This is a genomic window from Rhodothermales bacterium, from assembly GCA_041391505.1.
Lineage (GTDB): Bacteria > Bacteroidota > Rhodothermia > Rhodothermales > JAHQVL01 > JAWKNW01.
The window spans coordinates 1-211,377 of the sequence record JAWKNW010000009.1 but is presented as its reverse complement, the minus strand read 5'-3'; the positions used below and the strand labels follow the sequence as shown (position 1 = coordinate 211,377).

The 211,377-nt window shown below is 64.8% G+C and carries 152 protein-coding genes and 1 tRNA gene; 66 read left to right on the top strand and 87 right to left on the bottom strand.

All coding sequences use genetic code 11. From position 1 onward, the window contains the following. Nucleotides 1–1,723 (bottom strand): hypothetical protein (locus tag R2834_11285; GenBank protein MEZ4700905.1); only part of this gene is annotated, 1,723 nt, incomplete at its 3' end. A gap of 397 nt (nucleotides 1,724–2,120) precedes the next feature. On the opposite strand from R2834_11285, the gene R2834_11280 reads away from it, so the two are divergent. Next, nucleotides 2,121–2,381 carry a hypothetical protein gene (locus R2834_11280; protein ID MEZ4700904.1) on the top strand — a complete coding sequence of 87 codons (261 nt, stop codon included), beginning with the start codon at nucleotides 2,121–2,123 and terminating at the stop codon, nucleotides 2,379–2,381. On the opposite strand, the gene R2834_11275 is transcribed toward R2834_11280, so the two are convergent. From R2834_11275 to nadA, 8 genes are all read right to left on the bottom strand, one after another. Next, a complete protein-coding gene (locus R2834_11275; GenBank protein MEZ4700903.1) occupies nucleotides 2,359–5,319 on the bottom strand; it encodes a hypothetical protein in 2,961 nt (986 codons plus the stop codon). The two genes, R2834_11280 and R2834_11275, sit on opposite strands and share 23 nt — an antisense overlap. A 254-nt stretch (nucleotides 5,320–5,573) precedes the next feature. Beyond that, on the bottom strand, nucleotides 5,574–6,665 hold the full coding sequence (porV, locus tag R2834_11270) for a type IX secretion system outer membrane channel protein PorV (GenBank protein ID MEZ4700902.1): 1,092 nt from the start codon (nucleotides 6,663–6,665) through the stop codon (nucleotides 5,574–5,576). 231 nt (nucleotides 6,666–6,896) lie between these two features. Beyond that, nucleotides 6,897–10,841 carry a type IX secretion system sortase PorU gene (porU, locus tag R2834_11265; protein ID MEZ4700901.1) on the bottom strand — a complete coding sequence of 1,315 codons (3,945 nt, stop codon included), beginning with the start codon at nucleotides 10,839–10,841 and terminating at the stop codon, nucleotides 6,897–6,899. A 335-nt stretch (nucleotides 10,842–11,176) separates the two neighbouring features. Further along, nucleotides 11,177–11,881, bottom strand: coding sequence for a histidine kinase dimerization/phospho-acceptor domain-containing protein (locus tag R2834_11260; GenBank protein ID MEZ4700900.1), 705 nt, complete (start codon nucleotides 11,879–11,881; stop codon nucleotides 11,177–11,179). Between the two features lie 123 nt (nucleotides 11,882–12,004). Beyond that, entirely contained in the window at nucleotides 12,005–12,859 is an 855-nt protein-coding gene (locus tag R2834_11255) for an MBL fold metallo-hydrolase (protein MEZ4700899.1), read from the bottom strand. Between the two features lie 176 nt (nucleotides 12,860–13,035). Beyond that, a complete protein-coding gene (locus tag R2834_11250) occupies nucleotides 13,036–13,674 on the bottom strand; it encodes an LON peptidase substrate-binding domain-containing protein (protein ID MEZ4700898.1) in 639 nt (212 codons plus the stop codon). A gap of 64 nt (nucleotides 13,675–13,738) precedes the next feature. Next, nucleotides 13,739–15,511: a sodium:solute symporter family protein gene (locus R2834_11245; GenBank protein MEZ4700897.1), complete on the bottom strand. Its 1,773-nt coding sequence runs from the start codon at nucleotides 15,509–15,511 to the stop codon at nucleotides 13,739–13,741. Nucleotides 15,512–15,517: 6 nt separating this feature from the next. Further along, nucleotides 15,518–16,510, bottom strand: coding sequence for a quinolinate synthase NadA (gene nadA / locus R2834_11240; protein ID MEZ4700896.1), 993 nt, complete (start codon nucleotides 16,508–16,510; stop codon nucleotides 15,518–15,520). Between the two features lie 190 nt (nucleotides 16,511–16,700). On the opposite strand from nadA, the gene R2834_11235 reads away from it, so the two are divergent. The 4 genes from R2834_11235 to R2834_11220 all read left to right on the top strand — a co-directional run bounded on the left by R2834_11235 (nucleotide 16,701) and on the right by R2834_11220 (nucleotide 23,670). Then, nucleotides 16,701–17,027 carry a helix-turn-helix transcriptional regulator gene (locus R2834_11235; protein ID MEZ4700895.1) on the top strand — a complete coding sequence of 109 codons (327 nt, stop codon included), beginning with the start codon at nucleotides 16,701–16,703 and terminating at the stop codon, nucleotides 17,025–17,027. Nucleotide 17,028: 1 nt separating this feature from the next. Then, nucleotides 17,029–19,614 (top strand): ABC transporter permease, encoded by a 2,586-nt coding sequence (locus R2834_11230; GenBank protein MEZ4700894.1) that lies wholly within the window; start codon nucleotides 17,029–17,031, stop codon nucleotides 19,612–19,614. A 136-nt stretch (nucleotides 19,615–19,750) separates the two neighbouring features. Next, nucleotides 19,751–21,964 carry a hypothetical protein gene (locus R2834_11225; GenBank protein MEZ4700893.1) on the top strand — a complete coding sequence of 738 codons (2,214 nt, stop codon included), beginning with the start codon at nucleotides 19,751–19,753 and terminating at the stop codon, nucleotides 21,962–21,964. 248 nt (nucleotides 21,965–22,212) lie between these two features. After that, nucleotides 22,213–23,670, top strand: a complete 1,458-nt coding sequence (locus R2834_11220; protein MEZ4700892.1) for an acetylxylan esterase — start codon at nucleotides 22,213–22,215, stop codon at nucleotides 23,668–23,670. A 56-nt stretch (nucleotides 23,671–23,726) separates the two neighbouring features. Here R2834_11220 and R2834_11215 read toward each other — a convergent pair whose 3' ends face one another. From R2834_11215 to R2834_11200, 4 genes are all read right to left on the bottom strand, one after another. Beyond that, nucleotides 23,727–24,932, bottom strand: a complete 1,206-nt coding sequence (locus tag R2834_11215) for a PepSY-associated TM helix domain-containing protein (protein ID MEZ4700891.1) — start codon at nucleotides 24,930–24,932, stop codon at nucleotides 23,727–23,729. Nucleotides 24,933–25,089: 157 nt separating this feature from the next. Continuing rightward, the gene (locus R2834_11210; GenBank protein ID MEZ4700890.1) at nucleotides 25,090–25,818 is read right to left on the bottom strand and encodes an ABC transporter ATP-binding protein; all 729 of its coding nucleotides are present in this window, start codon (nucleotides 25,816–25,818) and stop codon (nucleotides 25,090–25,092) included. Next, entirely contained in the window at nucleotides 25,811–27,196 is a 1,386-nt protein-coding gene (locus R2834_11205) for a sigma-54 dependent transcriptional regulator (GenBank protein MEZ4700889.1), read from the bottom strand. The genes R2834_11210 and R2834_11205 overlap by 8 nt, the downstream gene beginning before the upstream one ends. Before the next feature lie 131 nt (nucleotides 27,197–27,327). Then, complete coding sequence (locus R2834_11200; protein MEZ4700888.1) at nucleotides 27,328–28,032, bottom strand: tetratricopeptide repeat protein; 705 nt, start codon at nucleotides 28,030–28,032, stop codon at nucleotides 27,328–27,330. 297 nt (nucleotides 28,033–28,329) lie between these two features. Between R2834_11200 and gap the strand changes: the two genes are divergently transcribed. The 12 genes from gap to msrP all read left to right on the top strand — a co-directional run bounded on the left by gap (nucleotide 28,330) and on the right by msrP (nucleotide 40,282). Next, nucleotides 28,330–29,334, top strand: a complete 1,005-nt coding sequence (gene gap, locus R2834_11195) for a type I glyceraldehyde-3-phosphate dehydrogenase (GenBank protein ID MEZ4700887.1) — start codon at nucleotides 28,330–28,332, stop codon at nucleotides 29,332–29,334. A gap of 178 nt (nucleotides 29,335–29,512) precedes the next feature. Then, a complete protein-coding gene (locus tag R2834_11190) occupies nucleotides 29,513–30,709 on the top strand; it encodes a phosphoglycerate kinase (GenBank protein ID MEZ4700886.1) in 1,197 nt (398 codons plus the stop codon). A 14-nt stretch (nucleotides 30,710–30,723) separates the two neighbouring features. Next, complete coding sequence (locus R2834_11185; protein MEZ4700885.1) at nucleotides 30,724–31,692, top strand: ABC transporter ATP-binding protein; 969 nt, start codon at nucleotides 30,724–30,726, stop codon at nucleotides 31,690–31,692. Next, nucleotides 31,689–32,546, top strand: coding sequence for an ABC transporter permease subunit (locus R2834_11180; protein ID MEZ4700884.1), 858 nt, complete (start codon nucleotides 31,689–31,691; stop codon nucleotides 32,544–32,546). The genes R2834_11185 and R2834_11180 overlap by 4 nt, the downstream gene beginning before the upstream one ends. Nucleotides 32,547–32,563: 17 nt before the next feature. Then, nucleotides 32,564–33,571, top strand: coding sequence for a hypothetical protein (locus R2834_11175; GenBank protein MEZ4700883.1), 1,008 nt, complete (start codon nucleotides 32,564–32,566; stop codon nucleotides 33,569–33,571). Nucleotides 33,572–33,764: 193 nt separating this feature from the next. Beyond that, nucleotides 33,765–34,661, top strand: coding sequence for an arginine deiminase family protein (locus tag R2834_11170; protein ID MEZ4700882.1), 897 nt, complete (start codon nucleotides 33,765–33,767; stop codon nucleotides 34,659–34,661). A gap of 17 nt (nucleotides 34,662–34,678) precedes the next feature. Then, nucleotides 34,679–35,371: a TIGR04283 family arsenosugar biosynthesis glycosyltransferase gene (locus R2834_11165; GenBank protein ID MEZ4700881.1), complete on the top strand. Its 693-nt coding sequence runs from the start codon at nucleotides 34,679–34,681 to the stop codon at nucleotides 35,369–35,371. 670 nt (nucleotides 35,372–36,041) lie between these two features. Continuing rightward, the gene (locus R2834_11160) at nucleotides 36,042–36,272 is read left to right on the top strand and encodes a hypothetical protein (protein MEZ4700880.1); all 231 of its coding nucleotides are present in this window, start codon (nucleotides 36,042–36,044) and stop codon (nucleotides 36,270–36,272) included. 163 nt (nucleotides 36,273–36,435) lie between these two features. After that, a complete protein-coding gene (locus R2834_11155; protein MEZ4700879.1) occupies nucleotides 36,436–36,834 on the top strand; it encodes a BlaI/MecI/CopY family transcriptional regulator in 399 nt (132 codons plus the stop codon). After that, nucleotides 36,818–38,275 carry a M56 family metallopeptidase gene (locus R2834_11150; GenBank protein ID MEZ4700878.1) on the top strand — a complete coding sequence of 486 codons (1,458 nt, stop codon included), beginning with the start codon at nucleotides 36,818–36,820 and terminating at the stop codon, nucleotides 38,273–38,275. The genes R2834_11155 and R2834_11150 overlap by 17 nt, the downstream gene beginning before the upstream one ends. Before the next feature lie 49 nt (nucleotides 38,276–38,324). Continuing rightward, nucleotides 38,325–38,765 (top strand): energy transducer TonB, encoded by a 441-nt coding sequence (locus R2834_11145; protein ID MEZ4700877.1) that lies wholly within the window; start codon nucleotides 38,325–38,327, stop codon nucleotides 38,763–38,765. A 500-nt stretch (nucleotides 38,766–39,265) separates the two neighbouring features. Beyond that, nucleotides 39,266–40,282 carry a protein-methionine-sulfoxide reductase catalytic subunit MsrP gene (msrP, locus tag R2834_11140; protein MEZ4700876.1) on the top strand — a complete coding sequence of 339 codons (1,017 nt, stop codon included), beginning with the start codon at nucleotides 39,266–39,268 and terminating at the stop codon, nucleotides 40,280–40,282. Nucleotides 40,283–40,309: 27 nt separating this feature from the next. On the opposite strand, the gene R2834_11135 is transcribed toward msrP, so the two are convergent. The 3 genes from R2834_11135 to R2834_11125 all read right to left on the bottom strand — a co-directional run bounded on the left by R2834_11135 (nucleotide 40,310) and on the right by R2834_11125 (nucleotide 42,420). After that, nucleotides 40,310–40,780 (bottom strand): hypothetical protein, encoded by a 471-nt coding sequence (locus tag R2834_11135; GenBank protein MEZ4700875.1) that lies wholly within the window; start codon nucleotides 40,778–40,780, stop codon nucleotides 40,310–40,312. Between the two features lie 73 nt (nucleotides 40,781–40,853). Next, nucleotides 40,854–41,342 carry an HNH endonuclease gene (locus tag R2834_11130; GenBank protein MEZ4700874.1) on the bottom strand — a complete coding sequence of 163 codons (489 nt, stop codon included), beginning with the start codon at nucleotides 41,340–41,342 and terminating at the stop codon, nucleotides 40,854–40,856. A 277-nt stretch (nucleotides 41,343–41,619) separates the two neighbouring features. Beyond that, a complete protein-coding gene (locus R2834_11125; GenBank protein MEZ4700873.1) occupies nucleotides 41,620–42,420 on the bottom strand; it encodes an MOSC domain-containing protein in 801 nt (266 codons plus the stop codon). Nucleotides 42,421–43,087: 667 nt separating this feature from the next. Here R2834_11125 and R2834_11120 point away from each other — a divergent pair. Next, nucleotides 43,088–44,902 carry a PIN domain-containing protein gene (locus R2834_11120; protein ID MEZ4700872.1) on the top strand — a complete coding sequence of 605 codons (1,815 nt, stop codon included), beginning with the start codon at nucleotides 43,088–43,090 and terminating at the stop codon, nucleotides 44,900–44,902. Nucleotides 44,903–45,009: 107 nt separating this feature from the next. On the opposite strand, the gene R2834_11115 is transcribed toward R2834_11120, so the two are convergent. From R2834_11115 to R2834_10975, 29 genes are all read right to left on the bottom strand, one after another. Continuing rightward, on the bottom strand, nucleotides 45,010–47,688 hold the full coding sequence (locus R2834_11115; protein ID MEZ4700871.1) for a dockerin type I domain-containing protein: 2,679 nt from the start codon (nucleotides 47,686–47,688) through the stop codon (nucleotides 45,010–45,012). 41 nt (nucleotides 47,689–47,729) lie between these two features. Next, nucleotides 47,730–50,063, bottom strand: a complete 2,334-nt coding sequence (locus R2834_11110; protein ID MEZ4700870.1) for a DUF5060 domain-containing protein — start codon at nucleotides 50,061–50,063, stop codon at nucleotides 47,730–47,732. A gap of 598 nt (nucleotides 50,064–50,661) precedes the next feature. Further along, the gene (locus R2834_11105; protein ID MEZ4700869.1) at nucleotides 50,662–57,651 is read right to left on the bottom strand and encodes a malectin domain-containing carbohydrate-binding protein; all 6,990 of its coding nucleotides are present in this window, start codon (nucleotides 57,649–57,651) and stop codon (nucleotides 50,662–50,664) included. A 96-nt stretch (nucleotides 57,652–57,747) separates the two neighbouring features. Beyond that, nucleotides 57,748–62,694: a choice-of-anchor D domain-containing protein gene (locus R2834_11100; protein MEZ4700868.1), complete on the bottom strand. Its 4,947-nt coding sequence runs from the start codon at nucleotides 62,692–62,694 to the stop codon at nucleotides 57,748–57,750. A gap of 593 nt (nucleotides 62,695–63,287) precedes the next feature. Continuing rightward, nucleotides 63,288–64,367, bottom strand: coding sequence for a glycosyltransferase (locus tag R2834_11095; protein MEZ4700867.1), 1,080 nt, complete (start codon nucleotides 64,365–64,367; stop codon nucleotides 63,288–63,290). 3 nt (nucleotides 64,368–64,370) lie between these two features. Then, nucleotides 64,371–65,117, bottom strand: coding sequence for a hypothetical protein (locus tag R2834_11090; GenBank protein ID MEZ4700866.1), 747 nt, complete (start codon nucleotides 65,115–65,117; stop codon nucleotides 64,371–64,373). Further along, a complete protein-coding gene (locus R2834_11085) occupies nucleotides 65,086–66,291 on the bottom strand; it encodes a glycosyltransferase family 4 protein (protein ID MEZ4700865.1) in 1,206 nt (401 codons plus the stop codon). Before R2834_11085 ends, R2834_11090 begins: the two co-directional genes overlap by 32 nt. Then, nucleotides 66,288–67,481 carry a glycosyltransferase family 4 protein gene (locus R2834_11080; protein MEZ4700864.1) on the bottom strand — a complete coding sequence of 398 codons (1,194 nt, stop codon included), beginning with the start codon at nucleotides 67,479–67,481 and terminating at the stop codon, nucleotides 66,288–66,290. Before R2834_11080 ends, R2834_11085 begins: the two co-directional genes overlap by 4 nt. Before the next feature lie 63 nt (nucleotides 67,482–67,544). Then, entirely contained in the window at nucleotides 67,545–68,501 is a 957-nt protein-coding gene (locus tag R2834_11075; protein ID MEZ4700863.1) for a sulfotransferase, read from the bottom strand. Continuing rightward, nucleotides 68,498–69,574: a glycosyltransferase family 4 protein gene (locus tag R2834_11070; protein MEZ4700862.1), complete on the bottom strand. Its 1,077-nt coding sequence runs from the start codon at nucleotides 69,572–69,574 to the stop codon at nucleotides 68,498–68,500. Before R2834_11070 ends, R2834_11075 begins: the two co-directional genes overlap by 4 nt. Before the next feature lie 18 nt (nucleotides 69,575–69,592). Next, nucleotides 69,593–70,990, bottom strand: a complete 1,398-nt coding sequence (locus R2834_11065) for a hypothetical protein (protein ID MEZ4700861.1) — start codon at nucleotides 70,988–70,990, stop codon at nucleotides 69,593–69,595. Further along, nucleotides 70,987–72,156, bottom strand: a complete 1,170-nt coding sequence (locus tag R2834_11060) for a hypothetical protein (GenBank protein MEZ4700860.1) — start codon at nucleotides 72,154–72,156, stop codon at nucleotides 70,987–70,989. Before R2834_11060 ends, R2834_11065 begins: the two co-directional genes overlap by 4 nt. Nucleotides 72,157–72,309: 153 nt before the next feature. Further along, nucleotides 72,310–73,257, bottom strand: a complete 948-nt coding sequence (locus tag R2834_11055; GenBank protein MEZ4700859.1) for a sulfotransferase — start codon at nucleotides 73,255–73,257, stop codon at nucleotides 72,310–72,312. A 1-nt stretch (nucleotide 73,258) separates the two neighbouring features. Next, nucleotides 73,259–74,410, bottom strand: coding sequence for a glycosyltransferase family 4 protein (locus R2834_11050; protein MEZ4700858.1), 1,152 nt, complete (start codon nucleotides 74,408–74,410; stop codon nucleotides 73,259–73,261). Between the two features lie 25 nt (nucleotides 74,411–74,435). Then, nucleotides 74,436–75,260 carry a sulfotransferase domain-containing protein gene (locus R2834_11045; protein MEZ4700857.1) on the bottom strand — a complete coding sequence of 275 codons (825 nt, stop codon included), beginning with the start codon at nucleotides 75,258–75,260 and terminating at the stop codon, nucleotides 74,436–74,438. 135 nt (nucleotides 75,261–75,395) lie between these two features. Next, on the bottom strand, nucleotides 75,396–76,481 hold the full coding sequence (locus R2834_11040) for a glycosyltransferase family 4 protein (protein ID MEZ4700856.1): 1,086 nt from the start codon (nucleotides 76,479–76,481) through the stop codon (nucleotides 75,396–75,398). A gap of 189 nt (nucleotides 76,482–76,670) precedes the next feature. Further along, the gene (locus tag R2834_11035) at nucleotides 76,671–77,702 is read right to left on the bottom strand and encodes a sulfotransferase (GenBank protein MEZ4700855.1); all 1,032 of its coding nucleotides are present in this window, start codon (nucleotides 77,700–77,702) and stop codon (nucleotides 76,671–76,673) included. Continuing rightward, nucleotides 77,699–79,033, bottom strand: coding sequence for a glycosyltransferase (locus R2834_11030; GenBank protein ID MEZ4700854.1), 1,335 nt, complete (start codon nucleotides 79,031–79,033; stop codon nucleotides 77,699–77,701). Before R2834_11030 ends, R2834_11035 begins: the two co-directional genes overlap by 4 nt. After that, nucleotides 79,026–80,042, bottom strand: coding sequence for a sulfotransferase (locus tag R2834_11025; protein MEZ4700853.1), 1,017 nt, complete (start codon nucleotides 80,040–80,042; stop codon nucleotides 79,026–79,028). The genes R2834_11030 and R2834_11025 overlap by 8 nt, the downstream gene beginning before the upstream one ends. A gap of 28 nt (nucleotides 80,043–80,070) precedes the next feature. After that, complete coding sequence (locus tag R2834_11020; GenBank protein MEZ4700852.1) at nucleotides 80,071–81,096, bottom strand: sulfotransferase; 1,026 nt, start codon at nucleotides 81,094–81,096, stop codon at nucleotides 80,071–80,073. 6 nt (nucleotides 81,097–81,102) lie between these two features. Further along, nucleotides 81,103–82,020 (bottom strand): sulfotransferase, encoded by a 918-nt coding sequence (locus R2834_11015; GenBank protein MEZ4700851.1) that lies wholly within the window; start codon nucleotides 82,018–82,020, stop codon nucleotides 81,103–81,105. A 165-nt stretch (nucleotides 82,021–82,185) separates the two neighbouring features. Then, on the bottom strand, nucleotides 82,186–84,009 hold the full coding sequence (locus R2834_11010; protein MEZ4700850.1) for an ABC transporter ATP-binding protein: 1,824 nt from the start codon (nucleotides 84,007–84,009) through the stop codon (nucleotides 82,186–82,188). 114 nt (nucleotides 84,010–84,123) lie between these two features. Continuing rightward, complete coding sequence (locus tag R2834_11005) at nucleotides 84,124–84,573, bottom strand: hypothetical protein (protein ID MEZ4700849.1); 450 nt, start codon at nucleotides 84,571–84,573, stop codon at nucleotides 84,124–84,126. A gap of 271 nt (nucleotides 84,574–84,844) precedes the next feature. Next, nucleotides 84,845–87,166, bottom strand: coding sequence for a polysaccharide biosynthesis tyrosine autokinase (locus tag R2834_11000; GenBank protein MEZ4700848.1), 2,322 nt, complete (start codon nucleotides 87,164–87,166; stop codon nucleotides 84,845–84,847). Between the two features lie 258 nt (nucleotides 87,167–87,424). Then, nucleotides 87,425–88,879: an exopolysaccharide biosynthesis polyprenyl glycosylphosphotransferase gene (locus R2834_10995; GenBank protein ID MEZ4700847.1), complete on the bottom strand. Its 1,455-nt coding sequence runs from the start codon at nucleotides 88,877–88,879 to the stop codon at nucleotides 87,425–87,427. Between the two features lie 36 nt (nucleotides 88,880–88,915). Continuing rightward, entirely contained in the window at nucleotides 88,916–90,121 is a 1,206-nt protein-coding gene (locus R2834_10990) for a glycosyltransferase family 4 protein (GenBank protein ID MEZ4700846.1), read from the bottom strand. A gap of 504 nt (nucleotides 90,122–90,625) precedes the next feature. Further along, nucleotides 90,626–91,309 carry a response regulator transcription factor gene (locus R2834_10985; GenBank protein MEZ4700845.1) on the bottom strand — a complete coding sequence of 228 codons (684 nt, stop codon included), beginning with the start codon at nucleotides 91,307–91,309 and terminating at the stop codon, nucleotides 90,626–90,628. 475 nt (nucleotides 91,310–91,784) lie between these two features. Further along, on the bottom strand, nucleotides 91,785–92,501 hold the full coding sequence (locus R2834_10980) for a response regulator transcription factor (protein MEZ4700844.1): 717 nt from the start codon (nucleotides 92,499–92,501) through the stop codon (nucleotides 91,785–91,787). A gap of 187 nt (nucleotides 92,502–92,688) precedes the next feature. Beyond that, entirely contained in the window at nucleotides 92,689–95,298 is a 2,610-nt protein-coding gene (locus tag R2834_10975; protein ID MEZ4700843.1) for a GAF domain-containing protein, read from the bottom strand. A 555-nt stretch (nucleotides 95,299–95,853) separates the two neighbouring features. Here R2834_10975 and R2834_10970 point away from each other — a divergent pair. The 5 genes from R2834_10970 to R2834_10950 all read left to right on the top strand — a co-directional run bounded on the left by R2834_10970 (nucleotide 95,854) and on the right by R2834_10950 (nucleotide 102,303). After that, entirely contained in the window at nucleotides 95,854–97,065 is a 1,212-nt protein-coding gene (locus tag R2834_10970; protein ID MEZ4700842.1) for a nucleotidyltransferase family protein, read from the top strand. Between the two features lie 120 nt (nucleotides 97,066–97,185). Beyond that, on the top strand, nucleotides 97,186–97,524 hold the full coding sequence (locus R2834_10965) for a S24 family peptidase (protein MEZ4700841.1): 339 nt from the start codon (nucleotides 97,186–97,188) through the stop codon (nucleotides 97,522–97,524). 78 nt (nucleotides 97,525–97,602) lie between these two features. Next, nucleotides 97,603–99,300 (top strand): helix-hairpin-helix domain-containing protein, encoded by a 1,698-nt coding sequence (locus R2834_10960; GenBank protein MEZ4700840.1) that lies wholly within the window; start codon nucleotides 97,603–97,605, stop codon nucleotides 99,298–99,300. A 36-nt stretch (nucleotides 99,301–99,336) separates the two neighbouring features. After that, nucleotides 99,337–101,382 (top strand): penicillin acylase family protein, encoded by a 2,046-nt coding sequence (locus R2834_10955; GenBank protein MEZ4700839.1) that lies wholly within the window; start codon nucleotides 99,337–99,339, stop codon nucleotides 101,380–101,382. 12 nt (nucleotides 101,383–101,394) lie between these two features. Then, nucleotides 101,395–102,303: a BadF/BadG/BcrA/BcrD ATPase family protein gene (locus R2834_10950; GenBank protein ID MEZ4700838.1), complete on the top strand. Its 909-nt coding sequence runs from the start codon at nucleotides 101,395–101,397 to the stop codon at nucleotides 102,301–102,303. A 15-nt stretch (nucleotides 102,304–102,318) separates the two neighbouring features. On the opposite strand, the gene R2834_10945 is transcribed toward R2834_10950, so the two are convergent. The 3 genes from R2834_10945 to R2834_10935 are packed head-to-tail and all read right to left on the bottom strand — an operon-like array spanning nucleotide 102,319 to nucleotide 104,723. Next, complete coding sequence (locus tag R2834_10945) at nucleotides 102,319–102,777, bottom strand: GNAT family N-acetyltransferase (protein MEZ4700837.1); 459 nt, start codon at nucleotides 102,775–102,777, stop codon at nucleotides 102,319–102,321. A 5-nt stretch (nucleotides 102,778–102,782) separates the two neighbouring features. Beyond that, nucleotides 102,783–103,745 carry a cyclase family protein gene (locus R2834_10940; protein ID MEZ4700836.1) on the bottom strand — a complete coding sequence of 321 codons (963 nt, stop codon included), beginning with the start codon at nucleotides 103,743–103,745 and terminating at the stop codon, nucleotides 102,783–102,785. 36 nt (nucleotides 103,746–103,781) lie between these two features. Further along, complete coding sequence (locus tag R2834_10935; GenBank protein MEZ4700835.1) at nucleotides 103,782–104,723, bottom strand: hypothetical protein; 942 nt, start codon at nucleotides 104,721–104,723, stop codon at nucleotides 103,782–103,784. A gap of 216 nt (nucleotides 104,724–104,939) precedes the next feature. On the opposite strand from R2834_10935, the gene R2834_10930 reads away from it, so the two are divergent. Then, the gene (locus R2834_10930; protein MEZ4700834.1) at nucleotides 104,940–105,293 is read left to right on the top strand and encodes a metalloregulator ArsR/SmtB family transcription factor; all 354 of its coding nucleotides are present in this window, start codon (nucleotides 104,940–104,942) and stop codon (nucleotides 105,291–105,293) included. A gap of 1 nt (nucleotide 105,294) precedes the next feature. Here R2834_10930 and R2834_10925 read toward each other — a convergent pair whose 3' ends face one another. The 6 genes from R2834_10925 to acs form a co-directional block, all read right to left on the bottom strand. Continuing rightward, a complete protein-coding gene (locus R2834_10925) occupies nucleotides 105,295–105,750 on the bottom strand; it encodes a DUF1801 domain-containing protein (protein MEZ4700833.1) in 456 nt (151 codons plus the stop codon). Between the two features lie 238 nt (nucleotides 105,751–105,988). Next, complete coding sequence (locus R2834_10920) at nucleotides 105,989–106,528, bottom strand: hypothetical protein (protein MEZ4700832.1); 540 nt, start codon at nucleotides 106,526–106,528, stop codon at nucleotides 105,989–105,991. Nucleotides 106,529–106,600: 72 nt separating this feature from the next. Next, nucleotides 106,601–107,182, bottom strand: a complete 582-nt coding sequence (locus R2834_10915) for a hypothetical protein (protein ID MEZ4700831.1) — start codon at nucleotides 107,180–107,182, stop codon at nucleotides 106,601–106,603. 72 nt (nucleotides 107,183–107,254) lie between these two features. After that, nucleotides 107,255–108,919: a sodium:solute symporter family protein gene (locus tag R2834_10910; protein MEZ4700830.1), complete on the bottom strand. Its 1,665-nt coding sequence runs from the start codon at nucleotides 108,917–108,919 to the stop codon at nucleotides 107,255–107,257. Between the two features lie 146 nt (nucleotides 108,920–109,065). Then, complete coding sequence (locus R2834_10905; protein MEZ4700829.1) at nucleotides 109,066–109,311, bottom strand: DUF4212 domain-containing protein; 246 nt, start codon at nucleotides 109,309–109,311, stop codon at nucleotides 109,066–109,068. 242 nt (nucleotides 109,312–109,553) lie between these two features. Continuing rightward, nucleotides 109,554–111,539 (bottom strand): acetate--CoA ligase, encoded by a 1,986-nt coding sequence (acs, locus tag R2834_10900; protein ID MEZ4700828.1) that lies wholly within the window; start codon nucleotides 111,537–111,539, stop codon nucleotides 109,554–109,556. Nucleotides 111,540–111,677: 138 nt separating this feature from the next. On the opposite strand from acs, the gene R2834_10895 reads away from it, so the two are divergent. The 3 genes from R2834_10895 (at nucleotide 111,678) to R2834_10885 (ending at nucleotide 114,581) form a co-directional block, all read left to right on the top strand. Beyond that, the gene (locus R2834_10895) at nucleotides 111,678–112,793 is read left to right on the top strand and encodes a serine hydrolase domain-containing protein (GenBank protein ID MEZ4700827.1); all 1,116 of its coding nucleotides are present in this window, start codon (nucleotides 111,678–111,680) and stop codon (nucleotides 112,791–112,793) included. 102 nt (nucleotides 112,794–112,895) lie between these two features. Next, nucleotides 112,896–114,083 carry an HDOD domain-containing protein gene (locus R2834_10890; protein ID MEZ4700826.1) on the top strand — a complete coding sequence of 396 codons (1,188 nt, stop codon included), beginning with the start codon at nucleotides 112,896–112,898 and terminating at the stop codon, nucleotides 114,081–114,083. A 60-nt stretch (nucleotides 114,084–114,143) separates the two neighbouring features. After that, entirely contained in the window at nucleotides 114,144–114,581 is a 438-nt protein-coding gene (locus R2834_10885; GenBank protein MEZ4700825.1) for a PIN domain-containing protein, read from the top strand. Nucleotides 114,582–114,612: 31 nt separating this feature from the next. Here R2834_10885 and R2834_10880 read toward each other — a convergent pair whose 3' ends face one another. Next, nucleotides 114,613–116,034 (bottom strand): T9SS type A sorting domain-containing protein, encoded by a 1,422-nt coding sequence (locus R2834_10880; GenBank protein ID MEZ4700824.1) that lies wholly within the window; start codon nucleotides 116,032–116,034, stop codon nucleotides 114,613–114,615. 249 nt (nucleotides 116,035–116,283) lie between these two features. On the opposite strand from R2834_10880, the gene R2834_10875 reads away from it, so the two are divergent. Both R2834_10875 and R2834_10870 read left to right on the top strand, forming a co-directional pair. Next, on the top strand, nucleotides 116,284–117,066 hold the full coding sequence (locus R2834_10875; GenBank protein ID MEZ4700823.1) for a HipA family kinase: 783 nt from the start codon (nucleotides 116,284–116,286) through the stop codon (nucleotides 117,064–117,066). After that, nucleotides 117,044–117,439, top strand: coding sequence for a DUF3037 domain-containing protein (locus R2834_10870; protein ID MEZ4700822.1), 396 nt, complete (start codon nucleotides 117,044–117,046; stop codon nucleotides 117,437–117,439). The genes R2834_10875 and R2834_10870 overlap by 23 nt, the downstream gene beginning before the upstream one ends. 120 nt (nucleotides 117,440–117,559) lie before the next feature. On the opposite strand, the gene R2834_10865 is transcribed toward R2834_10870, so the two are convergent. Both R2834_10865 and R2834_10860 read right to left on the bottom strand, forming a co-directional pair. Then, nucleotides 117,560–118,369, bottom strand: coding sequence for a hypothetical protein (locus R2834_10865; protein ID MEZ4700821.1), 810 nt, complete (start codon nucleotides 118,367–118,369; stop codon nucleotides 117,560–117,562). A gap of 5 nt (nucleotides 118,370–118,374) precedes the next feature. Next, on the bottom strand, nucleotides 118,375–119,205 hold the full coding sequence (locus R2834_10860; GenBank protein ID MEZ4700820.1) for a polyphosphate kinase 2 family protein: 831 nt from the start codon (nucleotides 119,203–119,205) through the stop codon (nucleotides 118,375–118,377). Nucleotides 119,206–119,351: 146 nt separating this feature from the next. Between R2834_10860 and pbpC the strand changes: the two genes are divergently transcribed. Next, entirely contained in the window at nucleotides 119,352–121,805 is a 2,454-nt protein-coding gene (gene pbpC / locus R2834_10855; GenBank protein ID MEZ4700819.1) for a penicillin-binding protein 1C, read from the top strand. A gap of 63 nt (nucleotides 121,806–121,868) precedes the next feature. Next, the gene (locus tag R2834_10850; GenBank protein MEZ4700818.1) at nucleotides 121,869–127,538 is read left to right on the top strand and encodes an Ig-like domain-containing protein; all 5,670 of its coding nucleotides are present in this window, start codon (nucleotides 121,869–121,871) and stop codon (nucleotides 127,536–127,538) included. 387 nt (nucleotides 127,539–127,925) lie between these two features. Here the strand turns inward: R2834_10850 and R2834_10845 are convergent, their stop codons facing one another. After that, nucleotides 127,926–128,633 (bottom strand): hypothetical protein, encoded by a 708-nt coding sequence (locus R2834_10845; GenBank protein ID MEZ4700817.1) that lies wholly within the window; start codon nucleotides 128,631–128,633, stop codon nucleotides 127,926–127,928. A gap of 217 nt (nucleotides 128,634–128,850) precedes the next feature. Here R2834_10845 and R2834_10840 point away from each other — a divergent pair, with 217 nt between their 5' ends. The 3 genes from R2834_10840 (at nucleotide 128,851) to R2834_10830 (ending at nucleotide 131,928) form a co-directional block, all read left to right on the top strand. After that, nucleotides 128,851–129,378, top strand: a complete 528-nt coding sequence (locus R2834_10840; protein MEZ4700816.1) for a hypothetical protein — start codon at nucleotides 128,851–128,853, stop codon at nucleotides 129,376–129,378. An 11-nt stretch (nucleotides 129,379–129,389) separates the two neighbouring features. Then, the gene (locus R2834_10835) at nucleotides 129,390–130,082 is read left to right on the top strand and encodes a hypothetical protein (GenBank protein MEZ4700815.1); all 693 of its coding nucleotides are present in this window, start codon (nucleotides 129,390–129,392) and stop codon (nucleotides 130,080–130,082) included. A gap of 70 nt (nucleotides 130,083–130,152) precedes the next feature. After that, entirely contained in the window at nucleotides 130,153–131,928 is a 1,776-nt protein-coding gene (locus R2834_10830) for a hypothetical protein (protein ID MEZ4700814.1), read from the top strand. 114 nt (nucleotides 131,929–132,042) lie between these two features. On the opposite strand, the gene R2834_10825 is transcribed toward R2834_10830, so the two are convergent. The 8 genes from R2834_10825 to R2834_10790 form a co-directional block, all read right to left on the bottom strand. Beyond that, nucleotides 132,043–135,504 (bottom strand): methylmalonyl-CoA mutase family protein, encoded by a 3,462-nt coding sequence (locus tag R2834_10825; protein MEZ4700813.1) that lies wholly within the window; start codon nucleotides 135,502–135,504, stop codon nucleotides 132,043–132,045. A gap of 14 nt (nucleotides 135,505–135,518) precedes the next feature. Then, a complete protein-coding gene (locus R2834_10820) occupies nucleotides 135,519–136,145 on the bottom strand; it encodes a 4'-phosphopantetheinyl transferase superfamily protein (protein ID MEZ4700812.1) in 627 nt (208 codons plus the stop codon). Nucleotides 136,146–136,214: 69 nt separating this feature from the next. Next, on the bottom strand, nucleotides 136,215–136,826 hold the full coding sequence (locus R2834_10815) for a superoxide dismutase (GenBank protein MEZ4700811.1): 612 nt from the start codon (nucleotides 136,824–136,826) through the stop codon (nucleotides 136,215–136,217). Nucleotides 136,827–137,013: 187 nt separating this feature from the next. Continuing rightward, a complete protein-coding gene (locus R2834_10810) occupies nucleotides 137,014–137,757 on the bottom strand; it encodes a hypothetical protein (protein ID MEZ4700810.1) in 744 nt (247 codons plus the stop codon). Between the two features lie 396 nt (nucleotides 137,758–138,153). Beyond that, a complete protein-coding gene (locus tag R2834_10805) occupies nucleotides 138,154–138,714 on the bottom strand; it encodes a hypothetical protein (GenBank protein MEZ4700809.1) in 561 nt (186 codons plus the stop codon). A 21-nt stretch (nucleotides 138,715–138,735) separates the two neighbouring features. Continuing rightward, a complete protein-coding gene (locus R2834_10800) occupies nucleotides 138,736–140,232 on the bottom strand; it encodes a sodium:proton antiporter (protein MEZ4700808.1) in 1,497 nt (498 codons plus the stop codon). Between the two features lie 308 nt (nucleotides 140,233–140,540). Beyond that, nucleotides 140,541–141,383 (bottom strand): bifunctional methylenetetrahydrofolate dehydrogenase/methenyltetrahydrofolate cyclohydrolase FolD, encoded by an 843-nt coding sequence (gene folD, locus R2834_10795; protein ID MEZ4700807.1) that lies wholly within the window; start codon nucleotides 141,381–141,383, stop codon nucleotides 140,541–140,543. A gap of 150 nt (nucleotides 141,384–141,533) precedes the next feature. Continuing rightward, nucleotides 141,534–143,225 carry a DEDD exonuclease domain-containing protein gene (locus R2834_10790; protein MEZ4700806.1) on the bottom strand — a complete coding sequence of 564 codons (1,692 nt, stop codon included), beginning with the start codon at nucleotides 143,223–143,225 and terminating at the stop codon, nucleotides 141,534–141,536. A 316-nt stretch (nucleotides 143,226–143,541) separates the two neighbouring features. Here R2834_10790 and R2834_10785 point away from each other — a divergent pair, with 316 nt between their 5' ends. Then, the gene (locus R2834_10785; protein MEZ4700805.1) at nucleotides 143,542–143,997 is read left to right on the top strand and encodes a hypothetical protein; all 456 of its coding nucleotides are present in this window, start codon (nucleotides 143,542–143,544) and stop codon (nucleotides 143,995–143,997) included. On the opposite strand, the gene R2834_10780 is transcribed toward R2834_10785, so the two are convergent. Further along, nucleotides 143,991–144,485: a histidine phosphatase family protein gene (locus R2834_10780; protein MEZ4700804.1), complete on the bottom strand. Its 495-nt coding sequence runs from the start codon at nucleotides 144,483–144,485 to the stop codon at nucleotides 143,991–143,993. The two genes, R2834_10785 and R2834_10780, sit on opposite strands and share 7 nt — an antisense overlap. A gap of 196 nt (nucleotides 144,486–144,681) precedes the next feature. Here R2834_10780 and mdh point away from each other — a divergent pair, with 196 nt between their 5' ends. The 9 genes from mdh (at nucleotide 144,682) to R2834_10735 (ending at nucleotide 153,306) form a co-directional block, all read left to right on the top strand. Then, nucleotides 144,682–145,617 (top strand): malate dehydrogenase, encoded by a 936-nt coding sequence (gene mdh / locus R2834_10775; GenBank protein MEZ4700803.1) that lies wholly within the window; start codon nucleotides 144,682–144,684, stop codon nucleotides 145,615–145,617. 107 nt (nucleotides 145,618–145,724) lie between these two features. Next, nucleotides 145,725–146,078 carry a hypothetical protein gene (locus R2834_10770; protein MEZ4700802.1) on the top strand — a complete coding sequence of 118 codons (354 nt, stop codon included), beginning with the start codon at nucleotides 145,725–145,727 and terminating at the stop codon, nucleotides 146,076–146,078. Nucleotides 146,079–146,288: 210 nt separating this feature from the next. Next, a complete protein-coding gene (locus tag R2834_10765; GenBank protein ID MEZ4700801.1) occupies nucleotides 146,289–147,659 on the top strand; it encodes a Na(+)-translocating NADH-quinone reductase subunit A in 1,371 nt (456 codons plus the stop codon). Between the two features lie 35 nt (nucleotides 147,660–147,694). Next, entirely contained in the window at nucleotides 147,695–148,879 is a 1,185-nt protein-coding gene (locus tag R2834_10760) for an NADH:ubiquinone reductase (Na(+)-transporting) subunit B (protein ID MEZ4700800.1), read from the top strand. Then, nucleotides 148,866–149,561: an NADH:ubiquinone reductase (Na(+)-transporting) subunit C gene (gene nqrC, locus R2834_10755; protein MEZ4700799.1), complete on the top strand. Its 696-nt coding sequence runs from the start codon at nucleotides 148,866–148,868 to the stop codon at nucleotides 149,559–149,561. The genes R2834_10760 and nqrC overlap by 14 nt, the downstream gene beginning before the upstream one ends. Before the next feature lie 11 nt (nucleotides 149,562–149,572). Continuing rightward, nucleotides 149,573–150,259 carry an NADH:ubiquinone reductase (Na(+)-transporting) subunit D gene (locus R2834_10750; GenBank protein ID MEZ4700798.1) on the top strand — a complete coding sequence of 229 codons (687 nt, stop codon included), beginning with the start codon at nucleotides 149,573–149,575 and terminating at the stop codon, nucleotides 150,257–150,259. Nucleotides 150,260–150,293: 34 nt separating this feature from the next. Next, a complete protein-coding gene (gene nqrE / locus R2834_10745; protein MEZ4700797.1) occupies nucleotides 150,294–150,905 on the top strand; it encodes an NADH:ubiquinone reductase (Na(+)-transporting) subunit E in 612 nt (203 codons plus the stop codon). Between the two features lie 20 nt (nucleotides 150,906–150,925). Beyond that, nucleotides 150,926–152,182, top strand: coding sequence for an NADH:ubiquinone reductase (Na(+)-transporting) subunit F (gene nqrF / locus R2834_10740; GenBank protein ID MEZ4700796.1), 1,257 nt, complete (start codon nucleotides 150,926–150,928; stop codon nucleotides 152,180–152,182). A 95-nt stretch (nucleotides 152,183–152,277) separates the two neighbouring features. Further along, a complete protein-coding gene (locus R2834_10735; protein MEZ4700795.1) occupies nucleotides 152,278–153,306 on the top strand; it encodes an FAD:protein FMN transferase in 1,029 nt (342 codons plus the stop codon). Nucleotides 153,307–153,312: 6 nt separating this feature from the next. On the opposite strand, the gene R2834_10730 is transcribed toward R2834_10735, so the two are convergent. The 4 genes from R2834_10730 to R2834_10715 all read right to left on the bottom strand — a co-directional run bounded on the left by R2834_10730 (nucleotide 153,313) and on the right by R2834_10715 (nucleotide 156,931). Then, nucleotides 153,313–153,507 (bottom strand): hypothetical protein, encoded by a 195-nt coding sequence (locus R2834_10730; protein ID MEZ4700794.1) that lies wholly within the window; start codon nucleotides 153,505–153,507, stop codon nucleotides 153,313–153,315. 67 nt (nucleotides 153,508–153,574) lie between these two features. Then, the gene (locus R2834_10725) at nucleotides 153,575–153,937 is read right to left on the bottom strand and encodes a hypothetical protein (protein MEZ4700793.1); all 363 of its coding nucleotides are present in this window, start codon (nucleotides 153,935–153,937) and stop codon (nucleotides 153,575–153,577) included. Between the two features lie 259 nt (nucleotides 153,938–154,196). Beyond that, the gene (locus R2834_10720) at nucleotides 154,197–156,482 is read right to left on the bottom strand and encodes a DUF5916 domain-containing protein (GenBank protein MEZ4700792.1); all 2,286 of its coding nucleotides are present in this window, start codon (nucleotides 156,480–156,482) and stop codon (nucleotides 154,197–154,199) included. Between the two features lie 101 nt (nucleotides 156,483–156,583). After that, nucleotides 156,584–156,931, bottom strand: a complete 348-nt coding sequence (locus R2834_10715) for a DUF805 domain-containing protein (GenBank protein ID MEZ4700791.1) — start codon at nucleotides 156,929–156,931, stop codon at nucleotides 156,584–156,586. Between the two features lie 199 nt (nucleotides 156,932–157,130). Between R2834_10715 and R2834_10710 the strand changes: the two genes are divergently transcribed. After that, nucleotides 157,131–158,693, top strand: a complete 1,563-nt coding sequence (locus tag R2834_10710) for a glycerol-3-phosphate dehydrogenase/oxidase (GenBank protein MEZ4700790.1) — start codon at nucleotides 157,131–157,133, stop codon at nucleotides 158,691–158,693. 58 nt (nucleotides 158,694–158,751) lie between these two features. On the opposite strand, the gene R2834_10705 is transcribed toward R2834_10710, so the two are convergent. Both R2834_10705 and R2834_10700 read right to left on the bottom strand, forming a co-directional pair. Continuing rightward, nucleotides 158,752–159,240 carry a hypothetical protein gene (locus R2834_10705; protein MEZ4700789.1) on the bottom strand — a complete coding sequence of 163 codons (489 nt, stop codon included), beginning with the start codon at nucleotides 159,238–159,240 and terminating at the stop codon, nucleotides 158,752–158,754. A gap of 289 nt (nucleotides 159,241–159,529) precedes the next feature. Next, a complete protein-coding gene (locus R2834_10700; protein ID MEZ4700788.1) occupies nucleotides 159,530–160,291 on the bottom strand; it encodes a class I SAM-dependent methyltransferase in 762 nt (253 codons plus the stop codon). Between the two features lie 209 nt (nucleotides 160,292–160,500). Between R2834_10700 and R2834_10695 the strand changes: the two genes are divergently transcribed. The 7 genes from R2834_10695 (at nucleotide 160,501) to R2834_10665 (ending at nucleotide 173,125) form a co-directional block, all read left to right on the top strand. Beyond that, on the top strand, nucleotides 160,501–162,687 hold the full coding sequence (locus R2834_10695; protein MEZ4700787.1) for a hypothetical protein: 2,187 nt from the start codon (nucleotides 160,501–160,503) through the stop codon (nucleotides 162,685–162,687). Nucleotides 162,688–162,751: 64 nt separating this feature from the next. Beyond that, nucleotides 162,752–164,938 carry a T9SS type A sorting domain-containing protein gene (locus R2834_10690; GenBank protein ID MEZ4700786.1) on the top strand — a complete coding sequence of 729 codons (2,187 nt, stop codon included), beginning with the start codon at nucleotides 162,752–162,754 and terminating at the stop codon, nucleotides 164,936–164,938. A gap of 68 nt (nucleotides 164,939–165,006) precedes the next feature. Continuing rightward, complete coding sequence (locus R2834_10685; GenBank protein ID MEZ4700785.1) at nucleotides 165,007–166,635, top strand: hypothetical protein; 1,629 nt, start codon at nucleotides 165,007–165,009, stop codon at nucleotides 166,633–166,635. 13 nt (nucleotides 166,636–166,648) lie between these two features. Continuing rightward, a complete protein-coding gene (locus R2834_10680; protein MEZ4700784.1) occupies nucleotides 166,649–169,600 on the top strand; it encodes a TonB-dependent receptor in 2,952 nt (983 codons plus the stop codon). Between the two features lie 2 nt (nucleotides 169,601–169,602). After that, entirely contained in the window at nucleotides 169,603–170,661 is a 1,059-nt protein-coding gene (locus R2834_10675) for a PorV/PorQ family protein (protein ID MEZ4700783.1), read from the top strand. A gap of 5 nt (nucleotides 170,662–170,666) precedes the next feature. Further along, complete coding sequence (locus R2834_10670) at nucleotides 170,667–171,923, top strand: hypothetical protein (protein MEZ4700782.1); 1,257 nt, start codon at nucleotides 170,667–170,669, stop codon at nucleotides 171,921–171,923. Beyond that, nucleotides 171,920–173,125: a T9SS type A sorting domain-containing protein gene (locus tag R2834_10665; GenBank protein MEZ4700781.1), complete on the top strand. Its 1,206-nt coding sequence runs from the start codon at nucleotides 171,920–171,922 to the stop codon at nucleotides 173,123–173,125. Before R2834_10670 ends, R2834_10665 begins: the two co-directional genes overlap by 4 nt. Nucleotides 173,126–173,146: 21 nt before the next feature. On the opposite strand, the gene R2834_10660 is transcribed toward R2834_10665, so the two are convergent. The 3 genes from R2834_10660 to R2834_10650 all read right to left on the bottom strand — a co-directional run bounded on the left by R2834_10660 (nucleotide 173,147) and on the right by R2834_10650 (nucleotide 174,286). Next, a complete protein-coding gene (locus R2834_10660) occupies nucleotides 173,147–173,497 on the bottom strand; it encodes a DUF488 domain-containing protein (GenBank protein ID MEZ4700780.1) in 351 nt (116 codons plus the stop codon). A 45-nt stretch (nucleotides 173,498–173,542) separates the two neighbouring features. Continuing rightward, a complete protein-coding gene (locus R2834_10655) occupies nucleotides 173,543–173,731 on the bottom strand; it encodes a hypothetical protein (GenBank protein ID MEZ4700779.1) in 189 nt (62 codons plus the stop codon). 180 nt (nucleotides 173,732–173,911) lie between these two features. Continuing rightward, complete coding sequence (locus R2834_10650) at nucleotides 173,912–174,286, bottom strand: hypothetical protein (protein MEZ4700778.1); 375 nt, start codon at nucleotides 174,284–174,286, stop codon at nucleotides 173,912–173,914. 440 nt (nucleotides 174,287–174,726) lie between these two features. Between R2834_10650 and R2834_10645 the strand changes: the two genes are divergently transcribed. The 7 genes from R2834_10645 to R2834_10615 all read left to right on the top strand — a co-directional run bounded on the left by R2834_10645 (nucleotide 174,727) and on the right by R2834_10615 (nucleotide 183,515). Next, nucleotides 174,727–175,782, top strand: a complete 1,056-nt coding sequence (locus tag R2834_10645) for an aldo/keto reductase (protein ID MEZ4700777.1) — start codon at nucleotides 174,727–174,729, stop codon at nucleotides 175,780–175,782. Further along, nucleotides 175,779–177,146, top strand: a complete 1,368-nt coding sequence (locus tag R2834_10640) for a Na+/H+ antiporter NhaC family protein (protein MEZ4700776.1) — start codon at nucleotides 175,779–175,781, stop codon at nucleotides 177,144–177,146. The genes R2834_10645 and R2834_10640 overlap by 4 nt, the downstream gene beginning before the upstream one ends. 3 nt (nucleotides 177,147–177,149) lie before the next feature. Next, the gene (locus R2834_10635; GenBank protein ID MEZ4700775.1) at nucleotides 177,150–177,497 is read left to right on the top strand and encodes a TIGR04076 family protein; all 348 of its coding nucleotides are present in this window, start codon (nucleotides 177,150–177,152) and stop codon (nucleotides 177,495–177,497) included. Nucleotides 177,498–177,531: 34 nt separating this feature from the next. Then, a complete protein-coding gene (locus R2834_10630) occupies nucleotides 177,532–178,710 on the top strand; it encodes a hypothetical protein (protein ID MEZ4700774.1) in 1,179 nt (392 codons plus the stop codon). Nucleotides 178,711–178,965: 255 nt separating this feature from the next. Further along, nucleotides 178,966–181,710, top strand: a complete 2,745-nt coding sequence (locus R2834_10625) for a hypothetical protein (GenBank protein MEZ4700773.1) — start codon at nucleotides 178,966–178,968, stop codon at nucleotides 181,708–181,710. A 192-nt stretch (nucleotides 181,711–181,902) separates the two neighbouring features. Then, nucleotides 181,903–182,850 carry a sugar kinase gene (locus tag R2834_10620; protein MEZ4700772.1) on the top strand — a complete coding sequence of 316 codons (948 nt, stop codon included), beginning with the start codon at nucleotides 181,903–181,905 and terminating at the stop codon, nucleotides 182,848–182,850. Nucleotides 182,851–182,876: 26 nt separating this feature from the next. Continuing rightward, nucleotides 182,877–183,515, top strand: coding sequence for a bifunctional 4-hydroxy-2-oxoglutarate aldolase/2-dehydro-3-deoxy-phosphogluconate aldolase (locus R2834_10615; GenBank protein ID MEZ4700771.1), 639 nt, complete (start codon nucleotides 182,877–182,879; stop codon nucleotides 183,513–183,515). A 1-nt stretch (nucleotide 183,516) separates the two neighbouring features. Here R2834_10615 and R2834_10610 read toward each other — a convergent pair whose 3' ends face one another. The 3 genes from R2834_10610 to R2834_10600 form a co-directional block, all read right to left on the bottom strand. Next, nucleotides 183,517–185,781, bottom strand: a complete 2,265-nt coding sequence (locus tag R2834_10610) for a molybdopterin cofactor-binding domain-containing protein (protein ID MEZ4700770.1) — start codon at nucleotides 185,779–185,781, stop codon at nucleotides 183,517–183,519. Between the two features lie 348 nt (nucleotides 185,782–186,129). Next, the gene (locus tag R2834_10605) at nucleotides 186,130–187,083 is read right to left on the bottom strand and encodes an ABC transporter permease (protein ID MEZ4700769.1); all 954 of its coding nucleotides are present in this window, start codon (nucleotides 187,081–187,083) and stop codon (nucleotides 186,130–186,132) included. A gap of 116 nt (nucleotides 187,084–187,199) precedes the next feature. Continuing rightward, complete coding sequence (locus R2834_10600; protein MEZ4700768.1) at nucleotides 187,200–188,150, bottom strand: sugar ABC transporter substrate-binding protein; 951 nt, start codon at nucleotides 188,148–188,150, stop codon at nucleotides 187,200–187,202. 67 nt (nucleotides 188,151–188,217) lie between these two features. Here R2834_10600 and R2834_10595 point away from each other — a divergent pair, with 67 nt between their 5' ends. Continuing rightward, entirely contained in the window at nucleotides 188,218–189,225 is a 1,008-nt protein-coding gene (locus R2834_10595; protein ID MEZ4700767.1) for a nucleoside hydrolase, read from the top strand. Nucleotides 189,226–189,231: 6 nt separating this feature from the next. On the opposite strand, the gene R2834_10590 is transcribed toward R2834_10595, so the two are convergent. The 3 genes from R2834_10590 to alaS all read right to left on the bottom strand — a co-directional run bounded on the left by R2834_10590 (nucleotide 189,232) and on the right by alaS (nucleotide 193,953). Further along, on the bottom strand, nucleotides 189,232–190,350 hold the full coding sequence (locus R2834_10590; GenBank protein ID MEZ4700766.1) for a transglutaminase-like cysteine peptidase: 1,119 nt from the start codon (nucleotides 190,348–190,350) through the stop codon (nucleotides 189,232–189,234). A gap of 556 nt (nucleotides 190,351–190,906) precedes the next feature. After that, nucleotides 190,907–190,993 (bottom strand) — tRNA-Ser (locus tag R2834_10585). A gap of 116 nt (nucleotides 190,994–191,109) precedes the next feature. Next, entirely contained in the window at nucleotides 191,110–193,953 is a 2,844-nt protein-coding gene (alaS, locus tag R2834_10580; protein MEZ4700765.1) for an alanine--tRNA ligase, read from the bottom strand. Nucleotides 193,954–194,147: 194 nt separating this feature from the next. On the opposite strand from alaS, the gene R2834_10575 reads away from it, so the two are divergent. From R2834_10575 to R2834_10565, 3 genes are all read left to right on the top strand, one after another. After that, nucleotides 194,148–195,413: a DUF4097 family beta strand repeat-containing protein gene (locus R2834_10575; protein MEZ4700764.1), complete on the top strand. Its 1,266-nt coding sequence runs from the start codon at nucleotides 194,148–194,150 to the stop codon at nucleotides 195,411–195,413. Between the two features lie 75 nt (nucleotides 195,414–195,488). After that, a complete protein-coding gene (locus R2834_10570; protein MEZ4700763.1) occupies nucleotides 195,489–196,430 on the top strand; it encodes a DUF4097 family beta strand repeat-containing protein in 942 nt (313 codons plus the stop codon). 121 nt (nucleotides 196,431–196,551) lie between these two features. Beyond that, a complete protein-coding gene (locus R2834_10565) occupies nucleotides 196,552–197,064 on the top strand; it encodes a fasciclin domain-containing protein (protein MEZ4700762.1) in 513 nt (170 codons plus the stop codon). Between the two features lie 140 nt (nucleotides 197,065–197,204). Here the strand turns inward: R2834_10565 and R2834_10560 are convergent, their stop codons facing one another. The 3 genes from R2834_10560 to R2834_10550 all read right to left on the bottom strand — a co-directional run bounded on the left by R2834_10560 (nucleotide 197,205) and on the right by R2834_10550 (nucleotide 202,217). Beyond that, entirely contained in the window at nucleotides 197,205–198,743 is a 1,539-nt protein-coding gene (locus tag R2834_10560; GenBank protein ID MEZ4700761.1) for a hypothetical protein, read from the bottom strand. A 78-nt stretch (nucleotides 198,744–198,821) separates the two neighbouring features. Then, complete coding sequence (locus R2834_10555) at nucleotides 198,822–200,015, bottom strand: thiolase family protein (GenBank protein ID MEZ4700760.1); 1,194 nt, start codon at nucleotides 200,013–200,015, stop codon at nucleotides 198,822–198,824. Nucleotides 200,016–200,138: 123 nt separating this feature from the next. Continuing rightward, entirely contained in the window at nucleotides 200,139–202,217 is a 2,079-nt protein-coding gene (locus R2834_10550; protein ID MEZ4700759.1) for a thioredoxin domain-containing protein, read from the bottom strand. A 387-nt stretch (nucleotides 202,218–202,604) separates the two neighbouring features. Between R2834_10550 and R2834_10545 the strand changes: the two genes are divergently transcribed. Then, complete coding sequence (locus tag R2834_10545) at nucleotides 202,605–205,319, top strand: DUF5060 domain-containing protein (GenBank protein ID MEZ4700758.1); 2,715 nt, start codon at nucleotides 202,605–202,607, stop codon at nucleotides 205,317–205,319. A gap of 4 nt (nucleotides 205,320–205,323) precedes the next feature. Here the strand turns inward: R2834_10545 and R2834_10540 are convergent, their stop codons facing one another. Further along, nucleotides 205,324–206,646, bottom strand: coding sequence for a DUF4147 domain-containing protein (locus tag R2834_10540; protein ID MEZ4700757.1), 1,323 nt, complete (start codon nucleotides 206,644–206,646; stop codon nucleotides 205,324–205,326). Between the two features lie 198 nt (nucleotides 206,647–206,844). On the opposite strand from R2834_10540, the gene R2834_10535 reads away from it, so the two are divergent. Both R2834_10535 and R2834_10530 read left to right on the top strand, forming a co-directional pair. Continuing rightward, nucleotides 206,845–208,506, top strand: a complete 1,662-nt coding sequence (locus R2834_10535; protein MEZ4700756.1) for a hypothetical protein — start codon at nucleotides 206,845–206,847, stop codon at nucleotides 208,504–208,506. Nucleotides 208,507–208,572: 66 nt separating this feature from the next. Then, nucleotides 208,573–209,901 (top strand): O-acetylhomoserine aminocarboxypropyltransferase/cysteine synthase, encoded by a 1,329-nt coding sequence (locus R2834_10530; protein ID MEZ4700755.1) that lies wholly within the window; start codon nucleotides 208,573–208,575, stop codon nucleotides 209,899–209,901. A gap of 91 nt (nucleotides 209,902–209,992) precedes the next feature. On the opposite strand, the gene R2834_10525 is transcribed toward R2834_10530, so the two are convergent. Further along, nucleotides 209,993–211,060, bottom strand: coding sequence for a N(4)-(beta-N-acetylglucosaminyl)-L-asparaginase (locus tag R2834_10525; protein ID MEZ4700754.1), 1,068 nt, complete (start codon nucleotides 211,058–211,060; stop codon nucleotides 209,993–209,995). Between the last annotated feature and the right edge of the window lie 317 nt (nucleotides 211,061–211,377).

Here is a 211,377-nt window from a genome sequence, read left to right as displayed (position 1 = left end):
CGACGTTGGTGAGCTGCTCCGGTGCGCCGTCGTCGGTCATCCGGTAGATGTTGAAGATGCCGGTGCGATCGCTCGAGAAATAGAGCCGACCGTCGGCGTCGAACGCCGGCGAGCGCTCGTCGTCGGGCGTGGCCAGCACCGGCTGATCGTCGCGCCCATCCGGCCGGATGCGGTAGAGGTCGCGCCCGTGGCCGATCTGCCGGCCATAATAGATCCAGCTGCCCGTCGGATCCCAGGCCGGGTCGCTGACCTGCGTGCCGTCGTCGAACGCCGTGATGGGGCGCACGACTTCCGATTCCACGTCGAACAGCGCGAGGTTCGTGGTGCCGTCGCCTTGCTGGACGAACGCGATCTGGCGCCCGGCCGGCGAATAGGCCGGCGAGGTGGCCCGCTGGCCTTCGGTCAGCCTCGTTTTCTTTCGGGTATCCAGGTCGAGTTCGTACAGATCGGCCACGAGATGCCCTTCCGGCGAATCGCGCCGGCGGGCATACACGATCGTCTTCCCGTCGGGGCGCCAGTCGATCGCGCGATCGACCGACCGCACGAGCCGGTGCCCCATCATGCAGGTGTGCACCAGATCGGGCGCGTCGTCGCCCATATCGATCTCGTAACGCGCCAGCTTCCCGGTCGCGAGGTCGCGGATGTACAGGCTGGTCGACGAAAAATCCTCGCCCCGGTTCGACGTGTAGGCCAGTCGATTCCCGTCGGGCGAAAACCGGGGATAAAAATTGGCGAAGCCGTCGGGCTCGACGATGCGGCCTTCGACCTTGTTGGCGAAGATACGCGCCGTCTCCTGTTCGTAACTGGCTTTCAGGCTGGCGACCCATTCGTCGTACACCACCGACGCCGGCTTGCCCACGGCCTCCGCGATGGCCCGGTCCACGTTCCAGTTTCGCCATTCGCCGAGCGCCACGCTGATGCGGCGCAGAACGTCCTCGCCGTACATGCCGGCGAGGTACCGCGTAAAGGCATACCCCTGGTTGTAGACGGTCTCGCGCAGGAGGCTGCTGTGGGAATAAAATCCGCCCATGTCCGCCAGGGACAGCTGCTCGTTCGCCAGCACCCGCGTCCGCAGCAGCATGTCGCGATGGGAATCCCAATCGTCGTACCCCAGCCAGGCGCGCTGATACTGCGCCGTGCCCTCCGCCAGCCAGGCCGGGTTGCTGATGCCGGCGATGGGGTAGGTGACGATGACGTTGGGATAGCCGTACAGCACGTCGGGCCGGCGGACGTTCTCATAGCCCAGGAGTTGGAAGTAGAGAAACGGCACGCGCCGGCTCATCTTCATCGCGGTCTGCACCTGGATGATGTGCGTGAACTCGTGCGAGATCACGTTGCGGAGCCAGTTGTGGTCGCCCCGAAGCGGGGTATCCAGGCTCGGCGCCCAGATTTCGATCTTGTTGTCGAAGAAATACGCCGCCCCGTTCGAGTAGTCCTCGAAATCCTTCAGGATGATGGCCACCCGGGTATCGGGTTCGTGCTGGTAGAGGCCCGTGATCGGTCCGTAGATCTCCTCGGCGATACGCGCCACGACCTGCGCCGTCCGGCTCGATCCCTTCCCGTCGTCATCCTGGTGATAGATGATGTGGAAATGCTCGGTGTCGATGGTATACCAGTGCAGGTCGGGCCGCGCAAAGTCGTAAAACGCGATGGATTCCTGCGCCACCGCCGGGCGAGCCAGCGCCAGGATTAGTAGCAGCAGCGCCCATACCCATGTGTCCACCCGACCGGAAGCGCCGCCTAGCGGCGCGGTAGCGGAGGGACCTCCCAAAGACCCGCCCCCTTTGTCTTCCCGACCGGAAGCGCCGCCCAGCGGCGCGGTAGCGGAGGGACCTCCCAAAGACCCGCCCCCTTTGTCTTCCCGACCGGAAGCGCCGCGCAGCGGCGCGGTAGCGGAGGGACCTCCCAAAGACCCGTCCCCTTTGTCTTCCCGACCGGAAGCGCCGCCCAGCGGCGCGGTAGCGGAGGGACCTCCCAAAGACCCGCACCCTTTGTCTTCCCGACCGGAAGCGCCGCCCAGCGGCGCGGCAGCGGAGGGATCTCCCAAAGACCCGTCCCCTTTGTCTTCCCGACCGGAAGCGCCGCCCAACGGCGCGGTAGCGGAGGGACCTCCTGTAGACATGCACAGTGCCCATCTCGAGGAGGTCTCTCCGCTTCTTCGCCGCTGCGCGGCGACTCCGGTCGAGATGACATTCGGGGTGGCCGAGACCACATTCGTGTCGATCAATACAACATTCGGGGTGGCCGAGACGACATTCGTGTCGATCAATACAACATGCGGGGTGGCCGAGACCACATTCGTGTCGATCAATACAACTTTCGGGGTGGCCGAGACGACATCAGTATGGTTTGTACGCATCATCGAATCACCGCCATTTTGACCAGCGCCGTTTCCGTCGCGCCCGACGCGTCGGTTGCTTCGATGCGGGCGTAGTAAATGCCGCTCGCGGCCTCCGTCTGCCAGGGGATGTCCGTCGGCACGCCGGCGCGGACGTCGGGCACGTCGATGCGGTCGATGAGGCTGCCGGCGGCGTCCACGATGGTGATGCGGACGCGCACATCCCGGGTCGGACGGAGCCGGACGAAGGTGCGGCCGTCGCGGATCGGGTTGGGCCAGTTGTACGTGTCGGCCGCGACGAGGAGGCCGTCGTTTCCGGCTTCCGGGCCCGGTGCCGGCGTGGTGAGCGTGACGGCGCTGCCGTTGCCCGGCCCCTGATAGAGCTTCCCCCACCAGATGTCGTTCAGGCCGTCGATCGTCCACCCCGCGAGGTGGCCGTCGACATCCACCGCGACCAGACGTTCATCCTGCAATAACGGCGTAGCCCAGGCCTCGCGCCCCACCGCCAGCGGGAATCCCGCCACCTGCTCGCCGGGCGCGCCGAGGTCGTATGCATAGACCATCCCGTCCACCGCGGCGACGACAACGGCCTGGGGCCCATCCGCCGCAAATCGCGCCAGGAGCGGCTGCGCCTGGACGTCCGCCGGCAGCGCGATCGGGAAGCCGTCGGCCATCCCTCCCCCCTGCGTGATCGCCATCAGCTGCCTGCCGTAGACGACCAGCGCGTCCAGCCGGCCGTCGGCGTCGACGTCGGCGAGGATCGGGAACGAGCGCAATCGGGATTCGGCATCTCCCCAGGTCTGCAGCGGAACGCTGCTCACCGCGCCGTCGGGCAGCAGCCAGTGCAGCACCCCGCCGCTCTTTTGCGGCACGATGCCCACCAGGCCGGCTTCCTCGTCGCCCATAACAAGCTGACTCGCTGGCCCATCCGCCAGAGGCAACGCCCAGCGCTCGGAGCGGCCCAGCAGGGTCACGCCTTCCGGCGTCCATACGGCGACCCCGCCGGAGGCCGGCGCGGCGATGGATCGGGGCGCGACGATCGGCTCGACGGTGATCGGCAGGGTCGGGCCGGCGAACGGCGCCGTCGGATCGAACGTAAGGACGCTGAGACTTCCGTCGTTGCCGCCTTCGACCAGCGCGGCGTAAAGCCCGTTCACCGCATCGTACACCAGACTCGCCCGCCCCGGCACAGCCCGGTAGCCGGCGCCGAGGTTGAAGGCCACGAAGGAAAACTGCCCGTCCGCATAGCGTCCGTAGCCAAGCTGGCGATCCGCCGTCTCATGAAGGAAATAGACCGCGCCATCACCCCCGATCACCGGGTCCGAGGCCCGTCGCGCGCCGGGGCGCAAAACGGCGCCATCGCTGACGACCGCCAGGTCCAGATCGTTGGCAATGACCAACGCGCCATCGCCAGCTTCCAGGACATAACTCCCTTCGCCGGCGGACACGTTCGTCAGCTCCGGCCATCCTCCTATCGGCGCAAAGCCGTCGGCCGCCGCCCGGCGATAGGTGAAGCGCATCACCGGCCCGCGCTCCGAAAATTCCTCCAGCACGACGAAGCTGTTCGCCCCATCGTTGGAGACGCTGCTCGGGTAGGTCGACGGCCCGAACCGGTTCTCGTAGAGCCGTACTTCCTCGCCCGTCGCCGTGATCACAACGACCGGGTTGCCCGCATAATAGAAGTCGAACGGCGAACCCAGGTGCGACTGCGGCGCGAACGGGTTGCCCGAGGGAAAACCGATGTCCTGCGCCCCGTCCGCCTCCTCCAGGTCGACGCCCCGGCGCTCGGGATCGACGTTGACCCGGTTGTCCGCCAGGCCGGCGGCGATCACCCGCTCGTCGACGTGCCAGATCAGGATACCGCCGTTGAGTTCGTTGCCGTCCTCGTCGAGTCCGCCCGGAAGCGCCCAGTCGAAGTTGTCGGCGTCGACGATCACGCCGCCGGCAAAGGCGTCCACATCCACGCTGTTGAAGGCTTCATCGCCGTTGGCGAAGCGATCCTCCACGATCGCCCCGTCGCGATAGACCCGCAGCACGAGCCCGTCCCCCTCCACGTCGCGGTTTCGGTGCTCCACCAGGAAATATTCGGCGCTCGAGATCGGGATGCGGACGGCATCTGAGCCGGCCGGATCGGAAGCCGGCGACAGGTCCGAAATCACGTCCTGATCGCCCGTCACGACCGGCGGATCGATCCATCCGAGAAAATACTTTGTCCACGCCGAGGGCTCCGGAGCGAGCAGGCCGTTGTAGGCAAACAGACCCAGCGGATCCATGAGCCCGAAGGGCCCGATGGCGCTCTGTCCGTCTTCGGTATTAAAGAGATCGGGGACCCCGAGGTAGTTAAAGAAGCTCGCGGCGAGCAGACCGTTGATCGAAAACTCGATCACGAATTCCCGGTCGCCGATAAAGTCGAAGCCCTTGCGCGACTCGGTCCGCGGCATGACCATCGTGCTGGTGACGGGCAGGCCCTTGAACGCGATGGGGCCGGCGAGGCGCTGCAACGTTTCCTCGCCAAAAAAGATGGACGGCAGGTCCTGCGGGGTTTTGTCGAGCGTGGTGCCGATCAGTTCGATGTCTCGCCCGACGCCGGCGTGAAAGAGCAGGAACGCCGTAGTCGCCGGGTCGAGCCCCGAGGCATCGAAGGCGGACGAGGCGTCGGCGATGCCCCAGGCCTCTTCGACGAGGCGGGCGAGTTTGGCGCGCTCGGCATCGCTTTCGGCGTCGAGGCCGGTCGGGCTGTAGTCCGCCATCTTCCCGGAAACGCGCACCACGTCCGGCAGCAGGTGGGTGCGGATGACGGTCTGCCCGTCCGACACGCGGGCGACGTAGTTCTGGAGAAACTGGAGGTGGGCGTCGAAATACGCCGCGTCGTGCGGCAGTGGATCGATGCGGGTGGCCAGCGTATCGAACAGGGGCGCATCGAAGGTGCCGTTGCCCGTCGTGAACCGTGTGGTGTCCGGCTGGAATTCCACGCGGAGCACGACGAGGTCATACGCCGGCGCCGCCGGCCGCCGCGGCGACTGCGCCGAAGCCGGGAGGATAAAAATCGACAGGCATAAAAAAAGAAGGGGGCCTGCGAAGACCCCGCCAGGGTATGCCTTTTTATGCCGAGATAGGCTCATCAACACCGTACAGCCCGCGCCATCGTAAAAAAGCCACCCGGACCCGAGCCAGGATTCGGCAGGAAAGCCATCCCACCAAATCCCGGATCAGGCCCGGGATGACCCGTGATCGTTTACCGCGCGAAGTTCAGCAACAGCGAGAAACGCATGGTATTCGCAAGCGGCGAATTTTCTTCGAGGGCGTAGATGTACGAGAAGTCCACCCCGATGATGTTGTACCGGATGCCGGCGCCGAGCGTGAGGAACTTCCGGTTGCCGTTGTACGGGTTCTCGTAGAAGTACCCCGAGCGGAGCGCGAAGAGGTTGTTGTACCAGTACTCGAGGCCGACGCCGACGGTCATCTGCTCGAACACGCTCAATGTTTCCAGCTCGGCCGCATCGTCCTGGAGGGCGTTGGTGCGCACCTCGATCGGCGACCAGGCGCTGAAGATCGCCTTGTAGAAGGGATCGGCGTTGTTGAGGGAGTCGACCTTGATGAGGTCCTTGTTGAAGTCGTTGACGATGGTGAGGCGGTTGAACTCGTCGAAATCGACGGTGAACGCCCATCCCATACGGATGTTGGTCGGGATCGGGTCCGCCTGCTCGCTATCCGAGTACTGGACTTCGGGGCCCATGTTGGCGAGGTTGAAGCCGGCGGAGAAGACGCCCTTGCTCGCCCCGAGGTTCATCGGGCGCGTGCGGTAGAGGGCGGCGAGGTCGAACGCGACGGCGACGCCGGCTTTCGTCTCCTGCCCCTCGACGCTCGTGCCCGGCGCGAGGTTGGAGTAGATGAAGCGGAGGCTGGTGCCGAGCGAGAGGGTCGGCGTCACCTTGAGGCCGTACGAGATGCCGGTGGCGAGGTCGTAGGAGCGGAACGTGCCCGTGGGGTTGTTCTGGCCGTCGCGGCCTTCATGTTCGCCGAGGAAGAGGTAGGTCACGTGGGCGCCGAAGGTACCGATGCCCGGTACGCTCTTTTTCGCCATCAGGTACTCGTAGAAGAGGCCGGCATTAAACTCCGGCAGCCAGTTCGAGTGCGTGAGGCCGAGTTCGGTGCCTTGCTGGAAGGCCAGGCCGGCCGGATTCCAGAAGTTGGCGCTGGCGTTGTCGGCCAGGGCCACGCCGGCGTTGCCCATGCCGGCGGCGCGGCTATCGGGCTCGATCTTGAGGAACACGACCGCGGCGCCGCCCACCTGCGCCATCGCAGGAACGGTGAGGCCGGCCATCATAATCGTCACAAGAAACGCGCATACCAGGCGAAGAGGGGCTGTCGGAGAGGCCGCGCTGGAAGAATGGGTAGGATTCATGGTCGTCGTTTTTTTAAACATCGAGAAAGAGCGTTTGCCAGAGTGTGCGTCTTTCCTGCCTGAAGGGTGATGCATACGTTTATGATAATATCGCGCCAAACGACCCATTGACGGGATAGATCCCACAATCGGCCAGCGCTACCAGGTTTCGGATTATCGAATGATGGCCAGTTTCTCGATCTGTTCGGAAACGTGCCGTTCGCCGTCCTCGCGGTCCATCTCTACGCGGAGTTTGTAGAGGTAGACGCCGGCGGCCAGGGGATCCGCATCTTCGTCGAGCCCATCCCACTCCAGCTGAAAGGGGCCGCCCCCCAGCAGGTCCTCGGTCTCGAGCGTGCGCACCAGCCGGCCCGTGACCGTGTAGATGCGCACCTGCACCTTCGCCAGCGGGTTGCCGGCCTGGTTGTGCTCGAACACGAAGCGGGTGAGCCCGGCCGTCGGATTCGGATAGGTAAATACGTTGCGCAGGACGAGGTCCTGCTCGTCGGCGACGATGTAATCCAGCGTCGCGGTGTTGGAGTTATTGAGCACGTCCCACGCGCGGAGCGAAAGCGTGTTGAAGCCCTGCTCCTGTTCGGTCAGATTCCAGGTGACCGTCCCGCGCTGGTACGAGTTTTCGTCGCTCTGGAAGGCGTTGCCGATATCGACGGCATTCGCCTCGTCGCCGTTGATCACGAGGAGCATTTCATGCCCCACGCCGGCGCCCACCGTATTGATGCCGCTCTCATCGAAGAGCCGGACGATCAGCTGGGGGCTGGCGTTCGTGAGGCCGCCCGACACGAAGGTGGTGTCGTTGAGGAAGAGCGAAAGTTCGGGGCCGCGGCTGTCGTTCGGCGGGTTGTCCGACGTGCCGCCCACGATCACGTTCTCGGTGAAACCGAGCGCCTGTTCGGTACCCGAGGCGGCGTAGACCGAGATGCGGCCGGCGGCGTTGCTGTACGAGATGTCCTTGGGCACGACGAATACGGCCTGGTAACGCCCCTGTTTGGCCTGCACCTGACCGCGCCAGAGCAGGTCTTCCCGGACGGTGTAATAGGGTCGGGGCATCCAGCGCTGGTCCGCGATATCGACCTGGCGCTCGGCATCGAACACGCTGAGGACGACCTGTCCGTCGAACGAGGCGTCGAGCTGGCCGGCTCCATCGAGGATGGTCCCATCGATGGTGACCCGGTCCAGCGCGCGCAGCGGCACCGTCTGCCCGTCGACGGGCTGGCCGTTGACGGTTTCGACGCGCGCCTGGTACCCCGGGATGCCGATGCGCATCGTCGGGTCGCCGAGCAGGTTGAATTTCCGGTTGTTGCCCTGGAGGCCGACCGTCGTATTCTTGGTGATGCGCAGGATGTCGCCGAGCCGGCGCGGCTGGCCATTGGCGTCCAGCTGGAACATCTCCTGCGTAAGCCGGCGATTGAGGCCCACATTGAGGCTCGTCGAATCCGGGCTGGTATAAACGAGGCGCACGGTCGTCAGCAGCGCGACGGCGCCGCCGTTCGGATTGAGCAGCAGCGTCTCGGCGCCGCTCTGGAAGCCGGCGAGGTCCCACCAGCCAAACGAACAGGTGGCCGTGACGAAGATGGCCAGCCGGTCGGCATTGTCGAGCGCCTCGGCATCCTCGCGGGTGAAGATCGACTCCTGCGCGAGGCCTTCCTCGCCGCCGTGGCCGCTGTAGTTGACCACGAGGGTGCCTTCCTTCAGGGCGTTGATGATCTCGTTGCGCGCCTCGGGAATCTTGAAGCCGTTCCGAAACACGCGCTGGAACGACGACGCGTAGATCTTGCGGACATTGACGTTGGCGTAGCGGTCCTTCACCAGCTCCGCCACGACGTCCGCGTTCTGCAGGTGCAGGTCGGCATCGTTTTGCGTACCGGAGAGCCCCGTCGGGCCGTCGTCCGCCAGGAAGGTGTAGACCGACCGCCAGGAGCCGTATGTTTCGGGATCCTCGTAGCGCTTGACCTTCTCGAGTACGTTCTGCGCATCGGCCTCCGTCTGTACCGGGAAACGGCCGATGCCGATATCCACGCGTTCGACGATTGCGCCGCGAGGCGCCGGCGAGCTGAACGTGTCGTACGGCCAGAGCCCTTCGTCCGGATCGAGCAGCCCGAAATAGTCGTCGCTGGTGTACGACTTGTCCGGCACGAGTGAATCCTCGGCCTCGTAGGGCGGGATCCAGTTGGTGTTTTCGAGACGCTCGCCGCCGAGTCCGCGGTAGTTGTAATGCCCGTCGCCGTAGAAAAGGACGTATTGCAACCGCTGCCCGTCGGTCGGCGCACGGTCGTAGAGGAAGCGGATGTAATCCCGCGCCGCGCGCATATCTACCAGGCCGCCCGAAAATTCGTTGTAGATCTGCTCGATCTGCGTCACCAGCGTCGGGATGCCCTGCGCCGAGCGCCGGGCGGCCAGCTCGTCGGCGTAGGGTTTGAAGAGGGCCGGCGTGATGATCAGGAAGCGCGGCGAGGCCGCCTCGGCGTGCAGGTTCTGGGTGGGCACGGTGACGGCGGCGCCGGCATCGAGCGGCTCGGCCACGGTTTCCACGAAGGCGATCAGTTCGCGCGGACGCGCGCCGTCGGCCACCTCGATCTGGGCGAGGTAACCCGAGCCTTCAGCCTGGACGGCCAGGCGCTGGATCGCGGCCGGATCGGTGACATCCCACACCTGGGGTTCAGACGAAAATCCGGACAGCACGAACTCGAACCGGCCCGACTGGTTGGCCGGCGTCACGAAACGCACGCGCCCGTTTTCAGCGGTGAGCCGCTGCGGATAAAACACGCGCAGCCAGTCGAGTGCCGCCTCGGGCGAGTTCGACTGCGGCTGCAGGGTCATCGACAGCGAAAGCGGCGCGCCGGCATCGAGCGTCTGCTCGAAATCGACCGTCGTCAGCAGCGCGGACGGCGTCTCCTCGCCGGGACGGACGGCGCCAGTCAGCGCCTGGGCGAGTCGCACGCTGCCGGCATTAAAATAGGCGAACGCAGAGGGATTCGATTTGATGGCGACCTGCGCCGTGTACTGCACGAGTCCGCCCGCAAACCCGGGGGCCTGCACGCTGGAGAGGATATCCAGCCGGCCGGTCGGACTGATCGGGCTGCTCAGCCAGGTGAGTCCGCTGCCGTTCTGCTTGCTCCAGTTGAAGTCGTCGAAATCGACGAACAGCCGGCCTTCCACCTGATCGAGCCGTTCGGCGTCGGGATAGGCCGGGAAAGCCCCGGCGTCCACGCGCTGCCCATCGCCGCTGGACACCTTGAGGAAATACGCATTTTCATTGGAGAACGGATGGACGTAATGCGCCCATCGCGCCGTCTCCTCGTTGATGCGCCATCCGCTCGGCGCCGCGCCGTAAAAAAGCAGCACATCGTTGTCCCCGAACGAGCCGTCGCCTCCGCCCCGGACGAACACCGGGTTCTCGACGAGGTCGGCCGCGCGGGGCGCCGCGTTCAGAGCCGGCACCGGCGCGCCGCCGTTGCCGTAGATCTTGATCTGATTGGGCTCGATGGTCGCCGGGTTGAGCCCGAGGCCGGCCAGAAAGGCCCGGTCGATCTTGTAGATGCCTTCCTCGGTGATAGGGATGCGGTAGACCGTGCCATCGGCCAGTACGCTTTGCTCGACGGCGACCTGCGCATTGCGCACCGCGCTCACCTGCCGGGCATTGGCTGCCGCATCGCGGTAGCGGACATCGATGCGGACGCGGCGGTAGCGGCGTAGCACCTGGGCGTCTTCGTCGTACTGGACGAGCTGCACGCGCAGCGAGGCGGTCGGGCGTTTCCGGTAGACGCCGAGGGCTTCGGCAGCGGCCGTCGGTTCGGCCAGTGAGGTGCGCAAGGCGGGCGAGGCGTCGCCGGCCGGCAACGCGATCTCGTCAAAATCAGAGGAGACAACCTGCACGTCCGGCAGCGCCATCGACGGGAGCGTGAGGAGGTCGGAGTCGCTGAAGAGCCCGCCGGCGATCGCGGAGGCCACGGCAGACGTGAGCGATGTGGCGCCGAGGCTGTCGAGGGTGACCTTGAGCGAGCGGTTCCACGCGGCGTTGACTTCGATCGTCAGCCCGTTGGCGCGCTCCTCGACAACCCGAAAGGACGCATCTTGCCCGCGCGCGGACAAAAACGCCATCGAAGCGAAAAGGATAACGAACGCTATGAAGCGGCCCTGAGCCAAAACCATCGAAATTCCTTGCGTTACGCTCCTCGGCGCGGCGAGCCTGTAGGCGGTACGTGCCGTGCAGAAAGGAGTAGCTGTTACGTAGCGGACACAACGGCGCGGTTTCGTCCGCGCAAGTTAAACTAATTTCGTAACAGAATGATTTCGATAGGCGGGTAGCGTAGGAAGGCGTGGTATTTCGAGCGGCCGCACCAGCGGGAAAGCGTACCGCACTGTCAATTATGAGGCTAAGAACACCATGTCGGGAGTCAGGTTCCAAAGCCGAAGAACCCGGGACCCGGGGCGTATCAGGGAGTATCGGCCGACTTCGCGGACAACTCAAGCCCGGAGTTGGCGATCGTCTCTTTCATGCGGACGATGCGCTGCAAATCCGTGTGCAGCCGGCGGCTCGATTCTTCCACATCGCGGAGCGGCGCCATCAGGTCTTCATCCAGCTGCATCTGCCGACCGATCTCGATGAGCAGTTGCGCGTTGCCGGACAGGATCGAGAGCGGATTGTTGATGTCGTGATAAAACGACGACAAGCCTTTCCGGGTCTGCGTCAGCAGCTGCGCTTGCTCGTACTCCCGTCGTACCATCAACCCCAGCCTGCGGAGGATGCGGCGGTACAGCACGCTTTCGAGATGGATGCGGACCGTGTCGTCGGCGACGGCGGCACCGGCGACGGCCGGCACGACCGTCAGGCGTTCGATGCCGCCCTCGAGCTGCGGCCCGGAGGGCTCATCCGAGAGGGCCACCACATCCGTGTCCATCCAGAACGCCTCCCCCAGCGCGTCCAGGTTATCGAGGTCTGCTCCCGGCATACGCGCGTCGACCAGGACGGCATCCACCGCGCGCTGGCTGAAGAGCGCGGACAGCGCATCGAGATCCCGCACGGTCACGGTGGTCTTGGCCAGATGCGCGTGTTCGCAGACGGCCACATACCGGGCCGCATCACGCGCCGGCGCGAGGATCACCAGCGTATCGGCGCCAAAAATACCCGGTTCGTCCATCGTAACGACTGGGGCAGGAAGTTCTGCCATAAGAAAACGCTCCCTTTCGCGGCACGCGAAGGCGTTGGAGAGGTACAGAAGAATGGAGGGTCGTCCAGACAAACGACGGCCCGCATGAACGGCTCAGAAAGCGTCGAGCCGGCGTGGGGCCTCCACCACTACGCCGGCATCGGTTCGTTTGAGGCTGCTGATCTCGACGACGGGGTCGTGCTCGTAAAAGAGACGCCACCCGCCGGCCTCGGCTTCGTCAAGAAATGCCGCTTTCTCCCGAATAGTTTCCATCGGAAACAGATCGTACGCCATATTCCATGCCGGCGCCAGGTGCGCCGACGTCGGCAGCAGGTCGGCCATATGCACCAGCGTCTCCGCGCCGGTGCTGACTTTCACCAGCTGCATCCCCACCGTGTGCCCCTCCACGGGTAGCACCTCGATGCCGGGCAGGATCTCCGTCCGCCCGTCGAGAAACGCCAGCTGGCCGGATGCGCCGAGGGGCTCGAGGTTTTCGGCGAGGAAGGAATTGCGCTCCCGCACGTTGGGCGTCTTCGTCCACTCCCAGTGCCGGCGCTGCACGTGATGCGTGGCGCGGTCGAACACGATCTCAAGCCGGTCGCCGCTGTGCCGCGTCGAGCCGCCGCAGTGATCGAAATGCAGGTGCGTGAGGATGACATCCGTGACGTCGCGGGCCGTGAAGCCGGCGTGCCGGAGCGCGTCGTGGAGTTCGTACGTCTCCTGATCGACGGCGTAGATGTCCCTGAACTTCGCGTCGTATTTATCGCCCAGCCCATTGTCCACCAGCACGAGCCGGTCGCCGGCCTCGATCAGCAGACAGCGCATGTGCATGGGGATGCGGTTTTTCGCATCGGCCGGGATCTTGCGTTCCCACAGCGGTTTCGGGACGATGCCGAACATGGCGCCGCCATCCAGCGCAAAGCGGCCGGTTTCTATCGTGTGCAGGGCAAAGGGTCCGAGTTTCAGCATCCGTTCTATCGTCCGTATCCGCGAGTGGGTAGCTTCATGCCATCGCAGGGATTCCGTTGAAGCCTGCGTTTGCCGTTCCAGGCGGCCTGTATCCTGTCCAGGGCTTTTTTGTCTTTATCATTGCACGTCGATCCTCGAACCGTTCTCCGCATCCGGCAGGATTTCCGTGCACGCCGTTACAGTTCACCCGAGGGAAAATCCTTGAAGTGGCCGTTGCTCTGGACTTTTTTGCGCACGTCCTCGACCTGTTCGACCTGCGGGATGAGGGACTCCAGATGGCGCGTCAGGAAGTGGATGCGTTCGTTCTCCGTCAGCATCTCCAGCACTTCCTGTTTTTGATCCAGGTTCAGGCCGGCGTTGTGGGCGATGAAGTACGAGATGCCTTCGTCGCTTTCGTACAGGTACGGACGTACGGTGCGGCCGGCCAGTTCGAGCAGCCGCATGTGCTGCGTGATCACCCGCTCCCGAAGATCCACCCGTAGCGGCTCCCGCGGCTCGACCACCGTCTCCACCCGGCCCTGCAGATACGCCCGGTCGTCGAATAGCTCCCGCACGCGAAACCGTTTTTCCCCCACCACCACGATGTCCATCCGGCCGTCTTCGTAGCGGGTCGGTACATTGCTGATCCGCGCCGTGCACCCGATCTGGGCCATCTTGCCCTCGCTCGTGTACACGATGCCGAACGGCAGGTCCGTTTCGAGACAGTCGGCCACCATCTCGCGGTACCGCGGCTCGAAGATGTGCAACGAAAGCTGCTCGGCCGGATAAAGCACCATGCCGAGCGGAAATAACGGTATTGTAAACTCCTGAGCCATGTCAATTCGCACGTGACCGATGGCCATCCTATGAGCCAGCCGGCATAGTGTTTCACCCGCGCGTTCAGTCCATGCGGCGCAAGGCGACATAGCCGGCGGCGGCGAGCACGCCCATCCCGATCGCCACCCCCCATCGGAGCAGCAGCAGCCCGCCGATCCCGAACATCAGCCCGAAAAGTAGCGCCAGCGCCGCGGCGGACTTGAGCAGCATCGGCTGAAGCGGCTGCGCCGGCCGGAGACCATACTGCGCGCGAACCGCCTTCCATCCCGGACCGGGCGGCTCGATGGATTCGCAAAAGGCGCGGAGCGTCGCGTCGGTCTCGGGCGGGGTGAGATACATCACGGATACCCAGATCACCGTGGTGACGCCGGTGATGACCAGCAGCCGGAGCCCGAAATCCGCGATGATGAGGTCCGGCACGAGCGTCGTCACGAGGCCGATCGCGACGCCGGCGAGCATGGCGGCCAGTTCGGCCGAGGCGTTGATGCGCCACCAGAACCAGCGCAGGATGAGCACCATGCCCGGCCCGGTGCCCATCGCGATGACGAGCCGGAAGACGTCGAGGATGCTCGTCGCGTAAAACGCCGCGGCGGCCCCCAGGGCTGTGATGAACAGCGACGCCCAGCGTCCGAAGACGACCAGTTCACGCTGCGTGGCGTCGGGCTTCACGAAGCGCCGGTAGAGGTCGTTGACGAGGTACGAGGCCCCCCAGTTGATCTGGGTGGAAACGGTGCTCATGAAGGCCGCGAGGAGCGAGGCGACGGCGACGCCGAGGATGCCGGCGGGCAGATAGTCCAGCATCAACTTCGGATAACCCAGCTCCCGATCCGCCAGATCCGGATAGATGATGAGCGCCGCCAGCGCCACCAGGATCCAGGGCCACGTCCGCACCACGTAATGCATGATCACGAAAAGCCACGACGCCTTTTCGGCCTCGGCCTCGCTGCGGGACGCCGCGAGGCGCTGGATGAACTCGCCCCCGCCGTCGGAGCGCCGGAAGGTCCACCACTGCAGCAGCGTGTAGGCCATGAACGTCGAGAACGAGATGCCGGCGGTGGCGCTCCACACGAGCCGCCACGCCGACGTCGGATCCCAGGTCAATGGCACGAACGAGAGCACGTCGAACGCCGTCGCCGCCTGCGCGCGCGCCGCCAGCTGCGCCAGCCCGCCCACTTCCGGACTCCCGATCGCGTACACGGCCACCGCCAGCGCCCCGAACAGCGCCAGCGCGAACTGAAAGAAATCGGTCGCGACGACGCCCCAGAGCCCGGAAAAACCGGTATAGGCGAGCACGAGCACCGAGATGCCGATCACCGTTAGCAGCTTGGGGTCCATCCCCAGGATCTGCTCCTCCGCGCTGAACCCGAGGCCCTCCCAGATGCCCAGCGTGCCCACCACCTTGACGGCGGCCAGCATGATGTAGCCGATCCCGATGCAGTTGATGGGCACGGCGAACAGAAACGCCTTGGTGCCGCGCAGCACCGACGCCGGCTTCCCGCCGTAGCGCCGCTCGATCAGTTCGGCATCGGTGATGATCTCACTCCGCCGCCACAGCCGGGCAAAGACGTAGATCAGGACGACATGCCCGATCCCGAACGCCCACCACTCCCAGTTGCCGGCGATACCGCGGGTGCCCACCACGCCGGCGACGTACAGCGGCGTGTCGATCGAAAACGTCGTCGCCGCCATCGAGGTGCCGGCGAGCCACCAGGGCAACGAACGGCCGGACACGAAGAACTGCTCGATCGATTGCGAGCCGCGCCGCGCGAGGTAGATGCCGATGCCGAGCGTCGCCGCCAGGTACACGGCCACGACGATCCAGTCGAGGAGGACCATAAGCGCCTACTGGATGCCGGCGCTCATCTCCAGCATCCGCTCGATGGACACGAGCGCCCGCTTGCGCAGGTCCTCGTCCATCGTCAACTCGGGCTGCTCGTATTTCAGACAGAGATACAGCTTTTCGAGCGTGTTGAGGCGCATGTGGGGGCACTCGTTGCAGCTGCAGCCGTTGTCCGGCGGCGCCGCGATGAAGGTCTTCTCGGGGTAGGCCTTCTCCATCTGATGCAGGATGCCGGCCTCGGTCGCGACGATGAACGTGTCCTTGTCGCTCTTGCCGGCGCGGCGCAGGATCGCCGTCGTGGAACCGATGAAGTCGGCATGCCGCAGAACGGCTTCCTCGCACTCGGGGTGCGCGAGCACCTCCGCTTCGGGGTGGCGGACCTTGAGCTGGACGAGCTTCTGCTCGCTGAACACCTCGTGCACGATGCACACGCCGTCCCAGATGAGCATGTCGCGCCCGGTCTCTTTCGCCAGATAACGCCCCAGGTTGCGGTCCGGCGCGAAGATGATCGGGGTCGACGCCGGAATCTGGCGGATGATGTGCTCGGCGTTGGAGGAGGTGACGATGACGTCGCTCAGCGCCTTCACGCCGGCGCTGCAGTTGATGTAGGACACCACGAAATGATCGGGATGCGCCTTCGTGAACGCCTCGAAGGCATCCGGCGGGCAGGAGTCGGCCAGCGAGCAGCCGGCGTTGAGGTCGGGCAGGATGACCTTTTTGTCCGGGTTGACGATCAGCGCCGTCTCGGCCATGAAGTGCACGCCGGCGAACACGATGATGTCGGCGTCCGTATCGGCCGCCTTCCGGGCCAGCCCGAGCGAGTCGCCGATGTAGTCGGCGATGTCCTGGATGTCGGCCTCCTGGTAGTAGTGCGCGAGGAGGACGGCATTTTTCTCCTTCTTCAGCCGCTGGATCTCGGCCACGAGATCGAGGGTAGGGTCGATTTCCTGCGCGACATACCCCGCGCTGAGGTCGAGTACCGGAATCTGGAGCATCTGGACGGTGGCGTTGGTGAGGTTGGCGGGTCTCGCGGGGTTTAACTCGGGGTGGCGCGGAGAGGTTCGGCGGCGACCTGCTCCCCCATTCACGCGCCGTGGCGACGGGAATAAATATTTATCCTTCAAAGTGAAACATAAACCATGGACCTCACTGTATATGTTTCACTATAAATAGATAACCAAGCCAATGAACCTCCTCACCCGCCCGGAAGAGTTCGTGATGCTCGCCATCTGGAAGCTCCAGGACAGGGCGTACAGCCTCCCGATCCGCAAACAAGTAGCCGACAGCACCGGCATCGACTGGTCGCTCAGTTCGATCTACACACCGCTGGACCGGCTCACCAAAAAGGGACTGCTCACGTCCTACCTCACCGACCCCCTGCCCGAACGAGGCGGCCGGCCCAGGCGCATTTATCAACTCACCCCGGAGGGCCGCAAGGCGCTGCTATCCATCCGAACCGTCGAGCAATCGATGTGGGCGGGCATCACCGGACTTACGGCGGAAGGAAACTGACATGCACCAACACGAACACCGCACCCCCCCTCGGCTTGCCGCCGCCATCCTGGGCTGGCTGCTCAGGGAGCATACGGACACGGCGCTGGGCGACTACGAGGAGTATTTCAACGAAATCGCCGCGGCCTCCGGCGTGGCGCGGGCACGCTGGTGGTATCGCGGACAGGTCGTTCGCCTGATACCGGACCGGCTGTTCGAAAAAGCGTTCTGGAACGGGGTGATGCTCAAGAATTATCTCGTTCTGGGCGGGCGCAATCTGAAAAAGAACAGGCTCGCCTCGACGATCAACCTCGTAGGCCTCGCGGCCGCTATCGCCTGCACGATCACGCTTTTTTTACTGATGCAGGTGATCGGTGAACTCGACGGGTTCCACGAGAACGGCGATTTGATCTATCTGGTGGGGCATACCGTCGAGCAGACGGACGGGACGCGAAGGCTAGGCACCGCGCCGGTTGCACTCGGGCCGGTACTGGCTGCCGACTTCCCCCAGATCGCGCGCAGTGTTCGTTTCACGGAGACCTCCGCGCAGGTACGCTCGAACGGTACGGCCTTCCAGGAGACGATCGGTTTCGCCGACGCCGGCTTCTTTGAGCTGCTCACGTTCCCGCTCGCCGAGGGGAGCCCTGCCGCGCTTACCGAACCCAACGCGATTATCATCAGCGCCGAAATGGCCCGCAAATACTTCAGGGGCCGAGATGCGATGGGTCAGGCGCTCGAGATCACGTTCGAGGGCGGACGGAGCGAGATGCTCGTGGTGAAAGGCATTGCCGAACCGTTCCCGACCAGCGCCCGGTTCACCTTCGACTTCCTGGTGGGCTTCGATCACCGCGATGCCTACGGCGCCGGCGGCGAAACCGACTGGGCCCGCTTCTCCGACGCCACGTTCATCCAGATTCCTGAACCCGACGACGCGCCTGCCATCGAGGCGCAACTGAACCGGTACATCGACCGGCAACATCAGGCCAACCCGGCCTGGCAGGTCCAGTCGTATTTCCTGGACAACATCAACCACCCGGACCTGATCCGGGCCTGGGAGACCGAGCATCGGGCCATCATCGCGCCCCCGATCTGGGAAATGGCCGGCATCGGACTGGTCGGCGTCCTGGTGTTATTGATCTCGTGCATCAATTACATCACCATCTCGCTCGGCTCCGCCGCCCGCAGGCTCAAGGAAATCGGCATCCGCAAGACATCGGGCGCCGAAAAACGCCAGCTCGTCGCCCAGTTCCTCGCCGAGAACCTCGTCCTCTGCTTTCTGGCCCTGGTGGCCGGCGCCTTCCTGGCCGCGACGGTGCTGATCCCGTACATGAACGGCCTCATCGCCATGCAGGTGCGCATCGACGTGCTGCACAACGCCGGGTTCTGGGTATTGATGGCCGGCCTGCTCGCGTTTATCGCGCTCGTTTCGGGGGCCTATCCCGCCTTCTACATTTCCTCCTTCCAGCCGGTCGAGATTCTGCGCGGCAAACAAAAGCTGGCCGAAAAGAAAGGCCTCAACCGTGTGCTGACCACCACCCAGTTCGTGCTTACGATCATGACGATCTGCGTCGCCTTCATCATCACGTCGCTCGACGATACCTTGACGGGCGGCGACTGGGGGTATGACGAAGAAGCCCTCCTCGTGGTGCCGCAACTGAATCCGGAGCAGTTCACGCGGATGGCCAACGACCTTGCGCAGATCGCGTCCATCCAGCAGATCGCCGGCGCGACAGATCACATCGGCGCCTCGCGCAACACGATATCCGTTTCGGTGAACGGGGAAGAAAGCGAGGCGCTCTACTACAGGGTGGGTCCATCGTATCTCGCCACCATGGGTGTCCGGCTCGTCTCCGGAAGGCTGTTCGAGGACACCTTCGCGGCCGACAGCGCCACATCGGTCGTGGTGAATCGCACCCTCGCGCGCCAGCAGGGTTGGGCCGACCCGGTCGGGCAACAGGTGCGCTTCGACGAGCGCGCGTATACGGTCGTCGGGATGGTGGACGACGTGCTCATACATCCGCTTGGCGGGACCGCGCAGCCTGTCCTGTTTGGCCTTTCGGAGAGTGACAGGCCGGAATTTATGGTGCTTCGGGTGGACCCCGGCGAACGCGGTCGCGTCGCCGGCATGCTGCGGGAGCGCTGGGAGCAGCAATTCCCCGAGGTCGCGTTTTCCTATTATCCCCAGACGGCCGTCTTCGAAGAGTTCGATTTCATGATCCGGGTATTTTCCCGCTTCATCGGTTCCATCGCGGCGTTTGCCCTCTTCATCTCCTGCATGGGGCTTTTCGGGGTAGCCTCCCAGCGCGCCACGCTCCGCATCAAGGAGGTCGGGATCCGCAAGGCGATGGGCGCTTCCGCCACGCAGATCGTGTTCCTCGTGAACCGGGGCTTTCTCGTGATGCTGGCGATCGCAACCCTGATCGCCACGCCGATTTGTTATGCCGGCATGAGCCTGTTCGTGTCCGTCGCTCCCGTCGACATCCCGCTCGATCCAGCGCCCTTCGTATGGACGAATGCGCTGGTCTTCCTGCTGGCCGGCCTCACGCTGTCCATGCAGACGCGCGCGCTGGTACGCGTGAATCCCGCACACGTGTTGCTCTACGGATGAACTCGGGGCCACGCGCATGAGGGCGTGCGAATGACCCTACGTTGCACTCGGCCGTTTCGTATGTTACAACGCGCGGCCGGCGCTGCACGTGGGTCGTGCAATCCCTCTTCCAACCCGGGTCTTCGGAAAAGCCGACATGACGATCCGCATCCTGCGCCTATCGGCGCTCGTGATGGCATGCCTCGTTGTCTGTGCGCCTGACGACGCCGGCGCGCAATTTCGCGTGACCTGGATGGATATCGGCGAGATGCACAGCTTCTATTCCGAAGCAGGAGCGCATTCCGAAGGGGTTTCCGGAAATCGTAGTCTCGAATGGCCGGCCATCCTGCGCGGATCGGCCCACTATCGCGCCAAGGCGTACTGGATCGGACTGAAGAACTGGACCGATGCCACGGGACGTACCTGGGATTATCGGGTCGCCCGCATCGGGCTCCGCGCTCACGGTCATGCCACGTACATCCCGATCGAAACCCGGCTCGTGGCGCGATTCGAGGATACCGACGTGGTCGTTGACGGCGTGCCGTCGTATGTGCATAACAGCCCTTCGACGTTTGACAAGATCACCATCCTGGACGAGGTCGATCCAGAACTTCCGGCCGACCGTGTGCTCTATCAACGGTATCGCTCCATCCTGGGGATAGAGACCGAACGCCGGGTGTACGCCTATGCCAGCGAGTGGCATGACGACTACCACATCATCCGCCGGCGCATGATCAATAACGGCAATACCGACGCCGATCCCGCGATCGAACTGCCGGGCCAGTCGCTTCATGACGTGCTCTTCACCAACATGTATCGCTGGGTGGGCCGAGAACAGGCCGCAGACCATGGCTCAAACGGACAGCTCTGGGGCAAATTCACCATGATCGATATCGTCGGCGACGGACACCAGGAATACCCCGTCAACTTCACCGCCATCTACATGTGGGCCGGTTATGACCCCGGATTTGCCTCTGAGTTATGGGACAACCTGGGAAGTCCCCTGCTGCGTGTTAGAGGAACGGAAGCCCCCGGCGACACGATCGGCCGGCTGGCGGGGATGTCCATGCCCGGCCGCGTCGTATTACATGCCGACACCTCCCCTTCCAACCGCATCTACGACCCGGCAGTCCAGCCCGTCGCGATCGGCTGGATCGACAACGACGAAGAACTCAACGGCGACTTTCTATCCGAGCGAGACTACTACGAACTGGGGATGCTGACCCGGGAAAATCCCGCTGTTTTTCCCGACGGATCCTCGCGCATGTTCCCTCACCATGCGGATCGGATCGAGCAGCAGGGTACCTTCTGGGCGCCAACGCGGGATGCGGCCTGGGGCCGGTCCGGCGGTTTTTCCCCGCTGTTTACGTACGGTCCGTACCAGATGGCGTTCGGGGATACGCTTGAGATCGTCGAGGCCGAAGGCGCCGCCGGGCTGAGTTATCAAGCGGCCACTGAAATCGGCGTTGCCTATAAAAACAGTGGACTCGACGACGCGCTCCGTATCCCATACGACGCCAACGGCGACGGCGTCATCGCGGACATCCCGTGGGACTACGATGTCTACAAAAACGGCAGCGAACTGCAAACAAAGAACCAGTGGGTGATGACGGAGCGCGATTCGCTGTTCCAGATGATGTACCGTGCGCGAGACGTCTGGAACGCCAGCGCCGGCATGACCAGCTATCCAATCGTCGAGCCCCCCAGACCTCCACGACGGTTTGAGATCACGGGGCATCCCGATCGGATCGAGCTACGCTGGGAGCCGATGCCGGGGGCCGTCGACCCAGTGCAATGGGACGTGTACCGGACCAGCGATTATGTCGACAAGTTGCCCTATACGCAGATCGCCGTCCTGCCCGGCTCCGCCCGCTCGTACGAGGATACCGGCGTCATCCGCGGCGTCGACTATTATTATTTCCTGCAGGCGGTCGGCCCTGCTAACCCGGTGGACGCATCGGGCATCGCCGGCACGCCCGGCGGAATCCCCCTCAAGAGCGGTCGTTACTTCACGCAGAGTTATCTCCCGGCTTCGCTCGTGCGTTTTCCGGGTGCGCAGGTGTCGGACTTCCGGATCGTCCCCAATCCCATGAATCTTGCTTCCGATGCATCCCTGCGGATCGTCCCGGATGGCAACCCGACGCGAGGCATGGTCGAATTTCTCGACATTCCGGGGCACTGCACCATCGCGATCTACACCGAAGTCGGCGAACTGGTGCGGCGCATCGAGCACACCGACGGCAGCGGCAATGCATTCTGGGACATGACCACCTCCTCCCGGCAAGCCGTCGTGAGCGGGATCTACCTCGTTCGTGTCGTGGATAACGACACGGGTGCCACCAACGTCAAGAAGCTGGTCGTGATCTTGTAACTGATGTTTCAGACCGACCAGGTAGGCAGGGCAATCGCATGCTCTTCTAACGTGAGCATCTCCCGGTGCGGGAGTATGGGGGTGTGAGAGGTTCTGCGGTAAAAATGCCCCATGCACCCAAACTCCCATACGCTTCTCACGGCCAGCGCGAGAATGCGATTGCCCGGACCAGGTTGCCCCCTCGATTGATCTTATCAATTCAATTCCCGATCGTATAGCCGTTCCAGCCCCACGACCCAGGCCGTTCCATGCAGACGACTCAGCCGAACGCTACCCTCCTCGCCGGCTTCCTGCTGGCGCTCACGCTCTTCGCCGTCCCCGCACGCGCCCAGAACGCCGAACAACCTGCCGGCTGGACGACGCAGCAGGATCATCAGCACATGATGGAGCAGCTCGGCATCACGGCGCTGCGCCCCGGCCCCAACGGCCGCGCTGCCGCCGGCGAGCCGAACGCGGCGAACTACGACCCGGCCGTCGCCACCCCCTACCCCGATCTGCCGGAGCTGCTCGTCATGAAGGATGGCCGCCGCGTGACGACGCCCGAGATGTGGTGGAACGAGCGCCGGCCGGAGATCGTCGCCGATTTCGAGCGGGAAATCTACGGCCGCATCCCGGCCCATGTGCCGGCGGTCACGTGGCGCATCGTGGCGGAAAAGACCGACGGCGTGGTGGGCGGCATCCCGGTGTACGGCCGGCAGCTCCTCGGGCAGGTAGATAATACGTCCTACCCGGCCGACACGGTGCAGATCGAGATGACGCTGGTGACGCCGCGGGACGCCGCCGGCCCGGTCCCGGTCCTGATGATGTTCGGCTTCCGCCGCAGCCTCGAGCTTCCGCAAACGCCGGAAGAGGCGGCGAACGACGACCGACCGTCATTCCCGACGCCGCCCAACGGCGCGCCGCCGTCCACCGAGCAGCTCATCGCCGCCGGATGGGGCTACGCCGTCGTCAGCCCGTCGAGCATTCAGGCGGATAACGGCGCCGGCCTGACCCGCGGCATCATCGGCCTCGTCAACAAGGGGCAGCCGCGCCGGCCTGACGACTGGGGGGCGCTCCGGGCCTGGTCGTGGGGCGCCGCCCGCGCGCTCGACTACCTGGAGACCGATCCCACCGTCGACGCGCACAACGTGGGCATCGAGGGGGTGTCGCGCTATGGCAAGGCCGCGCTCGTCACGCTGGCCTTCGAGCCGCGATTTCGCATGGGACTGATCGGCTCGTCGGGGAAGGGCGGCGCAACCTTGCACCGCCGCAACTTCGGCGAGGCGGTCGAGAATCTCACGGGATCGGGCGAATACCACTGGATGGCCGGCAACTACCTCAAGTACGGTACCGAGGCCTCTTCCTTCGGGCGGATGGATGCGAGCGACATGCCGGTGGATAGCCACATGCTCATCGCCCTCTGCGCCCCGCGCCCCACCTTCATCAGCTACGGCATCCCCGAGCAGGGCGACGCGCTCTGGCTGGATCAGCAGGGCAGCTATACGGCCACCGTAGCCGCCGGCCCGGCATTCCGGCTCCTCGGCGCGCGCGATCTCGGCGTCGCGGAGGACTACCGCACGGCCCCGATGCCGCCCATGCAGACCGCGCTCACGGACGGCGAACTGGCCTGGCGCCAGCACAACGGCGGCCATGAGGACCGATCCAACATGAAGTTTTTCCTGGAATGGGCGAACCGCTTGATCGGCCACACCCCACCGAAGCCCTGAGCGCATTCCCCACTGCATGCGCCGGTGCGTTCGCCGGCATCATAGGGCGCACGCGTTTATTCCGCAGCCACCGCACGCCTGGCGGCCTCGGCCCTGCGCCGGCGCCAGGCGGCGAAACGCCGGAGCGATAGCGCTGCGCCGGTATAGGCGAGCAGGATCGTGCCGAGCGTCACCAGCCCCGCCAGCGTCTGCCCCCAGAATCCGAGCACCTCGCCCGTGTGCGCGAACCGCAGGATCGCGCGCCACTTCCCGCCGGACGTACCGGCCTCGAAGCCCCGGTAGCTCACCTCCGAGCCGGTGGCGCGATCGATTTCCATCTGCGCCTGCATCTGCGGCTGCCCGCCGGTGCCGGCGTTGAGCGACAGGCGGATCGTCTCATCCGAGGCCGACGGCACGTTGAGCGTCAGCGTGCGCCAGGCCGGCATACGCCGCTCGGCGGGGGCCAGCAGGACATTCAGGTCGCGATAGGAGGCCTCCTCCATGTGAAACGGCGCCGCCGCGGCCTGCTCGCCCGTCCCGCCGTCCGGCCGCGGTGCGGGAGGAGGCCCCGGAGGGGCGCGGCGCACCGGCGGCTCCTCCCCGTTGAGCGTATAGACGAGGTTGCTCGCCCAGGGATACGCTATCACGACGCCCGACACCACGATGATAAACAGCGGAATGAGCGACCAGAAGCCGATCACGTGATGCCAGTTGAAGTCGCGCGCCTTCGGGGAAAGACCGGCTCTGAACCATGTCACGGCGCGCACGGTGTTCTTCCGCCAGTTCTTGGGCCACCAGAGCCAGAGGCCGCTCAGGACGAGGAATAAAAACCCGAGATTGGCGCCGTCGACGATGGCTTTGAACGTCTCGCGGCCTTCGCCTTCGGCCGCCATCCATCGGTGCCAGTGCTCGACCGACTCAAAAAAGGCCCGAAGATCGGGCTTCGCTCCGCCCAGCACCGCCCCCGTATACGCATTCACGTACAGCGTCTTCTCGCGCCCGTACGAGACGGTCGCCGGCTTCTCCGAATCCGCCTGCCACGTCACCGACCCCGGCAGCGCCCCTTCCGACGCCGCTAGCATCGCCAGCAACTCACCGGCGCCCAGCCGGGCCATGCCGGCCTCCGGAGCCGAGGCATCCATGTCCCGCGTATCGGCCCAGGCGACCAGCTGGCGCTCATACGTGAGCAACACGCCGGTAACAGAAAGCATGATGACGATCACCGCAATGGTCAGTCCGACCGTGAGATGGCACCAGAACAGGATCTTGCGCAAACGCTTCATCGAACGCGAGGAGTCTGGGGGTTGATGATCAAGGTTTAAGGATTGGGGTTCGAGGGATCACCGACTTGAACCTTGAACATATATCCTTGAACCCTCCAGCCCTCATCGACGCGCCGGCGCCGGCTGCATTCCATCCCTTTCCGCGTTCTCATCGATCTCATCGAGCTTCGATCACCTTGCGGTCTTCGAGTCGCAGCACCCGGTCCGCCATCTCGGCCAGCGCGGGGTTGTGGGTGACGATGATGAACGTCTGGTCGAACGTGCGGCTCAGATGGATGAGTTCGTGATGCAGGCTCTCGGCGGTCTTCACATCGAGGTTGCCGGTCGGCTCATCGGCGAGGACCAGGCCGGGGCGGTTCATCAAGGCGCGGGCGACGGCGACGCGCTGCTGCTCGCCACCTGAGAGTTCGCCGGGGCGGTGGTGCATCCGCGCGCCCAGGTTGAGGCTGCGGAGCAGTTCTTCGGCCCGTCCGTGGACGTCCTCGAAGGAACGATGCTGGATGAGCGCCGGCATCGCGACGTTCTCGAGCGCCGTGAACTCGGGCAAAAGGTGGTGGAATTGAAAGATGAACCCGATGGCCCGGTTGCGAAAGGCCGCGAGGGCCTCATCGTCTTTTTTGAAGATGTCCTCTCCCTCGAACAGCACCCGCCCGCCCGTCGGGCGATCGAGGGCGCCCAGCATATGCAGCAGGGTGCTTTTCCCCGTTCCGCTTTCCCCGACGACAGCCACCACCTGGCCGCGGTCGACCGTAAAGGATACCTCGTCCAGCACGTGCAACGGCGCGCCGGCCGCCGTTTCGTAGACTTTGCTCAACCGATCGACGACGAGCAGCGGCGTCGCGGGGGCGGCCCGAACGGCGTCGGCATGCGGGGCGGCGTCATCCATGCCGTTCGATCTCATATTTGCCCATCTTGTTGTAGAGATGCGACCGCTGGATGCCGATCGCATCGGCCGTCCGGCTGATGTTCCAGTCGTACAGGTTCAGCTTGTGCTCGATGAACAGCTTTTCCGCCTGATCCCTGAAATCGCTGAACGCTTCGTACTGGTCGAAGAGGCTGGTGATGGACGTGCCTCCGCCGGCGTTGGGTTGGACGTACCGCTGCACGTCGCGCGGCAGGATCTCATCCCCTTCGCTCAGGATGAGGAGTCGCTCGATCACGTTGTGAAGCTCGCGCACGTTGCCGCGCCAGTCGAACTCGGCCAGCAGCTTGAGCGCGGCATCGGAGAAGCGCCGCGCCGGCAGGCCGTTGCGCTGGATGAGGTGCTCGCAGAACTGGGGCACCATCAGCGGGATATCCTCGCGGCGCTCGCGGAGCGGCGGGAGGTGGATGAGGATGACGCTCAGACGGTGATACAGGTCTTCCCGAAACTCGTGGGCATCTATCTGGGCGAGCAGGTCCTTGTTCGTCGCCGCAACGACGCGCACATCGACGGGGATGCTGCGATCCCCACCCACCCGGCTGATGCGATTCTCCTGGAGCGCGCGCAGGACCTTCGCCTGGGCGGAGAGGCTCATGTCGCCGATTTCATCGAGAAACAGGGTGCCGCCGTTCGACTGCTCGAACTTGCCGATGCGCTGTTTCGTGGCGCCGGTGAAAGATCCCTTTTCATGCCCGAACAGTTCGCTCTCGATGAGTTCGCCCGGGATGGCCGCGCAGTTGACTTCCACCATGGGCCCGTCTTTCCGGGGGGATTGATGGTGGATCCACTTGGCGACGAGTTCCTTGCCCGTGCCGGCCTCGCCCGTGATCAGCACCCGCGCTTCCGTCGGCGCCACGCGTTTGATCGTATCCTTGATGCGCTGCATCGCGGGGCTTTCGCCGATGATCGGGAGCAGCCGCGCCTCGTGGTGCTCCACGATGGTCTGGCGCATCCGGCGGTTCTCCTCCTGGAGATTGGCGCGGTCGAGCGCGTTGCGGAGCGTGAGCAGGAGCCGGTTCAGGTCGGGCGGCTTCTCGATGAAGTCAAACGCGCCCAGTTTCGTGGCCTCGACCGCCGTCTCGATGGTTGCATGGCCCGAGATCATCACGACGGGGATCTCCGGCATTTCGGTGCTCATCACCTGCAGCACTTCGATGCCGTCCATCCGGGGCATCTTGACGTCGAGGAGCGCCAGGTCGTAGCGGCCGGCCCGGAGCTTCGCCAGCGCCTTTTCGCCATCTTCCGCCTCGTCCACGTCGTATTCCTCGTATTCCAGAATCTCGCGCAACGTGCGTCGGATGCTGGCCTCGTCGTCGATCACCAGAATGCTAGCGGCAGCCATAACGTGCGGGTTTGCGATGGTCGGATTGCCAGAAACGACAAACGCATAAATCCGGGGAGGATCGATGCGTTTGCGCGACTAAGGTACGCGCCGGAGCGCGAGGATGCGTAAACGGCGCTCGCCGCGGCGCCTCACCCCTTCGCTTCCACGTCCACGCGGGCGAGGTAGTACTCGATCTCCCGGGCCTCGGTGGATTCAGGGAAATCGTCGCTGATGCGCTGGTACATGGCGCGCGCCTTGGAAAAGTTGGCGGCTTTCTCGTAGGCGCGGCCGGCGCTGAGCAGGTACTGCGGCGTCGTGAAATCGGTGGCGAAGGTCGACGCGGCGCGTTCGTAGCGTTCGCCGGCGCGGGCAAAATCACCGGTATTCTCGTAGATCGCGGCTTCCGCCGCATAGGCCGCGGCGCCCAGGACGTTGTCGCGCTTGTCGAAGTCGTCGAAATAGGCCAGCGCCTCCTCGAACTTGCCCTGGCGGTAGAGCGCGTCGCCGGCGTAATAGGCGGCGAGGTTGCCGGCGGGGGTGCCGCCGTACTGACGGGCGACATCGAGCAGGCCGGCGTTCGATTCGTCGCCGTCGAGCGCGGTCTGGTAGTCCGCGCGTTCGTAGGCGCGGACGGCGGCAGCCATGGCCGTCTGGGCCTGATCCGCCTTCTTGTCCTGATACAGGCTGAAGCCGGCGCCGATGATGAACAACAGCACGATCACCCCGACCACGCCGAATACCAGCGTGCGGTTTTCGTCGAAAAACGTCCACACCCTGCTATAGAAGGTGATCACCTTGTCTTCGCGAAGCTCGTGTCGGCGCGTGATGCGTTGCGGTGCCTTATGGGTTGCCATGATCGGTTTTAAAACGAATGCTTGCGTTTGGATAAAACGAGGTCGCGCGAGGCGCGGTGGGACCAGACGAGCCTTCGCGCCCGGTTTAGCGGCTTTCATACGCGCCTGCCGGTTCTGGTATCCCGAAAAATGGGACTTTTACGCAAAATGCTAAATTTGGTCATTTTTTGATTAATTCACCGGGCGCGTTTGTCGGTGAATCGCCGCGTCTGTTATCTTTGCGCCGGCTATCCGAGGACCCGGTCCTCCATCCACACCATCCGCTTGTACCACCAGTCCCAGAAGGAATCGACTATCATGGCCATTAAAATAGGCATCAACGGTTTTGGACGCATCGGCCGGCTCGCAATGCGCGCCATCCTCGCCGCAAAACCCGGCACGTTCAACGTCGTCGCCATCAACGATCTGACCGATGCCAAGACGCTCGCCCACCTCTTCAAGTACGACTCCGTACACGGCATCTTCAAAGGCGAAGTAAAGGAAAAGGACGGCGCCATCACCATCGGCAACGACACCTTCAAGGTATACAGCGAGCGCGATCCGAAGAACCTGCCCTGGGGCAAGCTCGGGTGCGACGTCGTCATCGAATCGACGGGCGTGTTCACCGCGCGTGACAAGGCGGCGCTCCACCTGGAAGCCGGCGCGAAGAAAGTCATCATCTCGGCCCCCGCCAAGGGCGAAGTCGACGCCACCGTCGTGCTGGGCGTCAACGACCATGTCCTCAACGGGAAGGAACAGGTGGTATCGAATGCCAGCTGCACCACGAACTGCCTCGCTCCGCTCGTCAAGGTGCTCGACGAAGCCTTCGGCGTCAAGCGCGGCTACATGACCACGGTGCACGGATACACGGCCGACCAGGTCCTCCAGGACGCGCCGCACAAAGACCTCCGCCGCGCCCGCGCGGCCGCGCTGAGCATCATCCCGACGACGACCGGCGCCGCCCGCGCCGTCGGCCTCGTGCTGCCCCACCTCAAGGGCAAACTCGACGGCTTCGCGCTCCGCGTTCCGGTGCCTGACGGCTCCGTGACGGACCTCGTCGCCGAACTCGGCAAGGACACGACCGTCGAGGAAGTGAACGCCGCCTTCAAAAAGGCCGCCGAGACCACCCTCAAGGGCATCCTCGAGTACTGCGAAGATCCGATCGTGTCGACCGATATCGTCGGCAACCCGCACTCGAGCATCTTCGACGCGGATCTGACGATGGTGCAGGGCAACATGGTCAAGGTCGTAAGCTTCTACGACAACGAATGGGGCTACGCCAACCGCGCCGTAGACCTGGCCGCGAAGCTCATGTCGTTCTGATCCCGGAACCGACACCAGCCCGAACCTACACGGTAAAGAGCGGAGTATCCTCTATACTCCGCTCTTTCCTTTTTCCACTCGCACGTTTTTTCGCAGGAGACCCGCCGGCGTCGTGTAATCGTGCGCGCGGCGCTGTACCTTCCATGCGGCTTCCCTCTGAGTCAAGGGGTATATACCGATGAACAGTGTATCGATTAACGATCTCGATCTGAAAGGCAAACGCGTTCTGATCCGTGTCGACTTTAACGTGCCGCTGCGCGAGGACGAGAACGGCCGCCAGCACGTGGCCGACGACACGCGCATCCGCGCCGCGATCCCGACCATCCGCAAGGTCATCAACGGGATGGGCAAGGCGATTCTGATCAGCCACCTGGGCCGGCCCAAAGGGGTCCCGAACTCCAAATACAGCCTCGCTCCGGTCGCCGAGCACCTGGAAAGCCTGCTCGGATTCCCGGTGCGCTTCGCCTCCCACCTGACGGGCGAGGCCATCAAGGAAGCGATCGATCGCATGCCGGAGGGCGGCGTCATCCTCCTCGAGAACACGCGTTTTTACCCCGGCGAGACCAAAAACGACCCGGAACTCGCCGCCGAACTCGCGGAACTGGCCGATGTGTACGTCAACGACGCCTTTGGCTCGGCCCACCGCGCCCACGCATCCACGGAAGGCGTGGCCCGGCTCGTGCCGCAAGTTGCCATGGGGCTCCTCCTGGAGCGTGAAGTGACGTACCTCAACCGCCTCCTCGAATCCCCCGAACATCCGTTCGTGGCCGTCATCGGCGGCGCGAAGGTGTCGGACAAGATCGGCGTAATCGAGGCCCTGCTCAAACGCGTCGACTACCTCCTCATCGGCGGCGCCATGAGCTATACGTTCCTCAAGGCGCTGGGCCAGCCGGTCGGCAAGTCGCTCTACGAGGAAGACAAGCTCCAGCAGGCGCACAAACTGTTCACCGAGGCGGAAGGCCGGATCAAGCTGCCGTTCGATCACATCGTGGCGACCGAGTTCAACAACGACGCCCCGCATCACGTGACCAAGACGATCGAGGCCGACTTCATGGGGCTGGACATCGGGCCGGAAACGGTGCAGGCGTACCGCGAACTGCTCCTCGGAGCCAAAACGATCGTCTGGAACGGCCCGATGGGCGTTTTCGAGATGTCGAACTACGCCCGCGGCACCTTCGCCATCGCCGAAACCCTCGCCGAGGCCACGCAGCACGGCGCCCTCACGGTAGTCGGCGGCGGAGACTCGGTGGCCGCCATCACGCAGATGGGCTTCGAGGACCGCGTCAGCCACGTTTCGACGGGCGGCGGCGCCATGCTCGAGTTCCTGGAAGGCATCACCCTCCCCGGCATCGCCGCGCTGAACAAACGAGCCTGATCGCTCGCGTACACATGCCGGAAACTGAGCCGATACGGGTCGAGGGTCTCACCAAAGTCTACCGCAGCGCCCTGTCGCGTCGTTCCGTCCAGGCGCTGGAGGCCCTCACGCTCCAGGTCGGTCGCGGCGAGATCTTCGGACTCCTCGGCCCCAATGGCGCCGGCAAAACGACGCTCGTCAAGATTCTCCTGGGGGTGGTGCGTCCCACACAGGGAAGCGCCACCCTTCTCGGTCTGCCTGTGCAGCACCCCGAGGCGCGCCGCGCCATCGGCTACCTGCCCGAGAATCACCGTTTCCCGGAGGTGTTTACCGCCGAGGGGCTGCTCCAGGTCTACGGCCGGATGGGCGGCGTATCCCCGTCGCTGCTCAAGGAACGGATTCCGCGCCTGCTGGAGCGGACGGGCATGACCGAGTGGCGCAAGGCGCGCATCCGTACGTTTTCCAAGGGGATGATGCAGCGTCTCGGCCTGGCGCAGGCGCTCCTCAACGATCCGCAGGTCATATTCCTCGACGAGCCGACCGACGGCGTCGACCCCATCGGCCGGCGTGAGATCCGGGACCTGCTTGCCGGCCTCCGGGACGAAGGCAAAACCATCTTCCTCAATTCGCACCTCCTCTCCGAGGTCGAACGCGTCTGCGACCGCATCGCCATCCTGAACAAAGGCGCGCTCGTGTACGAGGGCGACCTCGAGCATGTGGGCAAGACGGAGGTCGCCTACGACATCACCTGCACCCCGTTGCCCGAAACCCTGTTCGCCCAGCTCCAGGTCACGGACGGTCTGCAAGCCAACGAAGCGGATGCCGGCGGGATGGGGCGCTACCGCCTTGAAAATGCCTCGACCGAGCGGCTGAACGCGGTGATCGACCAGCTGCGCGCCGGCGGCGTCGCCATCCAGGCCATCCAGCCCCAGCGGCGCTCGCTGGAGGATGCCTTCATCCAGCTGCTGGCCACCGACAGCAGCATCGGAGGGCGCGTGTCATGATCGGCGTATTCCTGCTCACCCTCAAGGAGCTCATCGCGCGGAAGGTGACGATCGGGCTGTTTATCGTCATCACCGTCATCTGGGGCGTGTTGTCGCTGGCGTTGCAGATGGACGTGGTCGAGGGCTCACTCGCCGGCCTGCGCATCATGGGGCAGACGGCGAACATGAACGCGGCGCGGATCGACCCCGAGACCGGCGCCCGCATCGAGGAGCTGATCTCGCTGGAACGCGTCGTGTTCGAGGTCCAGCGCGTTGTCGCCGGCGCCTGCTACTGGCTCGGGATCCTGCTGGCGCTGTTCACCACGGCGCCCATGATCAACCACCTGCTCGAACGCGGACGCGTCGACTTGCTCCTGTCGAAACCCATCAGCCGGCTACGGATTCTCGGCGGCCATGTCGCGGCCGTGCTGCTCACCATCTTTTTGATGGGGCTCTACCTGTTCGTCATGGTATGGCTCGTGATGTCGATCAAGTCGGGCATCTGGAATCCGCGCTTCCTGGTGTCGCTCGGGATCGTGTGCGCCGTGTTCGCGACGATGTACAGCGTCGTGGTGTTTATCGGCGTATGGCTCCAGAATACGGCGATCTCCCTCATCGTCAGCTACGGACTCATCTTCCTCTCGCTCGTCCTGGCCCTGCGCGACCAGCTGCTGCCCCAGCTCGGTTTCGCCGGACGGCAGACGTTCGAAGTCCTCTACCACGTCCTCCCCAACTTCGCCGAGGTCACCCCGATCGTCGTGCAACTCTCGGGAAATGATAGCGTAACGGGTTGGTATCCTTTGATTTCAACCCTTCTTTTTGGCGCGGTGATGTATGGCGCCGCCGGATGGCTCTTCGTTCGGCGCGACTACTGACCGCCCCGAGGATCCACATGAAAACACCTCGTCTACGCCGCAACGCCTCGCTCGCCCTGACCCTCCTCCTCATCGCCGGCCTCAGCGCCTGCGACGCCGAACTGCAGGATTCGCCCGAAGCCATGTCGCTCACGGCGCGCGGCGCCACGGAAGTCATGCCCGAGGACGCCATCGCGGTGGGCATGATCGACCTGAAATCGCTCGCCGCCAACCCGCTGACCACGCCGTTCGGCGAAGCCGGCTTCTTCACCAGCCACCTCCAGGGCGAAGCCCGCGCCCGCTTCGACGATTTCACCGCGGCCACGGGGCTCGACCCGGAAACGGATCTCTCCGAAGTGTACGCCGGCCTCGTAGCGGTCGAGGGCCAGAATCAGCATCCGGCCGTCAACTTCGCGATCTACGGCACGTTTGACCGGGAGGCGCTCCAGAACTTTGTCGAGAGCCGCCTGGGCAGCGACCTGACGCAGCGTGACTATGCCGGCGTGACGGTATTCGAAAAGGCCGGCGAACACGGCGGGATCGCCTTCGCGCTCGCCAGCGACCAGATGATCGTCGCGGCCAGCGGATACCAGGATGTCACCGCGATGCTGGACCGCCTCCAGGGCCAGGGCACCTCGATCGCGGATAACAAGGACATGATGGCGCGCATCGCCCGCGCCGCCGCGGCCGGCGACGTGTGGGGCGTGGCGCTCAAACCGTCCGAAATGACGGCGCCGAGCGGCTCCGAGGCGATCGAGAATCAACTCGGTCGGCTTGTGACCGCGGTGCAGGCCGCCGGCGGTGCGCTGGACGTACAGCCCGCCTCCATGGCGACCACCATGCAGATCTACCCGTCCGACGGCGTTTCCGCCGACGACCTGGCTTCGCTGGTCCGCGGCGCCATCGCGATGGCGCGGGCGCAGGATGGCCTGGATGACGACAAACGGTCGATGCTGGACGACGTCAAGGTTGCCGTCGAGCGCGACTACGTCACGGTGCGTTTCGAAGCGCCGAACGCCTTCTTCGAGAGTATGGCTAAGAACTGAGCCGCCGACCGGCCGCCGGCAACCCGGTACTCATATTCCGTTTCTGCGGGGACTCGATCGATCGAGTCCCCGCTTCTTTTTTATGCCGGCTCGAATGCAGAAAAATTCATCGCAGCGACCGGGAGCGCTCCGGGTAGGCCGGCGTATTCAGCCGGATTCATGCACCTCGCCTCCCGTATCCGTACATCCTCGTATGCCCGTAGTCCACACGCGCCGCGATCTTGCGCTCACGCTGGAAGCGCTCCCGGCCCTGCCTGCCCCGCGCAGGGTGCTCATGACGTCTCCGCTCCATTTCGACGTGCTCTACGTCATCAACCCGCACATGGAAGGCCATATCGGCGCGGTCGATCGGTCGCGCGCGCTCGAACAGTGGGAAGCGCTCAAGGCCGCGTACGAGGCGCTCGGGATCGCGCCGGCCGTCATCGAGGGCGTCGCCGGGCAGCCCGACATGGTGTTCTGCGCCAACCAGACGCTCCCGTTTGTCAGCGGAGGCGGTAAACACCGGGGCGTTTTCCTGAGCCGGATGGACGCGCCCCAGCGCCGGGGCGAAGTCGTGCATTACGAGCGCTTCTTCGCCGACGCCGGCTATGAAACGGTTCGGCTTCCCGAATCCACGGCCGGCTCGTTCGAGGGTATGGGCGACGCCATCTGGCATCCCGGCCGCGCGCTGCTCTGGGGCGGCTACGGCTACCGGACCGACAGCACGGTATATCCCTTTATCGCAGAACGCCTGAACGTACCCGTCATCCTGCTGGAGCTGATCGACGCCGAGTTTTACCACCTCGATACGTGTTTCAGCGTCCTCGACGAAGAAACCGTCCTGATCTACCCCGGCGCATTCACCAGCGCCGGCCTCGCGCTCATCGAGGCCGTGTTTACGCGGATCATCGAAGCGCCGGAAGACGAGGCACGCTCGCTCTTCGCCTGCAACGCGCACTGTCCGGACGGCCGGCATGTGCTCATCCAGCGCGGCTGCCGGCGCACCAACCAGCGGCTCCGCGAGGCCGGCTACGAACCCGTGGAGTTGGACACCGACGAGTTTCTGAAATCCGGCGGGTCGGTGTTCTGCATGAAGCAAATGTTCTGGTAAATCGCGATTTTCAGCCGGTGCATGTATCCATCGTCATACCGGCCCTGAATGAGGCATCCCGCATCGAAACGACACTGCAAACCCTGCGGCGGCAGGAAGGCCGTTTCGAGCTCATCGTCGTGGACGGCGGCTCGCAGGACGACACCGCCGCGTGCGCGGAGCGCCATGCCCGGGTCGTCACATCCGACCGCGGTCGCGCCCGGCAGATGAATGCCGGTGCGCGCGTTGCCCGTGGCGACGCCCTCCTCTTTCTGCACGCGGACACCACCCTGCCCTCGAACGGCATCTCCCGGATCGCCGATACGCTGGCCAACCCGGCGATCGACGCCGGCGCCTTCCGCCTCCGGTTCGACCGGCGCGCGCCGCTGCTCGATTTTTACAGTTTTTGCACCCGGCTCAACACGCCGCTCCTCTGTTTCGGCGACCGCACGCTGTTCGTCCGCCGCGCCGTCTTCGAAGCCATCGACGGCTTCCAGGAGATCCCCGCCTTCGAGGATCTCGAGATCGTCCGCCGCCTGCACCGCCGGGGTCGCTTCGCCTTCCTTCCCGACTACGTCACCACGGCCGCACGCCGGTTCGACGAACACGGCCATCTGCGCCAGCAACTCCTCAACAGCTACCTCTGGACGCGCTACCTCCTGGGCACTCCGCCCGAGAAGCTCGCGGCGCTGTATCGCTACAGTGCAAAACCCAAGGCGCCGGCAGGCTGATCGATAGGGCCCGCGTTTTACGGACCCTTCATCGATAGTCATCTCGCTACCCAATGCCGCCATCCTGTCATTTTACGCCCTTCAGAAACGGTTGGGAATTTCAAAAAATCCGTCTCGGTCCGTCATCCTGAACCGCCCTCCGCTTGCGGTGGGCGTGATGAATGCCCGTCCGCGCGAACGCGGGGAGACCTCTCGAACCACCGTGAGACGCTCATAGGAGCCCTGCGCGAGTGATTCGGGAGGTCCCCGCGTTCGCGGGAGCGGGCTTTCGACAACCCCGTCGCAAGCGCCGGGGGCTCAGGAAGACAACTCTTTTTTATTTCTCAACCGTTTCTCAGAGCCCTTTCCGGGAGACACAAGGTGTCGGCGGGGAGTTTTTTCAGGCTCCTCTTGACATACGACCCATGTAATACTATTTATAGTAGAAGCCAACGCCCATAGCCATCGCGCTGTCGGTCTGCCTGCCAGCGCCGGTCGGAATCGCATGACGAGCAGCCCGCCTCGCGGTCTTCCAGGCTACGTTCCATACCGGACTGTACGACTGACCTGACCCATGACTGGCCTACGCGCAGACATGGAATACCGTGACGCTGTCCGGTTCGTGCGAGGGGAAGCCGAGGTGGTCGCGGGACGTGTTGTGAGATCGTCGGCATGGGATCGTCCTCTTTTCATGACCATCGAGAAAGGCGTCTATTATGAGATGGACGTCGAGGCGGCTCCATTCACGTTTGCGGTCACGGCATTCGAGTCGCTGCCACCGGGCATAGTGAAATCCTGGATGAGCCGCGCCTGCAGCGAGCTCGAGCCCGATGCCGGATGGCTGCAGGCGACACGCTCAACGTCGAAGTGCGCCATGCCGAGTCCTGCCGACGTCACCCGTCGCAACCATGCTGCCCGATGACGGCGACACAACGAGAAGAACGTATTCAATTTGCCGCAACGTGGCGCGCATGAACCACGGTGAGATCGCGATCGCATAAGTGCGTCCTCCAGACTCGGCCCCGCTTTCAATCGCGCCGGTACCATCGCGATGATCGATATACCGATTCATTGCTGTCCCCCCGATGAAACGAAATTCGCTCACCCCGCTCGGCGAGACCGAGATGGAAATCCTGCAGCACGTGTGGGCGCTCGGCGAGGCGACGGTCTCCCAGGTGCACGATCGCCTGCTGCGCGAACGCAAGGTGGCGTACACCACGGTGATGACCGTGATGAAAAAGCTCGCCGAGAAGGATTTCCTGACCTACCGCGCCGAAGGTAACACCTACATCTACCGCGCTTCCCGCACGCAGGCCGACGTACAACAGGAGTTGCTTGGCGGCCTGCTCGAAAAGGCCTTCGGCGGCTCCGGCCTCTCGCTGCTCCATTCGCTGGCGCGGCAGGAGTCGCTCTCGGAGGCCGAACGCCTGGAAATCCGCAACCTGATCGACTCCATGGAGGATGACGATGAACCTTCCGCTTGATCTCACCTTCCTGGCCCGTTTCGGCGAAGCGGCGCTCGCCGGCTACTGGATGCCCCAGCTCGTGTGGGCGATGCTGGCCGGCGCGGTCCTTCTGGCCCTCCGCTTCATCCGGATGCCGCAGCCCCTCCCCGGCTATCAGCTGGTGACGGCCCTGCTGCTGGCGTTGCCCGTCGGCCTCCTTCTCGCTCCGCTCACACGGTTCGAGATCGCCGCGCCCTGGACCTGGAGCGCGCAACCGGAAGGGCCGGCCTCGGGCATCAGCATCGGCACGTTACTCGCGGCGGGGGAAGCGCAAGCGGCGCCTGCCTGGACGCTGAACCATACGATCGGCCTATTCACCCTGCTCATGGCCGCCCTCGCAGGCTTCCAGCTGGCCATCGTCTGCCGCCGCCTGGTCGATCTCCGGCGGCTGCGCGACGCGCTGGCCGTGACGGCGCCGGCCGAGGCGACCCGCCGGCTGGAGGCGCTCCGGCGTAAGTGGAACGTTCAGGTCCCGGTCGCCCTCTTTGTGACGCCGCACGAGCACTCGCCGGTCACCTTCGGCTGGCGCCGGCCCGCCATCGTCCTCCCCGTTTCGCTGCTGGAAGAGCCGGATGCGCTGGACATGACGCTCGAACACGAGCTGATCCATGTGGCGCACCGTGATTTTGCGCGCGGCGTCCTCGAGTCCGTGGTCCGGTCGCTCTTTTTTATCAATCCGGCGGTACACGCCGTGAGCCAGCGGATCGAGCGGTTACGCGAGTTGTCGTGCGACGCCGAACTGCTGAATCAGCCGGCGTTCAGCCGGAAGCGGTATGCGTCGCTCCTCGCGCGGTTCGCGCTGCGTCCCGAAGCCCAGCAGCGACTCGCCGTACACATGTCTTCAGCCGGGCGGCTCAAGGAGCGGGTGGAGGCGCTGCGGGCCTACCGCGGCGCGCCGGCCTCGCCGCGCATCGTTCGCGCCCTCGCGCTGGGCACTGCCGGGGCCTTCTTCTTTCTGGGCATCGCCGCGATGGGGTGCGAGGTCACGTTCGACCAGAGCCTTACGGTCAACCAGCTCGAGGATGAAGACGGAACCGCCGCCCTGACACGCACGCCCGCCGAACCCGCGGCCGCGGAGCACCTGAAGCTCGTCCCCTCCGACGAGGTGTTCATGGTCGTCGAAGAGATGCCCGTGCTGGTTGGCGGCTTGCGCAGCCTCCAGGAGTCCATTCAGTACCCCGACATCGCCCGCCGCGCCGGCATCGAGGGACGCGTATTCATCCAGTTCGTCGTCGACAACCAGGGCCGCGTCATCGATCCGACCGTCGTCCGCGGTATCGGGGGCGGATGCGACGAGGAGGCGATCCGCGCGGTATCGCAGGCCCGTTTCGCCCCGGGCCGGCAGCGGGGCGTCCCTGTGGCGGTGAAAATGTCGATCCCGATCACATTCAAGCTGGAGGACGCGCCGGCCGCTCCCTGATCGGCGCGCACCCTCCGTACCCCTTCATCCAACCCTTCGGTAACCGAACATGCAATCCAACCGTTTTTCCCGACTGATCCTCGCGTTTTCCTTCGTCGGGCTCGCCGCAGCCGGCCTGGCTGCCTGCGACGTCCCGTCCGCCAACGAGCCCGAACAAACCACCCAGCTCGCGCTGGAAGCCCCCACCTTCGTTGTGGTTGAACAGATGCCGCAGCTCGTGGGCGGCATCCAGAGCCTCGCCGCGAACCTGACCTATCCGGAAGCGGCTAAAACCGCCGGCATCGAAGGCAAGGTCTTCGTTCAATTTGTGGTGGACGAACACGGGCGCGTGGAGAACCCCGTCGTGGTGCGCGGCATCGGGGGCGGGTGCGACGAAGCGGCGGTGGCGGCGGTACGCGCGGCGCAATTCGAGCCGGGCCGCCAGAAAGGTGAGGCCGTTCGCGTCAAGATGTCGATCCCGATCGCCTTCAAGCTGAATGGGGACGCGTGAAGGGGATGGTTCAAGGTTCGAGGTTCGAGGTTCGAGGTTCAATGAAGTTCTACCTTGAGAAACTGTTGAGAAATAAAAAAGAGTTGTCTTCCTGAGCCCCCGGCGCTTGCGACGGGGTTGTCGAAGGACCTCCCGAATCACTCGCGCATGGCTCCCATGAGCGTCTCACGGTGGTTCGAGAGGTCTCCCGCCTTGCGCGACGGTCATCACGCCCACCGCAAGCGGAGGGCGGTTCAGGATGACGTGCCGATAAGGATTTTTGAAAACCCCAACCGTTTCTGAACATTGATCTTCGAACCTCGAACCTGAAATACCAACCCGTTCATTCGACCGAATGAACGGGTTGGTATTTCTACGAATGCCGGCTCGATACGATCGGGCCGGCGTTTTTCTTGCTGGCGGGGCGTTCGATGTTATAGATTCGTGAGATCTTGCCTCCGGCTGGGGCGTACATTCCTACCAACATTCCAACGTCCGTTTCGCGTCAAGCATCGAGCATCATGGCAAATATTATTCTGAAACCCGGCTGGCAGATTCCCGAGCACCTCGTCACCCCGCAGGATGTCTACAACAACCGCCGGCACTTCCTCAAGCAGCTCGGCATGGGCTCGATTGCGATGCTGGCGACGGGCGGTTTCACGGCGTGTGCGAACGAGACCGCCACCGCCGGCGTGCAGGGGGGCCCGCTCGACACCATCCCGGCCAATGCGCCGCGCACCGGCTACCCCGCCGGCCGCAATGCCGCGTTCACCGTGGAGGAACGCCCGATCACCGATCGGATCATCGCTTCGTCGTACAACAATTATTACGAGTTCAAGAGTTCGGGCGACCTGAAGGATCTCTGGCAGGACACCGCGGACTACAAGCCCTTTCCGATGGAGTTGGAAGTCACGGGACTGGTCGAAAAGAAGTTCAAGATCGACATCGCGGAGCTGATCGGCGAGATGCCGCTCGAGGAGCGGGTGTATCGGTTCCGTTGCGTGGAAGCCTGGGCGATGACGGTGCCGTGGACGGGATTTCCGCTCAAGAAGCTGATCGAACGATGCAAGCCGCTCTCCAAAGCCACCCACGTGCGTTTCGTGAGCGTCGCACGCGCCAAGGAGATGCCCGGCATCCCCGCCGCGCCGTGGTACACGTGGCCCTATTACGAAGGGCTGCGGATGGACGAAGCCATGAACGATCTGGCCTTTGTGGCGACCGGCCTCTACGGCGAGCCCTTGCCCAAGCAGAACGGCTCGCCCTGGCGTCTGGCCACGCCCTGGAAATACGGCTACAAGGGGCCGAAGGCCTTTATCAAGATCGAGTTCGTCGATCGCCAGCCCAAAACGTTCTGGAACGACCTCCAGCCTATGGAATACAGCTTCCTTTCGAACGTAAACCCGAACGTCCCGCACCCACGCTGGAGCCAGGCGACCGAGCGCATGATCGGCCAGAACAACCGTCGCGTGCCGACGCAGCTGTTCAACGGATACGCCGAATGGGTCGGGGATCTGTATCCCGAGGAGCCCAGGGAGTAATCATCACGCCGCGCGGCGCCGGAGCGTTCAATTCACCGCCAGGCGCGTGGCCGGATCGCCGGATCGCGTGAGCATGCGATTCCAGAAGAAGATGCCGATGCCGAACATCAGCATCATCCCGAAGCACACGGCCGACTGCATGGCCGCGATCTTCCACTGGGTGCGCGCGATCGCGCTGATAACGATTGGCTGCTCGGCGCCCGGGATGACGCGGACGTCGAGGACCTGTTCATGCTCAACCTGCGGGAGCAGGGTAAACGGCAGCGCCATCTTTTCCTGCACGATCTCCCGGCCATCCGCCAGATGCGCCCGCAGGCTGATATAGCCGAAGGGGATATCCGGACGCTCGTTCTTCATGAACTCGATCACCTCGGCGCGGGCGGCTTCCCCCTGTTCGAGCGTGGCGCGCAGGTCCCTGGCCACGTGCCACTGGTTGATGCCGAGCCAGAACAGACCCAGGGGCACGATCCAAACGATACGGGCGATATAGCGCTGCATGGGCGAACGTCAGGTTGGTTTGCCGGCACCGTGCCGGAAGTCCGGGCAATGATGCCGTATGTAAGCTACCAGCTTACGCCAGAAAGAGATAGGGCTTCCAGGTATCGTCGACATTCCCGATAAAATCACGGATGAACATCACCTGACTCGGCCGGAACGGCTGCCGGCGCAGCTCCAGCCGGGCCTCTTCGGGCGTGCGGTTTCCTTTTCGGTTGTTGCAGGGCGTGCAGGCGGCGACAAGGTTTTCCCATGTATCCTTGCCTCCGCGCGACTTGGGGAGGACGTGATCGACGGTCAGGCTCTCGCGGTTGCCGCAATACTGGCACCGGTACCCATCCCGGCGGAGCACGTTTTTGCGCGAGAGCATGATGCGTTTGTACGGCACCCGAACGAAATACTTGAGGCGCACGATGCTGGGCCATGGAAAGTGCAGCGTTGCCGATCGGAGGAAGTGATCGGGCATACTTTCCACCAGCTCGGCCTTCTGGAGATGGACAAGCACAACGGCGCGCTGCACGCTGCAAATCGTGAGCGCCCGGTAATCCTGGTTCAAGACAAGCACGTGACCGCTCATGACACACCCCACGACCCTTCTCTGGATGTGACGGACTCAGGCCGATCACCGTTCGATGGACACGCGTTTATCGCAAGTACAAACGTGGCGTGCTTGAAAGTAGCATCCTCGGTTTATGAGACCATTCCCGGGTTGACAGGCTCTCGTCTGGCGTACGAGAGCGATGAAAAGATACAGCGCGCGCCGGCGCGATGCATCATGTCTTCATTACGAATGCCCCTTAAAAGGGATCCAGGGGTGCTGACGGTCGCGCGACGGGCCCCACTCAGCGAATGACTTCGACGGGATCGCCGGCCCGAATCAGCCCTTCGTTCGACGGGATGAGGTTTTGCCCGAACAGCACCTTGTTGCCGTCCCGACGGTAGCCGGCGAGGGTCCGCAGCGGCTCCTTCTGAAACACGCCCGCCACCGGATCCAGCGTCACCATCACACACCGCGCACAGGGCTTCACCACGCGCAACGTCACATCGCCGATCCGAATCTCGCGCCATCCGTCCTCGGCGTACGGTTCCGCGCCTCCCACCACGATATTTGGCCGAAACCGCGCCATCGGAATGGCTTGATCGAGCCGCCCGTTGAGATCGGCGAGGGAGCCTTCCGTCAGCAGCAGGATCGGGTAACCGTCGGCAAAGCTGACGATGTCGCCGGCCTGCCCGTAACGCGGGTCGACCGCGCGGCGCGACGAGTCGGGCATATGGACCAGCCGGAACGCCGCGCCGAGGTAGTCGGACAACCAGCGCGCCGCCTCCTCTCCCGCGTCGACGGCCTCCACGCGATCATCCCAGACGACCACCGAGCGCCGCGCCGTATCTTCGCCCGGCGGCTCGACGCGGCAAGAGGGCTTTCCATCCACCCGAAACGTGATCGCACCGCCCCCGTCGCTTTCCACCTCGACATACAGGAGGCGGGGCTGCTCGCGCTGGGTGATGAACGCCCCCTCCGAGTCCACGATCATCCAGCGCCGGTCCTGCGCGAAGCCCCGGAAGGTCACGCGCGCCTCGGCCAGCGTTTCGGCGCCGGCGGATTTTACGGGATAACGATGCAGCGAGGTGACACGGAGCGGCATGACGAACAGCGATTAGCGAGGTGACAGACTGGGGCTAGAACCTGGTTTGAAAAAGGTCCGGGCGTTGTACGAACTCCCAGTACAGCGTTGCATCCTGAATCACGTTCAGGATACGGCTTTGTCCGAAGCGTTTTCAGACACCGACGGGTTCAGGATACGGCACGGCCAGAAGATTTTGCAGACGCAGCCTGTTTTCAAGCAGAGCCCGGTCGCGTGGGGAATTCGGGTAGCCGGGCGTCAACCGCCTGCCGTACCGAAGAGAGACCCGGAAGCATACACGGCCGCCGTATCCCCCTGATACCCCGGTAGCATTTGCGGGCCGGACGGAACCGTTGAAAGCATCGCTACGTTCGCAAAAAAAATCGATTACGACGTCTCTGTCGCCTCAAGCCATTCAAGGCTCGCCCCGGTCTTCTGACGTAGCCGATTACCACGACGCGATGTGTTTGCGTTCAATCGGCCTTCTGGTCGTTTCGCAGCACGCGTGGTCTCGTCCGAACCGCCCGAGGCGCGCCCTCTTCACGAACTCGAGCGCACAGACATCGGCCGGCATGCGCGCCCCTTACCAGGGCGCCACACGCTGGCAAGGCTCGATTTTTGCACGGCACCCGGCTGCACCCGAAAGGGAGTTGCCCTAACGAGACCCCTCCTCGCCGACGCCCTGACCATGACCACGGCCAACCTGTTTCCCGACACGGCCTTACTGCTCGCCTATCAAGCGCTCGACACGCTCGATTGGGAACAGTTGTATGGCGTGGACCGGGCCACCGTGGTGATCGCACCGAGCGTGCTGCGGGAGCTGAGCCGGCTGAAAAACCAGGTCGGCACCCACCCCGACGCCGAACGCGCCGCTGCATTGTTCGAGCAGTTCGTTCGCTTGCTCAGCCAGGGTGCGGGCAACGCGGCCGTCGTTTTCAAGACAGTGCAGGATCCGCGCATCGACTTCGTGGCGGAACGGCTCGACCCGGCCAACCCGCGCGACCAGCTCGTCGCGACCATTATCGACTACCAGCAGAACCACGCGCTTGAATATGTCGTGCTCCTGTCGGACGACCCGGAGACGATCATCAAGGCCGAGCGCGCCGGCATCGACATTTCGCGGTTGCCGGCTTATCTGCACCTCAGCGCCAGAAATACCGATCTCGCCGCACCGTCCACGCCCAGTGGCGACGGCATCGCCACCCGCACGGCCAACCACGGCCAGCCCGAGGCCATCAACCGGATCCTCCCGCTCGACCGCCTGGCGACGGCCGCGCCGCTGTATCCGAGCCTGCCCGAGCCCCGGCTCCCTTCGCTTCCGCCGCTCCCGGTAGCCCGTCAGGCCGAGCCGGCGCCGGACGCCTTCCGGCCGCAAACCGATGTCGAGACACCCACGTTCGAAGGGCACGAGACCGACTCGCTACCGGTGTCGTCGACGGGCTCGCTGCCCGAGGCGATTGTCCAGGTGCGGCTCCCTTCCGCGCCGGAGTTTCTGAATCCCCGGCCGGCGCCCGAACCGCCGGCGCCCCCTGCGCCCGAACCGCCCGCCCGCCCTGCGCCGGAACCGATCGAGACGCCGCCGCCGGCGCGTCCCGCCTACGTGGAGATGTTCAGCCACGAAGAACAGGCCTCGGAGCCCGGCCACGAAGATGAGGGGCCTTCGTCGTTCACGAACGTCGACGACGTACCGCATCGCCAGTCGCCGCGCAGCCCGTCGCTGACGCGCTCGGCGCCGGAACTCCGGCTCGCGTTCAACGACGGCACCTACCGGGCCACCGCGCTGATTCGCAGCCCGCTTTATCCGTCGATCGAAGAAATCACGCACGAGCTGACGCGCGTCCGCAAGGAATATCCCAAGCTGGCCTACATGAAAGAGGCCGACGCGGCGCAGCGTGCCAACGGCCAGGGCGTGATGCCGCTCTTCGAGCGCATGAACGAGCGCATCAAGCGATACAACGCCGCGCTCGACGCCTATTATGCCGGCATCGAAAAATACCTGCACGACGCCTCCGAGCATGGCAACATGCAGCGGAGGACGGCGACGCTCGAGTTGAGCATGATCAACGACGCGCCCCTGATCCTCAAGAGCCTGTACATCACACTCCGCTTCCCGGCCCACGTGCGCATCTTCGCGGACGACAATGTGCCGGATCGCCCGGTGCCGCCTTCGCCGCCGGCGAGACCGAATCTGGACGCCCTGTTCGACACCATCCGACTCCCCTCCGTCCCGGTGCCTTCCGAGTTGAGACAGTCGACCAACATCGTCCTGCGGAGCCGCAGCCTCTCGCCGCTCGAGATCCGCTGGAACAAGGGGTGGGACGTCATTTACTCCCTGCGCGAACTCGAACGCAACCATGCGGTCTCGTTTAATCCGCTGTATCTCGTATTCAACTCGTTTGACGAGGCGACCTCGATCCGGATGCCGTACCGAATCACGGTCGCGAGCAGCTCGCAGGAAGAGCGAGGCCAGCTGGAACTGCTGGTTCGCAAGGTGATCCAGTAAAGACACCCAGGGCACACGCCATTAAAAAAAAGCGGCGCCTCCGGACTTCCCGGTGACGCCGCTTTTTTCGTGTTTCAGGGTCACGTTGCTTCAGAACGGGGCCGGGCTCATCGCTTGGAAATCGAACACCCGTCACTGGCCGGGAAGCACGGCAAGAGGCCGGTCACATATTGCAGGATGAGCGATGCATCGTAGGCCGAGACGTTCGAATCGCCCGAGACGTCCGCCGCGCCCAGTCCCGGGCCCGTGAGCGAACTGACCGAGGCCACGTGCTGCAAAACGAGCGCCGCATCGAGTGCGGAGATGGATCCGTCCCCCGTTACGTCGCCCTTAGAGTAGGCGACCGCATTGTCGTCGTCTTTCAACGAGAGGGTCAACTTGTTCGCCACGGTGTCCAGGTCATACCCCGTGCCGGCCGAGAGCGTGATGGTCACGGTCTCATCGCCTTCGTTGAGCAGGTCGTTGACGGGATCGACGACGACGGCTATCTGCGACACGCCGGCCTCCAGGATCACCGACGTGCCCAGCTGGGCATAGTCGGTCCCGTTGATGGCCGTCCCCGAAAGCTGGAATCCGACCGAAATCCGGGTAGCGAGATCTCCGGTGCGTTTGATAAACACTTTCGCCTTGTTGCCGGCGCCGCCCGGCTCGCGGGCGATGGGGTTATTGACATCCAGGACGATCGACACCACCGGCGTGCCCTGATGGTCGTCGTTCGGGTCGTATTCGTACAGCGAGTCCCAATCGCCCAGCGGCCATGCCGACTTGCCCCACTGGGCCAGCGAGTCGATCAGCGACGGCGCCACGCCCATCTCGTACATGAAGGGCACGATGCGGTAGAAGTTGTCGGCATAGTTGAAGCGATCCTTCAGCATGCTGCCGTTGCCGTTCCAGCCTTCCGGTTTGTACGTCGCCGGCTCCAGCTGGTCATTCTCTTCGCCGCGCCCCCAGGCGCTGATCGGGAATTCGAGGTTCTTCACCGTGAAGGAGCGGAGGAGCTTCTCGGAGATCTGCCGGATCTCCTCCGTCGTGAACGTACTCCAGGTGATGTTGATGCCCTGCTCCGCCGCGAGGCCGTCGACGAACCAGTACGGGTGCACGTGGCGCATGTACCACCCTTCGCCGCCGATGCCGTCCTCGTTGTCGGTCATCTGGAGCAGCTTGGCATAGGTGGCCACCATGCGGGTGCCGGAGGTGACGTTGGTAAAATTCGAGAAGTCGCTGATGTGGCCGAACTGATACTTCCAGTCTACCGGGCTGTGCTCGAGCGGGTCGCGGTTGCCGGCGTTGATGATCATCTGGGCGTGATACCACAGATGGGAGAAGATCTTGTCCTGCTTCTCGGTGCCGTAGGTGAACGTGTTGGGGTCCTGCGCCTCCCGGCTGATGTGGGGCGCCACGTTAAAAATGTTGCGGGCGCGGGAGAACCACGTGTACTTCTCGCCGGCCGGATACAGGTCGGGCGCGCGGTCTTCCAGGTGATACTTCTGCATGATCTCCCAGACCTTCACGATCTGCCAGAGGTGCAGCGACAGGTGGGCGCGCACCTGTTTGGCGGGCGTCGCGCCGGCCGGCCACGGCTCGTTCCGCCGAAAATCGGAAACGGAGTTGTCCCACGATTCGAAGAAGCCGATGACCTTCTTCGAGGCCACCGCACTTTCCACCCCGCCGGCCATCAATTCATCGAGGCCCGTATCGTACTCCTTCCAGGCGTCGTGCGACGTGAAGGTGCTCCAGTAGTCCTTCGGATGGACGATGGGAAGCCAGTGATTCCAGTCGGGCAGCTGGACCGAAATCGGGATTTCGCGGAGATTGAGCGTCGTCTTCGACGACAGGCGCGCGTTCGTGATGCCGTTCGGGAAAAGGTAGGGGATCGTTTCGCGGTCGTCTTCCATCACCCATTCCAGGCCGGCGCCGGCGGACCACTCCTCCACGGGCTTCGCGTCGGTGCCGGGACCCGGCTGGTAAGGAGGATTCCACGGGCGCCCGGGCGAGGGAAACGGCAGGGACCGGATCCAGCTGGCGATCTGCTCGCCCTGCTTCTGCGTCAGCCCATGAAACTCGGCGCGCGCGACAATCGACTGGTTGGAATAGTTGAAATACTTCAGGTCGCGTCCGTCTTCGGCATGGCAATCGGCGCAGCGCGCCTTGATCGACCCCGAGATCGGCTCGGTCAGGGCGGCATTTTTCCAGAGATCGGCGCCGGCGGCCAGGTCCGCGCCGCTGGTGAGGATGGGCTGCCAGGTCGAGGGATCGTCCTCGACGAAGGCGCTGGCCGAGAGCACTTCGGCCCCGCTGCTGCGCAGGAAGTTGAACGCGAGCACGCGCCAGCCCGACGAAACGCCGTCGGTGCCGTTGAACCGGAACTGGATCGTGTTCGAGCCGGCCTTGACCAGGCCCGAGGGCAGCGTGACCGAGAACCGGATCGTGCTGTAACTGCCGCCGATGCCATCGAAATGAATTTCGGGCTCGGCCATATCGACATTGGCGTTGCGGAGGTCGATCCACGCGCCGTCGTTGACTTTTACGCTGCCCTTATCGTCGTAAGACAGGTTGTGGGCCTTGATCCAGAGCCTGTTGACGCTGGAGGCATCGTCCACGGTTACGCTGACGGTTTCGATGTGCCCCGAGGCGCCGTGCACTTCGATAGGCATCACGACCGGAGCGATGAGGGTCTGTACGATCTGTTGGGTTTGAGCGGTAGCGTTGTCGACAGGCGTGGCGAGCGCCGCCAGGAATACCGGCAGGGCAATGAGCGCAGCGAGAGATCGGCCGGGGCTGTACATGGGATTATCTCAGATTAGACAACCGGGGGGCGTCAATCGGCTTAATTGCCTGAAGTTGCACAAGTTGGGTCTGCCGGGAAACAGGGGAAGATTCCCACCAGATACTGCAGGATGAGGGAGGCATCGTACGCGCTGATCTCGCCGTTGCCGGATACGTCGCCGGCCACGAAAGCGGCGCCGGAGAGGGTGACGTCGCCTGCTACATGCTGCAAGATCAGCGAAGCGTCCAATGCAGAAACCGAGCCATTCTGGGACGGGTCGCCCAGAAGGGACGGCGTACTACTGTCATTATCGACAAGGGTTATCGTTGCACTAGCCGCACCGGGGTCCACCGAGTAGCCTGAATGCGCCGAAATCGTAAGCACGACGGTTTCGTCGGACTCGACGATCAAATCGTCGATGGCATCCACGGATACTTTTTTGGAGGCTTTTCCGGCATCGATTACGATAGTAGCCGGGAGCGGCTCATAATCTACACCCAGGCTGGCGCTCCCCCCCAGACTGTACGTGATCGACAGCGGCGCATCGAGGTTGCCCGTGCGGTCGAACCTGAACCGCCCGAGGTTGTCGCCTCCTCCCGGCTCGTGCGCCAGGGCGTCGACGGCCGTGACGGAGACGACGACCGGACCCGTGCCCACCCCGCCGCTCGTCGCCTCAACCAGCGCCACCCAATCGGTGTTGGCCGGGGATGGCGGAGCGCCGATGGAGACGGCGCCACCGCCGCTCACTTGCGTGACCGTCCCGTTCTTCAACGGGCCGCCGTTCCGGGGATCGTACCAGGAGACCGAGTACGTGGTGGTTGCGCCGGCGAGGGTGATCGAGGAGGCTCCTCCGTTCGGGAGATAGACCACGTACCGCTGGCCGGTGAGGGCAAAGACGTAATCGTCGGTAGCGGGGGTCAGCTCGTTTGCCGCCTCCATGTCCTCGAACGGGAGATAGGTATCGAAAAAAGCGCGGGCATGGCCCATCTGCTCGAGCAACAGATCGTACGAGCGCCAGTCCTCGAGCGTCAGGTCGTCGGTGGTGAACCACTCGACGCCGGCGCCGCCGCCCATCAGCATCCCCCAGAGCCCGCCCTTCCGCAGCTCGTCGGCTCGCGTGTTGCCGGCGTTGGGCGATTGTTCGTCGCCGTAGACGGCCCAGGGGCGGCCGGCCTGCTCGCTCTGCTCGCGGTAATACTGGGCGAGTTCGTTGTACGCGAGATGATCGCCCTGGAGCGACGTCGCCTCGAAGTTCGGATCGCCGAGCATCGCCTCGTAAAACGTGTAGGATTTGCTGTCCGAGGTATGCACCGTGATCGGATGATCGTAGGGGTCCACCGCCCGGATGTATTCGGCGAAGGCGATCTTGAGGTTGTCGCCGTTCGTGTTCTCCTCGCCGATATTCCACTGCACCGCCAGGTGGTGCCCGAAACGGGCCACGAGTTCGCGGTAGTAGAGCTTGCGGATGTCGTTGAGGTTGTTGTTGTCGGCAGCGCCGGGAGGCCCGAGCGCCTTCGCGTTTTCGCGCTCGGTGAGTACGACGTGCAGCTGCAACCCGCGGGCGTCCATGTGCGAAAAGACGCGCTCCCACTGGTCGAGCTTGCTGACATCGAACCGGGCGCGCTCCGTGTGCGACGTCCAGGGCCACACGTCGCACCCGTCGCCGGCGTCGAGATTGTAGGTCAGGAAATACAGGTTGTTGACGCCGACGCTGCTCAGGTAGTTGATCCCGCCAATGAGCCCCTTGCCTTTGGACCCTTTCCAGACCGGATCGCCGGTCTTCCAGTCGGCGGCGTGCGGGGCGAAGGTGTGGAGGGTGTTATCGATGCCCTCCCCCGCGCAATCGGTGTCGTACGTGCCGTCGAAATCCGCAAAGGCGAGCAGGTTTTCGGGCGTATTGGGCGAGACCTTGATGAAGTATTCGCCGGTGCCGGCGAACTGATAATAATGCTGCCCCGCGTAGCGCAACATGCCCTTGCGCCGGAAGTCGGTTTCGGGTTTGTCCGATGCAGCCACCGTGAACGTGCCCGACGCCCCGTTGAACGAGGTCGCCGTGCCGGCGCCGGCCGCGAGGTCGACGGCCACGAAGGCGCCCGTCCGAAACGAGGCGACGTAGGTCCATACCCCTTCGCGGTCCGGCGTGAAATGGACGCGCCACTTGTTTCCGCTCGTCGCGCTCGTCTCGCCGGCGTTGCCGTCGGCGGCGTAAAAGCCGGGAACGGCGTACGAGGCGCCGCTCGACGCATGCGTGAAGGTCACGATCAGCCGATAATCCGTAAACGGATTCTGTGCCGCGCTCTCGTTTGTCTGCGGGCCGTCGAACGTGACCGATACCCTGTGCCAGACACGCAGCTCACCCGTGACGACGTTCGCCCACACGGGAACGGGGGCCACCAGGGTAAGCAGACCGAGTAGAAGAGCGGAAAAAGTGAGTAACTGGCGCAAGCGATTCTTGAAACGTGAACTACTCCAGGACGACATCGAATTTCTTACGTCGTTTCGCTGGCGGAAGCGCGTGCATGCCGAAGGCGCTGGAACGGGCAAGCCGATCCTTCTTTCCGTCGCACATCGCTTTCACGAGGGGTCCTTCGCGGTGCAGAAGCCTGCGGTGTCGGGCGATGCAGGGTTGAGGGGGAGGATGCGATCGCCTCGCAAAGGGTGATTGACGCCTCGTGCGACAAGAAAAATGCCAGACACGTCGTCGCTACCGCTAAATTACAGGTAATGACGTCTGGGAGGCCCGGGGCGGCATAAGTCCAGGGCATTCAGGGGGGAAATGCAAAAAACCGGTCGGCGCGGCGCCATCCGATTCTTCCGGTGTTGCGGAAGGATTCGGCCGGACGCCGGCCCCCCGGGGCGGGCGGCGTTTCAAATCAGGACCCATCGGGGGATGGGGCCGATTGCAGGAGGGGACGGGATGTGAAGCAGCGCGGCAACGCGGGAGCCGGCGCATCACGCCCGGCTCCCGCGGTGGCACACGTGGATATCTAGGTTATTTCACGAGGATCATCTTACCAGTATCGCTGACTGTCTTGCTGGCCATGACGGCCTCGACGCGGTAGAGATAGACGCCGGACGCGAGGCCGCGCCCATCCATCTCGATCTGCCGGCTCTGTCCGGCCGCCAGCTTCAGGGTGCCGATCTGGCGCACGCGCCGGCCGAGCAGGTCGAATACCTCGATGCTGACATCGGCCGCTTCGGGCAGATCGAAGACGATCTGCGTAACCGGGTTGAACGGATTCGGGTAGTTGCCTTTCAGACCGAACGACTCGGGCAGTTCAGCCTGCCATTCGCTGAGGCTCAGGATCTTGAGCGCGTCGATGTCGGACTCCTCGATCGACAGCGTGCCGCCGGAACGGACGCGGTAGGCTTCCACCTCCACCTCGTTGCGCATCAGGCTCACGACGTACTCATTGTCGTGCCCGCCTTCCGGCAGCGCCTCCATCTGCAGCGTCAGCGGGAACACCGCGTTCTGCAGCTGGACGACGTTGGCGGTCGGTTTCGCGAGGCGGCTCTGGTCCGCGAACCGGATGTCGAAAGTGGTGCCCGGCGCCAGCGGCGGCATGCTGTACTGGGGCAGGAGCGCGTCGTCGATCTGGCCGCCGAAGTACAGCTGCTGGCCGTGGCCTTCCTGATCGACGATCAGGACGCGGCCAAAGCTGCTGAGGTCGTTCGGTTCGACCGGCAGGCGGAACGACGTGGTCACGCCACAATCGAACTGCACCGCGCCGGCCTCACGGGCCCGCACCCAGTAGCCGCGGCCCTGCTGCAGGTGATCGGTCGGCTGATAGCCCGAATCCGTATCGTAGCGATACAGGGTATGCGGGATGATCCGGTCGGCGCCGGCCATCAGGCTGAGCTCGACATCGCAGGACGTACCCGCGATGAGGTTCCAGCCGGCCTTGAGGACCACAGTCATCGTGTCGAACCGGGTGCCCTGCAGCGTGGTCAGCGTTTCGTCTTCGGAACGCATCCAGTAGCCGCGGCCGCTTTCGACCTTCGCGGTCGTCGCGTATTTCCCGTCGGCATACTGCAGCAACTCATCGGCTTCGAACGCCGCCGCCGCGTCGCCTTCGGTGTCGAGCGGCAGGCCGACGAGCGACCAGGACCCGTCGAGCACCTGCTGATACTTGCGCACGATGAACGTGTTGTCGACGCCATTGTAGCGCGCCTCGGCCGGCACCGTCGCCGGCGTGGGCACGATCTCGATGGCGCTGACGAACGGATTGTCCACCACGTGCAGGAAGTTGATGTCGATGTTGCCGTCGACGACGTTGACGATGAAGCTCTTCTTCACCGCCGTCTGGAAGCCGGCGTCGCTGACGACGTCGTAGTCATCCAGCACCAGGTTGCCCTCGATCACGACATCGAAGATGCGGTCGCCGGGGTTCTGGGAGCCGCTGTTGGTTTCGGCGAAGTAGAGGTTGACTTCATAGTCGCCGGCGAGGCCGACGGGGAAGTCCCACTCCATCTCCAGGTTGCCGGCCGGATCCCAGCGGTTGCTGCCGTAGACGTCGGACGGGGCGTCCGTCGCGTTCGGGCCCGTGTACGGCGATTTGGAGATCGCGTTGTCGCCCACGTTCGCGTTGTTGTAGGCCACCGGCTTGTTCTTCGTGTCGCGCTCCCACACGATCGGCGTATCGCTGACGCTGCCGCTGCCGGCGTTCACGCGATAGATCGGATCGATGGTCGTCGCCGACTCGATGAAGGTCGCGGTGATCGTGGCGTCGGTGTAGACGCTGAAATCGACCGGGTTGTCGGGGCTCACCAGATCGCCGCTCCAGCCGTCGAACAGCCAGCCCGGATCGGCGGTCGCGGTGAGCGTCACCACCTCGCCGTCGGCGTAGAGCGGCTTGTCGGGCGACTTGGACACCGAGCCGCTGCCCACGATGGTGAACTCGACGAACGAGAGGTGCACGTTGGTGCCCTCGCCCGTGAGCGCCACCACGGCCGGCGAGCCGGCGCCCGTGTGCGCGATCTCGAGTGACGCGTTGCGCAGCCCTTCCGCGCCCGGCGTCAGGACCACCGAGAGCGAGTCCGTCTCGCCCGACGCCAGGCTCACCGAGCCGGCGAAGTCGTGGCTGAAGTCTGAGGCTTCGCTGCCACTGATCGTCACACCCGTCACCGTCACCGAGCCCAGCGAGGTGTTCGAGAAGTAGACCTTCATCGGCACCGAGGCTTCGTTGACCGGGACGGAGAAGAAGTCGACCGTAGCCGGCGAGGCGAACAGGTCCGCCCCGAGCACCGGACGAATCTCCAGCGCCTGGATGACCGGGTTGTCGATCACGTGACCGAGTTCGATCGTGACATTGCCGTCCGTCACGTTGACGACCGAGGACTTCACGAGGGCGGTGTTGGCGCCGGCCTCGGCGAAGATGTCGAAGTCTTCGAACACCAGCGCCCCTTCCATCGAGATGTCGAAGACCCGACCGCCGACCGCGTAGTTCGACGCATCGGTCTCGATGAAGTAGAGGTTGACCTGGTACAGGCCGATTTCGGAGACCGGGAAGTTCCAGGTCATCTCGACGCCGCCCGCCGGATCCCAGCGGTTTTTGGTGTAGACGTCGTCCGGCGCGTTCGTCTCGTTGGTGCCGGTGAAGCTGTTGATCTTACCCGTTTTGTTGTCGTCGCCGCCGGCATTGACGTAGGGAGACGGGACATTTTTCGTGTCGCGGTCCCAGTCGAGCAGCGCGTCGGTCGTATTGCTGCCGCCGGCGTTGACGCGGTAGATCGGGTTGCCCGTAGACACCGTCCCGCCGCCTTCGGCGCCGTCGCCGCTGATCGCCACGCTCACCGTCCCGTTGGCGCCGTCGTGCGTCACATCGAGCGTCGCATTCGCCGCGCCGACGAGGGTCGGCGCGAACGTCACGTCAACATAGACGGTGTCGTCCGGCATGAGCACGGCCGGCAGGGTGAAGCCGTAGCTCAGGCTGAAGTCGGCCCCACCGCTGAGGGCGATATTCGAGATGGTCACGTTCTGGTTGCCGCCCGTGTTAAACAGCGCGATCATCTGGGCGTCGTTGGCGCCGAGGTTGACCTGGCCGAACGCGAGGCTGGCCGGCGCGGCGGACAGCGTGCTCGGCACGACGGAGCCCGGATCGGACAGCGCGGTGCGGTTGAACACTTCCATCGAGGCCAGTTCAGGCCCGCCGCCGGTTTCGCCCGAGCCGGCCGCAATGTAGATGCGCGTCCCGTCGACGACGGCCGCGGTGCCGTGGCGTCCCTTGTCCAGCGCGTCGAGCGTACGCCAGCTGTTCGTGTTGGTGTCCAGCACCTCGACTTCACTGTGCGCCAGGGTCTGAAGACCGCTTTCGCCGCCCATGATGAAGAGGTCGCTGCCGACCACCGCCGCCGCCGTGCCACCGCGCGGCGTCGGAATGTTGCCGCTCAGGGCAGGCAGGGTCGACCACGTGCCCGAGACGAAGTCGAACACATCGACTTCCTCCACGGTATCGCCGACGCTGCCCGCGCGGCCGCCGGCCACGTAGATCTTGTCGCCGACCACCGCCGCGTTGAAGTGGTCGCGCGGGTGCGGCATGTCCGGCATGACGGTCCACGTGCCCGTCGCCGGGTCGTATTCGTCGAACAGCGGCAGATGCACCGCCGAGCCCGAGTGGCCGCCGAGGCTACCGCTGACGAGGTAGAGCTTGCCGTTGTAGGTCACGACGCCGGCGCTGCCGCGCTGGCGGGCTGCCGGTATCGTGGCGCCCACCGACCAGGTGTCCGATCCCGGCGCGTAGGTGTAGATGTTCGGCACCGGCACCTCGCTCGGGAAGTCGCCCACATAGGCGCCGGCGACGTAGACCGAATCGCCCAGCGACACCGCCTGGAAGTGGTTGAATTCGATCGGGGGCAACGTCAGCGACGTCCACGTGCCCGTTGCCGGGTTGAACCGATCCGTCTTCCGGCTGCCGCGTCCACCCATCAGGTAGAACTGGCCGTCGTGCTTGACGAACGAGCTCTCGTGACGCTGCTTTGGATTCGTGGGCGCCTGATAGGTGTGCCAGCGATCCGCGATCGGCGTCGGGTCCAGCACCACGTCGATCGCATCCCACGTCGCCGCGAAGGCGGGGCCCGCGCCGGCCGAGGTGGAGATGATGCCCACGGCGAGCCCCGAAGGCACGCCCGGGCTGACCTCGTAGCTGCCCTGGATGGCCGCCAGAAGATTGCCCGACACCGGGATGGGCAGGCCGAGGAAGATCGGATAGCCGCTGTCGATGACGTATTTCGGCTGGACCGTTCCGGCCACCGGATCGACCGTGAGCCAGAGATCCAGGTTGGTCGCGCCGATCGCCGTCGTCGCCGTATAGTTCGTCACCGTGGCCACGCCGCCTTCCTCGTGCGTGACCTGGACGCCGCCCACGCCGGCCTGTGCGTTGAGCACGAGGCGGACGTAGTTATCCATGTCGCCGGTGCCGATGTACATGCCCTGCGCCTGATTGTCCTGCGGCGTCATCCCGCCGAAGAACGGCCCGGGCATCTTCACCTTCACGGTATAGGGCCCCGACGCGCCGGCGACGTTGACGCCGAACTGGAAGCCGTACTCCTGGGTGTTGGTCGCGCCGGTGGCATCGCCTTCGGACACGGTCGAGACCGTAAACAGGCCGGCGGTGCCGCCCGGGATCAGTTCGTTTTCGTCGTACAGATCCAGGTAGTCGGTCGTCCCGTTGGTCATGAGACCGGTGAAGCCAACGCCGAAGAAGCCCGTTCCGGGATCTTCGTTGAGGAGCGGGTAGATCACGGGCAGCGTGAGGTTGGCGCCGTTCGTGTCGTCGATGGCGAAGGCGTCGTGGATGTCATCCACCCCGTCGTTGTCGTCATCGGGGTCGATGAGGTCGGAGGTGAGGTCGCCGTCGTTGTCCGCCGGCTTGCTCGCGGCCGAACAGGGGTTCGAGCCGTTCATCAGCTCGTCTTCGTTGTCGAAGCCGTCGTTGTCCTCATCGAGGAACGGATCGGACACGCCGGTACAGACACCGCCGCCGTTGCCGTCGTAGTCGCCCGGCTCGAAGACCCAGATGTCGTAGCTGGTGAAGTCGGCCACCCAGATCGTGCCGGGGAAAGGATCGTTGTCGCCCTGCGCGGTGACGTCGAGCGGGACGCTGCCGAAGTTGGTAAAGAACGCCTCGGTGCCGTTGCCGGCCGGGTGGTTGTTGAGCACCTGGTCGCCGGCCTCGTTGAGGTCGATCCGGTAGATCGTATTGTTGTTGTAGCCGGCAGCGAAGAGGTCGCCCTTGAACTTGTTGTTGAAGTTCGAGGCGGTATACTCGGCGAGGCCGTTGGTCGACACCTTGAAGGTCGAGAGCGCGCCGTCGGTCTCCCCGGGGCTGCGGTAGTCGCACTCATCGGGCAGGGCCATGCTGAGCGGGACCGGCGGCCAGTCGGCCGGCAGCGGGTAGTTGGTGTCGGTGCCGTCGCGCCAAACGCCGGTGTTGAGGTTCGAGTCGGCGTTGTAGTCGCCCGTGTAGAGGCCGGCGCCGGCGGGGTTGCCGCGGATCGGCGCGGGGTGACCACCATAAAAGCGCTGGCCCGGGACCGTGGAGTGGACGTAGTGCAGGTTGTCGTAGTTGTTGACCTGCGGGTCGTTCGGGCCCGGCGTGTTCGAGCCGGGCTCGAGCGGGTCGTACTGGTTGGTACACGTGCCCGCCATGCCTTCGCCCCACGGATGACCGCCCCAGCCGCCGTTGGCGCCGTTGTCGATCGAGTACATCCGGCCGGCGCGGCCCGGCGTGCGGGTCACCACGACGTCGTAGGGATTCCGGAAGCCGGCTGCATGCAGAAAGACCGGTTCGCCGGGGACGATCTTGGCCTGGTTAAGGCCGTCGTTACCGCCCCACGGGTCACCCACGTCGATGCCGTCGTAGCCCGGCAGGTTGGGGTCGGTGATGCCGTTCACGTTGGGACGCGTCGGGTCGTCCAGCGTGGGCATGTTGTATTTGTATTTGGCGCCTCGGCTGTCCGTCAACGTCGGCAGGCCATTGACCGCCGGAAGGTTGATCCCCACGATGGCGGCCGCGTAGGCGTATTCCGTGATGAAGGCGAAGTTATTGGACGGGGCGCCGGCGTTGGTGAAACCGCCCACCGCGACGAAGAGCGTGTCGCCGGTGAGGCTCAGCGCCATGCCGTTGACGGCGTGGTTCTCTTCCGAACGGGCGAGGCCGCGCACGATGTCGACGCGCTCCCAGAAGCCGGACGGGTCGTGCCGGCTGGCGCCGTTCCACGTCAGCCGGGAAATCACCCCGGAGTTGGTGTCCAGGCCCGTATCCTGTGCCCCCCCGTTGCCGCCCACGCGCGAGTCGCTCGAGGACACATAGAGCACCGGATTGGACGCCGTGCCGGTGACCACGATGCCCGTGGCCTGCCGGCTGTTCTCGCCGGGATTGGCGGTGCCGTCATCGTCGTAGTTGGGTACGTTACGGACCAGCGTCACCACTTCCTCGCTGGCGACCTGATAGCTGTTGGCCGCGTTGCGCGTGACCTCCATGATCCGCACCTTGCCCACTTTCTCCAGCACGTACAGCAGGCTGTCCGGCCCGAACTGGAGCGAGGTCGGCTTGTTGCTCGCGTTGCTGGCCAGGGCCGACACCCCGAAGCTGACGCTCGTGATGTTCAGCGTTACGGTGGCCACATCCGTGCTGACCCCGTCGGACGCCTGGTAGGTGAACGAGTCCTGCGCCGTGCCCAGCCCGTCATGGGTGTAGGTAAACGACCCGTCGACGTTGAGCTGCAGCGTGCCGTGTAGCGGACCGCTGACCAGCGAGGCGCTGGTCGCGTTCGTGTCGTTTTCGAGCACGCCCGGCGCGGCGGAGGTAAGCGCCGTGCCTTCCACGACGTCGAACACGTCGTCGACGGCCACGGGCGCATGGTACGCCGTAGCCGCGAGGCGGCCGGGCGTCACCGGTGTATCGTGGATCGCGCCGGCGAGCGGCAGGAAAAGCAGTGAAAGAGTCAACAGCAGACCGCCCCGGTGGATCGAACGGTTCATATGCGTACGTTTGGCTTGCATCTTACTTCGCAGTAGGTACTCAGTGACAAAATCTGGAGGCGCATCATTGGGGCTCTATGGGGGTATGCGCACTTTTTACTTGAGGAGCGTCATCCGCCCCATCCGTACTTCAGTGGCGGTGGCCATCGAGGCCCTCACCTGGTAGACGTAAATCCCGGACGCCAGCGAGGTCCCGTCGATCGTCAGCTGCCGGCCCGCGCCGGCCGCCAGTTCCGTTGCCGGCGTCTCGAGGACGCGCCGGCCGACGAGGTCGTACACGATCACCTGCACGAGCGCCTGCTCGGGGAGATCGAATACGATCTGGGTCTGGGGGTTAAACGGGTTCGGGTAATTCCCGGTGAGCGCAAAGCGCTCGGGCAGTACGTCGTTCGCCGACGCGCCGGCCGTGAGGCGTATCGCCTGCACGTCGGGGTCGCGAATCACGATCGAGTCGCCGGCGGCAACGGGGTGCGACCGGACGGTCCGGGCATCGATCAATTCTTCAAGGACGAGCGGTCCGTGGGTGGGCTGCGGAAGCCGTTCGATGGCGAGCGTGAGGGGGTAGGCATCGCTCTGCACCTGGATGACACCCTGCTCTCCTTCCACCGCGCGGGTGTCTCCGGAGAAGCGGGCGTCAAATGCTCCCCGGGGAGTACGCGGGGGCATCGAGAAGGGTAGCCGGTCTCCCTCCGAGAAGAAGGTCGCGCCAAAAAACAGGTGCTGGCGTCGGCCGGCGTCGTCGCGCACCGAAAGCTCCCCGAACGTCGACACATCCTCTTCCGTCGCGTCGCCCGCTTGCCCGAGGCCAGCATATTTGGCCCCGGCGCTGCACGTCAGGCTGATCGCCCCCGCCCCATCGGCCAGCACCCAGTAGCCGCGGCCCGAACGAACGACATCCGTCGACTGGTAGCCGCCGTCGTAGCCGAAGAGTGTGCCCGGAACCAGGATGCCGGACGGGTCGGAGATGGCGCCGAACGCCACGTCGCAGGCGGGGCCGGCGATCATGTTCCATCCGTCGGTCAGCGTCAGTTCGGCCGTGGCGATCGACTCGCCGTCATATGTCTGCGTCAGCATGCCGTCCGTCAACAGCCAGTAGGCCCGGCCGGAAGAGACCGTCGGCGTCTGGACATACCCGGAGCCGCCCCATCCATAAGGCGCGATGACGGGCGCCACCGACGTAAACACGTCTTCGTAGGCCGCGTCGGTCGTCGCGACCGGGATCCCGACCATATTCCACCCTTCGTTCGTCGACGTGTAGGGTGTCGTGATCTCGATGAGTTCGATGCCCTGCAGCATCGGGTCGCCGGACTTGTTGATCAGGTCGATGTCGATGTTGCCGTCGCTCGTGACCACCAGCGAACGCATGGCGCCCACATCGTGCCCGTAGGTGTTAAAGAGGTCGATGTCCGCCAGGCCGGCCGGCACCGTGCCGTCTACCGCGATGTCGAACTGCCGCGGCCACGTGGCCCAGCTCGGGTCGTTCGGAGCGGTGAAGACCTGCTCGGCGAGGTAGAGGCGCACCTCGACGGTCTTGCCGGCCGCGACCGGGATGTCCCACTGCATGTTCGGATCGGAATTCGGATCCCAGCGTCCGCGCTGGAACAGCGCCGTCGGCGTGCCCGCCGGCACGGACGCGTGCAGCGTGATCGGGTCGTTTTTGCCGTAGGTCTTGTCGCCCGTGGCGGCCGCGTTCACAAACGGGCTCGGCGTGCCGGCCAGCGCGTCGCCGCTGCCCCCGCTGACGGCCTGATCCTCTTCCCATACCGGATTGCTTCCGTCGACGAGCTCGGGCCCGCCGGCGTTCACGCGGAAGAGGATGCCGCCGGCCACGTCATGCCCCTCGCCGCTCAACGGAATCTGGAGCGGGGTATTGGAGCCATTGTGCGTGACGTTGACCTGGGCCGAGAATGTCCCCACGGCCTCCGGTGTGAACGAGACGTTGAGGATCGCCGCGATGCCGGGCTGAATCGTAACCGGCGTGGCCAGGGTCTTCCCGAACACTGACGCATCGTCGCCGGTGATCGTCACGGCCGTGATGGTGATGGGCAGCGTACCCGATGTATTGGTGAGCACGATGTCATGCGACGCCGTGGCACCCACGGCGATCGATCCGAACGGTACGTCGGCCGGAGCAGGCGACAGCGTGCTAGGGACCGTCGCCCCCTGCGCGATGAAGAACGAATCCCACGTCGCATCGAACTCGGGCCCCGGGCCGGCCGAGGTCGCGATCAGACCCACCGCCAGCCGCGACGGCACCCCGCCGGCCAGTGTGTACGTCCCCTTGACGACGCTGAGCAGCGGGCCGGACAGCGTCCGCGCCGTGCCGAGCGCGACGAGCGCGCCTTCGTCGATGGCGTAATACGGCTGGACGGTCCCCGCTACGGGGTCGATCGACAGCACGAAGTCGATGTTGGCCGCCCCCTTGGCAGAAGGCACCGTGAAGTCGGCGCTGCTCTGCACCACGCCGGCGCTCTCGTGCACCACCTGGAAGCCGCCGACGCCGCCCAGTGCGGCGAGGACGACCTTCACGTAGTTGTCCATGTCGCCCGTGCCGATATAGATGCCCTGCGACTGGTTGTCGACCGGCGTCAGGCTGTTGAAAAACGGCCCCGGCATGCGCGCCGTGATCGAGAACGGCCCGGTGGCCTCACTGACGTTGACGCCGAACTGGAAGGCGTTGTCCTGCGTGTTGGTCGCGCCGGTGGCGTCGCCTTCGGTGACGGGGTTCACGGTGAAGAGGCCGGCAGTGCCGCCCGGCACGAGCGCCTCGTCATCGAACTGGGTGAGCCAGTCGGTGATGCCGTTGTGCATGAGGCCCGTCAGGCCCAGCCCGAAGAAGCCGGTGCCCGGGTCCTCGTTCAGGAGCGGGTAGTCCACCGGCAGATCGAGCGTCGTGCCGTTCGTCGCGTCGATGGCGAACGGATCGTCCACGTCGGCCACGGTGTCGTTGTCGTCGTCCGGATCGAGCAGGTTCGAGGTGAGGTCGCCGTCGTTGTCGGCCGGCTTGCTGACGGCCGAGCACGGGTTCGTGGCATTGAGGATTTCGTCCTCGTTGTCGTATCCGTCGCCGTCCTCGTCGAGCAGCGGATCCTGCGCACCGGAGCACTCGCCCACCATCCCGCCGCCGAAGTCGGCCGGCTCGAAGACGTAGATCGCGTGTTCGGTGAAGCCGGTCACCCAGATCGTGCCCGGGAAGAGGTCGTTATCCCCCTGCGTGGTAACGTCGAGGGCAACATCGCCGAAGTTCTCCGCGAAGATTTCCTCCCCGTTGAGCACCTGGTCGCCGGCCTCGTTGAGCGCGATGCGATAGATCCGGTTGTCGTTGTAGCCGGCGGCGAGGAGGTTGCCCTTGAAGGCATTGTTGAAGTTGGACGCCGTGTATTCGGCGATGCCGTTGGTCGAGATCGGGTAGACGACGAGCGAGCCGTCGTCGATGCCCGCATTGCGGAAGTCGCACTCGGCCGGATTGGCCTGATCGACGGGCACGGGCGGCCAGTCCGCCGGCAACGGATACGCGGGGTCCGAGCCGTCGCGCCAGACGCCGGTGTTCAGCGTGGGGTCGGCGTTGTATTCGCCCGTATAAAGGCCCGCCCCGGCCGGGTTGCCGCGGATGGGCGACGGGTGGCCGGCGTAATACCGCTCGCCGGGGGCCGCATAGTTTTCATCGCCCGGCTGGAGTTCGCGGACGTAATGCAGGCCGTTTTCGTTGTTGACGGTGTCGTCGTGCGGCCCCGGATTGCTGGATCCCGGTTCGGCGGGGTCGTAATTGTTGGTGCAGACGCCGGCGTCGGCCCCCGGGTACGAGGTCTCGCCAAAGGGATGGCCGCCCCAGCCCCGGTTGGCGCCGTTGTCGATCGTGTACATCCGGCCGGCGCGCCCCGGCGTGCGGGTCACGACCACGTCGTACGGATTGCGGTAGCCCGGCGAATAGACCTGCACCGGACCGCCCGGGACGATCTTGGCCTGATTCAGCCCGTCGTTGCCGCCCCACGGGTCGTTGACGTCGACGCCGTTGTAGCCGGGGACGGTCGGGTCGTCGATGCCGTTCGCGTTGGCGCGCGTCGGGTCGTCCAGCGTCGGGAGGTCATAGATATAGGACTGACCCTGGGCATCGACCTGCACCGGCATCGCCTCGACGGCGGCGAGATCGATCGACACGATGGCTGCCGAGAGGGCGTATTCGTTGATGTAGGCAAAGTTGTTCGACGGGGCGCCGGCGTTCGTGAAGCCGCCCATGGCTACGAACAGGGTATCCCCCGTAACGCTGAACGCCATGCCGTTGTTGGCATGGTTCTCCTCGGATCGCGGCAGGCCGCGGACGATATCGACGTGCTCCCAGTAGCCGGCCGGATCCGTACGGTTCGCCCCGATCCACCGGATGCGCGATATCACGCCGGAGTTGGTGTCCAGCCCCGTATCCGGGTTGTTTTCCTGCCCTCCTACCCGCGAATCGCTCGAACTGGCGTAGATGACCGGATTGTCGGCCGTCCCGCCCACCACCAGGCCGGTGCCCTGGCGGATCTTGACCGAGGCGTTGACCTGCCCGTCGTCGTTGTGGTTGACGATGCTCCGCACCGTACCGAGGACTTCCTCGGAAACGAGCGTGTACTGGTTGGCGGCGGTGCGCTCGAGGGTGAGCGCATTGATCTGGCCCTTTTTACGGAGGACGTAGAGGATGCCGTCGGGGCCGAATTGCAACGAGGTCGGCTGCGTGATGGTGTGCCCCGTGATGGCGCTCACGCCGAACGAGATCGGGGTGATGGCCAGCGTCACCGTGGCCGGCGCGCTTTGCGTCACGCCGTCGCCGGCCCGGTAGGTGAAGGCGTCGGCCATCGTGCTGAGGCCGTCGTGGGTGTAGACGAAGGAGCCGTCCGGATTCAACACGACCGTCCCGTGCGCCGGCTCCGTTTCGATCACGGCGCTCGTCGCGCCGGTATCGTTGAGCAACACGCCCGGCGCCGCCACGGTGAGGGTCGTGCCTTCGACGACGGTGTAGAGGTCGTTTACCGCCACGGGGGCCACGCGCGCGTACGGAGATCCCATTCCCGAATCCAGCGGACCCGCTCCGGATACGAGCATAGCGAATGCCAGCATCCCCAATACATGAAGCGCCAGGCGATTCCCCTTCAACGATGTGTTTGACAAATGCATAGCAACAGGTTGGCGGCTCTAAAGCGCCGCACCGGAGTGAGGACCCATATTGACCAGGATCGAAGAGGGCGACGGGAAGCGCGTCTGCAGGGACAGTGCGCGATCACGGCCGTGGTGGCAGAGGAGGATGGGTGACACGCCGGCGCCTTCTGAAGGCCAATACGCAAAGATGGGGCCCATATGCCGCGCAAGGGGGGCTGAACGCGACGAAATACCCTCTAGAGCCTCAGTATAGCGAATCACTTTTCCGAATCGACCCGGAAAGGATTCCAAATCTGCCCTGAGTGTGTCACGAAACTGTGACACCGCCGGTGAAAACGTAACCCCCGCCGGGCGGGCTCATGGTGGTGGTTAACCCACCGCTTCGCCGGGGTAACCGGGCTTCACAGGACACGACCAAGGTACGCCCGGGAGCCGGCTCCCGGGGGGTGGTTATGGCGCATCCGACTAGCGCATACGGCCTATACCCGGATAGCCTGGATGCCTCAGGACGTGACGGAGATTTCCTTACGCGGACTCACGGCCCGGGGGGAACGGCCGTCGAGGACGTCGGCCATGTAGCGCCCGAGGGCCTGGGGCGAACAGACGTCGCGCCACCAGTTCAGCGAGGCCCGGTGGAGCGCCTCCATGCGTTCCGGATCCCCGAGCAGGCCGTCGAGGACGTCTTCCAGCTCGCTCCAGTCGTCGACGATGAGCGCCGGCGCGCCGTCGTAAAACCACCGGGACGGGAGGCGTTCGGTGATCACGATGCATCCATACCGCATCCCTTCGAAATAACGGAACGTTTCGATCGACGTCCCCCGGGGCGCGAGGCAGATGCGGGTGTCCATCATCCGCGTGGAGTACTCGTTGGGATCGGCCGACCGGATGGCCTTGTAGCTTTCGGTAATCTTCAGGTCGATCGCCCACTCGGGGCGCGTGCCGACGAGCCGCTTGAGCCCATCCAGCATGGTCTGCCGCGCGTGGCTCTTCGGCGTCTGAAACCAGCGTTTGGGCGACCAGATCGGATAGGGTTTGTGGACCACGCTGCCGGCGAAGGAGAGGTCGAACTGCCGCTCCGCCAACGGTTTCACGGGCAACTCGATCTGATTGGCATACCCGAGCGGGATGGGGTGGATGCGCTCGCCGAGCGGCATCCCATCCGGCGGCGACGCCAGCGACGCCCGGAGCCGGCCCGGCAGGTACCGCATGCCGGCCTGCAGGTACTGGAACCACGTCAGGAAGCGCTGATAGGTCGGCCGGCTGAACAGCGCAAAGCCGAGGTCCGGCCCGATGCCGTAACACTTGAACAACCGATGCACGCGCTGCGCGTAGGCCGGCACGCGGCACCACTCATCGCCCAGCACCACCGCCACGACGCGCTCGCCGTACGAAGGCAACGCGTCCAGGTCCCAGGTCAGATACACCTGGTACCCCTCCCCCTGGAGCCGCTCTTCCAGGGCGATCATCGCCTTGCCGAAATAGTCGGTATGCAGGTTGATCTGGCGCTCCTGATCGAACGGATCCCATGCGATAGGCGCCTTCCCCTGGCCGAGGCAGACGAAATACGTGTTGCGCGGCTTCATCGCTCAGACCCCCGCGCGCTGCTTCGCCGGGCTGGATTCCCGTCGGGCGATCCCCAGGGCCGCTATTTGCTGATAGACGGCCTCCGCACGTTTCAGCAGCGCGGCGTACGACGGCTTCTGCAACTCGGCCTTCATGGCCGCCTTCATCTCCTTGCGCCGCTGCTCCCCTTCCGAACCCAGCTGCTCGGGGTCGCGCAACGCGTTCATGTTGGCCTCCGTGTACTGGAATACGCCAAAGTCCTTGCCATAACGGGCATTGACGGCTTCGATGACCTCGTCGAGGTGGTTCGTGGTCATGTCGAACGGACTGATCACGCACGCCGGCGCGACATCCATGATCTTCTCATAAAAATGGATGTAGCCGCGCACCGCCTGGCGCAGCGACACGTACGGCCAGCGGCTCACCAGCGAGATGGCGGCCCCGCGCGGCTCGCGGATCGTGATGAGCACCGGAAGCCCCGCCTTCGCGGCCTGGATGATCTGCGCCGGCGAATGCAGATGGTGAGCCAGCCGCAGCGGACGCTCCTGGCTGCGTTTGAAGGCCACCGTCGCGAAGCTGTTGCCCGAGCCCTGGAAGCCGTCGATCACGAACTCGGTGCCGGCGTTGATGGTGCATTCGGACGGGTCGATGTGGCCGACCGCCTTGCGCTGGGCCCACCAGATAAAAGGCTGATAGAACAGCCGCAGGCCCGGTTCGCGGGCCAGCAGCGAACGCACTTCAAATTTTAACTGAAGGAGCGGTCGTTTCACGCGCTGTAACGCCATAGCTGTCACCAAGGACCTGTGCTAGTTGTTCGTTGATATCCTGTACCGTTCGGTCGATCGTAAACCGCGCCTCGGCGGCCCGCCGGCCGGCCGACGCCATGCGTTCGGCCGCATCGGGGTCGGCGAGCACCTGCCGGATCGCGTCCGCCAGTGCCCCCTCGTCGCCCGGCGGGGTCAGCATGCCCAGCCCGGCTTCGTCGATGATTTCGAGCGCGCCGCCGGCCTCCGCCGCGATGACGGGCCGCCGCGCCAGCATCCCCTCCACGATCACCCGGCCGAACGGCTCGGGCGAGATGGAGGTGTGGGCGACGATGTCGACGCTGCGCATCAGCAGCGGCACATCGTCCCGAAAGCCGAGAAAAAGAACCCGATCCGCGACCCCGAGGGACTCGGCTTCACGGCGGAGCTGCGCCTCATAGGCTTTATCGTCCTGAAACAACGCGCCCCCTACCAGGACGGCGCGCACGTCGGGCAACGCCGGCAGGGCCCGGAGCAGCACGTGCTGCCCCTTCCAGGGCGCCAGGCGGCTGAAGACGCCGACGAGCCGGTAGCGGCCCGCACCCAGCGCCTCCCGCTGGGCGGCGACGGCCTCTTCGGTCACGCGGTCGAAGACCGACGGGTCGTGCCCGTTGAACACCGTCGACGTCGGCGTGCGTCCGCCGCTTTCGGTGAAGGCGACGCGGGTGGCCTCGGAATTGACGAGCACCCTCCGGATGAACCGGTTCGCCATCTGCACGGCGAGCGCCCGGTGCATCCCGCTGAAATGGTCGGCCGTCATGATGTCGTGCAGGTTCCAGACGACGGGCCGGCGCGCGAGCCATCCGGCGAGCGCGCCGACGATCATGCCCTTCTGCGAGTTGGCGAAGACGACGTCGTACCCCCGGGCCAGCCGGCGTACCCGGTTGACCATCCCGAGCACCGCCGGGATCGCCTTCAAATCCTGCATCCTGCCCCCCTCCCGCTCGACGCCCAGCATCGCATCCGATGCCGCGATCACCTCGCAGGACACGCCGGCCTCGCGGAGACGGTCGACGAACGGGCCCGGCTCGAACACGACGACATGCGCACGGTCCTGCAGCCGCCGGGCGATATCCAGGAGATACAGTTCGGCCCCGCCCAGGACGCCGGCGTGATCGACAAACAGGATGCGCGGCTTCATCGGACCACCTCCTCATACACATCGCGCGTCTGGCGGGCGATGGCCGTCCAGGTATAGCGCTCTTCCACAAAACGCCGGCAGGCCTCCGCCGTGGGCAGCTTCAGATGGCCGCCCAGCACCTCGCCGATGTACTGCGCGAGGGTGGCCGGCGCGGCATCCGGCATGATCAGGTCTTCCGAGAGATCGCGGACGACCTCGGGCAGCCCGCCGATGTTGGTCACGAGCACCGGCGTGCCGGTGGCCATGGACTCGACCGTGATCAACCCGAACCCCTCCAGCGCCACCGTCGGCACGATCGAAAAATCGGCCGCGGCGTACGCCCACGGCAAGTCCTCCTCGGCGACGAAGCCGAGCAGCCGCACCTGTTCGGACAGGTTGCGCTCGACAATGCGTGCCTGCAGCTCATCGCGGATCGGGCCGCTGCCGGCGATCATCAGCAGGGCGTCCGGATGCGCGCGGCGGACCTCCTCCATCGCGTCGATCAGGTTTTCGAGCCCCATCCGGCGCGCCAGCCGGCGGACGACGAGCAGCGTCGGCCGGTCGACCGGCCACCCGAGACGCCGGCGCGCATCCGCGCGGGTGCCGGCGACGGTGAATCGCTCCAGATGAACGCCCCCGCGCACGATGCGGATGCGGTCCGGGTCGATGCCGTACGACGCGACGAGCACGTTACGAAACGCCTCGGACAACACGATGAGCCGCTCGGCGCGGCGGTAGACGGTGCGCTCCAGGAGCCATTTCGCCTTCACGGCCAAGCCGGCCTCCCCTTCGGCCTGGGACTCCGCCGCCCAGGGGCCGTGAAAGTGCACCACCAGCGGGGTCCGTTTCAGCGCCCCGAGCGCGGGAAAGGCAAACAACGCGAAGTGGGCGGCGACCAGATCGAATGCCCCACCGGCCAGCTCGGCCTTCGTCGCCGCGCGCACGGCGCGGAGCCGGCTCGGCAGCGAGGCGTCGTGCGGCGAAAAGGCCTGCACGCGCCCATCCGTACGCGCCCCCACATCCGACCGCCCCACGACCAGCCCCTTCCCCTCCACGCCGGCCTCCGGCAGGTGTTGCGCCAGCGCATAAAAGACCCGGTCCAACCCGGCCCCCTTCTCGTCGGGCAGCCACCCCACGCCGATCTGCAGCGCGCGCAACGTGCGCAGCGCCGAGGCGGGCGGGGCGGTCTGGATGTCGGAGATGGGGTTCATGGATTAGCGATCAGGGATTTGCGAGCAAGGATTGGCGATTTACGGATTAGCTAGGAATAAAGGTCAAAGGTATCCATAGCGCGCCTTTGTTGGGGCGGTGAGGATGGACGCGAGGGTGCGGCTTGAGGCTGGCAGGCGGGTCTTCCATTTTTCATCGAGCGAGATCCCGCGGTTCTCGTACCGCATCGGGTTGCCGGCGATGGTATGGATACTGCCTTCCCTGAAGTTTTTGACGGCTTCGGCCTCGTACGGGGTGCCGAGGAAGTCGCACACGGCCTGGAACGTGCCTTCGGGATCGGTGGCCAGCGTCTCGTATTTGATCAGCTGGTAGGTGCTGGCGTCGAAAAAGCTCGAGGCGAGCCGCGAAAACAGCGCATTCTGGGTAATCCAGGCGGTCGATTGCCGCGCCGTGTAATACAGCCGCTTATGCAGGTTGAAGCCTTCGCCGGCATCGGACAGGTGCTTGGTCACCGAATAGATGAACGCGCGCGGGTCCTTCACGAGGTGGATCACCTTGAGGTTGAACAGCCCCGAGTGGTGGAGCCACGCGAGGCGATAGGGATCTTTCGAGGCGTCGACGATCCACGCCGGCGTCTCGCCCAGCTGCTCCTGCATGAGGTCCATGAAGGCCGACAGGATTTCGGCGTTGTTGCGTCCGTACGTGTCGATGGCGCGCTTCATCTCGCCCGTGGGGGTAAAGCCCCGTTTGAAGGCGCCCAGTTTCGGGATGCGGAGCGTCCGGCCGGCGTTGTGCTTCTCGCGGAAGAAGTGGAGCCGGGGCTCGGGCTGAGCCAGGGGATCGACGCGCCGGCGCATGGCCGACCAGAACACGCATTGTTCGACGAACTGCCCGCAGCTGCAGGGACGCACGCCGCCCTGTTCGATCTCGTGCGGCCAGATGTGCAGCTCGCCCATCGTCTGGATCTGGGTGTGCGCTCCGAGCATCGATTCGAGCAGCGTCGAGCCGCTGCGCCCGATGCTGGCGATGTATATGAGGTTGATCTTGGACTGAGGGTTCATACGGCTCCGTTCGTAGCGTGCCCGTTGCGTCGCAGGCGGATAGCTTCTTCATACACCGCGCGGTGCTGGCGAGCGACGGCCTCCCAGGAAAATTCCGCCGCGCGCGCGAGTCCGTCGCGGATCATCGCGTCGCGCCGGCCGGCGTCGTCGAGCAGGGTGACGACCGCGTCGCCGAATGCGGCGTCCGGCGCGATGGTCCCGTAGCGGCCGGCGTCCAGCACATACCCGGCGCCGTCGTTTGCCGAGCAGACCACCGGGGTGCCGCTGGCCATGGCCTCGATGTACGGGATGCCGAAGCCTTCATAGACGCTCGGGTAGGCGAAGACCCACGCCGACCGGTAGAGCGCGGCGAGGGTCTGGTCGTCGGGAAAACGCACGTTGCGCACCCGCGGGTGTTCGGGGGCGTGGTCCGCCACCATGATCAGTTCGGCATCCGGCCGGGCCGGCAGCACGCGTTCGACAAACGTCTCGAACAGGAAGCGCCCGCGCTTGCGGCCTTCCCAGGTGCCGATATACAGGATGGTCGGCGCGGCCGCCTTCTCCCCGGGATGGAAGAGCGACAGGTTGACGCCGTTGTTGGCCAGCCGGCTGAGCCGGTACACCTCGGCCGTTTTCGGGCCGACCGCCAGCGACACCGTCGCCAGACGCGCCGCCAGGTGTTCGAGCGGATACACCGCGTACTGCGCCAGCCGGCGTTTCAGCGACGTGGCGGACCGGGCCTCGAACAGCGCCGAGCCATGAAGCGTCCGCACCGAGGCGCCGCCCCGCGCAAAAAGAAACCAGTCGTCGCCGTGCAGGTGCACGACGTCGAACCCCTTGAATCCCGCCCCGTTGAGCAGCACCGGAAGCCCGAACAACCGCAGCAGCTGATTTTCGCGCACGGCCGGCATGCCCTCGAACAGGCGCACATGCCGGTAGCGGACGCCCTCGGGTTTCGGGGACAGGCTGAAGACGGTCACCTCGTCGCCGGGGTGGCGGGCCAGCTCGTCGGCGAGCCGGCTGACGGCCACTTCGACGCCGCCCGGCTTGCGGCCGGGTTCAGGCAGGGTAGTATGAAAAAGCGCGATCTTCACGGTCGTCCCTGGAGCGCCTCACCCCGCCTGCGCGGCGCGGCTCCCATGATAGAGCCTCGACGCCACCGTCATCCCCAGGAAGGCCCATACGATGCATCCCTTGGCGCCGGTCACCTGGTTGGAGGCGCCCATGAGGATAAAAAAGGAGACGACGATCGAGGTGATCATCACCGTAAACTGGTCCGTATTCGCCGCGGTGCAGCGCATCGCGGGGAAGAGCAGCAGCAGGAATCCGAGGACATAGAGCCCGGTGCCCGGCCAGCCGAGCACGTAGAAGATCGTGATGATGCCGCTGTCGAACGTGAACTTGCCGAGCCCGTTGCCGATCGGGTTGCCGAGGATGAGGTCCGACGACTGGGCGTACAGGTCGCTGCGCGCCTTGAAGCTGCCGTCGTCTTCGAGCGAGGTCACGGTATCGACGCGTTCGTTGAGCTTGTCGGACACCGGGCCGAACATCATGAGGGGCAGCATCAGGACGATGCCGATCCCGAGGATGTACATGAGGCGCACCTTCAGGATGCCCTGGAGCCGCCATACGAGGTACATGACGGCGAGAATCCAGCCGGCCCACGACCCGCGCACCATGGCGAGGAGGTAGCCGCCGTATCCCGGCCCCATCGCCAGGCGTGAGAACAACCCTTTCCCGTTGAAGAGCAGGATGAGGCCGGCCATCATCACCATCGCGTACGGCCCCGGCGCGTTGAGCGTCCCGAAGACGCGGATCTCCATCGGCTCGGGGTGACCGATCGACGTCATGCGCGAGCCTTCCATCCACAGCGTGTCCCATCCCGGCGCGAAAAAGAACTGATAGATGCCGTAGAGCCCCATGAGGAACACGCCCCACGTAAAGGTCGACTGGATCGAACGCTGCAGCGCGGGATACTCGTGCCACATGATGGCCACGTGAAAACCGAGCAGAACCGGCGACAGCCACTCGAGCAACTGAAGCGCCGCGCTGACCGGCTGGACGCCCTGCGCCAGACCGATCACCAACCCGTACATGATGCTGACGAGCACGAACAGGAAGGGCTTGTAGACCTTGTTCATCAGGCGTTTGCCGTACCTGAAAAACGTAAACACCGTGAGGAGCACCACGATAAACGGCGTCAACATCGACAGCGGATCGAGGGAATAATACCCGAGCTGGTAGTCGATGATGCGTCGGACGAAGGGCGTCAGAAACCAGGTCCACCAGACAAAACCGAGGTAAAACGTCGGCATCTCCCAGTAAAACCAGAACCCGATGATGAGCGAGGCGATCGGGTAATAATAGTTGAGCAGATCGGCATGCCGGCCCCAGAGCAAAAAGCCGAAGATGGCCAGATACAACAGCAAAAGCCCCATGCCCAGCGTGCTCGCGCGCGTCTGGTAGGCGGCCTCCGGTACCTCGATATGGCGGATGATGCGAATGCTCACAGGGCGGTTTCCGTTAGGATTCGGGGGGATTCGAGGCGCAAGTCCGCGTCGTTCATCACTTCGAGCATACGGGTGGCGATACGCTCCCACGAGAGGTGGCGTTCAAAAAAAGCCTGTCCATCCACCGCGACGTGCTTGCGGAAAGCGGCATCGCCGGCAAGGGCGGCCGCGTTGCGCGCAAACGCCGCCGCGTCGTCGTCCGGCGACAGCATGAACGCGCGCCCGGATGCCTCGCGCAACATGGCATCCGTGTGCTCGCCGGTCGTGCCGACGGTGGCGATGCCGTGCTGCAGCCCGACAATAAACGAGCCGCGCCGGGTAGACACGCCCTTGCGGAACGGGCTCAGGTAGATATCCATCGCGGAGAAATGCGCCGAAACGGACGCCGCCGGCAGCACCCCGGTATCCGTGATCCGGATCGAGCCGCCCACCTCCTTCCGCAGGCGTTCGCCGGCGGTGCCGATGCTAAGCAGCCGGACCCTGTGTCCCTCCGCCGCCATCGCTTCCAGGGCGCGCCGAACAAACCCGAGCATGCGCGACGGATGTGCGCTCCCGAAGACGCCGGCGACCAGTTCGTCCTTCCCGATGCCGAGCGCCTGCCGCGCGGCCGCGCGCGACGTCCGCTCGTTGGGGATGTTGGAGCCCACCGGCAGATGTTCGACGCGTTTGCGCGGAAGCTTCCGCTTGAACGTCTCGGCCCACGGCGCGATCGAAAAAAACACGACATCCGACAGCGCCATCAGCGCCCGAAGCTGCCAGCGGTGCCACGACCCCATCACCAGCGAACGCCAGTCGGTGATCGGCACGAAGGGCTCGTGCACCATCAGCGCCACGCGGACACCCGGCGCCCCCTTACGGATCCGGCGGATCGCCGCCGGCAGCGCGGGATTAAACCCCCACTTGCCGTAGCTGAACGGGTTGTACTGCACCACCAGCCAGTCCGGCGGCTCGCTCAGCACGGCGCCGACGAGCGGACGCATGTGCCGCGGACTATCGATCTCGTAGGCCGAACGGATCGTCACCCCCTCGATCGGCGAATACGCATCCTGATTCGACCAGATCGTCACCCGATGCCCCGGAGCCAGCGTCATCGCCAGGCAACAGGTATAGTCACCTATCCCATCCACCACGGGAGGCAATATCGGATATAGGAGGTGGAGGTTCATGATTGGAATCGCACCGTGTAAATCCTAAAAGGCAAACAGGGAATGGACGACTCGATCGGAGATTGTGCCCGATCCGTCGTTCCCAGGGAAGCGTAGGCGCCGTGTCGGTGCGCCATGTCCCCGATTTGCGATTTGCACTGTGCGATTTGCATGCTAAACGTATCCGTAGAGCGCCAGTTCGTCGCCGGCGACGCGCTCGGCGTCGCGGAGGTCTTCCGCGTTGACGCGTTTGAAGTTGCCGATCGAGCGCGGGTGCGCCTGGGCCAGCATCTTCATGTAGCTCTTGTTGGCCGGCTCGCCGAGGTGTTCGAGGATCGCGCGTCCGTAACCCTGCGGGTCGCGCATGAGGTCCTCGTAGCGGAGCAGCATGATGCGTCCGCTCTCCTTGAGCGCCGGCTGTTCGTAAAACGCGTGGCACTCGCGCACCATGTATTTCCAGAGCCAGATGGCGCGGACATACGGGCTGCTCGCGATGAATTCCTCATCCCGCCCCTCTTCCACCCACCAGGGCACGAAACGGTGATCGAAGGGCCGGCCGAAGCGCATTTCGGAGGCTTGCAGACTCTGCAGGCTCTCGTCGGTCAGCACCTTGTACGTCTTCACCAGCGACTGCGCCACATCCCGCCCATCGCGATAGATGTGGATGACCTTCGCGGCGGGAAACGCCCGGTCGACGAATTCGGGGGTGAAGCTCAGGAAGGGCTCTTTGTAGATCATTTTCCGGACGGTACGCACGCCCTTGAGCGCCCGCACGAGGCCGCCCAGGCCGGTGGACGTGTTCGCCCATTTCTGCAACGCCGCCGCCCGGGAATGGACGCGACCGGAGTGCAGGTAGGCATCGACGAGCCGCTCGAAGGCGACGGCGAGCGCATCGTACACGGCCGGCGTCATCTCGGGATGCCGGACCAGCTGCGGGATCGAGGTCGATACCAGCGTGCCGATCAGCACCTCGGCATCCGGCAGCGTGTTCAGCAGCCGCATGAGGTAGGTCGTCCCCGAACGCGGCGCGCCGAGCACGATGCTCGTCTCGATCGGAGACACGCTCAGGGCCGGGTCCTGGCCGACAAATTGCGAGGGAAAAAGGGTCGTTGCCTGGTCCATACTAGACGGTGCGTAATTCGCCGGCCTGTAGCGCCATGTCATACAGCGCGTCGAGCCGGTCGATAAACGTTCTCATGGAAAATTGCGCGCGCGCCAGCGCGTAGCCGGCGCGGCCTCGGGTCTCGGCCTCGTCGTGGCGCTCGATCAGCCGCTCGATGGCGGCCGCGAGGCGATCGACGTCGTTGGGCGGCACGCGGAGCGCGAAGTCATCGCGCGCGTACTCGGGAATGCCGCCTACTTCGCTGGCGATCACCGCCCGCCCATAGGCGGCGCTTTCGAGCGTCACCAGACCCGCCGGCTCCTGCCAGACGGACGGAAACACGACCGCCCGCGACCGCTGGATGAGCGCCGGCACGTCGCCGCCCTTCACCCAGCCGTGGAAGGTCACCCGATCGCTCAGGCCGTTGGCCCGGCAAAAGGCTTCAAGGCGTCCCTGCAACGGGCCGTCGCCGCCGATGTCCAGATGCGCCGGCCCCCGCACCCGGGCGAACGCGCGCAGCAGCCACTCGGCGCCTTTCTGGTCTACCAGCCGGCCCAGAAACAGGAAACGGGCCACGCCGTCGGCCGGCGTGGGCACATAGGGCGCGTCGACGTCGGGCGCCGGCGAAAGCAGCACGTGCAGACGCGTCGGATCGAACCCGGTCGCCACCATCCGGTCCCGCAGGTAGCCGCTCACCGTGAAGGTGTGCATGCGCGTGCCGGCATACAGCTCGCGCTTGATGCCGCCAAAATGCCGTTTCAGCTTGTCCGGCCGCAGGCTGCCGCACCGCTCGGTCAGATGGCTGACAAAACAGCCGGCCGGCGAATACATGCGGGTGCAGGGCGCCCCCGACCGCACCAGATAACGCGACCCGGTCGGGCACGAGCCCTGGTTGCCGTGCATGGTGCGCACGAGCGGCACCGGCGCGGCGTCGGGATCGGCGACGGGCTTGTGGAGGTGCAGGACGTCCAGCCCGAGGGCCTCGGCCTGTGCGTACAACGCCGCCTCGCTGTCGACGATCACCGTTTTCTCTTCACCACGATGCGCCGGCGATGCGGAGAAATACACCACATCGTGACCCGACGCCACCTGGGCATCGCCCAGGCGCCGCACGTAAGTGGCAATGCCGCCGCTGGCCCAGAGGTTGGGCGCGTAGTGACCGATTCGTCTCATGCGTGCTCGTTTTGCTGGATCCGCATCACGGCTGCAGGCCCCAGTCGGCGTCCCGCTCGTAACCGAGCTTGACGACCAGGTCCGCATAACGCGCCTTGAACGCGTCGAGCAGGGCCGGCGTGAAGTGGTTGCGCCAGTCGCCGTGAACGCCCTTCCGGAAGTGATTCTTCACATCCTCCTCCCCCTTCTTGCGGCCGCCGGACATGCGCTGAAACGATTTTTTGTCCAGGATCCGGCGCAGCAACTCGGCCGGAATCGTGGCCCGGCGGATACGCGGGACGGGAAAGAGCGGGATCTGCCCCGGCATGAAACGACGCCCCTTGTGGTTGAGCCGGTTCATCCGCGTATTGAGCCGCGCGCTCAGCTCGCCGAGCGGACCGTGCCGCTCCTCGTCCAGGATCTCCAGAAAACGCAGAATACGCAAAAACCCTTCGAGCGGCGCGGCGGAAAGCTCCTCCATCTTCATCTCGAGCACATTGGGCTGGCGGTAATTCCAGCGGTCGAACTCCTCGAAGCTCGTCTTGCTGAATTCGAGTTCGAGAAAGAGCCCCTCTTCCCTGGGTACGCTCCGCAGCCGCTCGCGGTGCGCGGCCAGCGCTTCCCAGCCCCGGGTGCTATGGCTGTGCATATGCGAGAAATACGCGGAAACGAGCACGTCCCGCGGGTCGCGGACGACGTGAAAGCCCTTGTAAAAGGTGCAGGCGTCGAGGTGCCGGCTGTCCGCGTTGGTGTAGGCCAGAAAGTCCACCTTGCGGGCCTTCACCAGCCCGTCGAGCGATCCGAAAGGTTCGAAATGCGCCCGCGTATGGGCCATGACGAACCGGATCCCCATGTGAAAACAGATCTCCATGAGGATGTTGTCGATCCAGCCCGTAGCGCACTTGTGGTGTCCGAAAAAGGCGCGCAACGGAAAATCCGATGCGTCGGCGGGGGTAAGGGGCGTTGTGGTCGGGGGCTCGTAAGGCAATGCCAACGTGTCCATAGGTTATTCACCCATTGCTGGTGTCGGGGCGCAGGCGCCCGCGTCGAACGTCAAGGGGTGCTTCACAACGTATTCCAGGCGTTCCAGGATGGCTTCCCAGCTGCCTGTGGGAACGACAAACCCGTTTTCGCCCTCTCGCACGCGCTCTTTCATGCCGGTGTCCTCGGTGACGATGACCGGGACGCCGCACGCGAGCGCCTCGACAGGAGCGTACGCGAAGCCGTCTTCGTAGGTGGGGTGCACGTAGATGTCGGCACGGTGCAGGACCGGCACCGGATCGCCAGGCGCGAGCCGGATGCGGGGATCGCGGGCGATCCATTCCTGCACCTTGCGTTTCATGACCGACGTCGCCCATCCGCCGACGAGCGTCAGCTCGGCATCGGGATGCTGGAGTCGGGTAAAGGCTTCGATCAATAGCGGAACGCCTTTGGTCGCGTCGATGCGGCCGATATAGACGATCCGGAAGCGACCATCGGGGGTACGTTCGACCGGGGGTACAAAACGGGGATCGGCCGTGAGGAAGGTTCTTTTAAGTTTCCGCTCCGGCACGCCGCCCTCGATAAGCGACGCGCGGGTATACTCGGAGTGGGTGTAGATGACGTCGGCGGCGTCGTACTCGCGCAGGGTCTTGCGGGCGAGCGCATCGTTGAGCCACGTATCGCGAATCCCCAGCTGACGCGCCGCTTCGGCATGCCGGCGCTGCACGTTGCGCACGTGGCTGTTGGCCGCGATCAGTTCGAGCTGCGTGTACCCGAGTGCGCGCGCCTTCCCGAACGTATGGAGCGACTTGCCGACAAAACCCATAAACGCGTCGGCGCGCACGTCCAGCTGGCGGGCCACCCGCTTGTCGAACACCTCCTCCCCTACATAGCCCATCCAGGTCGGCATAAACCGCAACGGCGAATACCGTTTCAGCGCCGTGAGTTTGACGAAATCGACGAGATGGCCGATCCGTTCGTCGCCGGGCTTGATCGTATGCGCATAGTAGCCGGCCAGCTCCCCACTCGCCCTCGATTCCTCGACGAGAAAAGCGAAATGCTGGCCCAACCCTCCCTTTCCAAACGGCGTCCTGCAGGCAATTACGCGCATAGTTTTTGATCGCTTCAACCTATTCTCATTCATTGCACCCCCGGCAGAGCGCTGAAAAGGCGGACGGGGCCGGGTTTAAGGTTCCAGGTTCAATGTTTAAGGTTGGCGCCTGTATCGCCATGATGCCCGGCCCAGATACCACCCTTAAACCTTAAACCTAAAACCTGGAACGGTAAACGCGCCCCGCGTTTACCTGATCATCCCGACCCGCTTCTGCAGCCCGCCGAGCTTCTTGCGCATCCGGCCGCGGACCCGGGCGAACATCATCGACTTCACGGTATAGTGGCGGATGTGGCGGTGGCGGTAGGTCTGGTAGCGCCAGTACAGTTGTTTGGTCCAGACCTCGAGCCGGTCTGTCAGCGAGAGCGGGATGTCCTCGAGTTCGTAGCCGAATTCGGCCATCGGCCGGCGGCAGACGGCCTGGATCTTGGCGATATCGGCGGGATCGAGCTTCTTCCGCCATTTGTCCCGCATCTCGGCGGATATCGGCCGGGTGGCGGCGGCGTTAAAATCGGTGGCGGCTTCCTTCTTCATGAAGCGGCTGGCGTCCTCATGAAAGTCCATCATCGCCGGCTCGAAGTCTTCCCCCAGAAAGGCGCACAGGGCGTGGACGGTCTCCTGGGGCGCCTCGACGATGTCCTCGTAGCGCAGCAGAAAACGCTGTTCGGCCGGCACGTATTTTTCCAGGATCGCCCGGCCCTCCGTCATGAATTTGGCGCGCCCGAGCGCGTTGAACACGACGTCGTTCGGGAAGAAGCTCGTTCCGAGCATCGAGGACACGCCGGCGCGGGGATCGCGGACGAGGTGGATGAACCGCGCGTCGGGAAACATCTCGTAGATGATGTCGGCATAAAACAGGTTGCCCGGGGTCTTTTCGCCCCAGCGCACCTTGCCCTGCCGGCCGGCCCAGGCCTCGAGCACGCACTGATACGGCCGCCGGAAATCGGCCGGCCCGTCCTCGAGGATCGTGTGCAGCAACGCCTCGCGGTCGATGTCGCCCAGCGGCTCGCAGTTGTTGTCCAGGAACTGCATCACGAACGACGTATACGCCTCTTTCGTCAGCCCCGGTTTGCGCCAGCGGCCGATCGGCACGCCGGCGAGCGAGGAGCCAAAGTACACCACTTCCTCGGGGATGGCCAGATGCGGATGCGCGTTCAGGATGAGGCGCAGGAGCGTCGTGCCCGAGCGGTTGGCGCCGACGATGAAGATCGGGGATTTCATGCGCCAACCACCTCGTCAAGGACGCCGGCAAACGCTTCGGCGCGCGACCGGTTGGTCATCGTGGCCTGCACGCAGGAGCGATCGACGCGCAGATCGCGCCCCTCGAAGGACGCGGCCGCGAGCCGCTCGATCGCGTCGGCCATCGCCGCGCTATCCCTCGGGCTCACCATATGTACGCCGGGTTTGTCCACCAGAAACTCCTGGTTCTCCCCCGCCGGCACCGCCGCGAGGATCGGGCGGTCCGTCATGAGGTATTCGTAGGTCTTCGCGGAGATGCGTCCGCCCGGCGAACCGTCCGTGCGTTCGGGGAGCGCCATGAAAAGCAGATCGGCCTGCCGCACCTTGTCCTTCACTTCGGCGTGCGGCACTGGCGGATAAACACGCACAAATCCTTCGATGCCGTGCATCTTCAGCACCCGGTCGACCAGCTCCTGCGGGTACTGGTTGCCGTAGACGCTCATCTCGATGCGGCCGGCCCATTCGGGGTGTTTTTCGACGACCGCCTTGATCGCCTGGCCGATATAGACCGGGCTGTGGCTCCGGTGGTCGAGCGTGACGAGGCGATGCCGGCCCAGACGGTTCCAGGCATGGAACAGCCGTTTACCGAACGACGGCGTGCCGCGTTCGTCCAGAAAATGATACCACCCGCTCATCCCGCCGGTGTACACGATCCGGAAGATCCCGTCCGCCGGCGGCGCCATCTCGGCATGGTCGTGCGGGCGCGCGCCGCGACGGATCAGATGCAGTTTGCCGCGGTATTTTTCGGGCTGGCGCGCGGCGATGCGGTCGATGTTGCGCTTCGACACGTAGATGAGCGCGTCGGCGCGGCGGACGTACCGGTCCTCGAGCCAGTGCGCCATCCGGTAATGCAGCCGGGTGGGGTGGCTCGGGTTCATGTCCGTGCAGGTGATGCTGTCGTTCAGGTTGAACACGAGCGGGATGCCGGTCAGGCGCTTCAGCAGCAGCCCGAGGAGGCCCGTCGAATACGGCATCATAAAGACCAGGATGAGATCCGGACGGCGCGCGCGGATCTGGCGGCGCGCTTCGAACAGCGCCGGCAGGATCCAGAAGATAAACGCGTCGGGCCAGACGAACAGGTCGATCAACTTGCCCATCTTGATCCGTTTCAGAAAACGGAAGAGCCCCTCCGGCGTACGCGGCGGCACGCGCCGGATCGTGACGTTTTTACCCAGGGTCGGATGCTTTGCCGCGGTGATGGCCGTGATGTCCCAGCTCGCCTCCAGATGCTCGAGCATGTTCTTGACGCGGGAGGTCAGCGGGTACGTTTCTGGCGGAAAACGATAGGAGATGCAGAGCAGGTGCCTATTCATCGTCTTCGCCCACCCATTTTCGCACGCGTCCCTTCGACCGCTCGAACGGCATGGAAGCGATCTGGTAGGCGCGCATGCGGCGGTGCCGCCACCGCTGGATCTGGCAGTACGCCAGCTTGGCTTGCAACGAGAGGCTGGCCCCTCCGCTGAGGCGCTCCCCGGTCAGCTCGTACCCCATCTCTTCCATCAGCGGCCCGCAGATCGTTTCGACGAGCGCGATCTCGCTCATCGCGAGACCCGAGCGCCATTTCTCCACGCTGGCCGTCGAGATCGGCCTGGTCAGGGTATTCACCCCACCCAGTTCGGCGGAGGACGGATGGATGTTGGCCTCGGATTCCCGATAAAAGTCGAGCATCGCCGGCTCGAACGGCTCGCCGATAAACGCGCAGAGCCGCCGGGCCGTATCCTCCACGCCGGCGACCAGATCCTCGTACCGGATCGTCATCACCAGCGACTCCGGCACCGCCTTTTTCAGCAGGCCGTATCCGTCCTTCACCGAAAGGTACCAGTTGAAAGCGTTGAGCACGCTGTCGTTCAGGAAACGGGCGAACCGGTTCATCGAATAGACCACCGCCCGCGGGTCGCGCACGATATGGATGAACCGCGCCTCGGGATACATCCGGTGGATATAATCCACATAAAAGAGGTTCTTCGGGGTCTTCTCGCCCCAGCGTTCCTTGCCCTGTTCGCGCACCCAGGCGTCCATGACGCCATCCAGCGACCCCCGCAAATCGGTCGGGTGCGCCTGGAGGATGGCCGCTTCGAGCGCCTCGAGGTCGACACGCTGGAAGATGTGGTGCTTCTTGGCGAGAAAGGCGTGCAGAAATTCGCGGTGGGCGGACGCGTTCAGCCGGCCCTGCCGCCACGCCGGCAGTGCGCCTTTCTGCATGGCCTGCGTAAAAAACGCCAGTTCCTTCGGCACCCCGATGCGCGAGTGCGCATTGAGGAGGAGCCGGAGCATGGTCGTCCCGGAGCGGCTGGCGCCAACGATAAAGAAAGGCGTGGTCATGTTGATTGGGTCGTGCGAACGCGCGGAGTCAGCGTCGAAGATCGATCTTTTCTGCTTCCCGTCCGCTCAGATGCAGCACAAAAGCCTTCGCCGCTTCGCGCAGGCTCCGGAACAGCCGGCGCGGCAGGCGCTGCAGGTGATACCAGGCGTCGAGCCCGCGGTGCACGAGGCGCCACAGCGCATTCGATTCGCCCGCCGGCTCCAGCTCGTACCCGAGCGCTTTCATTTCCTTGCCCGCCAGCCAGTTGAAGCGGCGATGCTGGAAACGGCTCCAGCTCTTCCATCGGGCGCTCGGCTCGAAGTCGGCCGTCTTCTCCTTCGGCTTCCAGGTCACACCATCCCCCTCTTTCGAGGCGAACGACGACCCATAAATCGGCGTCTGGCCGGCTTTCTCAAAGTCGTACCGCTCCGCGTCAAGTTCGAGAAACGCCATCACGTCGAGCAACGTGGCGTCGGTTTCGCCGCTCAGGCGCTCGTACTGGATCACCTTGAAGCGGAAATCTCCGCCGTCGCGCCCTTCCCTGAAGCGCGCGATGGCGCGCGCCGCCGAGGCCCAGGCCCGCGTGGCCGTCTCGAAGCGCCAGCCGAAACCCGACATGCCGGAGGCGACGACCGAGCGGCCGTCGCGGACGATGATCAGGAGCGGGGAATGCTGGAAAAACCGCGTGTACAGCCGCAGGTTGGCGACGCTGGGCGTCTTGGTGACGATCCGCTTCGCCGGCGAGAGCGACTTGAGGAACGCCGCGGCGCCGAGGCCGAGCCGGTCGGCCAGGGAATGCACAAACGCCTCGTCCGCGCCCCAGTGGCCCCACTGCCACCGCAGCCGGCCGACGAATCGGTTCAGGCCCTCGATGTGGTGCAGCAGGTAATCTTCCCGCACGGGCGTCGTATTGATCGCCCCGCAATCGGGATGCTGGCAGAGGAGGCGGTGAAGAAAGTTGGTGCCGCTGCGGGGCATGATGCCCACGATGAAGATGGGCTCACGCCGCCAATCGACCGGCGCATTGGATGCCGGCTCCTGGATGGATTCGCTATGGAAGGGCGCGTCGACCATGCTGCGTCAGACTTCGTATCCCAGCGACTCGGCTACCGGCTGGACGATCGGCCGCACGGATTCGCGCAGCGCATCGGTCCATTCGAAGTCGAGCCCGTTGTAATGCGCCTGGGCGTTGAGCTGTTTGCCCATCACGCCCCGGAGCGCGTCTTCCGACGGCAGCGGGGCGCCCACGAACGCAAAGAGGCTTCTGTAGATATCCATATCGTTACTGAAGAATGCGCGCGCGGGCAGCTCGAGCCGACGTTCTTCAGGAAGCGTGTCGAAAAATACCTTGGCGTAGCCGTTGATACGGGCCCAGCGCCAGGCCTCGCGCTGGAGGTTGGTGTAGGATTCCCACTGCGCGAAGGCCGGATCGTCGGTCCGCGGATGGATGCGGGCGAAATTCCACGCCATGTTGCCGCCCTGGTAGGCGCCGCGCTGCATGCCCGAACGGATCACCTGATAGGGGTCGCGATGCGAAAAGATGAACCGGCTCGCGGGGAAGGCCTCGGCGAACGCCGGCGCCATGTAGGTGATCCGGTTGTTGGATTCGACATAGATCCGCCCCTCGGCGCAGGCTTCGAGCACGAAGTCGTCGCGGACGGCGAGGGCAAACGGCCGCCAGCGGTCCATCCAGCCTTCGCGCTCGTCCATAAACGCCTCGTAGGAGGCGCGGACGAGGCGCGGCGCCGGCTCGTGCTGCGCCAGCACCGCCGGCGACAGCGCGAGCATCGAAGCGATCGTCTGCGTGCCCGTACGCCCGGTCGACAGCGCGAACACGCAGGGAAAACCCTCCCACTGCGCCTCGTACGCCTTGCCCAGCGTCAGCTTGAGCTCCTTCTTCTTCGCAATCCGCTCGCGCTCCAGATACCGCTTCAGCTTGCGGTGCATCCGCGAAAGCGCCTCGTCGGCCTGCGATGCTATGGCTGTCGATAAATTCATGATGTCCTGTACACCGGTGCGAATCGTTCGTGCGCGTACGTCTGGGCAAGAGATATATCGGGTTACGGTCCCTGGGGGGACCTAACCCGATCTACGGATTTCGCTTCGTCGACTCGTTCGGCCCGAAACCGTGTTTCAATTTGCCCTTTACCTGTTGCCATCCAATCACGCTTCCATCGCCAGCTGAAACTGGATCGCGTGGAATTCCCAGAGCTTGCCTTTTTTCTCGAGTAGGTCGCTGTAGGTGCCCTGCTCGAGCACCCGGCCCTTCTCGAGCACCACGACCCAGTCGGCATTTTCGACGGTGGACAGCCGGTGGGCGATCGCGATGACGGTCCGCCCTTTCATGAGGCGTTCCAGGGATTGCTGGACGAGCTTTTCGGACACGCTGTCGAGCGCGCTCGTGGCCTCGTCCAGGATGAGGATGTCGGGATCGCGCAGGATGGCGCGCGCAATGGCGATGCGCTGCCGCTGGCCGCCGGACAACCGCATGCCGCTGTCGCCGAGGATCGTGTCCAGGCCGTTCGGCATGTCGGCGATGAATTCCAGGGCGTTGGCCTGCTCGGCAACCTCCAGGACGCGCTCGTCGGACACGCCCTCCAGCCCGTAGGCGATGTTGTTGCGGATCGTGTCGTTGAAGATGAACGTGCTCTGGCTCACGACGGCGATCTTCTCGCGCAGGGTGCGGGAGTTGACGTCCCGAAGGTCGGTGTCATCCCACAATACCCGGCCCCTGGACGGGTCGTAGAATCGGGGAATCAGATCGACGAGGGTCGACTTGCCGGCGCCGGAGGTCCCAACGATCGCGGTGGTTTTCGCCCGCTCGATCCGGATATTGATGTCCTGCAGCACCTCGCCGTCGCTGTCGTAGCTGAAGGAGACGTCCTCGAACGTGATGCCCTTCTTGAGCTTGTCGACGGTCCCCTTGCCTTCCACGAGGTACGGCTTGTTGTCCGTCCGCAGCAGTTCCGCCACGTTGATGAGCGAGCCATGGAGACTGGCCCAGGTGCCACGGTTTTTGTTCAGCTCGGTGATGAGCGGCATCATGCGCACCAGCGCGAACACGAACGCGAGCAGCAGCGCGACGTCGAGCTTGCCGGGCAGCACGTAATACTGGGTGGCGACGAGGATGATGATGATGAGCAGGCTGCTGATCACGCCCTGCGAAATCGGCGTCACCTTCAACCGCTCGTAGCCGTTGCGGATCATCGCCTTGGCGAGCCGATTGATGGCCTTGTTGACGCGGCTGCGCTCGAAATCCTGCGTATTGTACGCCGCGATCGTCCGGACCCCACCGATCAGTTCGGTCAGCGACGACGTAAACACGCCGCTGGCCGACGTCACCCGCTCGCCGCCACGCTTGATGCGCTTGAAGAAGCGGCCGAGCGCCATCGACAGCGTGCCGAAACAGACGAGGATGATGAGCGACAGCTGCCAGGAGACGTAGACCATCAACGCCACGTACACCAGCATCAGGGCGCCGCGGATGATGAACACGTTGACGGCCTGGAGCGACTGGATGACGCGGCTGATCTCGGTCGTGAGACTGTTGATGATCTCGCCGGCCCGCGTCTTCGAAAAATACCGCAGCGAAACCGCCAGCAGCTGGTCGATGATCCGGGCCCGCATCCCTTCCACGTAGCGGACGCGCGCGACCGTCGCGTAGTACTCGGAGAGGAAGCTGAAGCCGGCGCGGAGCCACGAGGCGGCCAGGATGATGGCGCAGATCCGGTAGAGCCGCTCGAGCTGGGTCCCGTTCACCTTCAGCACCAGCTCGTCGAACCACATCCACCCGGTATGGAAGGTCTCGACCTGCGTATCTGCGATGTTGCGCAGGAACGGGATCAGCATGCCGATGCTGGCGCCTTCGAACACCGCCGCCAGCAGCGCGAACGCGCAGGTCAGCGTGACGAAGTACCAGTGTTCACGAAAGATGCCCAGCAGGATGCGGACCTCTCGGCTCAATCGCTTATTTATAAAAGAAATCATGTAGCCCTGGTTGGCAAATGGGCAGGTTGCAGGTCGGTGCGTGGATCGTTCCCAAGGCCGGCGTGGGGTTCGCCTCCTTCGAAAACAACGTGCCCGTCACCCGCCAACCCGTACCTAGAGATTCCCGATACGGATAATCAGCAGCACGAGCGCCGAAGCGGCGCCGATGGCTGAGAGCACCGTGTTCAGGCCAAACTTCTGTTTTGACGAGGACTCCAGAAAGATGATATCGCCTTCCTGGAGCGTGGGGTACGCCGACCCCTCGGAGAGCATTTTTTTGACGTCGGAGCTGTAGATCTCCGTCCGCCGGCTGACGCCGCCCCGGTATACATGGATGATCACCTTCTCCTTCGTCTGCGAGCTGCTCTGGCCGATGTTCGGCACCTGCGCCGCGGTGAGCATCTCCAGGAAATCGACATCGGTTTCGACCTTCCAGATGCCCGGCTGCCCCACCGCGCCCCAGACGTACACCATCATCGTCGGCCGGCCCGGGCGCGAGAAGTCGACCAGACGTTCTTCGGGTTGCGCGAACGCCAGCTGGCTGCCCAGCGAAAGCGTCAGCATCAGAAGGAAAATGCCTTTAAAAAGAACACGAGAAGGACACATCATACGTGCTACCGGGGGTTGATCATATTCTGGGCTTACCGGATCGACGACCTGAATCAATCGTCACTTCTAAAGTCGATCCGACGGGCCACGTCACGAGAAAAAGAGCGAAAATATCGGGCGGGTGTGCATGTCGAAGGCTCCGACCCCTGGCAACCCAGCGACCGGAGCCTTCGTGCTGCATGAGGCGCCCCGGCCGGGCGTCAGGGCCGCGGCCCGGCGCGGCGCATCAGGCGCGCGCGCCGTTGGATACGGGCTGGTCGTAGCTGTACGAGCTGTCGTATCCGTAAATGTAATACCCCTTCATGCCGGCGCGGCGGGCGTCGAACCGGTTGAGGATGACGCCGGAAACCGACACGCCCACGGCCTCCAGCGTCTGGCGCGTCACATTGAGCGCCTGCTGGTCGGTCGCGTCGGCGTTGACCACCACCACCGTGGCGTCGCAGATGGTCGACAGCACGACGGCATCGGTCACCGCCAGCACGGGCGGGGAGTCGATGATGATAGTATCGAACATTTCCCGGAGGCTATTAATTCCGTCCTTGAGCAGCGACGAGCCGACCAGCTCGGACGGCCGGCTGGACGTGCTGCCTGCCGGCACGAAATGCAGGTACGGGATCGTCGTTTCAAACTCTTCGAGCAGGAACTCGCCCGGATGCGTCAGCAGATCGACGAAGCCCGGGGCGCGGTCGCGGCCCATCAGCTTGTGGCACGACGGCCGGCGCAGGTCGAGGTCGATCAGCAAGGTCCGCCGGCCGCTCTCCGCCATCGTGATGGCGAGGTTGACCGAGGTGACCGTCTTGCCGTCGCCGGCTTCGGGGCTGGTGATCAGCACCACCTGCGGCGGGTTGTCCTCGAACAGAAAATCGATGTTGGTGCGCGTGAGCCGGTAGTTCTCGGCGATCGACGACGTCGGCTGGAGCGCCGCCACCAGGTGCGCGCTGAGCTGGGCGCCGTTGTATTCGACCAGCTCGCTGCCGCCATGCGACTCCTTGATGTCGCGCTGCATCTCGGGGATGACGCCCACCAGCTGGAAGCCCATGTCGCGCACATCGGCCGGCCGCGCCACGCGGCGATCGACGGCCTTGCGGACGAACGCCAGACCCGTCCCGAAGCCGAGCCCGAGCAGCAGACCCAGGATCAGGCTCTGCGTCAGGTCGCTGCCGACCGGCAGCGGCTGCTGCGCCTCGCGGATGATCGAGACGTTGCCGATGTCCGACTGCTCGGCGATTTCGGCCTGCTGCAATTCGGACTGGAGCGTCTTGTAGCCCTGCTCCACCACCGCGCGCTCGCGCTCCAGCTGCTGGCGTTCGAGCGTCATCGTCGGGATGATCCGCAGCTTCTTTTCGGCCTCGGCAACCCGCCGGCGCAGCGCGCTCACGGTCAGCGTGAGTTCGTTGATCGTGATATCCTTCGTCAGGATCTGCGCCTTGAGCTGCGTCGCATAGCTGAGCGGTTCGACGGTGCCGCGCGTGGTGGCGTTGCCGGCGCTGAGGGTCTCCCGCACCAGCTGCTGCGCCAGCGAATTCTTCCGCTCCTCCAGGTTCTTGATGCCGACGATGATCTCGTTCAGCTCCGGAATTTCGGCCTCGCGGCCGCGGCGCGACGGGTCGTGGATGTAATATTCCTCGGCGTCCATCTTGAGCTCGGCGATGCGGTCCTGCAGCGCCGTGATCTCCCGGTCGATGCCCGAGCTGACCTGCTCGACGAGGCCGGGCGCGACGCGCTCGTATTCCTCGACGAGGTGGTCGCGGGACCGTTTCTCGGTCTCGAGCTGCAGTTCCTTGCTCTCCAGATCCGCCGTGAGCGTGGCGTATTGCGTCAGGAACAGCTCACCCGTGCTGCCGCCCGAAATCGTCTCGCTGTTGCTGAACATGGCTTCCCAGCGGTAGTCGAGGGCCGCCAGCTCCTCCCGGCGCTTCGAGAGAAGCTCCTGCACGAACTGACGGGCCTGCACGAGCCGCGCGCGGCTGCGCTCCTTGTCCATCAGCTGATATTCCTGCGCGTACAGGTTGGCCAGCCGCACGGCCTCCACCTGCGACGGGCTGATCGCCTTGATGGTGATCATGTTCTGCTCCGAGGGCATGAACAGCACCCGGATCCGGATGCGCAAGGCGATTTCCTCGAGCGTGAGCGGCGGGCTGCCTTCCGGCGCGTGGAGCACCGAGAAATAGGCGTTCGAGCCGAGCGCGTCGGCCACTTCGATGAGCCGCTGCGCCACACGCCGGCTCAGCTCGCCCGAGTTGTTCAGGAAGCTGAGTTCGTCCGCCTGGGTGTAGACATTGACGCTGTAGGCCGAGAGCCGGTCGGTCGGCGAGGTGGTGGACGACTTGTTCGACGCGATGGAAACCAGGCTCGACGCCTCGAACAACGGCGTCTCGGTAAATTTATAGGCGACGATGCCGGCGGAGATGAGCATGCAGGTCACCAGGATGATCCACTTGCCCTGGCGAATGGTATTAAAGATCTCGCCGACGTCGATAGACGTCTTTTCAGGCGCAGCCACGGCCGGATACACCGCCCCGTTGGACACGGGGCGTTCGGCAGGCACCAGGGGCTGCGAAACGCGTCTTTTTCTCTCTAATTGATTCATATTCTTGGACGAAACCCCGAGGGGGGTATACATGTGATTGCTCTCCTTTCGACACCACGCGCGGCTGGACAGAACACCGAGGGAAAGGTCTCCCTCACGCCTCGTTATCGCTCTCCTTCCGCCATGCGTATCGATGATCGAGCATGTATTCGGTTTGTCCGAAGTGCCGGCCGGCGAGGCGTCTCCGCCCCGGGCCGTTGTTGGGATTCCGACCGATCAACTGGCTCCGTGGCCCGTCAGAACGACCGGAAGGGTTTTGAGGAGGATGTAGTAATCGAGCGAAAGAGACCAATCCTTGCGATAGTTGACATCGATTACTACGCGCTCGCCAAAGCTTAGCTGATTGCGACCCGATACCTGCCACAACCCGGTCAAACCCGGATTGCACGCCAGCACCACCCGCTCCTTGCCCAGCATCTGAGGAATCTCTCTCGGGATGTAGGCGCGGGGACCGACGAGGCTCATGTCGCCCATGAGTACGTTCCAGAGCTGGGGCAACTCGTCTAGACTGTATCGGCGGAGGACCTTGCCGATTGAAGTCACCCGGGGATCGTCGCGCAGTTTGTGGAAGATTTCGTATTCCTGTCGTTGCACCGGATCGTTGCGCAGAATCTCCTGGAGCTTCTCTTCCGCGTCCAGATGCATCGTCCGGAATTTGATCACGCCGAAGGTGCGTTTCTTGTGTCCGAGCCGCTGCTGGACGAAGAAAAGCGGGCCCGGGCTGGTGATTTTGGTCATGATCGCCACGGCGAGCAGCAGCGGGGCGAAGACGACGAGCATGGCGCTGGCGAAGCCGATATCCATGCCGCGCTTGATGAGGCGCTGGTAATACGCCGGCTCGCGGGGCTCCCAGGTCTCGACATAGCTGTCGATCTCGCGGGCGTCGACCAGCACCGGGTGATCCGGCGAATCGCCGCGGACGACGAAGATCTGATCGAAGATCGACAGGGCCTTCAGCGTGCGGAGGTACATCGTCTCCTCGGCGCCCTCGAGGGCCAGGACCACGAACGGGATCCGGTGCGACTGCGCGAGCATGCGGTAGAGCCGCGTGCTGGAGAGCGTCGGAATGCCCATGTACTGGCCGTTTTCGATGTCGTCCTGGAGCAGGGCGACCGGCTTGACGCCGAGTTCAGGCGACCGCTTGAGCAGTTTCACGGCTTCTTTCCCGGCCGCGCCGCGCCCGATCACGAGGGTGGACAGCCCCCACCACGAAGCGCGGGAGAACATGATCCGCGTCACCACGCGCATGAACGGCACGAAAAGGATGAGCAGCGGACCCGCGATGCCGTAGAGCAGGAACAGGCTCATCGCGCTCGGCGCCACGAACGAGGCCGGCAGCGCCAGGCTCAGAAACACGAGCACCGAGGCTTTCGTGAGGCCGAGCAGCTCCTTTTCGGGATGGATGGCGAACGGCTGATACAGGTTGCCCGCGGCGTAGGCCACGAGAAACAGCGAAAAGGCGGGGATCAGCAGGAACGGCTCGGGAAGCGCCAGACCGGTCAGCTTGGAAGCGACCAGCAGGGCGTTGACCACCGTGCAGAGCGCGACGACGTCGGCCATGAGCAGGGTGAGCTGCGTAAGCCGGCGGGACGTCGACAGGCGGGTCTGCAGCGCGGTGGCGCGGCCGACCTGCGCTTCGGTGACGGAAGGAGCCGATACGGAGGAAGTCAATATGTCGTTTGCGTACACTTTCACAGTCCTCAATCGCTATTCGATTCCAGTTGTCATGTACTGCGCATAAGCACGCTCAATCACGTCACTGAACGCCGCGCGGAAGCGGTCGGCGGAGAAACGGAGAGCGTTGTCGCGGATGCGCTGGGGATCGAGTCGGCTGTAATTTTCGTCGAGCGTGTCGAGCGCGGCCCGGATGCCGTCGATCGTCTGCTCGTAAAAGAAGAATCCTGTTTCGCCCGGTACGACCGTCTCGGTCGCGCCGCCGCGTCCGTAGGCCACCACCGGCGTCCCGCAGGCCTGGGCCTCGACCGGAATGATGCCGAAATCTTCTTCGGCGGCGAAGACGAAGGCGCGGGCGCGCTGCATGTAGTCGCGCAGGGTGTCGAAGGGCTGATAGCCGAGCATCGTCACGTTCTTGCCGGCCTTCTCGGCGATCCGGGCGTACTCGGGGCCGTCGCCGATCACCACCAACTGCTTGTCCGGCATCTGCGAGAACGCCTCCACGATGAGGTCGATGCGCTTGTAGGGCACGAGGCGGGACGCCGTCAGATAGAAGTCATCCTTCTTCGTCTGGAGCGCGAACGCCGTGGTGTCGACCGGAGGATAAACCACATCGGCCTTCCGCCGATACGTCTTCCAGATCCGGCGCGCCACGGTGCGGGAGTTGGCGACGAAGTGATCCACCCGGTTCGCGCTCACGGCATCGAACAGGCGGACATAGTGGAGAATCGCCTTCGCCAGCAGGCCTTTCATGCCGCGCTCGAGATTGCCTTCCTTGAGATACTGGAAGTACAGATCCCAGGCGTAGCGAACCGGGCTGTGGACGTAGCTGATGTGGAGCTGGTCGGCCGTCGTGAGCACGCCCTTGGCGGCCACGTAGCTGGAAGAGACGACGACATCGGCGCCCCGGAGATCGAACTGCTCGGTCGCGAACGGTACAAAGGGCAGATACATCCGGTACTTGCTGCGGGCGAAGGGCAGCCGCTGGATCAGCGACGTGGTTACCGTCTTGCCCTGCAGGAAGGCGCGCTGGTCGTCGGGCAGGAAGTCGATGAGGCTGAAGAGCTTGCAGGCCGGGAGCACGTGAATCATCTGCTCCAGAACGCGCTCAGCGCCGGCGTAGACGGGAAGCCAGTCGTGTACGATGGCCGTCTTGACCGAGGCGGGCAAAGGCGAACCGCTCTTCGGCTCCTGCCGAGTGGCCGGCATTACGGCGCCGGGTGCGGTAGCTATGTCCAAGTCGCTGTACATTACGTCGATTACGGTAGATGATCGTGCCCTGGTGTGATCGCCGTCTGGAGCATGTGGGACACTCTGATGGCTGTACACACATACAGCGCTAGAAACATCGCAAAAACCGACACGGGATCTGTTTCGATGCTATCCAGAGTGTGTCACGAAACTATGCTCTTTTGCCGGGGGGCACGAAGCAGGTTGGGGGTATCGTGAGGCGAGACGGAAGCGGAAGCGCGATGTGGTAGGCGGGATTCGCGGGGTTCCGTGGGGCGTACCTGATCTCGAACGCACCGCAAAATTACAACGCGCTGCAGGGTTGGACGTGCTTCTATTGACCGAACATGCGCGAGCGAAATGGCGCAGGAATACGCGAGGGCATGCGCCATCGGCGCACGAAAGAAGGACTAAACGGGAAATCGCACATCGCAAATTAGCCGACGTGAAAGGCAGCAAAGCCCTCCAGCAGACCAATTTGCGGTTTACGATGTGCGATGCAAACGATCCTGGCTACTGCATCTGCCGCTGCCCGTGCATCCACTGAATGGCGTACTGCATGAGGCCGGCCACGGAGTCGAGTCCGAGTTTCTCCTTGATGCGGCGGCGGTAGGTTTCGACGGTCTTGCGGCTCAGATTCAGGCGCTCGGAGATCTCCCCGAGGCCGGCGCCGTTGCCCAGCATCTCGAAGATCGACATCTCACGATCCGTCAGCTTGCCGACGATGAAGCCGTTGTGCTGCTCCTTGACCACCTTGCCGAGAATGCGCGACGTCATCCGCCGGCTCAGGTAGACCTCGCCGCGCATCACGCTCCGGATGGCCTCGACGATGTGCTTGGTCGGCTCGCTCTTCGCCAGGTACCCCAGCGCGCCGGCGTGGATCGCCCGCTCGGCGTAGGCCAGCTCGTCGTACATCGAATAGATCAGCACCTGGACGCTCGGGTACTGAGATCGGATGTTCTGGACCACGTCGAGCCCGTGCGCGTCGCTGAGGGAAATATCGACGATCGCGACATCCGGATGGTTTTCATCCATCATGCCGAACGCCTCGCCGGCCGAACTGGCCTGTCCGACCAACTCCATATCCATCTTGTCGCGGATGGTATAGGCCAGCGCTTCCCGGATGGCGGGATGATCGTCGACCACCATGACTTTGATGCGGCGAGAATAGATGTCGCGCGTGGTCTGTGGGGGCATCGGATTCCAGAGTGTGTTCACGCTCACAATGCTACACGTTTTACTTAACACCGTTAAGTGCTCTAAAAGTACTGGCTACGCCAGTTGGAGGGGGGAGCGGCCGCAGGAGAGATCAGCTGGAGACAGACGCGCCCGGATCACAGGAGAGATCGGGTCGCGTGAGCATCCCGCACAGAAGTGGTGGTTGACGGGTGTCTCGATGCGCTGGTGCTTGTGGCGGAAGCAAGGTATTCAACGCCCCACGGGCGGGGCACTACCTTTGGCAGAAAGATCGTATGTAGTTTTAGCGCATATCCTGTATCCGGATCGAAGGACACCCCGTAACGGGTTTCGGGCATAAAAAAGGGAGCCGGCGATGCCCGCCGGCTCCCTTTTCGGAGTTCAGTAGTCGGTGTTCAGCGTTCAAGGCGGACACACCGTGGTGCTCCATGCCTTCATCTTGAACGCCAAACCTGGAGCCTTAAACCGCTCCCGCTCAATGCGCCTGTGCGTCGCTCTGTCCGTAGCGCCACTGGACGGCGTACTGGAGCAGTTCGGCGACCGTTTCGAAATCGAGTTTTTCCTTGACGCGCCGGCGGTACGTCTCGACGGTCTTGCGGCTCAGGTTGAGGCGCTGCGTGATTTCCTGCACGCTGTAGCCCTCGCCCAGCATCTGGAAGACGGCCATCTCGCGGTCGGTCAGCTGGTCGATCGCGAAACCGGGGCTCGACGAACGGCCCGTGGCGATCTTGCTGAGCATGCGCGAGGCCATGCGCCGGCTGAGGTATACCTCGCCCTGCATCACGCTGCGAATCGCTTCGACGACGCTCTGCGTCGGCTCGCTCTTCATGAGGTACCCCGATGCGCCGGCGCGGATCGCGCGTTCGGCGTAGACGCTCTCATCGTACATCGAGAACACCACCACCTGGACGTTCGGATACTGCGCCCGGATATTCTGAACCAGATCGAGCCCGTGCGCATCCTCCAGCGAAATGTCGATGACCGCGACATCCGGCTGCATCTTTTCGACGAGCTGGAAGGCCTCGTCGGCGTTGCTGGCCTGACCGATCAGCTCCATCCCCATCTTGTCTGCAATAATATCCGCGATAGCCTCGCGAATCGCAGGATGGTCATCGACCACCAGCACGCGGATGCGGCCACCGGTTGACTTCGGCGAACTCATGACGTTCATATTGATTTCAGCGGAATTCATCTATGTATCCTGTGGTTTCTCGTGAGGATGTCCTCTCAGACGGGTCAATACATGGGGATGCATGCCTGAAAATCATCCCATGTTCTTCTTCATATCGGTTTTTTTACCGGGCCATTAAATGGAGCCGCCCTCGCCGGCACGCCGGCTACGCTGGAACTGTCGTCCCATCGCGCGCCGGGACGGAGGATCAGGCGAACTGCGTTAGCTCATGCTTAAGCAGGTTTTCCTTGATGACACAGCGTACAATCGTTCCTTTGCCGGCGGACGACGAAATATCGAACGAACCTTTAATCGTTCGCGCGCGATAGTCCATGCTGTTGAGGCCGAGCGACTTGCCCGTGCGGACGGCGGGATCGAAGCCTTTTCCGTCGTCCTCGATGCTGAGCGTGATCTCGCTCCCGCGCGCGTTCAGCGAGATCAGGATCTCGGAGGCCTCCGCGTGCTTGAGCGCATTGTTGACGGCTTCCTGGGCGATGCGGTACAGATGCATTTTCGTATCCTTCTCCCAGACATCCACCAGCCCGTCCGTCATGAACGAGCACGTGATGCCCGGCAGCCCCGTCGTGTTGTGCGCGAGTTCGTTGAGCGCGGTCGCCAGCCCTTCGTAGAACAGCTGCGTCGGCGTCAGGCCGCGGTAGATTTCGCGGACGCGCCGCGAGGCCTGCTCGGCAAAGCCCGACACCTTGCGCGCCTGGACGGCGCTGTCGTCTTCCTGCTCGGTCAGCTTCTCGGCCAGGTTCTGGCTTAGCATGCGAACGCCCGTCAGCAGCTGCCCGACGCCGTCGTGCAGATCGCGCCCGATGCGCTGCTGCTGCTCCTCGAGCGCCTCGACCATCTGCCGCTCGAGCATCACCCGTTCCGTCACCTCAACGCAGCTGCCCCAGACGCGGATGAGCGTGTCGTCCTTCACCGTCCCCACCGCGTTGATGACGAAATGCCGCAGGTGCTGGCCGTTGCAGGCTACAGAATATTCGTGGTTGTGCAGCCGGTACCCGGAGCGAACCAGCTCGTCGACGAGCGCCACTTCCAGATGGGGCATGACCACGTTGAGCCGGCGTCCCAGCAGCTTCTCGGGATCGCGGCTTCCCAGCAGGATGGCCATCACGCGGTTGCATTCCGCCAGATCGGCCAGTTCGCAAAACGCGTTGACCTGCTCGGAAATCGATCCTTTCGTCGATACGGGCTTCTCCAGCTCGATGCGCCAGATCGCCTCGGACGTGGTGTCAACGAACGTGCGGTAGCGCTCCTCGCTCTCCCGCAGCGCCTCTTCAGAAATTTTGCGTTCGAAGTAGGTGGACAGCAGGTCGCCCAGCACGCTGAGCACCCGGCTGTCGGCTTCGCGCCACTCCGGAGGCCGGCCCCCGTATTCGACGCCGAGATAACCGTGCAGCTTGCCCTGGGGCGACAGCACCGGCACCGCCAGCGCCGTCTGTTTGCCCTGTTTCGAGGCCTTGGACAACCGCGTGCCATTCCACTTGCAGACGAGCCGCTGGGCCTCCATGTTGGCGCCCCCGCCAAAGTCCGGCAACAGCGTGTCGTCGTTTTTGGCCTTTTCCCAGATGCGCGGCTGCGACAGCTCGTGCAGCGCCTCCGGCGATTCCTGCATCAGCTGCCGATCCGAGGGGATCTCGACGAAATAGACCGTTTCGGCCCCTACCGCCTCCCCCATCAGCCCGAGCAACTGCTCGAAATTGACCTGCCCGACCGACACCAGCTGCTGCGACGCCTCGACGAGCGCACTCTCGACGCGCAGGCGATGCTCGATGCGCAGCTCCTGCTGGCGGTTGGCCGTCACGTCCCGCAGGACGTCGCGCAGGACCACGATCGCGCCCTGCATCTCGCCCCGCTCGCGCAGCGGCGTCACGGACAGGGTCACCTGACGCGTCCGCCAATCCTTCAGCACCAGGGTGTCGCGCCCCGACCACACGCCGCGATGTTCGAGTTCGGACTGCACCGCGGGGTCTTTCTCGAACGGCGTATTCCGCTGGCGCACCAGCGACTCGTACGGCTGGCCGATGGCCTCGCGCGCGGCGAGACCGAAGATGATTTCGGCGCCCTGGTTGAAATACGTGACGATCCCGTAGCGGTCCATGGCCAGGATGGCCTCGCTGACCTGCCGGAGGATCCGGGACTCGAGGTGGAGCTGCTCGAACGATTCGTCGCTATCGGCCCAGTGCGCCGCTCCGCCATCGCCGGTGAGCGCATCGATGCCCTGTTGTTTTTCTATAGCGCCGCCGATACCCAAGGATAAGCTCTTCAAGATCGATTCGTCATTTGGCGTCCAGAGAACGCACGTATGAAAATGTTCGAGTCCGATTACCCCCCAATACGCCCCATCCACGAGAATCGGCACGAAAATGCACGACTTAACGCTGGCCTCGCCGGCCTGCTGGCCCGCGAACGGCGTCTCCCGGTTCGATGGAAAGGCTACGACCTCGCCGGCTTCGAAGCGGCCGGCCCAGTGCGCGTAGCGGGTAAACAGCCCGTGCCGTTCGAGGGGCACGTCCAATCGCTGCCGGCCCACGGCCGAGACCCAGCTCTGGACCACGTCGAGCGTGGGCGGAGCATCCCGGTGCGGCCGGTGACGGGCCACGTAGGCCCTGTCGAGCCCCAGCGCCTTGCCGAGGGTGCGGAGCGCGGCGAAGAGCGCGCGGGGGAAATCCGAGTTGAGCAGGAGCTGACACTGCGCGGCGGCCACACCCCAGAGCAGATGGGTGTGCCGGCGGTCGCTGGCCGCCCGAAACCGGGCTGCCCGGTCTTCGGATCGCTCTAGTTTGCTTTCAGCGGTTGATTGCATCTGCTGCATGCCACGAATAGCCATTCGATGCAGGGGGAACCGAACTGGCTCGATTCGTGCGTGTCAGCGCATGCGATGTGCCGAAATAGCTCAAAGCGTATGCCATGTATTCCCCGGAGGTACCCTGTAGAACGAACGTTTCGGATCGGAGCAGAACGATCCGGATGCGATAGCCCGATGCGCGAGGTGGCGCACCGGGGGGAGCGCGTCGTCGCCTATCTTGCCTCGAGATCGCCCCACGAACCCGCCGGCGCCGGTTCAAACGGGGCGGTGCCGCCGTATGAGCCTGCCGAACATGCCGCCCCGCTTCATCCAAAAAAACGTGAGCGCACAAAAACAGCGATGGACGCAGCCAGATCGTGGGAGCGCCCGTCGCGTCGGAAGGGCGCTGGTTGGAGTTTAGCTTTCGACGCATATGCCAAATGTCACAGGACTATGCTCATTCGGTCGAAAGGTTATTGCGTCGACGCCTATCTGGCGTCAGTTTTCGCATCCGATCGCGTACAGAACGAATAGCATAAAGGAGCCCACCCACTGAGCCATTAGTAGCGACGTATGTCATCCTTCCCTGGCGTTTTAGAACAGAGCCTGCTGCTGCAGTGCGCCTATCCGGTTGCCACGCCCCATAAAAGGCTGCAACCCGATCCCGCGTCGCTCTCTGCCCTGAACTGGCAGCTCGTCCTCAAACAGGCTCGCGCGCACAGCATCCTGCCGCTCCTGCACCGTTTTCTGAGCCAGAACCCGGAATGGGACCCGCCGGCCGACGTCGTCGGCTTCCTGAGCAGCCACGTCCTGGAGCAATCGGTCACCAACCTCTTCCAGCTGCGCGAACTGATCCGCATGCTGGATGTGCTGAACGAGGCCGGCGTCCACGCCATCCCGTTCAAGGGCCCCACGCTCAGCGCGTATCTGTACAACGACACCGGGATCCGCCCCTTCAGCGACCTCGACCTGCTGATCGACCGCGAGGCGTTTCCCCGCCTGAAAGAGGTGATGATGGCGCAGGGCTATCGCCCGTTCCGCACCTTCACGCCGGCGCAGGAAGAGACCTTTCTGGAGACGCAGATGGGCTACGAGTTCGTCCGCCACGACGAGCGCGTGGTCTTCGAGGTCCACTGGTCGTTCCTCAACAAGGTGCACGCCTTCCGGCTCGACCCCGCCGCCGTGCGCGAACGGTCTCAGAACGTAACGGTCGCGGGTAAAAACGTACCGATGTTCGAGCCGGCGGATCTGCTCCTGTATCTCTGCGCCCACGGCTCGAAAAGCTTCTGGGAGCGGCTGCGCTGGATCTGCGACATCGCCGAACTGGTCGTCCGGCATCGCGAGGACGATACGATCGAGACTGCCCGCAAGCGGGCGCGCGCCATCCAGTCCGAGCGGATGCTGCTGATCGGCCTGAATCTTGCGCAGCATCTTCTCGATGTCGAACTGCCGGGCGATCTCAAACAGGAGCTGCGCTGGGACGGCACCGTCGGCCAGCTCACCAATGCGGTGGTGCAACAGCTGTTTACCGGGACGAACCTCCCGCCGAAGTACCAGCTGAACTTCCACCTGCAGATGCGTGAGCGCTTCCGGGACCGGCTTCCCTACTACCGGCATATCGTCCAGCTGTATCTGTACGGCAACGAAAAAGACCGCGCGCTGATTTCGCTGCCGCCGGCGCTTTCGTTCCTGTACCCGGTCGTCAAGCCGTTCCGCCTGATCCGCGACAAACTGGGATTTGCGCCGGCGTATTCCGGAGACGATTCCGTCCGTCAGGAATTTTGATCGACCCATCACCGCATGCCGCCGCCGAGCGACGGCCCTTTCCTGGCTGAGGCGCCGCGCGACCCGCGCGGTTTCGCCGCCAGCCGGCACACCGATTCCTGGAATCACCCGAACATCCCTATGGAACTACGCAAGAAGCAGCCTTCCGCGCTCGCGCGCCGGGTCGAACATACGGTCACGATCCGCGGCGACAGCATGCTTCCGGATCTCGCCCCCGGTGAGACCTTCCACTTCGTACCGGCCGACCGGGTGACGCACGACGGACTCTACGTCGTCCGCCTCGATGGCCATGAGATGGTCAAACAGATTCAGCGGCTCCCGGGCAACCGGCTCCGCGTCTCCAGCATCAATCCCCGCTACGCCTCCTACGACCTGGAGGAAGACGACCCGTCGATCGCCATTCTCGGCCACACCCTGCACGACTCCATCAGTCCGGACGCCCTCTTCAGGGCGCGCTAGGCCGGCCTCGCCGCCCCCATCCCACTTGCCCGAACTATTCCTTACCTTACGGCACTTCATCCTGAACGAGTGCCGGCGATGCATAACAAAACGATAGGTAAGTACCTCAAGGAGACGTCCGCCCTGATCGAACTGACGGGCGGCAATCCGTTTCGGGCGCGCGCCATGGCGAACGCGGCGCGCACGGTAGAACGACTCGAAGAACCGGCGGCCGATATGCTCGCCGCCGGCACGCTCACGTTGGTCAAAGGGATCGGAGCCGGCCTCGCCGCACAGATCGACGAACTGGTGCAGACCGGCAGCTTCGAGGCGCGCGACGAACTGCTCGGCGCCATCCCGCCGGGCGTGCTCGACATGATGCGGATCAAGGGGCTCGGCGCCAAAAAGGTGCGCGCCATCTGGCTCCAGCTCGAAATCACGTCCATCGCCGAACTGGAGGAAGCCTGCACCATCGGCCGGCTGGCCGATCTGGACGGTTTTGGCGAAAAGACGCAGGAGAACATCCTCGAAAATATCCGCCTGCTCAAGCAGTACAGCGCCCACCGGCGCTACGCCGACGCCGCGGGGCAGGCCGCATCCCTGATCGAGGCCTTGCGCGGCGCCGTCGAGCGCCTCGAACCGGCCGGCGCCTTTCGCCGCAAGTGCGAAACCGTGGAGCAGGTCGATCTGCTCGTCACCGGGGCCTCGCCCGACCGCGTGGCCGAAGCCTGCGCCCCCTTTGTCAGCGCCGCGAAGACCGCGGCCGGGCCGGACGGCCAGACCGTGATCGACGGCGCGCTCCCCGACGGCTTGCGCGTCGTCATCCACCTCACCCCCCCGGAACGGTTCGGCACCGCCCTGTTCCAACTGACCGGGGCTGAGGTCCATGTCGCCGCGCTGACGGACCGCCTCGGCGGGCTGCCCGAGGTGGCCGAGGAGGACGAACTCTACACACGCGCCGGCCTCGCGCCCGTCCCGCCGGAGCTTCGCGAGGGGCGCGGCGAGCTGGAGGCCGCCGCCGGCCGGCTCCCCCGCCTCATCGAATACCAGGATCTCCAGGGCACGCTCCACAACCATTCGCGCTACAGCGACGGCGCCCACAGCCTGGAGGAGATGGCGGAAGCCACCCGCGCGCTCGGGCTGTCGTATTTCGGGATCTGCGACCACAGCCAGTCGCTCGTCATCGCGAACGGACTGGCGCCGGAACGCGTTGCGCAGCAACAGGATGAGATCCGCCGGCTCAACGCCGGCTACGCCGGGCGCGGCATCCCCTTCAAGATTTTCAGCGGGATCGAGAGCGACATCCTCGCCGATGGCTCGCTCGACTACCCCGAGGACGTGCTCGCCTCGTTCGATCTCATCGTCGCGAGCGTGCACACCCGGATGAACATGAACGAGGCCGACGCCACCGCCCGCATCGTCCGCGCCATCGAAAACCCCTATACGACCATCCTCGGCCACCCGACGGGCCGGCTCCTGCTCGTCCGCGAGGGCTACCCGCTCGACTACGAGCGCATCCTCGACGCCTGCGCCGAACAGGGCGTCGCCATCGAACTGAACGCCAATCCCTACCGGCTCGACCTCGACTGGCGGTGGATCAAGGCCGCCACCGACCGCGGCGTCATGATCTCCATCAACCCAGACGCCCACACCCGCGAAGGCCTCGCGGACATGCGCTGGGGCGTCGAGGCCGCCCGGAAGGGCTGGCTCGAACCCTCCCAGTGCCTCAACGCCCTCTCCCTGGAGGCGTTTTCGGAATGGCTGAGCCGGCCGCGCCCGAAACGGACGCGCCGGTAAGCGCGTTTCTCGTTGGCACAAGACGGCCGGGGCCGGATGAACGCTCGCAATCGACTTCCTTTTCCGATACCGCACCTCCCGCAGGGCGCTACCCTCCCGTTTGTCGGGCTGGGGGCGCGGCTGTTCTGGCCCGTCGTGGCGCTCATCCTGCTGGCTATCGCGTCGACGGCGACGATCTGGTTTCTCGCATACGGCATCACCCCGGGGGTGCCGAACAGCGCGCGGCTCCGGGGCCTGCAGCAGCCGGCGGAGATCGGATGGCTCGCCGACGGCGGCGTGCGCGTCTCGGCGAACGACGAGCGGGACGCGGCCGTCGCGCTGGGGTATGCGCATGCCACATCCTACCTCTGGCAGATCGCCCTCTGGCGGCAGACGGCACGGGGCGAACTCACGCTCTGGTTCGGCCCCGATCTGCTCGAACTCGACCGTTTCACCCGCGAACTCCGGTTCGAGTCGCTGGCCCGCGAAACCTTCCGGACCCTGCCCGCCGGCCAGCAGGACTGGCTGCGCGCCTACGCGGACGGGATCAACACCGCGTTCGACGAAACCGCCTTCCTGACCCGCGACGAGTTCGCCCTCCTCCAGATCACCCCGGATCGCTGGCGCCCCTGGCATACGCTCGCGATCGAACGGCTGATGGCCTGGCTCGCCGTGCAGCTCGATACGACCTCCGCGCCGGCCACCCAGCCGGCCTCGTTCGCCCGCTTCCTGGCGTCCGACCGCGCGCTGCGCTCCTGGCTCCAGCTCCACAGTTTCGACTACGGCTTTGCCTGGGTCTACAGCGACTCGACCGACACCCTGCTGGGCGAACGCTATGTGACCGGATCCACGCCGACGCCGCTCCTGCTGGAGACGCTCATCCAGACGCCGGCCGGATCCCGCATCGTCGCCGGCATCCCGGGCTCCCCCATCACGCCGACCGGCCGCTCCGGCGCCGGCAGCTGGGCGGGGCTGCTCCACAGCACGGCCCGGCTTCGCATGGCCCCGACCGCCCTGTCGGATAGCGTCCCGACGATCCACGAGCGGATCGAGGGCCGCGGGGGACTGGAGTTTTTGCACACCTTCCGTCCGGGAGACGGACACATCCAGTTCTTCTCGCTCCCGGACACCAGCGGTTCGATCCCCGACTCGGCGCTGACCCTGTTCTGGTCCGGCCTCGGCCCGGGGACGGACTTCGACGCCTGGCGTCAGCTGGCCACGGCGGACAGCGCGGCGTTTTCCCTCTTCGACGGCGCCACGGTTCGGATGCGTCCGGATGGGTCGTGGGATGTCGCCGGCGTACCGCCCTACCGCGAGACGGTCGGCTCCGTCACCCTGATCGGCGGCACGCCCTGGACGCCGTACCTCGCGCGCCACCTCGACGCCTTGTCCCGCGTAGCGGACGACGCCGGCCGGCTCGCCACCTGGAACGACGACTGCTACAGCGAGTGGGCGGCCGACCTCACCCCCCGCTTCCTGGCCGCCCTGGGCCGATCGGACAGCCTCACCGCCATCGACCGCGACGCCCTGACCTACCTGCGCAACTGGGATTTTTCGTACGCGCGCGCCAGCATCGGCGCGGCCATCTTCGAAGCCTGGCTGACGCAACTGCAGCGCGGCGCCCTCGCCGGCCCCGGCGACTTCGACACCCTCCCCGAGGACGCCGTCCTGCTGACCGCCTTCCGCTCCGCGGTCGATGTGCTGGCCGATTCGCTGAGCAACGACCTGAGCACGTGGCGGTTGGAGAACTACCGGCCAAGCATCTTCCTGTATCCGGCCTGGTCGCACGGGGGTGTGCTGCAAAGCAACAAACACATGCAGGCGGACACCCGCTTCGCCCCCCTCCAACTGCCCGGGCGCGGTCATCCTTCCACCCTCTGCTGGGGGTCGTTTGAAACGAACGACGGCTTTCAGGCCTCCGCCACCTGGGATGCCTGGACCCACGCGGCCGCCAACGACACGCTGTACACCCTTCGGCGATCGCTCGACGCCTCCGGATTCCTGGGGCGGTACCGCATCCCGGTCCAGCCTCCGGATGCCCATCGCCTGCACGCCGGCATGCCGCCGGAATCCGTAACGCGGCTCGTACCGGCCGAGCGATAAACGTCCTGCCCCATGACGCCCCCCAGCCTGTATATCGGCATCGACGCCGGCGGCACCCGCTCGCGGCTGCTCGGACGCACTCGGGAGGGCGAGACGCTCATTCAGGCCGAGGGGCCCGGCGCCAACCCGCACCGGATCGGCTACGAGGCCTCCGCCCGACTGCTGGCGGAGCTGATCCAGACCCACTGCAGGGTCCAGCCGCTGCACCGGCTCGCGGGCGTGGGCCTCGGCGTCGCCGGTCTCGGCCGGCCGGCCGACACGGAAGCGTTCCTCGATGCCTTCCATCGCTACCTGCCGCCGCTCGCGCCCGACCGGCTGGTCGTCCTCTCCGACGCCGATCTGGCCCTGCACGCTGCGTTCGGGGCATCCGGCAGCGGCGCGCTGATCATCGCCGGCACCGGCTCCATCGTGCTCGCTCGAACCGCAGAGGGCGAACGGGTTCGAGCGGGTGGATGGGGGTATCTGCTGGGCGACGAGGGTGGCGGATACCGCATCGGGCAGGCCGGCCTGCAGGCCGTCGCCCGGGCGTACGACGGCGGTCCACCCACGATCCTGGCGAGCCTCCTGCAAGGATCCTTCGATATGACGCGCCCCGAGCACCTGGTCGAGCGCGTCTATCGCCCCGACTGGTCGATGGCCGCCGTCGCCCCGCTGGTGCTTCAGGGCGCGGCACAGGGCGACGCCGTCTGCAAGGCCATCCTTCACGCGCAAACCACCGCGCTGGCCGGCCAGGCCGTGATGCTTCTGCGGACCAACCCGACCATCGACCGAACGCTGCGCTTCACCGGCGGGCTCACCGACGACGCCGGCTTCGCCTCCCTGCTGGCCGGCGCACTCAAGGAAGCCCTGCCGGCACTCGACGTGGGCCGGCTCTCCACCTCACCCGTCGAGGCGGCCGTCAATCTGGCGATGACGGCGTGACGAAACGCGTGTCGGTTACAGCCGGCACCCCATGGTAACCCTGTCGAACCCGGGGCCAAAGCCATCGGGTGCAACGACTTCGACGCGAAACCCCAGCTTCTCGTAGAAGCCCTGAACCTGCGGAATGGTATGCAAACGCACCTCGCCGGCGACGCCGGCCTCGCGCATGGCATCCAGCCTGTGGCGCACCAGCCGGGTTCCGATACCTCGTCGATGTAGTGCGGTGTCGACCAACCCCCAGGTCAGCACGGCCACCCCATCGGGATCCATCGCCCAGCCACCGGCGGCACACATCGCGCCTTCGTGTTCGATGACGACGTACGGCCCGGGCAGCGCATCGAGGAAACGCGCATAGTCGTCCCGGTCGGAGGGCAGGAAGTAGCGGGGCGTATTGCCGGCGAGCAGGGCGAGGCAGGTCGCTCGATCGGCCGGCATATACGGTCGCACCACGAGGTGCTCGTCGGGGGGATGCACAGAACTCACCGGATGGCGATCGGCCGCGAGGGCGAGCCGGTGGCCCCCTTGAGCCGCAAGGGCGTGACGATGAGCAGGAATTCCCATCCCGGATCGGCCATCAGGGGGCCGAAGTTCATAAACTCCAGGTTGCCGATCCCGTTTTTCATCGTCAGCTCGGGGTGGACGCGCATCGCCGCGCCGTCGAGGGCGAGGTCGGACCCGACCATCGCCGGCTGCCGGCCGATGATCCACTGCACCACGTCCATCCCGATGGCCGGGATGACGCCCTGGTTGTGGGTGATCGGATCGGGCCAGAGGGTCCACCAGCCGAAGTTGAAGAGCAGCGCATCGCCGGGGCGGAGGTCGTTTTCATTCATCCCCTGCCGCGCCAGGGCGCCGCGTACGTCGGCCAGTGTCGCCTCGTAGTGTTCGGGCAGGCGCTCGACGCCCTGGTAGCCGGCCAGGTCGATCAGCACGCCCCGCGTGATGATCGGTTTGATGTTCTCGACCCCGAGGCGTTGCAGCCCATAGGGATCGGCCATCTCGTCCGACGTGAAACCGTTGTAATAGACATCCGTCTCCCTGCCGTCGGCCATCGTCATCCGCTGGCCGACATGCCCCATTCCATCGAACTGCGTGCCGACCTGCCCGATTTCGCTGGCGATAAACTCTTCGTTGAACACCAGCTTTTGATCCCCAACCGGCCCGCTGGTCGGGAGGCCGGGCATGACGATCGCGTAGGTGCGCTGGCCGAGCAGCGGCATGCCGCGCTCGTAGACGTTGCCGAGTTCGTAGACCTTGCCGGTCTTGACGAGGGCGATTGCCTCCAGGATTTTCTCCGGGGTGATCCAGTTCGAAGCGCCGGACTGATCGGCGGCGCCCCAGAGGTCGTTCGGCCACCAGGGGCCGGCGTCACGGGTCTGTGCGTGGAGCGGCAAAGCCGGCGCCATGAGCAGGACCAAAACGAGGAAAGCGATACGTCGCATCGGAGTCGTGAGATCGTGTGGATTTGGGTCGCGTGGCTATTTCAACGGCGTCTCCGTGTGCGGCCGGCCGTTTGTCGTCAGGATCTGAAAATGGTGCACCCGGTACCCGTCATAGGTCCAGACGACCTCCTTCCGGGGCGTCACCTCGAACAGCTTGACGCCTTCGGTCGCCCCGTAGCTCGCGATGACCGTGTGGCCATTGGGCAGGCGCTGCGCGCCGCAGGGGTCGACAAAGATCGGCGTCGGAACGTCTTCGTTCGACATCCGCCAGACCACAGCGCCCTGCTCATCCACCTCGATCGTCTTGTTGCCGTGCGTGAGGTTGATGAGGGTGTGCCCGTTTTCCAGCCGGATGGCCGTGAACGGCCAGTTTTCCCCTTCACGCCCGCCCAGCGGGGCGAGGTCGGTTCGGATCGTGTTCACGACTTCGCCGGCCGGCGTGTATTCCTTCACCGCAAATGCCAGCAGGTGCGGCACCAGGTAGTTGCCGTTCGGCAGCTTGCGCGCCATGCGCGTCTGCATGTGCGCGTTGTCCGTCTCCGGCTGCAGCGGCGTTTCGTGCACCACGCGGCCTTCCCGCTCCACCTCGACGATGCGAGGCTGCACGCCCAGCTCGGTGATCAGGGTGAGGCCGTCGTCGAGCCGGACGGCGGTGCCCAGTTCGGCGTTCGGGCCGCTCAACGCGTACGAGAAGACCACGTTGCGGCCGGTGTCGAATTCCTGGACGACGTCGCTCCAGCAGATGAGCACGTGTCCGTTCGGGAGCACATACCCGTCGCGCGCGCCGGGACGGCCGGCATCCCAGATCGTTTCGCCGCGCTCGCCGATGATGCCGGTAAATTCGGGGCCGGCCACGAAGAAGGAGTGCGTGATGGGCACGGTGGCCATCGAAAGTGGCGGCTGCGCCTCGGGCCGGCAGGCGGCCAGGCCGGCGAGGAGCGCGATAAGCACGCAGACGGAAAAGCGGGGACGGATCATGGGGGATGGGGCTTGAGGTGGGACTGGACGACGCAGTATACGCACGCCGGGCTCTCTGCGGTAGAGCCCGATCGCCTTTCGCGCCCATCTGTGCGAAAGCGCCTCATCGCCCGAACGCATCCAGTGTATCTTCAAGATGCACCGCCTAAAGGCTTGACACGCAGCGACATAAGGCGTACATTACCGTTCGGTTATAGTACAACCCGGTTATGACGCATGACGCCAGAACGCCTCAACGCCACGTTCGCCGCCCTCGCAGATCCTACGCGGCGCGCCATCTTACACCGTCTGGCTTCGGGTGAAGCCACGGTCATGGAGCTTGCCAAGCCCTTCGACATGTCCCAGCCGGCCATCTCCAAGCACCTCAAAGTGCTCGAGCGCGCCGGGCTCATCTCCCGCACGCGCGAGGCGCAGAAGCGCCCCTGCCGGCTTGTCGCCGAACCCATGGCGGCCGCCATCGACTGGATGGAATCCTATCGCGAACACTGGGAGCCGGCGTTTGCCCACCTGGATGCCCTGATCGATGAGCTGCGGCGTCTCGAAACGCCGCCCCAGACCCCGGTGCGCTGAATCAGCGGCGCACGTTCCGCTCGTAGATCTCGATCCAGTCCGAGACGGTCATCTTCGACACCAGTTCGCCGATCAGCGCGAAGGGGATATCTTCCACTTTTTTGAAGCGGACGCAGCTCTTCCCCATGTCCAGCTTGCGCTTGGAGTGCTTCGGGTACGCCTGCGTGAACCAGTCCAGCAGCGCCGGATTAGCATACATCCCCATGTGGTACAGGGCGATGAAGTGCTTCTGCGAGGCAAAACTCAGAAAGGGCAGCGGATCCTTCGGGTTGCAGTGGTATCCCGGTGGATAGGCCTCATGCGGCACCACATAGCCAGGCATACCGTACTGGATGCGCTCGACGAAGCCGTCGGGCAGATGGTCGAGGATGACCTGGCGCAGGGTCTCCAGCGCCGGCCTGCGCTCCTCCGGAGCGGCGGCCAGATAGGCATCAACCGTCGTTGCAGGGATGTGCATGGTCGGGATACGGTATGGGAGTTTGGGGATGCGAGATGCCAGATCCTGGACGCGAGATGCTGGATCTGGGGTACGTGATGCGGGATGCGAGATGCGAGATGCGGGATGTGGGGTACGGGCTGCCGGATGCAAGTTCCTGGAATCGAACCACCCAGGTCATCCCGGATCCGTATCATGCACCCCGAAACAAGAATCCAGCACCCAGGATCCCGAAACAAGAATCCAGCATCCTACAGCCTTAGAGCACCGTGCGGAACGCCAGGCCCGCCGCGACCCTGTTCTGTACGTGCACTGGCGCCAGTGAGATTCTGGAGCGCGGCGGCAGCCTGCGGCGGCGCATGCTTTCCGGCTTCAAGCGCGCAAAATCAAAGCCGGCACTAGCTCCCATCAATACCATTCCGAGGACGAGACTGGTTCCCCCTCCGTCGCTCTTCGAAAAGATGTCGTTCGCGCCGGCATAGACCAGTCCCATTCCAAGGCCCCTCACGGTCAAGCCAACGAGCAGCCACCCGGGCTGGTTAGTGGCAAGGTACCCAACGCCCGGCCCTACGATCGCGCCAAACAGCATCAATGCGGTGCCGGTGTCGCTGCGTGTGCCCTCGAAAAACGTGTTCGCAGCCAACACGGGCACCGCTGTCGCCGCAATCGACAGGATCAACGGCGCATTGGGGTTTTTCATCTCCAGAGGCGGCAGCGCACCACCAACCTGGGCCGCCGCTAGCCGGGTGGCGCAGGCCAGCAATAGACAGGTAGAGGTAAAGCGGCGGGTTATATCCATTGCAGTCACCGGGCTGATTGGCGAAATACATAGCAATATAATGCCGCTGATGACCGGCGACAATACCAGGAATCAGTCCCAGGGGCCCGGTGCATACCCGGCGACGGTGAGCGCCAGGATTTCGCGTATTTCCTCGTCGAGCGCGTCCGCCGGCACGAGGCGAAGCGCCCGTTTCGCGAACCCGGGCAAGCCCTGCAGCATCAGCGAGATGCGCAGCACCTTGCCCGCGCGTGTTTCGATGCGAAACCACTTCATCACCGGAGCGAAGCGGATTTCCACGACATCATTCCAGGCCACCAGGCCGGACGTGCCTGTCATTTTACGGTACCGGATGCCCTGATCGGACATCTCGTACTTTTCGACCAGATAACCGAGTATGAGCGGCAGGGAGAGCAACGCAAATCCGATAAACGTCGCGGTCGTAAACAGCGTCGTGGTGCTGTTGGCGTAGACGTTGGAAAGGATGGCGATGCCGCCGAAAAACACCAGGCCGGCCAGCCCGACGACCAACGTCCCGGTGGGATGCGACAGGACGTGCGCGCGCGAGGTCGGCCGCTCGCGATCCCGATTGCGTGCGAGCAGGCCTGAGATAAGCGCGATGAGGACCGCCGCAAGCACCCATTTGGCGGCGGCGATCCAGACACCGGTGTCCATGGCGAGTTGGGGTTGGATGGCAGGACGTCTCCCTTCAAGTCGTTCCTGCCGCCGGCTCCGCCGGAGCCGCGCCTAACGCACCTCTTCGTCGGTCAGCTGGCGCGGATAGCGGATCTGCTCGACGATGCGCTGGACGTCCTGCGGCGGCGGCTCGGTGGCCAGCGACACCACGATCATCAGCACGAAGTTGATGAGCATCCCGACCACCCCGATCCCCTGCGCGTTGATGCCCATGAACGAGTCGATGATCGGCTTCTCCATCCCCGGGATGACGTTTTGCGCGCGCATGAGGCCGATCATGACGAATGTAAAGAGGAGGCCGGCGCTCATGCCGGCGATCGCCCCCTGCTTGTTGGCGCGCTTCCAGAAGATGCCCAGCACGATGACCGGGAAGAACGAGGCCGCCGCAAGCCCAAAGGCAAACGCCACGACCTCGGCGACGAACCCGAGCGGGTAGATGCCCAGCAGGCCGGCCATCACCACGGCGACCAGGATCATGCCCCGCCCGACGCGCAGCTTCTGGGCGTCCGTCGCATTCGGTCGCAGCATGGTGCCGTAGATGTCGTGCGCCAGCGATGACGAGATCACCAGCAGCAGGCCCGACGCGGTCGAGAGCGCCGCCGCCAGCCCGCCGGCCGCGACGAGGGCCACCACAAACGGCGGCAGACTCGCGATTTCGGGGGTCGCCAGCACGATGATATCCCGGTTGATCGCCCCCAGGAGCGACGTCGCATCCGTCGGCCCGCCCTCGGGGAAGTTGATGAGTCCGGTAGCCGCCCAGTTTTGCACCCACTCGATCTGGGTCATCCCGCTCCCCACCTCGTTGAACTGGTTCAGGATGTAGTATTTCGCAAAGATGGCCACCGCCGGCGCGGTCGTGTACAGGATGCCGATAAACAGGAGCGCCCAGAAGGCGGACCAGCGCGCGGCCTTGACCGACTTGACCGTGTAGAAGCGAACGATGACGTGCGGTAGGCCGGCCGTGCCCACCATCAGGCACAGGGCCACGCAGAAGACGTTGAGCTTGGAGAAGGACGAGAACGGATTGCTGTATGCGGTCAACCCCAGGTCGCGCTGGATGGCGTCGAGCTTGGGGAGGATCTCGCCCATCGCGATCTGCGGCACCGGGTTGTTTGTGAGCACGATGCCGATGGCGATCGCCGGGATCGTGTACGCGAAGATGAGCACACAGTACTGGGCAACCTGGGTGTACGTGATGCCTTTCATCCCCCCCAGAATGGCAAAAAACGCAACGATCGCCATCCCGATAAGCACCCCGATCTCGAAGTCCACGCTCAGAAACCGGCTAAACGCCACGCCGACACCCGACATCTGGCCGGCGACGTAGGTCAGCGACACAAAAATCGCCGCGATGGCCGCCACGAGGCGCGCGCCGCCGGAATAATAACGCGCCGCGACGAAGTCGGGGACCGTGTACTGCCCGAACTTCCGCAGATACGGGGCCAGCAGGAGCGCGAGCAACACGTAGCCGCCCGTCCACCCGAGGAGGTAGACCGCCCCGTCGTACCCCATGAACGAGATGAGGCCGGCCATCGAGATAAACGACGCCGCGCTCATCCAGTCCGCCGCCGTAGCCGCCCCGTTTGCAATAGCGGAAACCCCCTGCCCCGCCACATAAAACCCCCGCGTACTCGCGACCCGGCTTCGGTACCCGATATACAGGTACAGCGAAAACGAAAGACCGACGGTGATCCACGTCCAGTTCTGGATGCTCATGCAGGTTCGAGGTTCAAGGTTTGGGGTTCGAGGAAGTGGGATTGAGGGTTGCGATTCACGACGAGACGGCCAGGGATGAGACAAGGCCAGGCTCCCTCGACGCCCGCGCGCCTGGAACCTTGAGCCTCGTACGTGGAACCGTCAACCTATTCCGCCACGCCGGCCTCTTCATCGGCTTTGCCGCTGAGGTAGGCGTAGACGAAGATGAGGACGATGAACACGAAGATCGCGCCCTGCTGGGCCATCCAGAAACCGAACGGGATGCCCAGCACCGAAACGGCGTTCAGCTCTTCGACGAAGAGGATGCTCATCACGAACCCGACGAGGGCCCAGACCAGCAGGAGTCCAACGGTCCGCCGGATCTGCCGGCGCCAGTAGGTTTGTCGATCCATAGAAGCAACGGCTCTCGCCGGGTGAAAAGCGGCCAGAGGCCGCGGTCAAACGCGCTTCGCGCAGTCATGAACGGCTTTCGGCCGCGGTCAAGTATCGCTCAGATGCACCTTCCCCTCTTCCCTCGGAAATCGTTTATCGCTACTCGCTAATCCTCTTCCCTCGGAAATCGTTAATCGCTACTCGCTAATCCTCTTCCCTCGGCAATCGTTAATCGCTACTCGCTAATCCTAACTCGCTCATGCTACCGGTTTTTCCGTTCGTGCACCAGCGAATCCACGACGCCGGGGTCGGCCAGGGTGCTGGTGTCGCCGAGGTTGTCGTGTTCGTTGGCGGCGATCTTGCGCAGGATGCGGCGCATGATCTTGCCGGAGCGGGTTTTGGGGAGCGCCGGCGTAAACTGGATGAAATCCGGTTTCGCGATGGGGCCGATCTCCGACCGCACGTGGGCGACGAGTTCGTTCATGAGCGCGTCGGTCGGCTCGATGCCGGCGTTGAGCGTCACGTAGCAATAAATCCCCTGCCCCTTGATGTCGTGCGGGAAGCCGACGACGGCGGCCTCGGCCACGGCGGGGTGCGCAACCAGGGCGCTTTCGACCTCGGCGGTGCCGAGCCGGTGCCCCGACACGTTCAGCACGTCGTCGACACGGCCGGTGATCCAGTAGTAGCCGTCGGCGTCGCGCCGGCATCCGTCGCCGGTGAAGTACTTGCCGGCGAACGTCGAGAAATAGGTGTCGACGAACCGCTGGTGGTTCTTGTACACCGTGCGCATCTGGCCCGGCCACGAGTCCTTGATCGCCAGCACGCCCTGCGCCTCGCCCTCGAGCACCTTGCCGTCGGCGTCGAGCACTTCGGGCTGGATGCCGAAAAAGGGCAGCGACGCCGAGCCCGGCTTCTGCGGGACGGCGCCGGGGAGCGGGGTGATCAGGATGCCGCCGGTCTCGGTCTGCCACCAGGTATCCACGATGGGGCACCGCCCGTCGCCGACGACCTCGTGATACCATTTCCACGCCTCGGGGTTGATCGGCTCGCCGACGGAGCCGAGCACGCGGAGGGAGGCGCGGCTCGTCTTCTTCACGAAGTCGTCGCCGAGGCGCATCAGGGCGCGGATCGCGGTGGGCGCCGTATAAAAAATGGTGACCTTGTGGCGATCCACCACCTGCCAGAAGCGCGACGCATCGGGGTAGGTGGGGACGCCCTCGAAAAAGACCTGCGTCGCGCCGTTGGCGAGCGGGCCGTAGACGATATACGAATGCCCCGTCACCCAGCCGACGTCCGCCGTGCACCAGAAGATGTCGCCGTCGTGATAGTCGAACACGTACTGGTGCGTCATCGCGGCATAGACCAGGTAGCCGCCGGTCGTGTGGAGCACGCCCTTGGGCTTGCCGGTGGAGCCGGAGGTGTAGAGGATGAACAGCGGATCTTCGGCATCCATGGGCTCCGCCGGGCACTCCGGGGGCTGGCCGGCGGTCTCGTCGTGGACCCAGAAGTCGCGGCCGTCGACCCAGTCGACCGGGCCGGCGGTGTGTTTGACCACAAACACCCGTTTCACGCCGGGGCAGCTCTTCAGCGCCTCATCCGCATTTTTCTTCAGCGGCACGGGCTTGCCGCCGCGCAGCCCCTCGTCCGCTGTGATCACGACCGACGAATCGCAATCCAGGATGCGGTCGACCAGCGACTGGGGTGAGAAGCCGCCAAAAACCACCGAATGCACGGCGCCGATGCGGGCGCAGGCGAGCATGGCATAGGCGGCCTCGGGAATCATGGGCAGGTAGATGGTCACCCGGTCGCCCTTCTTCACCCCGTGCTGCTTCAGCATGTTGGCGAAACGGCAGACCCGCTCGTACAGCTCGCGGTACGTGATATGGACCGCATCCACCTCGGGGTCGTCCGCCTCGAAGATGAGCGCGGTCTGGTCGGCCCTTTTTGCGAGGTGACGGTCGATGCAATTGTAGGCCGCATTGAGCTTGCCGCCCTCGTACCAGCGGATGTGCACGTCGTTGCGCGCGAACGACACATCCTTCACGGCGCGAAAAGGTTCGAACCAGTCGATGCGCGCCGCCTGATCGCGCCAGAACCCCACGTTATCTTCAACCGAGCGCCGGTACATCGCCCGGTACGCTTCCATCGACGAGATATAGGCGGTGGCTTTGAATTCGGGAGACGCTTCGAATTGCTCGTGACGTCCGGAGTAGGCGGCGGTTAGCTGGTCGTTCTTCTCTTCGGCCATGGTCTCGGTGCGATGTAATGTGCATGGGATGGAGCCATCGGCGCAGAATACAGCACCCCGCCGGCTTTTTCCAGTTTTTTTTCCGTTCCCCCGAGGGGTGCCTATATTCGAGGATCCCGCCCTAAACCCCGATTCGACATGACCACGCGCCGGCTTTTTGTCCTACTTCCCCTCCTCCTGCTCCTCCCCCTCCCCGCCGCGGCCCAGGTGGCCGCGCCGGATGCCGTAGGGGCCTACGCCGGCGCCATCGCCCATAGCCGGGAGGCCGTCGCGTCCCTCATGCAGCGCGAAACCGTCCCGGGCATCTCGGTCGCCGTGATGGTCGCCGGCGACATCGTCTGGGCGGAAGGCTTCGGCTGGGCGGACATCGAGCAGCGCGTTCCCGTGACGCCGCTCACCAAAATGCGCATCGGCAGCGTCAGCAAGCCGATCACCTCCGCCGCCGTGGGGCTGTTGATGGAGGCCGGCCGGCTCGACCTCGACGCGCCGATCCAGACCTACGTGCCGTCGTTTCCGGACAAGGGCTACCCCATCACGACGCGCCAGCTCGCCGGCCATCTCGCCGGCATCCGGCACTACCGGGGCAACGAGATGGAGAGCGCCGCCTACTACCCCACCGTAGCGGCCGGACTGGCCATCTTCCGGGACGACCCGCTGCTGACGCCCCCCGGCGAGCGCTACAGCTACTCGAGCTACGGCTGGAACCTCGTCAGCGCCGCGGTGGAAGGCGCGGCCGGCGAACCCTTTCTCGCGTTCATGCAGCGCGCCGTGTTCGACGCGCTGGCGCTCCGGCACACCACCGCCGAGCACATGGACAGCCTTATCGCGTACCGGACGCGCTACTACGTCCACGACGACGCGGGGCGGGTCGTCAACGCGCCGTATGTCGACAACAGCTACAAGTGGGCCGGCGGCGGGTTCATCTCCACCGCCGAGGATGTCGTCCGCTTCGGCGACGCCATCCTGCATGGCCGGCTCCTCCGCACATCGACCGTGGATGCGCTGTGGGCCTCTCAGCGGACGAACGACGGCGCCCTCACCGGGTATGGCATCGGGTGGCGGACGAGCGTGGACGACGAGGGCCGGCGGATGGTCGGCCACACGGGCGGGTCGGTCGGCGGCACCACCCTCTTCACGATCTATCCCGACGAAGATCTGATCGTCTGCGTCATCTCGAACCTGTCCGACACCCGGTATGGCGGGCTGGACCAGACCCTCGCCGCTTTTTTCCTCGAAGCTATGTTAAGGCGGTAGTAGTAGGTTATTGCGATGGGTCCCTTGGGGATCGGTAGGCATCGCCGATACACGGCATGTAGGTGTTTCGGCCTACCGTAGTCACAGCAAACCACTACCCGTGTGAGCAGACAACAGATACAGGCCATGGCGGGGTCTATCCCGCCACCGCCCTTTCTGGCCTTCAAGGTGCTGAAGATTGCCCGGCAGGAGCCGTTGGACTTCAACGCGCTCGCCCGCCTGGTCGCCACGGATGCCTCGTTGAGCAGCCTCTTGATCAAACGGGCGAATTCATCCCGTTTCGGCGTGCGAAAACCCATCACCGACCTGCAACGCGCGCTCGTTGCGCTGGGGCGCGACCAGGTCGTCAACCTCACGATGATCGAGGCCATGCGCGCCCTGCGCGCCCAGTCGCGCGTGCCCTGGCCGGGCGGCGACGACCGCTTCTGGAAGCACTCGGTCGCCGTGGCCATAACAGCTCGCTTTCTGGCCATCGAACTCGGCATGCCGTACCCTGAGGAGGCGTTCACCTGCGGGTTGCTGCACGATTTCGGGAAGCTGGTGATGCTGAGCCACAGTACGCAGGCCTACCGCACCGTCCTGGAAGAGTCCGCCCGGATCGGCAAGCCGCTCCACAAGACGGAGTTTGAACTGCTCGGCCTCACCCACGCGACGGTCGTCGGCGCCGTGTGCCGGCAATGGCGGTTACCCGATTCGCTCACGCACGCGGTGGAATCGCACCATGAAAAGCCCGACATCGTGTTCGGCACGCTGGCCAACCTCGTGCGGAGCGCCAACTTGCTGGTCAAGGTGGCCAACATCGGCCAGAGCGGTTCGGCGTTCGTGCATGCCGATTCCTTCGCCCGCATGCCGCACGGCCGGCTTTCTATGGATAAACTCGGCGAGATGCTGGTGAGGCTCCCGGAGATGGTGGACGAACTCGCGGCCTACGTCCTCGGAAGCGCTGCCGGAACGCCCTCGCCCCACATCATCCGGGAAGCGCCGCACGATCCGGTGTGGGTGGACATCACCCAGGAGGACGAGCGCCGGCTCGTCTCGTATATCCTCTTTCGGGAAGGATTCGATCCCCGGCTGCCTTCCCCCCTCACACAGGATCCTCCCCCATCGGTGACGTTCATCGTGACCGACCGGGCCAACCTGTACGAGGGACGCTCTCACGTGATCGACTACCTCGCCTGGCGATCCGTCCAGCGCCCCGATCCCGAGAACTACCTCGATGGCGCCGACCTGCACACGTGGCTCGCCGGCGCGCTCAACCAGCATGAGGCCGCTTCAGCCCGGGCGGCCTGAGCCTCGGTCGATCTCCTCGTCGTAAACCATCAGCATTCGGGTCTCATTATGTCACACAGCGTGCTCGATACGTGTGTCCTGCTCGAACTCCTGCAGTCCGACAGCCCCTTCCGGCAACAGGTTCATAAAACCGTCGAACAGGTCGAATCGGGAGGGAAAGCCGCGTGCTGCATCGCCGAGCCGTGCCTCGCCGAAGTGTGGAACGTGCTTACGCGCCCACCGATCATGAACGGATTCGGATACGCCTCGCACAAAGCCCGCAATCTCATCGACGCGCTCGTGGACCAGTACCCGCTCCTCGAGATGCGGCACGACCACACGCCGTCCTGGCTCGACGTAGCCAGTGGGTACGGCCTGACCGGGCAACACGTACGGCATGCCCGGCTCGTCTCGACGATGATGGCCCACGGCGTATCGCAGCTCATCCGGGTCAGCGACGAGGAATTTCCGGAGATCGGGGGGATACGCGTGCTGCAGGTAGGCATGGCGCTCGTGTGAGCGGCGCGCTGCCCGGGTCAGCTACAAAAGTTCATCGGGCGACAACGAGGGGACGTATTTCCTCACGCTGATCTGTGCGTAGCCGAACGAAGTACATGCCGGGCGGATACGCAGATGCATCCCAGGAAAGCTGTCGCATGCCGGCGATCCGGTCATCCAGCAGCCTGGCGATACGGCGACCGAGCACGTCATACACCTCGATCTGCATGGGTAAGGCGTGGTCCGCCTCGATCACGATCTGGACCTGATCGCGAGCGGGGCTCGGATACACGGACATGGCGACGGCACGAAGCGGCAGGCCGTCGTCCGAGATCGCAATCGGCTCGCCATAATGCGATTCTTCGCGATAATCGTTCATCCAGGCCGTGCCGTCCCAGGTCTGTTCGAGCGACTCCAGGATATCGCCGTCGGCGTCGTACGTATCGAACGTCGCGAACGTATTTACCCATTCGGTGTCACGCCACGACTGCGTGATATATTCCGTACGCTGCCCTGCATCGTTGTACGTGGAACTCCTCCTGCTCGTGAATACCCAGTCGACGATGAACTGCTCGCTCGTGCTCAAGACCTCTTTCGCGTCGCCGTCATAATAGGTGGTAATCCGGCTCAGATCGATCCACGATTCCGCTCCCATATCGTCTTCAACCAGCACCTGTCGCGTGCTGATTCTCGTGAGTTCATCCGGGTAGGTGTAAAGATTACGGCTGACGTTCTGCAACGTCATGGCCGTCTCGTCATAGACCCACAACGACGTAGCTTCGAGTTGCGACATCGCATCGTAGGTATAGTCCGTGCGAGAAACATCCCGCCATTCCCCGTCTTCCATCATCTGGATCAACGTCTGAGCGAGCAATCCATCCGTTGCGCGTGTCGAGACGGATCGGAGATCGCCCACCCAGGCGTCGTTATCCCAGATTTCGAACAGGAAACCCATCGATACGCCGTCGGCATCAAAGTCGTTCGTCTGGCGGAAGGAGTTCACCCATGCCCCGTCGACCCACACCTGTTCCACGGTGGAGACGAGCAAGCCGTTTTCATCGAACTCGACGAAATCAAGCGTCTGGTTGACCCACTCGCCATTCTCGTAGACCTGCGTCAGGGCCCCGTCAACCATGCCGTCCGGCCCAAAGGTGAACCTTGAGAGCTTATCATTCATCCACGCGCTTTCCAGCCATTCCTGGTACAGAATTTCCAGCAACGTGCCCTCGGCCGCATGGAGACCAGCGGCCGGAATGCCCACGGTTCGAAGTACCGCGCAGGGATTGCCGGACGCCAGCGTGAACGCGACCAGTTTCTCGAGCCGTGGATTGTCGTGGGTAAATCGGGCAGCCGGCTCGACTTGAATGGAGGCATGCGATGCCATTTCACCCGAACGTTCGGGTCCGCATGCTTGAGCTAGGGCGACCGACGCGGTCGCGAGGAGGATCGCAACGAAGATGGATACCGTTTTCATGAGCTACACAGAACCTTATCGCGCATCCCCGTGGGGTACGCGGAGCGAGAGAAAACGGACGTCATACACGATGTACTTACACAGGATCACCTCCCGCATTCGCCCGCGCACCGTTGGAATCGGTGCCTGGACCAATATCCCCAGTGGATCCGCCAATCGCAAATCATGACATCCCGACGGCTCGGGGGCGTGAACCTAGTTGCCCCCGCAGCGTCTGACGGGACACCTGTTGCCACACGAACGCCGGCCATGAACCTCCGCACCGTCCACGCCACCCGCTACGTCACCCCCCTCCGCGAGGGGGGATCGCTGCCGGCTATCGTCGAAGCGGACGACGAGGGGACCTATGTCCTCAAGTTTCGCGGCGCCGGCCAGGGGCCGAAAGTCCTTATCGCCGAGGTGATCGCCGGTGAACTTGCGCGCGCCGTCGGCCTGCCCATCCCCGAGATCGTGCTCGTCGAACTCGACCCTGAGATGGCCCGAACCGAGCCCGACCCCGAAATCCAGGCCCTGATCCGCGGCAGCGCCGGCCTCAACCTGGCGTTCGACTACCTGCCCGGCTCGATCACGTTCGACCCGGTGGTCGACACCCCCGACGCCGACCTCGCGTCGCGCATCGTCTGGTTCGACGCGCTGATGACTAACGTCGACCGCACCCCGCGCAACCCGAACCTGCTCATGTGGCATCGCCGGCTCTGGCTGATCGACCACGGGGCCTGTCTCTATTTTCACCACGCGTGGTCCGACTACCCGGCGCGCAGCCGCGACCGGTTCGCGGCCATCAAACACCACGTGCTGCTCCCGTTCGCCTCGGCCCTCGACGCGGCGGCCGACGCGCTGCGCCAGCGCATCACGCCGGCGCTCATCGAGCAGGTCGTCGCCCTCGTGCCGGATGCATGGCTGCTCCACGACGCCCCGTTCGACCGCGTTGCCGACCACCGCGCGGCGTACGTCGACTATCTGCGACGCCGGCTCGAGTCCCCGTTCGACTTCCAGGAGGAGGTATCCCGTGCCCGATCGCTGCTTGTATGACTACGCGGTCCTGCGCGTCGTCCCCCGGATCGAGCGCGAGGAATTTATCAACGCCGGCATCATCCTGTCCTGCCCGTCGCGGGGCTTCCTGGAGGCGCGCATCGAACTGGACGAGCCCCGCCTCCTGGCCATCCACCCGGGAGCGGACCTGGAAACCATCCGCAATCACCTCGCGGTCATCCCCATCCTCTGCGCCGGCGGCAGCCATGCCGGCCCGATCGGCCAGCTCTCCAAACGCGAACGCTACCACTGGCTCGTCGCCCCGCGCAGCACGATGATCCAGCCCTCCCCCTCCCACACGGGCCTCTGCGACAACCCCGCCGCCGCGCTCGAACACCTGATGAACACGATGGTCCGCATCAAGAGGACCTGAGAAACAGGAGGGGGCGTCCATCCGCGCCGCATCCATCTGCGCTGCCGGTTGCTTGCGGCGCCCGGGTCGAATGGCGGCCCGCGCAATGGGTTTTTAGAATTTCAACAACTTCCGAAGACGTTACGGGGCGTACGTGTAGTCCATCGCCTCGGCCGGCTCCTGCGCCAGCCGCGCCTTCCATGACGCCTCGATCACATCCGGAGTCGTCCCGGTAACGCGTTGCAGCCCGCCGGCGCCATCCTTCCACAAGGCCTCCACCGCTTCGACGCCGTACGTCTCGTAGATAAACCCGATGAGGCTGCCGGCTTGCGGGTAGGTGATGAGGTCGTTATGGCGGGAAAAGGAGCGCGTCAGCTCATCCCATGACAGCTGGACCCCTTCGCGGCCGAGAAAGGCCGCGAGCCTGTGGAGGTCGTGCCCATGCCAGTTGCCCGTCGCATACACGGCCAGTCCTTCGTTGACCCAGCGCTCCGGAGTCCCCCATCGATTCATCGCGACGACATGCAGCAGCTCGTGTGTGGCGCTGAGCATCATGCGTTCATTCACGATGTAACAGAGCGTGCGCGTCTTGAAAAAGGCGATGCCGTTCGTTTCGTGGCCGATCAGGGCGCGCATGCGGTCCCGGGAATCGACCAGAAAGATCGTGGCCCGCGGCTCTTCCTGGTGGGCGCCGAGCACCCGGTTCACCCGGACGAGCGACGCCTCGACATCCCGCTTGACCTCCTCCAGCCGGCGCTCGCCCTCCGAGCCTCGTTCGGCATACACGACGAAGTGCGCGGTCGAATCGGCCCGCCAGTCGAACCCCGTTTTCTTCGCCAGATCGTCCGGCCCCGGCTGCCGTGCCGTAGTCAACGCGCACCCTGCGAGCACGAGCCCCAGCAGCATCCCGCACAGGCTCCATCCGGCACGGTGGACGTATCTGCGTGGCATCGGCCTTACACCAGGCTCTCGGGAGGGAACGCGGCCGGATCGAAATCTGGCGCAGGATACTGGGGATTCATCTCCTCCAGCGTGTCGGCGATGAGTTCGGTGATGAGCAGGTTGCGAAACCACTGATGCTCGGCGGGGATGACGTACCAGGGCGCCGCCGGCGTCGCGGAACGGTTCAGCGCGATCTCGTAGCATTTCATGTACTCGTCCCACAGCTCGCGCTCCTTCAGATCTCCGGGGTTGAACTTCCAGTGGCTGTCCGGCTCCACGAGCCGCCGGCGGAGCCGCTCCAGCTGGTAATCCTTGGAGATGTGAAGCATGATCTTGAGCACGCGGGTGCCGGCGTCGGCGAGCAGCGCCTCGAACCGGTTGATATGATCGTACCGGCGTTCGATGATCTCTTTCGGCGCCCATCCGTGCACGCGAACGACCAGCACATCCTCGTAATGCGACCGGTTGAAGATCCCGATCATGCCCTTCTTCGGCGCTACGTCGTGGACGCGCCACAGGAAGTCATGCGCCAGCTCGATGGGGGTCGGGGCCTTGAAGCCGTTCACGCGGCACCCCTGCGGATTGACGCCCCGGAATACCTCGCGGATCGTGCTGTCTTTACCGCCCGTGTCCATCGCCTGCAGCACGACGAGCAGCGACTGCTTGCCCTCGGCAAAAAGCCGTTCCTGCAGGTTCGCCATGCGTTTCCGGTTCTTCTTTTTCCGGCGGTCCACGGCCTTGTCGTTTTCCAGGCCCTGAGTGTCGGACGGGTCGATCGAGGCGAGCTTGAATTTTTTACCGGTCGGGACGCGGTAGCGGGTGTAATCGAAGTCGGGTTTGGACACGGATTCGGTCGGGACGGTTGATGTAAAGAACGGTTGAATCTAACGTTCACCGGATCATCGTTCAACGTTCGCACGTCCTTGCTCCACGCGCCACGCCGATCCGCCGTATATTTCCCCGGCCCATTCCTTTCCTCGACGCCCCATCCATGCGGTTTCGTCATCGCCCCCTGCGTCTATCCCCTCTCCGTCGCGCGCTCGTCACGACGGCCGGCGCCGCGCTGCTGGCGGGGCTGGCCTCGCTGCTCGTCCCGGTGCCGGCCGGCCTGCTCGCCGAGCCCGAGGTGGTGAGTGTTCGGGTGACTGACCGGGCCGGCGCGCTGCTGCGCGAAATCCGGCCGGATGGACGGGGCATCCCCATCGAGCTCGACGTCCTGCCGGCCCACGTCGCCGAGGCGCTCGTCGCGATCGAGGATCGTTATTTTTACCGCCATCCCGGCGTCAACCCGCTGGCGCTGCTCCGCGCCGCGCGCGACAACGCCGGCGCCGGGCACGTCGTGAGCGGCGGCTCCACGATCACGATGCAGGTGGCGCGCGCCCTGCGCAAATCCACCCGCCGCACCCTGTTCACCAAACTCGCCGAGGCGCATCTCGCGCTCCGGCTCGAGGCGCGGCTGACCAAACGCGAGATCCTCGCGCTGTGGCTCAACAGGGTGTACTTCGGCAACCAGGCCTACGGCATCGAGGCGGCGGCGCGGACCTATTTCGGGAAGAGTGCGAGCGACCTGACCCTGGCCGAGGCGGCCTTTCTGGTCGGGCTACCCCAGAGCCCGGTTGCGTTCGACCCCTACCGGCACGCCGATGCGGCGCGGCGCCGGCAACAGCGCGTCCTCAACGCCATGGCCGCGACGGCGCGCCTGGCGCCCGATGAGGCCGCCCGACTCGGCGCGCTCCCGATCCCGACGCGGCCGCCCGACCAGACGTTCCAGGCGCCGCATTTCGTCGAATTCGTGCGCAGCCAGCTCGGCGACCGCGCCGGCCTGGCCGAGGTGCGCACCACGCTCGACGCCCGGCTTCAGCAGACGGTCGAGGCCCTCGCGCGCACCCACCTCGCCCGGCTGAACAGCGAAAACGTCAGCAACGCCGCCGTCATCGTGCTGGACAACGCCACCGGCGACATCCGCGCCTACCTCGGCAGCGCGGATTTCTGGAATGCGGCGACGGGCGGACAGAACGACGGCGTGCAGGCGCGGCGTCAGCCGGGGAGCGCGCTGAAGCCGTTCACCTATGCCCTGGCGCTTGAAAGCCGGCGGTACACGCCCGCTTCCATCCTGGCCGACCTCGAAATCCAGATCCCCGAAGCCGGCGGCGCCTTCGCCCCGCAAAACTACGACCGGACCTTCCACGGCCCCGTGCCCCTGCGCGAGGCGCTCGCCAACAGCTACAACGTGCCGGCCGTCCGCGTCGCCCGCGAGATCGGGCCGGCCAGCATCCTCGACCGCCTCCATGCATTCGGTCTCGCCTCGCTCGACCGGCCGGCGGAGCACTACGGCGTGGGCATCACGCTGGGCAACGGGGAAGTCCGGCTCATTGAACTCGCCCGCGCGTACGCCGGTCTCGCGCGCGGAGGCGCGCTCCCGGCGCTGCGCGCCATCGCGTCGATAACGAGTCTCGACGGCGCCGTCGAACAGCCCGCGCCGCCGGCGACGGCGCCACGCGTCATCGCGCCCGACGTCGCCTACCTGATGGCGGACATCCTGTCGGACCCCGAAGCCAGGCAGGCCGCATTCGGCCGCTACGGACCGCTCGAGCTGCCGTTTCCCGCCGCGGTAAAAACCGGCACCACCAAAGATTATCGCGACAACTGGGCGGTGGGATTCACGCCGGCCTACACCGTTGGCGTCTGGGTGGGCAACTTCGACGGCAGCCCGATGCAGCGCGTGAGCGGCGTCTCGGGCGCGGGGCCGCTGTTCAAGTCGATCCTGCTCGAACTCGGGCCCGGCGGCGCGTTTGACGCCCCGGCCGGCGTCGCCGACGCCGTCGTATGCCCCGCGAGCGGGAAGCTGCCGGGGGCGGCCTGCCCCGTGCGAAAACGCATCGCCTTCCTCGCCGGCAGCATCCCGACGGACACCTGCGCCGTCCATCGCCGGTACGACATCGACCGCCGCAACGGGCTCCTCGCCGACGCCGACACGCCGGCCTCGGCCCGGCAGTCCATCACCTACGCCGTCCATCCCCCCGAATACCGGGAATGGATGCGGGAACGCGGCATGCCGCTCCCTCCCACGGTCACGCTGGCGCAGGCCGCGGCCCGGGACGAGGCGCCCTCGCCACATGCCGGCCTGCGCGTCGCCTACCCGATATCGGGGGCGCGTTTCCAGCTGGATCCGGTGCTGCGGCGCGGCTACCAGCGCATCAAGCTGCAGGCCGTCGTCGACGAAACGCTCGTGCATCCCGAGTGGTGGGTGGACGGCGCGGCGTTCCCCGGATCGATCGACGAGGCCTTCCTTGCGCTCGCCCCCGGCACCCATACCATCGAACTGCGCGCCCGCACGCTGGAAGGCGACGCCGTGCGCAGCCTGCCGGCCCGGATCGCCGTCATCGACCCGCTCGAGGAGCCGGCCTCCTTGCCCGATCCCCGGGTGCTCGGGGCGCCGGATTGAACGTCCGTCCGGCGATCGCCGGACGGCCCCTTTACACGACATCGCATGAATCGGAGGCAACCCTTGCTTCGCCATACATCCCTGCTCCTGCTGCTGCTCGCCTTCACCGCCCTGTCGTGCGGGAAAAAAAGCGCGTCGACCGACGGCATGGAGGTCGAGACCGTCTCGCTCGACGTGCCGGCCGCCGCCGCGGCGTTTATCCCCACGCTCGAGGGGCCGCTTCGCCCGATCAGCGTCTCGCCATCCGGCAGCCTGCTACGGCTCCAGTCCGACCAGTCCATCGCGGTGACCTTCAGCCGCCCGATGGTGCCTGTCGGCGACGCGCCGGCCCCGGCGCCCGGGCAGATCACGATCGAGCCGGCCGTCGCCGGCGCCCTCCGCTGGGAAGGGACGCAGACGCTCGTTTTCCAGCCGGCCGCCCCCCTTCCGGTCAACACGGCCTTCGCGGCGACCCTGCATGCCGGCCTCGTCGCCCTGGACGGCGAGGCCCTCGCCGAACCCTATACCTGGACCTTCGAAACGCCCCGCCCCCGCCTCGTGTCGTCCAGTCCCTCGCCCTACGAACGGTTCGTCGACCCGTCCGCCGGCCTCTTCCTGACCTTCAACCAGGCCCTCGACCCCGGCGCCGCCCCGCGCTCGTTCAGCCTCCGGCGCCAGTCCAACGACGCGGACGTCGAGGTCCTCTTCCGGCTCGAGGCCGACAGCATCGCGGTCGTCACGCCGGCCGGACCGCTGGACCAGGGCGTCACGTACGTCGTGTCGATCGACGCCGGCCTCGCCGGCGCGCAGGGACACCTGGGCAGCGCGGAGCGCGCGGAGATCGTCTTCACCACCTATCCCGAACTCGCCTTCGTGCAGGTGTCGCAGGAGGATGAATATTACAATACGATCACCACGAACATGGATCCGGCGCAGGGCGTGACGCTCCAGTTCACGACGGAAGTCCGGTTCGGCGATCTCCGCCGTGCGTTGACGATCCAGCCGGCGCTGGACCTGCCGGCCGGTATCGAGGCGCGCGACGACGCCGTCAGCACCACGCACCGGCTGCCGCTTTCCTGGGCCCCGGAGACGTCGTACACGATCCGCGTCGACAGCCTGCGCGACGTGCACGGCCAGGTGCTCGCCACGGGCGCGCATCGGTTCGTGACCAAAGCCTACGTCCCCTCCGCGCGGATTCCCGAAGGCATCCTGGTGGTCGAGGCCGCGCAGCAGCCCGTGCTGCCGATGCACGTCACCAACGTCGAGACGGTCAGCTACGGTCTCGAACGGCTCGCCCAGGATCAGATCATCCCCAGCCTGCCCTCGTTCGACACCTGGCACTATTACGACACCGACGCGCAGACCGTCCGGCCGGCCGTCGCGGCGACGCAGAGCCGGCCCGTCGCCACGCAGCGCAACGTCCCCACGGTGCTGCCGTTCGACCTGTCGCCCGCGCTGACGAACGGCGTCGGCGTCGCCGGCGTGCAGGTGCTCGGGCCGGCGCGTGCGGGCCAGACGGACCGGCCTTCGTTCAAGGCGCTCGCGCAGGTCACCCGGATGGGCATCTCGGCCAAGTTCAGCCCGCACCAGAACGTGTTTTTCGTCACCGACCTCGCCACGGCGCAACCCGTCGCCGCCGCCGCCGTGACGCTGCGCGGGCAGGACAACCGGGTCTACTGGCAGGGCACGACCGACACCGAAGGCCGGGCGACCGGCCCCGGATGGCACGCGCTGGGCATGACCCACCCCGACGAGTGGTCGACGCCGATCCAGTACGCCTTCGTCGAGAAAGACGGCGACCTCGCCTTCACGGCCAGCCTGTTCGACGACGGACTGGAGCCCTATCGCTTCGGGATCTACACCGACTGGAATCCGGAGCCACTCGACCGGGAGGGAGTGCTGTTCACGGATCGCGGGTTGTACCGCGCCGGCGAAACGGCGAATTTCAAGGGCATATTCCGGCAAAAAACCGATGGCGACTGGACGGCTCTGCGCGATAGCCTCCATATCGAAATCGTCAGCCCGAGCGACGAGGTGGTCTTCCAGCAGGACATCCTGCCGGGCGCGATGGGCACGTTCGACTTCACCTGGGCCAGCCTCGAAAGCGCCACGCTGGGTTCGTACCGGATCACCGCCACCCTCACCGACCCAGGGCGCACCTACGTCGCCGAACACTACTTCAGGGTGGATGCCTTCCGGCGCGCGACGTTTTCGGTGGATGTGCGCGCCTCGTCGAACGCCTATGTCGCCGGCGACTTCTTCGAGGGCACCGTCACCGGCCGCTACCTGTTCGGCGCCGCCATGCAGGAGCAGCCGGCGCGCTACTACCTCCAGCGCAACACCACCTTTTACGCGCCGCCGGGGTACGACGGCTATCTGTTTTCGTCGTGGCGCGACCGCTACGGCGCCGACGGCATGATCGCGAGCGGCGATACGCTGCTGGACGCGGAAGGCCGGCTCGCCATCCGGGCCCAGCTCCCCGGCAATGAGCAGGGATTCCCCGCCCGGCTGTCGCTCTCCGCCGCCGTGACCGATCCGGCGCGGCAGGAAGGCGGCGGCGCGGCAGAAGCCATCCTCCATCCCGCCCTCTTCTATGTGGGCCTCAAGCCGCGCACGACGTTTCTGGATCTGAGCACGGAGCAACGCATGACGGTCGACCTCATCACGGTGGACCCGAACGGCCAGCCGGTGGGCGGCGCGGCCGTCGACGTGACCCTCATCCGGGAGCAATGGAACAGCGTCCGCGAGGTGGGCTCCGACGGACGCATGCGCTGGCGCAGCGAGCATGTCGAGGAAGTCAAACAGACCCAGACGATCCGCAGCCAGGCCGGCAAGGCCCAGCGGCTCGCATTTTCGATTGCGGAAGGGGGAAGCTATCTCGTGCGCGCGGAGAGCCGCGACCTGCGCGGCAACGCCGTCCGCACCGAGGCCTACTTCTATGCCACCGGTGCCGGCTACGTCGCCTGGCGCCGCAGCGACGACGACCGGATCGAGCTCATCCCCGAAAAAACGACGTATGCGCCCGGCGAGACGGCGCGCTTCATGGTGCAGTCGCCCTACGAAACCGCGACCGCGCTGGTCACCGTCGAACGGGAGGGCATCCTCTCCAGCCAGGTCATGACGCTCACAGGGAGCGCCCCGCAGATCGCAATCCCGATCACGGAAGCGCATCTGCCAAACATCTTCGTGAGCGTGATGCTGCTCACCGGGCGGACGGCCCCGCCCAGCGGCGCGAGCGATCCGGGCGCCCCCTCGTTCAAGATCGGGTACGCCGCCATCGACGTGGACACCGGCGAACGCCGGCTCGCTGTCGAGATCCTTCCGAATGCCGAGACGTATCGGCCCGGCGACGAGGTCGAGGTGGACCTGCGCCTCGTGGATGCCCGTGGCAACGGCGTGCAGGGTGAAGTGACCTTCAGCGCGGCGGACGCCGGCGTGCTCAACCTGATCGGCTACGCGCTGCCCGACCCGTTCGACACCTTCTACGGCGCCCGCCCGCTGGGTGTCACGACGAGCCAGACCCTCGCCAACCTGGTCAAGCAGCGCAACTTCGGTCTCAAGGAGATGGATGAAGGCGGCGGCGGCGGCGGCGACGAGGCGCAGCGCGGCGTGCGCAAGGACTTCCGGCCGCTCGCCCACTGGGCGCCGGCCATCCAGACCGACGAACGCGGCCGCGCCCGGGTGACGTTCAAACTCCCCGAGAGCCTCACCACCTTTCGCCTGATGGCGACCGCCCTCACGGCCGGCAACCAGTTCGGCAACGCGCAGAAAGACGTCGTCGTCACGAAGCCGCTGGTGCTCACACCCGCCCTGCCCCGCTTCGCGCGGCTCGGCGACCGGTTCGAGGCCGGCGTGCTCGTCACCAACACCACCGGCGCCGACGGTCCTGTCGCCGTATCGGTGGAGGCCCAGGGGCTCTCGCTCGCCGGCGAGACCAGCAAGACGGTGCAGATGGCCCGGGGCGAGACGCAGGAGGTGCGCTTCGACTGGAACGGCGACGCCGCCGGCGAGGCCACCCTTCGGTTCTCCGCCCGGCTCGGCGCGGAACAGGACGCCTTCGAGATCGGACTGCCCGTACAGCAGCCCACGATCAAGGCCACGCAGGCCACGTTCGCCTCGACGGACGACGCCGCGGACGAGGCCTTGCGGCTGCCGGCCGGTCTGATCCCCTCCCTCGGCGGATTCCAGGCGCGCGTCGCCAGCACCGCGCTGGTCGGACTGGAAGGCGCGGCCGAATACCTGTTCGAATACCCCTATGGATGCCTCGAACAGCGCACCTCGCGCATCCGCCCCCTGATCGCCGGCACCGAACTGCTCGACCTGTTCCAGGTGGACGTGCTCGGCGGGCAGCGCGACGCCCTCATCGGCGACTGGATTCAGAGCCTGCCGGCGTTCTGGACGGGCTCTGGCTTCACGCTCTGGCGCGGCGGGTCGTACGTCCATCCGTACGTGAGCGCGTACGTGGTGCTGGCGCTGGCCGAGGCCCGCGACGCCGGCTTCCGGATCCCCGAAGCCCTCACCGCCGACGCCGTCGAAGCCCTCGCCTCGGCGGTATCCAACGGGAGCCAGCGCCCCGAATACTACAGCGAGGCGGTGTGGAACGACACCCGGGCGCTGATGCTGTACGCCCTCGGCCGGCACAACCGCTTCCTGGACCAGGAAATCAACGACCTGGCGACGCGCGTCACCGCCGGCAATGCGCCGATCAGCATGGATGGACGCAGCCACCTCCTGCGGCTGCTCGTGCGCCGCAACGCGCCCCTCTTTGCGCGCCAGAAGCAGGCGCTGACCGAGAGCCTCGTCGCCGCGCTGCGCGTCGAAAGCACCACGGCGTACCTCACGGCCAGCGCGTCGCCGGCTACCGGGTGGATCTTCGCCAGCGACACGCGGTCGACCGCCTTCGGCCTCGCCGCGCTGATCGAGACGCGCCCGCCCGCGGAGACGCAGGTGCTCATCGAGCGGATGGTCCGCTACCTGCTCGAAACGCGCCGCGGAGACCACTGGGCGTCGACCCAGGAAAACGCGGCCGTCATCGACGCCTTCCGGCTGTACCGCGAGGCCTATGAAGACGTCTCCCCCGATTTTACCGCGAAGATCACGCTCGCCGGCCGCTCGATCCTCGAAGCCGCCTTCCAGGGCCGGAGCCTTGACACCGAGGATGCCGTCGCGGCCCTCACCGGATTGCCGGCGGGCGAGACGCTGCCGGTCCGGATCGAAAAAAGCGGGGACGGCCGGTTGTACTACACCCTGCGTCTGGAAACCTATTCGACCGAGCCGGCGGATGCCCTGGCGCAGGGCCTCAGCGTCGAGCGCCGCATCCAGCGGCTCGACGAGAGCGGCCAGCCCGTGGGGGCGATCGAGGTGACGGGCGGGAAGACGGTGACGCTCGACGCCGGCGAACTCGTCCGCGTGACGCTGCGGCTGACGAGCCCCGCTGACCGCAACTACGTGGTGCTCGACGACGCGCTACCCGCCGGCCTGGAGGCGCTCAACGACGCCTTCATCACCACCAACAGCCAGCTCACGCAAGATACGGGCAGCGACCGGTGGTGGGGATCCTTCAACCACACCGAGATCCGCGACGACCGCGTCGTGCTCTTCGCCGACTACCTCACGCGCGGCGAGCACACCTACACCTACGTGGCCCGCGCCACTACCCCGGGCACCTTCTCCCACCCCCCGGCGCAATCCGAACTCATGTACCAGCCCGAAATCAACGGCCGGACCGCCAGCGGAAGCCTCGTGGTGCGGTGAGGAATATTGGAAATCGGAAATCCGGGGTGTGATTACGCGGGTAGGCGAAGTGAGATCGGGATGCGGGATGCAGGATGCGGGATGCAGGATGTGGGATGCGGGATGCAGGATGCGGGATGCAGGATGCGGGATGCAGGATGCGGGATGCAGGATGCGGGATGCAGGATGTTTACCGAGCAACCGGTGACATGGATGGGGAATCCTGCATCCTGCATCCAAATATCCTGTATCCTGCATCCCCCATATCCTGCATTCTGCATCCCCGATATCCTGCATCCTGCATCTTATGCTCGAGGCGCAGAGGCATTAAGCATCACATCGTAAACCCTTGTTTTTGCATCAGATAATTTGCGATCTGCGATTTACATTTTGCAATCTCAACCCCTCTCAGTCCACGTCCTTGACCCCGTCGTAGCGCATCTTGTCGAGCTGTTTGATGTCTACGTCGCCGGCGACGTCGCGGAGTTTGTCGATGTCGACACCGCGGCCTTCGAGTTCGAGGACGAAGCGTTCGGCGACGAGGACGTGCATCGAGCAGCGGTCGCTGTCGCCGGCGCTGGTGCACGTCTCGTGCGCCGGATGGCCCTTGAACTCCCGCGTGCGCTCAAAGCCGTTGTCGTCCTCGCGGTCCACATCCAGATGGAGCCAGTTTAGTCCGAGCGTGGCGGCGTTTTTCAGGCTGCCCAGATCGGTGAGTTTGAGCGCGATTTCTTCCTCGCCGTCGCTCGACTGAAAGGTGCGTTCCACCGTGGAGATTTTGATGCCCAGCGCGCCGGCCCGCTCGCCGCTGTTGGCGGTCTGCTCCATCCCCCGGACCCGGTCCGGTATGAGTTCGCGCAGCTCGCGAAAATCGACGGGCGTCACCGCCGCCTCGCCGCCGATCGTACCGCCCAGCTCACCCAGCACCTTCCCCAGCTCCTGCATCGCCTCGCCGAGGTTTTCCGGATCCTCCCGGTCGGTCCGGCTGCGCTCTTCCCGCGCCGCGTCGCGTTCCGCGCGTTCGGAGAGGTCGCGTTCGGTGTGTTCATCGGACGCGTCCGCGCATCCGGCGCAGGCGATGAAGGCGAACAGGGTGATTACAATAACAGATTTCATGGTGACCTCCGGTTGCGAGCGAGTGCGTTAGAAGCGCTATACGTTCGGATACCCCGCGCAGGTTTCGCCGGCCGCGTACGCGCGTCGACCCGCACATCCCGATTTGCCCTGGCGCGGCCGGCTTAAGTTTTTCAGAAAGCTGCCGATACAGACGAATAGGCCAGAGCCTGGTCCCTACCCTACCCGACCCTACCTCGCTCCCTACCCGAGCGTACCTATGCAGCAAACCATCCTTGCGCTGGGTGCACTGATGATCACGATGCTGGTCACAGTCAATCAGCAGCATTCCATTTTTCGCGTGCAGCAACTGGGCTACGTGCGCGAACTCGAAAACGCGGCCATCGATTTCGGCACGCGGCAGCTGGAGCAGATCATGAACTCGACGGCGTTTGACGAAGTAACCGTCGGCGCCACCGAGATGACGTTCAGCGCCAGCGATTTTACTCGGCTAAACCAGTTGGGTCACGACGGCGGAGAGAACGGCAACAACAAAGCCACTTTTGACGATCTGGACGATTACGACGGGTTTGAGGAAGACGTCACTCACGTGATGAGCGCCGACACCTTCCAATTCCACATCGCCTACACGGTCGAATACCTCAACCCCAACGCGCCCAACACCACGCCGGCGAGTCCGACGTTTGCCAAACAGATTATGGCAACCATCGAGTCCGAAACGATGGTCGGCGACAAGCGCGCCCAGGTCGTGATGAAGCGCATCGCGATCGTCACCGACAGTTTTTAACCCCGAACTCCATGCAGGTCATTTTCGATCATATCGCGAGCCTCCTGGTAGCGAGCGTGGTGTTGCTGATCTTTGCGGTTCTCCAGCTCCGCGGCTCCCAGTCGCTCACGGAGACGTCCATCCACCAGATCGTGTATTCGGACGCCATCAACGCCGGCAGCATGCTGCAGCGCGATCTCGAAAATATGCGTACCGAAGAACAGACCGCCGAGGCCATTGCCCGGGGCGTGTACTCAGGGGGGATGGCGTACAGCTGCATGATGACGTCAAATGGCGATACCACCCAGGTACTGACGTTCCCCACGCTGGCCGACCCGGAAGGCGTCGGGGCACTCGCCGATCCGATGGACGCTCCGGTGCAGCTCGTGAGCTACGTGCTGGAACCGCTGGCCGATTCCGTGGCCGTCGATCGGGGTGCATCGATCGAATATTTCCCGCTCCACCGCATTAACCGCCTGGTCGGCGGCACGTTTACGGGCGCTTCCAAGGCGAACGTCATCGCCTTTAACGTCGGTCTCGCGTCGCGCGGGTCGGTCACGTTCGCAACAGGCAGCATGAACTGCCCGACCGATCTGGCCAAGGTACGCTTCGAGATCAAGACGGCGATCGACGGCGTGACGCATGTCACCGGCGACCAGCGATCCACCAGCCGATTGAACCTGAGCCGATATGCCACCACGGTCGATCTCACCAACTGGGAATAGCCGGCCGACTCGGCCTTTCATCTAAACATCAACCACAATGGGCAAAGGAGTTATTATCGGCGCAGTCGCCATGATGCTGATCTCCACCATGTTCCTGTACAATACGCAACTCGTCTCGCGCGAAACGGACCGGCGTCAGTACAGCAACATGAAAGACCAGGTTGCACGCGAACTGGCGCTTACGGGCCGCAAACTGATCCTCGCGTCCTGGGTAGAGAGCGGCGGCACGCGCAGTGCCGCTCCGTTTGCCGAGATCGAGCGTGATGGAGGCACCATCAGCGTCTCCGGCTACGACCTGGATTCCGATGTGCTGGACTTCACCGTCCGCGCCTCGTACCAGGGCGCCGTCCATGAAGTGCGCAGCAAATACCGGTGGAATACCTACGCAGTCAATCCGCTTCAGATCAAGGCGACGGACATCCACCTGACGGTGTCCCCCTGGGCCAACCTCGACATCGCCTCCATCACCCTGGACGACCAGTCCATCGAAGAATTGAATGAAGTGCTCATCAACGAGCTCCAACTCGGGAATGACCTCAGCGATTTCAACCTGAGTCTGGAGCAGATGCAGCAGGAACTCGAAACCAAGCTGGGCGAAAGCGGCAACGGCGATATCGACATCCAGATCATCGACCAGGCCGCGCGCGATCTGTACGATCAGCAAAACGGACTCTTTTTTCCGGACCAGGTACAGCAAGCCATCAATACCTTCATGGCGGATAACCCCAGTGCGGTGCAGCAGTTGAACATGCCCAACGCGATCGCCGACAACGCCATGCTGAACAACCCCGAGAAGGAGATCTACACGGTCGACCAGAGCCTGGAGCTCACCCATGATTTCTCCGGCAAGGGCATCCTGATCATCGACGGAAGCCTGATCGTCCCCGATGGCGTCAGCTTCGACTGGGAAGGCCTCGTTATTGTCCGGCCGCCTGTGTCCGACCTGCACGCCCAGATCGACCTGCAGGGCAACGTCACGCTGGACGGCAGCCTCATCGCCCTGCAGGAAGCCATCCCGAACAGCGGACATATGGATGTAACGATTTTCCGGGACACCGACGGTGCCTGGGGCACCCCTTACGGCAGCGAACAACTCATCCGAGGCTGGAGCTGGTGCACGTACCATACACACGATTTCACCGGACTGCGCGGCAATATGGTGCGCTTCTACGCGAACTCGGGCGGAGACCGTATTCACGAAAACGATGTCAAGTTCAATAACACCTTCAATCGAATCGGCAAGTCCGAGGAGTATTTCCTCGCCATCAAGAACGAAGCGGCGCACGGTCGAGGCATCCTGTCGCTTGAGGTTGACGGGCAGGATCGGACGAGTTATCCGGTGGCGCCGGGGTTCGACCCGACCTATGTCTCGGAGGGTAATCCGTTTCGGTCGACAGTCTTCACGGGCAACGACCTGAACTGGCTCGAGGTCGACATACGCCGGCTCAGTTCGCTCAAGAAGCTGTGGGACGATTCCGAAAACCCCTTCCCCGGCTGTACGCAGGATGGGGGGACGAGCGGTCCGCCCTGCGTCGGGCAGGACTACAATCGCCAGGGCGCCCTGACCTTCCAGCTTTTCCACAAGGACGGTTTTACGGATAAGCTCGTGTACGAAGCGTCGCTCTACTGGCACCGCCGCGAGGACGAGGAAGAAGAATTCGAACAGGAGATGGACGATCTCGTCAGCGAACTGCAATCGACGGACACCGGCCTGACCGTGAACTTCGGTGACAACGTCAATTTCACCACCAACCCCAATGCGATCGCCAAACTCGGCGCCTTCGGCGGCCTCCCCCTCGGCGTGACGCACCTCGGAACGTGGCACACCATGGTGGAAAGCGAGTAAAATCGCAAAACGTAAATCGTAAATCGTAAAATGCACAGGGGAACGAGTCCATCGCGATCGTTTCCCTTTGCATTTTTTGCGTTTTACATTTTGCGATTTACGATTTGCGATTCCCTACATATTCCGCCTGTACTGCCCCCCTACTTCGAACAGCGCCTCGGTGATCTGACCCAGCGAGCAGGTTTTTACGGTTTCCATCAGCACGGCGAACAGGTTGTCGCCCTGGCGGGCGGCGCGCTGGAGCCTGGCGAGGGCGTCGCCGGCGCGGCCGGCGTTGCGCTCCTGGAACGCCTCCAGGTTGGCGATCTGCTGGCGTTTCTCGGCTTCGCTCGACCGCATGAGGGCGACCGGCTCCTCCCCGGGCGCGTCGACGGACGCCTCGGCGCGCGGCAGAAACGTATTGACGCCGATGACGGGAATGTCGCCGGCGTGCTTGAGCCGCTCGTAATGCATCGACTCTTCCTGGATCTTGCCGCGCTGGTACATCGTCTCCATCGCCCCCAGGACGCCGCCGCGTTCGTTGATCCGCTCGAATTCCGTCAACACGGCCTCCTCCACCAGATCGGTCAGTTCCTCCACGATAAAGGCCCCCTGCAGCGGGTTCTCGTTTTTGGTCAGCCCCAGTTCCTTGTTAATGATCAACTGGATGGCCATCGCGCGGCGCACCGATTCTTCGGTCGGCGTCGTGATCGCCTCGTCGTACGCGTTCGTATGGAGTGAATTGCAGTTGTCGTAGATGGCAATGAGCGCCTGGAGGGTGGTCCGGATATCGTTGAACTGGATCTCGCGCGCGTGCAGGCTCCGGCCCGAGGTCTGGATGTGGTACTTGAGCTTCTGGCTGCGTTCGTTCGCACCGTACCGCTCCCGCATCAGCACCGCCCAGATACGCCGGGCGACGCGGCCGATCACGCTGTATTCGGGGTCGAGTCCGTTCGAGAAGAAAAACGACAGGTTGGGCGCAAAATCGTCGATCTTCATCCCCCGCGAGAGGTAGTACTCGACGTACGTGATCCCGTTGGCGAGCGTGAAGGCGAGCTGCGAAATCGGGTTCGCGCCGGCTTCCGCGATGTGGTAGCCGGAGATCGAGACCGAATAATAATTGCGCACCCCCCGCTCGATGAAATACTGCTGCACGTCACCCATCATGCGCAGCGCGAACTCCGTCGAGAAGATACACGTGTTCTGGGCCTGATCTTCCTTGAGGATATCTGCCTGCACGGTGCCGCGGACGGTCTGCAGGGCCACCTTGCGGATCGTGTCGTATTCGTCCTGCGTGAGGAGTCCGAGGCCTATCAGGTCGGAGCCGGCGACGCCCAGGAGCCCGAGCCCGGTCCCGTCGTGCCCCTCGGGCAATTCGTCTTCTTCCCCACCGGGCCCGAACGGCACGTACGACGGCGCCCCGGCGCCGAGATAGTCTGCGATGCCGGCCCGCGCGATGTCCCAGCGCCCCTCGGCCTTGAGGTAGCGCTCCACCTGCTGGTCGATGGCCGTATTCATAAACATGGCGAGCAGCATCGGGGCCGGGCCGTTGATCGTCATGGATACGCTGGTCGCCGGGTCGCAGAGGTCGAAGCCGGAATACAGCTTCTTCATGTCGTCGAGCGTGCAGATCGACACGCCGGCGTTGCCCACTTTGCCGTAAATATCCGGGCGGGTATGGGGGTCGAAGCCATAGAGCGTGACGGAGTCGAACGCGGTCGACAGCCGGCGCGCCGGCATGCCGGCGGAGACGAGGTGGAATCGCCGGTTGGTCCGCTCCGGAGCGCCTTCGCCGGCGAACATGCGCGTCGGGTCTTCGTTGGCGCGCTTGAACGGAAACACGCCGGCGGTATACGGGAAGTACCCGGGCACATTTTCGGTGAGGGCGAAACGGAGCCGCTCGCCCGGGTCTTCCGTACGCGGCAGCGCGACGCGCGGGATCCGGGTGCCGGAGAGCGACTCGGCGTAGAGCGGGACCGTGATCGACTGGTCGCGCACGGTGTAGGTGAATGCATCCTGGCGATACTGCTCGGCCAGCGCATCCCAGGCGGTCAGGATCTGTTTGGAGCGGGCATCGAGCTTGTCCCACCAGTGCCGTTCCATCTGCTCGAGCCGTTCGAGCAGCACGGCGCGATCGTCCGGCGCCCACTGCCCTACCTGCGCGATCACGCCGCGGGCTTCGCCCCACTTGCGCGCGATGCGCACCTGTTCCTCGGCATTGGAGCGGTAGGCGCGGCACGTGTCCGCCACATCGCCGAGATAACGTTGCCGGCGGGGCGGGATGATGGCGCGATCCGCGATCTCGGCTTCGTCGGGCAGGGTCTCGTGGCCATAGACGCTCGACGGGCGGTTGAAGTCAAACCGTCCGTTCAACGTGTCGAGCAGGGCGAGATACAGCCGCGTCACGCCCGGATCGTTGAACTGGGAAGCCATCGTCGGGTACACGGGCAGCTTGTCGGGAGGCGTCTCCCAGAGCCGGCGGTTGCGCTGGAACTGCTTGCGGATGTCGCGCAACCCGTCCTGGCTTCCGCGCTTCTCGAACTTGTTGAGGACGACAAAATCCGCCACATCCAGCATCCCGATCTTTTCGAGCTGCGTGGGCGCGCCGAAGTCGTGCGTCATCACGTAGATAGACAGATCGGTGAGGTCGGTGATCTCGGTGTCGCTCTGGCCGATGCCGGCCGTTTCGAGGATGATGAGGTCGTAGCCGGCCACCTGGCACACGTGAATGCTGTCGAGCAACGCCTGTGAGGTGGCCCGGTGGGCCTGGCGCGTGGCAAAGGAGCGCATGTAGACGCGTTCCGTGTGCTGTCCGTAGATCGCGTTCATCCGGATCCGGTCCCCGAGGAGCGCGCCACCGGTGCTGCGCTTGGTCGGGTCGACGGACAGCACCGCGATCTGGAGGTCCGAAAAATCCGTCAGAAAGCGGCGGACGAGTTCGTCGGTCAGCGTCGACTTGCCGGCGCCGCCGGTGCCCGTGATCCCCACCACCGGCGCATGATGCGCCGCCTCTTCGATCATCCCGAGCCAGGACAGTTCGAGGGTGTCGTCGCCGGCCGGCACCGCGTTCATCGCGTGCGACTCGACCGCCGTCAGCGCGCGCGCGATGACCGCGGGGCGCCGGTCGCGGATCTGCTCCCAGGCGCCGTTGAGCGATACGGCCGGGGCGTCGCACGCCTCGAGCATGTAATCGATCATCCCCTGCAGCCCCATCCGCATGCCGTCGTCGGGCGAGAAGATCCGCGCAATGCCGTAGGCCTCCAGACGCTCGATTTCCGCCGGCACGATCACGCCGCCGCCGCCGCCGAAGATCTTGATGTGGCCGGCGTTCCGCTGCTTGAGGAGATCGTACATGTACATGAAGTACTCGACGTGGCCTCCCTGGTAGGACGAGATCGCAATCCCCTGCGCGTCCTCCTGGATGGCCGTATCCACGATTTCGCGGACAGACCGGTTGTGCCCGAGATGGATCACCTCGGCGCCGGACTGCTGCAGCATGCGGCGGATGATATTGATGGCCGCGTCGTGGCCATCAAACAGACTTGCGGCGGTAACGAAACGGATGGGGTGTTTCGGTTTGTAGGGTTGCTCTTCCATGATCAATACAAACGCTAGGGAGCGGCCTGAAAAGCGACCGAGACATAATAGGCGTCACGTTTCTCGAAACGCGCCTGCCAGAGCTGCTGTTCTTTCACCGTGACCGTCGCGCGCCCCGCCGGCGGATCGAGGTCCACCTTGAGGTGTTTGGGCGACGTGCGGAAGCCCGTGCGCATCGCTTTCAGCACGGCTTCCTTGAGCGTCCACACCAGGATGAGCGTGTCATCCGGATCGCCCGTGTCGAGCAGGAGTTTCTCGCCCGGATGCAGCAAAAACCCGGGCAAGCCGGCATGGCGGGGCTGGACGCGTTCGATATCGACCCCGATCGGGCCCGCGGCGTTGATCGCCGCGACGGCGCGATCGCCTGAATGGGCGACGGAGGCGCCCCAACCGGTCGCCGGCAATTCGACGGCGCCGTCGTCCGCCACGCGAACCGGGAAGGTCACCGGCTCGCCCTCGAAACGGTCGGCCAGCAGGGTTCTCAGGGCGACCCGGCCGAGCAGAAATTCGCGCCGGCGCTTTTCCAGGCCAAAGCGTTCCCACCGATCAAGTTCCTCCGGAGCGAGGAAGCGCGCCGCCGCGTCCGGGGGGACGCCGGCGTCGGTTACCGAGTGAACGTATATGCCTTCGGGTAAGTCCATCGCGGGCAGAAGATCGAAAGGGCAACGCATGCGTTGCCCTTTCGTGTCATTCGCAATACGTCGGACCGATCACGAAGCCGCCGCGAAGTTCTTGGCGACCGTGTCCCAGTCCACGACGTTCCAGAACGCACCGATGTAGTCGGGCCGGCGATTCTGATAATTCAGGTAGTAGGCATGCTCCCACACATCGATGCCGAGAATCGGACGATCGCCCTGCATCAGCGGGCTGTCCTGATTCGCCGTGCTGTATACCTGGAGCTTGCCGCTCTTGTCCACCACCAGCCACGCCCAGCCGCTGCCGAAACGGGTGGCCGCGGCCTTGGCGAAAGCGTCCTTGAACGCGTCGAACGAACCGAAGGCGCTCGTGATGGCGTTGCCCAGGGCGCCGCTCGGCGCGCCGCCGCCGTTGGGGGACATCACGGTCCAGAACAGGCTGTGGTTGGCATGTCCGCCGCCGTTGTTGCGCACGGCGACGCGGATCGCTTCGGGCACCTGGTCGATGCCGCGCAGCAGCGCCTCGAGGGACTTGCCCTGCAGGTCGGCGTGGCCTTCGAGCGCGGCGTTGAGATTGTTCACGTAGCCCTGATGGTGCTTGCCGTGGTGAATCTGCATCGTCCGTGCATCGATATGCGGTTCAAGCGCGTCGTGGGCGTAGGGTAGGTCGGGAAGCACAAAGGCCATAATTCTCCTCGAAAGTTGATTATCGGTACCGTCAGAGTGCAACTGGTACGTACGAACGACGATCCTGTTCTGAGAGAAGGGCTTACGGGATGCCCCGACCGGTCACCGGGAAGGCCGGCATCCGCGGACCTCCGGGGCACGGGCAAAAAAAAAGCCCGCCGAAGCGGGCCTGGTTGTACCGAATTGCTTATGCGGCAACCGGCGAACCATTTGTCCGCACTTCCGGGGACGCCACCGGCGTCGCGGGCGTTGCAACCGTCTTTTTGACACGGGTGCGGCGCGGGGTAACGGATTTGGCGCGCGCCTTCTTCGGAGCGGCAGCCTTCTTCGGAGCGGCAGCCTTCTTCGGAGCCGCAGCCTTCGGCGCAGCCGCCTTCTTCGGAGCAGCAGCCTTCGGCGCAGCCGCCTTCTTCGGAGCAGCGGCCTTCTTCGGAGCAGCAGCCTTCTTCGGAGCAGCAGCCTTCTTCGGAGCAGCAGCCTTCGGAGCGGCAGCCTTCTTCGGAGCCGCAGCCTTCGGAGCCGCAGCCTTCTTCGGAGCAGCAGCCTTCGGAGCCGCAGCCTTCTTCGGAGCCGCAGCCTTCTTGGCGGCGGCCTTCTTCGGCTTCGCGCTGGCCTTGACCGGCGCCGTGTAGCGACCGATGAGGAGGGACTTGTTGCCCTTCGATTCACCGCCCACCGTCTTGCTCATGGCGTAGAAGCCCTTCGCCGGCACGAGGCCTTTCTCACGAAACTTCTTCTGGATGCTCGTGATGACGTTTTCCGGAAGTTCGATCACTTCCAGGCTTTCGCCCGGAGCGAGTTCGCGAGCGGCCGCGACGTAGCGGTCGTATTTGCTGGCGCCAGTCACGGAGAACTTACCGTAAAGCTCCTGCGAGCGACGTTTCGAAACCCGCTTCGGAGCAGGTAATTCTTCAGGTTTAATCCGACTCATGGTTAGATCGATTTTGTGATCGGGGTGTCAAACTAACCAGAGGTATCGGCACCGCAGCGAGTACTTAAATAACGCCGGCAGATACCGCATCGAAACGCCACGGAGCCGGGGGATGAAGGACGCGGGATTCTCCCCGCAAACCCCGGGTTTTTGACGCGAGATCCGGCCCCGTTTATCCCGGGCCGCATGCGCCTCGCTCGGTGGGCAGAAGGGTCGGTTAAATAGGGAGACGCTTAGCGAGCGGCGGCGCGGACAACCACGAGGCGACGAGGGAGACGCAGGAGGCAAGATGCAGGATTTATCCCGAAAATCCGTGTTTTTGACCGGCGAGCCGGCATCCCTGTACCCGGCATCCGAACCTCCTCGCGCGGGCGAGATGCCGGCGCACGAGGTCGGTTACTTCGCGATCGTGTCGAGCATCAGGCGGCGGTCGCGGGGGGAGAGTTGCCCTTTGCGGACGAGTTCATTGAGGGCCTGCTCCACGGCGGTATAATCGGTATCCCCGCCGGCATCGGGTCGGCGATCGTCCATCTCGCGGGCGGCGACCCGATTGAGCGCTTCTTCCAGAAACCGGGTGACGTAGGTGGCGGCTTCGGGTTTGCCGGAAAAGTCGATCGCCAGTTCGATCGTCGCGCGGCCGCGGTTGACGTCGAGTTCGAGCTTTTGCCCCCCCATCAGTTTCCGCTTGGGGCGTACGGCGACCAGATCGGTGTAGAGGACTTCATGCGCCGGCTCGAGGTTGTTGTTCTGAAACACGACCCGGTCGGCCGTGAACACCGCGCCGTCTTTCCCCGATCCCAGCAGCGTCGCGTCGTACAGGGCGATGACCTCGCTGTGATGGAGCTTCTTCGCGTAGTCGGCCAGCGCGTTCTGCACTTTTTTCGACGGGATGTCGGGCGCCACGTAGAGCCCGACGGTCGGATCGTGGGGGATGAGATCCCGGATGAGTGATTCCATGTTGCTACCGACCGAAGCGACTCAGTGAACGACGACCCACCCGCTGTAAAACACGACCCAGATTATCAGGAAGATCGGGATGAGCACCGGGACGGAGTAGCGGGCCACATAGGCAAAAAACGAGGGCGTACGGACGCCATTGCCCTCGGCGATGGCCTTCACCATGAAGTTGGGCGCATTCCCGATGTACGTCAGCGCCCCGAAGAATACGGCCGCCACGGAGATGGCCTGGAGGTAATACCACGAGAGCTCGCCGCCCATGTCGACCGCCGCGAAGTGCTTCACGTCCATCGCCACATTGACGTCGAGCCCGAACTTGCCCATGGCCGCGGAGACAAAGTTGAGGTAGGTAGGCGCGTTATCCAGGATGCCCGAGAGCGAACCTGTACCCCAGTAGAAGACGCTGACGCCGAGGGAGTCCGCGTTCTCGCGGGCGAAGCTGCTGATCAGCTGCAACGCCGGCTGCATCGTCGCGAAAATCCCCAGGAACAGCCACGCCACCTCCCGGATGGGCTCGAACGAAAAGTCGTTCTGCTCGAGGCATTCCTTGTCCGCGAACCGGTAGGCGAGGAAGGCCACGCCGAACATGAGCAGTTCGCGGATGCCGATCGGAATGTGGAAACTCTCGTGCAGGTCCGGCACGAACGGCAGCACGTTCGGATCCACGAACACCAGCACGATGATGATGGCGACCCAGATGAAATTGAACTTGCCGCGGATGCTGACCGTCGGCTTCGTGGGGTCGGGCGTGGGCCCCTGGTCTTTGTTGCGGGAGTCGAGCACATAAAAGACCAGCAGCACCATGGCGGTGGCCGGCAGCCAGATGTACCAGACGTGCGTCAGCGTCCAGAAAAACGGCACGCCGCGCAGGAAGCCCAGGAAAAGCGGCGGATCGCCGATGGGCGTGAGCGCCCCGCCGATATTCGCCACGATAAAAATGAAAAAGACGATGTGATACGCCCGGATGCGACCGGCGTTGAGCCGCATGTAGCTCCGGATGAACAGCATCGCCGACCCCGTCGTTGCGATCAGGTTGGCGACCAGCGCGCCCACGAACAACAGCAGCACATTGTTGAGCGGCGTGCTCCGGGCGTTGATATTCAGAAAGATGCCGCTCGCGGCGATAAACAGCGAGGCCACCAGCGCGATGAACGAGAAATATTCCTCGATCGCATGGAGCAGCGGCGACACGTTGGAGGTCGCGATGTAGTAGCCGGCGACCAGCAGCCCGAGCGCGATCGAATAGCGGGGGTAGTTGTGATGCCAGTGGTGCGAATAAAAAATCGGCCCCGTCGCGATCATGATCAGGAGGAGCACGAACGGGATGATGAGCCACTGGGGCGGGTCGACGTGCGCATGGGCCTGAGCGGCCGCATGGGCTTCCTCGGTCGCCGGCGCCTCCTGCGTCGCCGCGTACGCCGGCGCACTCAGGACAAACACGGATAACAGGACGATGAGCGCCAGAGCGAACACACGCTGGCTCGGCACGAGCCATCTCGATCCAGATAGGCGATCCATACGCACAGACTAATCCATCAGGGAAAGGGTGGGGAGAGCGTCCAATCCTGCGATCGGAACCCTGAATGGCCGGCGACACGCCTTGCCGGGGCAAAAGCAGCTCCCGTCAACATATGGAACAGGGAGCACGTCGACCGGGGAGCAGCGCGGTGTCGCTTTCCAACGCAACTGGCTGTGCATGGGGCCAAAACAGGTAGGTGGTGGTGTCCGGTTCGGAATATATAGGATGGATTTATCAGATGCATCGCCCAGCATGAGAAAGCGCTTCGATCCCTGTTAAATCGAAGCAAAAGTTTGGGCAGAACTGCCTAAACCGCCTTCTCCGCCGCTTCCACGGTCTGCGCCATCAGCGTCGCGATCGTCATCGGCCCCACCCCGCCGGGCACCGGGGTGTACGCCGCGCAGCGATCCACGACCGCTTGCAGTTCGATGTCGCCGACGGGGCCCGGATTGTAGCCGGCATCCACCACGACGGCGCCGTCCTTGATCCATTCCCCCCGGATAAACTCCGGCCGGCCGACGGCGCCCACGACGATGTCCGCCTGGCGCACGAGCGACGGCAGGTCCCGCGTGCGCGAATGGCAGATCGTGACCGTGGCGTTCGCGTTGAGCAGCATGAAGGCCATCGGCTTCCCGAGGATCGGACTGCGGCCGACGACCACCGCGTGTTTTCCTTCCATCGGAATCTCGTAATGCTGCAGCAGCCGCATGATGCCCGCCGGCGTCGCCGAGCCGAACGCGTCCTCGTTCATCGCCATCCGCCCGAATCCCAGCGTCGTGACGCCGTCCACGTCCTTCCCGAGCGCGATGCGGTCGAAACACGCCCGCTCGTCGATCTGCGCCGGCACCGGATGCTGGAGGAGGATGCCGTGCACATTGGCGTCCGCGTTGAGCCGGTCGATCTCGGCCAGCAGCTGCTCCGTCGTCGTCGACTCGGGCAGGATGACCCGCTCCGATGTCATGCCGATTCGCTCACACGCGTTGCCCTTCATCCGCACGTAGGTGGCGGAGGCGGGGTCGTCGCCGACGAGGATCGTCGCCAGGATGGGCGTCCGTCCGTTCGTTCGTGCCTTGATGCGTTCGACGCGGGCGGAGAGATCCGCTTCCATGTGCCGCGCGAGCGCTTTCCCATCGAGTATGATTCCTGACATGGCGTCGTCTCGGGTCCGTGTTGATCGCCGGCATCCGCCCGGCCTCGGATCGGCGCGCGGCGAAGGGGCCGGCATCCGGCGAGGTGTATCCCGCCCCGCCCGGAAAATACTCGAAAACGAACCCGGGGCAAACCGCTTAACCGATTCTCCTCAGCCCTGCACCGCCGTGGAAAAACCGGCGATCGCCTCGACGACCCGATCGGTGAACAGGCCGGCGTCCTGCTCCTCGTCCCAGTTCTCCTGCCGGATGGATTCCTGATGGGTAAAAAGCCAGTGCACCAGCAGGCGCACCTCCTCGATTTCCGGCTTCAGGTAGGACTCCGGCCGGTGCGCGTCCTCCTCGAAGGCGCTGCGGACGAAGGCGCGGATCCGCTCCAATTCGCCGAGGTCGAGCGGGGTCGCGCAGATCATGGAACGGACGAGCCGGCCATAGCGAATCGCCATCACCAGCCGCCGGCCGCCGCCGGGTTCGTCGGACACGACCACCGCATGGTGCTCCATCACGGGGGCGGCGATGCACCGCTGCCGGTCGAGCAGCCGGGTGACGAGTTCGAGGAGGTCCCGGTAGCGGGCGGCATCCTCGAACTGCATCTCGCGGGACGCGCGCCGCATCGCCTCGTCGAGAAACGGGATGACCGAGGCGTCCTGGCCGGCGAGAAACGCGCGCACCTGCTCGACCTGCTTCCGGTAGGTCGCGGCGTCCACCTGCCCCTCGCACGGGGCCTGGCAGCGTCCGATTTCGGCATAGAGGCACGACTGCCCCGCCCCGAACGCGGTGTCGGTACAGGGCCGGACGAGGTACCACCGCTCCACGAGGTCGACGATCATCTCGGCCTCGCGCCGGCTCGCCAAGGGCCCGAAATACGTCGCCCCGTCGTCCACCAGGATCGGGCTCACCGTCAGCCGCGGAAACGCCGCGGTCTCGTCGATGCGCAAGAACTGCCGATGCTTGTAGCGCAGCTGCGCCTGGTTAAAACGGGGCGTCAGCTTCTTGATCTGGCGGGATTCGTGGATCAGCGCCTCCAGTTCGGACGTCATCTCTTCCCAGACCACGTCCTGCACGATGTCGATCATCGTCCGCAACCGGGCGTTGTGGGCCTCGATCGACGTGAAATAACTGCGCACCCGCGACTGCAGGCTTTTCGCCTTTCCCACATAGATGATCCGTCCCTGGGCGTCCTTCATGTAATAGACGCCCGGACGATCGGGCAGCAGCCGCAGCTTCTCGGTCAGTGCGCCGCGGGCACCGCTCATCGGGGATGGCCGGCCGTACGTGCGAAACTGGAAGGCGAGCAGTTCCTCCAGGGATTCGATCCCGTATTCGTAGGTCACGCGCCGCAGGAAACGGATCAGCACCTCCGCCGTGGCCAGGGCGTCGCCGAGCGCGCGGTGGCGACCCTCCACGGTGATGTTGTAAAACGCGGCGAGCCCGCTCAGCCCCTTCGATCGCAGCCCGCGCAGCAGCCGCCGGGCGAGGCGCAGCGTGCAGAGCGTGGGCACCTCCAGCTGGGGCCGGCCGATGCGGCGCAGCTCCGCGTTGATGAACCCGAGATCGAACGACAGATTGTGCGCGACGAGCACGCCGTCCCCGAGAAACGCCAGATACGACGGGAGCACGGCCTGCACGTTCGGCTGGTCGAACACCATCCCGGTCGTGATGCCCGTCAACCGCGTGATGCGGGACGGGATCGACCGGCCCGGGTTGATGAGCTGCGCGTACCGGTCGACGATCCGGCCGTCCACGACTTTCACCGCGGCGATTTCGATGATCCGGCCGTCATCCGCCTGGTGACCGGTGGTCTCGGTGTCGGTTACGATAAACGGAATGCCGGAAAACGACATACGACTGCTTCCTTTGGGGCCGGCGCGTGCACGAGATATACAGGGAATCCTGACGGATGGTGAACACAGGATGCGAACACCGGTCAGGATCGTCGGACGCCGCGAAGGATCCCGCTGGACGCCGGTCCTAAGATAAGCCCCACACCCGTTGCAGTTCCATCACCGCGTAGGCCATCTTGCCGTCGCTGCGCGGGGCGGATTAAACCTGCGCGCGGCGGGAACTGTAACGCGGTGAGGTCTATAAAACCTCTTCAATTTTTTCTCCGGCCGGGCGCGGCTCCGCGCTGGCTTTTGTGCCCAATCACCCCCCGGATCCATGGGTCAGCAACAGCTTCTCCTGCTCGTACTGAGCCTTGTCATCGTGGCGCTCGCTGTCGTCGCCGGCCTCTTCATGTTCCAGGAGAACATGCGGAAATCGAATGCCGATGCGCTCGTGTCCGACGCCATAAACGTCGCCAATCAGGCCCAGGCCTGGAAGATCCGGCCGGCGGCGTTCGGCGGCCAGGCCGGCGCCGCGCGGGACAACATGGCCGACTTCACCGGGTTCAGCTTCGAGGCCCTCACGCTGCAGGATCCCCACGTCACGCTCAACGGCACCTTCAACTACCGGGCGGACGAACGCGGCCTCGTCATCATCGGCACCAACCAGTCGCTGGGCACCCGCGTCACCCTGACCGTGAACGGCATCAGCGACCGCGACATCGTCGCCGTGGTCTCCTCGCTCGTCGAATCGACCTCGGTCGCCGAGACGCAGCTCGACGCCGGTCAGTAACCACTCTCCTTGAATCCGCCCAGCCGGGCCATGACGCCGGCTTCGTAGAACCCGGCCAGCACCGCGCCGCCGGCGGCGATCCGCCGCACATCCAGGACGGCCGCATACCCCTCTCCCATCGGCACGTGGATCCCGGACAGGGCGTAGATGACGCCCGACACATCCGGCTGATGGTGCACGGTGAGGAGGCATCCCGACCCCGCCCACTCGTCCACCAGCGCCCCGTAGGCCTCGAGATCGGCGCCGGGGCCGAGCGATCGCACGACGAGCGGCTCCAGCTCGAATGCCTCGCAGAGCAGGGAGGCCGTCTGCCGGGCCCGCAGGTACGGACTGCAAAAAACGACGTCCGGCTTCAGTCCCCCCCGCGCCATGGCGATACCCTGCGAGGATATCAGCGCCTTTCCCTGTGCGGTCAGCGCGCGCTCGCTGTCGGGCAGTGTGGCGCGCGGCGTTTCGGCTCTGCCGTGACGCATGACGATGAGCTTCATGCCTGTGGATCCGTTTTCTAGAAATATTGGCACAACAAGGTAGGGCTTTTGCCCGGGCAAACAGTAGTATGGCGTGATTCCATGGCGCAAACATCGGCCCGACTGTCGTGCCGATCGTAGAAAAAGCGCTTCGGCGGCGCGCGCCCCGCAATGCGGCAGCCGAGACACCCCAGGTACCAGAACTAGAGCAGAGATCATGAAAATTACCGTCATAGGCGCTGGGAATGTGGGCGCCACCGCGGCCGACTGCGTGGCCCGCAAGGATATGGTGGACGAAGTCGTCCTGATCGACATCGTCGAAGGCCTTCCCCAGGGCAAGGCGCTGGACATCCAGCAGTCCGCCCCGATCCACCTCTTCGATACGCGCGTCGTCGGCACCAACCATTACAAGGATACGGCCGGCACCGACATCGCGATCATCACTGCCGGCTCGCCCCGCAAGCCGGGCATGAGCCGCGACGACCTGCTTTCGATCAACGCGCGCATCGTACGCGCCGTCACCGAGCAGCTGGTCGCCCACAGCCCGAACGCCATCCTCATCGTCGTTTCGAATCCGCTCGACGTGATGACGTACGTTGCCTACAAAAAAAGCGGCTTCCCGAGCGAACGCGTGATGGGCATGGCCGGCGTGCTGGATACGGCCCGCTACCGCGCCTTCATCGCCGCCGAACTCGGCTGCTCCGTGCGCGACATCCAGGCGCTGCTGATGGGCGGCCATGGCGACACCATGGTGCCCCTGCCCCGCTACACGACCGTCGGCGGGATCCCGCTGCCGGAGCTGATGCCGGCGGAAAAGATCGACGCGATCGTCGAACGAACGAAGTTTGGCGGCGGCGAGATCGTCAAGCTGATGGGCACCTCCGCGTGGTATGCCCCGGGCGCCGCGGCCGCCGAAATGGCGGAAGCCATCGTCAAAAATTCCGGTCGCGTCCTCCCGTGCGCGGCCATGGTCAACGGGCAGTACGGCCTGAACGACCTGTTCATCGGCGTGCCCGTCCGCCTCGGCACGGGCGGCGTGCAGAAGGTGCTCGATATCCCGCTCACCGACGCCGAACGCGCCATGCTGAACGCCTCGGCGGAAAACGTGCGCACCAACATCGAAGCACTCGAACGGCTCGACGCGCAGGGGTGAAGGGGTTCCAGGTAGCAGGTTCCAGGTTCCAGGTTGGATGAGGCAGTCCCATGACTTGCACCCGGTTGTTAACCTGGAACCTATAACCTGAAACCTGCTACCCCTTCATGTTCATCCTGCCGATCTACGCGCCGAATATATCGAAGGAACGACTGGGCGAGCTGTTGCTCGCCCAGTTGTCCGATCACCCGCATTCGGTCACGGTGGGCCAGCCCGAACGGCGCGTCGCGTTCCGGGCGCCCGATCTGGAAATCCGCCTCGACTCCGAGCGCCTGGACGACCTGCTGCCCCTTTTCGGGACGCTGCTTTTCATCGCGCGCGGGCTGGGCGGGTCCCAGTTTCAGATCGTATTCGCCGGCTTCGAGATGCGGCTCCGCAGCACGGCGATCGAGCCCCCGGAGCTGGAACGGCTCCTGATCGCCTGCCAGGGTTATGCCATCGAACAGATCGAGATCTACTGAACCCGGTGCGTGCGCGAAAAGGCGGAACGGCGATTCCGGTTCATTTTGGCAGGTGCCCTCACGAACGCAGCGTGGGGGGTATTAAAAATCCGTGAAAGTAAGCGATGCAGGAAAGGAATCGGTAAAATGCGGCGTTAAAGCCGCCGATACCGTGAAGATGGCATGCAAGCTGCCTTTCATACGTGTGTTAGACCACTTTTCTGGCGGTAAATGCCCCGAAATCAGGCCTTTATGAACAATAGCGTCATCAAGCTCAAGCGAGGATACGACATCAATCTGCTCGGTAAAGCGGAAAAAACGTTCCTCAGCATTGAGCAGCCGAAGCTTTTTGCCCTCAAACCGGGCGACATTCACGGCATTGCTCCTATCCCCAAGCTCCACGTCAAGGAAGGCGATGAAATCAAGGCAGGGCAACCCCTGTACTTCGATAAGCCGTCGCCTAATGTGCAGTACTGCGCTCCGGTGAGCGGCGAGATCGTCGAGGTGCGGCGCGGAGCCAAACGCGCGATCGAGGCGGTGGTCATGCTGGCGGACTCGACGATGGACTTCTACGACCACGGCCGGCTATCCGACCAGGCATCGCGCGAAGACATCGTGCAGTACCTCCTGAAATCGGGCGCCTGGGTGCTGATGCGCCAGCGCCCGTTTAACATTGTGCCCGATCCCACCGCCGTGCCGCGCGACATCTTTATCTCGTGCTTCGACACGGCGCCCCTGGCACCCGACTACGGGATGCTGATGAAGGGGAAGGAGACGGCGTTCCAGCAGGGGCTCCGCGTGCTCGGCAAACTGACCAGCGGCCGCGTGCATCTGGGGCTGGGACCCGGTTCGCCGGAAGTCTTCACCCGCGCGGAAGGCGTCGTCAAGCACAGCTTCGAGGGGCCGCACCCGGCCGGCAATGTCGGCGTGCACATCCATCATGTAGCGCCCATCAACAAGAGCGACGTGGTGTGGGTGCTCAAGCCGCAGGACGTGGCGATCATCGGCCGTCTCGTCGCTGAGGGCATCTACGATGCGCAGCGGACGATCGCGGTCGCCGGCGACGAACTCAAAAAAACGGGGTATTTCCAGACCCGCATCGGCGCGGCGATCAAGCCCCTCATCGAGGGCAACCTGAAAACCGACCACGTCCGCATGATTTCGGGCAACCCGCTTACCGGCACCCGGATCGCCGCCGACGGCTTCATGAGTCTGTTCGACGATCAGCTGACCGTCATCGAGGAGGGCGACAAACCGGAATTCCTCGGCTGGCTGCTGCCGTCGTACCCCCGTCCTTCCCTGTCGCGCACCTTCCTTTCGTATCTCTTCCCGAACCGGGAATTCCACGTCAACACCAACAACCACGGCGAACTGCGCGCCTACGTGATGACGGGACAGTACGAGGAAGTCTTGCCGATGGATCTGTATCCCCAGCACCTGATCAAGTCCATCATGTACCGCGACTTCGATGAGATGGAGGGGCTCGGCATCTACGAGGTGGTAGAGGAAGACCTGGCACTGTGCGAGTTCGTGTGCACTTCCAAACAACCTGTACAGGCCATCCTGCGCGAAGGGCTCGACGCCATGCGCGTGGAAGGATAACACAACCAAGTCAGGACGTCTCAGGAGACGCGCTTATGAAACTGTTCGAAAACCTTCTCGAAAAGGTACGTCCGCATTTCGAGAAAGGAGGCAAGTTAGAGAAGTACTACTACGGCTACGACGCGCTGGAGACGTTCCTCTTCGTGCCGGGCCACGCCGCCGACCCCGGCGGAACGCACATCAAGGACGGCATCGACCTGAAACGGACGATGTTCACCGTCGTGATCGCCCTGGTGCCCTGCCTGCTGTTTGGCATCTGGAACGTGGGCCACCAGCACTTTCTGGCGCTGGGGCAGCTGACCGGCGCCGGCGAAGGCTTCATGGACAAGCTGCTCTTCGGCGCGCTGAAGGTGCTGCCGATCGTGATCGTCTCCTACGGCGTCGGTCTGGGCATCGAGTTCGGCATCGCAATCGCCAAGAAACATCCCGTAAACGAGGGCTTCCTGGTTTCGGGCATGCTCATTCCGCTGGTGATGCCGCCGACGATTCCGCTGTGGATGGTCGCGCTGGCGACGGCCTTTGCGGTCGTGCTCGGCAAGGAGGCGTTCGGCGGCACGGGGATGAACATTCTCAACGTCGCCCTCACGGCGCGCGTCTTTCTGTTTTTCGCGTATCCGACCTACATGTCGGGCGACGCCGTGTGGGTCGCCGGCGACGCGTCGCAGTTCGTCGACGGCTTCTCCGGCGCGACGCCGCTGGGCGCGGGCTACCTCGACGGCATGGCCGGCCTCGCCGCGGTGAAACATGTGACGTACGACCTGACGAGCTTCATCACAGGCACGATCCCGGGCTCCATCGGCGAGACGTCCGCGATCGCCATCGGCATCGGCGCGCTGATCCTCCTGGTGACGGGCATCGGCAGCTGGCGGATCATGGCGAGCGTGCTCGCCGGCGCGTACGTGACCGCCGTCGTCTTCTCGCTGACGGGCATCGCCCCCTACCACGGCGTGCCGCCCCACTACCACATTTTCATGGGCAGCATGCTCTTCGCCACGGTGTTCATGGCGACCGACCCGGTGACGGCGGCGCAGACCACCCGGGGCAAATACATCTACGGACTGCTGATCGGCGTTTTCGGCATGATCATCCGCGTGCTCAACCCGGCCTATCCTGAAGGCTGGATGCTCGCGATTCTGCTGATGAACGTGTTCGCGCCGACCATCGATCACATCGTCGTCCAGGGCAATATCAAACGGAGGCTCAGCCGTGCACTCAAATAGCTATACGTTTCTCTACGCGTTAGGCGTGACGGCCCTCGTGGCGGTCGCCCTCGCGCTCGCCGCTACGGGGCTACGCCCGCTCCAGGAGGCGAACGAAGCGCAGGCGAAGCGCATCGCCATCCTGCAGAGCGTCATGGATGTCAATCCTGCGACCGCCGAAGCCGACTACAACCAGTACATCGAGGAAGTCGTCGTCAACGCCTCGGGCGATGTCGTGCCGGGCGCCAGCGCCTTCGCGCTCGATATTAAAAAGGAGTCAAAGAAGGATCCGGCGGAACGCCAGCTCCCGATCTTCATCTATAAGAACGGAGATCGCACGAACTACATCGTGCCGCTGCAGGGAAATGGCCTCTGGGGGCCGATCAGCGCGTTCCTGGCCCTCGACGAGGACCTGAACACCGTGCACGGCGTGGTTTTCGGACACGAAAAGGAAACGCCGGGCCTGGGCGCCGAGATCACCGACAGCAAGTTCGAGCAGCGGTACAACGGCAAGCAACTGTTTGACGACGCGGGCACGCTCCAGTCGATCCGCGTGCTCAAAGGTTCGGGGCACGACACCTCCAACCAGCCGCACGCCGTCGACGGCCTGTCGGGCGCCACGATGACGTCGAACGGTGTAACTCGGATGTTCGCGAACGAACTGAAGAACTACGCCCCTTATTTCAAAAAAGTCAGATCGTAGGGTAGCAGTCTATGAGTACGGAAACGGCCACCGCTCCGGCGGAGCTTAAACCAATCGAACCGAAGGAGCCGCTCTTCTCCAAGAAGAACCGCCGGCTCCTCACGGATCCGTTCAACGACAACAACCCGATCACCGTCCAGATTCTGGGCGTATGTTCGGCGCTCGCCGTGACGACGCAGATGAAGTCGGCCTTCGTCATGGCGCTTTCGGTGACGGTGGTCGTCGGGCTTTCCAACCTGACGATTTCCCTGATCCGCAACACGATCCCCTCGCGCATCCGCATGATCGTCCAGTTGACCGTCATCGCGGCGCTGGTGGTGCTGGTGGACCAGGTCCTGAAAGCCTACGTGTACGACATCAGCCGGCAGCTCTCGGTCTACATCGGCCTCATCATCACGAACTGCATCGTGATGGGCCGGCTCGAGGCGTTCGCCATGGCCAACCGGCCCTGGCCCTCGCTGCTGGACGGCCTGGGCAACGGCGTCGGGTACGGCGCGATCCTGCTCGTCGTGGCCTTCTTCCGTGAACTCTTCGGATCGGGCTCGCTCTTCGGATTCCAGCTGATCCCGCAGGCGTTCTACGATATGGGTTACGTGAACAACGGCGTGATGCTCACGTCCGCCGCGGCCATGTTCATCATCGGGATCATCATCTGGGTCCAGCGATCCGTCAACGCCAAGCTCGTCGACGTTTCCTGACTCACTATCGCCCATTCTTGGACCTCATTTCGTTATGGATCTGGTCAATATCTTTATACGATCTGCCTTCATCGAGAACATGATCCTCGCCTACTTCCTGGGGATGTGCTCGTTTCTGGCGGTTTCCAAAAGCGTGAAGACGGCTTTCGGCCTCGGTCTGGCGGTCATCTTCGTACTCGGCATCACCGTGCCGATCAACTGGCTGGTTGATACGTTCCTGCTCAAGGAAGGCGCGCTCGGCGCGTTCTCCGAGTCGCTGGCGAGCGTCGACCTCTCGTTCCTCCAGTTCATCGTCTTCATCGCGGTCATCGCCTCGATGGTGCAGCTGGTGGAGATCATCGTCGAGCGGTTTTTCCCGGCGCTGTATACGTCGCTGGGCATCTTCCTCCCGCTCATCACGGTGAACTGCTCGATCCTCGGCGGTGCGCTGTTCATGGTCGAACGCGAGTATACGTTTACGGAATCGGCTGTTTTCGGCATCGGCGCCGGCTTCGGCTTTTTCCTGGCCATCGTCGCCATCGCGGCGATTCGCGAACGGCTCCGCTACGCCCACATCCCCGCCCCGCTGCGCGGCCTGGGCATTGCGTTCATCATCACCGGCCTGATGGGCATCGCGTTCATGAGCTTCGCCGGCATCCAATTGTAATCAGCAACACCTACTGAGTCATGGATTTACTCAACCTCCTACCGGTCGCCCTCGCCAGTGTCGGCGCGTTCGTCGCCGTCATCCTGGTGCTGGTCGGTCTGCTCATCCTGGCGAAAGAGAAGCTGATGCCCTCGGGCGACGTCACCCTCGTGATCAACGGCGACGACGAGCACGCCCTGAAGATCAAGCCGGGCACCTCGCTGCTCTCCACGCTGGCCGAACAGACGATCTTCCTGCCGTCGGCCTGCGGCGGCGGCGGCACGTGCGCCATGTGCCGTTGCCAGGTGCTCGAAGGCGGCGGCGATGTGCTGCCGACCGAGATGAACCACCTCAGCCGCAAGGAAGCCCAGGAAAACTGGCGCCTCGCCTGCCAGGTGAAGGTGAAGCAGGACATGAAGATTCGGGTGCCCGAAGAGATCTTCGGCATCAAGAAATGGGAATGCACCGTCGTCAGCAACGACAACGTCGCGACCTTCATCAAGGAGTTCGTCGTCCGGCTGCCCGAGGGTGAGACGCTCCATTTCGAATCCGGCGGCTACATCCAGATCGACGTCCCCCCCATCGAGATCGAGTTCAAGGACATGGTCGTCCAGGAACGCTTCCGCGAGGACTGGGACAAGTTCAATCTGTGGACGCTGAAGATGAAGAACGACGAACCCATCTTCCGCGCGTACTCCATGGCCAACCATCCGGCAGAGGGCAACATCATCATGCTCAACATCCGGATCGCGACGCCTCCCTGGGACCGCGCCAAGAACCAATGGATGGACGTCAACCCCGGCATCTGCTCCTCGTTCGTCTTTTCGCGCAAACCGGGCGACAAGGTGACGATCTCGGGTCCGTATGGCGAGTTCTTCATCAAGGAAACGAACAAAGAGATGGTGTACATCGGCGGCGGCGCCGGCATGGCCCCGCTCCGCTCGCACATCTTCCACCTCTTCCACACGCTCAAGACGGACCGCAAGGTATCCTACTGGTACGGCGGCCGCTCGACGCGCGAACTGTTCTATACGGATCATTTCCGGGACATCGAAGAGAAATTCCCCAACTTCTCCTACCACATCGCGCTCTCCGAGCCGTTGCCGTCGGATAACTGGACCGGCCCGGTCGGGTTCATCCATCAGGTCGTGCTGAACGAGTACCTCAGCAAACATCCTGAACCGGAAGAGATCGAGTATTACCTCTGCGGCCCGCCGCTCATGCTCAAGGCCGTCATGAACATGCTCGACAACCTCGGGGTGCCGTCCAGCAACATCGCGTTCGACGACTTCGGTTGATCGAAGCCATCGTATAACGGGTATCGAAAGGGTCGACGGTGTCGACCCTTTCGTTTTTTTATCTTGTGCGATCCCAACCCGACCGCGCCATCCCCATGATTCGCTACGCCATCCTCCTCGCCGGCCTCTGCTTCATCCACGCCTGCGCGCCCGCGCCTGCGCCCGCACCGTTGATCGAACTGACGGGACGCACGATGGGCACCACCTACAGCATCCGCTACGCCGGCCCGGCCGAGCGCCAGGAACGCGACCACGCCGGCATCGACTCGCTCCTTGCGGCCGTCAACCAGTCACTCTCGACGTACATCCCCACGTCGACGATCTCCCGGCTCAACAGCTCGAACGATACCAGCGCCCCCTTCCCTATCGACGCGCATTTCCGGCGCGTATTCGTGGCCTCCCGCTCGATCTACGAGGCCACAAACGGCGCCTTCAATCCAGCCGTCGGGCCGCTGGTGGAGGCCTGGGGGTTTGGACCCGAGCGCCGGCAATCCATGTCCCGCGAGCACGTCGACTCCCTGCTCGCGCTCGTCCGCTTCGACGCCTTCCAGCTCACCCCCGACTCGCTGCATGTGCGGAAGGCGATCCCGAACGCGCATCTCGACTTCAGCGCCATCGCGAAGGGCTACGGCGTGGATGAAGTCGGACGGTATCTAGACGCCCGGGGCGTGACCAGCTATTTCGTGGAGATCGGCGGCGAAGTGGTCGTGCGCGGACGGCATCCGGCCGGCCGGCCCTGGCGCGTGGGCATCGATCGCCCGGAAGAGGATGCCGCGGAACGGACGCTGCAGACGGTGGTGCTGCTCGAAGACGCCGGCATGGCCACGTCCGGCAATTATCGGAATTTCTACGTCCTCGACGGGCAAAAATATGCCCACACGATCGATCCCACGACGGGTTATCCGGCGCGCAGCACGCTGCTCAGCGCGACGATCGTGGCGGCGGACTGCATGACGGCGGACGGCTACGCGACGGCAGCCATGGTGATGGGCGATAGCGCGCTCGCGTTCCTGGAGTCGCGCAATGAACTGGAAGGGTATCTGGTGACGGCCGGGGCGGACACCGCGTTTGTCGAACACATGACGAGCGGCTTCGCGCCGCTTATCGCCCCGAACGCGCCCTGAGGGCGATCAGTTGGTCTCGAGCTGGCAGGGTTCGTCGACCTTCTTGCCGCACACCGTGCATTCGCCCAACTCGTTCTTGAGATACGGGTTGTTGCTGCTGCAGGTGCCTTTGAATTCGCCGTCCTTGACGAGCAGAATGCGCGTCGCGATCATCGCGAACGCAAGCCCCATAACGACGACACTAGCGAGAACGGTAGCCATAACGACGGATTGGATTGGTGATGATGGTCTAAAGACCGACCGTTCGTTATGTTTCGACCGGCGGATGTTACACGTTAACCGCCGGCGTCGCCTTGTCACTCGAAGCCAGGAAGCAGATCGCCGCGCCGGCGAAGAGGACCAGCCGCACGAAAAGGAGCTCGGCCCCTTCGAGGGGCAGCCACGCCGAGGCCTGGACGACAACCAGCAGCAGGGCCAGTCCGAAGACAAAATACGTCGCCTGGCCGCGATGCGGTTTACGCCCGATGGCCGCATGGGGCGCGGCTGCCGGGGAAGGCGAGGCGACGGCCCGGTGCTGCGGCGCCGCTGCCGCCGGCCGGCCCGCCGGCTTGCGGGTTTTGAACCGGATCTGGGGCGATAAGGCCGACGAAGCGACCGGAAACGAGTTGAGCGAATACGCGGTGTCGATCATGGGGGACCACAGATGAAGAATGAACCCTGTACGCTTGAATATGCGCAGGGCATTCCTTCAAACCGTCATCCGCGATGCATCGAATCAGCGCGGGGATGGGGGGATGGGGGGTGCGGGATGCTAGATGCGGGGTGCGGGATGGTGGGGACGGGATGCAGGATGCAGGATGCAAGATCTTGGGATGCGCTATTCAGCCGTCCGGGCACAACCAACATCCTGCCCGTATCCTGTATCTACCCTCCCGCATCCAATCCCACCCTCACTTAAACACATCGATCAGGTGCGTGTACTTCAGCGTGAGGCTGCGGTTGATCAGGTCGCCGAAGCCGTACAGGAGGTAGTCGTCGTTCGCGAGATCGAGTCCGCTCGCCTGGTTGAAGACCAGGAAGAGCCCGGTATTGGACGATTGCAGCCAGCCGAACCGCACGTTGGCGGACCACACTTCCGCCTGGTCGTTGTACTGGAGCAGGCTCTGCAGGAAAATGCGGGGGGTGAAGGCGTAGCTCAGGCGCGTCCGCAGCAGGTTGCTCGTGAAGTCGCCGGCCGGCAGGCTCACATCGTTGCGCTGGAGCGCGAACTCCGAGTTGAACCGATTGCCGATGCGGAGGCGAAGCGTCGTCGTGCTTGAGAGGCGCGATCCGCCGAAGAAGCCGCCGGCGTTTACGCGTTCCTCGAGGCTCACCTTCTTGCTCTCGTTGGTCATGAAGACCAGCTGCGTCTCCGCCCAGTTGTAGGTGTCGGCCGGCACGGCCACGCCTCCCAGCTCAAAATCCTCGCGCACCCCTTCCTTCCGCACGTTCATGCCGGTGTGGATCTCGATGCCGCTTCGCCATTCCCAGTGGCTGTCGACATGCAGATACCCGGTTTCCTGAAACCCGTCCGTGAAGCCCCAGTAGCCGCGGTAGTTGACGTGGGGGCGGATCTCGAGGAGTCCGAGCAGGTCATCCGGGCGGATGCGATTGAACACGAGCCCGTTGATCTTGCGGTAGCTCTGCCGTGCCAGGAAGCCGACCTCGGGGTTAAATTCGTCGGCCACTTCGCTGTACTGGAGGGTAAGCAAAAAAGCTTCGGTGTTGCGCTGGGCAGAGACATCGAACGCATGCTGCGCGCCGTCCAGATGCGGCGAAAACGTGCGCGCCACGTAGGCCGTGACCTCCGTGTTCTCCCCGATCCCCACTTTCCCATCGACCGCCAGCAGCCGGTTGTAGGGGTTGTCGATACCGCTGGCGAGGGACGTCCGCCCTTCGCGATTCACGAGCATGAAGCCGACGGACGAGCGGTTTTTCAGCTTCTGCTCCACGCGCGCGACCCCGAAGTTGTTCGACTCCGTCACGCCTTCTAGCGCCTCGGTCTGCATGTTGAGAAAACCCACGCTCGTGCGCCCGATGCTGCCCGACATCCTCGCGCCGCCGATGATCGGCACCGTTTCGCCCTCGCTTCCGATGCCGATGCGGCGGGAGAAGAAGAGCTCCACGTCGCTTCCGGTCTGCGCCGTGCCGTCCGAGTTGATGGAAAACAGGCCGGCGTTTTCGAGAAAAAACGGTCTTTTTTCAGGGAAGAAGAGCGAGAAGCGGTCGAGATTGATCTGCTGCTCGTCCACCTCCACCTGGGCGAAGTCGGTGTTGTAGGTGAGGTCCAGCGCCATGCTGGGCGTCAGGCTGTATTTGGCGTCCACGCCGAAGTCGCCCATGTTGCCGCCGGCGTCGCCGATGCGGTCCACGCTGGTCTGCCCGAGCACGTACGGCATGATCTTGAGATTGCGCGGGTTGGGGACTTCGAGCCCTTCGAGCGTGCCGGCGCGGGAGACGCGGTACAGGTTGAACTGGCGCGGGAGTTTGGACCAGTACGCGATCTCGTTGTTGTGGCGGATCGTACGCTGGAAGTTGACGCCCCACGACTGCACGGCTTTTTTCGGGAAGCGGAGCGTGCGGAAGGGGATCGCGAACTCGGCGCTCCAACCATAGTCGCCCATTTCGGTGCTCACATCCCACGCGCCGTCCCAGTTCACATTGAGCCCTCCCATGGAGCCGGCCTGCTGCCCGGTGAAGCCGAACTGGCCGGAGCCTTCATTGGCGATCTGCGCGTCGTACTCGATACCGGCCGGACTCGTCCCGAAAACGAAGCCGTTTTGGGTGTCCATGTAGGTATCGAGGACGAACTGGAAGCTGTCGATGCCCTGGAGGTCGCCGTCGCGGCGGGCATCCGAAACGATGATCTGGTGCGCATCCTGGTGGTAGCACACCACGCCGACATAAAAATACTGGTCGTCGAACGCCACCTTGACGACGGTCCGCTCGGTCGCCGGATCCCCTTCGTCGGGCGTGGTCTGCCAGAACCGTTCAATCGCGGGGAGCGCCGCCCAGGCGGGGTCGTTCAGGACGTCGCCGTCGAGCGCCGGCGCCGTGGCGATGCGGGTGGCCTGGGCCACGGGAGGTGCGTAGCGCGCCTCCGCCCGATCGGACGGACTGGGTTGGGCGAGAACGGTGAGCGGGGGCAGGGTGGCCGCAAGGACCAGCACGACGAGCGCACGTGAAATACTCGGCACGGGGTATTCTCCGGTAAGATGCAGGGGTAAACCGGAGAATAATAGCTCAGGAAGTTGTTAAAAGTGTAAAATGAGACCTTACGGGGCCACATTCCACACGGTCACAACGGCTCGGGGCGCAGGCCGTAGCCATTGATCGCTTCCTCGCCCTTCACGCAGAGCAGGGAAAGAAAGAGGTACAGATTATAGACGGGCACCAGAATGAGGACGAGGTGCCAGGCGGAGCGGTCCATGTCGTGGAGCCGGCGGATGGCGGCCGCCACCAGGCTCAGCGTGGCGAGCGAGGCGACGGCAAGGAGCGCGGTGAGAGCGGAATGACCGAGCCCCAGCGCATCCTGGAAGCCGAAGGCCAGCAGCGTGCCGACGAGCACGCCGGCCGTGGCCAGATACCGGTTCAGATAGGCTTCGCGGCCGAGACGGCCCTTGATGGTGTACAGTTCTCGCAGCATGACGGCTTCCGTGGGATGGGGTGTAACGTCCTTCCCAACATACGCCGGCCCCGCCGGCGCGGAGGACGCCCCGGGTGCCGAATGGCTACTCCCTCCGTTCCAGATCGTACTGCTCCCCCCGGACCCCCGCGCCCGTGGCATCGCACGGCGACGTGCGGTATACTGCGGGACGTTTTCCTGAACCAACCGACACGACCCTATGCATCGCGACGACCTGATCAGCCGGCTCACCGACCGCTCGGAAACGTGGGACATGCTCATCGTCGGCGGAGGCGCCACCGGACTCGGCGCGGCGATCGAATCCGCCTCCCGGGGATACAATACCCTGCTGGTGGAGCAGCACGACTTTGCCAAAGGAACGTCGAGCCGGAGCACGAAGCTCGTCCATGGCGGGGTGCGGTATCTGCAGCAGGGCAACATCTCGCTGGTGGTGGAGGCCTTGCGCGAGCGGGGCCGGCTGCTGCGCAACGCTCCGCATCTGGTGCACAACCTGCCGTTCGTCGTGCCGAACTACGACTGGTGGGAAGGGCCCTTTTACGGCATCGGCCTGAAGATCTACGACATGCTCGCCGGCAAAGAAGGCTTCGGCCCCTCGCGCTTTCTGTCCCGCGAGGAGACGCTCCGGCGCATCCCCACCATCGAGCCGGACGGACTCCGCGGCGGCACGATCTACCACGACGGCCAGTTCGACGATTCGCGGCTCGCGATCACGATGGCGCGCACCGCGGTTGATCTCGGCGCGGCGGTCCTCAATTACGTGGAGGTGACCGGCCTGATCAAGGAAAACGATCAAGTGAAGGGCGTACGGCTGCGCGACCGGGAAGCCGGCACGGAGCACGAGATCCGGGCGAAGGTGGTGATCAATGCGACGGGCGTCTTCAGCGACGGCGTCCGCCGGATGGACGACGCCGACGCTGCGCCGATCATCCAGCCGAGCCAGGGCGTGCATATCGTGCTCGACCGGTCGTTCCTCCCCGGCGACAGCGCGATCATGGTGCCCCACACCGACGACGGCCGCGTGCTCTTCGCCATCCCCTGGCACGAACGCACCGTCATCGGGACGACGGACACGCCGATGACAGACGCCTCCCTCGAGCCGCGGCCACTGGCCGACGAACTCGCCTTTCTGCTCGAACACGCCAAGCGGTATCTCACCAAAGACCCCGAGCCCTCCGATGTGCTCAGCTGCTTCGCCGGCCTGCGGCCGCTCGTTCGCTCCGCGGGAGAAGGAACGACGGCGGAGCTGTCGCGGGACCACACGCTCCAGATATCGCGTTCGGGTCTCGTGACGATCACTGGCGGGAAATGGACCACCTACCGCAAGATGGCGGAAGACACCGTCGACCACGCCGCCGTCATTGCCCAGCTCGAGGACCGGCCCACGGTGACGCCCTCCCTCCACCTGCACGGCTGGCACGAATACAGCGAAACGTTCGGGCCGCTGGCGCACTACGGCGCCGACGCGCCCGCACTGCGCACCCTGTGCAAGGAAACGCCGGAAGGTCAGGGCCTGCTGCATCCCAATCTCCCCTATCAGAAAGGCGAAGTGCTCTGGGCCGCGCGACACGAGATGGCGCGCAGCGTCGAGGATGTGCTCGCCCGCCGGACAAGGGCGCTCCTGCTGGATGCCCGCGCGAGCATCGCCTGTGCCCCGGACGTGGCGCGCCTGCTCGCCGGCGTACTGCACCGGGATGAACGCTGGCAACAGGAACAGGTGCGCGCCTATCAGGAGATGGCGATGGGGTACGTGCACCCCGGCTGACGCCGGGGCGTTCGAGGTGTGAGGTTCGAGGTTTAAGGGGGCGCCTTCGCCTGCCCGGTCATGCGAAGGCGTTTTCGCGTTGCAGGACGCGGTTTAGCATGTCGCACAGGGCGCGGAGCGTGAAGGTGCGCTTGATGAACCCGTCGAAGCCGGCGTTGAAGAGCCGGCGTTCGGTCTCGGAATCCAGGCAGCAGACGGACGCGACGACGGGCGTGCGTCGGCCGGCGCGGTCTTCCAGGCGCAAGGCTTGCAGCGCATCGATGGCCGGCTGTTCGCAGCCCTCGTCGATGCCCATGAACACGAGCTGATACGGGAAGGCGCGGAGGAGATCGGTCACCCGATCGTGGTGCCGGACCACGGTCAAGTTGTAGGCCTGGGAAAGGAATAGCTCCAGGAGTTCGGACGTCTCCTGGTTCTGCTCCACGACGAGGAGCGACGGCAGATGAAGCCGACCGAATAAGGAGTCAGGCTCGAAAGGAGCAGGCTGGACGGAACGCATCGGCCCTTCCGCGGATGCGGCGAACGCATCGGGATGTAGATGTTTCATGACAGAGGGATGTAACGCTTCCTGGCCGAAGGAACGTCAAAGGGGCTCGAATATACGTTCACACAAAAATCTAAAACAACCTTTTCCCGTGTGATTCCAGAAGCGTTACAAGTCAGGACAGAAGATGACAAGGATCGGACAAACTAAACGCCGCGAAACAGATCGAGAAGGGGTGATCTTGATATGATGTGGTGTCGCGGAGTGTGTGAATTTACAGCGAGTATTAAAACAGGTTCCTGTCGTTTGAAAATTTGATAGAAAATAACGAGGCGGCTTGCCGGCGCACGCCTCAATCCGGCTTCTCGAACACCATGAAGTGCTGCTGGGGAAGGATGTCCTTCGTCTCGCGCCACCGGAGGCCCACCGCGCGCATCTCCTTGATGGCCTGATCCTCGGACATGCGGCGTACGGCGCTGACGGGTACGGTAGGATCCTCGCCCCGGTATTCGACGAGCACAAAGCGTCCGCCCGGTTTGAGGGCCTCCACCACGTGCTCCATCATCTCGCGCGGATGGGAAAACTCGTGGTAGGACACCACGATGAGGGCGAGGTCCACGCTGCCGGCCGGCAGGTTGGGGCTCATGGCGGTCCCCTGCACGGTCTCGATGTTCGTAACCCCCTCCTCTTTCATCCGCTCGCGGATGGTTTCGAGCATGGCGGGCTGGATATCCACCGCATACACCTTTCCCTCGGGCACCTGGGCGGCCATCCGAAACGTGAAATACCCCGTGCCGGCCCCGATATCGGCCACGATCTCCGCCGGCGCCAGCTCCAGCGCCTGGATCAGCCGGGTAGGAAATTCCTCCGCCTCCCGCCCGGGCCGTTCGAGCCACTCCGTGACGTCCGGCGTGTCGCCGCTGCGCGCGACCTCGCGGCCGAGGTAAAACCGGCCGCTGCCTTCAGGGGATTGCGGCGCGCCGTCGGTGTAATAACCGGCGGTGGGGTCGGGCTCATCGGATTCCGGCTGCGTAGCGCAACCCGCCGGCCAGAGGGCGCCCGCGAGCACGAGGAAAGCACACATGCGTGAGATCGAACCGGTAGCGATGGGCATAGGCGTGGATGGGGTGACGGGAACGCCCGTTTCTGTGCCGCGGGACAACACCTGTACCGGCACGTCTTTCAGGCCGCGATGGTTCCTGTTAACGATTTTTTACCTTGGCATCCTTCGGGCGTGCGATCTATATTAGAGCCGACTTTTTATCCGTCCGAGGCGCCCCCGCAGGAGAGGCGCTTCCCCCACGTTTTCCCCGCTCGTGCCTGATGATGCGTACCCTGGCATTCGCCGGTCTGTTTATCGCCGGTCTCGCCGCAACCCATCCCGTACTGGGCCAGGGCGCGCCGTTTGAGGAGGTCGTTGTAAACGTCGGCAACATGGGGCTGACGATCACGAACGCCGGCTTCATCGGCCAGTCGAACATCCGCAACAATCCCGCCGGCGCGCCCTCGTTCGAATACCCGATCGATTCCGGCGTCGAGCATCTGTTCGAAGCCGGCCTGTGGATCGGCGTCGTGCGGAGCGACGGCGTCGTCTCCGTTCGCACGGGAGCGCAGACGGCCTCCGGCGGATACCGCCCCGGGGCCGCCGGTTACGAAATGGCGCAGTTCTCCCCCATCATCGAACGATCGACCCTGCCCGAATCCGAGGCGTTTTCCGGCAGCGCCATCAGCCATCAGGACTTCTACACCAGCTTCGTCGATACCGCCGCGGTGCTCCCCGGCACGTCCATCCCGACGCCGGACGTATCCGGGCAGGTGGGCGCCCTCGTCGCCCAGCAGACGCACGCCTGGAATTTCCCGTTTACCGAGTACTTCACGATCGTGAACTTCGATATCGTGAACATCGGCAACGCGCCGTGGGACAGCGTCTATGTAGGCCTCTTCCACGACCTCGTCGTCCGCAACGTCAATACCACGACGGAGAACGGCAGCGCCTTTTTCAACAAAGGCGGGCTGGGGTATCTGGAGGACCAGTTCACCTCGTACGCCTTTAACGCCGGCGGCACCGAAGAATCGATCAACACCTACGGCGCCGTCGCCTTCCTCGGCGCCGAATGGACGGACACGCGCACGGGACTGCGGCGGTTCTTCCACCCGAATGTGGCCGACGAATACCTCCGGGACGGCCTACCGGCACCGTCGTACAACCCGCGCTTCTGGCTTTTCAGCGGCGGCGTGAACGAATTCGCCGTGCCGACGAGCGACATCGACAAGTACCGGTTCATGGCCGAACCCTATCCGAACCCCGTCAACTATCCTACTACGACCGAACTCGAGGACGCGATCGACGCCTGGAAGACCCGCCTGCGCACGGACGGGCAGACATCCAACGGCAACTGGATCGGGCTCTCCTCAATCGGTCCGTTCGTGGGGGTCGCTCCCGGCGACACGCTCCAGGCCACCTTCGCCTTCGTGGCCGCGCTCAAGCCCGAAGAGTTTCAGGGCCAGGGCGGCAAAGGCATCGACAACGACGTGAGCCGCGCCTTTCTCCGCAACAACATCCTGTGGGCGCAGCGCACGTACGCCGGCGAGGACAACAACCTGAACGGGATCCTCGAACCCCAGGAAGACGCCAACCAGAACGGCCGGCTCGACCGGTATCTCATCCCCGAGCCGCCGGCGTCGCCGCGGCTTCGCGTCGAGTTCGAGGGGTTCGACAATCCGGACACGGGCCGGCAGGAAAGCCGCACCGTCCTGTACTGGGACCGGCGCGCCGAGGAGTCGGTCGACCCCGTTACGGGGCTGAAGGACTTTGAGGGGTACCGCCTGTACCGCAGCAACCCCGGCGACGACATTTCGGGCAACATCCTGAACCGCGCCACCCTGATCGCGCAGCACGACCGCCCGGGCAACCGCACCGGGTTCAATAACGGATTCGACGCCGTGGCCCTCGACGCCCCGGTGACGTTCGACGGCGACCCGACCGAATACTGGTACCGGTTCGAGGCGGAAAATCTGCTGAGCGGCTGGCAGTACCTCTTTACGCTGACGGCGTTTGACGAAGGCGATCCCGATGCCGGCCTCGAGTCGTTCGAGTCCTCCCGCACCGCCAACGCCGTGCGCATTTTCCCGGGCACGCCGGCCTCGGCGGAGAACCGGAAGGTGGGCGTCTACCCGAACCCGTACCGGGTGAACGCCGCCTGGGACGGCGGCTCCTCGCGCACCCGGAAGCTCAACTTCTACAACCTCCCGCCTCGCGCCGAGATCAGGATCTATACGCTGGCCGGCGAGATCGTGGCCACGCTCGATCACGACAGCGCGACGTACGTCGGCGACACCCGCTGGTACGCGAACCTGAGCGCCGACAACCGCATCCTCCCGGGAGGCGAACACTCCTGGGATATTCTTTCGGAGAACGGCCTCAATATCTCGGCCGGCCTGTATCTTTTTTCGGTGCGCGACCTCGATTCCGGCGACACCCAGCAGGGCAAGTTCGTCATCATCAAGTGAGGCGCTCCACGACTATTACTCAACACAGCAAACGCTCTATCCACGCCATCAAACGAGGTAGTTTATGTTAAAACGAGGTACCATTACGCTATGGGTACTGGTCAGCATGATGCTGGCCGGGCAGGCGATCGCCCAGCCCATGCAGGTCACCATCCGAGATATCAACGCGATCCCGCAAAACCAGGTCGACCAGCTCAACGCCGGCGGCGCCACGCTGACGTCGCAGGACATCCAGCCGCTCGTGCTGAACGACCTGCAAGGCGTCGAAGTCCAGTTCGTCGCCGTCGTGCTCAGCGATCCGCTTTCGTCCGGCCTTGGCACGCCGCAAGATGATCAGGGCGGCAACCCGGACCGTGTGCATGTGTTCGTCCGCGACACGTCCGCCGTGTCGATGGGCTATGACGGCATGGGCTTGCAGCTTGCGGATGGTTCGTACCTGACCACGGGCCTCATCAACGTCACCGTCGGCGACGTTATCAAGGTGACCGGCACCGCGTCGGCCTTCACCGGCTCGGGGGGTAACTCCCAGCAGGTAGGCCCGTCCACGATCGAAGTACTGGGATCCTACAGCGATCTCGGGCTCCCCGATTCGTTGCTCGATCCGGTCGTCATCACGACGGCGGATGCGAACCGGAGCATCAACGATGAAGGTGGCGTCCAGGTCAACTGGGACAACCTGGCGTCGCTGAACGGTCAGTATGTACGCCTGGAAGGGGCCTCCATCACGGTCCGCGACATCAGCAGCGAGCGCCCGAACTGGCTCGTATCGTCCGACGGCGGCGAAACGGTCTTCAACTTCTACGATGTGTCGCTGCGTTACCGCAACGACCGCCGCAACTCGTACCCGTCGAACTTTAACGTACGGACGAGCCAGGACGGCAACTTCGTCCCGCCGCCTCCGGGCGCGGCCGTCAATCTTCAGGGTTTCATCCTGTATCAGGGCGACGACCCGTTTGGCCGCGGCGTGCCGGGCGGGGCGATCCTCAGCATCGCTCCGATCGAAGATGCCGATCTCGTGATCACCGAAAGCCCGCCAATCTTCTCGGGCGTCACCGGACCGACGAGCGTGCCGGATGGCAGTGAAGACGTCACGATCTCGGTCGGCGTTGACGCCGACCCGACGCGTACGCTGACCTCTGTTGTCTGCACGTACACGTCGACGGCGGATGGTATGGAAACGATGATCGAAGCGACCCTTGAGGGCGAAGCGTACGTTTGCGTCATTCCGGCCCAGCCCGATGGTGCGTTCGTGACCTACACGGTGAGCGCGACGGACAGTCAGGATGCTACGACGGTGACCGACCCGGCGCAGTACCGTACGCTCGTGGACGGCATCAACGAGATCTCGGACATCCAGCTGACCGCCGATGAAGGACCGGGCAACAGCCCGTTCGCCGGCCTGACCACACCGATGGCCGTCACCGGCATCGTCGTGAGCGACCCCGCCACCTCCGGCCGGATCGTCATCCAGGACAACGCCGATCTGGCGGGCTGGTCGGGCATCTTCATCAACGGCGATGCCGCCGCGTTCAGCAAGGGCGATGTCGTGACGATCACTGAGGCGGAAATCCGCGAGAACTTCGGTGTCACCGAGCTGCGGAACGCCGTGTTCACGGTGGACGGCACCGACACGCCGTACGACTACAAGGTCGTCCCGACGACGGCCGTGAAGGACGCGGCCGTCGCCGAGGCGCATGAAGGCATGATGCTCCGGTTCGAGGATGTCATCATGGGCCCGAACCCGGATGCGCCGAGCGACTTCGGCGAGTGGAGCTTCGCCACGGTCGGCACGGAAGACTTCATCCGCGCCGACGACGCGTCCAGCGCCGTGCCCTCGACGACCAACGACGACTTCATCGAAGGCGGCCTCCACGAGTTCATGCAGGGCATCTGGTGGTTCTCGTTCAGCAACTACAAGCTGATCCCCGAATCGCCGGCCGACATCGGCGCGCTCACCAACGTGGCGACCGAAGACGAGACGATCCCAGGCAGCTTCGCCCTGCACCAGAACTTCCCGAACCCGTTCAACCCGACCACCAGCATCCGCTTCGACGTGCCGCAGGCCGGCCACGTCAGCCTGGAGGTGTTCGACCTGATCGGCCGGAAGGTGCAGACCCTGGTTGACGGCACCCTGGCCGCCGGCCAGCACAGCGTGTCCTTCAGCGCGGGCGAACTCCCGAGCGGCATGTACCTCTACCGGCTGACCGCCGGCAGCGACGTGCAGACGCGCAAGATGGTTCTCCTGAAGTAAACGACACCCGATGGATGGAGGCCGCGGACCCGCTCCGCGGCCTCCCCCATCTTTCTGATCTGTCTTTCATGGCTCTCCCCTGCCGATACGCATCGCTGCTGCTCCTCTTCGTCGCCGTCCTCGCCGTCGGCTGCGACACAGGCTTTGCCGGCGACGCCTTCGACAACGAACCGCCGGAAACCGCGATGAGCGTGCGCGACACGTCGCTCGTCGACAACATCCTCGACTCCGAGCGGCTTTCGAGCACCGTGCTCGTGTCGTGGAGCGGCGACGACCCCGACGGCTTCGTGGCGTCGTACGAAGTCCGCTTCTATCCCCTCTCCGAGCCGCCGGCCACGCCCGACGCCGGCTGGGTGCGCACCACGCGTACCGACTCGCTGATCCTCCTCCCCATCCCGCCGGGCAACAAAATCGCCAACGTGGCCTTCGAGGTGCGCGCCATCGACAATGAGTCGCTGGCCGACCCCACCCCGGCCCGCACCGTCTTCCCGATCGAAAACGCGCCGCCGTCGATCCGCCTCCTGACGTTCGACCTCCCGCCGGATACGACCTTCCAGGTCTTTTCACTCGGCTGGGACGTGAGCGACCCCGAGGGCATCGAGAACATTTCCCGGATCGAGGTCTCCCTCAACGACAGCACGAACTTCGTCGGCGTGCCGGCCGAATTCGACTTCATCACGCTGATCGGCGACGTCGACATCGAAGACGACACGCAGACGACCACCGACGCCCGCATCTACCTCGGTCGCGGCTTCCAGTCGTCCGAGCTGCGCCTCCCCAACCTCCTGCTCGATGCGACCAACACGATCTATGTGCGCGCCGTCGACCTGACCGACACCACGAGTACGCTGGAGCGCTACACGTGGCACGTCAAGAAGCAGCGCAGCGACATCCTGTACGTGAACGACTGGCGGAAGAGCAACGCGCCGATCCTCCAGCGTTTCCACATGGATCTGCTCCGGTCGCACCTTCCGGAAGGCGCCCCGATCGACGTCTGGGATATAACGGTGCCCTTTGTGACCGGCGCCGCCGGCAACGTGCCGCGTTCCGAACTCCTCCCGAACAACGCGGTGCCGACGCTGCAGCAGACGCTCGCGCTCTACAAACACATCTACTGGGTAGCGACCAACACGACCAACAGCACCCAGCGCAACAACTTCCCGTTTGCGGTGGCCGTGCTGGACGAGTTTTTCGACAACGGCGGCACCATCATCGTCCATTCCCCGGTGACGCTGCCGCCCGACCCGGAGGACAACCTCGGTAACCCGGCGATCCTGCTGCTGCCGATGAACAATTTGATCACGTTCCCGGACACGCTGCGGCAGCAGCTGCGGCTGCGCCCCGGCACGTCGGTCACGCCGGTCAACACGCCGGCCGGCGCCAGCGAGCCGCTGCCGGCGCTCACCTTCACGTCGTTCGACATCAACTCGCTGCCGTACATCGTGGCCGGCACCAACGCGATCCCGCTCTACGAGGCCGGCTTTACCTACGTCAGCACGTCGAACACGCAGGGCGCCTGGACGGGCCCCTCCACGATCGCGTCGATCAGCGCCGACCGGCGCATCGCCCTCTTCGCCATCCCGCTCATCAACGAACAGACGGGCGCGCCCATCCTGGTCGGGGCGGACGGCGCGGAGGACGGCGGACGGCGCGCGATTTCGCTCATGCTCGAAAGTCTCGGTTTCCCCAAACGCTAATGCGAAGCAGCCGTTGAAAACGCATTCGTACATACCCGGTCCATCCACGAGCCGGCGCGGTCGCATCCTGCTTCTCGCGCTCGGGTTGCTGGTGGGCACGGCATCCCAGGCACTGGCCCAGGGATCGATTCGCGGCACCGTCATCGACGCCGGCTCGAAAGAGCCGCTCGTGGGCGTGAACGTCATCGTCGTCGGCACCACACTCGGCGCGGCGTCGGATCTGGACGGCGGTTATGTCATCCCCAACCTGCGCCCGGGCGAATATTCCGTCCGCTTCTCCATCATCGGGTTTGAGACGAAGCAATTCACCGGCATCCGCGTGGCCGACGGACAGGCGACCGAACTGAGCACGGAGCTGTCGGAAGCGATCCTGTCGACCGACGAAGAGATCGTGATCATCGGCGAGAAGCCGCTGCTGGACGTGGAGCAGTCGTCGAGCACGGCGACCGTGTCCCAGGAACAGCTGCAGGCGGCGCCGCTGCGCGACGTGCAGGCCGTCGTGGCGACGCAGGCCGGCGTGACGCGCGACCCCACCGGCCTCTACATCCGCGGCGGCCGGGCGGACGAGACCGGGTTTATCGTGGACGGCGTCTCGGCGAAAGATCCGCTCGCCGGCACCGGCTTCGGGCTGGATATCGGTTCGAACGCCTTCAGCCAGGTTGAAGTCACCACCGGCGGCATCGGCGCGGAGTTCGGGGATGTGACGTCGGGCGTCGTGTCCGTCGAAACCCAGGAGGGCGGCGACCGCTTCGCCGGCTTCTTCTCGCACAAGCGCGACAACCTCGGCGACCTGAACGAGACGTGGGACGCCAACTTCAAGGAAGAACTCTACGAGTTCAACCTCGGCGGCCCGCTGGTGCGCGGCAAGCTCCGCTTCTTCACCACCGGCCAGGTGCAGATTTCGGACGGCTTCACCCGCGAGACCGCGACGCCGGAAATCCTGCGCTCGTCGACGGTGGATTCGGACTTCTTCACGCCCCGTACGGGCAACCGCTGGAACGGGCTGCTCAAGCTCACCTACGAGGTCGCCCCGGGCAAGAAGATCCAGGGTGCCTACTCGCGTTCGCTGACGATCAACCAGAACACCCGCATGCTCCAGGTGACGGGCAACGAGGCCGTGATCCAGCCGGGATTCCAGTATGCGTTCATCGCACAGCCGGATAACGCGAACACGTACACGCACGACAACATCATCGCGTACCTGAAGTGGTCGCACGTGCTCAACACCCAGTCGTTTTACGACGTGCAGGTGAGCCGGCTCTTCACGACCCTCCGCGCCGACGCAAACGGCCGGCCGTGGCGCCCGACGAACGTCGACACCGAGCTGGACCCCGAGAGCATCGTCACCTATCCCGCCACCCTGTTCGTCGACGCCGACGGCAACCCGATCGACCCGGACGCCCTCTTCGTCCTCCCCGGGCCGGGGCTTTTCAACAACGGCGGCATCGCGACGCGCTTCCACGACCATTTCGCGGAGGAATGGACCGTGCGCGGCACGTACACGCGCCTGTCGGCCAACAAAAACAACCGGCTCAACGGCGGCCTCGAGTGGAAGGTCAACGATTACCAGTGGATCGACATCGTGCGTCCCTGGGTGGGCGCCCCGATCGGCGACAGCGACGCCGGCTCGCAGACCAACCGCCTCGGCGAAAGCTCGGACATCTGGCGGGTGAAGCCCCAGCGCGGGGCGTTTTTCCTCACCCAGCAGATCCGGTACCGCGGCCTCATCGCCAACCTCGGCGCGCGTCTCGAATACTGGGCGCCCGGCAAGTATGTGGACGACCTGATCGACGACCCGCTGGCTCCGATCCTCGCCGGCGTGCGCGAGGACTACAAGGACGAAACGGTCAAGATGCTCGGGCTCCGCTACAAGGTCCGCCTCCTGCCCAAGGTCCGCGTCTCGTTCCCGATCCAGGAGAACCGCGTCCTCTTCTTCAACTACGGGCACTCGACCAAAATCCCGCACCCGACCTTCGTCTACACCGGGCTCGATCCCTTCTTCCAGGACCGCTCCTTCTTCGCCGATCTCGGCAACCCGAACCTGAATCCGGAGGTCGACATCTCCTACGAACTGGGGCTCCGCAACCAGTTCTCCAGCAACGACGTGTTCAACATCACGGCGTTCTGGCGCGACAAGTTCGACTTCATCACCATCGAAAACGTCATCGTGCCGGACGCCACCGGCCGCGACGTCACCCGCGCCTTCCGCGTCAACGGCGACTTCGCCCGCATCCGCGGCCTCGAGGCCAGCTACCTGAAACGCTTCGGCGACTGGTTCACCGGGCAGCTTTCCGGCTCCTTCTCGCGCGCGACCGGCCTCAGTTCGACCAACAACGACGCGCTCGCCCAGTTTCTGGCGCGCGGCGACATCGAAAACACGTTCGAGACGCCGCTGGCGTGGGACCGCCCGCTCGACATGAAGGCCAGCGTGACGTTCTCCTACGACGAGCCCGAGCCGCTCATGGGCATCCCCGGCATCAACCGGTTCAAGGTGTACCTCGCGTCCACGTTCCGAAGCGGCCAGCGCTATACCCCGGTCGAGTTCAAGGGCCGGCAGATCAATCCGTTCACCGGTGCGCAGGACTGGCGGCCGATTTACGAGGAGTCCCAAGACCCCGCCGAGCGCTATTCGAAGATCGGCTCGCCGTGGTGGTGGTTCGACCTGAACATCCAGCGGGCCGTGCCGCTCGGGAAATCGGATCTGATGATGACCCTCGAGGTCACCAACCTGTTTAATCAGCTGAACAGCATCATCGTGAACCCGGTGACGGGCAAGGGCTACGAGCCGCTCGACACGCGGAACACCAACTTTGCCGCGCTCCGGGAGGACCGCAGCCTCGATGTCCCGGTCGGCGTGCGCGATCCGCGTTTCGAGGATCCGTTCACGTCCGGCCTGCCGCCGTTCAACCCGGCCCGATTCCTGGCGCAGCGCCACATCATGTTTGGCCTGTCATACCGATTCTAGCGATGCATCCAACCGACCGCATATCCTTTCCGGCGAGCCGTTCGGCGGTGCGACACATCGCATTGACCCTGCTGGTGGCCGTGGTCGTCGCGGGGCTGGCGCGGCCGGCCTCGGCGCAGCTGATCCCGTCGTTCGGCAGCGACCGCGCCGGCACGTCCGGATTCCAGTTTCTCAAGATTCCGACCGACGCCCGGTCCGCCGCCATGGGCCAGAGCGTCGTCTCGAACGCGTTCGATGTCTCGTCGCTGTTCTGGAATCCCGCCCTCGCCGCCGAGCTGGAGTCGGCCCAGTTCGCCTTCAACCATACCGCTTATTTCGCCGACGTGAGCATGGAGTTCGCCGGCGGGACGGTCCACCTCGCGGGCCCGCGCATCACGGTGGGAGCCAGCCTGCAGATGCTCAATTCGGGTGAGATGGACGTGACGACCGAGTTCGAACCGTTCGGGACGGGCGAAACGTTCCGGTCGGTGTCGATGGCCGGCGGCCTCACCGTCGCACAGCAGCTGACCGACCTTTTCAGCTACGGCATCACGGGCAAATACATCCGCGAGGGCGTCGCCGAGATCGTGACGCAGACGGTGGTGTTCGACCTCGGCGTCTTCTACCGCGTCGGCGATACGGGCATGCAGATGGCCGTCGCGATCCGCAACTTCGGACTCGACGGCACCCCCGAAGGCCGGCTCAGCCGTACCGCCGTCACCCCATCCGGCGTGATCGTCGAAGACCGTTTCGAGGGCATCACGCCCCCGACCACCTTCATGCTCGGGCTCACCTATCAGCTGTTGCCGGCCGCCGACGCCCACGACCTGCTGATCTCCACCCAGCTGACCAATCCGAACGACAACGCCGAAAACCTGAACTTCGGCGCCGAATACACCTGGAACGAGTTGCTGATCCTCCGCGCCGGCTACCGGGTGGGCGTCGAGGAATCGATCCTCCCGAGCCTGGGCGTCGGGCTGCGGGTGCCGATGAACGGCCCCGACCTGCGCTTCGACTACGGCTTCAGCCAGCTCGATCGGCTCGGCACCATTCACCGCATCGGTTTTAATCTGGGTCTGTAGACAGGATGACGACGACACGCACGATATGGACCCTCGCCGTGGTGGTGATCGCGGCCGGCCTCGCCGGCGGGTGCGACACCCTCTTCGGCTCGAAGTCGAGCGATACGACGGACGAGATCTTCGAGGCCGGCCGGAACGAGCCGGGCCTGATCAACGAAGCCGAATACGTCGCCCTCTTCCCGTTCTTCAGCCAGGCCGGCGACGGCGGAACGCTCCAGCAGCCGCAGGACATCTACGTCGGGTACGACGAATTCATTTACATCGTCGACGCCCGCGGGCTGCACGTACTCGACCTCGCCGGCCGGGCCGCGAACTTCATCCCCATCCCTGGCGGGGGCACCTCGGTAATCCAGGATCGCCGGCTCGATGTCTATGTCACGGCCCGCCGGGACACCGTTCTCGAAGGCCGGACCTGGAATCTGCCCGTCGTCCTCCATTATGCCGACATCACCGTCGGCGCGCCGCGCCTGGTCGATATCATCTGGCATCCGTTCGACGACGACTCCCGCAAGTTCAACCTCCCCGACCCGCTCGACACCGACGAACAGGTCGAATTTACCGGCGTCGCGATCCTCGCCAACAACAACATCTTCGTTTCGCGTCGCGGCCCGATCAACGACCGCACGTCCGTCATCCTTCCGCACAATACCGTGCTGGAGTTCAGCAAGGACGGGGTGAATACGCAGGCGATCGTGGCGCTCAATCCCGCCCGGGCGAGCGTTCGCAGTTCGCTCTTTCCGGCGGACGTGATGACCTTCGTGCATCCGCCGCAGCGCGACCGGTTTTCGGATGCCAAACACTTCGTGGTGGCCCAGAACGGCCCCGCCGGCGCCCCGCTCCAGTTCTCCGTGCTCTCGATTCTCGCCGTCGTCACCTCCGACGGTATCGAATACCGCCCGGACACCCAGCGGTTGACGGTGTCCACCAACCCCGAACGTGGAGACGGCTTCCTGTACGACGAATTCAAGTTCGAGCGTCCGACCGATCTCATGTACGCCGCCGACGCGTCGAACTACTGGTTCGTGCTGGATGGCGGCAAGGACAGCCTGTTCGTGTTCACCAACGCGGCCGTCGAGGGCGTCGCCCCGCCCCCGGGCTCCAACAGCACCAAACCCGTCGTCGTCTCCTTCGGCGGCACCGGCGACGGCGCGCTCCAGTTTCGCAACCCCAACGGCGTCGCCTATTACGACCGCGTCGTTTATGTCGCCGACACCGGCAACAACCGCATTTCGCGCTTCAAACTGAACACGGATTTCGAGTGACCCTGACCCTCCCCCATGCGCAGCGCCTCGCCGGCCTCATCCTGATCCTGGCGGCGGGCTCCGCGCACGCCCAGTCCGTTCCGGTCATCGGCACTCCGGAATCCCTGGATGTCGCCGCCTGGAATATCGAATGGTTCGGAGATCCCAATAACGGGCCTTCCAACGATGCGCAGCAGATCGACAACGTCGGCGCAATCATCGCCGGCGCCGGCATCGACCTGTGGGCCGTGGAGGAAATTGCGGATGCGGACGACTTCGACGCGCTGCTCGCGGCGCTCGGTCCCGACTTCGACGGCCGGCTCGCCACCAACAGCGGCAGCCAGCGCATCGGCTTTGTGTACGACACCCGCGTGGTGCGTCCGCTGCAGGTCCGCCACATCCTCGAAGAGTTCGACAACGCCTTCGCCGGCCGCCCTCCCCTCCAGCTCGAGGCCGAGATCATGCTGCCGGACACGACGGTCACGATGACGTTCATCGTCGTCCACATGAAGGCCTTTTCCGACACCGACAGCTACGACCGGCGCGCGGAAGCGGCCACCCGGCTCAAGAATCACGTCGATTTTACGAGCCTGGAGGCGAAGCCGGTCGTGATCATGGGCGACTTCAACGACGAGATGGACGGCTCGATCACGTCGGGCCGCGCGACGCCCTACGCCGCGTTCGTGGAGGATACCGCGGACTTCAGCGTGCTGACGCTGCCGCTGGAGCTCGCCGGCGACGGCACGTTTTGCGCCAACGCAAACTGCACGTCCACCAATTCGATGATCGATCACATCGTCATCACCGACGAGCTGTTTGCATGGAGCGGCGCGGGCGCCACGGCCGTCCTCACCGATATCCCGATGGCGTTCACCCTCTTCGCCAACACGACGAGCGACCATGTGCCGGTCTACACCCGTCTGACGCCTCCTTCCGTCTCTACCGCCGCCGAACGCCCATTGCCGCACACCGCCGCACTGGGTATGCCCTATCCGAACCCATTCTCGGCCACCACCACCCTGACGTATTCCCTGGCGGCGCCGGGCCCGATCGACCTCCGCGTATACGACATCCTGGGGCGTGAGGTCAAGGTACTGGTCTCTCGCTTCGTCCCGGCCGGCGCGCAGGACATCACCCTCTCGCTGGTCGGCCAGCCGGCCGGCGTCTATTTCGTGCGGTCGAGCACCGGGGAAGTCCGGCAGCTCGTCAAGTCGGCCCGCTGACTGCATCCCGGGAAAGACCCCTCAGAGCCCCTCCAGCAGGATCTCTCTCAGCGCCACCGCCTGGTTGTGGATTTCGTCGCGTGCGGAATAGACGAGCGTGACCGGCCCTTTGTCGACCAGCGCCAGCAACTGGGCCATGGCAGGGCCGTTCGACGCCAGCTCATCGGCATAGCGACGCCGGAACTCGGGCCAGCGGGCGGGATCGTGTCCGAACCAGTGGCGGAGTTCGTTGGAGGGCGCGAGGTCCTTCATCCAGGTATCGATGGCCTCGGTGTCACGCGAGAAGCCGCGCGGCCAGATACGATCGACGAGCACGCGCACGCCGTCCTCGGGTGCGCGCGGGGAATAGATGCGCTTGACGTAGAGATCCATGCCGGACGAACGCCGGCAACGCCGCGAGGTTCGGCCGGCGCGGGGTCAGCTGCTGGTCGTCTTCAGCCCGAACTCGAACCAGATCAGCATGGCGTCGACGGAATTGCCGAAGGGATAGCCGGCTTCCATGTAGCCGTCGAGGGTGTCGCGGTAGAAGTCGGCGATGACGCGCCGCAGATAAGGGCTCGATGGAGGCAGTGCATTCGACTCCAGATCCCGGTCCTGTTTATCCATCGTGTCCTCCAGGTACGTGATGTTTTGGTATGGAGCGGGTATCGGCGCATCGCCGGCGGGCATAAGACGCGGATCCGGGCGAAACGTGAAAACGGCAGGGACAAAAAAAGGAAAGGGGCCTGGCGGCCCCTTTCCGGGTATGGCTGTGACAGTCCGACCAACGTTCAGTCCGACAAACGTTCAGTTCGAGCAAATGGATTTGAGCACCTTGCGCCGGCTCGTCAGTTTGGCAACCCAGGTGGCCTCTTCGATTTCCGAATCGTCCACATAGTATTCCCATAAACCGATCGAGCTTTCGGTAACCAGCACATGGTTTTGCATGTGGGCCACCCGTTTCAGCACTGGAGCCATGCCCATCTGATGGACGAAGGTAATCTTGCACGCTCCGTCGTCGGCAATTTCCTTGACGGAGAGCCAGTTATCGCCACAAACGTGACAGGTGTAGAATCTGGATTCTTGTTCAGCCCCCGGAATCGACTCCCTGTATTCATCCACGGCAACTTCCATCGGCATCATGCTATAACTACCACAGGCTTTGCACTTCAATCGTTCCATATACCCTGTAGGGGGGTCCATACGAATAAAACTACGCAGTCCTCTCTTGTGCTTTCCCTGACCAGGTAAAGACGTAGCGAGCGATCGTTGCGGAGGATCATACCGGGGATGCAGCAGCCGTAGCGGGGGTGTGTGGGGTTCGGCTGGCGCACGTTGGGTCTGGTACAGTCCCGCGCTCTGGGAGTTTCGGCCATCCCATTCCCCCCTTAAACAGGCGGACGGAAAATATATCCGGGTGAGGGAAATACTTCCGGGAAACGGAGATGGGGCGTTGCCCGAACGTTCGTCTCTTTCGTCGTGGCTTGCCGAATCGGGCACGGGAAATAACCCGCGTGCGCGCGGACGCCGGCCGGATCGAAAACGGTCCGTCCTCGCGTTTGAACCGCCGGCATGACGTATACTTGCGCATCCTCACCTGACGTACGCCTGGAGGCCGGCCGATGTCCATCCCCCGTCACGCATTTTCAACGGATTACTCGATCTCCCGCCTCATCAAGGGCGGCTGGCACCTGGCCGGCGGGCACGGCACCGTGTCGGAAGAACAGGCCATCGAGGATATGCGCGCGTTCGTGGAGGCCGGCATCACCACGTTCGACTGCGCGGACATCTACACCGGCGTCGAGGCGCTCATCGGCGCCTTCCTGGAGAAGTACCGCAGCGCGATGGCATCCGGCGACCTGCCGGCCGTCCAGATCCACACGAAATACGTCCCGGATTACGACGCCCTCGCCACACTGACGCGCGCCGACACGGAACGCGTGATCGACCGCTCCCTGCGCCGGCTCGGCGTGGAGCGACTCGATCTGGTGCAGTTCGCGTGGTGGGATTACGGGATCCCTGGCTACGTCGAAACCGCCGGCGTCCTGCAGGATCTCGTCGCGGCCGGCAAGATCCGCTACCTGGGCATCACGAACTTCGACGGCCGGCACATCCAGGAACTGCTCGACGCCGGCATCCGCCTCACGGCGAACCAGGTCCAGTACTCGCTGCTGGACCAGCGCCCGGGCGCCGACCTCGACGCCCTCGCGGCCGCGCATCGGCTGCCTTTCCTCTGCTATGGCACGGTCGCCGGCGGCTTCCTGTCCGACCGCTTCCTGGGCCGGAGTGAGTCGGACTGGGACCGGTCCAACCGCTCCCTCGTCAAGTATCGCCTGATCATCGACGAGTTCGGCGGCTACGACCGCTTTCAGGCGCTTCTCCGCCTGCTGGCGGACATCGCGCAGCGCCACGGCGCCTCCATCGCGCAGATCGCCCTGCGCTACCAGCTCGATACCGCCCACGTCGCCGCGGTGATCGTGGGCGCCCGGCACCGCGACCATATCGGGGAATACCTGGCCCTGGGTCGCATCGCGCTCGACGCGTCGGACCGGGACCGCATCCGCCGGTTCATCGAACAGAGCCCCGGGCCGGCGGGGCCGGTGTACGGCCTGGAGCGCGACAAGGAAGGCGTGCACGGCCGGATCATGCGGTACAACCTCAACGAGCAGCGGCCATGACCGACGCGAAGGATCTGGAATACCATTTCGGCAAGGCGGCGGGGCTCGTGCCGCTGGCGATCTTCATCGTCGGCGTCATCACCGTCGCGCTGCTGGGGGCTCCCGACGAGAAGAGCTTCTGGCCGATCCTCTTCCTGGCGCTCACCGCCGGCCTGGTGCTGGCGAAGGACAAGAAGCAGTTCGGAGAGACCGTGTTCGAGGGCATGAGCCAGAAACTCGTCCCGCTCATGATCACGGCCTGGATCATCGCCTCCAGCATCGGGGTCCTCATGTCCGACTCGGGGCTGGTCAGCGCCCTGATCGCGCTGGGCGCGCGCGCCGGCGTCGACGGCGCCGTCTTCATCCTCATCACCCTCGTGATCTGCTGCGTGGTATCGCTCTCGACGGGGTCGAGCTTCGCGACGATCCTGATCTGCGGTCCCATCCTGTACCCCGCCGGCGGCCAGCTCGGTGCGCACCTGCCGACGTTGGCCGGCGCGATCATGGGCGGCGCCACGTTCGGCGACTTCATCGCGCCCGTCTCCGACACGACCATCGCGAGCGCCGTGAGCATGAAGCAGGAGATCGGGGAGGTCGTCCGGAGCCGGCTTCGCCTCGTGTTGCCGGCCATGCTGATCGCGCTCGTCCTGTACGTCATCGCGGCGGTGACACTTACGGGAGGCGAGCACGCCGCGCAGGCCCTGCCGACCGGGGGCAGCTACCGGGGCTTGCTGATGCTGCTCACGCCGGCGCTCATCATCTACCTCTTTTTGAAGGAATTCCCCATCCTGTACGCCCTGCTCATGGGGCTTTCGTTCGGCGTGGTCACGGCGCTCGCATTCGGCCTCATCGGCATCGAACGTGTCTTTTCGCTGGATCCCGAACGCTTTACCGCGACCAGCTTCATCATCGACGGCGTCAACCGGGCCGTCGGGATCAGCATCTTCACCCTTCTCCTCATGGGACTGGTGGCGACGGTGCTCGCCGGCGGCGCCATCCGGGGCGCGATGGAGCGCCTGCAGGAGCGGATCGACGGCAAGCGCCAGACGGGGCTGACCATCGCCGGCGTCACGTCGCTCGCCGTGCTGCTCACCACGCACAGCATCGTCGCGATCCTCTCCGTCGCCGAATTCGTCGCCCAGCTGAATGCGCGGCATCGGTACTCGCCCGTCAAGGCGGCCAACATCATGAGCTCGATGGCTTGCGCCTACCCGTTCCTGCTCCCTTATTTTGTCCCGGTGTTGCTGATGGTGAACATATCCGGGTCGGGGGCCGAATACGGGGTGGACAAGGTCGGCGCGCTGGAAGCCGGCCTGTTCAATTTTGTCTCCTGGGGCATCCTGGTCGTCAGCATCTTCTATATTTTCCAGAAAAAAAGCGATTGAGCGATGGCAGAAGAACTGCGAGCCGATCAGTTCACGTTGTACGACCTGCAGATTTCGGTGGAGTCGATCGACGGCCACTGCACCTGTACGATGCGCGTCGGCGACTGTTTTTACCTCCGGGGAGGCAAGCTGAGCCTGCCCGCCGGCCAGGACTTCTGCGTCTACGCCCTGCAGAGCACGCTGCCGCTGCTGCCGGCCAAACAACGCAAGAATCACCCCGCGGACTGGATGGAGACCGACGCGCGCGTCATCTGCCCGGACCCGGCGTGCAAGCTAATCATGCGCATCGAACGGGTCGCGTCGCGCGTGCTCGATCACGACGACGTGAGTCCGATCCCGATGCGTCCCTAGCGACGATACGCCCTCACCCTCGACGCCTTAACCCATGAACCCGTTGCTCACGCCCCTCGACGCCCAGCCCCCCGCCGAAACGCCGACCCTGATCGGCGCCTACGGGCCGTGGGCCTCAGCGCTCGCCGAAGACCCGCCGGCCTATTCGTTGCGCCGGTCTGCCTGGACCGATATCGACACCTGGCGCGCCTCGGCCCGCAACCGCCTCTTCGCCCGGCTCGCCCAGCCGAATACCGGCGGCATCCCGACCGTCACCGTGCACCGTTCATACACACACGACGGCTTGCATCTGGAGGAGCTGTCGTGGCAGCTGCCCTACGGTCCGCCGACCCACGCGGTCCTGCTCAAGCCGGAGGGCGCCACGGGCCGGCTGCCCGGCGTGCTGGCCTTCCACGACCACGGGGGCGACAAGGTGCACGGATGGCAAAAGATCGTTCAGACCGACGCGCCGCGCTCGGCGACGCTCGTCCAGCACCAGGAGCGGCTGTATGAGGGCGTCTCCTGGGCCAACGCCCTCGCCCGCCGCGGTTACGTCGTGCTCGTGCCCGATGCCTTCGCCTTTGCCAGCCGGCGCGTGCGGCCCGAAGACACGCCGGAAGGGCTCCGCGCCGGCCTGCCGGCCGGCGATCCGGTGACGGCCGACGAGATCGACGCGTACAACCGCTGGGCCGGCGCGCACGAACATATCCTGGCGAAATCCCTCTTCAGCGCCGGCACGACCTGGCCGGGCGTCTTCCTCGGCGAGGACCAGCGCGCGCTCGATGTCCTCTGCGCGCGCCCCGACGTCGACCCCGATCGGGTGGGGTGCGGCGGCCTCTCCGGCGGCGGGCTGCGCACCGTCTTCCTCGGCGGCGCGGATGCCCGCGTCCGGTGCGCCGTCTGCGTGGGCATGATGACGACGTGGAAGGATTACCTGCTCCATAAAAGCATCACGCACACCTGGATGGTGTACGTCCCCCTCCTGCCCCGCGACCTCGATTATCCCGAGATCCTCGGCCTCCGCGCGCCGCTTCCCACGATGGTCCAGAACAATCGGCAGGATCAGCTCTTCACGCTCCCGGAGATGGAGCGCGCCGACCGCATCCTGCAGGCCGTCTACGACCGGGCGGACGCCGGCGATCGCTACCGGTGCCAGTTCTACGACGGACCGCACAAATTCGACCTGGAGATGCAACGACACGCCTTCGACTGGTTCGACACCTGGCTGGGGTAGGCGCCGCCTTACAACGTGACGTGACGCACGTTAGTGAGGCGATCTAAAGGATAAGGGATACGGGATACACGATGCAGGATGTTGACCAAAAAACAGTGTATTTGATCGTGATCCTGCATCCTGCATCGAATGATGTGTGGCGATGACGCGTAAGATCGCGAGCTTCCGTGTTCGCGGCGCACGTTGTATACTGCGTGTTTCCCGGCATCCACCGAGATCCGGCCCCATCCCGCAACCTGCTTCATCGATTTCGCCATGCGACACGCCCCCTCGACGACGCCTCATCCGCCCGAACGAAGCCGAAACCGTTCGTTCATCTTCCGCCTGCTACTGGTCGCGTCGATCGCGGCGGGGCTTCCGCTCCTCGTAGGAGGATTCGGTGGCGGTCGCCACGCGCCCGCTCCGCCTCCAGCGCGGGAATGCGTCGCTCGGCCGGGTGACGCCTCGGACATCGCGCTGGATTCGCTCGCCGCGGCCAACGGGTGGCCGGCGGACCTCAACGTCACGCTGTTCGCCGGCCCGGGCGTGACGCCGAGCCCGGCCGTGGTCGCCGTCGCGCCGGCGGGCGAAGTGTACGTCGGCATCGACATGATCGGATCGCTCGGCAAGACGCCGGGCAAGGGCTGGGTCGCGAAGCTGGTGGACTGCAACAACGACGGGATCGTCGATACCGAAACCATCTTCGCCCGGGTCGACAACCCGCGCGGCCTCCTCCCCCTGGGCAACAAGCTGTTCGTGTTGCACACCGTCTTTTCCGACAGCTCCGGACTCGCCGAAGGCATGGACCTCGTCGTCTTCGAGGATGCCGACGGCGACGGCGTCGCGGACGGTCCCTCGACGCCGCTCATCGAACACATCAGCAACGTCAACTACATCCGCCAGCGCGGCACCGACCACGCCACGAACGGCATCCGGATGGGCATCGACGGGTGGATCTACATCGCGGTGGGCGACTTCGGGTTCTACAAGGCGATCGACCGGTCCGGCACCGAACTTACGATGCTCGGCGGCGGCATCGTGCGCGTGCGGCCCGATGGCACCGGCATGGAGGTCTACACCCACGGCCTGCGCAACATTTACGACGTGGCGATCGACCCCTTCATGAACATCTACACCCGGGGCAACACCAACGACGGCGGCGGCTGGAACATCCGGTTCATCCACCAGATCCAGTCCGGCGAATACGGCTATCCCGTCCTGTTCAAGCACTTCACCGAAGAAATCCTGCCGGCCCTCGTGGACGTCGGCGGCGGCTCCGGCACCGGCTCCCTGTTCTTTGAGGACCCGACCTGGCCCGACCGCTACAACAAGGTCCCCATGATGACGGATTGGGGGCGCAGCATGGTCTACATCCACCGGGTCACGCCGGACGGTCCCAGCTTTACGCAGCAGGAAGAGCCCTTCCTCAGCGTCCCCCAGGTGACCGATCTGGACGTGGACGCCTCGGGCCGGATGTACCTCACGGCCTGGGACGGCGCCGGCTTCCGCGGCGACTCGTCGAAAGGGTTCGTGCTTCGCGCCGTGCCGCGCGCGTGGTCGTACACGCCGTTCCCTGATCTCGACGCCCTCACGGCCGAAGAGCTGGCGGAGTACCTGCGGAGGGGCGGCGGCGAAGGCCGGCTGTACGCGCAGCAGGAACTGATCACGCGGCCGGCCGCCGAGGCGTCGCCGGCGCTGCTGGCGCTTGCCCGCGATCGCCAGGCGCCCCCCGAAGTGAGGGTCGCCGGCCTCTTCGGCTTCGCCCAGATCGCCGGCGAAAACCGCATTCCCGAGCTGGTCTCGCTCGCCGGCGACGATGCGATGCGGGAGTTCGCCCTGCGCGCGCTGGCGGACCGGAAAGACGCGCTCGCCGGCGTGCCGACTGAACCCTTCCTCCGGGGGCTGACCGATGCGTCGGACCGGGTGCGCGTCGCCGCGGCCGTCGGGCTGGGACGTCTGGGGCGCCCCGAGGCTGCGGAGGCGCTCCTGCAGGTGCCCATGCCGCCCGCCTTCGCCACGCCGGCCCGCGGCACCGAGGGGCCGCATGCCACACCGAATGCCGCCACCATCCTGCCGCACGTCGCCGTGCGCTCCCTCGTGAGCCTGCACGCCGTCGATGCGGCCGTGAACGCCCTCGGCGGCGACCACGCCGATCTCGCGCTGTGGTCGCTTCGCTACATGCACGACCCCAAGGCGGTGGCCGGCCTCATCGATGCCTACGAATCCACGGAGAACGCCGCGCTCCAGCGCAACATCATCACCACCCTGGCGCGCATCTACCACCAGGAGGCGCCCTACGACGGCTCGTGGTGGTGGAGCACGCGCCCCGACACCCACGGGCCGTACTACAAGGGGATCGCGTGGGAGTCGACCGACACCATCCGGGAGTTCCTCGTCAGAAAATGGCGCGCCGCCGGCCGCGACGGGCGGCCGTTTTATGCCGACCTCAACGAGAAATACCAGCTCGACATCCCCGAATTCGGGGGCGACGAGATGGCGACTGCCGATGAGCAGGCGCCGGCGGTCAACCTGACCGAGATCGCCAGCAAGCGCGGCCAGGTGGGCCGCAGCTCGATCGAAGACGTGATGCTGGCGATCGAGGAGGTCACGCCCGACCTCCAGCGGGGCGAGGAGCTGTTCACGCAGCAGGGCTGCGTCGTGTGCCACAACCTGAAACGCGATGAGGTGATGAAAGGGCCCTTTATGGGGCAGATCGGATCCATCATGACCCGCGACCAGATCGCCGAAGCCATCCTCACCCCCAACGCCTCGATTTCACAGGGCTTCGCCACCACGCTCGTCGTCACGCGGGAGGGCGTCAGCTACATCGGCTTCGTCTCCGAGGAATCCGCCGACACCATCAAGCTCCGAAACATCGCCGGCCAGGTATTCACCCTCAAGACCGCGGACATCCAGAGCCGCAAAGAACTGGAAAACTCGATGATGCCGGAAGGGCTCACGAATGCGCTGTCGTTCGAGGAGTTCGCGTCGCTCGTGACCTTCCTGTCGCAGCAGCGCTAGGGAGGCAGGGAAGGGTTCAAGGGTTGATGTTCAAGGTTCGAGGAGTGAGATGCCCTTGAGCCTTGAACATCAAACCTTGAACCCTTCCCTGCCTGTGCGCCGCATGCCCGCGCCGGCGGACAACTCGACGATCTGACGCGCGGTCCGTACCTTGGCGGCGCTCGACCCCTCCCCACTCGCCCGAACCCCTCCATGCTCGACGTCGTGACGCTCGGCGAAGCCATGACCCTTTTTGTGCCGGCGCGCATCGGACGCCTGCGCTATGCCAACCACTACGAACGCTCCGTCGCAGGCGCCGAATCGAACACGGCCATCGGCCTCGCCAAACTCGGGCACCGTGTGGGCTGGCTGAGCCGCGTGGGCGACGACGAGTTCGGGCAGTACATCCTGTCGTTCCTGCGGGGCGAACAGGTGGACGTCAGCCGCGTTCGCCTCACGCCCGATGCGCCGACGGGCGTCTTTTTCAAGGAGCGGCGCTCCCTCGACGCGACGCGGGTCTTCTACTACCGCGCCGGCTCGGCCGCCAGCCGGCTGCACCCCCACGACCTCGACGCGGATTACCTACGCAGTGCCCGGTATCTCCACCTCACCGGCATCACGCCGGCGCTGAGCGCTTCGTGCCGGGAGACAACGAAGGCCGCGATACAGATCGCCAACGAAGCCGGCGTCCCGATTTCGTTCGACCCCAACCTCCGGCTCAAGCTCTGGTCCGCCGGGGAAGCGCGGGAGGCCTTCCTCGAAATCCTCCCGCACGTGCAGCTGGTGCTGACCAGCCTCGACGAGGCCGCGCTCATCACCGGCCTCAGCGATCCCGAACGGGCTGCGGCGCGTCTCCTCGACACGGGGCCGTCTACCGTGGTCATCAAGCGCGGCGAGGAGGGCGCCACGGCCGCCGATGCGGAAGGGATCCTCTTCGCGCCGGCGATGAAGGTGTCGGTGGTCGAGACCGTCGGCGCCGGCGACGCCTTCAACGCCGGCTTTTTGTCGGGCCGGCTGCGGGGCTGGTCGCTCGCCGAGTCGCTGCGGCTGGGCAATATCATGGGCGCCCTCGCCACAACGGCCCCCGGCGACATCGAAGGGCTGCCCGACTGGGCCGAGGTGCAAGCCTACCTCGGCGGCGACGCCCCCGTGGCGCGCTGAGCAGCTACGCCATCTCACAATCGAACATGGACATGACGGAAACGGCAACAGCCCTGCGGGCATCCGGCCTGATCGCCATCGTGCGCGGCGATTACGGCGTGGCGCGAACGATCGAGATCGCCGAAGCGCTCGTCGGGTGCGGCATCAACACGGTGGAGATCACCCTGAACACCACGGGCGCGCTCGAAGCCATCGGCCGGCTCCGCGACACCCTCGCGCCCGATGCCTGGATCGGAGCGGGCACGGTCCGCACGCCCCGCCAAGTGCAGGCGGCTATCGACGCCGGCGCGCAGTTCCTTATTTCGCCGAACTTCGACCCGGAAAGCGTCGCGCTGTCGCAGCGGGCCGGCATCCTGCATCTGCCCGGCGTGTTTACCCCCAGCGAGGCGCAGGCCGCGTTCGCCGCCGGCTGCAACCTCGTCAAGCTGTTTCCGGCCGATCTCCTCGGACCCGCCTACCTGAAAGCCCTGCGTGCCCCACTCGACGATGTGGGCTTTGTGCCGACCGGCGGCATCGACGCGGAGACGATCGGCGCCTACGTCCAGGCCGGCGCGGTGGCCTTTGGGATCGGGAGCGCCCTGGTGCGCGGTACGGATCAGACCGTCGCCGACCTGCGCGCCCGCGCGGCGCGCCTCATCGAGGCGCTGCAGCAGGCGCGGTGGTGAGTCACCCCGTCGCTTCCTGGACGAGCTCCTCCAGCTGCGGCGCGAAGGGCTGATCATAGAGCCGTTTGCCCGTCGCACGGTACAGCGCATTGGCCAGGGCCCCGAAAATCGGCGGGAAGGGCGGCTCGCCGAGGCCGGTCGGGTCGATGTCGTTCCGGACGAAATGCACCTCGATGGCCTTCGGCGCCTCGGCGTTGCGGATCATGCGGTAGGCGTCGAAATTTTTCTGGTCGGGCGCGCCGTCGGTGAAGGTCAGGTGGCCGAACATGGCGTTGCCGATGCCGTCGACGATGGCGCCTTCCGCCATGTTGGACGCCGCATCCGGGTTGACGACGATCCCGCAGTCGAGCGCGCAGCAGACGTTCTGCACCACCGGCTTGCCGCCCACCATCGCGATGTCCAGCACGTGCGCCGCGTAGGAGTTGTGGCAGAAATAGGCGGAGACGCCGCGGTGCACCCCCGGCTTATCCGCGCCCCAGCCCGATTTCTCCCGGGCCAGCTCGAGCACGCCGGCGTAGCGCTCGGCGTCGTATTCGTTGCGCTCTCCGACCGGACTCGTCCGCGCCCGTTCCAGCAGCTCGAGCCGGAACGCGATGGGGTCCTTGCCGGCGGCCTCGGCGACTTCATCGAGGAACGACTGTTCGACGCCGGCGATGAAATTCGACCGCGGCGCGCGGAAGGCGCCAATGGTGATGTTGGACGGGATCGACCATTCCTCGGCGAGGTAGTTGTCGACCGCGCCGGCCGGGAAGCGGTTGGCGAACAGCGGGCTTTCGGGGATGCCGCCGGCCTTGACGTGGAAGCCGATCAGGTTGTTGTTTTCGTCCAGCGCCGCCCGGTACGTCGCCTGATACGTCGGCCGGTAAACGCCATACGTCAGGTCGTCCTCCCGCGTGTACACGAGCTTGACGGGGGCCTCCATCTTCTGGGAGATGATGGCCGCCTCGACCATGTAGTGGCTGTACGCGCGCCGGCCGAATCCGCCGCCCATCCGGTGCAGCGTCACGTTGATGTTTTCACGGGGGATGCCGAGCCGGTTGGCGATCGTCTGCACGATGACGCCGGGGCCCTGGATCGGGCCGGCGATCTCGGCGCGGTCGCCCGTCACGTGCGCGATGCAGTTGATGGGCTCCATGCAGTTGTGGACCAGAAACGGCGCCGAATAGCTTCGCTCGATCACGTTCGCCGCGTTGCGGAAGGCGGCATCCGGGTCGCCGTCCTTGCGGGCGACCGTTCCGGGCCTTGCTGCCATGCGGGCGATCTCCGCCTTGTGCGCCTCGGTGCTCTCGAGCGCGCCCGGCACGGCCACCGTCTGCGTGTTGCCGCCGAACCCGCTCATCGTGAGCTGCTGATCGCCCACCGGCTCCCACTCGACCTTCAGCGCCCGCTTGGCCTTCATCACCTCCCAGGTCGAGTTACCCACCACCGCGACCAGTTCGGGAAAGGCGTTGGTATCGAAGACATTCCGGGCGTAGTCGTCGTTGTAGGTCTTGAACGTGAATACGTCCCGGACGCCCGGCATCGCGCGCGCCGCTGCGTCGTCTACCGACTTCAGCTTCATCCCGAACGCCGGCGGATGCACGATCATCGCATACAGCATCCCATCCTTCCGGTGGTCCATCGAAAACAGCGGCTTGCCCGTCACGATCTTCTCGACCATGACGTTCTTGCGCGACGTGCCGACAAGGTCGAAGTCCTTCACATCCTTCAATTCCACCTCTTCCGGAACCGGCAACGCCGACGCCGCCGAGGCCATCTCGCCGTAGCCGGCTTTCCTGCCGCTCGCCGCGTGATGCAGCATGCCGGCTTCCGTCGTGATCTCCTCCACAGCCACCTGCCAGGCCGCCGCGGCCGCCTGGCGCAACATCAGGCGCGCCGCGCCGCCGGCCGTACGGAGCATCGTCCAGGCGCGCCGGATCCCCTGGCTGCCGCCCGTAAACTGTCCGCCGTAAGCCGGATTAAACGGAGCCTGCTCGACGAGCACGTTTTTCCAGTCGACGCCCAGCTCCTCGGCCACGATCATAGGCATCGCGGTGATCACGTTCTGCCCGAACTCCGGGTTCGGCGCCACGATGGTGACCAGCCCGTTTTCGCCGATCTTGACGAAGGCGTTGAGGCCGTACCAGGCTTCCGGCATGGCTTGCATCGCCGCCCCCTCGGGCTGGCAGCCGGCCATCCAGTTGAAACCGATAAGCATGCCGCCCCCCGCCAGCGAAGACGCTTTCAAGAAGGACCGTCTGTTGAGCGTGGTTTTGACGATAGCCATAGTCGTATTCGAGCTGGATAGGACGAAAAAAGCGGTGTGATGCGGTCCTGACTACATCCGGGGCGCGGCCGTAAGGATGGCGCTCCGGATGCGCGTGTACGTGCCGCATCGGCAGATATTCCCGTTCACGGCATGCGCAACGAGAGCCATGTGTCCGGACGAGGTCGGGCGATGAGCAGGCCCACAATATAGGGGATAGACGCACCAAACGCGCGATGACCCGGCCGCAAATCGCGCGCGACGCTGTACGTAGGAGCTCCAAACACTGTATATGGACTTCCCGGGCGCCGGACAAAACACGCCCGCGGCATCCCTCGATGACCCGCGCGCCCGGCGCGGAGCCGCGTCTCAGGCCGGAGAAGCCGGTTTTCGACGCGACTCGATGCGCTGGCGATACCGGTCGATGACGACGGCGACCACGATGACCGCGCCCGTGATCACCCGCTTCGCCGGGTCGCTGGTGCCCAGCTGGGCCAGACCGCTTTGCAAAACCGCAATGATGAGCACGCCCAGAAAGCTGTTCATCACCGAGGCGCGCCCGCCCATCAGGCTGGTCCCGCCGATGACGACGGCCGCGATGGCCGCCAGTTCCATCCCCGTGCCGGCGTTCGGGTCGGCCGAACCCAGGTACGCGGTTTGAAAGACCCCGCCGAGGCCGCTGAGCGCGCCGGCCAGCATGAACACGGCGACCTCGATCCGCCGGACATCGACGCCGGCGAGCCGGGCCGCCTCGCTGTTGCCGCCCGTCGCCAGCACGTACCGACCGAACACGGTGCGCGTGAGCACGATGTGCCCGCCCGCTGCCACCAGCAGCGCCACGAGAAAGGCCGGACTCAGCCCGATCACGCCGAGCGGCTCGCCGATGACGGACACCGCCCCTCCGATGTATTTCGTTTGCGACCCCGTCACGAGGTAGGCGCCGCCGCGCGCCATTTCCAGCATGCCGAGGGTCACGATGAACGACGGGATCGACCACCGCACGCTGATCATCCCGGAAGCGAATCCGCACAGCAGCCCGGTTAACAGCGTCAGCGCAACGCCCAGCCCGAGCGGCATCCCGGCGTCGACGAGCAATACGCCCAGGACGCTGCTGCCCAGCGCGAGCACGGAGCCGACCGACAGGTCGATGCCGGCGATCGCCAGCACGAAGGTCATCCCCACCGCCACCACGATCAGCGCCGGCAGCTGATTGGCGATGGTCTGCGCCGTGCGAAGGGTAAAGAAGTGATCCGTGGCCAACCCGAAGACCGCCACCAGCAGGATCAGCACGCCAACAAGGTTCAGGTAGCCGGTAGCTTTCATCCGTAAAACTAAATACTACACACTGTTAACCCCACACCTCAGTGTGGGGGGAGGGCAGAATCACCGCTTCAGCGCGGGGTGGTGGTGGCGAGTGGGTGTGGGTTCGGCACTACCCTTCACTTCAGCGTCTCCGCCGTGATCAGATCGACCGGCGTTTCCTGGACGCCCGTAACCGGCTCGCCGGCCAGGCTCCGTAGCGCCGCCTCGATCCCGAACACAGCCAGCTGGTCGCCGTGCTGGTCCGCCGTGGCCAGCACACGGCCCTCGGCGATGAGCTGCCGCACGGCCTCGATGTTGTCAAACCCCACGAGATGCACACGATCTTCCGCGCCGGCCTGCTTCACGGCCACCGCCGCGCCCAGGGCCATGTTGTCGTTGCTGCAGAGCAGCGCCTTGAGGTCTGGATATTCGCCCAGCAGCGCCGACGCCACGGTATTGGCCGGCGCCTGCTCCCAGCTGCCGCTCTGGACGCTCACGATCTCGACGCCGGCCGCCGACATCGCGTCCCGAAACCCCTGCTCGCGCTGCTGCGCGTTGAAGGCCGTCGGAATCCCGCCGACGATCGCGACCTGGTCGCCGCGCTGCAGGCGCTGCGCCAGAAACGCGCCCACCTGTTCGGCGCCCTTGCGGTTGTCCGGTCCGACAAACGGGATGGACACGCCGGCGTCCGCCAGCACGGCCTCGTCCAGCCGGTTGTCGATGTTGATGACGGTGATGCCGGCGTCCGCGGCGCGCTTCAACACGGGCACGAGCGCCCTGGAGTCCGCCGGCGCGATCACGATGGCGTCCACGCCGATGGAGACCATGTTCTCGACCATGGCGACCTGCTGGCTCAGGTCACTCTCGTTCTTGATGCCGTTGACGATCAGTTCGTACTGGTCGGGATGCGCGGCCTGATGGGCCCTCGCGCCGTCGGCCATCGTCACGAAGAACTCGTTGGCCAGCGACTTCATGATCAGCGCCACGCGCGGCGTATCGGGCGCGGCGGACGGCTGGCAGGAGGAGAGCAGCAGGAGGAGCGCCAGCAAAACGCCGGCGGATCGAACGGTTGGAGTCGTGATGCGCATGTTGCAACAGTGGGGCGGACTGGATTATCTACGGGAGAAGTTGCACAAAATCCCGCTGAGAACCAATATGTCCGCCCGTTCGTCCCGTCTGGCCCTCCCGCTCCTCGCCGCCGCGCTCATCGTTTCCGCCTGCGCCCCGCCCGCTCCCGAAGCGCCACCGCCGCCGGCGCCGCCGGAGCGCATCCGCCTCATCGTCGACAGCGACGCCAACAACGAGCTCGACGACCAGTTCGCGCTGACCTACGCGCTCCACAATCAGGACGTCTTCGACCTGGAAGGCATCACGGTCAATCATACTCGGGGCGGTGGCAACATCCAGTTGCAATACGACGAGGCCGAGCGCATCATCGCCCTCTCCGCCCGCACCGACGTGCCGTTGTACATGGGTGCCGCCGGGTCCTACACCGAGATCGTCCCCACCCTCGGCAGCCCCGACTTCGACGGGCACGCGGCGGTCGACTTCATCATCGAGCGCGCCCATGCCGACGATCCCCGCCCTCTTGTGCTCGCCCCTATCGGCAAACTGACGAATATCGCGCTGGCGCTGGAGAAGGACCCGTCGATCGCCTCGAAGATCAAGATCCACTGGCTCGGTTCGCACTGGCCGATGCCTGGCGAATACAACCTCGATAACGACACGACCTCGGTCAATCCGGTTATCGCCTCCGGGGCACCGTTCGACATGGCGCTTGTCCGGTTCGGGTATTATTCCGGCACTGGCGCCGTCAAGCTCGGCCTCAAGGAAGTGCAGGAGACAATGCCCGGCCTCGGACCGCGGATTGCGCAACCGATCACGGGCCGGCACGGCGGCGAATTCTATACGTTCGGGGACTACGCCGTCAGCCTGTATACGGAGATGGGCGAGGATTACCGCGCGCTCTACGACCTGGCGGCGTTGGCCGTCCTGAAAAATCCCGACTGGGCGGAACGCGTCGTGATCGACGCGCCGCGGCTCTCGGGGGAAGCGTGGGTCGAGGTGTCGCCGCCCCGCCGGCAGATCGCTATCTGGGAAAACTTCAACACGTCGCTCATCCTCAAGGATCTGTACGCCACTCTCGAGGCGGCTAGCCGCTGAGGAAGGTCATTCGAACAGGGTCGCGACAGGCTGCTCGAAGGGCGCCTCTTCGTCGAGCAGCAAACTCCGGGCGTTCGCCATCGCCCTGGCGAAGGCCGGCACGAGCGTGCGCGGGGCCTGATCCGACACGACCTCGTGGAGATTCTCCCCAAACTCGGACACGCGATCCTCATTCATCCCCCACAGCGGCTGGATGTTGTCCGCGCGCATCCGCACGCTCAGCCGCTGCACGCGCCCGAGGCCGCCACCCAGGCGGTCGGAGTCGAGGTTATCGAGCACCCACGGATCCGAGTCGCCGGGCGCATAATAGAAAACGACGCCGTGCAACCCGTAGGTGGGATGGTCCACCACGGCGATGCGCAACCGGTTCGCCGGCGTGCCCAGGAGCCGCAGCGTGATGTAATGCGCCATGGCAAAGTCGTCGCAATCCCCACGTCCGCGCACGAGCGTTTCCAGGGGCGACTGCCAGTAATCGTTGGCTCCGTTTTCTCCTGCATCCGGGGTCTGCACGATATGGCGCCCAAAAAATTCGACTACCGCGTTGAGTCCGGCCCACGCGTCGTCCTGCCGATGCGCGTTGAGCATGGACACCCATTCATCCATGCGCTGGACCGCCTTCCGTCCGGCTCGTTCCAGGATTTTAGCCCGGATCGGCGGGGCCGTCGCCAGGGCGCCATCCACCTGGATGAGGGGCACCTCGTCGAGCAGATCGACGAGCGTGGCGCGCGCCTGTTTTACCGTGATCACATGCCCATGCGTGCTGACGGTGAGCGAAATCCCGCGGGCCCCGTAGGCGTGTGCCTTGCGGACGTGGTCTGGCCAGGATGTCTCCAGATAGAGATCCATCAACAACATCGATGCAAAGTCGGTCCACCCGTTCGCGCTGTCCAGGAGATAGGCCCGGGCGGATTCGGAGAGGCTTTTCCAGGCGTGGCGCAACTGTGTGAATTCGCGGTCCGTGATGGCGTATCCTTGCTGCATGGCCTCGTTCAAATCCAGGTCGCGGAATAACGCGTTAAATTGCGCCACGCTCAGCACGCGGTGCGGCTCGGTGGATTCGGGTTGTGCGACGGCCGTGTTTACCAGCAGGAAGAGGGCCATCAGGCCTGTCCAACTTGGGGGCATCGGTAGATCTCCTCCGCGATGTTTTGATCGCGCAAATCCCTTTTTTCGGAGTCGATGGGTCGACCGTGAAAAAGGTATTTTTGAGGAGATCGCCAGCATCCGCCGCGCCTGAACCGCGCGGGGATAGATCGCCTCTCACATAGAGGCTCCGGATCGGGACGTACCGTCGCAGGGGGGTCGCGACTTTTTCTGCGACGCGGTGGGGATACCCCCAATCGCATTCTCGCCGGGGCCGTGAGAAGCGTAGGGGCGTCTGGGTGCATGGGGGCATTTTTTACCGCAAAACCTCCCATACCCCCAGACTCCCATACCGGGAGATGCGCACGTTTGAAGAGCATGCGATTCCCTGGGGATACCCCTGTGGCGCAGAGCGCCGCCATCAGATGTGCGCAGACGATGCCATGATGACGGTTTGCCGGCGCCTCGTCGGCCCGGGCTTTCCCCGCAGGCGGGATCGGCAGAAGCGGGAAAACAAAAAGCCTCGGACGCGATCGTCCGAGGCTCTGTTGCAAATACGCTGGCGTTGCAAATACGCTGGCATGTCCGTCAGCCCATGCGGAGGGGGAGGGATTCGAACCCTCGGAACCCTTACGGGTTCAACGGTTTTCGAGACCGTCCCATTCAACCACTCTGGCACCCCTCCATTTCCGATGCCGCCGGCGTGGTAACCGGTGCAGGCGCTCTAAACGCGGGCGCAGGGCATACGTTTCCCACTTTTTTGCGCCTTCGCCACTTTTCCGAAAAACGCGACAAAGCCGGTCAGAGCATCCCCGCCAGCACGTCCGCGACGGACGCCAGCGCCTCGTCCAGCTTCTCCGGATGCCGCCCGCCGGCCGTGGCGAGTTGCGGCTTCCCGCCGCCGCCGCCGCCGACTTTCTGGGCGAGGGCGCCCACGAGCGCGCCGGCCTTCACCTTCGTGCTGGCGAGCAGGTCGTCGCTGACGGTGGCGACGAGATACGCCTTGTCGCCGGCCGGATCCACGCCGCCCAGCACGGCAACGCTGCCGCCCTCGAGACGATCGCGCAGGGTCTGCCCCAGCGTCCGCAGCGCCTCCATATCCACGTTATCGACGCGGCCCGTGACGAGACGGGCGGCGCCCACCTGCCGCGCCGAGCCGATAAACGCATCGAGCCGGCCGGCCAGCTGCTGCTGATTGACCTGCTCCAGTTCTTTCTCGAGGCGTCGTTGCTCCGCCTGCAGGGCAGCCACGGCTTCGTCGACCGATTCGCCGGGCACCTTGAAGAGCCCGCGCACCCGGTCCAGCTCGCTAAAACGCGCCTCGATGTAGTCCAGCGCGGCCTTGCCCACGACGGCCTCGACGCGCCGCACGCCGGCGGCGACGGAGCCCTCGCTCACGAAACGGAAGACCCCCAGTTCGCCGGTGGCGTCGACGTGCGTTCCGCCGCACAGCTCAATCGAATAGGCCGGATCGAACGTGATCATCCGCACGAAATCGCCGTACTTCTCGCCGAAGAGGGCCATCGCGCCCCGCGAGAGCGCCTCGTCCACCGGCACGCTGCGTTCTTCCCTGCGCGGGATGTTCCGCTGGATCATCGCGTTGACGCGCGCCTCGACGCGGCGCAACTGCTCCGGCGTGACGCGCTCGTAGTGGCTGAAGTCGAACCGCAGCCGATCCGGCGCTACGAGCGACCCCTTCTGGGCGACGTGGGCGCCCAGCTCCTCCCGGAGGGCGGCGTGCAGCAGGTGGGTCGCGCTGTGATGCTTCTTGATCTCTTCCCGTCGATCGGCGTCCACCATCGCACGCACCTCGGCCGTCAGATCGTCCGGGAGACGGTCGACAATATGCACGACGCGTCCCAGGAGCTTCTGGGTGTCGAGCACCTGCACGGTGTCGCCATCCAGCACGAGCGTGCCGGTGTCGCCGATCTGTCCGCCGCTTTCGGCATAAAACGGGGTGCGGTCGAGCACCACCTGGTGCTGTTCGACGTCGCCGGCGGTCACCGTCCGGTACGCCGTGACGCGCGCGCCGGCTTCCTCGAGCGTGTCGTATCCGGTGAACGACTCCTCCACGCTCTCGCCCACCAGCTGCCAGACGTCCGCCTTGCTCTGGTCGACCTTGAACGAGGTGGCGGCGCGGGCGCGATCTTTCTGGACCGTCATCAGCGCCTGGTACCGCGTCATATCGACGCCGTGGCCGACTTCCCGGAGCATCAGCTCCGTGAGATCGATCGGGAATCCGTAGGTGTCGTGCAGGAGAAACGCGATCTCGCCGGGCAGGAGCCCTTTGCCGGCCACCTCGGCGAACCGATCGACCATCGTATCCCGGTCCTGCACGTCGTACCCCTTGCCCAGCAGATCCAGCGTGCTGTGATCCGCGAGCAGGCGCTTCTTCTCGCTCTCGGCGCGGCCGGCGGCGAAGCCTTCGATGTACGGCATCAGCCGCTCGAAGAAGACGAGCCCGGTGCCGAGTGTCTCGAGGAAGCTCTCCTCTTCGGCCCGGATCACGCGCTCGATGTAATCCTGCTGGTCGCGCAGCTCCGGAAACGCCGCCCCCATCTTGCCGATGAGCGTCGTTACCAGCGCGTGGAGGAAGGGCTCGCGTAGACCGAGGGTCTGGTAGCCGTACCGCACGGCGCGCCGCAGGATGCGGCGGATGACATAGCCGCGGCCGGCGTTGCCCGGCGAGACGCCGTCGGCAATGGCGAACGCGCAGGTGCGGATGTGGTCCACCACGACGCGCATCGCGATCCGGTACCGTTCGCGCTGGGCCTCATCGACGCCCTCGATCTGATCGTAGCCCTTGATGGCCTCGATCGGGCTCAGCCGGGCCACGTGCGCCAGCAGGGGCGCGAAGAGGTCGGTGTCGTACGTGCTCTGCTTGCCCTGCATCACCGCGACGACGCGCTCGAAGCCCATCCCGGTGTCCACGTGTTTCGCCGGCAGCGGCTGCAGCGAGCCGTCCGTCTGCGCGTTGTACTGGATGAACACGAGGTTCCAGATCTCCATCACGCGGGGGTCGTCCGCATTGACGAGCGTCTTGCCGGGGATCTTCGCCCGCTCGGCGTCCGGTCGCAGGTCGATATGCACTTCGGAGCAGGGGCCGCACGGACCGGTATCCCCCATCATCCAGAAATTATCCTTGGACCCGCAGAACAGGATGTGATCGGGATCGATGCTCGTTTCCGTACGCCACACCGCGGCGGCCTCTTCATCCGGCGCCAGCCCGAGCCGGTCGTCGCCGCCATGTACCGTCGCATAGAGCCGGTCCGCTTCCAGCCCCCATTCGCCGACAAGCAGCTCCCAGGCCCATCGCACGGCCTCCTTCTTGAAGTAGTCGCCGAAGCTCCAGTTGCCCAGCATTTCGAAGAAGGTATGATGGTAGGTATCGTACCCTACCTCCTCGAGGTCGTTGTGCTTGCCGGAAACGCGCAGCACCTTCTGCGTGTCGGCGGCGCGTTTGTAGGGGCGGTCGCCGGTGCCCAGAAAGACGTCCTTGAACTGGTTCATGCCGGCGTTGGTAAACATCAACGTCGGATCGTTTTTCGGGACGAGCGAATCGCTGGGGACGATTTCGTGCCCGTGTCTGGCGAAAAACGTAAAGAAGGCTTCGCGGATCTGCTCCGAGGTGTAGGTGACCGGCATACGACGAACGAAAGACGTAAATAACGACTTGATGACGGGTTGAACAGCGGCTACGTAAACGCCGGATGCTAGAGAAGGTCCCCCCGGTTGTAACCTCCGGCTTCCTCCTTTCGTATGGCCCGCATAGGTTATGATTTTTCCGCACCCGACCCGCTCGCGATACGCGAGCCCGACACGCTATTTCGCAGATCGCCATGAAAAACGAAGCCAGAACGGACGACTCCCGGTTCGCGCACATCCCGCCCTACAAACGCGTCATGCTGGCCGTGCTGGGCGCGCTGGTGCTGATGGTGCTCGTCAACGTGGCGAAGAGCGACGGCACGATCAAATCCACGGCGGAGCACGCCGTCGTGCACGTTATTTCGAAGATCGAGTCGCATGGCCCCTCGCCCCGCATCCATGTCGTGCAACGCCAGATCATGGGCACGGCGGATGAGGAGCGCATGATCGATGAGCGGTTCAAAGCCGGCTCGAACGCCGCGCTCTCCGTCCGCGTCGGCGATGCCGACCTGGAACTGCTGGACGACGACACCGACGAGATCCACGTCGAGGTCTTCCTCAAGGGCAACGACATGGAGCGCGCCCGCGAATATTTCGATCGCCAGAAGTTCGAGGTGCTCCAGGAAAGCAACACCGTGATCGTTCGGACGGCTGAGCGCAACTGGAACGGAAACGGCTGGAAGAGCAACGGCGGCGCCCAGATCCGCGTGGTCGTGCATGCCCCGCACGCGCTCGATGCGGATATTCGGACTTCGGACGGGGACGTGACGGTGGGCGATTTTCGCGGTGATCTGCGGCTCACGACGTCGGACGGCGACATCGCCACCGGCTCGCTCGAAGGCGCCGGCATCACCCTGCGCACCTCCGACGGCGACATCGTATCGGACGTGCTCGACACGGACGAACTCAGCGTAACGACGTCGGATGGCGACATCGTCATCGATCGGGCGGCGGCCGGCACGATCAACATCCGCACCTCCGACGGCGACATCAAGCTGGAGGACGTCGACGGGGAGGTCTCGATCAGCACGAGCGACGGCGACATCCACGTCGGCAAGCTCTCCGGGGCCGACGCCACGCTGCGGACCTCCGACGGCGACATCGTCGTCGAGCAGGCGATGACCGCCCGTACCCGCGTCACGACCTCGGACGGCAGCATCGTGCTGCAAGACGCCCGGGGCGACATCGAGGCGCGTACCTCGAGCGGCGACCTCTCGGTGACGCTCCTGGAAGTCGACGGTGACATCAACCTGCGGACCGGGGACGGCGATATCATGATCAGCGCGCCCACCGACCTCCGCGCCACGCTTTCCATGCGCGGCGAAAGCATCCGGATCGCTTCCGGTTTCTCGTTCGACGGCGTCCTCAAGAAAAACGAGGCGGAGGGGCAGGTCAACGGCGGCGGCAACCGATTCGAAGCGCAGGCCTCCAGCGGCGAGATCGTCCTGCGAGAAAATTGAAGTAAAAGTGGTAATCCATCGCAAACGAGTCGTGGCGGTATTGCGCAACGTCGTCCCCAGCCCCTAATTTGAGGTATGTCGAGAAGCATACCTCTTTCGAAGAACGAGTCGCAGGCCTTGCACAAGGTCTTCGACGTGGCGTCCTCCGGTCGCCTCTTTATCAGCGTTCCTGGCGCCGACATCCAACTCGCTTCCTCCGATGCGAACCGCGTCGAAATTGACGTCTTCGTATCCGCCCCCACCGAAAACGAAGCCCTGAGTTTTACGGACCGGGTCAAGCTGCGCGTCCGCGCCGTCGACAAGCAGACGGTGCGTGTGGAATCCAAATCCATCTACCAGGACGGCTTTTTTGGCTGGAATACCAGCGAAGTGGCCCGTATGCGGATGGAGATCAAGGTCCCGCGCACGTTCAACATCGACATCCAGGCGGCCGGATGCGACATCGAACTGGATAACCTGAAGGGTCAGCTCGCGCTGCAGGTCTCCGGCAGCACCCTCAAGGCGTCCCGCCTCCACGGCAAACTCGAACTCTTCAGCTACGGCAGCGTGGCCGACATCGACGGCTTCGATGGCTCCAAGCTGACGATCACCGCCTCCGGCGGTCGCCTCGACGCCCGCCGGCTCAAGGCGCCGCAGATCGCCATCTCGGCGTCGGGCACGGAAACGACGCTGGCCGACCTCGAGGGCGCCACCGACCTCATCTTCCACAGCGGCTTCGCCGACGTCCGCGGCGTCAAGGGCCCCCTGGATGCCCGCACCAGCGCCTGCGCGTGCACGCTGCACCTGGCCAACGTCGAAGACACCCAGCTCGAAGTATCGGGCGGCGAACTGGCGCTGCATCTCGCGAAAAAGGCCGCCGCGCGCGTCCTCCTCGAAGGCCGCACCCTGATCTTCGACGACGCCTTCGCCTTCGCCGGCGAGCGCGAGGCCGAACGGATCGACGGACACCTCAACGAAGGCAAAAACTGGCTCCGCGCGTTCGTGGCCTCCGGCGCCATCCGCTGCGTCGCCGCCTGATCGCCCGCATCCCCCCACTGTGCATGATCGCCCCGGCGCGTGTACTGGGAACGAGTTCTGATTCCGACACGATGAGTCCATGGATCAGATCGCGTAACCCATCACAAAGCGTAATATCATCATGCATACATCCAAACCTTTCGCTCGATTCCTGATGCCGGTCCTGATGTTCGGCCTGCTTCTGGCGGGCACCGGCTGCGACTCCAACGACGACGAACCGACCCCGGATATCGTCGAACTGGCGACCGACAGCGGCTTTACCACGCTGGTCGCCGCAATCCAGGCCGCCGACCTCACGGCGACGCTCCAGGGCGATGGACCGTTTACGGTCTTCGCCCCCACGAACGCGGCCTTCGCGGCCCTGCCGGCCGGCACGCTCGATAACCTGCTGCTGCCGGAAAACAAGGACCAGCTGGCCTCGATCCTCACGTACCACGTTGTGGCCGGCGAAGTGACGGCGGATCAGGTGGTGAACCTGACGTCCGCGACGACGGTCAATGGCGCCTCGCTGGCGATCCGCGTTGAGAACGGCAATGTCTTCGTGAACGACGCGCAGGTGACGCAGACCGACGTGCAGGCCTCGAACGGGGTCATCCACATCATCGACGGGGTGTTGCTGCCGCCGGCGAACTAGGTCTTTCGGTCACACCGCCAGGCTAAGACGGTCAAAAGGCCCGGATTCGATGGAATCCGGGCCTTTTGTCTATTTTCCACAGGTCGGAGGGGCTGACTGGAGCGGGCCTGAGGCGACGCGCGACCGGTCCGGCCCATGCCTCACCGCTTGTACCAGGGGAACTGCATAAAGAAGGCGTGCAAGGCGTCGGCGACTTTTTTGGCGCCGGCTTCGGAGGGATGCTGGTTGTCGCCGTTGGTGCCCTGATAGTCGAGGCGGGTCCAGGTGATGCCGCTGGCATTCGGGATCTCCTCGCCCTTCGCCCAGACATACGGCCCCCAGCCGATCCAGGGCGAACCCGGGAGCTGGCCGGCTTTCCATTTCTCGATCACGGCATTGACGGCAAAGCCTCCCTCGTACGAAATCGGCTCCCCGCGAGCGCCCTGCTTGAGGTCCTCGACATAGCCGCCGTAAATCCGACTCGTGTGAAATACCGCCTGGACGGACGGAAACTCCTGGCCGATCTTCTGCGACAGTGCGCCGATATTGGCGATCAGATCGTAATAATCGGCCTGTGCGTCGGGCAGGGTGATGCCGTCCGCGGTGTCCTGGTTGGCATCCTTGGCCCACACCACGCGAACCTGATTCAGCTGATACTTCTGGGTCACGTTATCCTTGCAGCGATCCCAGAGCGTCTGCTCGGACAGCCACCGTTCGAGGGCGCTACCGCCCACCGCGCAGTTGATGAGCACGATCTGGTCGGATACGTCGGGATGCCCCTCGTACAGGTCGATGAAGCGGGAGAACTCCTGAAAGCCGTTGCTCATCGAGATGGCGATGATGATGATCTTGCCGTCGGCCGTCTCGACGGTCGGCGTGCCGTTGTCGACGAGGCCGCCCTTGAGGCCGTAGTAGGTGTCGTTCGGCCCCATCATGTCCAGCGGGATCATCTGGTTGGCCGTTCCTTCGATTTTGGCCAGCATGACGGTGACGTCCTGCCCCTCCTCCACGAGCTGCTGCATCGATTCCGGCGCGTAGCCCGCGCGCTGGACGTCGATCTGCAGCGTCGCGGCGGCGAACGCGGAGGCGGAACGGGCGCTCAGGCTGACCGAGCCGGACGTGAAGTGCGCCGTCGCCTCGCCGGCTCCACGGGCTTCGCCCAGTTTGAGCACGCGGCCCGCGGCCATCTGCGCGCCGGCATCGAGCCGATAGAGGTAAAGACCCGGACGCAGCCCGGCCATGTCGACCTGGACGCCGTAGGCGCCGGGTGTGAGCATCTGCCCGATACCGGGCCCCACCTGCCGGCCGAGGAGATCGTAGATCGAAAAGGAGACATACCGGGCATCCGGGACGGCGAAGGGAATGGTCGCGCCATCGCTGACGGGATGCGGGAAGGGGGATCCGGTGGCGAACGCATCGGCCGGCAGCGCGCCGTCGTCGACGCCCGTGCTGGTGGCGAGCGGGACGTTCAGCGCGACGCAGCCGTCGTTCGCGGTGACGCCGGTGACGGGCGACGCGGTTTCGTTGCGGGCCGTCACGGTCGCGTCGGCCAGCGCGGCGTTGCCGGCTTCGTCGCGCACGCAGATCCGCGCGGCGAGGGTGGCGGACTGCCCCGCCGCCGGCCGATGGGCAACCTGAATCAGGATGAGACTGGCAAAGAGAACGCGTCCGAAAGCGACGCTGAAACGACCGAATCGCATGGGCATATAGGATGTGGGGTTGGTTCGAAGCAGCTACACGCCGACTCCGGGTGCCCCCCTACATCAAACATGCCGCAATCAGTCGACGCGCTCGATGGCGATCGCCGTGCCGCCGCCCGTCCCGTGGCAGAGGGATGCCAGGCCGCGCTGCTTGTCCCGCTGGATCAGCGCATGCACGAGCGTCACGATGATGCGCGCGCCCGAGCAGCCGATCGGATGCCCCAGCGCGATGCCGCCGCCGTGGACGTTGAGGGCCTCATAAGAAACGCCGAGATGCTTGCGAAACAGCACGCTGCTCAATGCGAAGGCTTCGTTGTTCTCGAACAGATCGAAATCCTGGATCGACCAGCCGGTCTGCCGCTGCACGCGCTGTACGGCGGCGATGGGCGCCTCGATAAACCGCCACGAGGGGCCAGCCGACCACGCGCCGCGCGCGATCCGCGCGAGCGGCTTCAAGCCGAGCCGCTCCACGGCCTCGCCGCTGGCGATCACCAGCGCCGCCGCGCCGTCGCTGAGCTGGCTGCTGTTTCCGGCGGTGAGCACGCCCTCCTTGCCAAACGCCGGCCGGAGCCCGCCGAGCGACGCCATCGTCGTCTCGGGGCGGATCCCCTCGTCGCGATCGAACACCCGGGTCTCTTTCTTTTCGCGGTATTCCACTGGAGCAATTTCGGAGGCAAACCATCCCTTTTCCGTCGCCTCGGCCGCGCGGGCATTGGACAGATAGGCGACCTCGTCCACCATCTCCCGCGTCACGCCTTCCTCGGCCGCCAGCCGCTCGGACTGCTCGCCCATCGCCTCGCCCGACATCGGGTCCGTCAATCCGTCGTAGAGCAGCAGATCCGTGACGCCCTCGGGCTGGCCCATCAGGAACTTGTAGCCCCAGCGGGCGCGGGCGGACAGGTAAAAGCCCGTGTTCGACATCGACTCGGTGCCGCCGGCCAGCACCACCTCGGCCTCGCCGGCGCGAATCATCGTGGCCGCGTGCATCACGCTCATCATCCCCGAAGAACAGACCATGTCGATGGCCATCCCGTCGACCGTGTCCGGAATCCCGGCCTTAAAAGCGGCCTGGCGGGGGATCAACTGTCCCTGGCCGCCGCGCAACACGTTGCCCATGACATAGAAATCGAGGTCGGAGCCGGCGATCGCCGCGCGCTCCAGCGCGGCTTTCATGACGTGGGCGCCGAGGTCGACCGAGGAGAAGTCCTTCAGGGTGCCGCCAAATCGCCCGATGGGCGTTCGAACGGCAGAGGCGATAAATACGTCGCGCATGGGCATAGCGGAAGGCTGTTCAACGATAGCAGGGAGAGGCACGACCCGGTCCGAACCGAACCCGATACGTCCCGATCCTCACGCGTTGAAGGTGTGACCTGATGCCAGCCGCGCCGTCGGCACTTATTCCCAGAGCAGGGCGTCCAGATCCTCGGGGCGCGTCACGGGCTGGCTGCAGGCGAATTGTTCGCACACGTATACCGCCGCCTTCCCGTTTAGTGCCGGCAGCGAGCGGGTGTACGGCGCCAGCCGGCCGAGGCGTTCGCCGGCCTCGCCCGGAGGGCGGAGCAAGACGACTTTGTTGGGCAGATAGCGGGCACGCACGGCGCGGATGAGGGCGCGCGTATCCTCCCGCACCGGGTCGCCGACGATGACGATCTCCTGCGCCGGCCCGATCGCATAGTCTACCGCGCACAGCATCGCGGTGAAGCTCGAGGGCGTCTGGTAGACCAGTTTGGAAAAACACTGCCCGATCGCGTCGGCCTTCTCCTCGAAATCCGTCCGACCCGTCATGCGCGAGAGCCGCAGCAGGCAGAGCATGGCCATCGAATTGCCCGAAGGGGCGGCGCCGTCGAAGACCTCCTTTTGCCGGACGAGCAGTTCCTCGCCGTGCGCCGGCGTGAAGAAAAACCCGCCCTCCTGCCGATCCCAGAAATCGGCGATCATGAGGTCCGTCAGCTCGACGGCGAGCTCGAGATAGCCGAGGTCGAAGCAGGCTTCATAGAGCTCGATCAGGGCCCAGATCGTTGCGGCATAATCATCGAGGTGCGCATCGATGCCGGCGTGACCCGCCCTGTAGCGATGGAGCAGGCGGCCGTCCGTCCGGCGCAGGGCGCTGAGGATGAAGTCCATCGCCTCCCGCGCGGCGGCGACATACGCGGGGTTGTCGAGGATCGCGCCGGCCCGGGCGAGCGCGACGATCATGAGGCCGTTCCAGTCGGTCAGGATCTTGTCGTCGAGCCGCGGACGCGGCCGTTGCAGGCGCGCGGCGAGCAGTTTTTCCCGGGCCTCCTGGAGCATATCCTCCAGCACATCCGGGGCGATGCCGCGGGTGACCGCGAGGTCGGCGATCTGCTGCTTCAGATACAGCATGTTTTCACCGGTCTTCTGCCCGGTGGCCTCGTCCTCGACGTTGCCATCCTCGGCCAGACCGTACGCCTCGATGAAGGCCGGCGCGAGCGACGGGCCCAGCGTCTCCCGCACCGCGTCCACCGTCCACACATAATACTTGCCTTCCACGCCCTCGCTGTCGGCATCCTCGGCCGAGAAAAACGCCCCCTCGGGCGATCTCAGGTCGCGCAGGACGTACGCGAACAGCTCGTCGACCATCGCGGCGTACGCCGGATCGCCGCTCGCCTGGTGCATCTCGATACAGGCCAACGCGATCATCGCCTGATCGTACAGCATTTTCTCGAAATGAGGCAGTTTCCATTCGCGGTCCGTCGAATACCGGTGGAATCCGTAACCCAGGTGATCGAAGACACCCCCCATCCGCATGCGTCGCAAGGTGAGGCTGCACATCTGCATGGCCAGCGTGTCCTTCGAGGCATGCCAGAACCGGAGCAGGAAGAGGATTCGGTGCGACGTGGGAAATTTGGGCGCCGCCCCGAAACCGCCGAACCGGGTGTCGAACTGCGTGCGCAGCTCGTCGAAGGCGATGTCGATGCTGTCGAGCGCGAGCGATCCGCCGGCCTGGCTGTGGCTCGTCTGGTTGCGCAACAGGAGGTGATGTTGGTCCGCCGCCTCGAGCACCTCGCTCCGCTGGGAATCCCACAGGTTCATGATGTGAGGCAGAAGCTCCATCATGCCCGAACGGCCGAAACGGCTGTATTTCGGGACATAGGTCCCGATAAAAAACGGCTTTTTGTCCGGCGTGAGAATTACGGTAAGTGGCCATCCCCCCTGCCCCGTCAACATCTGGCAGAGCGACATATAGACCCCGTCGACATCCGGACGCTCTTCCCGATCGACCTTGATCGACACAAAACCGTCGTTGAGCAGGCCGGCCACCTCGTCATCGAGGAAGGATTCCTGCTCCATCACATGGCACCAGTGGCAGGTGGAGTACCCGATGGAGAGGAAAATGGGACGGTCCATCAGCGCCGCCATCCGAAACGCCTCGTCACCCCACGGGCGCCAGTCGACCGGATTGTCCTTGTGCTGAAGCAGATAGGGGCTCTGTTCGTCTTTCAGACTGTTCACAGCGATCAGGTTTCGGTGATGGATGCGAAGGACCGGCGGGGCGAGCAATCACATTAAGTAAGTGCTTAATTTTACGCGCCTTAGACGAGTTCATGGTAGGACAGGCATGAGGAAAGATGCAACGACAAATGGCGCATTCTGGCAGGCTCTTGCACCGGCCCCGCGCCCACCCTGAACCGGAGGCGCCGACGCGCACGCTTCATACGATTTCATTGTGGCACAACTCTTGTGAATTCTGGAGGGGTCCCAACGGGGTAAAGAACAAGACGAACGATCAGATCGTATTGTGAACGCCCCTCGCCAGCGCTGGCAGCACATCGACGACCCACTCTTCTGCTAGCGCATTATCGCTCCCTGTTACTCGCGAAAGGTTATCCTATCTCCTTCATGAGACACGACCGACCGCCGTTTTTTGCCGATATCCGCTTCGGTCTGGCGCTGCTTTCCCTGCTTTTATCGTTCCGCCCGGCCGCCGCATCCGCGGCCGCGTTGGCGGAACCCGCGCCGGCGTCCTCACCCGTCATGGCCGTGACGGTCACCGGTGAGTTGAAACGCTATCATCCCATTACGATTACGCTGGACGGCCCTACGGCAGACGAGGGCGGCACCCCCAATCCATTCCTCGACTACCGGTTCGAGGTCGTATTTTCGCAGGCCGAGCTGAGCGTCACCGTCCCCGGCTACTTCGCCGCCGACGGCAACGCGGCCGAGACCGGCGCCACCGGCGGCAACAAGTGGCGCGCGCATTTCATCCCGCCCCGTACCGGCACCTGGACCTTCCGCACCTCCTTCCGCTCCGGCACCGACGTGGCGATCGACACATCGCCCACCGCCGGCACCGCCGTCGCGGAATACGACGATATCTTCGGCTCGTTCAGCATCACCGAGACCGACAAAACTGGCCCTGACTTTCGCGGCAAGGGCAAGCTCCGCTTCGTCGGCCAACGTTATCTCCAGTTCGACAACGGCGACTACTACATCAAGGGCGGCACCGACAGTCCGGAAAATTTCCTCGCCTATGAGGATTTCGACGGCACGTACAACAACGCCGGCACGAACTTCATCAAGTCGTACACCGACCACGTCAGCGACTGGACGAGCGGCGATCCGACCTGGAAAGGCACCAAGGGCAAGGGCATCATCGGCGCCGTCAATTACCTCGGAAGCAAGGGGGTCAACTCGCTCTACTTCATCACCATGAACGTCGAGGGCGACGGCGACGACGTGTGGCCCTGGACCTCACCCACGGTGCGCACCCAGTTCGACGTCTCGAAGCTGGCACAGTGGGACATCGTGTTTTCCCACATGGACAAGAAGGGCATCATGCTCCACGTGGTGACGCAGGAGACGGAGAACGAGCTGCTGCTCAACGGCGGCGCCCTCGGCCGGCTGCGCAAACTCTACTATCGCGAACTCATCGCCCGGTTCGGCTATCATCACGCCATCACCTGGAACCTGGGCGAAGAGAACAACGACAACACCACCGCCCAGCGCAAGGAATTTGCGGCCTACTTCGCCGCGCTCGATCCCTACGGGCACCCCGTCGTCATCCACACCTTCCCGGGCGAATACGACGCGGTTTACGGTCCCCTGCTCGGCGACGTCAATTTCGACGGCGCCTCGCTCCAGACCGGCAAGGCGGAAAACACGCACAGCCTGACGCTGGACTGGGTCAACAAGTCGATCGACGCCGGCCGCACCTGGTACGTGACGATGGACGAAAACGGCCCCTGGCAGGACGGCGCTACGCCCGACGGCGCGGGCAACAACCACGACTTCGTCCGCGCGGAAGTGCTCTGGGGCAACTACATGGCCGGCGGCGGCGGCGTCGAGTGGTACTTCGGCTTCGAGCACGACAACAACGACCTCAACGCCGAGACCTTCAAGACCCGCGAAAACGTCTGGAACTTCACCCGCTACGCGCGGGAGTTTTTCGAGCAGTATCTCCCCTATACGGAGATGACCTCGAACGACGGCCTCGCTTCCAACGCCAACGCCTATGTCTTCGCCAAAACGGGTCAGACCTACGCCGTCTACCTCAAGAACGGCGGCACGACGAACCTGAACATCACCGGATCTGCGGCCACGTATACCGTCAAGTGGTACAACCCGCGCGCCGGAGGGGCCCTGCAAAACGGCACGGTCACGACGGTGAACGGTCCGGGCAACGTTTCCATCGGCCAGCCGCCCTCGCAGACGTCGCTGGACTGGGCGGCGCTGGTCACCACGGATACGCCGACCGCCGGCCTGATGGGCGACGCCTCCGGCGACGGGACCATCTCGGCGCTCGACGCCAGCCTGATCCTCCAGCATGCGATCGGCCTGATCGTGCTGCCGCCGGCCACCATCGACCTCGCGGATCCGTCCGGCAACGGCGAAATCATCGCCTTCGACGCCTCGCTCGTGCTCCAGTACGTCGCCGGCCTCCGCACCTGCTTCCCGGCCGAAGCCGGCTGTGCGGCCGGCAAGACCGCGTCGACCGCGGCGCGTCATGCCTATTTCGGCGCCGCGACGCGCGACGCGCAAGGCCGCATCCGCGTGCCCATCCACCTCGACGACGACGGCACCTCCATGCGTTCGGCGCAGCTGGTCGTGCGGTACGATGCGTCCCGGTCGCGCTTCCTCGGCGCCACCGCCGGCGGAACGGACTGGCAGGTCGTGAGCCGCGAGGCTGATGGCGTAATTACCCTGGCCGCGGCAGGCCTGTCGGACCCGGGCGGCACGCCGCTCTACCTCCAGTTCGAATCGGCTGGCCTCGACGCGCCCGCCCTCGACGCCACGATCCGGATTGACGAAGGCGCGCCGATGCGGATCGCCTCCGACGCAGTCGATACCCCGGTCACGTTCGCGCTCGAACCAAACTACCCGAACCCCTTCAACCCGAGCACGGTGATCCGGTACGCCCTCCCGGCGTCGAACCCGGTCCGGATCGAGGTCTTCGACCTTACCGGGCGTTCGGTGGCCGTGCTGGTGGATGCGACGCAGCCCGCCGGCGCGCACGAGGTAGTCTTCGATGCGGCCGGCCTGCCCAGCGGCGTGTACCTCTACCGACTCGACGCCGGCTCCTTCCGGCAGACGCGGCGCATGACGCTGGTGCGGTAGCGCCTCACGGAGCCGGCTGGAGGGCGATCATCACGTCCATCACGTTCGTATGCGTGGGCCCGGGCTGGAGCAATGCGTTCATCCGTTCGAAAAAGGGAAACGTGTCGTTGTTGTCCAGATGGGCGACCGGATCGAGGCGGTGGTGGCGTGCCGCTTCCGCGGTGTAGGTGGTGACCCAGGCGCCGGCGGCGTCCGTCGGCCCGTCCACCCCGTCGGTGCCGGCACTGAGCAGCAGCACCGGACGCTTGCGCCCTTCCAGCGCGAGCGCGGCGCCCAGCGCCAGTTCCTGATTTCTCCCGCCCCGTCCTCGCCCCACGACCTTCACCGTCGTCTCTCCGCCCCAGAGCACGCAATGCGGTGCATCGTCCGTCGCGTGCCGGTCCAGGTCGGCCACGAGGCCTTCCCCCACCTTCCGCGCTTCACCCGTCACCGGCCGGTCCACGATCGACACCCGATAGCCCCGCGATGTAGCCTCCAGACAGGCCGACGCGATCGCGTCGCGGTTTCGGCCGATGAGCATCGTCTGCGTGCGTTCGAAGATCGGATCGCCGGCGCGCGGCGTCTCGGGGATGGCGCCCTCGGCGCCGGCTTCGAGGTGCCGCTGTACGGAGTCGGCGACGCGCTCCCAGAGGTCATACCGTTTGAGGATGTCGATCGCCCCGGCAAACGTCGAGTCGTCGGGCACCGTCGGCCCACTTGCAATAACGGTTAAATCGTCGCCGGGCACGTCGGAGATCGCCAGCGCCAGCACCCGCGCCGGCGCCGCCGCCTGCGCCAGCCGCCCGCCCCCGAGCACCGACAGCTTCTTGCGCACGGCATTCATCTCGGCGATGTCCGCCCCGCTCTCGAGTAGCATCCGGATGACGTGCCGGCCTTCGTCGGCCGGGATGGACTCGGCGAACGCCGTCGTCAGCGCCGTGCCGCCCCCGGAGATGAGCACGATAAGCAGATCCTCCTCCCCACAGCGCGTGGCATGGTCGAGGATGGCGTAGGCGGCATCCGCGCTGGCCTCGTCGGGCACCGGGTGGCCGGCTTCCAGTGTCTCGATCCGCCTCGGCGTGCGAAACGGATAAGGCAGCGTGGACGCATAGCCGTGCGGCACCACCACCACGCCCTCGGCGACCCGCTCGCCGAAGTGCGCCTCGGCGACGGAGGCCATGGCCATCGCGGCCTTGCCCATCCCTACGACCACAATGCGCCGAAACGCCTCCGCCGGCCGGCCGAGCAGCGCCGGCCAGTCCAGCCGCTCCATCAATACATCGGCCTGAACGCCGCGCACGGCGGCCTTAAAAATGGCGCGGGCATCGGTTACGATCTGTTCATTCATCGGCGCGGGTTCGGGAATCGGGTTTCCGGAATCAGGGTGGCGGGGTGGGATCAGGGGCGGTGGACGCGCGCGAAACCCTGATGCAGAACCTACGGCCCCGCTCATCATATTATCCACGCCGTTCCGCTGATTTCTTGCCTGTCCATGCCGTTCCCTTTCTTGCGATCTTTCCTGGCGGCAGCTGCCATCCTCCTCCTCGTGGTACCGTCTGCCGCCCAGCGCGCGCCCGCGACGCCGTATTCCCTGGACCATCCGCTGGCGGATACCCTGCACGCGCTGATCGTCTTCACCCGGTTCCAGGACGACATCGACCCGGGCAACCCGGGGCTCGACGCCCGGGGGTGGCCCCTCGAGGCATCGCTGCCGGCGTTCGCCCGTACGCTGCTCGCCCCATCCCCCAATCCGCCCTATGCAGACAGCACCCTGACCGCCTATTTCCATCGCCAGTCGCGGGGCCTGTTCGTCCTCTACGGCGAGCCGTACGATTCGGTGTTGGTAACGGACCACCCCGAGGCCCGTTACCATGCCCCGGAAGGCGGTTACGGGGATCTGACCGTGGAGCTGCTCACCCGGATGGACCGCTACGGGTTCGACTTCAGCCGGTACGACCGCAACGGCGACGGCGCGATCGATCACCTCTTCATCGTCATCCGGGGCGACACGCAGCGGGACGCGAAGCGGTTTGTGTGGACGGGGGCCTCGTGCCTGGACGGGCGCTGCGCCGGCGCGTACACGCAGCGGGTGGCGCTCCCCCCGCTCGAACTCGACGGCAAACGGGTGGACTGGAATACGTCCGGCTCGTTCATCATGCACCGGACGCCCGGCAACATCATCCCGCAGATGTACCACGTCCGTCTGATGGCGCACGAACTCGGGCACGACCTGTGGGCGCCGTTTTATGTCCACATCCCCGCGTTTTCACAAAACGACGTCCCGGCGAGCAGCAACCGTTCGAACCGGGGCGACTGCGTGGGTTACGTCCTGATGGCCGGCTCCGGCGGTGCGATGGACTGCGGCGGGCATCAGATCATCTCGGCATTCGAACGCGACCTGCTCGGCTGGATCGACTGCGCGACGTTGGCGGAGGACCGCGCCGGCGTGCCCCTGGGCGATCTGTACACCACGGGCGCGTGTTATCGCGTCGACCTGGGCGACGAGCGGACGCTTTTCCTCACCAACCACCAGCGGGTCGGCGTCTTCGATCGGTACCGGCGCGGCGGCGACCGGGGCCAGTTCGAGATGGGTCTCCTGCGCACGACCGGGCTGCTGGCCACCCTGGGATACAGGAACCGGATGGATGTGCTGCCGGCGGACAACACGCTCGACCTGGACACCGAAAACCGGACCTACACCGGCGACCTGTTCGGGCCGGACACGCAGCGCCAGCTCACGCCGTGGACCCGGCCCAACAGCAACGGCTACAACCGGTATCCGGGCGGACCGCCCCTGCGGTGGGCGGCGATCGACGACATCCGCGTGGAGCCCGGCGACGGCGCGACGATGCGGTTCGATTTCGTGGCCGACGCGCGGATCCACCCCGTCATCCGCAGCGCGTCGTGGATGGGGCGCGAGAGCCGCGGGCTCGCGATTCCCGGGGGGATGGAAATACGGGACGGCGCCACGCTGCACCTGGCGACGGATATCACGGTCGCCGGCGACCTCGACATCGGCCCCGGGAGCACGCTGCATGTGGCGCCCGAGGGCGTCCTCCGTATCCCCGAAGACGGCCGTTTGCACCTTTCTCCGGGATCGGCTATCGTTCTGGAAGGCGAAATCCGCCTCGATGGCGTGCTTTTGTCCTCCGCCACCGCCTCGATTCGCCGGCAGGGAGCCGGCCGCATTACCGCGCGTAGACGGTAGCCTGCCCGCGCCCTGCGTCGCGCGCGGGCGATGATCCACCTTTCACCCACGACCAGGAGTTCAACCATGAGCAGCAACGGACAACCACGCCCACTGCACTTCGACACCCTGCAGGTTCATGCCGGCCAGAAGCCCGACCCCGCCACCAACGCGCGGGCCGTGCCGATCTATGCCTCCACCTCGTTCACCTTCAACGACTCCGACCACGGCGCCAACCTGTTCGCGCTGAAGGAGTTCGGCAACATCTACACCCGCATCATGAACCCGACGACGGCGGTCTTCGAGGACCGCATCGCCGCGCTCGAAGGCGGGGTGGCGGCGTTGGCCACGGCGAGCGGCCAGGCCGCGCAGTTCCTCGCGATCGCCACGCTGGCGGAAGCCGGCGACAACATCGTCTCCGCCAGCTACCTCTATGGCGGCACCTACAACCAGTTCAAGGTCTCCTTCCCCCGCCTGGGCATCAACGTGAAGTTCGCCGACGGCGACAAGGCCGACTCGATCGAGGCCCTGATCGACGACCGCACGAAGGCCATCTACGTCGAGACCATCGGCAACCCGCGGTTCAACCTGCCCGATTTCGAGAAGCTGGGCCGGATCGCCGAAAAACATGGAGTACCGCTCGTCGTCGACAACACGTTCGGGGCCGCCGGCTTCCTGTGCCGGCCGATCGATTACGGCGCCCACATCGTGGTCGAAAGCGCCACCAAATGGATCGGTGGCCACGGCACGACCATCGGCGGCGTCATCGTCGATGCCGGCACCTTCCCCTGGAATAACGGCCGTTTCCCGACGTTCACCACGCCTTCCCCGGGGTATCACGGACTGAACTTCTGGGAGGTCTTCGGCCCCACCGGCGTGCTCGGGGTGAACGTGGCCTTCATCATCCGCGCCCGTGTGGAAGGGCTGCGCGATTTCGGTCCGTGCCAGAATCCGTTCGGCTCCTTCCTGCTGCTCCAGGGTCTGGAGACGCTCTCGCTCCGCGTGCAGCGCAGCGTCGACAACGCCCTGGCGCTGGCGCGCTGGCTGAAGGACCAGCCCGAAGTGGCGTGGGTGAGCTACCCGGGGCTGGAGGATCATCCCTACCACGCCCAGGCGAAAAAATACCTGAAGCACGGCTTCGGCGCCGTCATGGCGTTCGGCGTGAAGGGCGGCATGGATGCCGGCCAGGCCTTCGTCAACAACGTCCAGCTCGCCAGCCATCTCGCCAACGTCGGCGACGCCAAGACGCTGGTCATCCACCCGGCCTCGACGACGCACCAGCAGCTGGCCGCCGAGGAGCAGATTTCCGCCGGCGTCACGAGCGACCTTATCCGCGTCTCGGTGGGCATCGAGCATATCGACGACATCAAGGCCGACTTCAAGCAGGCGCTCGCCAAGGCCCCCGTGCCGGCCTGACCCCGCGCTTCAGGAAGTAAAAAACGCAAAGAGGGCTGGCGCGGCGCACGCGTCAGCCCTCTTTTTCATGGATCGCACGGGCATCCGTGCGTCAGTCGTACAGGTAGGCGATCTCGATCTGGCGCGCGCCGCTCCGGTCCGCCACGGCCATGGTGCCGTCGGTATTCCGGATCTCGGCTCCGCCCACTTCGCCGGCTTTGTTGAGCGCGTAAAAGCGGACGTTGAAGTTGGGCCGGCCGTTGTCGTCCAGCAACCGCGCGAGGCGGGTGTGGTCGGCGATGCGTTTGCAGGCGTAGAGGCACGCGTCCTGGGGCTTGTCGCCCATGCGCATCCGCTCGACGATGAGGAAGCTGGCGAGGTTTTCCAGGTTGGCCTCGCCGCGGCCCGTCGAGCCGGCCGCGCCGACCTCGTTGTCGCAGTACAGGCCGGCGCCGATGATCGGCGAGTCGCCGACGCGGCCGGGGATCTTGAACGACAGCCCGCTCGTCGTGGTGACGCTGCTGATGTTGCCCGACAGGTCGATGGCCGAGCAGTGGATCGTCCCCCAGGTGTGCATGATGTCCTTGAGGTTCATCCCGATGTCGCGGTCTTCGGGGTTGTGCGGGGGCAGGTAATCGTCCTGGTTCGAGAGCGCCTCCTTCCACTGCACCCATACCTCGCGCGCCTTGTCGGTCAGCAGGTCCTCGATCGGGAAGCCGTGCATCTTGGCAAAGCGCTGCGCGCCGGCGCCGACGAGCAGCACGTGGTCCGTCCGGCGCAGCACCTGCAGCGCCACCTTCGACGGGTACTTGATGCCCTCGATGGCGGCGACGCCGCCGGCGCGGCCCGTTGGACCGTGCATGACGGCGGAATCCAGCTGGACGACGCCATCCTCGTTGGGAAGACCGCCATAGCCGACCGACATGTCGTTCGGGTCTTCTTCGACCAGGTTCACGCCGGCCACGACCGCGTCAATGGCATCCGCGCCCGATTCAATGCGGCGCAACGCCTCGGCGACGGCGTTCATGCCGTTGGCGCTGGCGATGACGATCGGCCCGGCGGCCGGCACATACGGCGCCGCAGCGGCCTTCGCCGCGCCCGGAATGACGGTGGCGGCCAGCCCGGCGATGCCGCCGGCCTTCAAAAATTCGCGGCGCGTCCGCGAAGCTGGGGTGTTCATGGGATAAGGGGTTGGATGAGTGGTGCTGGGGGCGGGAAGCTGGTTGTTCGAGGTTGGATGCGGGATTCGGGATGCGGGATTCGGGATGCAAGATGCGGGATGCAAGATGCGGGATGCAAGATGCGGGATGCAAGATGCGGGATGCAAGATGCGGGATGCAGGATGCAGGATAATCGTCGCGAGATACTGGATCCTGATCGTTGGGGATCGTAAGTATCCGAACTCCTTGATCCTTGATCCCGAATCCTTGATCCCGAACTCCTTGATCCTTATTCCTTGATCCTCATTCCTCCTCCCTTTTGCCCGCAATATCACGC

Excerpts from the sequence above, each read along its gene's own strand:
- R2834_10540 (MEZ4700757.1), bottom strand. The coding sequence starts at position 206,646 with ATGAATGAACAGATCGTAACCGATGCCCGCGCCATTTTTAAGGCCGCC.
- R2834_10590 (MEZ4700766.1), bottom strand. The coding sequence starts at position 190,350 with ATGCCCCCAAGTTGGACAGGCCTGATGGCCCTCTTCCTGCTGGTAAAC.
- R2834_11020 (MEZ4700852.1), bottom strand. The coding sequence starts at position 81,096 with ATGGTCGACGCGCCCTTCCATAGCGAATCCATCCAGGAGCCGGCATCC.
- R2834_10780 (MEZ4700804.1), bottom strand. The coding sequence starts at position 144,485 with ATGAAGCTCATCGTCATGCGTCACGGCAGAGCCGAAACGCCGCGCGCC.
- R2834_11115 (MEZ4700871.1), bottom strand. The coding sequence starts at position 47,688 with ATGTACAGCCCCGGCCGATCTCTCGCTGCGCTCATTGCCCTGCCGGTA.
- R2834_10960 (MEZ4700840.1), top strand. The coding sequence starts at position 97,603 with ATGCATAACAAAACGATAGGTAAGTACCTCAAGGAGACGTCCGCCCTG.
- R2834_10985 (MEZ4700845.1), bottom strand. The coding sequence starts at position 91,309 with ATGCCCCCACAGACCACGCGCGACATCTATTCTCGCCGCATCAAAGTC.
- R2834_11150 (MEZ4700878.1), top strand. The coding sequence starts at position 36,818 with ATGAACCTTCCGCTTGATCTCACCTTCCTGGCCCGTTTCGGCGAAGCG.
- R2834_10595 (MEZ4700767.1), top strand. The coding sequence starts at position 188,218 with ATGTCCGCCCGTTCGTCCCGTCTGGCCCTCCCGCTCCTCGCCGCCGCG.
- R2834_11055 (MEZ4700859.1), bottom strand. The coding sequence starts at position 73,257 with ATGGACCAGGCAACGACCCTTTTTCCCTCGCAATTTGTCGGCCAGGAC.
- R2834_10800 (MEZ4700808.1), bottom strand. The coding sequence starts at position 140,232 with ATGGATCGCCTATCTGGATCGAGATGGCTCGTGCCGAGCCAGCGTGTG.
- R2834_11105 (MEZ4700869.1), bottom strand. The coding sequence starts at position 57,651 with ATGAACCGTTCGATCCACCGGGGCGGTCTGCTGTTGACTCTTTCACTG.
- R2834_10915 (MEZ4700831.1), bottom strand. The coding sequence starts at position 107,182 with ATGGACACCGGTGTCTGGATCGCCGCCGCCAAATGGGTGCTTGCGGCG.
- R2834_10695 (MEZ4700787.1), top strand. The coding sequence starts at position 160,501 with ATGATGCGTACCCTGGCATTCGCCGGTCTGTTTATCGCCGGTCTCGCC.
- R2834_10645 (MEZ4700777.1), top strand. The coding sequence starts at position 174,727 with ATGTCCATCCCCCGTCACGCATTTTCAACGGATTACTCGATCTCCCGC.
- R2834_11200 (MEZ4700888.1), bottom strand. The coding sequence starts at position 28,032 with ATGGCAACCCATAAGGCACCGCAACGCATCACGCGCCGACACGAGCTT.
- R2834_11145 (MEZ4700877.1), top strand. The coding sequence starts at position 38,325 with ATGCAATCCAACCGTTTTTCCCGACTGATCCTCGCGTTTTCCTTCGTC.
- R2834_11205 (MEZ4700889.1), bottom strand. The coding sequence starts at position 27,196 with ATGGCTGCCGCTAGCATTCTGGTGATCGACGACGAGGCCAGCATCCGA.
- R2834_10975 (MEZ4700843.1), bottom strand. The coding sequence starts at position 95,298 with ATGCAATCAACCGCTGAAAGCAAACTAGAGCGATCCGAAGACCGGGCA.
- R2834_10710 (MEZ4700790.1), top strand. The coding sequence starts at position 157,131 with ATGCATCGCGACGACCTGATCAGCCGGCTCACCGACCGCTCGGAAACG.
- R2834_10630 (MEZ4700774.1), top strand. The coding sequence starts at position 177,532 with ATGAACCCGTTGCTCACGCCCCTCGACGCCCAGCCCCCCGCCGAAACG.
- R2834_10600 (MEZ4700768.1), bottom strand. The coding sequence starts at position 188,150 with ATGCGCATCACGACTCCAACCGTTCGATCCGCCGGCGTTTTGCTGGCG.
- R2834_10570 (MEZ4700763.1), top strand. The coding sequence starts at position 195,489 with ATGTCGAGAAGCATACCTCTTTCGAAGAACGAGTCGCAGGCCTTGCAC.
- msrP (MEZ4700876.1), top strand. The coding sequence starts at position 39,266 with ATGGCAAATATTATTCTGAAACCCGGCTGGCAGATTCCCGAGCACCTC.
- R2834_11080 (MEZ4700864.1), bottom strand. The coding sequence starts at position 67,481 with ATGAACCCCATCTCCGACATCCAGACCGCCCCGCCCGCCTCGGCGCTG.
- pbpC (MEZ4700819.1), top strand. The coding sequence starts at position 119,352 with ATGCGGTTTCGTCATCGCCCCCTGCGTCTATCCCCTCTCCGTCGCGCG.
- R2834_11235 (MEZ4700895.1), top strand. The coding sequence starts at position 16,701 with ATGAACCTCCTCACCCGCCCGGAAGAGTTCGTGATGCTCGCCATCTGG.
- R2834_11135 (MEZ4700875.1), bottom strand. The coding sequence starts at position 40,780 with ATGCAGCGCTATATCGCCCGTATCGTTTGGATCGTGCCCCTGGGTCTG.
- R2834_10770 (MEZ4700802.1), top strand. The coding sequence starts at position 145,725 with ATGTTCATCCTGCCGATCTACGCGCCGAATATATCGAAGGAACGACTG.
- R2834_10875 (MEZ4700823.1), top strand. The coding sequence starts at position 116,284 with ATGAACCTCCGCACCGTCCACGCCACCCGCTACGTCACCCCCCTCCGC.
- R2834_11225 (MEZ4700893.1), top strand. The coding sequence starts at position 19,751 with ATGACGATCCGCATCCTGCGCCTATCGGCGCTCGTGATGGCATGCCTC.
- R2834_11210 (MEZ4700890.1), bottom strand. The coding sequence starts at position 25,818 with ATGGATGACGCCGCCCCGCATGCCGACGCCGTTCGGGCCGCCCCCGCG.
- nqrF (MEZ4700796.1), top strand. The coding sequence starts at position 150,926 with ATGGATTTACTCAACCTCCTACCGGTCGCCCTCGCCAGTGTCGGCGCG.
- R2834_10895 (MEZ4700827.1), top strand. The coding sequence starts at position 111,678 with ATGACCACGCGCCGGCTTTTTGTCCTACTTCCCCTCCTCCTGCTCCTC.
- mdh (MEZ4700803.1), top strand. The coding sequence starts at position 144,682 with ATGAAAATTACCGTCATAGGCGCTGGGAATGTGGGCGCCACCGCGGCC.
- R2834_10635 (MEZ4700775.1), top strand. The coding sequence starts at position 177,150 with ATGGCAGAAGAACTGCGAGCCGATCAGTTCACGTTGTACGACCTGCAG.
- R2834_11005 (MEZ4700849.1), bottom strand. The coding sequence starts at position 84,573 with ATGCTGACGCTTTCGCTGGGCAGCCAGCTGGCGTTCGCGCAACCCGAA.
- R2834_10830 (MEZ4700814.1), top strand. The coding sequence starts at position 130,153 with ATGATGCTGATCTCCACCATGTTCCTGTACAATACGCAACTCGTCTCG.
- R2834_10825 (MEZ4700813.1), bottom strand. The coding sequence starts at position 135,504 with ATGGAAGAGCAACCCTACAAACCGAAACACCCCATCCGTTTCGTTACC.
- R2834_10715 (MEZ4700791.1), bottom strand. The coding sequence starts at position 156,931 with ATGCTGCGAGAACTGTACACCATCAAGGGCCGTCTCGGCCGCGAAGCC.
- R2834_11045 (MEZ4700857.1), bottom strand. The coding sequence starts at position 75,260 with ATGGAGATCTGTTTTCACATGGGGATCCGGTTCGTCATGGCCCATACG.
- R2834_10815 (MEZ4700811.1), bottom strand. The coding sequence starts at position 136,826 with ATGGCCTTTGTGCTTCCCGACCTACCCTACGCCCACGACGCGCTTGAA.
- R2834_11170 (MEZ4700882.1), top strand. The coding sequence starts at position 33,765 with ATGCCCGTAGTCCACACGCGCCGCGATCTTGCGCTCACGCTGGAAGCG.
- R2834_11190 (MEZ4700886.1), top strand. The coding sequence starts at position 29,513 with ATGAACAGTGTATCGATTAACGATCTCGATCTGAAAGGCAAACGCGTT.
- R2834_11050 (MEZ4700858.1), bottom strand. The coding sequence starts at position 74,410 with ATGAGACGAATCGGTCACTACGCGCCCAACCTCTGGGCCAGCGGCGGC.
- R2834_10670 (MEZ4700782.1), top strand. The coding sequence starts at position 170,667 with ATGACGACGACACGCACGATATGGACCCTCGCCGTGGTGGTGATCGCG.
- R2834_11040 (MEZ4700856.1), bottom strand. The coding sequence starts at position 76,481 with ATGCGCGTAATTGCCTGCAGGACGCCGTTTGGAAAGGGAGGGTTGGGC.
- porU (MEZ4700901.1), bottom strand. The coding sequence starts at position 10,841 with ATGGCGTTTTTGTCCGCGCGCGGGCAAGATGCGTCCTTTCGGGTTGTC.
- R2834_11230 (MEZ4700894.1), top strand. The coding sequence starts at position 17,029 with ATGCACCAACACGAACACCGCACCCCCCCTCGGCTTGCCGCCGCCATC.
- R2834_10610 (MEZ4700770.1), bottom strand. The coding sequence starts at position 185,781 with ATGGCTATCGTCAAAACCACGCTCAACAGACGGTCCTTCTTGAAAGCG.
- R2834_11250 (MEZ4700898.1), bottom strand. The coding sequence starts at position 13,674 with ATGGCTCAGGAGTTTACAATACCGTTATTTCCGCTCGGCATGGTGCTT.
- R2834_11280 (MEZ4700904.1), top strand. The coding sequence starts at position 2,121 with ATGCACAGTGCCCATCTCGAGGAGGTCTCTCCGCTTCTTCGCCGCTGC.
- R2834_11085 (MEZ4700865.1), bottom strand. The coding sequence starts at position 66,291 with ATGAAGCCGCGCATCCTGTTTGTCGATCACGCCGGCGTCCTGGGCGGG.
- R2834_10620 (MEZ4700772.1), top strand. The coding sequence starts at position 181,903 with ATGCTCGACGTCGTGACGCTCGGCGAAGCCATGACCCTTTTTGTGCCG.
- R2834_10845 (MEZ4700817.1), bottom strand. The coding sequence starts at position 128,633 with ATGAAATCTGTTATTGTAATCACCCTGTTCGCCTTCATCGCCTGCGCC.
- R2834_10880 (MEZ4700824.1), bottom strand. The coding sequence starts at position 116,034 with ATGAAAACGGTATCCATCTTCGTTGCGATCCTCCTCGCGACCGCGTCG.
- R2834_10765 (MEZ4700801.1), top strand. The coding sequence starts at position 146,289 with ATGCCCCGAAATCAGGCCTTTATGAACAATAGCGTCATCAAGCTCAAG.
- R2834_10700 (MEZ4700788.1), bottom strand. The coding sequence starts at position 160,291 with ATGCCCATCGCTACCGGTTCGATCTCACGCATGTGTGCTTTCCTCGTG.
- R2834_10805 (MEZ4700809.1), bottom strand. The coding sequence starts at position 138,714 with ATGGAATCACTCATCCGGGATCTCATCCCCCACGATCCGACCGTCGGG.
- R2834_10625 (MEZ4700773.1), top strand. The coding sequence starts at position 178,966 with ATGCGACACGCCCCCTCGACGACGCCTCATCCGCCCGAACGAAGCCGA.
- R2834_10735 (MEZ4700795.1), top strand. The coding sequence starts at position 152,278 with ATGATTCGCTACGCCATCCTCCTCGCCGGCCTCTGCTTCATCCACGCC.
- R2834_10905 (MEZ4700829.1), bottom strand. The coding sequence starts at position 109,311 with ATGGATCGACAAACCTACTGGCGCCGGCAGATCCGGCGGACCGTTGGA.
- R2834_11180 (MEZ4700884.1), top strand. The coding sequence starts at position 31,689 with ATGATCGGCGTATTCCTGCTCACCCTCAAGGAGCTCATCGCGCGGAAG.
- porV (MEZ4700902.1), bottom strand. The coding sequence starts at position 6,665 with ATGATGGCCGGCCTCACCGTTCCTGCGATGGCGCAGGTGGGCGGCGCC.
- R2834_10730 (MEZ4700794.1), bottom strand. The coding sequence starts at position 153,507 with ATGGCTACCGTTCTCGCTAGTGTCGTCGTTATGGGGCTTGCGTTCGCG.
- R2834_10820 (MEZ4700812.1), bottom strand. The coding sequence starts at position 136,145 with ATGGACTTACCCGAAGGCATATACGTTCACTCGGTAACCGACGCCGGC.
- R2834_10955 (MEZ4700839.1), top strand. The coding sequence starts at position 99,337 with ATGAACGCTCGCAATCGACTTCCTTTTCCGATACCGCACCTCCCGCAG.
- R2834_10925 (MEZ4700833.1), bottom strand. The coding sequence starts at position 105,750 with ATGCACATCCCTGCAACGACGGTTGATGCCTATCTGGCCGCCGCTCCG.
- R2834_10965 (MEZ4700841.1), top strand. The coding sequence starts at position 97,186 with ATGGAACTACGCAAGAAGCAGCCTTCCGCGCTCGCGCGCCGGGTCGAA.
- acs (MEZ4700828.1), bottom strand. The coding sequence starts at position 111,539 with ATGGCCGAAGAGAAGAACGACCAGCTAACCGCCGCCTACTCCGGACGT.
- R2834_10575 (MEZ4700764.1), top strand. The coding sequence starts at position 194,148 with ATGAAAAACGAAGCCAGAACGGACGACTCCCGGTTCGCGCACATCCCG.
- R2834_11060 (MEZ4700860.1), bottom strand. The coding sequence starts at position 72,156 with ATGAACCTCCACCTCCTATATCCGATATTGCCTCCCGTGGTGGATGGG.
- R2834_11220 (MEZ4700892.1), top strand. The coding sequence starts at position 22,213 with ATGCAGACGACTCAGCCGAACGCTACCCTCCTCGCCGGCTTCCTGCTG.
- R2834_10690 (MEZ4700786.1), top strand. The coding sequence starts at position 162,752 with ATGTTAAAACGAGGTACCATTACGCTATGGGTACTGGTCAGCATGATG.
- R2834_10525 (MEZ4700754.1), bottom strand. The coding sequence starts at position 211,060 with ATGAACACCCCAGCTTCGCGGACGCGCCGCGAATTTTTGAAGGCCGGC.
- R2834_10705 (MEZ4700789.1), bottom strand. The coding sequence starts at position 159,240 with ATGAAACATCTACATCCCGATGCGTTCGCCGCATCCGCGGAAGGGCCG.
- R2834_11125 (MEZ4700873.1), bottom strand. The coding sequence starts at position 42,420 with ATGCCGCTCCGTGTCACCTCGCTGCATCGTTATCCCGTAAAATCCGCC.
- gap (MEZ4700887.1), top strand. The coding sequence starts at position 28,330 with ATGGCCATTAAAATAGGCATCAACGGTTTTGGACGCATCGGCCGGCTC.
- R2834_11010 (MEZ4700850.1), bottom strand. The coding sequence starts at position 84,009 with ATGATTTCTTTTATAAATAAGCGATTGAGCCGAGAGGTCCGCATCCTG.
- R2834_11175 (MEZ4700883.1), top strand. The coding sequence starts at position 32,564 with ATGAAAACACCTCGTCTACGCCGCAACGCCTCGCTCGCCCTGACCCTC.
- R2834_11035 (MEZ4700855.1), bottom strand. The coding sequence starts at position 77,702 with ATGAAATCCCCGATCTTCATCGTCGGCGCCAACCGCTCGGGCACGACG.
- R2834_10940 (MEZ4700836.1), bottom strand. The coding sequence starts at position 103,745 with ATGCGACGTATCGCTTTCCTCGTTTTGGTCCTGCTCATGGCGCCGGCT.
- nadA (MEZ4700896.1), bottom strand. The coding sequence starts at position 16,510 with ATGCTCCAGATTCCGGTACTCGACCTCAGCGCGGGGTATGTCGCGCAG.
- R2834_10865 (MEZ4700821.1), bottom strand. The coding sequence starts at position 118,369 with ATGCCACGCAGATACGTCCACCGTGCCGGATGGAGCCTGTGCGGGATG.
- R2834_10685 (MEZ4700785.1), top strand. The coding sequence starts at position 165,007 with ATGGCTCTCCCCTGCCGATACGCATCGCTGCTGCTCCTCTTCGTCGCC.
- R2834_10750 (MEZ4700798.1), top strand. The coding sequence starts at position 149,573 with ATGAGTACGGAAACGGCCACCGCTCCGGCGGAGCTTAAACCAATCGAA.
- R2834_11100 (MEZ4700868.1), bottom strand. The coding sequence starts at position 62,694 with ATGGGATCTCCGTACGCGCGCGTGGCCCCCGTGGCGGTAAACGACCTC.
- R2834_10840 (MEZ4700816.1), top strand. The coding sequence starts at position 128,851 with ATGCAGCAAACCATCCTTGCGCTGGGTGCACTGATGATCACGATGCTG.
- R2834_11255 (MEZ4700899.1), bottom strand. The coding sequence starts at position 12,859 with ATGCTGAAACTCGGACCCTTTGCCCTGCACACGATAGAAACCGGCCGC.
- alaS (MEZ4700765.1), bottom strand. The coding sequence starts at position 193,953 with ATGCCGGTCACCTACACCTCGGAGCAGATCCGCGAAGCCTTCTTTACG.
- R2834_11260 (MEZ4700900.1), bottom strand. The coding sequence starts at position 11,881 with ATGGACGAACCGGGTATTTTTGGCGCCGATACGCTGGTGATCCTCGCG.
- R2834_10920 (MEZ4700832.1), bottom strand. The coding sequence starts at position 106,528 with ATGGATATAACCCGCCGCTTTACCTCTACCTGTCTATTGCTGGCCTGC.
- R2834_10910 (MEZ4700830.1), bottom strand. The coding sequence starts at position 108,919 with ATGAGCATCCAGAACTGGACGTGGATCACCGTCGGTCTTTCGTTTTCG.
- R2834_10930 (MEZ4700834.1), top strand. The coding sequence starts at position 104,940 with ATGACGCCAGAACGCCTCAACGCCACGTTCGCCGCCCTCGCAGATCCT.
- nqrE (MEZ4700797.1), top strand. The coding sequence starts at position 150,294 with ATGGATCTGGTCAATATCTTTATACGATCTGCCTTCATCGAGAACATG.
- R2834_10640 (MEZ4700776.1), top strand. The coding sequence starts at position 175,779 with ATGACCGACGCGAAGGATCTGGAATACCATTTCGGCAAGGCGGCGGGG.
- R2834_11215 (MEZ4700891.1), bottom strand. The coding sequence starts at position 24,932 with ATGAAGCGTTTGCGCAAGATCCTGTTCTGGTGCCATCTCACGGTCGGA.
- R2834_10555 (MEZ4700760.1), bottom strand. The coding sequence starts at position 200,015 with ATGCGCGACGTATTTATCGCCTCTGCCGTTCGAACGCCCATCGGGCGA.
- R2834_10530 (MEZ4700755.1), top strand. The coding sequence starts at position 208,573 with ATGAGCAGCAACGGACAACCACGCCCACTGCACTTCGACACCCTGCAG.
- R2834_11155 (MEZ4700879.1), top strand. The coding sequence starts at position 36,436 with ATGAAACGAAATTCGCTCACCCCGCTCGGCGAGACCGAGATGGAAATC.
- R2834_10615 (MEZ4700771.1), top strand. The coding sequence starts at position 182,877 with ATGGACATGACGGAAACGGCAACAGCCCTGCGGGCATCCGGCCTGATC.
- R2834_10655 (MEZ4700779.1), bottom strand. The coding sequence starts at position 173,731 with ATGGATAAACAGGACCGGGATCTGGAGTCGAATGCACTGCCTCCATCG.
- R2834_10935 (MEZ4700835.1), bottom strand. The coding sequence starts at position 104,723 with ATGATCCGTCCCCGCTTTTCCGTCTGCGTGCTTATCGCGCTCCTCGCC.
- R2834_10760 (MEZ4700800.1), top strand. The coding sequence starts at position 147,695 with ATGAAACTGTTCGAAAACCTTCTCGAAAAGGTACGTCCGCATTTCGAG.
- R2834_10810 (MEZ4700810.1), bottom strand. The coding sequence starts at position 137,757 with ATGAGTCGGATTAAACCTGAAGAATTACCTGCTCCGAAGCGGGTTTCG.
- R2834_10725 (MEZ4700793.1), bottom strand. The coding sequence starts at position 153,937 with ATGATCGACACCGCGTATTCGCTCAACTCGTTTCCGGTCGCTTCGTCG.
- R2834_10545 (MEZ4700758.1), top strand. The coding sequence starts at position 202,605 with ATGAGACACGACCGACCGCCGTTTTTTGCCGATATCCGCTTCGGTCTG.
- R2834_11245 (MEZ4700897.1), bottom strand. The coding sequence starts at position 15,511 with ATGGTCCTCCTCGACTGGATCGTCGTGGCCGTGTACCTGGCGGCGACG.
- R2834_10980 (MEZ4700844.1), bottom strand. The coding sequence starts at position 92,501 with ATGAATTCCGCTGAAATCAATATGAACGTCATGAGTTCGCCGAAGTCA.
- R2834_10835 (MEZ4700815.1), top strand. The coding sequence starts at position 129,390 with ATGCAGGTCATTTTCGATCATATCGCGAGCCTCCTGGTAGCGAGCGTG.
- R2834_10790 (MEZ4700806.1), bottom strand. The coding sequence starts at position 143,225 with ATGTCGTTTTCCGGCATTCCGTTTATCGTAACCGACACCGAGACCACC.
- R2834_10605 (MEZ4700769.1), bottom strand. The coding sequence starts at position 187,083 with ATGAAAGCTACCGGCTACCTGAACCTTGTTGGCGTGCTGATCCTGCTG.
- folD (MEZ4700807.1), bottom strand. The coding sequence starts at position 141,383 with ATGTCAGGAATCATACTCGATGGGAAAGCGCTCGCGCGGCACATGGAA.
- R2834_10660 (MEZ4700780.1), bottom strand. The coding sequence starts at position 173,497 with ATGGATCTCTACGTCAAGCGCATCTATTCCCCGCGCGCACCCGAGGAC.
- R2834_11185 (MEZ4700885.1), top strand. The coding sequence starts at position 30,724 with ATGCCGGAAACTGAGCCGATACGGGTCGAGGGTCTCACCAAAGTCTAC.
- R2834_11025 (MEZ4700853.1), bottom strand. The coding sequence starts at position 80,042 with ATGACCACGCCTTTCTTTATCGTTGGCGCCAGCCGCTCCGGGACGACC.
- R2834_10970 (MEZ4700842.1), top strand. The coding sequence starts at position 95,854 with ATGTCATCCTTCCCTGGCGTTTTAGAACAGAGCCTGCTGCTGCAGTGC.
- R2834_10950 (MEZ4700838.1), top strand. The coding sequence starts at position 101,395 with ATGACGCCCCCCAGCCTGTATATCGGCATCGACGCCGGCGGCACCCGC.
- R2834_11120 (MEZ4700872.1), top strand. The coding sequence starts at position 43,088 with ATGACCACGGCCAACCTGTTTCCCGACACGGCCTTACTGCTCGCCTAT.
- R2834_10785 (MEZ4700805.1), top strand. The coding sequence starts at position 143,542 with ATGGGTCAGCAACAGCTTCTCCTGCTCGTACTGAGCCTTGTCATCGTG.
- R2834_11095 (MEZ4700867.1), bottom strand. The coding sequence starts at position 64,367 with ATGAAGCCGCGCAACACGTATTTCGTCTGCCTCGGCCAGGGGAAGGCG.
- R2834_10650 (MEZ4700778.1), bottom strand. The coding sequence starts at position 174,286 with ATGGAACGATTGAAGTGCAAAGCCTGTGGTAGTTATAGCATGATGCCG.
- R2834_11015 (MEZ4700851.1), bottom strand. The coding sequence starts at position 82,020 with ATGAATTTATCGACAGCCATAGCATCGCAGGCCGACGAGGCGCTTTCG.
- R2834_11075 (MEZ4700863.1), bottom strand. The coding sequence starts at position 68,501 with ATGAACCCTCAGTCCAAGATCAACCTCATATACATCGCCAGCATCGGG.
- R2834_10675 (MEZ4700783.1), top strand. The coding sequence starts at position 169,603 with ATGCATCCAACCGACCGCATATCCTTTCCGGCGAGCCGTTCGGCGGTG.
- R2834_10560 (MEZ4700761.1), bottom strand. The coding sequence starts at position 198,743 with ATGCGATTCGGTCGTTTCAGCGTCGCTTTCGGACGCGTTCTCTTTGCC.
- R2834_11160 (MEZ4700880.1), top strand. The coding sequence starts at position 36,042 with ATGACCATCGAGAAAGGCGTCTATTATGAGATGGACGTCGAGGCGGCT.
- R2834_11030 (MEZ4700854.1), bottom strand. The coding sequence starts at position 79,033 with ATGAATAGGCACCTGCTCTGCATCTCCTATCGTTTTCCGCCAGAAACG.
- R2834_10565 (MEZ4700762.1), top strand. The coding sequence starts at position 196,552 with ATGCATACATCCAAACCTTTCGCTCGATTCCTGATGCCGGTCCTGATG.